This window comes from Sphingomonas sp. BLCC-B65, from assembly GCF_028550675.1.
Classification (GTDB): domain Bacteria; phylum Actinomycetota; class Actinomycetes; order Actinomycetales; family Microbacteriaceae; genus Microbacterium.
In genome coordinates this window covers 907,726-1,135,483 of sequence record NZ_JAQQGL010000001.1, presented here as the reverse complement: position 1 = coordinate 1,135,483, position 227,758 = coordinate 907,726, and the positions used below count along the sequence as shown (strand labels likewise).

Genomic DNA, 227,758 nt, shown 5'->3' with positions numbered 1-227,758 from the left:
GCACGACCTTGCGGTGGAAGGGCAGGACGGTGGGCATGCCTGCGACCTCGAACTCGTCGAGTGCGCGCCGCGAGCGCTCCAGGGCCTCGGCGCGATCACGTCCGGTGACGATGAGCTTGCCCAGCAGCGAGTCGAACGCGCCGGAGACGCTGTCGCCGGCGGTGACGCCGGAGTCCAGACGGATGCCGGGGCCGCCGAACGTCTTGAACTGGTGGATGCGCCCGGGCTGGGGGAGGAAGCCGCGACCCGGGTCTTCGCCGTTGATGCGGAACTCGATCGAGTGGCCGAGCGGCTCGGGGTCGTCGTAGTCGAGGGTGCCCCCCTCGGCCAGGCGGAACTGCTCGCGCACCAGGTCGATGCCCGTGACCTCCTCGGAGACGGGGTGCTCGACCTGCAGCCGCGTGTTCACCTCGAGGAAGGAGATGGTGCCGTCGGCGCCGATGAGGAACTCGCACGTGCCCGCCCCGACGTAGCCGACCTCGCGGAGGATCGCCTTCGACGACGCGTAGAGCGTCTCCTTCTGCGCCGCTGTCAGGAACGGCGCCGGCGCCTCTTCGACGAGCTTCTGGTGGCGTCGCTGCAGTGAGCAGTCGCGCGTCGAGACGACGACGACGTTGCCCTCGGCATCCGCGAGGCACTGCGTCTCGACGTGGCGCGGCTTGTCGAGGTACTTCTCCACGAAGCACTCGCCGCGGCCGAAGGCGGCCACCGCCTCGCGAGTGGCCGATTCGAACATCTCGGCGACCTCGCCGAGTTCGCGGGCCACCTTGAGACCGCGTCCGCCGCCGCCGTAGGCGGCCTTGATGGCGATCGGCAGACCGACCTGCTCGGCGAAGGCGACGACCTCATCGGCGCCCGCGACCGGCCCGGGCGTCCCGGGAGCGAGCGGAGCTCCCACCTTCTCGGCGACGTGGCGGGCCGTGACCTTGTCGCCGAGAGCTTCGATCGCCTCGGGCGAAGGGCCGATCCAGATCATGCCGGCGGCGGTGACGGCGCGGGCGAACTCCGCGTTCTCCGCGAGGAAGCCGTAGCCGGGGTGCACCGCATCGGCGCCGGAGCGCCGGGCGACCGAGAGGATCTTCTCGATCGACAGGTACGTGTCGGCGCTGGTGGCGCCCTCGAGCGCGTACGCCTCGTCGGCGAGCTTGGCGTGCATGGCGTCGCGGTCCTGGTCGGCGTAGACCGCGACCGACGCCTTCCCCGAGTCGCGAGCGGCGCGGATCACTCGGACCGCGATCTCTCCCCGGTTCGCGACGAGCACTTTTGTGATCTGCGGGCGCGGGGACGTCAGGTCCAGTGAGCGTGGCATGGATGCCAGCCTACCCACGCAAGAGCGTGCTCCTTTGGATCACCCGCACAAGATCGTCGGCGATTCGTGTGCGAGAGCCTACGAAGTCGCGTCCTCCTTCTGTGTGCCGTCGCGGTGGGAGGGGGACGACGTCCACAGATCGGTCCACACGACGCCGAGCGCCTTGCACAGTCGGCGCACCGTCGACAGGGACATGCCGACCACGGTCGACGGGTCGCCGTCGACGCGCTCGATGAACGGCCCGCCCAGGCTGTCGACCGTGAAGGCTCCGGCCACCTGCAACGGTTCGCCGGTTGCGACGTAGGCGGCGATCTCGGCATCCGAGACGTCGGAGACGAAGGTGACGGCGGCGGCGGCGACGGCGTGCTCCTCTCGCGGCGGCATCCCGGGCCGGACGCGGATGACGCTGTGGCCCGAGTGCAGCACACCCGTCCGGCCGCGCATCTGCTCCCACCGTGCCGTGGCGACCTCGGGCCGCAGCGGCTTGCCGAGCACGTCGCCATCGATCTCGAACATCGAGTCGCCGCCCACGACGACGCCGTCGAAGTCGGGGATGTCGTTCACGAGGGATGCCGCGACGTCGGCGGCCTTGCGTCGCGCGAGCAGCAGGACGTGCTCGTCGGGAGGCAGGATGCGCGCCTCGCATGCCTGGATCTCGTCGATGACCGCTTCCTCGTCGACGTCGGGCGCCCGCAGCAGCGGCTCGATGCCGGCCTGGCGCATGAGCATGAGTCGGGCGGGGGAGGTGGAGGCGAGGCACACGCGCATGCCGTCCAGCGTACGTTCCGTCGCGGACGAGGTCGGGGATCCGTGACAGCATCGAAGGATGCAACCCGGAGACCTCCTCGATCTCGACATCACCGACGTGGCCCACGGTGGCGTGTTCATCGCGCGGCACGAAGGGCGGGTCGTCTTCGTCTCCGACGCGATTCCGGGCGAGCGCGTCCGGGTGCGGTTGACCGAGACCGCGAAGTCCTCGTTCTGGCGCGGCGCCGTCGTCGAGGTGCTCGATGCCTCGCCGCATCGACGCCCGCACATCTGGGCGGCCGCCGACGTCCGCATCGACCCCGATCGGCGACCCGGCGGGGCCGACTTCGGCCATATCGAGCTGGGGCACCAGCGGGAGCTGAAACTCCAGGTGCTGCGCGCCGCCCTCGGACGCTTCGGCGGTCTCGAGCAGCCGTCGGCGACGATCAGCGGCGCGCGTGCTCTCCGGTCGGATCGAGGAGAGGTCATCGCCGAGGAGTCCGCTGACGCGACCGGGTGGCGCACCCGTGTCAGCCTCCACGTCGACGGCGACGGTCGGGTGGGCCCGTACGCGGCACGCAGCCACCGGGTGATCGAGGTGGACGAGCTCCCGCTCGCGACGGCCGAGATCCAGCGTGCGGCGCGCACGCTGTCGGCACCCCCGGGGCGGATCGATCTGGTGCAGCCCGCCGACGGGCGGGTGCGCATCGTGCCGCGCCCCGACGCCGCCGCCGGGCGGGCCGGATCGGGCCGTCGTGGCAGCGGCCCGCGGCGCGGCGCGCCGCAACGCGCGGGCGTGGATGCCGCGGCGCACGAGATCATCACCGAACAGGTCGACGGGCGCTCCTTCCAGCTGGATGCCGGGGGGTTCTGGCAGGTGCACCGCCTCGCCGCACATACCCTGACCGGCGCCGTCGTCGATGCGCTCACGGCCGCCGGCGGCGTCGATCCCGAGGCGCAGCACCTCGACCTCTACGGCGGGGTGGGGCTGTTCGCCGCGACGATCGGCACGCTCGGTGGCCCCGCCACGCGCGTCACCACGGTCGAGTCCGATCCGCGCGCGACCGAGCACGCCGGGGAGAATCTCGCCGCGTGGGTGGGAGCGCGCGCGGAGACCTCTCGCGCCGATCGTTTCCTCGCGCGCCTGCACGCTCAGGCGGGCGCCGTCGAGCGCGGGCGCCTCGGTCGCGGGGTCACTCTGCTCGATCCGCCGCGGGCGGGGGCAGGGCGTGAGGTCGTCGGCGCGGTTGCGGCGCTCGCCCCGGCATCCGTCGTCTATGTGGCGTGCGATCCGGTGGCCCTCGCTCGCGACATCGGCGCGTTCCGTGAGCGCGGCTATGGCGTTCGCCGCATCGAAGCGTTCGACCTCTTCCCGCACTCTCATCACGTGGAAGCCGTGGCGCTGCTGCAGCGCGAGCCGTGACGCGGCAAGCGCACGAACCTCACTCCTTCGTCGGATGTGGGCGTTCTCGCGTCGTCGTTAGGCTGACGTCATGACCCGCGTCGCCCTCATCGATGACCACGAGTCCGTGCGCCTCGGGCTCGAGGCGGCGTGCGCGCGAGCCGTGACCAAGGAGGTCGTCTTCTCGGGCAGCAGCGTGCGCGCCTACCTGGAGTGGCGTCAGCGGTCGGGGGCGGCGCCGGTCGACATCGTGGTGCTCGACCTCACGCTCGGCGACGGCACCACGGTCACCGAGAACGTCAGCAGCATCGTCGCCGACGGCTCGCCGGTGCTCATCCACAGTGTCGCCGATCGCCCCGCCGCCGTCCGCGAGGCTCTGGCGGCCGGAGCGGCCGGTGTGATCAGCAAGGCCTCGCGCATCGACGACGTCATCGCCGCCATCCGCACGGTGGCGCGCGGCGAAGCCCTGGACAACGTCGAATGGGCCAGTGCCGTCGACGGCGACCGCGCTTTCGCCGATGCACAGCTGTCCAACCGCGAGCGCGACGTGCTGCGACTGTATGCCGCCGGCCTGCCGTTGAAGGCGGTCGCCGACCGGCTCGGCATCGCCTATTCCACGGCGAAGGAGAACATCACGCGCGTGCGCACGAAGTACGTCGAGGTCGGTCGTCCCGCCCCCACGAAGGTCGATCTGCTCCGCCGTGCGATGGAGGACGGTCTCATGCCCGGCCACGCCGGAGCGACCCGCGGTGACGACTGAGCCCCTGCCGATCGCCGTCGACCCGGCGGTTCGCCGTCCCCTGGGCGACATCGCCGCGGGTGCGGAGCGGTTCACGCAGGCGCGGGTCGAGCGGATCATCCGCACGGTCGTCGCCCTGGGGTGCGCGGTGCTGGGCACGCAGGCCTTCCTCAACGCGCTGGGCTCGCGCCAGGAGGCGCCGCCGACGCATCTGCCGCTTCTGCTGGCCGTCTTCATCCCGCTCGCGATGATGGTCGCGGCATCCGTCGCCGGGGTCGGTGTTCGCACCGCGGCAGGAATCTTCGCCGTCGTCTTCCCGATCGTCCTGCTGTGCTGGCCGCTCGTCACCCACGCACGCGCGGATGCCGCGGACGGCGCGCCCTGGATCTGGTACCTGCTGAACGTGGGCACCTCTGCGGCCGTGCTGGCCTTCGGACTTCCCCTGCAGATCGCGTGGGCGGCGGTCATCCCGATCCTGTACGCGATCGCCCGGCTGACCCAACTCGGTGGCGCCCCCGCGGACGTCGTCGATGTCGTGCGCGATGCGGTGTTCGCCGCGATCCTCGCGGCGGTGGTGATCACCCTCGGGCGTCTGCTGCGGGGTGTGGCGGTCGGCATCGATCAGGCGCGCAGCGAGGCCGTCGCCTCCTACGCCGTCGCCGCCGCCCACAATGCCGCTGAGACCGAGCGGGTCGCCGTCGCCGCGCTCATGCACGACAGCGTGCTGGCGGCGCTGATCGCGGCCGAGCGGGCGCACACCCCGCGGGAGGAGGCGCTGGCGGCCGCGATGGCGAGAGAGGCCTTGACGCGGTTGGCCAACACCGACCAGGACGCGGGCGAGGGGCCTGACGAGCCGGTCGCCGTGGCGGCGATTGCGGCCGCCCTTCGCCGGGTGGTGGCCGATCTCGATGCGGACGTGCCCGTCGCCGCCGACATCGCCGCGGCCGCTCCGCTCGTTCCCGGGCGCGTCGCGCGCGCCGTCGTGCTGGCCGCCACGCAGGCCGTCTCCAACGCCATCGTCCATGCGCACGGAGAAGGCCTGCGCGTGGCTCTGCGAGCCGACGGGCAGCGCCTGCGCGTGCAGGTGGTCGATCGCGGTCCCGGCTTCGATCCGGCGAGCATCCCCGATGATCGCCTGGGAATTCGTGGGTCCATCGTGGCGCGCATGGCGGCCGTCGGCGGCCGCGCGCGCGTGCGCACGGCGGCGGACGGGACTCACGTCGTCCTGGACTGGGAGTTCTCGCGATGAACTTCCGTGTGCACGCCACCCTGTCGGCGTTGGCGATCGCCTTCACGACGTATCTCGCGATCGGCGGTCTCGTCTGGACGGTCGCGCCGCAGATGCCGCTCGTTCTGGTGTGCGCGGTGGCGCTGTATCTGGCGACGACGTGGATCTGCGTGTTCTGGAATTCGGGTGCTCTGCCCACGCGGCGCGATCCCATCACCGGCGACCTCGGGCGCAGCTCGATCCTGCCCGCCTGGGCTGCGGTGCTCGCGCTCGCCGCCGCGGTGCTGGTGCCCAACGCGACGTGGCTCGCCGTCCAGCCCGACGCGCGTGGCGCGGATGTCGGGACCTGGAGCCTGGGTGCGGTCGGTGCGCTCCTGACGATCGTGATGGTGCGCCGCCGCCCGTGGATCGCGTGGAGCGGGGTCGTCGTCCTCGCGGCCGAAGCGGCGTTCTGGATCGGTCCGGCCGCAGCCCTGGCGCTCGGCGTGGTCGGCGCGGTGCTGTGGGTGGGGGTCGCGCAGCTGCTGACGTGGCTCGTCGATCGCGCTGCCCGCGATACCGCGGAGCTCACCGCTCTGCAGCGGGCGGCCTCGGAATGGCTCGCGACTCAAGAGGGAATGCGGCGCGAACGTCGTACGCAGGTGCAGCGTGCCCTCGCGCTGGCCGGGCCGGTGCTCACGCGCACGATCGAGGCGGCGGGGCGTCTGAGCGAGGATGAACGTCGCGCGGCACGCATCGCCGAAGAAGCGTTGCGCGACGAGCTGCGCGGCTCTGCCCTGCTCGACGCGGAGGTGCGGGCGGCGCTCGCAGCGGCGCGGGAACGGGGGACGACGGTGTCCGTGCTCGACGAAGGAGGCCTCGACGGCCTGTCGCCGGCGGAGCGAGCGGCGGTGCGATCGCGTCTGGCGGCGGTGCTGGCCGAGGCCGACTCCGACCGTGTCTACGTGCGTGCCGCGACCCACGAGGACGTGGCCGTCACGGTCGTCGGCCGCTCGGCCGCGGATGACGGCGAAGACGAGGTCGACCTGTGGAGCGAGATTCCCCGGCGGCCCTGAGCCCTGACGCGGCCCTGAATGCACCCGGCCGGTGGTTCCGGCGACGCCGCGAGCCGCAGAACGCCACGAGGACGTGACGAAGAGAACGCGAGGAAGAGGAGGCGAGGGGCGGCGAAGCCGCCCGCCCCTCGCCATGCGAGTGGTTACCCGAAAACCGACTCGCGAAGGGTCGTTCCGCTCATGAAGCGGGCCGACCGAACGCAGAAGCGTTCCAGCGATATCGATTCTTCCCGGTGGAGAAAGCTGTGTCTGTAGGTATTTTGGGGGACAAGCGATCGGAGGCGGATTCAGCCCGCGAACCGTCCCCAGGCGACGTCGCGCCGCAGGGGCGCACGCAGGCCGCGCGCCGAGACCTCCCAGGCCGACCGCAACGGCGCATCCTCGACGACGGCGTCCGCAGCCTCGCGCTCGTAGGCCTCGGTCACCACGGCGATCACGGCGGCGAGCTCTTCCGCGGTGGGGTTTCCGCGACGGATGTCGATGTGCACGGCATCCGCACCGGCCATATCCGCGTCCGACGCGGGCATCGCGGGCGTGCTCATAGCGGGATGTTACCGTGCTTCTTCGGGGGCAGGCTGGCCCGCTTCCCGCGCAGCGACCGCAGCGCCTTCGCGACGGCCACGCGGGTCTGCGCGGGCTCGATGATTCCGTCCAGCTCGCCGCGCTCGGCTGCCAGGAAGGGCGACGCGACGTTGTAGGTGTACTCGTTCGCGAGGCGCTGACGAACGGCGGCCACGTCTTCGCCGGCTTCCTCCGCCTTGCGGATCTCGCCGCGGTAGAGGATGTTGACGGCACCCTGTCCGCCCATCACGGCGATCTCCGCCGTCGGCCAGGCGAGGTTGACGTCGGCGCCCAGCTGCTTGGAGCCCATGACGATGTAAGCGCCTCCGTACGCCTTGCGCAGGATCACGGTGACCAACGGCACGGTCGCCTCGGCGTAGGCGTACAGCAGCTTCGCACCGCGGCGGATCACGCCGGTCCACTCCTGGTCGGTGCCGGGAAGGTAGCCGGGCACGTCGACGAGGGTCAGGATCGGGATGGAGAACGCGTCGCAGAAGCGCACGAAGCGACTGGCCTTCTCGCCGGCTTCGATGTTGAGGGTGCCGGCCATCTGCGACGGCTGGTTCGCGATGATGCCGACCGTGCGGCCCTCGACGCGGCCGAGGCCGATGACGATGTTCGGCGCGAACAGCGGCTGCACCTCGAGGAAGTCGCCGCCGTCGACGATGTGCGAGATCACCTGGTGGATGTCGTACGGCTGGTTGGGGGAGTCGGGGACGACCGCGTTGAGGGTGCGGTCGGCGTCGGTGGTCTCCCACTCGAAGCCGTTCTCGTAGACCGGGATCTCCGCCATGTTGTTGTCGGGCAGGAAGCCCACCATCGAGCGGACGTAGTCGATCGCGTCGTCCTCGTCCTCGGCGAGGTAGTGCGCGACTCCGGAGCGCGTGTTGTGGGTGTACGCGCCGCCGAGCTCCTCCATGCCGACGTCCTCGCCGGTGACCGTCTTGATGACGTCGGGACCGGTGACGAACATCTGACTGGTCTTGTCGACCATGACCACGAAGTCGGTGAGGGCGGGGGAGTACACGGCGCCGCCGGCGGCGGGCCCCATGATGATCGAGATCTGCGGGATCACACCGGAGGCGGCGGTGTTGAGGCGGAAGATCTCGCCGTACTTGCCGAGAGCGACCACGCCCTCCTGGATGCGGGCGCCACCGGAGTCGAGGATGCCGATGATCGGCATGCCGCCGCGCAGGGCGTACTCCATGATCTTGATGATCTTGTCGCCCGCGACCTCGCCCAGCGATCCGCCGAAGGTGGTGAAGTCCTGCGCGTAGACGGCGATCGTGCGGCCGTGGATGGTCCCCACGCCCGTCACGACCGAGTCGCCGTACGGACGCGACCGGTCCATTCCGAAGGCGGTCGTGCGGTGACGCACGTATTCGTCGAACTCCACGAAGGTGCCGGGGTCCACGAGCAGCTCGATGCGCTCGCGGGCGGTCATCTTGCCCTTCGCGTGCTGCTTCTCCTGGGCGCGCACCTCCGCGTCGAGGACCGCCTCCTGATAGCGGGCACGCAGATCGGCGATCTTGCCGGCGGTGGTGGACAGGTCGGGCTGCGCGGACGTCACTGGCTGCACGGAAGGCTCTGACTGCTGAGGCACGCCTTCCACCCTAGCGACCGGGTCCACGACTCTGTTGGGGGACGCTCACAACGAGACGGGGATTCGGTTGTGGGATGCCGCGCCATCGCACACCGCCGCGGTGCGCTCGCCGCGCGTAGGGTGGCGCTATGTCGATTCCCACCGAGGGCTATCCCCTGACCGCCGCGGTCTCGCCGCGGGTGCACGTCATCGAGAGCGTCGACTCGACGAATGCGAAACTCCTCCGTGACGTCGAAGGCGCCCCCGACGCCCACCCGCATCTGTCCCTGCTCGTGACGCGTGATCAGCGCGCCGGACATGGACGTCTCGACCGCACGTGGCTCACACCTCCGGGCTCTGCGGTCGCGATCTCGGTGGTGCTGCGCGTCGGGGCGGTCGCCGTGCACGATCGGGGCTGGATTCCCCTCGTCGCCGGAGCGGCGATGGTCGACGCGGTCGCCGCACAGCTGCCCGGGCACGCCGTCGCGCTGAAGTGGCCGAACGACGTGCTCGTCGATGGCCGCAAGATCTGCGGCATCCTCGCCGAGGTCCTGCCCACCGATCCGCACACCGTCGTTCTCGGCGCCGGGGTGAACACGGCGATGACGGAGGCGGACCTGCCCGTGCCGACGGCGACCTCTTTCGCGGTCTCGGGCGTCGACGTCGACGAAGACCGTCTGCTCGCCGACTACGTCAGCGGCCTGCGGGACCTGATCGCGGAACTGGCGGTCGGCGGAGGCGACGCTGTCTCATCGACGGTCGCCGAGCGGTGTGCGACGATCGGGACTCAGGTGAGTGTGACCGTGCCGGAGGGAACGGCGCTCGTGGGACGCGCGCTCCGCCTCGATCCCGATGGCCGGCTGGTGGTCGCCACCGCCGACGGTGCCGAGCGCATCGTCGGCGCGGGTGACGTCGTACACGTACGCTGAGCGCCGGGCCCGGGTGCCGCCCAACGGCGTGATCGCGTGACGACGGCCCGGTCATGCGCGGTTTCGCCCGGCCACCGGGCACAATGTTCTCGTGACCTCGCCCACCGCCTACCCCGGGCGTCCCGCTGCGCCGGCGCCGGGTGCGCCGGCGCCGGAGCGCCGCGTCGCGCGCGTGCGGGCGCACGCGCGGGGTCTGTTCTGGTCGGCGCTGGTGCTGATCGCCGTGGCCGGGGCCACGGGCTACTTCACGGGAAATCTGCCGGAGCCACTGCAGGACTGGATGCTGTGGGCCGCCGCAGGCCTCGTCGTCGCGCTGCTGGTCGTGATTCCCTACGTCCGATGGTGGACGCACACCTACAACGTGACGACGCGCCGCGTCGTCGAGCAGTCGGGCGTCTTCGGTCGTCGACGCCGGGAAGTGCTGCACGCCCGCGGGTACACCATCGAGGAGCGTCGCGGTCCGCTGCAGCGGCTGTGGGGCGCCGGCACGCTCGTGCTGTCGAACGGTGTCGATGAGCCGCTGCGTATGGTCAACGTCCCCGCGGCGCGCCTGCTGCACGAGGCCCTGTCCGATCAGGTGGAAGTCAGCCAGATCCTCGCGCATCGCGACGGGCACTGGGACGGTGCCACCGCCCCGCTCATCGGCGATCCGCCGCCGCTGCCGCGCTGATCGCGATCCTGACGGCCGGGCGAGATCGACGCTGGGCGCACGCCGGGGTGCGCGTGCCCCGCGAACTGAGAAGATGGATGCGACGAAAAGGAGCACCATGGCACTCACCCTCGGCATCGTGGGCGGCGGGCAGCTCGCCCGGATGATGATCGCTCCGGCGGTGGAGCTCGGCGTCCGCGTGCGCGTGCTCGCCGAAGAAGAGGGGATGTCCGCCGCGCTCGCGGCGACCGCCGTCGGCGACTACCGCGACCTCGACACCGTCCGCGCATTCGCTCGCGACGTCGACGTCGTCACCTTCGACCACGAACACGTCCCGCAGGACGTGCTGCGGGCGCTGGTGGCCGACGGCATCCGCGTGCACCCCGGTCCCGACGCGCTCCAGTTCGCGCAGGACAAGCTCGCGATGCGAGCGCGCCTGGCCGAGCTCGGTATGCCGCAGCCGGAATGGGCGGCCGTCACCGACGCCGCCGAGCTGCAGAGCTTCCTCGACGCCAACGGCGGGCGCGTGGTCGTCAAGACGCCGCGAGGCGGTTACGACGGCAAGGGCGTGCGGGTCGTCAGCGATCCCGCCGAGGTCGCCGACTGGTTCGACGGCGGCGCGCTGCTGGCCGAAGAGCTCGTCGACTTCTCGCGCGAACTGGCGCAGCAGGTCGCGCGCCGTCCCTCCGGTGAGCTGCGCGCGTATCCCGTCGTCGAGACGGTGCAGCGCGGCGGCGTGTGCGCCGAGGTGGTCGCACCGGCGCCGCACGGCGGCGCCCGGCTCACGGAGGTCGCGGCCTCGATCGGCACGAGCATCGCGGAAGGGCTGGGTGTGACCGGGATGCTGGCCGTCGAGCTGTTCGAGACCACGGACGAGCGTCTGCTGGTCAACGAACTCGCCATGCGGCCGCACAACAGCGGCCACTGGAGTCAGGACGGTGCCGTCACCGGACAGTTCGAGCAGCACGTGCGCGCGGTGCTCGACCTGCCGCTGGGTGACCCGACGGCGCGCCAGCCCTGGGCGGTCATGGTGAACATCCTCGGCGGACCCGAGACCGATTCGCTGGAGAGCCGCTTTCCGGCCGTGCTCGCCGCGCACCCCGCGGTGAAGGTGCACACCTACGGCAAGGCGCCGCGGCCCGGGCGCAAGGTCGGCCACGTCAACGCCTTCGGCGACGAGGTGGACGCCGTCGTGTACGAGGCACGCGCCGCGGCCGCGTTCTTCGCCGACTGACCTCCTCGCCCGTCGCGGGCGTTCCGAACTGCACGGGGCGCCGGATGCCACGGGCCGGAGCGCTGTGCACGGCGGGCGGGATGCGTGGCGTTGCGGGGTTCTTCCAGCGTGCCGTCCTAGCCTGGTCGGGTGACTCGCGCTCTGCATTCCTCGGCATCCCCTCTCGTCGGCGTCGTGATGGGATCGGACTCCGACTGGCGCGTCATGAGCGATGCCTCTCAGGTGCTCAGCGAGTTCACGATCGAGCACGAAGTGGAAGTCGTCTCCGCTCATCGCACGCCCGACAAGCTGCTGCGATACGGGCGTGAGGCTCGGGAGCGTGGCCTGCGTGTGATCATCGCGGGTGCGGGTGGTGCGGCTCATCTGCCGGGCATGCTCGCGTCGGTCACCGCATTGCCGGTGATCGGTGTGCCGGTGCAGCTGGCGACGCTCGATGGGCTCGACTCGCTGCTCAGCATCGTGCAGATGCCGGCGGGGATTCCCGTGGCGACCGTGTCGATCAACGGCGCCAAGAACGCCGGTCTGCTGGCGGCGCGGATCCTCGGTGCGTCCGACGCCCGGATCGCCGACCGTGTCGAGCAGTACGCGCGCACCCTCGAGGCGCAGGTCGAGGAGAAGAATCTGCGTCTGAAGGAGTCACTGTGAGCACGGCCGCACCGCCGCGCTCGCCGCGGGCCGCCGCCGAGCCGGTGATCGTCGGCGAGCAGCCGATGCGTCGACCCGACACACGGTCGCCGCGTGTGATGACCCGCCGCGCCTGGTGGCTGCTGGCCCTGAACTTCCTGGTTCCCGGCTCGGCGCAGGTCCTGGCAGGAAGCCGGCGTCTCGGCCGTGTGGGGCTGACGGCGACGCTGATCATGTGGGTGGGCGTGGTCGTCGCGGCCGTAGCGGCTCTGGTGTGGCCGACGCTGCTGTTCACGCTCGGCACCAACGCGGCCGCACTGCTGGCCGTGCAGCTGGTGCTCCTGGCCTACGCCGTGCTGTGGGTCGTGCTGACGATCGACACCCTCCGTCTGATCCGCCTCGTGAATCTGCGAGCGGGAGCGAGGCCGCTGGTGGCGACGCTCGCCATCGTCGGGCTCCTCGTCGGCAGCGGCGGCGCCGTCTACGCCGCCCAGCAGCTGCTGGCGCCCGCGCGCGAGGCGATCGCGTCGATCTTCACGAACAACGCGCCGCCCGTTCCGCCGTCCAACGGCTACTACAACTTCCTCCTGCTCGGAGCCGACAGCGGACTGGGCCGGGACTCCATGCGGTTCGACAGCATCTCCGTGGTGTCGGTCAACGCCGAGACCGGCGCGGTGCACATCACCGGCATCCCGCGCGACCTCGCGTACGCGCCGTTCGCCGACGGACCCATGCACGATCGGTACCCCGACGGTTTCGAGGGGCATCCCTCGCCAACGTGCGGGTGGGGGCCGGGCATCAATCAGCTGATGAACGCGGTGGAGATCTGCCAGCCCGACGAGGGCAAGGACATCTACCCGGATGCCGCGGCGAACAGCTCCACGCCGGCCGTCGAGGCCACGAAGGATGCCGCGGAGGGCATTCTCGGCATCCAGATCCCGTATTACGTCTTCGTCGACATGAAGGGCTTCGCCGACATCGTCGACGCGCTCGGCGGCGTGGACATCACCGTGCAGGAGCGGCTGCCGAAGGGGGGCGGACCCACCTACGAGGGGGAGCCCGCCGAGGACTGGGCGATCGGGTGGATCGAGGCGGGGCCGCAGCACATGGACGGCGACACGGCGCAGTGGTACGCCCGATCGCGGTACACGACGAGCGACTGGGACCGGATGCGGCGGCAGCGTGAGTTGCAGCAGGCGATCCTCGCGCAGGCGAACCCGGCGAACGTGTTGAGCCGTTTCCAGGCGGTCGCCGCGGCGGGTTCGGACCTCGTCAAGACCGACATCCCGGACTCGATGCTCGGATTCCTCGTGCAGTTGGGCGTGAAGGCCAAGGAGCAGCCGGTGCAGACCCTCGAGCTCACCCCCGAGGGCGCCGGCATCGACACCGACAACCCGACCCCCGACCAGTACGCGCACGTGCGCGACCTCATCCAGCAGGCGCTCTATCCGCCGTCTCCGTCTCCGACGAGCGAAGGCTGAGGCATGGTCGCGACTCTGCGCGTGGTGCTCGACCAGCTCGTCGCGCCGACCGACCCCGACCTCGCTCTCGCATCGCGCGAGACGGGGCGTGCCCTCGTCGCGACCACGCCCGGTGGGTGCGAGGTGGCGGCGATCGTTCCCTCGGCGCCCGATGCCGCGGGCGATCTCGAGGGGGCGGTGCCCGGACTCGCCGACGTCACGCGCGCCTCGCTGGCAAGGCGTGAGCTCGCCGCCTCGTGGCAGCTCGGGCTGGCACCGGGGATCGGCGGGGGAATGATCCACTCGCCGACTGCGCTCGCGCCGCTGGTCAAGCACGATCGCGTCCACGACAACGACCAGACCGTCGTGACGATGTGGGATCTTTCGGCCTGGGAGCGGGCGGGAGAGATGCCGCGGACGGCCGTCACGTGGCACCGGGCGATGCTCAAGCGCGCCCTGAAGCACGCGGATGCCGTCGTGGTGCCGAGCCACGCGATGGCGCACCATCTCGCGGAGATCGCGCCCTTCGGCGACCGGATCCGCGTGATAGCGGGAGCCGCGCCGGCCGGCTTCGCCGTTCCCACCGACGAGGTCGGGCGGCGGCGGGCGCTCGATGTGCCCGATGGGTGTCTCGTCGTGCCGGGGTCGTCGGCGGCCTCCGCGGGGCTGTCCACCGCTTTCGCGGCCATCGCCGCGGCGGGAGCGGACCTGCCGGTCGTGGTGATCGGTGCGTCCGAGGGGGACGAGCCGGCCGTTGCTGAGCTGGCGGCGGCATCCGGACTTGCAGAAGGGCGTGTGCATGTGCGCGGCGCCCTGGAGGACGCGGATCGCGCGGCCGTTCTGGGCGGGGCGGTGGCGTTGCTGGCTCCGTCGACGCTGAGCGGTTTTCCGTGGCGGGTCGTGGAGGCGTTGGCCGTCGGTGTTCCCGTCATCGCCGCGGACTCCGAAACGCATCGCGAGGTCGTCTGGGACGGGGGAGTGCTGGCGCCGGCGTCGGAGGACGGTGCGTTCGCGGACGCGCTCGCCGGTCTGCTCGGCTCAGCCGCGGCGGTCGAGCGGCAGGCCGTGCTGGCCGCGGATCGCGGCCGGGCCTTCTCGTGGATGAGTGCCGCCGAGCGGATCTGGCAGCTGCACGCCGACCTGTGAGGACGCGTGATCGGGGCGTGTCTTCGGCGTGTCTGGCCTGCCCCGGTGGTATCAGCACGTCACATCAGTAACAATGGTCACGTGCGTACCCGAGTCCGGTCCCCCCGCCCTGATCGGCACTCACAGCGAGGGATGCTCGCCGGAGCCGTCGCTGCGACAGCGGCGCTGATCGGGTCGCTCGTGCTCGCGGCTCCCGCCGCCGCCGTGCCGACGGCCGCTCCCGCCGCGGTCGACACCGGTATCGTCCAGGCCGCCGCCGTAGCCGGATTCAATCCGGAGAACATCATCTCCGACGCGCTCTTCTACGACGGTAACGCCATGTCGTCGGCGGACATCCAGGCCTTCCTCGATGCGAAGATCGGCAGCTGCAGCAACGGCAAGTGCCTGAACGTCCTCAACGTCAGTATTTCCTCGAGGGACGCTTGGTATTCGGCGGTGACGGGCGATCTCGTCTGCTCCGCACTCCAGGGCGGCACCATGCGCACATCCGAACTGATCTACCGCGTTCAGGTCGCATGTGGGATCTCCGCGAAGGCGATTCTCGTCACGCTACAGAAGGAGCAGGGGCTGACAACGAGCAGCGCACCGTCCGACTGGAACCTGCAGGCGGCGATGGGCGCGTCGTGTCCCGATACGTCGCCGTGTGATCCCGCCTACTCCGGCGTGGGCCCTCAGATCGTACAGGGCGTGCGTCAACTCAAGATCTACAAGGCGGGACGCTTCGGCAAGCAACCGGGCGTCAACTTCATCGGGTACAGCCCGAACGCCGCATGTGGCGGGACGAACCTCAACATCCAGAACTACGCCACCGCGGCACTGTACAACTACACGCCTTACCAGCCCAACGCCGCCTCTCTTGCCGCCGGTTGGGGGCTCGGTGACGGCTGCTCGAGCTACGGAAACCGCAACTTTTTCAACTACTACACGAGTTGGTTCGGGTCTACGCAGTTCGCTGACGGCGGGTTGTACAACGTCGGAGCCGACATCTATCTGATGACCGCGGGCAAGCGCTACCACGTGACGGCAGCGGACTGGCCGGCCTACCAAGCGGCCTTCGGGAACCCCTCGCCGGTCTCCGCGTCGCTGCTCAACGGCGCGACCACGGATGCCGGCGACGCGACGCGGTACCTGCGCAACAACTCCACCCTGGTCGTCGCCTACCTCGACGGCGGGACGACGCATCGCTTCTCCAGCTGCACGCTGGTGTCGGCCTGGGGCGGCGCCTGCGGCTCCGGCCTGACCAACGTCGGCCCCGAGGTGTTCAGCAGGCTCGGCGCGGGAAGCGAGATGACGACGTTCGCTCGACTGACCGCGGGCGGACGCATCCACGCGATCTCGGGCACCTCCCTCGTGCCGTATTTCGACGCGCGCGCCCTGAAGGAGGGCGCCGGGGTCACCGATCCCTACGCCGCCGTCATGTCGGCCGCGACCGTGCGCACGTACAAGATCGACCGTCTGCGCTTCGCGACGGGGCAGCTCGTGCGCATGCGGGGCGACGAACGTGTCTGGGCCGTCGCGGACGGCGGGCGTCTGCTCTACGTGCCGTCCTTCGGCGTGACGTCGGACATCGGGTTGAACGGTGCCGTCGTCGAGGTCTCGTCCGACGACCTTGCCGGATTCACGCAGTCGGGGACGCTCTCGGCCGTCGTCGCCTGCGGAGGCAAGACCTACCTCGCCGCATCGGGGACGTTGTATCCGTTCTCCGACGCTTCCGGGTTCTCGGCTTCGGACCTCGGATCCGCCGTGTGCGGCACGCTGAAGCTGTCGACCGATGCGCCGCAGAAGATCTTCGCGCAGGCATCGGGAACCGCGGAGGTCTACGTTCTCGAAGGCGGCGTGCGCCGCCACGTCACCTCCCGCCAGAAGCTGTCCGAGTTGGCCGGCTCCGCGTCGCCCCGCGTCCTCACCGTCTCGTCGGCGTCCCTCACCCCGATCCCGATCGGGCCGGCGTACCTCTCGGTGGCGGCCGGGGTCCCGATCCAGGGCGTCGGCGAGGCCCCCGTGTGGCTTCCCATCGGCAGTGGCGGACTGCTGCACGTTCCCTCCTTCGGGGTCACCGAAGACCTCGGCATCCCGCGCTCGTCGGTGACGTCCGTACCGGCATCCGTGGTCGCCTCCCTGCCGAAGGCGGGCACGCTCTCGCCGATCGTCTCGTGCGGCGGGGCCGTGTACCTGGCCGCGTCCGGGACGCTGTACCGGTTCTCCAATGCCGCCGGCTTCACCGCATCCGATCTCGGTCCGGCGGTCTGCGGAGTGCTGACGCTCTCCCCGGATACGCCTCAGCGAATCTTCGCGCGCGTGTCGGGAACGGCGGAGGTCTACCTCCTGGAGAACGGCAGCCGCGCGCACGTCACCTCGATGGCCAAGCTCGTCGAGCTGGCGGGGACGTCGTCGCCGCGCGTGCTGAACGTGACAGCCGGCACCCTCGCGCAGTTCCCGCTGGGCGATCCGCAGGCGTCGGTGACGGCGGGGACCCCGATCCAGGCGACCGGTGAGGCGCCGGTGTGGCTGCCCATCGAGGGCGCTCGCATCCTCCACGTCCCGTCCTTCGGCGTGACCGAAGACCTGGGGATCGCCCGATCATCGGTGGTCAGCGTCCCGGCCGCGGTCGTGGCCTCCTTCACGCAGGCGGGCACCCTGTCTCCGATCGTCCGCTGCGGCGGCACCGTCTACGTGGCGGCGTCGGGCACGCTGTTCGCCTTCGCGGATGCGACCGGATTCACGCCGTCCGATCTCGGAGCGGAGGCCTGCGCGAAGCTGACCCTCTCGGCGGACGCGCCGCAGGCCGTGTTCGTTCGCGTGTCGGGCACCGCGGAGGTCTACGTCCTCCAGGGCGGCGAACGGCGTCACGTGACGTCGATGTCGGCGCTCGTGCGTCTGGCCGGCACGGCCTCGCCGCGTGTCCTCACGGTGACGTCCGGGAGCCTCGCGCAGTTGCCCCTCGGCGCGAACGTGACCTGACCCGTCAGGACCGCCCGCTCGCGTGCCCCAGGTACGCTCCCAGGCTGTCCTCGAACGCCGCGGGAGCCCATCCCGCCGCCGCGATCTTCGACAGATCCAGGACGCTGTTGCGCGGCCGAGGCGCGACGGGAGCCGTCGCGGCGGCGAAGTACTCGTCGGTGGTGACTCCCGTCACGCGTGCCGGATCGTGACCGGTGAGCTCGAAGACCCGCCGGGCGATGCCGGCCCAGGTGGTGGGTTCCCCGCCGCCGGTGAGGTTGTACGTGCCGTATTCCGCGCCGGTGGTGAGGAGGTGCTGGATGCCGGCGGCGATGTCCGCGGTGAACGTGAGACGGCCGGTCTGGTCGCTCACCACCTTCGGGTCGACGCCGCGCGCGGCGAGCGCGGCCATCGTGCGCACGAAGTTGTTGCCGTCGCCGATGACCCAGCTGGTGCGGACGATGTAGTGGCGCGGCACGCCGGACACGATCTGATCGCCCGCCGCCTTGGTCTGTCCGTACACGCCCAGGGGGCAGACGGCGTCGTCCTCGGTGTAGGGGCGATCGAGCGTGCCGTCGAAGACGTAGTCGCTGGAGACGTGGACGAGGGTGATGTCGTTCGCGGCCGCCACGCGGGCGAGGGCGGCGACGGCGGTCGCGTTGGCCGCCCATGCGTCGCGGCGTCCCTCGTCGGTTTCGGCGAGATCGACCTTGGTGTACGCGGCGGCGTTGATGATGACGCTGTAGTCCCGCCAGCGGCGTGCGCTCTCCAGGTCGGGGGCGGTGATGTCCAGGGAGCTCCGGTCGGTGTACTCCACGTGCGGTGCGTCGCCGTACTGGGCGCGGAGGGCTTTGCCGAGCTGCCCGTTGGACCCGATGATGAGGATCTTCTTCGGAGGGATCGGTGTCACCTGTGCGAGGCGGGGGTGGTTCTTGTCCTTCTCGCTGATCTCGACCTGGTCCAGGGGGATGGGCCAGTCGATTCCGGCGGTTTCGTCGGCGAGGTTGAGGAAGGAGTACTCCGCGGTCGGTGACCAGTGATCGTTCACGAGGTACGTGTACGCGGTGTCCGCTTCGAGGGTTTGGTAGGAGTTGCCGACGCCGCGGGGAACGAAGATCGCTTTCGACGGGTCCAGCTCGGTCGTGTACACCGCTCCGAACGTGGGGCCTTCGCGCAGGTCCACCCAGGCGCCGAAGATGCGTCCGGTCGCCACCGAGACCCACTTGTCCCACGGTTCGGCGTGGATGCCGCGGGTGGTGCCGACAGCATCGTTGAAGGAGATGTTGTTCTGCACGGGGCCGAAGTCGGGCAGACCGAGTGCGGTCATCTTCTCCCGCTGCCAGTTCTCCTTGAACCAGCCGCGCGCATCCCCATGCACCGGCAGATCGAACACCACCAGCCCCGGAATCGGGGTTTCGGTGACCGTCAGCTGCTTCCCGTACTCGGTCACCGCGTCACTGCCCCTTCGACGCGTAGAACGCTTCGACGCCGTCCTTCGCCGGCGCCCACCACGCCTCGTTCCGCTGGTACCAGTCGATCGTCGCGGCCAGTCCCGCCTCGAAGTCGCGGTACTGCGGCGTCCAGCCCAGCTCGGTGCGCAGCTTCGTGGAGTCGATCGCGTAGCGCAGGTCGTGGCCGGCACGGTCGGTCACGTGGTCGTAGGCGTCGGCGGGCTGACCCATGAGCTCGAGGATCAGCTCGACGACGGTCTTGTTGTCCTTCTCCCCGTCCGCGCCGATGAGGTACGTCTCGCCGATGACACCCTTGTCGAGGATCGTGAGCACGGCGGAGGAGTGGTCGTCGGCGTGGATCCAGTCGCGCACGTTCTCACCCTTGCCGTACAGCTTCGGACGGATCCCACGGATCACGTTCGTGATCTGGCGCGGGATGAACTTCTCGACGTGCTGGTACGGGCCGTAGTTGTTCGAGCAGTTGCTGATGGTCGCCTGCACGCCGAAGGAGCGCACCCACGCGCGCACGAGGAGGTCGGAACCCGCCTTCGTCGACGAGTACGGCGACGAGGGGTTGTAGGGGGTGTTCTCCGTGAACCGTTCCGGATCATCCAGCTCGAGGTCCCCGTACACCTCATCGGTCGAGATGTGATGCATACGCGTCCCGTGCTTACGCGCGGCCTCCAGCAGCGTGTACGTGCCGATGATGTTGGTGTCCAGGAACGGACGTGGATCGTTCAGGCTGTTGTCGTTGTGCGATTCCGCGGCGTAGTGCACCACCGCATCCGCCCCGGCGAACAGCTCGTCGACCAGCGCCGCATCGGCGATGTCGCCCTCGACGAACGCGAGCCGGTCCTCCGGGAGCCCGTCCAGCGAGGTCCGGTTTCCGGCGTACGTCAGCTTGTCGAGCACGGTGACGTGGTCGTCGGTGTGCGCGATGACGTGGTGGACGAAGTTGGAGCCGATGAAGCCGGCGCCGCCGGTGACGAGGAGCTTTCGCATCAGGTCAGAATACCGGGGCGAACCCGGGGGAACCGTGTACGTCGCACCCGCCGAGCGCACCGCGCGCCGTCTGCGGGGCTAGCGTGCGTGCAGGGCGCCGCTGAGTCGCAGAGCCCATCGGACCAGGCGGCTCCGATGCAGGGCCGTGATCTCGTCGCGTCGTTCCTGCTCGGCTCGGCGGCTCTCGTCCCGTTCCTCGCGCAACCTCGCGACGAGCTCGTCCAGCTCCGCGACGTGGGTGTTCTCGAAGGCGAGACGGTCCAGGGCCTCGCGCCGTTCCCGTTCGAGCCCCAGGACACGGCGATCAACCGGCACCATGCGCATAGCCACCTCTCGCTCGAGGTCGATCGTCTCGGGAGAGAAGAGTTCATCGGGCTCCGGGGAGGGCGTCGCGTCGGCGATCCGGCGGTCCTCGATGAACCACCCCTCCCGGATCCCCTCCGCGAGCGCGTCGGCGGAAGGGTGCCGAGCGATGTACGAGGCGAGCAGAAGCCCGTCCTGCAGACGGCGGTAGTCCCTCATGCCGTGGTGGTTGATGCTCGGGCGCAGGTGCGGAGACGCCTCGTAGGCGCGCCCGGCGTTGCTCACCTTGCGCTCGAACTGGGCCCACGAGCGCCAGGGGAAGTGATACACGCGCAGGCCGCGGCCGGGTTCCAGATCGCCCGCCGGCGGCACGTCGACGAAGTGATTGCCCTGCGCGACGGTGACGTCCTCGCGGGGGACGAAGGCCACGTCGGGTGTCGCGTGCGCGTGGATGCCGAGGGCCTGCATGACCTCGTCGGGGCGCTCATCGCGGTACAGCAGTCGCTGCAGGCCGCTGCCGGCGACCGCCGGCGCCCCCGTCATGTCGATGACGGGCACCTCGAAGGCGCCGATCGCCGGGTCGATCAGCGCGAGCTCCTCGGCGACGGTGCGCGATGCATCCTGCGCGCACACCCAGAACTCGTCGGCGTCCGCGTTGAGGACCCACTGTGCACCGCGGCGGGCCGCTTCGCGCGACATCGCGGTCACGACCTCGTGTTGCTGCTTGAGATGACGCGGGTCGTGCGCGAGCTCGATCCGACCGGCGCGAGCGAACTCCTCCAGGATCTCGGTCGTCCCGTCGACCGATCCGTTGTCGGTGACGAGGAAGAGATCGATTCCCTGCGCCAGGTGGTGCTCGATCATCGCACCGACGATGTCCGCTTCATCGCGGACCATCATTGTCATCGCAATCATTCTGGATCTCTCGGGATAGAGGGGGTCGCTGTCCTCCTACTCTATGGGCGCGCTCTGGATGGGCGCGCTCTGGATGGTCGCGCTCCCCGTGGGCGCGCTCCCGGGCTCCGGGCGCGGATGCCGCCGTCAACGGGCATCCAGTCTTCTCACGCGGACCGCCCGTACACTCGAAGCTGCTGTCTGTCCGGCAGTCTCGAACAGAAGCAGGTGACATGCTCAAGCGGATCACTCGGCGCGCCGTGCGCCTGGTCGCGGATACCCTCGAAACCGTCTCGTCGAAGGTCGGCGCCCTCGCCACCCTCGTCCGTCTGGGGCCCCGTGCCTTCGCCGCGCACCGCCGGAGCCTGCGCGCGTACGTCGCACCGCGCGGAGCGACCTACGCGAACGGAGTGACGACCTCGTTGACCCCCGCGCGGGCGGAGTATTGGCGTCGTTCGAGGTGGAAGCCGACGGTCATCGTCGTCCACGGCCCGGCGGGACCCGGACTGGCGAAGTGGCTCACGGACACGCATCGCGCGCTGCGTTCCCACTTCCTGCTGTCGCCGGAGACGGCCGCGGGGCTGACCGTCGTCCCGCCCGGCGTCGACGTCTCCGGGCGATCGGGGGCTCCGGAGATCGAGCTGGCGGCCATCCTCGACTGGATGCACCGCGAGCACCGGCGATGGGACCTCGTCCTCATCGACGCGCGCGAGGGGCTGCTCTCGGTGCCGACGATCTCGCAGCTCCAGCATGCGGCGCACGAGTACCACCGCGATGGGGAGGTGGGCTTCGTCACACCGGCGTTCTCGTCGCCGGCGGGGCTCGCCGCCGGCTACGAGGTCGACCGGCGCGAGGGTGACGTCCTCCCGCGCTGGACCGGCCCGGCCGACCAGGGAAGCGGTGCCATCCCGCGGTACGTGCTGACGGCCGCCGCGCACGGCTTCTACGCGACGTCGGCGGCCATCGACCGCGTCGACATCGCGGGGCGGCACTTGCGCGGACTCGACCTCGACGCACAGGTCGGCATCCTCGTGCGTCGAGGCTGGTCCGGCAACATCCGCACCCTCTGCCTGTCGTCCACGGCGGTCGAGGTGCGCACGGTGCCCGAACTCACGCTGGTGGGGGAGTCCCGCCGGTGGATCCTCCACCGGGAGGTCCGCGGCGAGGACGGACGCCTGCGCGTGATCTTCGTGCTCAACGCGACGAGCATCAGCGGCGGCATCCGCATCGTCTTCGAGCTGGCCAACGGACTGGCCGACCGCGGGTTCGACGTGGAGATCTGGTCCCTCCAGGAGCACCCGGAGTGGTTCGATCTGCGCGTGCGCGTCGCGACCTACCGCTCGTACGACGACCTCCTGCTGTCGCTGCGCAACGAGGATGCGATCAAGGTCGCGACCTGGTGGGAGACCGCGGACATCGTCTGGTTGGCGACGGCCAACCACGGCGTTCCGGTCTACCTGATCCAGGAGTTCGAGACCTGGTTCTACCCGGACGATCCGGTGGCACGGGCGGCGGTCGTCGCCTCCTACCGACGCGAGATGATCGCCGTCACCGAGGCGACCTATCAGCGTGGGGAGCTCGCCGAGGTCGGCGTCACCGCGACGCTCATCCGAAACGGCTACGACCCCTCGGTCTTCCGCGAACTGCCCGGGTGGCCCCGCGAGAGCGACACCGTGGTCGCGCTGGGACGCTCCTTCTTCCAGAAGAACTTCGCGATGACGGCGCGTGCCTGGCGCTCCCTCCCCGCCCCACGCCCGACCCTCCTCCTGTTCGGCACCGAGCCCGACGTGCTCGTCGACGAGGGTGTCGAGTACGTCGAGCGCCCCAGCGACGCCGAGGTCAACGAGCTCTACAACAGCGCGGCCGTCTTCGTGCAGACGTCGCGGCACGAGGGCTTCTGCCTGCCCATCCTGGAGGCCATGGCGGCCGGGACGCCCGTGGTGACCACGGACTCGCACGGCAACCGGGACTTCTGCATCGACGGGGTCAACTGCGTCATGGTGCCGCAGGACGACGATCGCGCCCTGGCGGAGGCGTTGCGCGCGCTGCTCGCGGACCCCGACGAGCGTGCGCGGCTGGCAAGCGCCGGGCTGGAGACCGCGCAGCGGTACCGGTGGCCGCTGGTGCTCGACGACGTCGCCGACTTCTACCAGCGGGTCGCCGAGGCGGCCTCAGCGGGAGAGCCGTTTGCGGAGTGACCGGTAGAGCGCGCCAAGCGGCGAGCGAGAGACCAGCTCCCGCAGGGCGCTGCGCGGCGCCGGTGCCGGTGGCGTGGCGGTGACCTCCGCGAGGGTCCGCTGCGGCAGCCGCGTCTGCCAGTGGGCCACGGCGTCGATCAGGTCGGAGGTCGTCGACTCCCAACGCCACGTCCCGCGGATGGGGGCGATGTTGGCGCGGATCTGCGCCCGTCGCTGCGGGTCGGCGAGCCGGAGGATCGCGGCTCGTGTCTGCTCGACGTCGCCGTAGCCCACGACCTCGCCCAGGTCGAGCTGATCGATGTAGTCGGCGAACCAGTCGCCTTCGGTGACCAGGCTGGGCAGCGACGCCCAGAAGTGGTCGAGGATGCGGGTGCGGAAGGCGTATCGCGTCTCGAAAGACTCCTTGTGCGCAGAGACCGCGACATCCGCATCGAGCAGGTACCCGGCGCGTTCCGCGGCCGGCACCCAGCCGTCGATGAAGTGCACGCCGTCGTCGAGCACGCCCAGCTCGGCGGCCAGGGTCATGGCCCGCTCGACGTTGCGGGGACGGCCGACGAGAGGGTTCGGATGGGTCGTGCCGTAGAAGACGAGTCGCACCTCGGCATGCTCCTCTCGGACCGCGGCGACGGCCCGGATCGGCGTCTCGGCGTCGAACCAGTCCCAGATGCCGCCGGCCCACAAGAGGATGAGGTCGTCCTCGGCGATCGCGCCCTGCCCGCGCAGCGGGTGCGTCGTCGCGGCGGGTTCGCCGCGCTCCATGCCGAACGGCACGAGGCCGACGATCTCGCCCACGTCGCGACCGTCGAGATTGCTGGGGAGCAGTCCGCCCGACGCCAGCATGTAGCCGATCCAGAAGTCGCGCTGACGCTCGTTCGAGGTGACGAAGTAGCTGCCGGCGGTCATGCAGAGGCGGAAGAAGGAGAGAACGTTGCGGAAGACGTCGTCCATCTGGGGCTGGGTGTCGAAGCCGCCGATGCGGTCGGATCCGATGGCCTCCGCCGGGAGCGCGTTGTAGAGGTCGAAGACGAATCGGCAGCCGGCGGCGACGCCGCGCCGCACGACGTTCTCGTCGGTGATCTGGCAGAAGGCGACGTCGCTGGCCTCCACGAGGGGGACGAGGGCATCGGGGTGGTCGTAGGAGACGATCGCGAACGGTTCGTCCGCGAGGGCGCTGAGCTCGCTCTCCGGCGTGCCGACGGCGAGGGTCACGTCGGCGACGCGCGCGAGCTCCCGCGCGATCGAGACGACGCGGATGCCGGGGCCCGCCATCTGCGTGCCGACGACGTCGGCCGCCACCACCACCATCCGTGGCCGTGCGGGCGTCTCGCGTGCGATGGGTACCATGGAAAACTCCGAAATCATCGAAAAAGAACGCGCCGCCTTATGCCTGACATCCTCAAGAGGATCGCACGTCGTGCCGTCGACGCTCTTCCCCGCAGCGCTCAGGAGCGTGTACGGGAGAAGTGGGCCCGGCGATCATATTCTCTCAACACGGCAGGCGCCGAGCCCAATCCCGGCATGCGGTCCTGGTTCGACGCGCACGGCCGGCCGGTCAGCATCGTCATCCCCAGCTACAACGACCTCCCGCTGCTGCGCGAGGCGCTGCGCAGCATCGAGGAGACCTGCGCGCACGTCGAGTACGAGGTCATCATCGTCGACGACTTCATCGATGCGGAGGTGTCGGCGCAGCTGATGACGCTGGAGAGCGACACGGTGCGCGTGGTGCTGAAGGACCGACGGCGAGGCTTCGCGGGCACGGTGAACGTCGGCATGGAGCTCGCCCGGCACGACATCGTCCTGCTCAACAGCGACATCGTGGCGCAGCCGGGATGGCTCGAGGCGCTGCAGTACAGCGCGTACGAGATCGATCCGCACATCGGGATGGTCAGCCCGAAGCTCGTCTACCCGACCGGTCGCATCCAGTACGCCGGCACCTACTACGCGAGGCTTCTCGCGCCCCAGTGGTTCGGGCACCTCCACGTCGGCGCACCGGCGATGAAGCCGACGGCGAACGTCCCGGGCTACAACCGGTCGATCTCGGGCGCCTGCGTCTACATCACGCGCGACGCGTACGAGCGGGTCGGGCTCCTGGACGACGAGTACTGGCTGGGGTTCGAGGACGTCGACCTGGGGTTGCGTGCGTGGGCGCGCGGGGTGCGGTGCTACTACCAGCCGGCGGCCATGCTCATCCACCACGAGTCGGCGTCGCGCGGGTACAGTCAGGGTCCGCGTGAGCTGGCGTCGATGCGCAGGTTCTGGCGCCGCTGGCAGGCGGACTTCCTGGCGCGGGAGATGTCCGACGAGGCTCCCGTCACGTTCTTGGTGGGCGACGCCACGGAACCCATGTGGCGACGGTATGTGGACGGCCTCGCCGAGCACATCCGAGCGGAAGGCCGGCAGTCGCAGGTGATCGACGTGTCGGAGGATCCCGACGAGGACCTCCTGCGCGACCTCGCGGCGACGCCCGGGGTCGTGGTGGTCTGCGACTGGCGTGCGGCGACCACGGGGTGGCTGGCGGGGACGGCGGGATCCCTGCCGATCTACCTGCTCCCCTCGATCGAGAGCATCGCCTACCCGCACGACCCGGCACGCCAGGCCTCGATCATCGCCGGATACCGGCCAGAGTTCGACTACGTCGCACCCAACCGCTGGACCGCGGCGCAGCTCCAGGCCGAGGCGGCCTGGGAGGTGCGCCGCCGCATCGCTCCCGCCGTCGCCCCCGCCGACCTGGCCGACGCGTCGGACGATCTCATCGTGACCCTCGGCGCCGACCCGGCGACGCGCGCCGCGGTGGATGCGATCGGCCGCGCGACCCATCTGCCGGCCGGGGCCCACATCGACGATGTCCGGGCATTGCGGCCCCGCGCCGTGGTCGATCTGCGGGCACACTCCTCGAGCCTCGAGCCGTTCGCCGGGATGTCGATCGGAGCGGCCTACCTCGCCCCTCAGGACGCGCGGCTCAGTCACGAGGTGCTCGACGGGTACAACGCCCTCACCCATCGTCCCGGCGACCTCGCCCAGCTCGCGTCGTCGCTGCGCGATGTCGTGGCGGACGACGACATCTGGCGCGAACTGCGCGCGAACGGGCACGATTCCGCGGCGCGAGCGGCGCGGGCTGCCCAGCACGGATTCGTCGAAGCGGTGCGATCGTATTCGACGAGCCCCGTCTGATCCACCACAATGGGGGACATGCGTGGCATCATTCTCGCCGGCGGCACGGGATCGCGGCTCCATCCGATCACTCTCGGCATCTCGAAGCAACTCGTGCCGGTCTATGACAAGCCGATGATCTACTACCCGCTCTCGACGCTGATCCTTGCGGGCATCCGCGACATCCTCATCATCACGACGCCGCAGGACGCCGGGCAGTTCCAGCGCCTTCTCGGCGACGGATCACGCTTCGGCGTCTCCATCACCTACACGGCCCAGCCGAGCCCCGACGGTCTGGCGCAGGCGTTCATCCTCGGAGAGGAGCACATCGGCTCCGAGTCGGTGGCTCTCGTGCTCGGCGACAACATCTTCTACGGCCCGGGCATGGGAACGCGACTGCGCCAGTACAGCGAGCTGACCGGCGGGGTCGTCTTCGGGTACTGGGTGGACGACCCGACCGCGTACGGGGTGGTCGAGTTCGACGCCGAAGGCAACGTGGTCTCTCTCGAGGAGAAGCCCGTCGCGCCGAAGAGCAACTATGCGGTGCCCGGACTGTACTTCTACGACAACGACGTGATCGAGATCGCGAAGGGCCTCGCTCCGTCGCCGCGCGGCGAGCTGGAGATCACCGACGTGAACAAGGCGTACCTCGAACGGGAGGCCCTGCGCGTCGAGCTGCTGCCGCGCGGCACCGCGTGGCTCGACACGGGCACCTTCGACTCCCTCAGCGAAGCCACCGATTTCATCCGCACCGTCGAGAAGCGTCAGGGGCTGTCCATCGGGTCGCCCGAAGAGGTCGCCTGGCGGATGGGGTTCCTCTCCGACGACGAGCTGCGCGAGCGGGCCGAGCCTCTCGTCAAGAGCGGCTACGGCGCCTATCTGCTGAAGGTGCTCGAGCAGGGAGCGCGCTGAGCCCCGGTGTCTGCCGACACGCGTGACCCCCTGACCGCGACACCGGCGCCGCGCCGCGCCGTCGTGTACGCGACGGCCTGCCGCAAGGGGCGCGTCCACGACTACGCGCTGTACGCGCTGGAACGGCTGAGACACGAGGCGGAGATCCTCGTGGTCGTGCTGGACGGGGCCTCCGACGACCTCTCGCGGGCACGGGTGGCCGCCGTCGCCGATGAGGTGGTGCTCTGCGACGACCCCACGGCGACCGCGTCCGCCTTCGCGGACGGGATCGCGCGCGTGGGGGATCGGCTGGACGACGTCGACGAGCTCGTGCTGACCGACGATTCGTGGTTCGGCCCGGTGACGCCCCTCGCGGACGTGTTCGCGCGGATGGCATCGCGCCCGGCCGACTACTGGACGATGACCGACGTGGATCGAGCCCCCCGCGACCTCGAGGGCGTCCGCCCGCCGGAATGGATCGTCCTGCGTCCGGCGGTGCTGTCCTCGCCGTTCTGGCGGCGGCGGGCGGGCGTGCCGGGCGTCGACGGGGTGTCGGCGACCGCGGCCTGGGCGGACGAGCTCCGTGCCGCCGGCTTCTCGGGCGATGTCGCCTTTCCGTCGGCCCGGCGCCGGGCCGACGGCGAGCAGGAGGGCGTCGTGTTCTCTCCCGCGGCTCGTCTCGCGGCGGGCTGTCCGCTCCTGGCGCGGTCGGTGTTCGGCGCGCCGCCGGAGGACCTGGCGCGCCACGGGGTGATCGGGCGTGAGCTGCTCGTCCAGGCGGCGCGTGCCGGTTACCCGGTCGATCTCGTGTGGCCCGCGCTGGTCACGAGCGTCGCCCCCCGGGTCCTGTCCACCAATGCGGCGCTGTTCGAGGTCCTCGGGCACGGCGGAGAGGGGTACGACGAGACGCGGCCGATGCGCATCCTGGTGGCCATGCACGTGTACTACCCCGACAGGGCCCCCGAGCTGATGGCGTACGCCCAGCGCCTGCCGGCCGGGTTCGACGTCATCGTGACGACACCCGACGAGGAGCGGGCGGGTCGCATCCGTCAGGTGCTGGGAGTCACCGAGGGCGCGGCGCAGGTCGAGGTGCGCGTCGTCGACTCCAACGACGGTCGTGACCAGAGCGCCTTCCTGATCGGATGCCGAGAGGAGCTCCGGGCAGACCGCTACGACCTGGTCGTCAAGCTGCACTCCAAGGCGTCGCCCCAGGACGATCCCGGCGTCGCGCGGCACTTCCGCGATCAGCTGCTCGAGAACCTCCTGCCGTCGCGCGGCTACGCCGCGGAGCTCGTCGCACTCTTCCAGCGCGAGAGGACGCTCGGCATCGTCCACCCCCCGATGGTCCACCTCGGCTACCCGACGATGGGTCATGCGTGGTGGGCGAACCGTGACGGCGCGGCGCGCCTCTGCGCCACGCTCGGCATCGACGTGCCCCTGGACGAGGGGTCCCCGATCGCCCCGTACGGGTCGATGTTCGTCGCACGCCCGGACGCACTGCGTCCGCTCGTGGACCATGCCTGGCACTACGCCGATTTCGGCGGGGCCGAGGCGTACGTCGACGGCGGGCTGGCGCACGTGCTGGAGCGGCTGCCCGTCCTGGCGGCCGCGGAGCGCGGCTACCATGCACGCGCCGTCGCGACGCCGGCATACACGGCGATCAGTCACACCGCGATCGAGTACCGCCTGGACGCGCTCTCGTCGTCGCTGCCGCCGGACGGCGGCGAGGCGATCGCCTACCTGCGGTCGGTCGGCCCCGTGGGCTCGGGACGCTGGCGCGACTTCGCCCGCATGTACCTCCGACGGCATCACCCGCGCGCGGCCGCGCGGCTGCGCCGCTGGGGGATGCCGGTCTGACGCCGTCGCCGTCGCGACCCCGGGCGATCGGTGTCCGGAGCGCGACGGCGGCTCGCGTAGAATCTCAAGGATGTCTCAGTCCTCGGATTCTGCGACCGCGCGATACGACCGCCTGGAGCGGACTCCGATGCGGACGATCGGCGCGGCCTCCGGTTTCGGCCTCCGGCGCACGTGGTCGTCGCTACGCGACCTGCTCGGGCACCGCGAGATGCTGGGCCTGCTGGTGCGCCGTGACCTGAAGTCGCGCTACAAGGACTCCACGCTCGGCTTCTTCTGGTCGCTGGCGCGCCCGCTGCTGCAGCTGGCGATCTACTTCATCGTGGTGGGCCAGTTCCTGCAGGCGGCGCGCGGGATCCCCGATTTCGCCGTGTACATCTTCGCCGGACTCACGGCGATCGGTCTGTTCACCGAGATCACGGTGGGCGCCACGGGCTCGATCCTGGGCAACTCGGGCCTCGTGAAGAAGGTCTACGTGCCGCGCGAGGTGTTCCCGCTCGCAAGCGTGGGATCGGCGCTGTTCAACTTCGGCATCCAGCTCGTGGTGCTGATCGTCGCGACCTTCGTCATCGGCAAGCCGCCGGTGCACCTCCAGCTGCTCTACTTCTTCCCCGCGCTGGCCTTGATCGTGGTGTTCGGCACCGCCCTCGGGCTGCTGTTCAGCGCCCTGAACGTGTACCTGCGAGACGTGCAGTACCTGGTCGAGCTGGGCACGATGCTGCTGTTCTGGGCGAGCCCGGTCGTCTACAGCTGGCAGATGGTGAGCTCGAGCATCCATTCGCCGCTCCTGCTGGATGTCTACACCAGCAACCCGCTGACTCTCGCGGTCATCGGCTTCCAGCACGCCTTTTGGGTCGCGGGGGACGGCGTCCCTCAGCCCGACGGGCTCCTGCTGCGCATGGCGGTCGCGCTGGTGGTCGGGCTGGCCCTGCTCTTCGTCAGCCACCGCGTGTTCCTGCGGTTGCAGGGCAACTTCGCCCAGGAGATGTGAACAAGATGTCGTCAGTCGTCGATACGCCCGTCGTGGTCCGGGTTGCCGGGGTGTCCAAACGCTTCACGGTCCGCAAGGACTCGTCGATCAAGGAGCGCATCGTCACGCTCGGTCGGGCGGGACGGCGTCACCGCGAGGACTTCTGGGCGCTGCGCGATGTCAGTCTCGACATCCACGCCGGGACGACGATCGGTCTCATCGGGCACAACGGTTCGGGCAAGAGCACGCTGCTCAAGGTCATCGGCGGGATTATCGACCCGACGGCGGGCGAGGTGAGCCAGCGGGGACGTCTGGCGGCGCTGCTCGAGCTCGGCGCCGGTTTCCACCCCGATCTGACCGGTAGGGAGAACGTCTACCTCAACGCGTCGGTGCTCGGCCTCAGCAGGGAGGAGACGGACGAGAAGTTCGACGACATCGTCCAGTTCTCCGGCATCGCCGACTTCATCGACACCCAGGTGAAGTTCTACTCGTCCGGCATGTACGTGCGGCTCGCGTTCGCGGTGGCGGTGCACACCGATCCCGACATCCTCCTCGTCGACGAGGTGCTCGCCGTCGGCGACGAGGCCTTCCAGCGCAAGTGCCTCGACAAGATCCGCAGCTTCCAGGAGCAGGGGCGGACCATCATCATCGTCAGCCATTCCCTCGGGCAGATCACGGAGCTGTGCGATCGAGCGGTGCTGCTGAACCGTGGCGAGATCGTCTACGACGGCGACCCGCCGGGTGCCGTGGCCGCGTTCCGCGACATCCTCGAGACCCGCCGCCTCGCGGAGCGCAGCGAGACGGAGGAGCCGGCGACGCCGGAGGGCGTCGTCGTCGGCACCCAGGCCGTCGTCGTGGGTGCGGCCCCCGGCAGCCCGCTGCGATTCGGCGGCGACCTGGAGATCACCGCACACGTGCGTTCGACCGATCGGCTCGAGGACTGGCTGTGCGCCATCCAGATCGACAACACCCTCGGTCAGAAGGTGATGGGCACCGACACGCGCCGGTTGGGCATGGAGCTGCCCCCGCTGCGGGGCGACGCCTCGGTGACCTTCGTCCTGAAGGGGACCACCTTCGGCGAGGGCAAGTACTTCGTCAACACGTCTTTCATGGACTCCGCCAGCCGGCACATCCACGATCTGCCCCAGGCGGCGAGTTTCGACGCGGAACCCTACGCGCGCACCACTGGTGTGCTCCGTGTCGACGACGCGGCCGTGCAGGTGCGATTCAACGCCGACGAGCAGTGATCGCGGCGGCGCGCGCCGCCGCGATCAGCGTGCGGGCGCGCGCATCGAAGGAGTGCCGTTCGCGGACCCGCCGGGTCAGGGCGAGCCGCTCCGACTCCGACGGCCAGCCTTCGCCGCGCAGCAGCGCCTCGAGCTCTTGCCTCGTCGTGTACGACTGAACCAGCCCTCCGAAGACCTCCTCGGCCCCGGGCACGCGGTCGGAGATGATCCGCGCGCCGACGAATGCGGCGTCGAACAGGCGGTTCGAGACGAACCCGTGGGCGCGCATGTCCTCCCAGTGATCGTTGAGCACGATGCCGGCGCTCCGATAGGCGGCCGGCACCCGGGCGAACTCGAGGTGGTCGGCGCGGATATAGAAGGAGTCGACGAACTCCTCCCAGTTGTGCCCGTAGATCGCGACCTTCGCTCCGGCCGCGATCGCATCCCGGATCACCGGCCTTTCCACTCCGCGGGTCGTGCCGACGAACACGACCTCTTCGCGCAGGTCGGGATCGGGCGGTCCGGGCTGGAACCGGCGCGGCGACGACGCCTGGAGGAGGGGCTCGGCCCCCCAGCTCGCGCTGCGCGCATAGGAGTCGCTGGCGACGAAGACGCGGTCCCAGGGGAGGGCGATCTCCTCGTCCGCGACGTCGTCCGGGTGGCTGATGACCCACAGCAGGTTGATCGACGCGGGCTCCGGGGCGATACGGTGGAGGCCGCGGAGCACGAGGGTGACGTCGGCGGGTGCCTGCGCGGGTGCGCCGAGGCGGTCGATGCGCACGTTCTGCCCCGCGGCGCTCAGCGCCTCGGCCAGATCGGCGGCGAACGCCATGTCGCCCCAGCGTGCGGCGCTTGCGTCGTCGGGAGCGCTGATCTTGATGGCCCAGGTCATGGTCCCCGCCTCGAAGCGCCGGAGGCGTGCCGTCCGGGCGCGCCACCGCCGCACCGTGCCGACCGGGTCGGTGACGAGGCGTCTCGCGCGACCGGCGAAGCTCGACGCGCGGGATCGGGCCGGGGGACCGTCCGTACTCATCCCCCGATGATAAGGCGGTCGCTCGCGGCATCCGCCCAGGGTGCGCGTTGATAATGTGGAGGTCTTGGGTCCGGCGGGTCGAGCCGATCGGCGGGGAGGGATCGGCGTGAGTGCACCGGAGTCACGCATCGACGCGGCGCGCCGCGCGGTGACGGATGTCCGCGAGAGGTGGAGCGCCTGGTGCGCGCCCACGCCCGTGGGCCTGCCCGCGACCCATCTCCTGATCGGCGGGCTGGCCATCCTGGCGGTGGTGTTCCTCGCCCTCGTCGCGACATCCATCAACGGGACGTCCTCCGGCGCATTCTTCCCGATGGTGTCCTCGGGCAGCGACCCCGCCCTGCTGTTCGGACACCCCAACACGATCCGCACCGACGAGTGGAACGTCCAGACGGTGTGGGCGATCGCCCAGGTCGAGCAGGGCCTGCCCGCGATCAACGGCACGTTCCCCGGCGGCATGGACACGAGCCTGCCGCAGGACCTGCCGCGGGTCGACTGGAGCGTCGTCTTCCGCCCGCACCTGTGGGGATTCCTCGTGTTCGACGTCGGGCACGCGCAGGCGTGGAAGTGGTGGCTGCCGGTCTTCGGTGTCGCTGCGGCCGCATATGCCTTCGTCCTGACGGTGCTCCCGCGGCGTCCCCTCACCGCGCTGAGCGTCGCGGTCGCCTTCGCGGCCAGCCCGTTCTTCGCCTGGTGGCTGCTGCAGACCACGCTGTGGCCCGTCGCGTGGGGGCTGCTGGTGCTCACCGCCGCCTTCTGGGTGACGAGATCGCGCACGCGGCGGAGCCTGTGGACCTTCGGGATCCTCATCGGGTACCTGACGGTGGTGGTCGCGATGGGGATCTACGTCCCCTTCATCATCCCCGTCGCGCTCGTCGTGGCGGCGGTGGTCGTCGGTGTCGCGATCGAGGCCGCGCCCCGGATCGGCTGGGCCTCCGTGCTGCGCCGCCTCGGGGTCGTCCTCGGTGCGGGCGTCGCCGCGGCGGGCGTGCTCGTCGTCTGGCTTCTCACGCGCTGGGGGACCGTCTCCGCCTTCCTCTCCACGGCCTACCCGGGCGAACGGCTCGAGCAGACCGGCCACGGCGCGAACCCGGAGGCGGTCGCCGCACTGTTCGGCTCCTCCTTCACCAATGCGCTGCGCCGGGCGGGGCGCTTCATCGACCCGAACGCGTCGGAGTCGGCGACCTTCTTCCTGCCCGGCCTTTTCCTGGGCGTGGTCGTGCTCTGGCTCGTCGTCCGCGAGCGACGGAAGGGTCGGTCCACGCCGTGGGCGCTCCTGCTCGGCTACGTCGCGTTGCTGGTGCTGCTCGCGTTCGCCTTCATCCCCGGCTGGGATGCCGTCGCCCACCTGCTCCTACTCGATCGCACCACGCTGGGGCGGATCAGGATCGGGCTGGGGTTCGGCTCGCTCGTCGTCCTCGTCCTGCTGATGGCGCGGGTGACGCCGGCCGCGCGCCCCGGCTGGGTCGTCTCGGCGATCGGCCCCGCCGTGTTCCTCCTGTCGCAGGTCGGGATCGCCGTCGCCGTGGGCCTGCGCGCCCCCGACCTCCTCGCCGCCGCGGGCGTGTGGTGGGCGTATGCCGCGGTCGGCGCGATCGTGATCCTGGCGGTGGCCCTGGGGTGGCGGACGATCGCCGCCGCGGGGATGCTCGTGCTCTCCGTCGTCGCGTCGTACAACATCAACCCCCTCTATCTGGGCGTGTTCGATCTGCGCACGACCGCGCCGGCGCAGGCCATCGAGGAGCTCGACGACGCACACGCCGGCACCTGGGTCGGCGTCGGGGGCAAGGTCGTGACGGCTCTTCTGCTGGAGAGCGGCGCCACCGCGTTCAACGGGTTCCAGGGCGCACCGGGGCGAGAGATGTGGGACGCCATCGATCCCTCGGGCAGCTACGAGTACCAGTGGAACCGCCTCGCCGGCGTGTCGTGGGTGCCGGGCGACGGGGAGCCCGTGGTGAGCAACCCCTACCCCGACCAGATCGAGGTCACCTTCGACGCCTGCTCCACCTTCGCGCAGGAGCACGTCACCTATGTCCTCTCGGATGCCGCGTCCGACGAGTCGAGCGCATGCCTCACGGCGGTGCGTTCCTTCGATCTTCCCGACGGTGCTCTGACCATCTCGAAGGTGGTGCCGCGGCCCTGACGGCGATCAGCGCCCGGCGGCGTACGCCAGGAGTCCGCGGGCACCGTGGAGGTCGCCGGCGCGCAGGGCGGGCAGGAGCTGCGTCGCTGCGTTGATGCGGCTGGACAGATGCCGACGCGCGGCCCGCGCCGCGCGGTGCCATCCCTCGTCGTCGAACGTCTCGGCCTCGCTGAGGAAGAACGCGCGCTCCTCCCGGAAGCGCGTTCCGTCGACGGCTTGCCACGAGGACACGCTGCCGCGGTGGCGGCGGTAGTGGAAGACGACATCGTCGTCGAGGACAAGAGTGCGCCCCACCCGGCAGACGTCGAGCGCCAGCGCGAGGTCCTGCACGATCTGGTAGCCGGGGCGGAACCCCATCCCGCGGACCGTCGGTCCGTGCCACGCCAGCGCAGGGAAGTTCATCCAGTTTCCGCGGGTGATGCTGACCGCCAGCTCTTCGCCGCCGAGCACCCGCGGGCGCGGGCCCCGCGGGCGGTAGAAGGCCTTCGCCGTGTCGACGATCGTGCGCGCCGGGGCGCCGTCGGCGTCGATGACGTCGGTTCCCGGGTGGATGATGCCGGCGTCGGGGAACTGTGCGGTGAGCTCGGCCACGCGGCGGACGTAGTTCGGCTGCATGAGGTCGTCGCAGCCGAACACGCTGACCCAGGTCGCCGTCGACAGATCGAGGCATTCCTGGAACGTGCGGTTGATGCCCTGGTTCACCTCGTGGCGCCGGTACTCCACGCGGGGATCCGAGATCTGGCGCGCCCAGGCCCCCGGAGCGGGGTCGGGATAGGCGTCATCGATGATCACGAGACGCCACTGATCGCTGTCCTGCTGAAGGACGCTCGTCACCGCGGCGCGGAAGTGATCCTCGCGACCGTAGAACGGCAACATGATGTCGAGCACGTGGTGTCCCTCATTCCCCGCGGCGGACGCGCGCGGTCGAACGATAGTATTCCCTCTCATGGGACGACGTGATTCGGCGCTCGTCGACTCGGTGATCTCGACGGTGGGCCTCCTGGCGCAGGGAGTGTCCCGATTCGCGTACACGGCCGTCGTCGGCAGGGTGCTGGGCGCCGACAGCCTGGCCGCCGTCAACGTGGGCTTCGCCGTGGCGATCCTCCTCTCGCTGCTGTGGCCGACGGCGGCGGGAAACGCCGCCGCCGCCTTCGGCCGTGCCGATCGCCCCGGGGTCCTGCGTGCGCTGCGGCGTTCCCTCGCGTTCTCGCTGATCCCGTTGGGGCTGGGGGCCGGGGTCGCGATGCTGCTGCTGGGCGGCGCCGCGGCCGCGGCCGTTCAGGCCGTCGGCCTGACGGCGGCGTGGTCGGCCTACATCTTCGCGCGGGGCATGCTGATCGGTGTCGGCAAGCTCCGATCGGCGGCCGTATGGGACGTCGTGTCCGGCATCGTCGCGCTGCTGGCGCTCGCCGTCTTCCTCTCCGTCGGCTGGCGGGAGTGGGCGCTCGTCCCGGCCGTCCTCGGCTACCTCGTCTTCGCGGTGGCCGCCGTCGTCGCGGTCCGCCCCGGCGAGGCCGCTTCGGGCAGCGACGATCGAACCGCCGTGCCGCTCGTGTCGTTCATCGCGTGGAGCTCTCTGGCGCTGTTGGCGACGAACGGGCTCATGCAGGTGTCGATGGTCGTGGCGACGGCGCTCGACACGCCCGGGGCGGCAGGCCAGTTCGCCGCGGCCCTCGCCCTCGCGACACCCGCGTCGATGGTCGCCCAGGCCGTGACGCAGGCCATGCTTCCGCGCTTCGGGCGGTGGTCCGCGCTCCCTGCCGCCGAGCGGCTGGGCGCGGTGCGTCGGGCCACGGTTGCGTTGTCTGCGGTGATGGCGGCCGGTTGCGCGATCGTCGCCGCGTTGCTGCCCGTGGTGCTGCCCCTCGTCTACGGCTCCGCCTTCGTCCCGGCGGTCCCCCTGGCACAAGGCCTGATGGTCGCGGTCTGGGGGTTCTCGGTGTCGGTCTTCCTCGCCGCCTTCCTCGCCACCGACGGCCGGGCCCGGACAGCGACGGTCTGCAGCGGCGTCGGGTCCGTCGTGGGGCTCCTCACGATGGTCGTCGTGGGAGCTGCCGCCGGCGGAAGCGTCGGGGCGGTCATCGGAACGGGCGGCGGGATGTCGCTGACCGTGCTGCTGCTCGCGATCGTCGCGCTGCGCCCCGCCGGGCACAGCAGATCCTCTGCGGCTTCCGGGTAGACTCCCGTGGTTGCCCCAAACCCGAGAGCGATGATGAACGCGACTGACGACGTCGAGCTGACGATCCTTATGCCCTGCCTCAACGAGGCCGAAACTCTCGCGACGTGCGTCGACAAGGCGAAGGGGTACCTGCAGACCTCCGGCGTCCACGGAGAGGTGCTCATCGCCGACAACGGCAGCACCGACGGATCGCAGCAGATCGCCGTCGATCACGGCGCCCGCGTCGTCGACATCCCGGTCAAGGGCTACGGGGCCGCGCTGATCGGCGGCATGGAGGCGGCCAACGGACGCTACGTCATCATGGGCGACGCGGATGACAGCTACGACTTCACGGCGCTCGACCCCTTCGTGGAGCGCCTGCGCGCCGGCGATGACCTCGTCATGGGAAACAGGTTCCTCGGCGGCATCGAGCCGGGCGCGATGCCCCCGCTGCACAAGTACCTCGGAAACCCGGTCCTGACGTGGATCGGTCGGATGCTGTTCCGTTCGCCGATCCGCGACTTCCACTGCGGTCTGCGCGGCTACAACCGACGCGCGATGCTCGGGCTCGAGCTCAAGACCACCGGCATGGAGTTCGCCAGCGAGATGGTGGTCAAGTCCACTCTGGCCGGACTCCAAGTGAGCGAGGTGCCGACGACGCTGAGCAAGGACGGCCGCAGCCGGCCGCCGCACCTGCGCAGCTGGCGCGACGGATGGCGCCACCTCCGGTTCCTGCTGATCTTCAGCCCCCGCTGGCTGTTCCTCGTGCCGGGGCTGATCGCGCTCGTGCTGGGCGCCGTCGGCTCCCTGCTCCTCCTCTTCGGCCCGACCCGCATCGGCGGTGTCGGGTTCGACGTGGCCAGCCAGGTCTACCTGTCCGCACTGGCCATCGTCGGCTATCAGGGCGTCCTCTTCGCGATCCTGACCAAGCTGTACGCGGAACGCGAAGGGTTCCGGCTTCCCCGCAGCCGCAGCTTCGCCTGGTTCGCTCAACGGGCATCCCTCGAGTCCTTCTCGCTCGTGGGATCGGCCGCGCTGCTCATCGGGATCGTGGTCCTCGTCATCCAGTTCGTCTCGTGGGGGCAGTCCGGTTTCGGCGCCCTCGACCCTCAGGCCACGCTGCGTGTCGCGGTGCCCGCCTCGATGCTGATGGTGCTCGGCGCCCAGACGATCATGACGGGGATGTTCATCGGCATCCTCACCATCCCCACCCGGTCGTGACACGGTGGCCGCGGCTCCCGTAGCACCCGGCGACTCTCGCTCCGTCGCGGGAGTGGTGCTGCTCTTTCTCCCCGACCCGGTGACCGAGGAGAACGTGAGGGCGCTGCGCGCGCAGACGGACCACGTCTACATCGTCGACAACTCACCCGACGACCCGTCGAGCGCCCGCGTGCGCGCGGCGCTCCACGAGGATCCGCGCGTGAGCTGGCTTCCACAGCACGCGAACCGTGGGGTCGCCGCCGGCTTCAACGCCGGCATGCGCGCGGCCATCGCCGCGGGGTACGACGAGGTCGTGGTCTTCGACCAGGACAGCACGATCACCCCGGGGTTCATCGAGACGCTGACGCGCGCGCGGTCGAGGGTGCCGGAGGCCGGAGTGATCGGTCCGTCGCTGCGCTCGGCGGCGACCGGGATCATCTATCGCCCCGAGCGCGGCGTCGGAGTCGAGGAGAAGGACGTCCTCATCAGCTCGGGCTCGTCGTTCAGCCGCGCGCTGCTGGAGCGCATCGGGCTTCACGACGAGCCGCTGTTCATCGACTACGTCGACCACGACATCTGCTTGCGTGCGCGACGAGCGGGCTATCGCAACCTGAAGGTCTACGACGCGGTCCTCGACCACCGGTTCGGCGACTCCGCGCCCACCACGCTGTTCGGTCGCCGCGTGTACCTGGCCAACTACTCGCTCACCCGGATCTTCCATGCGACCCGCAATCGTGTCATCGTCACACGCCGGTACGGGTTCGGGCGATGGTTCTGGGAAGACCTGTGGTTCACGACCAAAGCGTGGGTCAAGCTCCTCCTGCTCGAGGAGCACCGGATGGCCAAGATCCGCGAGGCCGGGCGCGGGGTGATCGCCGGTCTTCGCTACCCGGCGCGCGAGAGGAGATGGTGATGGACCTTCTTGTCGTCGGTTCGGGGTTCTTCGGTCTCACTGTCGCCGAACGCGCCGCGGCCGCGGGGCGGAAGGTGACCGTCATCGACCGCCGCCACCACATCGGCGGGAACGCGTACAGCGAGGACGAGGCGACCACCGGGATCGAGGTGCACCGCTACGGGGCGCATCTCTTCCACACGTCGAACGCGACCGTGTGGGAGTACGTCAACCGTTTCACGACGTTCACCGACTACGTCCACCGCGTGTACACGAACCACCGGGGCGTGGTGTACCCGCTTCCGATCAATCTGGGCACGATCAACCAGTTCTTCCAGGCGGCGTACACGCCCGATCAGGCGCGAGAGCTGGTGCACGAGCTCGCGGGCGAGTTCGATCCGAAGGCCGCGCAGAACCTGGAGGAGCGTGCGATCGGTCTCATCGGACGCCCGCTGTACGAGGCCTTCATCCGCGACTACACGGCCAAACAGTGGCAGACCGACCCGCACGAGCTGCCGGCCGAGATCATCAGTCGTCTGCCGGTCCGGTACACGTACGACAGCCGCTACTTCAACGACACCTGGGAGGGCCTTCCCACCGACGGGTACACGGCCTGGCTCGAGCGGATGGCCGATCACCCCAACATCGATGTGAAGCTGTCGACGGACTACTTCGATGACACGCAGCCGTGGAGCAAGAGGGCCACCGTGGGCCAGCTGCCGGTCGTGTACACGGGACCGGTCGACCGGTACTTCGACGATGCGGAGGGGGCGTTGGCGTGGCGGACGCTTGACTTCGAGGAAGAAGTGCTCGACATCGGCGACTTCCAGGGCACGAGCGTCATGAACTACGCGGATGCCGAGGTGCCCTACACCCGCATCCACGAGTTCAAGCACTTCCACCCGGAGCGCGCGGCCCGGTACCCGACGGACAAGACCGTGATCATGCGGGAGTTCTCGCGATTCGCGACACGTGACGACGAGCCGTACTACCCCGTCAACACGCCCGACGATCGCGCGAGGCTGCTCGCCTATCGCGACCTCGCCAAGGGGGAGAAGAACGTGCACTTCGGGGGCCGTCTCGGAACCTACCAGTACCTCGACATGCACATGGCCATCGGATCGGCCCTGTCTCTGTGGAACAACCATCTCGCGTAGCGGAGACCACGGAGCAGTCAGAGACACGCGGAGCAGAACGACAAGATGACGACGACGGTGGTCTTGGGGACCGTGAGATGGAGTGACCGTCCGTGGTGGCGGGCCGGTGCGGTCGGGGGAGCGGTGTGGCTGGCATCGCGCGTCTTCGTGACCTCGATCGCCATGATCGCGCTGTGGATCGAGACCGACTCCGCGTTCGGCGCCGCCTCGCCCGCGATGCTCCTGCACCGTTGGGACTCGGGATGGTTCCGCACGATCGCGGAGCGGGGCTACGCCGCGGACGGTGCGATCGAGTCCTACGCCTTCTTCCCGGGATATCCGCTCGCGGCCGGAGCCGTCGCCTGGGTGCTGGGACCCTTCTCGGCGAACCCGGTGCCGTGGGCGATGGCCCTCGTGGCTGCTGTGGGCGGCCTGATCGCCTGCATCCTGCTCTGGCGTCTCAGCAGCCGGCTGGGTGGGACCTCGCGCACCGCGACCGCCGCGGTCGTCCTGTTCGCCTTCGGACCCTACGCGCTCTTCCTGCACGCCTCCTACTCGGAGTCCCTGTTCCTGGCCGCCGCGCTCGCGGCCTGGTACGCCGGCAGCACCGAACGCTGGTGGTGGGCGGGCGCCTTCGCCGCGTGCGCCGGCTTCACGCGAGCCAACGGCCTCTTCCTCGTCGCCGCGCTCCTGGTGATGTTCGTCGTCCAGGCTCGCCGCACCGGGCGGAAGGTCCTTCGCCACGACCTCGGCGGCGTCGCGCTGGGCGCGGCGGGCGTCGCCGCCTACCTCGCGTGGCTGTGGCTGCAGACCGGGCACATCGACGCGTGGTGGCGCGCCCAGCGTGCCGGGTGGGATCGCGCCACGCTCTTCCCCTGGGATTCGCTGAGCGCGACAGTCCGTGCCATGCTGGCGCCGTCGGGCACCCAGGCGCAGCCGCAATTCCTGATGGATATCGTCTTCGGGGTTCTCATCCTCATCTTCGCGGCGTGGCTGGCCTGGCGTCGAGACTGGGCGCAGTTCGCTTTCGTCGGTTTCACCGCTGCCTCGCTCATGACGAGCAACTCGTGGCTGTCGCTGGCCCGCAACAGCACGACCCTCTTCCCGATCCCGCTAGTCGTCGGCCGCGGCGCCGATCGACGCGGATGGCGGTTCTGGGTCTTCATCGCGGTGCTTGGGGCTTCGACCGCCCTCCTGTGGTTCAACACGTTCCAGTTCGCCCTCGGGCGCTGGGCCGACTGACCTCGCGGCCCGCTGACCGAGCGTGACCGCTCGGTCAGCGCCGGGCTCGAAGCTAGAATCGTTCCATGCCCTCCGTGCCCGCTCGTGTGCTGGTCGTCGTGCCCGCATACAACGAAGAGGAGGCGGTGGGCGGTGTGATCGCGGAGATCACGGCGGCACTGCCGCAGGCGACGTGCCTCGTCGTCGACGACGGCTCGTCGGACGCGACGGCCGAGGTCGCCGCCGCCGCCGGAGCGTCGGTCGCCCGTCTTCCGTTCAACCTCGGGGTGGGCGGGGCGATGCGCCTCGGCTTCAAGTACGCGCAGGAGCGCGGCTACGCGGCCGTCGTCCAGATCGACGCCGACGGTCAGCACGACCCGCGCGCCGTGCCCGCGCTGCTGGAGCGCCTGGCGGATGCCGACGTCGTGATCGGTGCGCGCTTCGCCGGCGAGGGCGAGTACCAGGTGCACTGGTTGCGGCGGTGGGCGATGCGCTCCATCGCCGCCGTGCTGAGCAGATCGGCCGGCGCGCGCCTGACCGACGCCACCTCGGGATTCAAAGCGTGCGGGCCCCGCGCCATCGCCCTGTTCGCCGAGAACATGCCCGCGGAGTATCTCGGCGACACCGTCGAGGCCCTCGTCATCGCCGCGCGTGCCGGATGCCGCATCACGCAGGTTCCGGTGGTCATGCGCGCGCGCATGGGAGGCAAGCCGTCGCACAACCCGCTGCTCGCCGCGGTCTATCTGCTGCGGGCCTTCGTCGCCCTGGGCTTCGCCTACGTGCGCCCGGCGCCCCGGTTCACACAAGGAGCGGCATGAGCACCACCGCGTATATCCTCGGTGTCGTCGCCGCGGTGATCACCTTCGGCGTCGTCGTCGAGTTGCTCCGCCGACGCCGTCTGCGCGAGAGGCACGCCATCTGGTGGCTGCTCGCGGCCTCTCTGGCGCTCATCGCCGGCCTCTTCCCCGACATCCTCGTGTGGGCCACGTCGCTGGCCGGGGTCGTGCTGCCCACGAACCTCATCTTCTTCGTCAGCATCGCCGTGCTGTTCCTCGTCTGCATCCAGAACAGTGCGGAGCTCACCGGGCTGGAGTCCGAGACGCGCGCGCTCGCCGAACGCGCCGCGCTGCAGGAGCTGCGCATCGTCGAGCTCGAGAAGGCTCAGGCGCGGGGCACCACCGACGAGGCCTGAATCGCCTCTGCGTCCTCACGGGCGCTCCACGCGGCGCGGACGAGGATCCCCGCGAGCACGGCCGTCGCGACGGTACCCAGCGCCCACACGCCCAACGGCGTGATCGGTGCGTTCCACCACCACTCGACCGCGAGGTCGAGGTTGAATCCCGGCACATCCACGCCCGTGACGTAGCGCCGCAGGTTCACGTGCAGCGCCACGCTGTTGGCCACGGTGAGACCGGCCGCGACCACCAGCAGCTGCGTCCGGTTCAGCCCGAGGCCGGGGCGCTGGAAGCCGATGACCACCACGCCCGCGAACAGGATGATGAGGGGGTAGATGTACCGCGGCTGCACGTACTGGCCGACGATGACGCCGTCGTGGAGCAGGATGAACATCGGGACGACCACCAGGCTGGCGGCGACGCCGGTCGTGACGATCCACTTGCGGACGTCGCCTCGGCGCAGCGCCCAGAAGCACACCGCCGAGAACATCGCGATCGTTGTCACCCACACGCTGCCGGGCATCGTCGTGTCCAGCCAGCCGAGACCCCACGTCCCGAACACCCCCGCCCAGAGCTCCGGCAGCAGTTTCAGGTCCAGGAATGCGAGCTGGTGCAGTGCCAGGGGGGCGTCAGTGCTGGCCGTCGATGCCGAGACGATCGCCGACTGTCCGCTCGTGAAGAAGAACGCGACCGCGACCGCGGTGAGCGCCACCGGAAGAATGGCCGACAGCAGGAAGCGGCGGCTGCGCTCGAAGCCGAGCACGGTGCCGACGATCATCGCGAGCACGCCGTAGACGGCCGCATCGCTGCGCGCCCCCGCCCCCATCACCAGGAACGTCACCGCGAGCGCGCCGAGCAGTATCCGGCGCGTGAGCCGCCGTTCGACGAAGTAGCCCCAGGTCGCGACCCAGAGGCCCGTGGCCGACAGGATCGCCCACGTGCTCGGATTGATGCTCGGGATGAGGAACGCGCCGAGCGGGACGATGGTCAGCGCCGCCCCCCAGATCATCGGCGGCCTCAGGCGCCTCGGGAGGAGGAAGAACAGCGCGGTGAGGAGGCCGACGTAGAGGACCGCGTTGAGGCTGCGCAGGATGAGCACGGACAGCCCGACGTCATCGGGGACGATGAACATCCGCATGACGCTGTAGAACACCGGCGGGTAGGCCTCGCCGGCCCAGTTGGCCTGATCCGTCTCGACCATGCGCGCGTCGTCGACGACGCACGCGGCCGACTGGTCCGGATGCCGGCGGAAGCAGAGCGATGCCTCGGCGATGTCGGCGCGCACCGAGCGGTACTGAGGTGCGGAGCCCTGTTCGCACACCCCGGGGACGATGCCGTCCGCACACCAGATGCTCGCGAGATGGTAGTGCTCGTCCGGGCTCGAGCCCTGCGGCGAGGACACGCCCCAGGTCAGCAGTGAGACGAGCAGGGCCAGGGGGGCGACGATCAGTGCGATGGCGCGGCGGCGTTGCGACACGGCGGGTCTCCTCAGGTGTGGTGGCTCGCAGGGCGGAACGCGTTCAGACGGGCGCGGGTATCGTGGAGCCGTGATCCGCGCCGACGACCATGTTATCGCCACGCGATTCGACGAACCCTCCGGTGCGCGCTCCGCGCCCTCCCGAACGACGCCTTCGGCGATGACGGGGGGCACGGGTGAGTGACGCGGACCCGCAGATCAGCGTCGTGATCCCCGCCTATCAATCCGCGCCCTACCTCGCGGACACGCTGACGGCGCTCGGGGTCGCCGTGTCGCGTGCGGGGGTGCGCGCCGAGGTGATCGTGGTCGACGACGGATCGACGGACGACACGGCGGCCGTCGTCGCCGACGCGGCGGAGGGATTCCCCGGAGAGGTGCGTCTGCGAAGGCAGAGCAACCGCGGTCGTTTCCTGGCGCGGTGGCTGGGTCTGTCGACGGCGCGCGCACCTCTGGTGCTGCTTCTCGACTCGCGGGTCCTGATCGGGGCCGATGCGCTGTCCGCCGTCCTGGCGGCGCGTCGTGAGGCGCCGGCAGGCATCGCCTGGAACGCGCACGTGGTCACCGACCCGTCGGTGCCGTTGATCGGCCTGTTCTGGGAGGCTCCGACGTACGCGTTCTGGGGCCGGTATCTGCGGCGGCCACGGCAGTTCGACCTCACGCCCGAGAACTTCGACGCCGCCCCGAAGGGGACCACGATGTTCCTCGCGGAGATCGGCGCACTCCGGGAGGCGTTCGAGTACGCCTGGCCGGAGGCCGATGCGCGGCTGGTGTCGGACGACACCAAGGTGCTGCGCCACCTGGCGGGGACGGCGGGCATCCGCATCGACCCCGCGTTCCGGGCCTTGTACCGGCCGCGCACCACCGTTCGCCGCTTCGTCCGGCACACCTTCGACCGGGGGACCCTGTTCGTCGACAGCTACGCGGGCACGACGCCCGCGCGCAGCATCGTGCTGGTGGCCTTCGCGATCTCACCGGTGGTGGTCGGGGCCCTGCTCGTGCTCTTCGGCGCGGCCGGTGCGGCCGCGCTCGCGGGCATCGCCCTCCTCGGCGTCGGCGGTCTGCTGTCCGTCGCCGCCCGCAACGGCTGTCCGCCCCGTGGACTGCTGGCTTTCGTGTGCTGGCTGCCGGTGTTCGCGCCGACGTTCTGGGCCGGCGTCGTCCGCGGCGTGGTCCTGCATCGGCGGGCGTTCCGCCGGGCGCGCGGCGCGACCCCGGCCGCATCCGACCTCAGCGGGCGTCGAGGGTGATCCAGTCGGGGTCGAGCAGGTCGGCTTTCGCTGTTCCGCCCCGCGTCCACGGGCGCGGCGCGACGACCGGCGTGTCGGCGCCGAAGCGGCGACGCATGAGCTCCGCCCCCCACCAGCTGAAGCTCGAGTTGCTCATGATCATCGCGCGGCCGGCGGACATGGCGCGCAGGCTCGCCCACGTTCCGAGCAGGCCCTCCTCGACGAACTCGAAGTCGCCGGCCACGCCCCGAAGCTCGTCCTTGACGAGCGCGACCGAGTCGGAGAACACCCGCACCGGCAGGTCGACGCCCAGCGCGCGCAGCGTGCGGATGGCCCGGACCGCGTAGGCCACGGAGGCGATGAACTGACGGTCGGGAGACACCGCCAGATAGTCGCCGCGACGCAGGTGGAGGGAGATCGCCGGTTCCGCGAGGATCCGCGCGACCTCGGCCGACTCCCGAGGCTCCTCGTCGATGGCGAGGATGGCATCGCTCAGCTCGTCGCGGATCGAGGGGAAGTAGCGCGGCGACTGGAAGTAGCCGATCAGGGTGGTGCCGGGACGCACCTGCTCGATCGAGGGTGCGTAGGCGTCGCCGTCGCGCTCGAGGAAGACCCGTCCCCACGGCCGGCGGGGCAGGGGGAGCACGCGCTCCCGATTCACGCGGACGGACCGCCAGGGCGACTGCTCCGGCGCCAGCGAGATCGCGGGGTGGGTGAAGGCGTCGAGACCGTAGGCGAATGTGCCGCCGACGGCGTAGTGGGAGCGGTCCAGATAGACCGGCACGTCGAGCCGGCGCGCCTGCTCCCACGCCGCCGCCAGGATGAAGATCTGGTTTCCCAGTCCTCCCATCACGTAACCCGTGATCCCGTCACGACGCACGACCATGGCTGTTCCTTTCGTTGCGCTCGGCCCGCCGGGCCCCGGTGCTGTCGATCACGAGGAAGGCGACGAGGGCCGCGGCGCCGATGGCCCCGAGCCAGGTGAGCATGAGCGGGATGTCGGGTGCGACCACCATGAAGGCGATCGACTGCACGATGACGGCGGCGACGAGGGCGAGCGCGCCTCCCATCGACGCCGTGGACGTCATCTTGATCAGCATCCCCTGAGCAGCCATCCAGGGGAGGTAGGCCAGGCAGACGGGGACGAGGAGGTCTCCGGCGAGGGTGAACTCGGTTCCGTACAGCGTGTGGATGATCCACGGGCCGAGCAGCGCGAAGACGAGCGTCATCGCCAGACTCGTGCCGATCGACAGCGCCAGTGTGACCAGCACGCCGAGACGGGACAGGCGCCGGTCGTCCTGAACGCGGATGAAGCGGGGGAGCAGGTAGAGCGACAGGGTCGACGGGACCAGGAATCCCGCCTTCACGAGCACCGTCGCCGCGGCATACGATCCGGCGACCGCGGTGGCGTCCGCCGCCCGCAGGAAGAGGATGTCCGACGACGTGAGCCACGCGAACGCCACCGTCAGCACCACGATCGCCGCGCCGCTGCGGGAGAACACGCCGAGGGTCGGGCGGGCGATCCCGCGCGCCGACCAGGCGGCGCCGACCACGGAGATCGCCGTCGCGCAGACGACGGCTCCGACCGCACCGCCGAGTCCCCAGCCCAGCAGGACGCCGACGCCGAGGATGGCCAGGCGCAGCAGGAGTGAGGCGGTGGACCACCACACCGCCTGAGAGACCCGCCCCGCGCCTTGGAGCAGGCCGAGCGCGTCGGCGAAGAAGAAGCTCAGCGGGATGGACACGGCCGCGGCGAGGATCATCGCCGAAGAGCTCCCGAGGGATGCCGCCAGCGTCGGCGCCGCGGCCGCGACGGCTGCCCCTGCGGCGATTCCGAGGATGAGGGCGTCGCGGGGGATGCGCCGACGGCTCACGGGGTTCGGGGTCTCCCGCATCAGAGACGCCGTCTGGACGGCGGTGATGTTCTGCAGCGACGAGCTCCCGATCGCCGCCGTCCCGACCACGGCGAGGAACGCCGACAGCAGGCCGAAATCCGTCGGCGCCAGATAGCGGGCGCTCGCCACCTGGAAGACGAACGAGGCGATGACGCCGAAGACGCTGGCGAGAGCGACCTCGGAGAGCCCGCGAGCGTGTGCGCGCACGTGCCCTCGCGACGCCGCCTCGCGGGGGGAGACGCGATCGAGAGGATGCTCTGACATTCGGCGCGCCTCAATGCTCTGATGGTGGGTCTGATGCCTCGCGCGCTCCGGGGAACGTCGCCCTGCGGCGAGCACGTGCACGGCGGGTCAGTCTACCAACCGCGGGCTCGGACCCTCCGCATCCGCGGCCCCGCCGGGCTCTCCCCTAGGATCGATGGCGTGGCCCGTCGTCGCACGGCGCCACTCCTCGCCTACTCCGGAGTGCTCAGATGCGTGACAAGCTGCCCAGCGACGTCGCGCGCCCGAGGCCCCGTCTCAGAGCCGAGGTGTTCGATGAGTGTCGCCCTCCCGGCGGATCCCCGATGACAGTGGAGGCGGTCGCGTGATCATTTTCGTCTACGGCACGACGGCGGAAGCCATCAAGCTCGCTCCGGTCATGCGCCGGCTCCAGGAGCGCGGCGTGCCCTTCGAGCAATGGGTGACGCAGCAGCACACGGAGGCGTTGCGCACCGCGATCCCGCAGCTCGGACTGCCGACGCCCGATCGCGTGATCGCCGACGGCTGGCGTGGCCGGCCGCTGACCTCGCCTCTTCAGATGGTCGGGTGGATGGGGACGGTCGCCGCCTGGACGCTGCGCAATCTGAGGTCCGAACGGCGCCGGCACCGGCGCCACGGCGTGGTCGTCGTGCACGGCGACACGGTGACCACGGTCCTGGGCACCGTCATCGGTCGCCTCCTCGGCCTGCCGGTCGCCCATGTCGAGGCGGGTCTTCGTTCCGGAGACTGGCGGCACCCGTTCCCGGAGGAGCTTGATCGGCGCATCGTGGGGCGGCTCGCGTCGGTCCACTACGCGCCCAGCGACCAGGCGGTCGCGAATCTGCGCGGCCGGAGGAACGTCGTGGCGACGCACGGCAACACGGTTCGCGATGCGGTGCGCGATGCGGCGAGCTCCGCTCCCGCGCCGGAGCTCCGCGACCGAGGACTGGTCCTGCTGCACCGCTACGAGTTCATCTCTCAGCCGACGTTGGTGCTCGACACCCTGCGGCTCCTCGACGCGCACTCGCCCGTGCCCCTCGACATCATCGTCGACTCCTACTCGCGCGAGACGGTGGCGTCGACGATCGCCGACGCCGGGCTTTCGCGCCTGACGGTCGCGCCGAAGCTCGAGCACAGCGCGTTCGTCGCGCTCCTGCAGTCCGCGCGGTTCATCGTCACCGACTCCGGCGGCATCCAGGAGGAGGCGGCCGTGCACGGCGTGCCGACGCTGATCCACCGCAGGGCGACCGAGCGTTCGGACGGCCTCGGTTCCAGCGCCGTGCTGTCGGGCTGGAATCCGGACGTCGTGCGCGCCTTCCTGGGCGATCCCGACAGGTTCCGGGTCGTCGACCCGCCATTCGGGGCGTCGCCGTCGGACATCGTCGTCGCCGACCTCATCGAACGCGGGTTCGGATCGTCGCCGAAGGCGGAGAGCTAGTTCGAGGGTCTCCCCGCGCCGACCAGCGGCGGCATGGGCTTCCACGCGGCATCCCGCGAGATCTTGCGTCCGTCGCGCAGGCCTCGGAACAGGTTCGAGGTACCCCGGACGGTGCGCTCGACCAAGACGAGCCGGATGAGTTCCTTGCCGAACGTCAGGGCCGTGCCGAGGCCGAACAGCACAGGGTTGTAGACCCCGAGGCTGCGGTAATAGCGCTTGATGATCGCCCGATTGCGCATGATGTAGTAGCGGTACGCGTTGCTCGACGCGTTCATGTGCCGGATGCCCATGTCCCACTGCTTGATCTCGCGCGTGCGACGCAGCACGAACTCGTTGACGATGACCGAGCGTGTGATGCGCGATGCGAGCCAGCCGTAGGTCTGGTCGTCCCAGTAGATGAAGAAGCGGGGATCGGGCAGGCCGATCTGCCCGACGATGTCGCGGTGGATGAACATGCCCTCGAAGCAGCCCGAGTTCATCTCCTTGTAGCCCGACTCGTCGAACCCGCTCGGTGCATACGGGATCGGGATCGCGAGGGGCTCCGCGACGCGGTACTGCCAGTAGAACTCGCTGCCGTCGAAGTCGTAGCGTCGCCCCTGAATCGACTTGAACCGCGGCGCCCAGGCGCCCATCTTCGCGAGTCCGTCGGGCAGTACCTCGACGTCGTCGTCCATGAGCCAGATCCACGTCGAGCCGAGCTCATACGCCACCCGCATGCCCTCGCTGAAACCGCCGGAGCCCCCAGTGTTCTCGTCGAGTCGGCGGTAGACCAGCTCGGCGCCCAGCCGCTCGCGGAACGACTCGACGACGGCGGTGGTGTCATCGGTCGACGCGTTGTCGACGATCACCACGTGGCCCGGCTTCGGGTCCATCGCGGTGATGCTCTCGAGCAGCTTCGTCAGAAGGCCGGACCGGTTGTAGGTGACGATCGCGATCGTCGCGCTGGCGGGCGAGAACGTCTCGTTCGAGGCCGCGTCGGGGCGCGCAGAAATAGAGGGCATAGCGCGAGAAGTCTAACCCGGCCCCCTGCGCATCACCCGTGCCCTTCACCCGCGGGTCAGCGCGGCACGCGCTCCGTCTCGCCCTGCTCGCCGACCAGCCGTTCTTCCGAGGCTCCGCGTCCCAGCAGGGGTGCCTGCTTGATCTTGAACGCGAGCATGACGATCAGCAACCACCCGCCGCCGACGATCGGACCGGAGTCAGCCACGCCCTGCACGAGCAGGATCGCTCCGGTCAGCGTCGGCACGAGCGTCACGGGGGAGTAGGGCCGGTCGGCGACGAGGTCCCAGCGGGGGCGGTCGACGGCGAAGAACCAGGAGCGCCACACGTACGCGAAGAAGGTCAGGGCGAGCAGCGCCATCCCGACGATCCCGAGCTGGAGGAGGACGTCGAGCCACACGCTGTGGGCCTGCGTGAGGGCAGAGTCGATGCCGGGGCCCCAGGGCGCGGATGCCGCGTCCTGCGGCGGCCACGGCGTTGCGAAACCCCACCCTTGCACCGGACGCTCGAGCGCCTTCGCCGCGATCAGGGCCCACGTCCCTTCGCGCCCGTCGAGGTCGGTGCTGCGCCCGAGGAGCGAGAAGATCTGACCGCGCCCGAGCCAGACGGCCAGAATGCCGGCCGCGGCGATCACGGCGTAGACGACGTAATACCGGGTGCGCTCGCCGGCACGCTTCGTGGTGCGCATCACCAGCACCGTCGCGAGCACGAGGAGGACCGCCGCCGCTCCGAGCCAGCCGAGGGCGGACCCCGCACGGAAGAAGAGGAAGGCCGACAGCGCGAACCACCCGACCAGCAGCGTGCGCCGTGGCGCACGCGAAGCGAAGCGGACGGCGAAGACGACCATGCCCAGCAGCGCAAGAAAGGCCAGCGCCGTGGCATCCCCGACGATGCCCTCGATGCGCCCACCGCTCATTAGCTGATCGTGTGACCAGACGACGGCCCCGTCGGCGACCACACCGTCGGGCCGTGCGAAGCCCGGAAGCAGTACGCCGTGCCAGACGAGCGACACCCAGAGCTCGAACAGCAGCGACAACCCGAGCACCCACTTGAGCGCCGAGGCCATCGCGCGCACCAGCTCACGCCACGTCAGCACCGCTCCGACGAAGAGGGCCTGCATCGTCGTCACCAGCAGGAGGACGAGCGTCGCGGCCGTCGCCGCGAGATGCGTCGTCCACAGCAGCGAGCACACCGCCCACAGGACATAGGCGAGAGCGAACCACGGCAGTCGACGCCACTGCACCGGGGGACGCGAGAGCGCCCACACCGACGCCGAGACGACCCCGGCGACGACGACCGCGACGGCGGTGGCGGGGATGCCGAGCGCCAGCGGCCACGCGGACCCGGCGAGGGCCGCGGCGAGGACGAAGATGCACCACCCCCGCAGCAGCAGGTGGCCCGACGTCGCGCGGATCGGCGCGGTCGGCGGCGCCGCGACCGGATGCTTCGTGTGGACGGCCATGGTGAGATCAGAGTAGCGCGACGGCGGTCCTAGGCTGGGGGCATGCTGACGCCGATCTCCAACGATCCTCGCGACTACTCCTGGGGTTCCCCGACCCTCATTCCCGCCCTCGAAGGACGCCAGCCGACGGGGGCTCCCGAGGCCGAGATCTGGTACGGCGACCACCCGGGCTGCCCCTCCCGGACGCCCGATGGACGCACGCTCGACGTGGCCCTCGCCGATGCCGGACGTCCGGCTCTGCCGTTCCTGCTCAAGCTTCTCGCCGCGGCATCCTCGCTCTCCATCCAGGCCCACCCGACGCGCGCCCAGGCACAGGAGGGGTTCGCGCGGGAGGAGCGCGCCGGTATCCCGCGCGACGCCGCCGACCGTCTCTATCGCGACGACAACCACAAGCCGGAGATCATCGTCGCCCTCAGCGACCGCTTCCGTGCGCTCGTCGGACTCCGCCCGCTCGCCGAGACCCGTCGCTTCCTGTCCGTGCTCGCCGCCACCGGCGACGACGTCCCCGCCGGTGTGGCCCAGCTGCAGAGCCGCCTCGACGTCGACGACGACGGGCCCGCAGCCGAGCGTGCTCTGCGTGACGTGCTCGCCTGGGCGCTCGACGAGGCGGATGCCGCGACGGTGGCATCCGTGGCCGCGGCTCTCGACGCCGCGGCGGACACCGGCGAGACCGAGTTCGCCGACGAGATCGCGGTGCTGCGCGCCGCGGCATCCGACTTCCCGGGCGACGGCGGACTGATCGTGGCCCTCCTGATGAACCTCGTGACGCTCCATCGCGGTGAGGGGCTGTTCGCTCCGGCCGGGGTGCTCCACGCGTACCAGTCAGGGCTGGGCGTCGAGCTGATGGCCGCGAGCGACAACGTCATGCGCGGAGGCCTCACCCCCAAGCACGTGGACGTGCCGGAGCTGCTGCACGTGCTGGACGCGACACCCTCCCCGGCTCCTGTCATCCGTCCGCGCCCCCTCGCGAGCGGGGTCGACGTCTACGACACCCCGGTGGACGATTTCGCCCTCGAGCGCGTCGCGGTCGCCGGCGAGGCGGTCCGTGTCGCGGTGCACGGACCGGCGATCGCACTCTGCACCGTCGGGGAGGTCGTCGTCGCCGGCGACTCCGACTCTGACTCCGCGACCCTCCGTCCGGGCACGGCCGTGTACATCGCCGACGAGGAGGCCATCGAGGTGTCCGGTGTCGGCGAGCTCTTCGTGGCCCAGCCGGGCTCCTGACCCGCCGGCCCTGACCGACCGGCCCCGACCGCGCGGTCTCGGCCGCGACACGCCGACGGGCGTGCGTGAAGGTTCAATCCCGTGTTGAGGGTTTACGATCTGCGACTTGACCGCGGCGAATGACAAGGGTGTAATTATTCCAACACGCGCATCGGCGCATCGGGAAAACGTGGGGAGAACGATATGACGGGTTACCGCTCCGGCGTCCCCGACAACTGGTTCGTCGACCCGGTCAATCTGGGCGTGCCGGGAGTGCGTCGTCCGTCCGTCGCCGACGAGGACACTGCGCTCGCCTGGCAGGCGGACGCCCTCTGTGCGCAGACCGACCCCGAGGCCTTCTTCCCGGAGAAGGGCGGCTCGACACGCGACGCGAAGCGCATCTGCACCTCGTGCGACGTGCGCGGCGAGTGCCTCGAGTACGCCCTGCAGAACGACGAGCGCTTCGGCATCTGGGGCGGACTCAGCGAGCGCGAGCGCCGCAAGCTCAAGCGTCGCGCCTGATCTCGACGATCGCTGCCGCGGCGGCGTGACCGATCACGAGACTCGCGGGCGACGTCCGCGTTCTGCGCCGGCTCCCGCCTAGGCTGACGACGTCATGCCCGCCCGAGTTCACGCACTGCTGGTCGTGCGCCCTGATGCGCGCGTGGCCACCGACATCCGTCTCGACCGCGTCCTTTCCGCGCTCGCGGCTCAGGCGCGCCCGGTCGAGACGCTCACCATCGTGCTGTGCGGCCCGCACGCGACCGATCGCGAGCTTCAGCGGATCGCGGGGGAATCCGCCGCCGAGGCGGTCATCACCGCCGATCGAGGAACCTCCTTCGCTGAAGCTCTCGCGCTGGCGAGTCGACGGCTCGGCGGGGATGCCGTCTGGGTGCTCGACCAGGACACCACGCCCGCGCCCGACGCCCTCGTCCGTCTCATGGGCGCCCTCGAGACCGCTCCCTCGGTCGCGATCGCTGCACCGAAACTCGTCCGCGCCGACGACAACGACCGCATCGTGTCGCTCGGTGTGTCGATGACGCGAGGCGGCCGCGCCGTCGGCCTCGCCGACGGCGAGCACGATCAAGGCCAGCACGACGCCAGTGAGGACGTGCTCGGTTCGGATGTGCGCGGCATCCTGGTGCGCACCGACGCGTGGCGCGCGCTCGGCGGTCTCGACACGGCGCTCGCCGGCGCCGACGAAGGACTCGACCTCGGTGTGCGCGCGCGTCTGCGAGGGGGGCGCGTCGTCCTCGCCCCCCAGGCTTTCGTCGCCCTCGCCGACCCCGATCGCACAGACCCTCCTGTTCTCGGCGACCGCTTCGAGCCGGTCGGGGTGCGTCGGGCCTACGGCCGCCGCACGGCGCAGCTGCACCGCCGACTCGTGTATGCGCCGCCCGTCGCCGTCCCCCTGCATTGGCTCTCTCTGCTGCCGCTGGCGATCGTCCGCTCCGTGGTGCTGCTGCTCGGCAAGCGTCCCTCGATGATCGGTCCGGAATGGGGCGCCACGCTCACGGTGCTGCTGCGACCGGCTGCCGTCGCTCATGCGCGTCGCGGCATCCGCGCGGGTCGTTCCGTGTCGTGGGCGCAGCTGGCACCGTTGCGGGTCAGCCGGGTCGAGTTGCGCCAGCGCCTCGACGACGACGTGATCATCGACGGCACCGCTCGCGGTGAGCTGCACTTCTTCTCCGGTGGGGGTGCCTGGATCGTTCTCGGAGCTCTGCTCGTGTCGGTCCTCGCCTTCCTGTCGCTGCTCGCGTGGCCGGTGCTCGGCGGCGGCGGGCTCGCGCCGCTGCGCGCAACCGTGGGCCAGCTCTGGGCGGACGCGGCCTCCGGTGCCCGACCTCTCGGCTGGGACACGCAGGGGCCGGCCGATCCGTTCAGCGCGGTCGTCGCCGTGCTCGGCTCGCTCTGGCCCGCGGCGCCCTCGCGCGTCCTCGTCGTGCTGTGGGTTCTCGCGATTCCCCTGTCCGCACTCGGCGGCTGGTTCGCCGCGACGCGCCTGACCGACAACGCCCTCGCCCGCGCCGTCGTCGCGGTGGGCTACGCCCTGGCGCCGAGCCTGCTGGACGCGCTGGCATCGGGACGACCGACGGTCGTCATCGCACATCTGCTGCTTCCCTGGTTGCTGTGGACCGCCGTCGCCGCGCACCGATCGTGGACCGCGGCGGGCATGGGATCGGTGATCGCCGTCGCGGTGCTCGCCAGCGCCCCGTCGCTGGCTCCGGCCCTCGTCGTGTTGTGGCTGGTCGCGATCGTCCTCACGGCAGCGCTCGGCCGCGGTCGAGGACTCGCGCGGGTCGTCTGGCTGCTCGTTCCATCGGTGATCGTCTGGGCGCCGATGATCTGGCGCCGTCTCGGCTCTGGCGAGCCATGGGCCCTGATCGCCGACCCGGGGGTGCCGCTGCCGTCGGGGGAGTCGACCGATCTCGCCCGCCGCGTCGCCCTCGCGCTCGGGTTTCCCACCGCCGGCGGTTCGGAATGGGGTCAGCTCGTCGACGGCGCGGGGCCGTGGCCGTTCCTTCTCGTCGTGCCCCTGATCGTGCTCGCGGCGGCCGCTCCCATTGTCTCGCGCACAGCGTCGTCCGCCGTGGTCCTCCTCATCGCGCTCAGCGGCCTGGCGACGGCGGTCGCGGTCATCGGCATCGTCGTCACGTCGGATGCCGGGACCGGCATCGCGGTCTGGCCGGGCGCCGCCCTGAGCCTGTACTGGCTCGCCCTGCTGGCATCGGCAGCGCTGACGATCGACGCGCTCCCGGCACGGGCCCGGCTTCGCGCACCGCTGGCCGCCCTGGTGATGACCGCTCTCGCGGTCAGTGCGGCCCCCGTGATCACCGCGCTGCCTCGGGGGACCTCGGCCGTCACGAACGGTCCGAGCAGTACCCTGCCGGCCTATGTCGAGGCGGAGGGCAGATCGGGGCTGGACAACGCCACCTTCGTGCTCACCGCCGCGGCTGACGGATCGGTCGTCACGGACGTCGTCTGGGGCGAGACGTCGGCCCTGGGCGGACAGAGCACCCTGCGCTCGGCGCGCTCGTCCACCGACGCCGGTGACGCCGAGGCCGCGGAGCTGACCGCCGAACTGATCTCCGTGCCCTCGGGTGACGCGGTCGCGCGTCTGGGCGCGCACGGGGTCGCATTCGTCCTGCTCGGCGGCACCGCCGACGGCGAGAGCGACGCGGCGCGCGCCGTGCGCATCGCCGCCGAGACCGCGCTCGATCAGCGCCAGGACCTCGAGATCGTCGGCGACACGACAAAGGGCAAGCTGTGGCGGGTCACCGCTGCGGTCACGGATCGCGTTGCCGCATCGGCGGTCGACAATGCTCGCACCGCCGCCGTGCAGATCGGGGTCGTGCTGATCGCATTGCTGCTCGCTCTGCCCACCCGACGCTCGCTGCGGCTGAACCGTCGTCGCCCGCGCATCATCGGCGCGCGACGCGTACCCGGAGGAGGACTCCGATGAGCAACCGCCTGCCCGGCGTTCGTCGCCTCACGACCGTGCGGTTCGCCGTCGGCGGCGTCATCACGGCGGCTGCGGTAGCAGCGGGCGTGGCCCTGGTCGCGTTGCCGCTTCCTTCGCACACCGCCGACTCCACGCTCGCCATCGCTGCGCATCCGCCCGCGACGGCATCGGTAGCGACGTGCGTCGGACCCGTGCTGGCTGCGGGGCGCGACGCGACCCGCGCCGCCCAGCTCACCGACGCCGCTCCGGCGGCACTCACCTCTGCCGCGGTGTCGAAGGCGGCCTCGACGGATGCCGCGACCTCCACGTTGGCTGCCCCCGACGTCACCGGCGGAACGGGGCCGACCACCTTGCGCGCCGCTCCCGTGGACGGGGAGCCCGCCGACATCGCCGCAGCGACCTCGGCGCAGGTGAGCGCGGACGACCTCGCCGGGTTCGCTGCGTCATCCTGCGCGCGGCCCGAAATGGAATCGTGGCTCGTCGGCGGCTCCGGGGCGACCGGCGCCTCGGATCTGGTCGTTCTCGAGAATCCGGGTGTGGTCGCGGCGCGCGTGACGATCACCGTGTACGGCGCCGGCGGCGGCGCCGTCCCCGTCGCGGGCAACGCGATCGTCGTCGCCGCCGGCACTCAGCGGATCATCCCGCTCGCCTCCCTCGCGCTGCGCGAGGACAACCCGGTGCTGCGCGTGACATCGGCGCAGGCCCCGATCCGTGCCGCGCTGCAGACCAGCCTCACGCGCGTGCTCGTGGCTGGAGGTGTCGATCAGGTCGGCGCCACCGCCGTTCCGGACACCGATCTCGTGATCCCGGGTGTCCCGGTCGTGACGACGCAGGGCGGAGCCGGCGAGAGCAACGTCCCGACGTCCCTGCGGCTGCTCTCGCCGGGCGCCGACGCCCAGGCGACCGTCACCGTCGTGCGCGACGGTGCGGCCGTGGGTGCTCCGCAGACGGTACCCCTGCAGGCGGGGGTGCCTCTCAAGCTCGACCTGGGCGCACTCGCCACCGGCACCTACGCGGTGCGGGTGAGCGCGACGGCCCCGGTGACGGGCGCCGTCTGGGCCACCTCCGGGTTCGCGGCCGGCAGCGATTTCGGCTGGTTCGTCGCCGCCGATGCGATCACCGCGCCCGCACTCGTCGCCGTCGCCGCCGGAGCGGCCCCGACCATCACCATCGTGTCGTCGACGGGTGAGCCGCAGACGGTCGTTCTGACGGCGTCATCCGGCGCCGGCGCGAAGACCGACGTCGCGGTGCCGGGGGGCGGTGCGGTCACGATCCCGGTGCGCCCCGGTGAGGTCTACCGTATCGATCCGGGTACGGGCAGCGTCCGGGCCGGCGTGACGTATGCTGCCGCCGGCGCTATCGCGGGCTACCCCGTCGCGCCGAGCGCATCGGCGGCGTCGGCCGTCACCGTCTACCCTCGCTGAGTCCTCGCGGGCCACTCACGCCCACGCGGAACGGTCAGAGGAAGCGGAACCGCTCCGGTCCGAGATCCCAGGGGTCGCGATCGAGGTATTGCGCCGCCGCGCGGAAGACGCAGCCCTCGATGGCCATGCGCCGATGCAGCTCGTCCTCGCGATGCAGGCTGCCCAATCGTTCGATGGGCAGACGGTACAGCACGATGCGCCGCTCCTCGGTCGAGACCGTCCACCGCGGGATGCCGTCCTCGTCGGACGCCGGCGGCATGGCCGCCACCTCGAAGCGCACGTCTCGCAGTTCCGGCCAGGCGCTGCGCAGGAACTCCGCCGCCGTGCCGACGACGAAGTCGAAGCGTTCTTCGCGCGTCTCCTGCGCCGGAAGCGGCGGCCGCACGACGGGACTGCGGTCCTCGCGACCATGCCGTCCATGGCGGGACGGTCGCACCCGCGGGGGAGTGCTCGCGCGCCGCCTCATCATGTTCCGAGTCTAGTCAGCGGTCGTCGTCGCGGTCGGCGATGCGTGCGGCGGCGGCGCGGCATCCCCCGCCCCGGGCTGCGCCGCCGGTAGCGTGAGGGCGATGCGTACCCGACTGTGCTCGAAGGTGGGCTGTGCCCGCGAGGCCGTGACGACCCTGACCTACGACTACGGAGATCAGATGGCCGCCCTCGGCCCGCTCGGCGCGGCGACCGACCCGCACGCGCACGACCTCTGCGCCATCCACACCGACCGCCTCTCGGTGCCCAAGGGCTGGGTCGTCGTCCGGCACGAGACGCTGCGCGTCTGAGTCCCGGCCGGCATCCGGATGAGGATGCGAGAATGGGCGGATGCCGACCACCGCCGCCCCTACCCGCATCCATGACTTCGTCGTCGCCGACCTGAGCCTCGCCGAGGCAGGCCGTCATCAGCTGCGCCTCGCCGAGAACGAGATGCCCGGATTGATGGCGCTGCGCGAGGAGTTCGGTCCGCTCCAGCCGCTCGCCGGAGCCCGCATCGCCGGGTCGCTGCACATGACCGTGCAGACCGCCGTGCTCATCGAGACGCTCGTGGCCCTCGGTGCACAGGTGCGCTGGGCCAGCTGCAACATCTTCTCCACCCAGGACGAGGCCGCCGCCGCGGTCGCGGTGGGTCCGCACGGCACCGTGGACCAGCCGGCCGGCGTTCCGGTCTTCGCCTTCAAGGGCGAGACGCTCGAGGAGTACTGGCAGTTGGCCGATCGCATCTTCGACTGGTCGGCCGAGGGCTTCGACGGGCCCAACCTCATCCTGGACGACGGCGGCGACGCGACGCTCCTCGTGCATAAGGGTGTTGAGTTCGAGGCGGCCGGTGCGGTGCCTGCGGCATCCGAGAACGACTCCCTCGAGTACCGCATCGTGCTCGACACGCTGCGCGCGAGCCTCGCCCGCGACCCGCAGCGCTTCACCCGCATGGCCGCGCAGATCGTCGGCGTCACCGAGGAGACCACGACCGGCGTTCATCGACTGTACGAGCTCGCGGCAGCCGGAAAGCTGCTGTTCCCGGGCATCAACGTCAACGACTCGGTCACCAAGAGCAAGTTCGACAACAAGTACGGCATCCGCCACTCGCTTCCGGACGGTCTCAACCGTGCGACCGACGTGCTCATCGGTGGCAAGGTCGCCTACGTGGTCGGCTACGGCGACGTCGGCAAGGGGGCGGCGGAGGCGCTCCGTGGCCAGGGAGCGCGCGTGATCATCGGCGAGGTCGACCCCATCTGCGCGCTGCAGGCGGCGATGGACGGCTTCCAGGTCGCACGTCTGGAGTCGGTCATCGGCGACGTCGACATCCTCATCACCGGCACGGGGAACACGCGCGTGGTGACGGTCGAGCACCTTCAGAACCTCAAGCACCTCGCCATCGTGGGCAACGTCGGCCACTTCGACGACGAGATCGACATGGCCGGGCTCGAGGCCATCGCGGGTGTCGAGAAGATCGAGATCAAGCCGCAGGTGCACGAGTACCGTCTGCCTGCCGGTGCCGGTCGTGCGCCGCGCAGCATCCTGGTCATGAGCGAGGGGCGGCTCATGAACCTCGGCAACGCGACCGGGCACCCCTCCTTCGTGATGAGCGCGTCCTTCACCAACCAGGTGCTGGCGCAGATCGAGCTGTACACCAAGCGGGAGCAGTATCCCGTGGGCGTCTACGTGCTGCCGAAGATCCTGGATGAGAAGGTGGCGCGACTGCATCTGGCGGCGCTCGGTGTGCAGCTCACCGAGCTCACCCCGGAACAGGCCGCGTACATCGGCGTTCCGGTCGAGGGGCCGTACAAGCTGGACCACTACCGCTACTGACGGACCATTCGCGCGCCCTGCGCGGATCCATAGACCCGTCACAGCGAGTGTTCACCCCGCCTTTGTTTTGAATTCTTCAAAACTGAGTAAGGTGGAGGCATGCCCTCGATCGCGACCCCCGCGCACGGTGCCGACGCCGCCGATGCGGCGACCGCGCTGCGGGCGGCGGGGCTGAAGGTCACCGATTCGCGCACGGCGGTCTACGACACGCTGCGGACGCATCCGCACGCCAGTGCCGAAGACGTCTTCCTCGCGATCGTCGAGCGGATGCCGCGGGCGAGCCGTCAGTCGGTGTACAACGCTCTCGGCGACTTCGCCGACGCGGGGCTCGTGCGCCGCATCGAACCGGCGGGTCGGCCGATGCTCTTCGAGCTGCGCGTCAGCGACAACCACCACCACCTCGTGTGCACGTCGTGCGGCGCGGTCGTCGACGTGGACTGCGCGATCGGCGCGGCGCCCTGTCTCGAACCCTCCGACAGCCACGGCTTCATCCTCACCACGGCGGAAGTGACGTACTGGGGCCTGTGTCCCGCATGCGCGCACGCCGCCACCCCACCCCTCACGGAAGGAACACCATGACAGACCAGGACCCGACCAGCGCCGGCATCGGCGCTGACGCGACCGACATCGACCAGTCCGTCACCGTCACCGACACCGACGAGGCGTATGCCGAGGAAGCCGCGACCTGCCCGGTCATCCATGCACAGCCGCATCCGACGAGTGGATCGGCCAACCGGGTGTGGTGGCCCAACCAGCTCAACCTCAAGATCCTCGCCAAGAACCCCCAGGTGCGTAACCCGCTGGATGCGGACTTCGACTACGCCGCCGCCTTCGAGTCGCTCGACCTGGCGGCCGTCAAGAAGGACATCGAGGAAGTGCTCACCACCAGTCAGGACTGGTGGCCCGCCGACTTCGGCCATTACGGGCCGCTGATGATCCGCATGGCGTGGCACTCGGCCGGCACCTATCGGGTGACCGACGGTCGCGGTGGCGGCGGCGCCGGTCAGCAGCGATTCGCCCCGCTGAACAGCTGGCCCGACAACGTCAACCTCGACAAGGCGCGGCGACTGCTCTGGCCCGTGAAGAAGAAGTACGGCCAGTCGATCTCCTGGGCTGACCTCATGATCCTCGCGGGCAACGTCGCGCTGGAGTCGATGGGCTTCCGCACGTTCGGCTTCGCCGGCGGCCGCGCCGACGTCTGGGAGCCGGACGACGACGTGTACTGGGGTCCCGAGACCACGTGGCTGGGCGACGAGCGCTACTCCGGCGACCGCGAACTCGAAAAGCCCCTCGCGGCCGTGCAGATGGGTCTCATCTACGTCAACCCGGAAGGACCGAACGGCAACCCCGACCCGCTGGCCTCTGCCCGCGACATCCGTGAGACCTTCGCGCGGATGGCGATGAACGACGAGGAGACCGTCGCGTTGATCGCGGGCGGCCACACATTCGGGAAGACGCACGGCGCGGCATCCGACGACAACCTCGAAGACAACCCGGAGGCGGCGGGCCTGGAGGCTCAGGGCCTCGGCTGGAAGAACAACCACGGCACGGGGCGCGGTGACGACACGATCACGTCCGGCCTCGAGGTCACGTGGACCTATCACCCCACGCGCTGGGACAACGAGTTCTTCCACATCCTCTACGCGTACGAGTGGGAGCTCATGAAGAGCCCCGCCGGCGCGCACCAGTGGCGGCCGAAGGGCGGCCAGGGCGCCGACATGGTTCCGCTCGCCCACAGCGACGGCAAGCGTGAGCCGCGCATGCTCACGAGCGACCTCGCCCTGCGTATGGACCCGGAGTACGACAAGATCTCGCGGAAGTTCAAGGACGACCCCGACGCCTTCGCCGACGCGTTCGCGCGTGCATGGTTCAAGCTCACGCACCGCGACATGGGACCCGTCACCCGCTACCTCGGACCGGAGGTGCCGGCGGAGGAGCTGCTCTGGCAGGACCCCGTTCCGGCGCCGAGCGGCGCTCCGCTGGACGCTGCGCAGGTCGCTGACATGAAGGCGCGCGTGCTCGACTCGGGTCTGACGGTCTCCGAACTCGTCGCGACGACGTGGGCGGCGGCATCGTCGTTCCGCGGCAGCGACAAGCGCGGCGGCGTCAACGGCGCCCGCATCCGCCTCGCGCCGCAGAAGGACTGGGAAGTGAACAACCCCGCCCAGTTGCATCGGGTGCTCGGAGTGCTCGGCGGTATCAAGACGGATGCCGCGCAGGCGGGTGTCGACGTGTCGCTCGCCGACCTGATCGTGATCGCGGGAAACGCCGCCGTCGAGAAGGCGGCCGCGGATGCGGGCGTCGAGGTGGAGGTGCCGTTCCACGCCGGACGCACCGACGCTTCCGAGCAGCAGACCGACGCCGAGTCGTTCGCCTACCTGGAGCCCGCGGCCGATGGCTTCCGTAACTACCAGGGTCCGCTGGCACCGATGCCCGCCGAGTACCACCTCATCGACAAGGCGAACCTCCTCACGCTCACGGCGCCGGAGATGACCGTCCTGATCGGAGGCCTGCGGGTGCTGGGCGCGAACTGGGACGGCTCGCCCTACGGTGTGTTCACGGACCGGGTCGGCGTCCTCTCGAACGACTTCTTCGTGAATCTGCTCGACCTCGGCACCACGTGGACGCCGCTGGACCCCGGCTCCCACGCCTTCGCCGGCGTGAAGGACGGTTCGGGAGAGAAGGTCGGCGTAGGCACGCGCGTCGATCTGCTCTTCAGCTCGAACTCCGAGCTGCGCGCGCTCGCCGAGGTGTACGCCTCGGACGACGCTACCGAGAAGTTCGTCCGTGACTTCGTCGCGGCGTGGACCAAGGTGACCGAGCTCGACCGCTTCGATCTTCACCGCTGAGCACGCGTCAGAACGACGCCGGGGCCCCTTCCGAGCGGAAGGGGCCCCGGCGTCGTTCTGCGCGGCACTCGGTCTCAACCCAGACACGTCGGATACTGTGTTCTTGCGCCCTGCCGCCGTCGCGGCATCCGGCCCACCCGAAGGACGAATCAGGCCAAATGACTTCCCGCATCCTCGTTGTCGATGACGACATCGCGCTCGCCGAGATGATCGGCATCGTGCTGCGCACCGAGGGCTTCGAACCGCTGTTCTGCGCCGACGGCACCGCCGCCGTCGAGATGTGGCGCGATGAGCGGCCCGACCTCGTGCTCCTGGATCTCATGCTGCCGGGGATGGACGGCATCGAGATCTGCACGCGCATCCGTTCCGAATCGGGCGTTCCGATCATCATGCTCACCGCACGCACCGATACCGCCGACGTCGTTCGCGGGCTCGAGTCCGGCGCGGACGACTACATCGTCAAGCCCTTCAACCCGAAGGAGCTCGTCGCGCGGATCCGCACGCGGCTGCGACCCGCCGCTGAGGCGACGGGCGGTGATCTTCGCATCGGCGACGTCGTCGTCGATGTCGCCGCCCACGAAGTGCGCCGGGGGAGCGAGGTCATCGCGCTCACCCCGCTGGAGTTCGAGCTGCTGGTGGCCCTCGCCTCGAAGCCGCAGCAGGTGTTCTCGCGCGAAATGCTGCTCGAGCAGGTCTGGGGCTATCACTACAAGGCCGATACCCGTCTCGTGAACGTGCACGTGCAGCGGCTGCGCGCGAAGGTCGAGATCGATCCGGACAACCCGCGGATCGTCATGACGGTGCGCGGCGTCGGCTATCGCGCCGGCGCGGTGGTGTGATCGGCCGCTCATGACGCCGCAGACGGCGACCGTGCCGACGCTGACCGGCTGGCGCGACTGGCGCAGCTGGCCGCGCCGTGTGGCATATGCGTGGGCCCGGTCGCTGAGGTTTCGCACGCTCGTCATCACGATCGGTGCGACGGCTCTGGCCATCCTCATCGCGTTCGTCGCGATGGCGCTCGCGATCCAGAACGACCTCTTCGAGTCCCGTGTCCAGCAGGTGCAGGAGGCCGTGCAGCGCGCTACGCAGTCCACCCAGCAGACGCTCAACGCCGCGCAGATCGACGGCGACGGTGCCGCATTGCAGTCGCTGTGGAACAACGCGACCGATTCGATCGCGCGGCAGGCCGGGACCGACATGATCGCCGCGTTCCGCATCTCGGATGAGCCGTCGACGATCGCGCCGCAGGACTTCCAGCGCGGAGGGTTGACCGCGGGGTTGATCACGCCCGGGCTGCGCGGCGCCGTTCAGGGCGACAGCCAGAAGCGCTGGTGGCAGTCCGTCGGCCTGCCGGCCGCCGACGGCGGCACGGTGCCCGGGATCGTCGTCGGGCAGCAGCTCGAGTTTCCCGAGGTCGGCGCCTACGAGTTCTACTTCGCCTACGACCTCGCCCCGGAGCAGCAGACCCTGCAGTTCGTCCAGATCACCCTGTGGCTCGTGGGCGCCGGGCTCGTGCTGCTGATCGCGGCGATCTCCTCCTTCGTGCTGCGCTCGGTGACCGTTCCGATCGCCGAGGCCGCCGAAACCAGCGCGACCCTCGCCGCCGGCGATCTCGCTGTGCGGCTGCCGGTGCGAGGGGAGGACGAGTTCGCGATCCTCGGCCGCTCGTTCAACGCGATGGCCGACAGCATCGAAGCCCAGATCAAGGAGCTCGCCGAGCTCTCGCTCGTGCAGCAGCGCTTCGTCTCCGACGTCTCCCACGAGCTGCGCACACCACTGACGACCATCCGCCTGGCCAGCGACATGCTCAACGACCAGCGCGACTCCTTCGATCCGACGACCGCCCGCGCCGCGGAGCTGCTGCATGCACAGGTGCAGCGCTTCGAGACGCTCCTGACCGATCTGCTGGAGATCAGCCGCTACGACGCGGGCTCGGTGCAACTGGAGTACGAGCCGACCAGCCTCGCGCATCTCGCCGAGGACGTCATCGCCTCGATGCAACAGCTGGCCGATCAACATGGGACGGACGTGCGCCTGGTCGCCCCCGGAGGCTACTCTCCGGTCGACATGGATCCCCGCCGCGTCCGCAGAATCGTGCGCAACCTGCTCGGCAACGCCATCGAGCACGGCGAGGGTCGCCCCATCGTCGTCACCGTGGACAGCAACCAGCGTGCGGTCGCGATCGGCGTCCGCGACTACGGACTCGGGATGAGCGCCGCCGACGCCGAGCGTGTGTTCGACCGCTTCTGGCGCGCCGACCCGTCGCGCAAGCGCACGATCGGCGGCACGGGACTGGGGCTGTCGATCGCGCTCGGTGACGCGAAGCTGCACGGCGGCACCCTGGCCGTCTGGTCGGATCTCGGACGCGGGACGAACTTCGTGCTGACGCTGCCGCGGCAGGGCCAGCCCATCGACGGCTCTTCGCCGGTTCCGGTCGACCCGGGCGAGGACGGCGTTTCGCTCGACGATCTCGGGCTCACGCAGCCGATCACCGTGTTCGACAAGGGGGGACGCTCATGACTGTTCGGCGTCTGCGCCGGGCGGGCATCACCGTGCTCGCGGGAGCGGTCATGGTGGTGCTCGCCGCTTGCGCGGGTCTGCCGACCTCGGGGCCGGTCAACCCGGGCGTGCGGATCGTGGACGACGGCACCTCCGGCGACATCGCGTTCATCCCGAAGGGCCCGGTCAAGGACGCCACCCCCCAGCAGATCGTCGAGGGGTTCATCGCGGCCGGCACCGGCCCCACGAACAACTGGGAGACCGCCCAGCAGTTCCTCGCCCCCAGCTACAAGGGCACCTGGAAGCCGCAGGCCGGCGTCACGATCTACGCGTCCGGGCAGCGCACCCTTCAGCAGAGCGCATCCGGCGATATCGTGCTGACGGTCTCGCCGGTGGCGACGGTGGATGCCACGGGTGAAATGAGCCCGGCATCCGACAACGGCCCCATCCCGCTGACCTTCAAGCTCGCTCAGCAAGACGATGGGCAGTGGCGGATCACGCAAGCACCCGATGGGATCGTGCTGGACAAGGCGCAGTTCCAGGCGGTGTTCGGCGACTACGCGTTGATGTACTTCGACCCGACGTGGACCTATCTGGTGCCCGACGTGCGGTGGTTCCCGCGTTATTACGCCGCCACCAACATCGCGCAGGGACTGGTCGACGGGGCCCCCGCGCCCTGGCTGCGCGGGGCGGTGGTGAGCGCGTTCACGGATGGTGCACGGCTCGAGTTGACATCCGTTCCGCGTCAGTCCAACGTCGCGCAGGTGACGCTCCAGGACGGTGCGCGCTCGCTCGACCAGATCGCGCTGAACCGCATGCAGACCCAGCTGGAGGCGAGTCTCGACGTCCCCGGGATCACGAGCGTGGACATGCTGCTTCCGGGGGGTCAGCAGCTGACGGCCCAGCGCGTGGACGTCCGCTCCACGGCGGTGGCGGCCAACCCCCTGGTCCGCACCGACGACGCCTTCGGGTTCGTGTCGGGGACGACCATCTCGCCGATCCCCGGACTCTCCGACGCGCTCATGCAGATCTCGGCGACCGACATCGAAGTCAACGCCGATCGCACCGTCGCCGCCGTCCGCGACGCGTCGGGCGCGGTTCTCGAGGTCCCCGCTGACGGCCCCGTCCGCCGCCTCGACCCGCGTCCGGATCTCGTCGCCGCCTCCATCGATCCCGCGGGCTACATCTGGTCGGTGCCGTCGAACGCACCCGGATCGGTGATCCCATATGCACCGGGTGGCACCTCCGTCCCGATGTCCGGAGGATGGTCGGGTGCCTCCGCGGTCATCGCGCAGCGGGTGTCGCGCGACGGGACGAGGCTCGTCGCCGTGGTGCGCGACGGTGATCGCTATGCCATCTGGGGAGCGGGGATCCAGCGGGATCGCAACGGCGCGCCCACCTCGCTCTCCTCGCCGGTGAAGAAGCTCGCGACGCTGTCGGATGCCGCAACGGATCTCACGTGGCTCGATGCGAGCACCCTCGGCGTGCTCGCGGGCGCCGGGCAGGACCAGTACGTCGAGGCGGTGCACGTCGGCGGCTTCTCGGACGCGCCGATCCGTACCCCCGGTGACACCTCGACGCTCTCGGGGCAGACGTCGAACGCGAGCGTGCGTGACACCGACGGCGAGCTCTATGCGCAGCGGGGTGCCAACTGGCAGCAGCTGATCGGGGGCGTCCGGGTACTGGCGGTGCAGCAGGGGATGCCGCGCTGAGGCGGATCCTCCTCCCCGCGTCGCGCTGCGCAGACATCGGTCCACAGGTCCGCGTTCGCGTCCGCGTGCAGGACATGCGTTCGGCAGGCTGGCATCATGCTCGAACCGATGCCACTGCGCGCGTCCGCGTGGCGCCGCGTGGGCGAGGCCGCGGCAGCGGCGCTGTCGCTCGTGCTGCCCGTGTGGTGCGCGGGCTGCGACGAGCCGGACGTCGCCCTGTGTGCGAACTGCCGTGAACTCCTTCGACCGTCCGTGCGCTTCGGTTCACTCCGTCCGGGCCTGCCCGTGTGCTCCGCACTGGATTTCTCGGGCGTGCCGGCACGTGTTCTGCGCGCGTTCAAGGAGGACGGGCGCACAGGACTGGCCCGGCCCCTCGGCGCCGCCCTGGCCGCGGCCGTGGCGCGGCTGGACGGTGACGGCATCGATGTGGCGGTCGTGCCCGTGCCGTCCTCACGCCGCGCGTTCCGCCGGCGCGGATACGACACCGGAACCCTGCTGGCGGGGCGCGGCGGACTGAAGCCGCTCCGGGCGCTGAGCTCACGCGGCGCGGTCGCCGACCAGCGAGGGCTCGGTCGCGAGGCCCGCGCGCGCAACGTCGCGGGAACCCTCCGTGCCCGTGACGTCGCCGGTCTGTCGGTCATCGTCGTCGACGATGTGCTCACCACAGGGGCGACGCTGCGAGAGGCCGTGCGGGCGCTGACGGCGGGCGGTGCGCACGTGATCGGGGCCGCGACCGTCGCTGCCACCGCCCGACACGCCCCGTGAGCGCAGATCCATTGCCGATGCTCAGAGAATCGGTCCGTTACTCCCGGGATTCTCGCGTGACAGCGCCGCCTCGCCCCGATAGCGTGGGAGAGACCAAGGCGAACTCAGGGTCCGCCCTTGACCGGCTGGACCCGGAACAAGGAGGTCAGGATGGAAACCAGCATCGTCGGCGTGGGTGTGAGCATCTCGGATCGTTTTCGCACCGTCACCGAAGAGAAGTCCGTCCGCATCGGAACGTTGTCCCCCCGAGCGCAGCGTCTCGACGTCAAGGTCACCCATCGCGCGTATCACAACGGAAGCCGCGAAGAGGAGACCGTCGAGCTGACCGTCACCGGCAAGGGTCCGCTCGTGCGTGCGGAGGCCACCGACAACGACAAGTTCACGGCACTCGACATGGCTGTGGACAAGCTCGCCGAGCAGCTGCGTCGTGCCAAGGACAAGCGCGTGGACGCCCGAAACCACCCGCGCGGAGCCAAGCTCGACAAGGGCAGCGGGGCGCTGTCCGGCATCGACGTGCAGCCGGCATCGGTGGAGACGCTGCGTGCGGTCGCGACCGGCGAGATCCCGATCGCCGTCGGCGACGAGGGCGAGGACGACTACACGCCGGTCGTGATCCGCACCAAGAACTTCGACGCCGAGTGGATGACGGTCGAAGAGGCCGTCGACCGCATGGAGCTGGTCGGACACGACTTCTTCCTCTTCATCGACGCGCGCACCGACCACCCGAGCGTCGTCTATCGCCGCAAGGGCTGGGACTACGGCGTGATCTCGCTCACCGCCAGTGCTCCGCCCGCCGCGGAGCTCGCGTCCTGAGCCACCCGGCCGAGCCCCGAAACCGGGGCGAGTGAACAGAATCGGATGCCGCGACGCGCGGCATCCGATTCTGTTTCTCCGATCCGATTCCGCTTCTTCGGCGCGGGTCGGCGCATCCGCCCGATCGGGCGGACTCAGTCGAAGATGCCGTCCAGGATGCTGCCGATGACCAGCCCGCCGAGGATGCCGCCGACCATGTCGCCGCCTCCACCGCGGCGACCGCCTCCCCAGCCGCCACCATTTCCCCAACCGCCGTCATTCGGGCGGGAGGAGTCGATGTCGCGCTGGGCCAGCTGCAGAGCCTCCGCCGCCAGCTGCCCGCACCGACGGGCGTCGGCGAGGGCCTGCTCGCGATCGTCCTCGCCGATGGGCTGTGCGCTCAGCGCCGCCAGGTCTAGGCGGATCCGTTCCGCTTCGGCCAGACGGGTGCGCGCATCGGCGCCGATCCATCCCCGGTGGCCGGAGATGACGCTGCGCGCGACGCCGAGCTGGCGGTCCGCGTCGTCGATCGCATGGCGGACGTGGCCCTCCGGCGGTGCGGGGTGGGCCAGACGTGCACGGGCCTTGGCGACCGCGGCATCCAGTGCGGCGTTGGCCTCACGCAGTCGGGTGAGCTCACCGAACGGGTCGGGAAGCTCGCCCGCCGGGGTGAGTGCGGAAAGCTCGTTCTCGAGCGCAGCCATGGCAGCGCTCACGGTGGGGATGCTCTGCAGCTCACGAGCGGCCACGAGGTCGCCGCGCGAATCCTCCACGATGGCGTCGAGCGTGGATTCGGCACGCAACGCCTCCACTTCGAAGGCGTCCACGGCATCCAGCAGGGTGGTCGCGCGGCGCACCGCCTCCATCGCCGTCTCCAGCGCGAGGTTCGCCTGCTCCCGCTGACCACTCTCGCGTCGTGCCGTGGAGACATCGGCGCCGTGCGTGGCGAAGGCGAAGAGCTGGGCAGCTTCGGTGGCGTTCTTCTCGATGCGTCGCACGGCGGCAGGCGCGTACCGGGCGTGCACGCGCGCGAGAGTCGCCTCGGCGCGTTCGAGTCGCTGTGTGCCCCGCTCGACGTCGGCGCGGATGCCGGCGATGATCTCCGGAGCGCGGCGGGCGCGCTCGACGGGCTCGGCGAGAGCTTGGAGGCGATCGTCGAGGAGCTCCTGTGCCCAGTCGCACAGCTGGATGATGCGCGCGTTGCGCGTGCGCAGCTCGTCGGGGGTGTCCGGCATGTGGTCATGATTGAGCTGATTCAGCTGGAACGCCTCGCCCATGTGGCTGCGCACCGCGTTCAGCGCCTCGCGGAGGCTCTGGGTGGGGTCGGTGCCCAGTTCGATCTCGGCGAAGACGAGTTCGTCCTCCGTCGTGCGCAGGCGCTCGTCGATCTCGACGAGCGCCGCGTCCGCCCGGCGGCCGAGCTCGGCGTCCTCGGCCGCCCGCTGCTCGCGTTCCTGCTTGCGTGCGCCCCAAAATCCGGCCATGTCACGATCCTATGCGCGTGTTTTCGAGGTCTCGCGCAGGTAAGCAAAGTCACAGCCAGGTAACATGGCCCCGTATGCCGTGCCCTCGTGCGCGGTCGAGGCGACGTCGCACGTCGCCCGCACCCGATAGATGGAGATGCTCCGTGGCCAACCCTCTCGAGAAACTGCTCCGCGCCGGCGAAGGACGCATCCTGCGGCGGCTTCAGCAGGTCGTGAAGGCGGTCGGCGCCCTGGAAGAGGACTATGCGCAGCTGACCGACGAGGAGCTGCGCGGCGAGACCGCCGAGTTGCGCGCCCGCCACGAGGCGGGGGAGAGCCTCGACAAGCTGATGCCGGAGGCCTTCGCAGCCGTGCGCGAAGCCGCCAAGCGCACCCTCGGCCAGCGTCCCTACGACGTCCAGATCATGGGTGGTGCGGCGCTGCATCTCGGCAACATCGCGGAGATGAAGACCGGTGAGGGAAAGACGCTCACCGCGACCTTCGCCGTCTACCTCAACGCGATCGCCGGCCAGGGCGTGCACGTCATCACCGTGAACGACTTCCTCGCGTCGTATCAGGCCGAGCTCATGGGTCGCGTCTACCGTGCCCTCGGCATGACCACCGGCACCATCGTCGCCGGACAGACCCCCGAGGTGCGCCGCGAGCAGTACAACGCCGACATCACCTACGGCACGAACAACGAGTTCGGCTTCGACTACCTGCGCGACAACATGGCCTGGCAGAAGCAGGATCTGGTTCAGCGCGGTCACTTCTTCGCGATCGTCGACGAGGTCGACTCGATCCTCATCGACGAGGCGCGCACCCCGCTCATCATCTCGGGCCCATCCTCGGGCGAGGCCAACCGCTGGTTCGTCGAGTTCGCGAAGATCGCGAAGACGCTCGAGGCCGGGGTGGACTACGAGGTCGATGAGAAGAAGCGCACCATCGGTGTGCTCGAGCCCGGCATCGAGAAGGTCGAGGACTACCTCGGCATCGACAATCTGTACGAGTCGGCGAACACCCCGCTGATCTCCTTCCTGAACAACTCGATCAAGGCCCTGGCGCTGTTCAAGCGCGACACCGACTACGTGGTGATGAACGACGAAGTCATGATCGTCGACGAGCACACCGGCCGCATCCTGGTCGGGCGTCGCTACAACGAGGGCATCCACCAGGCCATCGAGGCCAAGGAGGGCGTGCCGGTCAAGGCGGAGAACCAGACACTCGCCACGGTCACGCTGCAGAACTACTTCCGCCTCTACGACAAGCTCGCCGGCATGACCGGTACCGCTGAGACCGAAGCGGCCGAGTTCATGTCCACCTACAAGCTCGGCGTCGTTCCGATCCCGACGAACAAGCCGATGATCCGCAAGGACCAGCCCGACCTCGTCTACAAGAACGAGCAGGCGAAGTTCGCGCAGGTGGTCGAGGACATCGCACGCCGTCATGAGACCGGACAGCCGGTCCTCGTCGGCACCGTCAGCGTCGAGAAGAGCGAGTACCTCTCGCGACTGCTCGCCAAGAAGGGCATCAAGCACGAGGTGCTCAACGCCAAGAACCACGCGCGTGAGGCTGAGATCGTCGCTCGTGCCGGCCGGCTCGGCGCCGTCACCGTGGCCACCAACATGGCCGGTCGTGGCACCGACATCATGCTCGGCGGAAACGCCGAGTTCCTGGCCGTGCAGGAGCTCAAGGCGAAGGGGCTCGACCCGGTCGAGACGCCCGATGAGTACGATGCCGCCTGGACCGAGACCTACGCCGCGATGCGCGACACGGTGGCCGAGGAGGCGACCAAGGTCGTCGAGGCCGGCGGACTGTACGTCCTCGGAACCGAACGCCACGAGTCCCGTCGCATCGACAATCAGCTGCGCGGCCGCTCGGGCCGTCAGGGCGACCCGGGCGAGAGCCGCTTCTATCTGTCGCTGACCGACGACCTCATGCGACTGTTCCAGTCCGGCGCCGCCGAGGCGATTCTCGCCCGCACGAACTTCCCGGACGACGTCGCGATCGAATCGACCATGGTCTCGCGCGCGATCAAGAGCGCGCAGTCGCAGGTCGAGGCCCGCAACGCGGAGATCCGCAAGAACGTGCTCAAGTACGACGACGTCCTCAACCGCCAGCGCGAGGCGATCTACGCCGATCGCCGCCAGATGCTCGAGGGTGACGACCTGTCCGACCGCGTGCAGCACTTCATCGAGGACGCCATCGGCGCGATCATCGATGACCACACCGGTACCGGCCACAACGAGAGCTGGGACTTCGACGCGCTGTGGACCGAGCTGAAGACGCTGTACCCGGTGTCGGTGACGATCGACGAGGTCGTCGCCGAAAGCGGCAACAAGGGGCGCGTCACGCCGGAGGTGCTCAAGCGCGAGATCCTCTCGGACGCGAAGATCGCGTACGCGGCGCGTGAGGAGAAGCTCGGCGGGCCCGCCATGCGCGAGCTCGAGCGTCGCGTCGTGCTCCAGGTGCTCGATCGGCGCTGGCGTGATCACCTCTACGAGATGGACTACCTCAAGGACGGCATCGGCCTGCGTGCCATGGCGCAGCGCGACCCGCTGATCGAGTATCAGCGCGAGGGCTACGAGATGTTCCAGACCATGATGGGCCAGATCAAGGAGGAGTCGGTCGGCTTCCTCTACAACCTCGAAGTCGAGGTGCGCCAGAGCGGCGAGGAGGTCGAGGCCAAGGGCCTGCAGGTCGCGCCCTCGGTCGAGAACCAGAAGCTCCAGTACACGGCTGCCAACGACGCCGGCGAGGTCGAGGTCCGCAACGATCGCGGGCAGGTCCAGCAGGCGGCGACGAGCAAGCTCCGCCAGCAGAGCGCGCCCGCCGCGCCGGCCGCACCCGCCGCCGAGGCTCCGCGCGGGGCATTCGGGCAGCGCACGGATGCCGCGGCATCCGCGCCTGCGGCGAACAACCGCGCCGAGCGTCGGGCCGCCGGCAAGAAGAAGTAGTCGCCGGTCGGCGCTGTCCGGGCCACCGGTCGGCGATTGGCCTCGTCGGGGCGGCGATATCCTGATCCGATGAGTCCCCGCATCCTCGACCAGTCATCCAAGCTCAAGGACGTTCTCTACGAGATCCGTGGAGCCGCCCTTGTCGAAGCTGACCGGCTCGAGGCCGACGGCCACCGCATCCTCAAGCTCAACACGGGCAACCCCGCCGTCTTCGGTTTCGAGGCTCCGTACCAGATCGTCCGCGACATGATCGAAGCGGTGCCGCACGCCCACGGCTACAGCGACAGCCGCGGCATCATGTCGGCCCGCCGCGCCGTCGTGTCGCGGTACGAGCAGGTGCCCGGGTTCCCGGCGTTCGATCCGGACGACGTGTACCTCGGCAACGGAGTGTCCGAGCTCATCACCATGACCATGCAGGCGCTGCTGGACAGCGGTGACGAAGTGCTGATCCCCGCGCCGGACTATCCCCTGTGGACGGCCATGACGAGCCTCGCCGGCGGGACGCCGGTGCACTACCGCTGCGACAACGAGAACGGATGGCAGCCCGACCTCGAAGACATCCGGTCGAAGGTGACGCCGGCCACGAAGGCCATCGTCGTCATCAACCCGAACAACCCGACCGGCGCGGTGTACTCGCGCGAGGTGTTGGAGGGGATCGTCGAGATCGCTCGAGAGCACTCGCTGCTGCTGCTCAGCGACGAGATCTACGACCGCATCCTGTTCGACGACGCTGTGCACATCCCGCTGGCCACGCTCGCGCCGGACCTGCTCTGCCTGACGTTCAACGGCCTGTCGAAGACCTATCGCGTGGCGGGGTACCGGTCGGGTTGGATGGTCATCACCGGCCCGAAGAAGCACGCCGCCGGGTTCCTCGAAGGCATCCAACTGCTGGCCTCGACCCGGCTGTGCCCCAACGTTCCCGCCCAGCACGCAGTGCAGGCCGCGCTGTCGGGTGTGCAGTCGATCGACGCCCTGATCGCCCCCACCGGGCGGCTCCACGAGCAGCGGGATGCCGCGTTCGACGCTCTCACCGCGATTCCGGGGGTGCAGTGCCACAAGCCGCGCGGCGCTCTCTACGCGTTCCCGCGACTGGATCCCGAGATCTACGAGATCCACGACGATGCCAAGTTCGTCTACGACTTCCTCGTCGCGGAGCATGTGCTGCTCGTGCAGGGCACGGGATTCAACTGGCCGACGCCGGATCACTTCCGGATCGTGACGTTGCCGGAGGCGCGCGTGCTCACCGAGGCGATCGAACGGCTCGGCAACTTCCTCTCGTCGTACCGGCAGTGAGGCGGGTCGGTCACGCCGGCCGCGTCCCCGGAAGGCTCAGAGAAGTGCGAGGGACGTGGCGCGCCAGCGACCGTCCCAGCCCTCCAGACGGAGGGCGACGGCGCGCGTGCGCGCGGGTCCTGCCACGATGACGACTCCTTCGATGACGCCGTCGGCGGGCGAGGAGTGGCGTGTCGAAAGGATATGGTGCACGGGGCGGGCCGGCGCGACACCGCGCGCACTCCGCGCACGAGCCGACAGATTGGCCCGTGTGATCAGCGCGCGGAACGCGTCCTCGCCGAACCAGCGTGCGAGCTGATCGACTTCGCGCACCCCGGCGAGGGCCTCGAGGACGCCGATGGTCAGGTTCTTCAGCAGCGGCTCGGGAGCGGGCAGCGCATCCGTGCCGGTGCGCTGGGGTGCGAAGTACTCCGCGACCTCCAATGCAGATCCGCGGCGTGGTGTCGACACGCTCCGCGGCGCGGTCGCGCTGCGCGGTGGAGTACCGGCAGCGTCGGGGGATGCGGTGGCCATGCTCCGTCCTCCTCTGTCGTCGTCCGCCCGGTCGGGCGTCTGACGAGTACAACACAGCCCACGCACAGGAAGGATGAGAATCCTCCAACGTGTGGAGAGGCCGCTGTGGACAGAGTCGGCGGGCCGCGGCATCCGTGCTCTAGGGTCGCCGCGTGCGCTGGGACCGCTTCTTCGAGGATCTGGAAGACCAACTCGACTCCGAATGGGAGGCTGAGCGCGCCGCTCTCGATACCGAGGCGGAGCGCCTGCGCCTGGCGCGCATCCCCGTCCGAGATCGGCTCGTGGTGCTCACGGAGGCCGGCGACGTCTCCCTCGGCATCGAGCTCACGGACGGCACGACGCTGTCGGGAGTCGTCACGCGCGTCGGATCCGACTGGCTCGCCGTGTCCGTCGAGGACGGATCGTCGGGGATGGTCTGGATCGTGCCGTTCACCGCCGTGGCGACCATGGTCCTTGGCACGAAAGATCTTCTCGACAGCGTGCGCAGCGCCCACCCCGGCGGCGCACTCGCGCAGCGTATGTCTCTGGGCTTCGTCGTTCGCGATCTCGTCCGTCGGCGCATCCCGGTGACGGTGCGTCTCGTGACGGGACGTGTCCTGTCCGGCACGATCGATCGCGCCGGGGCAGACCATCTCGATCTCGCGCTGCACGAGGTCGGCGCGGTGCGCCGAGCCGATCAGCTGCGCGGCTTCCGGATCGTGCCGTTCCCGGCGGTGGCCGCGATGCGGATGGATGCGGTCGCCGACCTCGTCTGAGGGATGCCGGTGGTGCGACGATCAGTCCGGGTTGCGCACCGCGCCTCGACCCCACAGCTCGGGAAAGCTCGCCGCATTCGACTCGCGCCACAGCGCCATCCGTCGCGCGTCTTCCACTTGGTCGTCGAGATAGGCCGCGACGCTGCCGGCATCGATGCGCCAGCGCGCCGGCGAGCCCGCCTTCATTCCTCGAAGACGGCCATCGATCACGAGAGCGACCACCTCGTCCACGGCGATCTGCAGCATCTCCGCCACCTGGGCGGGTGTCAGCAGGCGTGCGCCGGCTTCGGGTGATTCGGGCATGAGGCCATTATGCGGTCCCGTGGGCTCGCCCTCGCGGGTCCACGCCGCGCTGTGGATAACCAGCCCGGGTCGGCGCGATCCTGAGCCACGATACCGACATGAGCGACTCCGTCACGACCCGACCCCGCCCTCGCGCGTTCTGGGCAGACCTGCGATTCCTGCTCGGAATCGCGCTGATCGTCGTCTCGGTGGGCGGCGTCTGGTTCGTGGTCGCCGCGGCACGTCAGACCGCGCCCGTGTTCGCCGCCGCCACGACGCTGCTCCCGGGTGAGACCGTCGAATCCGCCGACCTGCGCGTGGTCGATGTCGCGCTCGGGCCGATGCACGATTCGTACGCGTCGCCGACGACGCTGCGGCCGGGGGCCGTCGCGACCCGCGTCGTGCGGGCCGGCGAGCTCGTGCCGAACGATGCGCTCGGTGAGGCGGCCGGCGTGCGCAGCACCACGGTCGTCATCACGAGCGCGAGTGATGTGCCCTCCACCGTCGAGACGGGATCATCCGTCGACGTCTGGGCTGCGGCCCCGCGGGAGCGGGGCGCGTACGACACGCCCCGCATCCTCGTCGGCTCCGCGACGGTCGCATCGGTCGATCGTGACCGGTCGATGATGGGCGCCGCCGCCGTCTCGGTCGAGATCGTGATCGACCGCGCCGACGTCGCCGCGACCCTCGCGGCGATCGCCGACGGGTCCAGCCTGTCGATCGTCCCGAGCGGGGGAGCGGGCTCATGAGCCTGCGTGTGGTGCTGGCGTCCGACCGCCTGGGAGCCTCCGTCGTCGACGCTCTCGACGACCACGGCGCCGAGGTGAGTCTCGTCGTGACGGCTGATGCTCCGGCGGACGCCGCCGCCGATGCCGTCACGGGACGGGCTGCGGCCGAGATGCTCGGCGCGCTCGCCGCCGCCGACGTGTTGGCCGTCGATGCCGGCCGAGCCGCACTGACTCCTCAACTCGTGGCCGTGTGCGACCGCTTCGGTGTACGTATCGTCGCGATCTGCGACGGTGCAGCCGACCGTCGACTCGCCGAGATGTTCGGCGTCGCCACGTGCGCGCCGGACGACGTGTGCGCGGCGGTGGTGCACGCGGTGGCCCCTGCGCCGACGGGGCCCGCGCGTGGTCGCATCATCGCTGTCTGGGGACCCGCGGGCGCCCCCGGACGCACCACTCTGGCGATCGAGATCGCGGCGGAGCTCGCGCGGGACGGGCGCCGGGTCGCACTCGCCGACGCGGACACGCATGCTCCGTCGATCGCCATGCTGACCGGACTCGCCGACGAGGGGCCGGGCTTCGCTGCCGCGTGCCGAGCGGCCGAGCGCGGGACCTTGAGCGCCGCCGAGCTCGAACGGATCGCTCTGCCTCTCGGTGATGTCGCCGTCCTGGCGGGAATCAACCGGCCGGGGCGCTGGCCAGAGCTCTCCTCGGCACGCGTCGGCGGTGCTCTCGAGCAGTGTCGCACGTGGGTCGAGGACCTGATCGTCGATGTCGCGGCGCCGCTGGAGCGCGACGAGGAGATCGTCAGCGACATCGAAGGCCCGCGCCGCAACGCGGCCACGCTCGCCGTCCTGGCCGCGGCGGATGTCGTCGTCGCCGTCGTGTCCGCAGACCCTGTCGGCGTGGCACGTTTCGTCCGCGCGTACCCCGATCTGCGCGCGGCGGCCGGAGCCGCCCCCATCCGCGTCCTGGTCAACAAGACACGGTCATCGACGCTCGGGATCGATGCGCGGTCGCAGGTGCGTCGCACGCTCGAGCGCTACGTCGGCGTCGCGGCGTGCTGGTTCGTGCCATGGGATCCGAAGGCTGCCGATGCCGCGGTCCTGCAGGCACAGCCGGTGGGCCGGGTCGCACCTCGATCCGCGCTGTCGGGCGCCGTTCGTCGTTTCGTCGGCGAGGCGATCGAACCGCCTCCGGCGCGCGCCGCGGGAACGCGACCGTCACGCGCGTCCGGCGCCGATGCTCCGAGCCCGGGAAGCGGCGCGCGCGCCCGGACGCGCCGCGCGCTTCGCGGCGCGGCGTGACGGGCGTGACCGCGTCACCGTCGAACGATCTCGCCTAGGCTGGGTGCGTGTCGACGCTCAGCGATCTCGTGTATGCCCAGGGCCGGTCCACGGGGGCGGACATCGAGTGGCTGCACCGCCTCGCCGGCGACGGTCAGCTCCTCGCCGACCTCGCGTTCGCCGACATCGTGATCTGGGTACCGACGGTCGACGATTCGTTCATCGCCGTCGCGCACACCCGGCCGAGCGGTGCGGCGACGCTGTTCTACCGGGACATCGTCGGCGACATGGTGCGCCCGCAATGGCGGACCCAGGTGCGGGACGCGTTCACGCGGGTCGAGATCGTCGATTCGGCATCCCCGGACTGGTTCGAAGAGACCCCCACGCGCGTGCGCGCGGTGCCGATCGTGCGCGCGGCCGGCGCCGGTGAGCAGTCGCCCGTGGTGGTGGGCGTGCTCACGCGGCACACCAACCTCGGCGAGGCGCGCACCCCGTCACGCCAGCAGATCACTTTCAACGACTGCGCCGACGACCTCTTCGGCATGATCTCCAGCGCCGACTTCCCCGACCTCGCCGCACCGACTTCTCCACGACGGGGTGCCCCGCGCGCCTCCGACGGTCTGATCCGCATCGATGTCGACGGCACGACCACGTTTGCCAGCCCCAACGCCCTCTCCGCGTTCAACCGCCTCGGCTTCGACGACGAGCTCGAAGGGGAATCGCTGCTCGAAGTGGCCACCGGCATTCTGCCGAAAGGACGCGATTTCGATGAGTCGCTGCCGATCGTCATGGCCGGTCGGGCGCCCTGGCGCGCCGACCTGGAGGCGCGCGGCGTCACGGTGTCACTTCGGACGATCCCCCTGAAGGACCACGGCACCCGGATCGGCGCCATCGTGCTGTGCCGGGACGTCACGGAGATCCGACATCAGGAGCAGGAGCTGATCACCAAGGATGCGACGATCCGGGAGATCCATCATCGCGTCAAGAACAACCTCCAGACGGTCGCGTCGTTGCTGCGCATTCAGTCGCGGCGCACACACTCGGATGAGGCTCGCGACGCGCTGACGCACGCGATGCGCCGGGTCGCGGCGATCGCAGTGGTCCACGACACGCTGTCGGAGGGCCTCGCCCAGAACGTCGACTTCGACGACGTCTTCGACCGGGTGCTCAAGCTCGTCGCGGAGGTCGCTGCGTCGCCCAACACCCGCGCGCGGACGCGGAAGACCGGCACGTTCGGCACACTGCCCAGCGAGTACGCCACACCTCTCGCTCTGGCTCTCACCGAGCTCGTCACCAACGCCGTCGAACACGGTCTGGTCGATCAGGAGGGCGAGGTCGAGATCATCGCGGAACGCACCGAGGACCGACTCGGCGTGAAGGTGCGCGACACCGGCGTCGGCCTGCCGGAAGGTCAGGTCGGTCGCGGGCTCGGCACACAGATCGTCCGCACCCTCATTCAGGGTGAACTCAGTGGAACGATCGACTGGCACACGCTCGTCGGCTCGGGCACCGAGGTGACGATCGAGATCCCGATGCGCTACCTCGGACGCACGCAGAACTGAGGGAGAACGACCTCGGCGAGCTCGTTCTTCGCGGGGTGGGCGGCCGCGGGTGGCCGCCGTCTCAGCTGGCGCGGCGGGCGCGGGCCGCGCGGCGCTTCAGAGCGCGACGCTCGTCCTCGGACAATCCGCCCCACACGCCCGAGTCCTGACCGGTCTCGAGGGCGTACTGCAGGCAGACTTCCGTGACGGTGCAGCGCGCGCACACGGATTTGGCTTTCTCGATCTGATCGACAGCGGGCCCGGTGTTTCCGACGGGGAAGAACAGCTCGGGGTCGACGGTCAGGCAGGCGGCTTTGTCGCGCCAATCCATAGGGGGTGCTCCTTGATGCGGGATGAGAAGTCGGGTGGGTTGTGACGTCGGGCGTCGATTACCCTGATGGTGTGCGAGCAGACGCTCGCCCCACGCCACTGTGGGAGCACACGGATAGTTCAATGCTCCCATGGTCATTCAGATGAATCAAGGGTGAACTCGGCATTTCCCCCGGCGTGTGCTGTGCACCGGCTGTATCGGAGGGCCCACTCGCATGATGATGACGACGACGACGGCGGAACGGATCGGTTCGGCCATCTTGGCGCTGGAAGCGCTCGCCGTTCTCGTCGTGACGGGCTGGGAGATCGTCGCCCTGATCACCGGTGACACCGACGACCCGGTCAGCTCGGTCGCTCTCATCGTCCTCACGGCGATCGGGGCGGTGGCGCTCGTCGCCTTCGCGGTGGCCGTCTGGCGTGGCCATTCCTGGGGGCGATCCGGGGGAATCGTCAGTCAGCTCCTGATCCTCGCCGTGGCGCTCGGCGCCATCACCGGCCCGAACCCGTCCGTCTCGACGGCCCTGGCGACGGCGATTCCCGCCGCCATCGGAATGGTCGCCCTGTTTTTCGCGGCGCGCACCGCGGCCCGGCGCGGTGACGACCGCCGCTGAGCGGCTCCGAGGGCCGCTCAGCGGATGGTCAGCCGACGCCGAGCAGGGAACGCACGCGGGCGACGTGCCCGGTGGCCTTCACGTTGTACAGGGCGTGCGCGACGCGACCCTCGGCATCCACGACGATGGTCGAGCGGATGACGCCCTCCACGGTCTTTCCGTAGTTCATCTTCTCGCCCCACGCGCCGTAGGCGTCGTGCACGGCGTGATCGGGGTCGCTGAGCAGCGGGTAGGTGAGACCGTCGCGCTCGCGGAAGCGGCGCAGGGTCGCGGTGTCGTCGCGCGAGACGCCCATCACCGCGTAGCCCGCCGCCTGCAGCGGTGCCAAGCTGTCGCGGAAGTCGCAGGCTTCCGTCGTGCACCCGGGCGTCATGGCGGCGGGGTAGAAGAACAGGATGATCGGGGTGCCGCGCAGATCGTGAAGGCTGACCGGTGCGTCGTCCTGATCGACGAGCGTGAAATCGGGGGCGGGGGTACCGGGTTCGAGGCGTGCCATAGCCCCAGCCTACGATCAGGCGAACGTGGAGAGCAGACGTTGCAGCGAATCCAGTCGTGCCGCTCCGCGCTCGCCCAGCCGTCCCTCGGCCACCGCCTCGATCAGTGCGCAATCGGGTGCGTCGGGAAGATGTGTGCAGCCGCGAGGACACTCCTCGGCGATGACCGCCAGATCCGTGAAGGCGCGGAGGATGTTCGCCGGGTCGACGTGTCCGAGCCCGAACGATCGCACGCCAGGGGTGTCGATCACCCAGCCGCGCCCCTCCGCCGTGACGTAGCGCAGCGACACCGTCGAACTCGACGTGTGACGGCCGCGGCCGGTCACCTCGTTGACGTGGCCCGTTGCGCGATCGGCCGTGGGGACGAGGGCGTTGACCAGCGTCGACTTGCCGACACCGGAGTGGCCGACGAAGACGGTCGAGTGGCCGATCAGGCGTCGCCCGATCTCCTCGACCGGCATCTGGCCGCGGCCGCTCGTGAAGATCTCCAGATCGTCCACGCCCTCGAAGTGCGCAAGGAAGGGGGCGGGATCGGCCAGGTCGGTCTTGGTCACGACCAGGAGCGGATGGATGCCGGCGTCCAGAGCCGCGATGAGATAGCGATCGACCAGCCGAGGCCGCGGCTCGGGGTCGGCGGCGGCGACGACGACGAGCATCTGGTCGGCGTTGGCGACCACGACCCTCTCCACCTGGTCGGTGTCGTCGGCGCTGCGCCGCAGGAGCGATGTGCGCTCCTCGAGCCCGACGATGCGCGTCAGAGTGCCCTCATCGCCGCTGGTGTCGCCCACGACGCGCGCACGGTCGCCGGTGACGATCGGCTGCTTGCGCAGTTCGCGCGCGCGGGCGGCGAGCGCGGTGTGCTCGTCGGGACCGTCTTCGTCGATCAACACGGTGTAGCGGCCCCGGTCGACGCCGAGCACCCGACCGATCACCGCATCGGCGTGGGCGGGGCGCCGTTTCGTGCGCGGGCGATTCGCCTTCGGATTGGGGCGTACCCGGATGTCGGCCTCGTCGAACTCGAGCTCGTCGTCATCGTCGCCGAGATCGAGCCAGCTCATCGCACGCCTCGCACCGGCCGGCTCAGTCGTTCGCAGACCCGGACAGCATCCCGCTCCACAGGGCGGGAAACTCCGGCATGGTCTTCGCCGTGGTCTCGATGTGGTCGACCTCGACGCCGGGCACGCGCAAGCCGATGAGGGCGCCGGCGGTCGCGATGCGGTGGTCGTGGTGCGCGCGCCAGAGGCCGCCGTGGAGGTCAGCGGGCACGATGCGGATGCCGTCGGGCAGCTCCTCGGCGTGTCCGCCGAGTGCCTCCAGATTGGCGATGAGGGCCTCGATGCGGTTCGTCTCGTGGCCGCGGATGTGTCCGATGCCGTGGAGGGTCGTCGGGGCGTCGGCGAAGGCGGCCAGCGCGAACAGGGTTGGCGTCAGCTCGCTCGCCGCGCTCAGGTCGAGGTCGACGCCGGCGATGCGGGGACCGCCGGTCACGGTGAGAGCGCCGCCGCGGCGGGTTGCCCGCCCGCCCAGGAGAGTGAGGATCTCGGGCAGGAGCGCGCCGGGCTGTGTCGAACTCGCGGGCCACCCGGGGATCGTCACCGAGCCCTCCGTCAGCATCGCCGCGGCGAGGAACGGCGCCGCGTTCGACAGATCCGGCTCGATCGCGGCGTCGCGTCCGCGCAGGGTGCCAGCGGGAACGACCCACTCGTTGGGCGTGGGGTGTTCGACCTGGATGCCGCGACGCGCAAGCGTCTCGATGGTCATATCGATGTGGGGGACCGACGGAAGGCGCTCGCCGGAGTGGATGAGGTGAAGGCCCACGTCGAAGCGGGGCGCGGCCAGGAGCAGTCCGGAGACGAACTGGCTCGAGCCGCTCGCGTCGATCGTGACCTCGCCGCCACGGATGTGGCCGCGCCCGCGGACCGTGAAGGGCAACGACCAGGTGCCGCCGTCGTCGATGTCGGCACCGATCTCGCGCAGCGCCTTGATCATCTCGCCCATCGGGCGGTGCAAGGCGCTCGGGTGCGCTGTCAAGGTGACGTCACCGTGGGCCAGTCCGGCGAGGGGGGCGATGAAGCGCATGACGGTGCCGGCCTGACCGCAATCGATCTCGACGTCACCGCGGAAGGACGCGGGCGGGGTCACCAGCAGGTCGGGTCCGAACCGACCGGAGCCGGGGACCTCGGAGACCTCCACGCCCAGTGCACGCAGCGCCGCGATCATGCGTTCCGAGTCCTCGGAGTGCAGGGGTGAGGTGAGCGTGCTGGGGCCGTCGGCCAGTGCGGCGAGGACGAGCTTGCGGTTGGTGAGCGACTTCGAGCCGGGCACCGAGACCGTCGCATGCACGGCCTCGTCCGCACGCGGCGCCGGCCAGGGAGAACCTGCCGGCGGAAGAGGGGAATACCCGGTGACTGTCATCGGGTTCTACCCTAACGAACCCGTCCGACAGTGCCGCGTTCGGCGCGACGGGTGCAGCCTGCCGAACGGTGGACGCCGACGAAGAGAGGAGCCCCGTGACCGCGACACTCGCACCCCTGGTGCCGGACATCGCCGACGTAGACTGGGCCCTGATGGAAGAGCACGCGGCCCTCGAGTCGCCCACCCCCGAAACCCCGGCCACAGACCTCGTCCCGGCGGACGAGCTCGACAGCGCCGCGGACGCCCGTACGCAGTTCGAGCAGCAGGCGCTGCCGTTCATGGATCAGCTGTACGCCGCGGGCATGCGGATGACGCGCAACCCGGCGGATGCGGCCGATCTGGTGCAGGAGACGTTCGTCAAGGCCTTCGCATCCTGGTCCTCTTTCACGCAGGGCACGAACCTCAAGGCGTGGCTGTACCGCATCCTGACGAACACGTACATCAACACGTACCGCAAGAAGCAGCGCGAGCCCTATCAGGGCACGATCGACGATCTCGAGGACTGGCAGCTCGGCGGCGCGGAGTCCACGACCGCCACCAGGAGCCGCTCGGCGGAGGCGGAGGCGATCGACCACATGCCGGCATCCGCGGTCAAGGACGCGCTCCAGTCGATTCCGGAGGATTTCCGTCTCGCGGTGTACCTCGCCGACGTCGAGGGCTTCGCATATCAGGAGATCGCGGACATCATGAAGACCCCCATCGGCACGGTCATGAGCCGCCTGCATCGCGGCAGGCGCATGCTGCGTGACCTCCTCGCCGACTACGCGCGCGAGCGCGGCATGGACGTGCCGGTGCCCGCGACTTCATCAGGGAGCAAGAAATGAGTGACTGCGGCTGCGACAAAGCACGCAAGGACCTGGAAGAGTACCTCCGCAACGAGGTCTGCAAGACAGAGCACGCCGACATCCGCGCGCACCTGGAGAACTGCCCGTCCTGCCGCGACGAGGCGCTGGTGGCCACGACGCTGACCGCCGTCGTCGCACGGGCCTGCAAGGAAACGGCTCCCGAGGAGCTGCGCGACCAGGTCTTGGCCCGTTTGCGCGCGGAGCAGGCGAGCCACCACTGACCGCAACCGTCGGATCGGTCCGTGACTCGGCCCGGAAACGGGATCAGCGCGCCGCCGGCGCGAAGACGCGGAGCGCACCGGGAACGACGTCGATCTCCAGTGGCAGCATCCCCACCGCATCGCCGTCGGCGTAGGCGGTGGTCGCGGGGGCGGACAGTCGCACCCGCCGCACGCGTGCGGTGACGACCTCGTCGAGGCCGGTATGCGCGCCGCGGTAGACGCGGGGCAGCAGCCGGAGCAGCCGCGTCCGGCCGAGCGGGCGCACGAGCGTGACGTCGAGCAGGCCGTCGGCGAGGTCGGCATCCGGACAGATGGGGATGCCGCCGCCATAGGTCGGGCCGTTGCCCACCGTCGCCATGAGCAGTTCCTCGCCGCGGCGTTCGATCGTGCCGTCGGCGTGCTCGAGCTCCACCTCGAAGTCGACGCAGCGCAGTCGCAGGAACTCGATGAGGATCGCGAGGTCGTAGCGGACGTGGCCGCGGGGCCAGCGCATGCGGTTGGCGCGGTCGTTCACCCGCGAGTCGAATCCGCTCGCCAGCACGGTCGCGTACAACGACGTCGAGCCGTCCTCGCGACGCACGCGCGCGAGATCGATCGTGCGTGTGGACCCCGCCGCGACGGCTTCGGCGGCTCCGCGCGCATCGCGCTCGCGCAGCCCGAGGGCGGTGGCCACGTCGTTGCCGGTGCCCGTCGGCACGATGCCGAGGGGGATGCCGGTTCCCGCGAGCTCCTGCGCGGCGAGGTTGACCGTGCCGTCCCCGCCCGCGACGAGCACGGCATCGGCGCCCGCCTGGAGGGCGAGGCGCAGCAGGTCGCTGGACTCGACGGCGCTGCCGCCCGCGATCAACGTCGTGCGGATGCCGTGGGCGCGCAGGAGCGCGGCGACGTCCTCCGCGGCGTGGGTGCGCGCGGAGGCGCGGGCCGTCGGATTGACGAGGAGTGCGACGTCCATGTCGTCCTGTCGGAAGGTCGGCCGGTGCGAGCTCGGCGGCGTGCGGGTGTTCGCCTCATCATGCCCTGTCGCAAGATCGCGACACGGTCGCGACGCGGCTGCGACATCCGTTTCGTAACGTTGTCTGCATGAACACGGTACGCCGCCCTCTCGCTCTGTCCTTCGCGCTCCTGATCGCGGGCTGCGCACTCGCCGGCTGCAGCGTCCGGGTGTCGGACGCCGGCGCCGCGACCTCGACGGCCGCAGATACGGCCGCATCCACGTCTCCGACGGCAGCGGCGCCCTCGCCGTCGCCGAGCGACAGCGCGAACGTGCGCGGTGTCGTCGATGACGAGCGCATGGCGAAGCTGCAGCGCAGTCGCTGGAGCGACAAGGTCACGCAGCACGTGGCGTGCGTGGACGGCGCGTACACGGTCGACCGCAACGCCGACGCACTGGTCGTGGAGGTGACAGGCGACTGCCGGGAGGTCACGATCCTGGCCTCGGCGGCCACCGTCCTGCTGCCCGCTGTCGACGAGCTCAGCGTTCAGGGCGACGGGAACATCGTCATCGTCGCCGCGGCCCGCGAGATCGTGCTGGACGCGGGCGCGGACGCGAACCTCGTCGGCTGGGAGAGCGGCACGGCTGTCGTCAAGGATGCCGGCACCCTCAACGGCACGACGCCGATCTCCTGATCGGTACGATCCGTTCATGACCTCCGCGCCGCCGCGTCTGCTCCTCGTCGACGATGAGAGCTCGATCACCGACGGCCTCGCCCCGTTCCTGACGCGCAGCGGGTTCGAGGTGCGCGTTGCGGCTGACGGTCAGCAGGCGTGGGACGTCGTCACGCAGTGGGTACCCGACATCATCGTCAGCGATGTCATGATGCCGGTGCTGGACGGTCGGGAGTTCGTCCGCCGGCTGCGCGCGGCCGGAGACAGCACGCCGGCGATCCTGCTCACGCGAGTCGGAGAGTCGGGCGAGCGTTCGGCTGCGCTCGAAGAAGGCGCCGACGACTACCTCAACAAGCCGTTCGACCCGCAGGAGCTCGTCGCCCGCGCACGCGCGGTGCTGCGCCGCGTCGCCGCGGGAGCCGCCCCGTTGGTGACGTCGCAGACGCTCGTCGCCGACGGCCTGAGACTGGACCGCCCCGGTCGTCGCGTCTGGCGGGGGGATGCCGAGGTGCCGTTGACCCCGAAGGCGTTCCAATTGCTGGAGTACCTCATGGCGCGCCCCGGCGAGGTGCATACCCGCGAGCGACTGCTGTCGGCGCTGTGGGGCTTCGACTTCGCCTCGCACACTCGAGCGGTCGACCACCGTGTCGCGGAGCTGCGGTCTGCTCTCGGCGACGACGCGACGGACCCGCGCTACGTCGAGACCGTTGCGGGTGTCGGCTACCGGTTCCGCGCCGAGGTGCGCCGCGCATGAACACTCGCGTCGGGGTGCTGGTTCTCGCCGCTGCCGCTGTCGTCTCAGCCGGTGTCGCCGTCGCCGGCGTCATCGCAGGAGACCGGCGATCGATCGTGGTCGAGGCCGGCGTTCCGGCCGTAGGCGTGGGCGTCGCGGTCCTGTTCGCCGCGGCGGCCGCGGCTCTCGCTCTCGCGGCTCACCGCCGGAGTCGTCTCCTCGAGACGACACGGCGCACCACGCGCGACACGGCGGCCTCGGAGCACCGACGCTTTCTCGCTCGACTCGACCACGAGTTGAAGAATCCCGTGACGGCGATCCGCGTCGCCGTCGCCGCGAGCGAGGCCGATACGCCCCAGCTCGCGACCATCGATGCCCAGACGGCCCGGCTCTCGCGGCTGGTCGCCGACCTTCGCAAACTCTCCGAACTGCAGACGTCCGAGGTCGAGCGCTCGCGCGTGTCGGTCGCCGCGCTGGTGACGGACGTCGTCGACGCGGTCCGGGACGCTCACGGGCGCGAGGTGGCGGTGACCCTGCCGGCGGCGCCCTGGCCGCTGCCGGACGTGGTGGGCGATCCCGACCTGTTGTTCGTGGCTCTGTTCAACGTGGTGGCGAACGCGGCCAAGTACTCCGAGCCGAGCGATGTGATCGAGATCCGCGGCGACGAGAAGCACGGTGCCGTCGTCCTCGACGTCGCCGACACCGGCCGCGGCATCCCCGCCGACGAGATCGATGCGGTCTTCGACGAGTTGGCTCGGGGCCGCAACGCGCGTGATCGCGGGGGCAGCGGTTTGGGCCTGGCACTGGTGCGCACCATCGTCGACAGACACGGCGGCGAGGTCACGATCGCCTCCCGCGAGGGCGACGGCACGCGTGTGCGCCTGGCGCTGCCCGCCGCCGGATGAGCGGCAGTCAGGTCAGACGGTGAGAGCCTTCTCGAGGATCGCGGCCTGCTCGCGCGCGTGCACCTTCGGTGAGCCGGTCGCGGTGGAGGCGGCGGCGGCGCGGGACACGCGGCGGATCGTGCGTCCGTGCAGGTGCTTGACGACCTCGAGCGCGATGAACGGCCAGGCGCCCTGGTTCTCGGGCTCGTCCTGCACCCAGACCAGCTGGGCGTTCGGGTAGCGGTCGATCACGGCGTTCAGCTGATCGATCGGAGCCGGGTACAGCTGCTCGAGACGGACGAGAGCGACCTGCGGGTTCGGCTTCTTGTCGAGCTCGGCCTTGAGATCCCAGTGGATCTTGCCCGAGTGCAGCAGCACCTTGGTGACCGCCGACGGGTCGAGGTTGCGATCGTCGTCGAGCACGGGCTCGAACCGTCCGGTGGTGAAGGCCTCGACGGGACTCGTCGCTCCGCGAAGGCGCAGCATCGCCTTGGGGGTGAACACGATCAGGGGACGACGGGGACGGGCGTACGCCTGGCGCCGCAGCAGGTGGAAGTACGACGCCGGGGTCGAGGGTCGCGCAACGGTCATGTTCTCCTGCGCGCACATCTGCAGGTAGCGCTCGATGCGGGCGGAGGAGTGGTCGGGACCCTGACCCTCGTAGCCGTGCGGGAGCAGCAGCACGACACTCGACTGCTGGCCCCACTTCTGGTCCGCGGCGGAGATGTACTCGTCGATCACCGACTGGGCACCGTTCGCGAAGTCGCCGAACTGCGCCTCCCACAGGGTGAGCGTGTCGGGCCGCTCGACGGAATACCCGTACTCGAACGCCATCGCCGCATACTCGCTGAGCAGGGAGTCGTAGACGTAGAACCGGCCCTGGCTCTCCGACAGGTTCGCCAGCGGAAGCCACTCCTGTCCGTTCGCCCGGTCGTGGAGCACGGCGTGGCGCTGGACGAACGTTCCACGGCGGGCGTCCTGGCCGGCCAGGCGCACGTTCGTGCCTTCCATCAAGACCGACCCGAAGGCCAGCAGTTCGCCGAAGCCCCAGTCGATCTGGCCGTTGCGGCTCATATCGAGGCGCTTCTCCAGCAGCTGCTGCAGCTTGTTGTGCACCGTGAAGCCATCGGGCTTGTTCACGAAGGCGTCGCCGATCTGGTGCACGACCTCGGTCGCGACGCCGGTGGTCTCCGGCTCGCCGACCGCCTGCTCCACGCCGCCCGTGACGGCGGGGGAGACGATGCCGGTGGCACCGGTCTCGGCGGCGTGGGTCTCGGCGAAGGCGATCTCGAGACGGTTCTGGAAGTCCTGCTTGGCCTTCTCGTACTCTTCCTCGGTGATGTCGCCGCGACCGACGAGCGACTCGGTGTAGAGCCGGCGCACGGATCGCTTCGCTTCGATGAGGTTGGTCATCAGCGGCTGCGTCATCGACGGGTCGTCGCCCTCGTTGTGTCCACGGCGGCGGTAGCAGACGAGGTCGATGACGACATCGCGGTTGAACTCCTGGCGGTACGCGACGGCGAGCTCGGCGACGCGGACCACGGCTTCGGGGTCGTCGCCGTTCACGTGGAAGATCGGCGCCTGGATGGTCTTGGCGACATCGGTCGCATAGACCGAGGTGCGGCCGTCCTGGGGCAGCGTCGTGAAGCCGACCTGATTGTTGACAACCACGTGCACGGTGCCGCCCGTGCGATATCCGCGCAGCTGCGACATCTGCAGCGTCTCGACGACGACGCCCTGCCCGGCGAAGGCCGCGTCTCCGTGGACGAGGATCGGCAGCCAGGAGAACGAGCCGATCGGCATGCGGTCCTGCTTGGCGCGGACGATGCCCTCCAGCACGCCGTCGACCGTCTCGAGGTGCGACGGGTTGGCCGCCAGGTACACCGGCAGCTCCTCACCGGCATCCGACACGAACGTACCCTGCGTACCGAGGTGGTACTTGACGTCACCCGAGCCGCTCTTCGAGCCGATCGCGACGGAGCCCTCGAACTCGCGGAAGATCTGGCTGTAGGTCTTTCCGGCGATGTTGGTCAGGACGTTCAGGCGCCCGCGGTGCGCCATGCCGATGGCGGCGCCGTCGAGACCCGCGCCCGCTGCCCCCTGCAGGATCTGATCCAGCAGCGGGATGAGCGATTCGCCGCCCTCGAGGCTGAAGCGCTTCTGGCCGACGTACTTCGTCTGCAGGAACGTCTCGAAGGCCTCGGCCTGGTTGAGCTTGTCGAGGATGCGCAGCTGCTCGTCATGGCTCGGCTTCTGGTACTTGACCTCGACGTTGTCCTGGAACCACTTGCGCTGGGCCGGGTCCTGGATGTGCATGTACTCGACGCCGATCGTGCGGCAGTAGGAGTCGCGGAGCACGCCGAGGATGTCGCGGAGCTTCATGAGCCTTCTGCCGCCGAAGCCTCCCGTGACGAACTCGCGGTCGAGGTCCCAGAAGGTGAGGCCGTGGTTCTCGATCTCGAGGTCGGGGTGCGTGCGCTGCACGTACTCGAGGGGATCCGTGTCGGCCATGAGGTGGCCGCGGACGCGGTAGGAGTTGATGAGCTCCTGAACGCGGGCGGTCTTGTCGACGCGCTCGGCGATGTCGACGTTGATGTCGCCGGCCCAGTGGATCGGGGCGTACGGAATGCGCAGGGCCGCGAAGATGCCCTCGTAGAAGCCGCGCTGACCGGTGAGCAGCTCGTGCACGATCTTCAGGAACTCGCCCGAGCCCGCGCCTTGGATGACGCGGTGGTCGTACGTGCTGGTCAGCGTGATCGTCTTGCCGATGCCGAGCTCGACGAGGGTCTTCTCGCTCGAGCCCTGGAACTCGGCCGGGTACTCGAGGGCGCCCGCGCCGACGATGCAGCCCTGTCCCTTCATGAGACGCGGCACGGAGTGGACCGTCCCGATGCCGCCGGGATTGGTCAGCGAGATCGTGGTGCCCTGGAAGTCGGCCGCCGTCAACTTGTTGCCGCGGGCGCGCTTGACGAGGTCCTCGTAGGCAGAGAGGTACTCGCCGAAGGTGAGCGATTCGGCCTGCTTGATCGAGGGGACCATCAGCGCGCGCGAGCCGTCGGGCTTGGGCAGATCGATCGCGATGCCGAGGTTGATGTGCGCCGGCGCGACGACGGAGGGCTTGCCGTCGATCTCGGCGTAGGACACGTTCTGGCTGGGGAAGGCCTTGAGGGCTTGGATCAGGGCCCAGCCGATGAGGTGCGTGAAGCTCACCTTGCCGCCGCGGGTGCGCGACATGTGGTTGTTGATCACGATGCGGTTGTCGATCATGAGCTTCGCCGGCACGGTGCGCACGCTCGTCGCGGTGGGCACGGTCAGCGACTCGTCCATGTTCGCGGCAAGAGTCTTCGGCATGCCGCGCAGCGGTGTGACGACGTCCTCGCGGGCGGCGGGAGTCGGCGTCGGTTCGGTGCTCGGCGCCTGCGCCGGCACAGGCTGGGGGGAGGCGGGGCGGGCCGTCGTGCGGGCGACCGGCTGGGCGCCGACGACGGGGATCGGTGCCGTCATCGGCCGAGGCTCGGCGGCCGCCGCCGGCGACGCGGCGGGAGCGGGCGCGGCGGGAGCGGGCGCGGCGGCCGGAGCGGTGGGAGCGGGCGCAGCATCCTTCTGAGTCTTCTCGTACGCCTCAAGCACAGGCCACCACGCCCGGTCGACCGAGTCGCGATCCTTCGCGAACTGGTCGTACATCTCGGCGACGAGCCATTCGTTGGCCCCGAATTCGCCGTCGCTCGAAGTTCCCACGCCGGTCACCTGACTGGACACGGTTGCGCCTGCTTTCATCGATGAACTTCAGATCGTGCGAGGCCCGCTGCCGTGTATGGCGCGGCCCACACGCACACGTTCATCAAGGGTATCCCAGGTTTTCTGTCGGTACCGTGGGAGTCATGCAGTTCTCCGGCGCACAGCCCACCGTCGACCTCACGTACTCGGACGTCTTCCTCGTGCCGCGACGATCCGGTGTGACGAGCCGCCTGGACGTCGATCTGTCGCCCCGCGACGGGACCTCGGCGACGATCCCGCTCGTCGCCTCCAACATGAACTCCGTCACCGGACCGCGTCTGGCCGCCGCCCTCGCCCGACGCGGCGGGCTCGGCGTGCTGCCGCAGGACATGCCGCTGCAGGAGATCGACGCGGCGATCCGCTGGGTCAAGGACCAGCCCGTACGGTGGGACACCCCGCTCGTGCTCGGCGCCGATGCCACCGTCTCCCAGGCGGCGGCGCTGCTTCCCGCGACGGAGGGCCACGGCATCGTCGTGGTCTCCGGCGACACCGCCCGCGTCCACGTGGACGACATCCTCGGGGTCGTGCCGGCCACGCGCCTCGGCACGGCCCTTCCCGACGCGCGCCTGGGCGATCTCACCCGCGGTCGCGGCGTCTCGATCGACGCCGACGACGTCGCCGATGCCCGGCACGCTTTCGACCTGCTCGTCGCCGCGGATGCCGAGACCGTGTGCGTCCTGCACCACGGATACTTCGTGGGCACCCTGTCGCAGCGCACCGCGTTGCGCTCGACGCTGTACCGGCCCGCGGTCGACGCGCACGGTCGGCTGATCGTCGCGGCTGCGGTCGGCATCAACGGCGACGTCGCCGCGAAGGCGAAGGCCCTCGCCGCCGCCGGTGTGGACGTGCTCGTCGTCGACACCGCGCACGGCCACCAGGAGGGCATGCTGCGCGCCCTGCAGACCGTGTCGGGGCTCGGCCTCGGCATCCCCGTCGCGGCCGGGAACATCGTGACGGCGGAAGGCGTGCACGATCTCGTCGGAGCCGGCGCGTCGATCCTGAAGGTCGGGGTGGGGCCTGGCGCGATGTGCACCACCCGCATGATGACGGCCGTCGGCCGCCCCCAGTTCTCCGCGGTGCTGGAGACCGCGCAGGCCGCCGCCGAGCTCGGGGCCCACGTCTGGGCCGACGGCGGCGTCCGCTATCCGCGCGATGTCGCGCTCGCCCTGGCGGCGGGGGCGGCATCTGTCATGATCGGCTCGTGGTTCGCCGGCACCATCGAAGCGCCCGGGCAGCTGCAGGTCGATGAGGGGGGCCGCGTCTACAAGGAGTCGTGGGGCATGGCGTCCACGAAGGCGGTCCAGGGGCGGTTCGGTCGGCTGGACGCCTACGAGCGTGCGCGCAAGGAGCTGTTCGCCGAGGGGATCTCGTCGTCGAAGATCTACCTCGATCCGCTGCGGCCGTCGGTCGAGGACCTCGTCGACATGATCACCTCGGGCGTGCGCTCGTCGTTCACCTACGCGGGGGCGTCGACCGTCCCCGAATTCCACGAGCGTGCCACGGTGGGACTGCAATCCGCAGCCGGCTACGAAGAGGGAAAGGCCCTGCCTGTCAGCTGGTGACAGCCCCCGGCATCCACTCTCGCTCGCGCGGCCGAAATCGGCTCGCGCTGCGTTGATTTGAGGAGCCGATGCCGATAGCGGCAGCGCGAGCGCGGTCAGCGCAACACCGGATCGCGGAAATGGGGCCGCGGCTTGGTGCTGCGCGGGCCGTCGGCGGTGAGGATGTCGTAGACGCGTTGCGGGCGGTCGGCGTCGGTGGCTTCGAGGCGCGAGAACCCGCGCACCTCGCGGCGGATCTCGTTCTCACGGTTCTTCTCGTCGATGACGATGGCCGCAGGCGTCCGCCCCGCCGTGTATTCGGGACTGAGATACTTCCCACGCCCGTCGATCTCGAGCCAGTGATCGGCATCCGGGAAGTACAGATCGCCGTACACCAGCCGACCGCTGCGCAGCACGCGCCGCTCCTGCAACCGCGTCGGCGGAAACCCGAGCGCCGCCACCAGCAGCCGCACGTGGGTCTCGCGGACGTTTGCCGACAGCGGTGCCGACGATGCGAGCGCACGGCGCGCACGAGCATCGCCCCGCACGGGCCTCTTGTCGTCGAGGAGCGCTTCGATCTCGGCCGCTGTCGTGAGCGCTCCTCCGGCGCGTCCGGTCCACAACGCCTGATCGATCGCCGTCACTGCGCGCAGGAACGGCAGCAGACGGGCGATATCCAGCGCGGTCTGGGCGGGAGTGGTGATCCGGTGGCGCCCGAACGGCACCGACATCCGTCCATCGCGCCCGAGCGCTCGCCGAGTGATCGCTCCTCCAGAGCGACCGCCTGTGGCGCGGTCCACCGTCACCTCGACCCGCGTCGGCCAGGCGCCGAGCACATCGATGCCCCACACGGCCGCCGCCGCGAAATGTGAGACGAGCGCGGGAGCGCGTACCCGCGCCATCACCTCCTGGACCCGAAGGCAGTGCTGCGCCACGGGGGACAGCTGCCGCCAGTCGGCGCCCATGACGAATGCTCCCGGCGCGACGCGCACCCAGGTGCCGTCCGCCAGCATCCGCCGTGCGCGCCGATCGTCCAGCGGTTCGCGCAGTTCACGTCGGCGCAGAACCGCGATGCCCACTGAAGCCGCCATGTGTCGACCCTCGCAGGCGCCGACGCCCCGGCATCCACGCCGACCGGACCGCGTGGACACCCGCGCCCGCAGCCCTGCCGGGGGAGGAGGCTGTGTGCTCCCTGTCGCGCGGTCGAAATCGGCTCGCGTGGCGTCGATTTCGGGCGCCGATGCCGATTTCGGCAGCGGCTGCCCGGTGGATGCCGAGTGGCGGCATCCACCCCCGACACGGGCCGGGTGCCGTAAACTTCTTCGCACCATGGACGACCCTCCCAGTTGCAGACGATCGCCCCACCGACCCTCCCCGAGCATGATCGGGGGTGACGTGTGATGGAACTCGTCATGCTGGGCGTGGGGCTCCTGCTCACCATCGGAACCGGCCTTTTCGTCGCGAGCGAGTTCGCGCTCGTCAACCTCGACCGCGCCGACCTCGAGGCCCGCCAGGCGGCCGGGGAATCGCGGTTGTCGCTGACCATCAGCGCGTTGCGGATCACCTCGACGCACCTGTCCAGCGCGCAGCTCGGCATCACGCTGACCACGCTGCTCACCGGCTACACGATGGAACCGGCCCTCACCACCCTGCTCAGCCCCGTGCTGACCGCGTGGGGCGTTCCCGACGCGGTGGTTCGCGTCGTCGCCACGACCGTCGCCATCGCCGTCGCTACGACGTTCTCCATGATCCTGGGTGAGCTCGTGCCGAAGAACTTCGCGCTGGCCATCCCGCGTCAGACCGCGAAACTCGTCATGCCGTTCCAGGTCGCGTTCACCACGGTGTTCCGTCCTGCGATCACCGTCCTGAACGGCTCGGCCAACGGCATCCTGCGGGGGATGGGGATCGAACCCAAGGAGGAGCTTTCCGGAGCACGCACGGCAGAAGAGCTCTCCAGCCTGGTGCGACGCTCGGCCAGTGCCGGTGTGCTGGAGGAGGACACCGCCTCGCTGCTGGATCGCACGCTCACCTTCGCGCGACTGACGACCGCGGATGTCATGACACCGCGTCCCAGCATCCATGCGGTCGCCGCCGGCGACAGTGTCGAGGACGTCATCCAGCTGGCCCGCCGCACGGGCCACAGTCGCTTCCCGGTGTTCGACGAGTCGATGGACGACATCACCGGGATCGTCCACCTCAAACAGGCCGTCAGCGTGCCGCGCGAGCGTCGTGGCGACGTTCCCGCGGCCGCCATCGCGGAAGAGCCGCTGCGCGTGCCCGAAGCCGTCCACCTGGATGCCGTCATGTCTGAGCTGCGCTCGCGCGGCTACCAGATGGCCATCGTCGTCGACGAGTACGGGGGCACCGCGGGTGTCGTCACCCTGGAGGATCTGGTCGAGGAGATCGTCGGCGAGGTGCTCGACGAGCACGACCGCTCGCGCGCGGGCGTCGTGCGGGTCGCCGGCGCCGTGACGTTCCCGGCGGAGCTGCGTCCCGACGAGGTGCTCGATCGCACCGGCATCCGAGTGCCCGAGGGCGACGTGTACGACACCGTCGGCGGCTTCTTCATGTCGATGCTGGAGCGCATTCCCGTCGTCGGCGACCGCATCGATCTGGAGGACGGCACGCTGGAGGTGCAGCGCATGGACGGCCGGCGCGTCGACCGCGTCAAGTTCACGCCGCACCCGCTGCCCCACGCGGCGCTCGACGGTGCCGATGCGTCCGACGCGGCGAACGAGGCAGGTGAGGGTCGATGAGCGACTGGGCCGGAATCGCGTGGCTGGTGGTGCTGCTCGCGTTCAACGCGTTCTTCGTCGGTGCCGAGTTCGCCGTCATCTCCGCGCGCCGATCGCAGATCGAGCCGCTCGCCGAGAAGGGCTCCAAGACCGCGGTGACCGCGCTGTACGCGATGGAGCACGCCACGCTCATGCTCGCCACGAGCCAGCTCGGCATCACGATCTGCTCGCTGCTGATCCTGAACGTGTCGGAGCCGGCGATCCATCACCTGCTCGAAGTGCCCCTGGGACTGACGGGCTGGAACGAGGCGGTCATCGGCGGCGTCGCGTTCGCGATCGCCTTGATCCTGGTGTCGTACCTGCACGTGGTGTTCGGGGAGATGGTGCCGAAGAACCTCGCGTTCTCGCTCCCGGACCGGGCCGTGCTTCTGCTGGCGACACCGCTGGTGTGGACCTCGAAGCTCTTCTACCCGATCATCGTCGCGCTCAACTGGCTGGCCAACCACATCGTGCGCCTGTTCCGCGTCGAACCGAAGAACGAGGCGGCGTCGACGTTCACCCTCGACGAGGTGGCCACGATCGTGAACCAGTCGCGGATCGAGGGTGTGCTCGATGACGCCTCCGGCGCCGTGACGGCCGCGCTGGAGTTCACCGACAAGAAGGCGGGCGACGTCGCCGTGCCCTTGTCGGAGCTCGTGACGCTTCCCGAGTCGACGACGCCCGAAGAGATCGAGCGCGCGGTCGCCAAGCACGGATTCTCGCGCTACGTGATCGTGGATGCCGAGGGCATCCCGCTCGGCTACGTCCACCTCAAGGACGTGCTGCGGGCTGCCGAGGGCGCCGGCGCCGAGGAGAAGGTCGCCGCGCCGATCAAACCGAAGCGCATCCACCACATGGTGCCGGTCGCCGAAACGACCGACCTCGAGGATGCATTGGCCCTGATGCGCCGCAGCAGCCGGCACCTCGCTCAGGTGCGCAACGCCCGGGGCGAGACGACGGCGGTGCTCTTCCTGGAGGACATCATCGAAGAGCTCGTCGGCGAGGTACACGACGCGACGCGCCGGGGCTACTGAGCCCGTTGCCGCCGCAGGGCCGGGTGTGTGGGCCGGGCCCTGCGGCGCTCGCTCACCGAACGGGAGCGATACGGGGGCGTCCGCGCTCGTACTGCGGGGGCCACAGCGCGGCGTCCGCGCCGCCGAGCTCGACCTCGGCGCGTAGCGCGAAGTGCGGGTCACGCAGCCATTCACGACCGGCCAGGATCACGTCGGCGGCTCCGGACGCCAGGATCTCCTCCGCCTGCACACCCGAGGTGATCTCGCCCACGGCACCGACCGCGACGTCGGCGACGCGGCGCACCTCGGCGGCGAGCGGGACCTGATAGCCGGGGCCGGTGGTGATGCGCTGGTGGGCGACGAGTCCGCCGCTGGAGATGTCGAAGACGTCGGCACCGCGCGCGGCAGCCCATCCGGCGACGGTCGCCGTCTGCCCGACGTCCCACCCGCCGTCGGCCCAGTCGGATGCCGAGAAGCGCACGAGAAGCGCGGCGTCCGGCGCCGCACCGCGCACCGCGTCGACGACCTCGAGCAGCAGCCGGGCACGGTTTTCCAGGGTGCCGCCGTACTCGTCGCCTCGCTCGTTGGACAGCGGCGACAGGAACTGGTGCAGCAGATAGCCGTGGGCGGCATGGATCTCGAGCACCTCGAATCCGGCCGCGACCGCCCGCACCGCGGCAGCGGCGAAGGCATCGACGATACGGCGGATGCCCGCGGCATCCAGCGCCTCCGGCGCCTCGAAACCGTCGTAGGCGATGGCCGAAGGGGCGAACGTGGTCCATCCACCGTCGGCGATGGGGACGGAGCCGCGGCGTCCGGAGAACGGCGACCACGTCGACGCCTTGCGTCCGGCGTGGGCCAGCTGCACACCGGCGCGCGCCCCACGGGCTCGGATCGCGGCGACGATGGGCGCCCAGGCGTCGCGCTGCTCGTCGTTCCAGAGGCCGACGTCCTCGGGAGAGATGCGTCCCTCCGGAGTCACCGCGGTCGCCTCCGCGATGACGACGCCGGCGCCGCCGGCCGCGAACTGGGCGAGATGTACGTGGTGCCAGTCGTTCGGCACGCCGTCGGTCGCCGAGTACTGACACATCGGCGCGACCCACAGACGGTTGCGGACCGTGCGTCCGGCCAGTTCGTAGGGGGTGAACAGCAGGCTCATCGCGACTCTCCGTAGGGGTGAGGACGTTCCGACGCGCGCCGGCGGCGCGCGCCCGACGACCGGGGGACGGGGACGGGTAGGGTGGCGCGCATGAGCACACCCTCGCCGTGGACGGCACCCGAGACGGCCACCTTCCTCAGGGTGCCAACGGCGAGCGACGACAAGTATTCCCGAGGCGTCGTGGGCATGCGCACCGGATCGGAGGAGTTTCCCGGCGCGGCTGTTCTGGGCGTCGAGGCCGCGTGGCGGACGGGGACGGGAATGGTGCGCTACCTCGGTCCGCGTCGGGCCGCCGACCTCGTGCTCCAGCGTCGCCCGGAGACGGTGACGGCCGACGGGCGGGTGCAGGCGTGGGTGGTCGGTTCGGGGACGTCCCCCACCGCTCGCACCCCTGCCGAGACCGCGGCGGTCCGGACGATCCTCTCCGGAGACGTGCCGGTCGTCGTCGATGCCGGCGCGCTCGATCTCGTCGTCGCGGCATCCGCCGTCACGGGCGATCCCGCGCCGCTGGTGCTGACGCCCCACGATCGCGAGCACGCCGCGTTGCGCGATCGGCTGGGGCTGGCCTCGGCGATCGGTCGGGAACAGGCCGCCCTCGAGACGGCCGCTGTCACCGGCGCCGTCCTGCTGCTGAAGGGTTCGACGACGCTGATCGCGACGCCCGAGGGCACGGTGCGCTCGGTGACATCGGGCGTCGCATGGCTGGCGACGGCCGGCACCGGCGACGTGCTCGCCGGCATTCTGGGAGCGCTCGTGGCAGGGGCTCCGGATCGTGTCGCGGATGCCGCCGCGTGCGCGGCCTGGCTGCACGGCAGCGCCGGAGCTGCCGCCTCCGCCCGACACGGCGGAGGGCCGCTGGTCGCTCTCGACGTCGCCCGTGCGGTGTCGAGCATCGTGGGCGAGCTCGTCTCGGAACGCTGAGGTCGCCTCCCTAGGATGGGGGGATGATGAGGCGGAGCGTGCTGTGGGCCGCCTTCGCGATCGTTCACGTCGGTGTCGCCTGGCTCGGCTTCGTCCTGCCCAACGAGCCCATGGGAGACGTCTACCGCGTCTACGAGCCGTGGTCGACGAGCGCGCTGCAGGGGCACGGCATCGTCGGCATCGACCAGTCGTGGGTGTATCCGCAGCTCGCGCTGTTGCCCATGCTGCTGGCGCACGCGTTCGCGTGGATCGCCGGGTACACCGTCGGCTGGGCGATCGTCGTCATCGCCGCGGATGCCGTCGCATTCGCCGTCCTCATCGGGCGCGCCCGCTCGGTGGGACGCGTGACGGCGGGATGGTTCTGGCTCGCCTACGTGGCGCTTCTCGGTCCGGTCGGGTTGTACCGGCTCGACGGGTTCACCGTGGCGCTGGCCGTGCTCGGCTGCCTGTGGCTCGTCGGACGTCCGTGGGCGGCGTCGGTGCTGCTGTCGGTCGCGACATGGATGAAGGTGTGGCCGGCCGCGGTGCTGGCCGCTGCGGTCGTCACGCTGCGTCGCCGCGGCGCGCTCGTGGGAGGTGCGGTGCTGGTGAGCGCGGCGACGCTGCTCGTGATCGCCGCTCTCGGGGGTGGGGCGCACGCTTTCGGCTTCATCGGCGACCAGACGGAGCGGGGACTCCAGGTGGAGGCGCCGGTCAGCATGCCCTACCTCTGGGGTGGTCTGCTCGGCATCCCGGGGTTCTGGGTGTACTACGACCAGCATCTGCTGACGTTCCAGGTCACCGGCACTCAGATCGATCCCGTGATCGCCGCGATGACTCCCGCGCTCGTCGTGGCGATGCTCGTGGTCGCGGGGCTCGGGGTGTGGGCCGTGACGCGCGGCGTGCGGTACGCGACGCTGTTCCCGACGCTCTCGCTCGCCTTCGTTCTCGGGTTCATCGTCTTCAACAAGGTGGGCTCGCCGCAGTACCTCTGCTGGCTGGTGCCGTCGGTGGTGCTCGGGCTCGTCATCGATCGCCGCCGCTGGATGGCCCCGGCGTCGACGGCGCTGTTCGCCGCGCTGCTCACGCAGCTCGTCTACCCCCTGACCTACAACGGCGTCCTCTACCCGCAGCTCGTGCCCGTGAGCCTTCTGACCCTTCGTAACCTCGTTCTCTGCGCGATGTTCGTGTGGATGATCGTGCGCCTCGTCTCCGTTGCCCGCCATGCCCCCGCCTCGACGCTTTCGACGCGGGCGCTCCCCGAGAACGCCGCGACGGGGCTCGTTCCCTGATCCCGTTCCCGCCGACCCGAACCCGCCGACCCGAAGGAGCCCCATGCTCGTCGCCTTCTCCGTCGCTCCGAGCGGCACCGCCACTCCCGCCGGGGCCGCCGTCGACGGCTCTGTGCACGACGCGGTCGCCGCGGCCGTGAAGGTCGTCCGTGACTCGGGACTACCGCACCGCACGACCTCGATGTTCACCGAGATCGAGGGGGAGTGGGACGAGGTCTTCGCGGTCGTGAAGGCCGCGACCGATGCCGTCATGCCCTTCGGCTCACGCGTCTCGCTGGTGCTCAAGGCCGACATCCGCCCCGGCCGCGTCGGAGAGCTCGACGGCAAGATCGAGCGGTTGGAAACCGCGATCGCCGCCCTGGAAGCCGACAGCGATGGCGGCCCGGAGGCTGCCGGCGACCGGTAGCATGAGCCGGTGATCTCCTCGACCCCGTCGAGGGGTGCGGCGATGTGGGCGCTCCTCTCCCTCGCCATCGGCTCGTTCGGCATCGGCATGACCGAGTTCGTCGTCATGGGCCTGCTCCCGAACATCTCCGCCGACCTGCTGCCGGCGACGTGGGCCTCCTCTCCCGAGGATGCCGTCGCGCAGGCGGGGTGGCTCATCACGCTGTACGCGCTCGGCGTCGTCATCGGCGCGCCGACGATCGCGGGTGTCGTCGCGAAGTATCCACGCCACCGTGTGATGCTGGCGCTGGCGGCGGCCCTGACGCTCGGCAACACGCTGACGCTGCTGGCTCCGACCTTCGAGCTGGTCGCGGCATCCCGCGTGCTGGCCGGGCTGCCGCACGGCGCATACTTCGGTATCGGCGCCCTTGTCGCCGCCGACGTCATGGGGCCGGGAAACCGCGCCAAGGGCGTCGCCTTCGTGCTCACGGGCCTCACGGTCGCCAACGTCGTCGGTGTGCCGTTCGGCACCTTCCTCGGCCAGCGCTTCGGGTGGCGCATCGCATTCCTCGTCGTCGCCCTCATCTTCGCCCTCGCCGCAGTGATGATCGCGCTGACCGTGCCGGCCCATGCGGGCGATCCCGGACGGACGCTCCGCGCGGAGCTGCGCGCGCTGCGGATCGGCCAGGTATGGCTGACCCTGGGGGTCGGTGCGATCGGGTTCGGCGGGTTCTTCGCGGCCTACAGCTACGTCGCGTCGATCGTCACCGATGTCGCGGGAGCTCCCGCCGCGGTGGTGCCGGTGATCCTCATCGTCATGGGCATCGGCATGACGATCGGAAATCTCGTCGGCGGCCACCTTGCCGATCGCGACCTGAAACGCACGATGCTGGCGGGCCTCGGCGCTCTCATCGTGGTGCAGGTGCTCCTCGCCCTCACTGCGGGCGCGCTGATCGCGCTCGGGCTGTTCATCTTCTTGGTCGGCTTCGTGTCGTCGGTGTTGAGCCCGTCGATTCAGACACGGCTGATGGACGTCGCGGGCGACAACCAGTCCATCGCCGCGGCGCTGAACCACTCCGCGCTGAACATCGGCAACGCCACCGGCGCGTTCCTCGGTGGCGTGGTGATCGCGGCCGGCTTCGGCTTCGTCGCACCGGTCTGGGTGGGAGCCCTGCTCGCGGCATCGGGTCTCGTGCTCGCCCTCGTGAGCTTCGGGATCGAGTCGCGCTCCGCGCGAGCCACCGCCGCGGCAGCGTGACGCCGGATCAGCTCTGCAGCAGGCGGCGCAGGTGCGCTCCGACGGCGGCCGTCTCGATGAGGAAGCCGTCGTGGCCGAAGTCGCTGGAGAGCACGACCGCGCCGTCGTCGATCGTCGAGCGGATGCCGCGCGCGATGCGGTGCTGTCCATCGATCGGGAACAGGCGGTCGCTATCGGTGCCGAGCACGAGCGTCGTCGCGGTGACACGCGCGAGGGCATCCTCGACCCCGCCACGGTCGCGTCCCACGTCGTGGGAGTTCATGGCCTCGACCAGCGTGATGTAGGTGTTCGCGTCGAAGCGGCGCGTGAACTTGTTGCCGTGGAAGTCGAGATAGCTCTCCACGGCGAAGCGGCCCCCGTGACCGAGCGGGCTCTTTCCCGACTGCCACGAGCGCTGGAAGCGTTGGTTGAGTTCGGTGGGGCTCCGGTAGTTCAGCAGGGCCATGCGGCGGGCGAGCGCGAGGCCGCGGTGCGGTCCCTCGCCGTCGGGAGCGTCGTAGTACTCACCGTCGGCGAAGCGCGGATCGATCTGGATGGCTTCCAGCTGCACGCCGTTGAGCGCGATCTGGTCGGCCGTCGTCGTCGGCGGAGAGGAGAGTACGGCGAGCCGCGCGACGCGCTCGGGCTGGCCCACACCCCACTCGAGCGCGTGCATGCCGCCCATCGAGCCGCCGACGACCGCGGCCCACACGTCGATGCCGAGCGCATCCGCAAGGCGCACCTGGGCGGCGACCTGGTCGCGGATGGTCAGGTACGGAAAGCGTCCCGCCCATTCGTACCCGTCGGGGGCGATCGACGACGGCCCCGTCGAGCCCTGGCATCCGCCGAGCATGTTCGGGGCGACGACGAACCAGCGGTCGGTGTCGATGGGGGCGCCCGGGCCCACGATGTCGTCCCACCAGCCCGCGGTGGGATGACCGGGTCCCGCGGCGCCGCGCACGTGACTGTCGCCGGTGAGGGCATGAAGCACGAGCACCGCGTTGTCACGGGCGGGCGACAGCTCGCCCCAGGTCTCGTAGGCCAGGCGGATGCCGGGAAGCTCCCGACCGCCCTCGGTCGTGAAGGCGCCGAACGCGGCGAAGCGGCGATCGCCGGCGGGATCGCCGTCGCGCCAGGCGCCCGTCGCCGGGGGGCGGCCGCGCAGCAGGCGCGCGTCGGCCTCCGTGATCGGTGCGCTCGGCACCGTGTCTTCGGAGGTCTGCCAGTCCATGCTCTCCCGCTACCTTTCGCCAGCTTCCAGGCTAGGTGGTCGTGTGCCCTCGGAGAGGACTGTTACGACTCGTCGGCGGCATGAGGCTCTTGCCGGCACGGATGAGCAAGCCGACTCAGAGCCCACGCGGACTGCGGGCCCGGCACCGCCCACAGCAGCCGCGCAGACGGCGTGGCGACGGAGTAGATCTGCGAGTCGGTGTGAACCTGGAGCCACTCGCCGACCGCGGGGCTTCTCGCGGCGTCGGACACGCTGATGACACGGATCTCATGGCCGCGAAACTCAAGAAAGCCGGGACGGATACGGACGTTGCCGCGTCGCCAGGCTGTCGTCAGACCGTCGTGCGATCCCCACTCCACACGCAAGGCTGCGCGCATCTTGCCACGGCTCTGCTTGGCGCGAATGAAGGGTGCCTTGATGACGTGACCGATGACATCGCCGATGGCTCCTCCGAGGAGGGTGCCGAGCACGTCGTCAAGCAATCTGTCACTCCGCGTCCATGAACGATCGATCGATCCTACGGCCGGGTGGCGCACGCGCTCGTCGTGCGCTCACGACTATCACCTCCGCAGAAACGCACGAACTCCGCAGCGGGAAGCGCTTCCGGCTGCGGAGTTCGCGGCATGCTGCGGAGTTCGTGCACCCGTCGGGGACGGGTGTGCTGCTCCGCGGCGGGGCAGGGCTCAGGCGCGGGCGGCCTCGGAGACCTTGCGCGCGGCGGCGAGGGCCTGCTCGAGGTCGGCCTTGAGATCCTCGACGTTCTCCAGACCCACCGACAGGCGGACCAGGCCCGGGGTCACACCGGTCGTGAGCTGCTGCTCCGGCGTCAGCTGCGAGTGCGTCGTGGATGCCGGGTGGATGACGAGCGAGCGGACATCGCCGATGTTGGCGAGGTGGCTGAAGAGCTCGAGCGCGTTCACGAACTCGCGACCGGCCTGGACGCCGCCCTTGAGCTCGAACGACAGCACCGCGCCCACGCCCTTCGGGGCGTAGCGGTTCGCGGCCGCGTACCAGGGCGAGGTCGGCAGGCCGGAGTAGTTGACCGAGGCGATGTCGTCGTGGTTCTCCAGCCACTCGGCGATCTCCTGCGCGTTCTGCACGTGGCGCTCGATGCGCAGCGACAGGGTCTCGATGCCCTGGATGAGCAGCCAGGCGCTCTGCGGCGAGATGGCGGCGCCGAGGTCGCGCAGCAGCTGCACGCGTGCCTTGATGACGTACGCCAGGCCGTCGCCGACAGCCTGCGTGTAGACCGCGCCGTGGTAAGAGGGGTCGGGGGTGGTCAGGCCCGGGAAGCGGTCGGCGTGCTCGGACCACGGGAACGTGCCGCCGTCGACGATGGCGCCGCCGATGACGGTGCCGTGGCCGCCGAGGAACTTGGTGGCCGAGTGCACGACGATGTCGGCGCCGTGCTCGAACGGGCGGATGAGGTAGGGCGTTGCGATCGTGTTGTCGACGATGAGCGGCACACCGGCCTCGTGGGCGACGTCGGCGACGGTGCGGATGTCGAGCACGTTGATCTGCGGGTTGCCGATCGTCTCGGCGAAGAACAGCTTCGTGTTGGGGCGGACCGCGCGGCGCCACTCCTCCGGGTCGTCCTGGTTCTCGACGAACGTGACCTCGATGCCGAGCTTGCCGAGCGTGTACTTGAAGAGGTTGTAGGTGCCGCCGTAGATCGAGCTCGACGACACGAAGTGGTCGCCGGCCTCCGCGATGTTGAGGATCGCGAATGTCTCCGCCGCCTGGCCCGACGCGACGAGGAGGGCGCCGGTGCCCCCCTCGAGGGCCGCGATGCGCTGTTCGACGACGTCCTGCGTGGGGTTCTGGATGCGGGTGTAGATGTTGCCGAACTCCGCCAGCGCGAACAGGTTCGCGGCGTGGTCGGCGTTGTCGAACACGTAGGAGGTGGTCTGGTAGATCGGCGTGGCTCGCGCCTTGGTCACGGGGTCGGGCTGCGCGCCCGCGTGGATCTGCGTGGTCTCGAAGCGCCAGTTCTCGGATGCGGACATGTCGGGCTCCATCGGGTGAATCGGAAGTGGTGGGGAGCCGGGGTCGGATGCCGCGGCCACCAACGACAGTAGAGTTCGCGCCCGTTGTCAACAACGGTCGGGAAATGTGACGTAATGAACGCACTCGCCTCGGCATCCGATTGCCGTGACGTAGCGTGGGGGGCATGACTTCGCCGCAGGAGAGTTCTCAGGACCATCGTCGTCGCGCCGTGGTGACGGGAGCGAGCTCCGGCATCGGCGCGGCGACCGTCCGTGCCCTGCGGGCGTCGGGCTGGGACGTGGTGGGCGTGGCTCGCCGCGCGGAGCGGCTGGTCGCGCTGGATCGCGAAACCGGGTCGGCATCGTTCGCCGCCGACCTGTCGAACGAGGCCGACGTGGCGGCGCTGGCCGAGCACCTGGCGCGCACCGGGGCGGTGCACGCCCTCGTGCACGTCGCCGGCGGCGCGCGGGGCACCGACCGGGTCGAAGACGGCGACCCGGCGGACTGGCGCTGGATGTTCGAGGCGAACGTGCTGTCGGCGCAGCTGGTCACGGCGGCCCTGCTGCCGTTGCTGCGGGCAGGGATCGACGACGGCGGTCACGCCGACACGCTGTATGTCACCTCGACCGCGGCGCAGACGGCGTATCCCGGAGGAGCCGGCTACAACGCGGCGAAGGCGGGCGAGGCGATGCTCGTGCACGCCCTGCGTCTGGAGCTGAACGGCGAGCCGATCCGCGTGACCGAGGTCGCGCCGGGCATGGTCTACACCGAGGAGTTCACCCTCAACCGACTGGGCGGCGACCGCGCCACGGCCGAGAAGGTCTACGAGGGCGTCGAGCACCCGCTCACCGCGGACGATGTCGCGGATGTCATCGCGTACGCCCTTCAAGCTCCCGGCCACGTCAACCTCGACCTGGTGACGATGCGCCCGGTCGCCCAGTCCGCGCAGCACCTGCTCGCGCGCGGTCGCCTCCGCCCGCGCGCCTGACCCCGCGGAAGAGGCCGGCGGCGTCAGGACGCGGGGGCGTCGGCGAACGCGACCTTCGGAACGAACACGAGCAGCAGGGCGGCGAGGAATCCGCCGCCGGCGCAGATCGCCCACACCGTCAGGTAGCCACCGAGGGAAGCCGCGGTCTGGCTGGCCACGGCGCCGGCGCCGGCCGCGAGCACCACGCCGAACACGGCTGAGGAGAACGACCCGCCGATCGTCTTGGTCGTGTTGGTCAGTGCCGTCGCGATGCCGGTCTGCCCGCGCGGGGCGGCGGCGGCCGCGGCGGCGGGAAGCGCACCGACCAGCGCGCCGCAGCCGAGCCCGGCGATCGAGAGGTTGAGCAGCACCTGCCACAGCTCCACGTGGAACGGCAGGAAGAGCAGATAGCCGATACCCACGAGCAGGGATGCCGCGATCAGTACGACCCGTGGGCTCGCCCGCCGCGAGGTCACGGCGAACAGCACGGCGCCCACGATGAGTGAGACGAGGTAGACCCCGATGATGTTCGAGCGCTCCGTGGCATCCAACCCGAGCCCGTAGCCGAGCGAGGGATCGGTGCCGGCGTACGTCGACAACGGTCCCTGCGCGCCGAGCAGGCTGATCCCGATGAGGAAGGCCGTCGCCTGCACCGGCCACATCTCGGGTCGGCGCAGCACCCGGATGTCCACCGCCGGGTCGTCCTGGCGCAGTTCGAAGCGCACGAACCACACGAACACCGCGACCCCGGCCAGCAGCAGGGCAACGACCCAGATCCAGGCGGCGGCGCCGAGCGCCAGCTCACCGATCATCCGCATCCAGGCCAGACCGCCCGTCACGAGCAGCAGTGCCCACGCGAGGAGCACGAAGCCCCTCGTGTCGAGGCGTCGTCCACCCTCCGGGGCGGATTCGGGAACACCGATCCAGATGACGAGTGCGACGAGCGTCACGGCGATCGCCGGCACGATGAGCGTCGCGGTGAGGTTCTGGCCGCTTGCGGCGAAGATCCGTCCGGCGGCGAGAGCGCCGACGATCGCGCCGACCTCCAGCCCGACGACCAGCAGACCCGCCGCGCGGCGGGTCGTCGACACTCCGCGCTGCTGCACCCGGCCGCGCTCGAAGATGAGGGCGATCTCCAACGGCAGCCAGACGACGTAGAAGCCCTGCAACGCCCAGGCGATCAGAAAGCTCCAGAACGAGGTCGCGAACGCCAGCCACCACGTCGCCCCGGCCGTGAGGACCGCGGCGATGAGCAGGATGCGCTTGTGGCCGTACATGTCGCCGAGTTTCGCGAGCACCGGGACGACGAGCGCCGACAGTAGCAGCTGCGCCGCCTCGAACCAGTTGACGTCCGAGTCGTGGATGCCGAGGGAGACGACGATGTCGCTGAACAGCGGCACGTAGTACCCCTGCAGGATGCCGCTGACGATCTCGACCAGGATGAACCATCCGATGAGGCCGGCGGTGATGCCGAGGCCCCGGGGAAGGCGGGCCGAGCGGGTGCGGGGGCTCTTCGCCGTCGAGGAGCCTGCGGAGGAGGAGGTCACGGCGTTCACTCTAGCCACGCGTGTGTGTCGCGCACCGCAGCGGCGCCTAGGCTGAATGCCGTGACGAGCGAGCGCGAAGTACTGACATGGGACGGTTTCGGCGAGGCGACCCGGGCGCTGTCCCGATCGATCGTGGCGGACGGGTTCGTTCCCGACGTCGTGGTGGCGATCGCCCGCGGGGGTCTGCTGCCCGCCGGCGCGATCGCCTACGGCCTGGGCGTCAAGAGCTGCGGTGCCCTGAACGTGGAGTTCTACACCGGCATCGGCACCGTGCTGGAGGCTCCGGCACTCCTTCCCCCCGACCTCGACCTCGGCTACCTTCCCGGCAAGCGGGTCCTGCTCGTCGACGACGTCGCCGACAGCGGTCGCACACTCGCCCTCGCGGTGAAGATGCTGCGCGACGCCGATGCCGACGTGCGATCGGTGTGCATCTACACGAAGCCCGGCAGTGTCGCCCAGCCCGACTTCTCCTGGCGCGAGACGGACCGCTGGATCGATTTCCCCTGGTCGGCCGCCGGTTCTGTGATCGAGGAGGATGCGGGCGCGGAGGCGAGCGCCTGATGGCGATGGCCCTCGACGAGCTGGCCGATGCCGGACTCATCGACGCGGATTGGGCGCGCGCGCTCGCTCCGGTGGCGCCCGACATCGCGGCGCTCGGCGAACGACTGCGCGCCGAGACCGCGGCAGGGCGGCCGTATCTCCCCGCGGGCGACAAGGTGCTCCGCGCTTTCTCGAGACCGCTCGCAGACGTCAAGGTCCTCATCGTCGGGCAGGACCCCTACCCGACCCCGGGCCACCCGATCGGGCTCTCGTTCGCCGTGGACGCGCACGTGAGGCCCCTGCCGCGAAGCCTCGCCAACATCTACCAGGAGCTGGAAACCGACCTCGGCATCGCACGGGCACCGCACGGCGACCTCTCCGCATGGAGCGACCAGGGCGTCATGCTGCTCAACCGCGTGCTGACGGTGGCCCCCGGCGCCCCCGCATCGCACCGCGGGTGGGGATGGGAGAAGGTCACCGAACACGCCATCCGCACCCTCGTCGCCCGCGACCGACCGCTCGTCGCGGTGCTCTGGGGGCGGGATGCCGCGAACCTGCGGCCCCTTCTCGCGGGGACCCCGACCGTGGAGTCCGCCCACCCTTCGCCGCTGTCGGCCAGTCGGGGCTTCTTCGGCTCGCGTCCCTTCTCGCGTGTCAATGAGCTGCTCGTCCAGCAGGGTGCGACGCCGGTCAACTGGCGTTTAGGCTGAGCCACATGCTGGAGGAGGAGTACGACAAGAGTCGGCGGCGGCTGCCCGTGCACCTGCGCCGCAGCGAGCAGGAGCGCCCCTTCTCCTACGAGATCCGGCCCGTGCGGGACGGCGATATTCCGGACATCCGCGAGATCTACAACTACTACGTCACCAACTCGGTGGTGACCTTCGACGAGAAGAAGTGGTCGCTCGCCCAGTGGCGCGAGAAGCTCGAGCATCTCTCCAAGCTCGGCATGCCGTTCCTCGTGGCGCAGTCGCCCAGCGGGCAGATCCTCGGCTATGCACTCGTGCAGCCGATGTCGGCCAAGTCGGCGTACCGCTACAGCGTGGAGAACTCGATCTACCTCGGCCAGGCGGCGACGGGAAAGGGCCTCGGCCGTGCGCTCCTGGAGGCGCTGATCGCAGCCAGTGAGGCGGCCGGCATCCACCAGATGGTCGCGGTGATCAGCGACAAGGGGGCCGAGTCCTCCATCGCCCTGCACGAGAAGCTCGGCTTCGTCGAGGTCGGACGCATGGGACGCGTCGGCTTCAAGTTCGGCCGCTGGCTCGGCACGATCTACCTGCAGAAGCAGCTGTCGCCGGTGAAGAAGAAGCGTTCGCTGTTCTCGCGCTCGGAGCGCTCAGAGGGGTGAGGGCGCGGCGTCGCGGACCGCGTCGATCAAGGTGCGCCAGGCGCCCTCGGCGTCCGCCTCGCTGACGATCGCACGGTGGGAACGACCGTCGACGTGAGCTTCGATGGTCCAGGTGAATCGGTCGGCGCCCTGCGCGGTCGGGGCAGCGGCCGAGCTCGGGAGATGCTCGGCGCTGTCCTCGGCATCCCAGGGGCAACGTTCCACGAGCTGCTTCCAGCGCGCACTCTCGTGGGGAGGTGCCGAGAGGTGCCAGCGGTGCGTGAATCCCGCGACGCCGCCGGAGCGGACCATGCTCACGGTCAGGGCGTGCGCATCGGCGTCATTCGCGGTCTCCGGCAGATCGCGCGGATCGGGATGGTTCGTCACGGGCGGTCACACCGACGGCGTTCCACGCGGTGCGGACGGCGTCGGCTTCCTCCGATCTCTCACCGTACTCCCGCTGCGCGACCGCCGTGGTCGCCGCCGCGAACGCCGAGAAATCCGCCGTCGGCGGCACGGCGCCCTGCGTCACCGTGAGGTACCAGATGCGGCCCGCTCGTTCCCACGCGTGACCGCCGAGCGCGGTGGCGACGAGGTGGAAGGCCTTGTTCGGGATGCCGGAGTTGATGTGCACGCCGCCGTTGTCCTCGCTCGTGCGGACGTAGTCGCGCATGTGGGCGGGCTGAGGGTCTTTGCCGAGAACATCGTCGTCGTAGGCCGTGCCGGGTGCCTTCATCGAGCGCAGCGCCACGCCCTGAACGGCGTCGGTGAAGATGCCGGCCCCGATCAGCCACGACGCATCCGCGGCGCTCTCACCGGCGCGATGCTGCTCTGTCAGCGCGCCGAAGACGTCGGCGACGGATTCGTTGAGCGCTCCCGACTGTCCCTGGTACTCGAGACCGCCGCCGTGCTCGATCACGCCGTGGCCGAGCTCGTGCCCGATGACGCTGATCGAAGAGGTGAAGCCCCGGAACACCTCGCCGTCGCCGTCGCCGAAGACCATCCGCTCGCCGTTCCAGAACGCGTTGTCATAGCGGTCGCCGTAGTGCACGCTCGCCGCGAGGGTTCCGCCGGCGCCGTCGATCGAGCGGCGTGCGAACGCGTCCCAGAACAGCTCGAAGCTCGCGCCCAGCCCCTCGAAGGCCTCGTTCACGGCGACGTCGGCGACGGCCGGGTCGTCTTCGCCGCGCACGCGCACGCCGGGAAGCGTTTCGCGGTGCTGCGCGTCGGAGATGACGCGGTCGGGCGTCGGCTCTCCCTGCAGGATGAGGGCGTCGCCGTCGACCGACAGATCGAGCCGTGCCCGACCGCGCGCGGGCGCTGGGTGGGAAGGCCGTGCGATCGCCAGGGTCGCGCGGGCGGCCTCTGCGGCGTTCGCGAGGTGCGGCGCGTCGGTGGCGGCCAGGCGAGACAGCAGGTACGGCGGAACGATGGCGAACATGGCGTCACCCTACGCCCGGCATCCGACGTGCGCGCCTGTCCGATGCCTCGCCCACGCAACGATCAGTCCCGCGGTGGGTCGATCACCGGGATGGAGGCGAGCAGCCGACGCGTGTAGGCGACCTGCGGCGCGAGCAGGACCTTCTCCGTCGGGCCCTCCTCGACGATGCGGCCGTCCTTCATGACGATCACCTCGTCGCAGAGGTTCTGCACCACGCCGATGTCGTGCGACACCATCACGAGGGTGAGCTGTTCGCGCTGGCGCAGCTCGCGCAGCAGCTCGAGGATCTGCGCGCGTACGGTGACATCGAGCGCCGAGAGCGGCTCGTCGCCGACGAGGATGCGCGGCCGGTGCACGATCGCGCGCGCCAGGGCGATGCGCTGGCGCTGCCCGCCCGAGAACTCGTGCGGGTAGCGGTCGGCCATCGCCGCCTCGAGGCCGACCGCCTCGAGCACCTCGCGCACGCGCGCACGACGATCGCCCGGGATCTCCAGCGCCCAGAGCGGCTCGCCGATGATCCTTCCGACGCTCATCCGGGGATCGAGCGAGGCATAGGGGTCCTGGAACACGACGCCGGTCTCGCGTCGCAGCCAGTGCAGCGAGCGCGCAGAGGCCCTCGCATCCACCGTGCGTCCGGCCACCGTCACCGTGCCGGTCGTGGGCGTGTCCAGCCCCAGCAGCACACGCACGAGCGTGGACTTGCCCGAGCCCGACTCGCCGATGATGCCGACGGCGGAGCCCTCGAAGACGTCGATGTCGGCGTCCTCGAGCGCCGTGGTCCATCGTGCCCGCTCGAACAGTCCGGTTCCGCGTTGGCGGAAGCGACGGCTGACGGCCCGCGCGCTCAGCAGGGCGTCCGCACTCATGCCGCACCCCCCGGTCGCCACAGTGTCGCGGTGGCATCGCGCAGCAACCCCTGGGTCACCGGTGATGCCGGCGCGGTCAGCAGACGTGAGAGCGGACCGTGCTCGACCACGCGCCCGTGTTCGAGTACGACGGCGTGCGTGGCGATCTGGGAGAGCACCGCCAGGTCGTGCGTGATGAACACCAGCGACATGCCGTCCCTCGCGACGAGGCCGGCGAGCAGCTCGAGCACCTCGGCCTGGATCGTGACGTCGAGCGCCGTCGTCGGCTCGTCCGCGATCAGCAGGCGAGGACGGCAGGCGAGGGCCATGGCGATGGCCACCCTCTGGCGCTGACCGCCGGAGAGCTGGTGCGGGTAGCGGCGGACGATCTGGGCGGGTTCGGGAAGCCGAACCCGCTCGGCCTCTGCGATGGCGCGGGCCGCGGCATCCCTGCGCCCGAGGCCCTCGTGGATGCGCACGGACTCGGCGATCTGGCGGCCGACGGTGCGGATCGGATTTAGGGCGGTGCGCGGCTCCTGGAAGACGATGCCGATCTCATCGCCGCGCAGTCGGGCGAGCTCGCGGTCCGGCAGACCGATCAGCTCGCGCTCGTTCCATCGGATGCTGCCCGTGGCCGTGGCGGCGTCCGGCAGCAGGCCGAGGATCGCGAGGGCGGTGAGGGACTTGCCCGACCCCGACTCTCCGATCAGGCCCACGCGCGCGCCGTCGGGGACGTCGAAGGAGATGTCGTCCACGACGCGGCGACCGTCGATCTCGATCGACAGATTGCGCACCACCAGGCTCACGAGATCACCGCCGTCGTGTGGGTCTGCGCCGCCGTGCGCCGACGCGTGAGGGTGGGGTCGGTCGCCTCGCGCAGTGCGTCCCCGAGGAGGTTGAGCCCCAGCACCGTGATCGTGATCGCCAGTCCCGGCCAGACGACGCTCAACGGGTGCACCGAGATGTACTGCTGCAGGTCTTTCAGCAGCAGCCCCCAGCTGGGTTCGGTGAGGGGTGCGCCGAACCCGAGGTAGCTGAGCCCGGCTTCGGCGAGGACGGCGACGGCCATGCCCCACGACAGCTGCACGATGAAGACCGGCGCGACGTTCGGCAGCAGGTGCCGGTACAGGTTCTGGAAGGGAGTGAGACCGGCGGCTCGACCGGCGAGGACGAAGTCGCTGTGCAGCACGCGGCGGAGTTCCGGGCGCGTGACGCGCGCGATGTTGACGCCGAAGCCGATGCCGACCGAGACGATCACCACCCACAGCGAGCCACCCCACACCGACGAGATCATCATGGCGATCAGAAGAACGGGGAACGCGATGAGGATGTCGACGAGCACGGCGACGCTCTCGCGCAGCCACCTCGCGGTGAGTGCGCCGAGGGCCGCGAGGACGACACCGATCACCGTCGCCACGAGACCGGCGCCGAGCGCCACCCAGACCGTCGTGCGAGCTCCGGCCATCAGCAGACTCAGGATGTCGCGGCCCGCGCCATCCGTGCCGAGCAGATGCGGCCACCCCGGCAGAGCCCACCGGCCGTCGACGTCGACCGCCTGCGGATCGAACGGCAACCAGAACCGTGCGACGAGTGCGACGACGCCGATCGTCAGCACGACGAGGAGACCGAAGCGTCCCGTCGACAGCGCCCACAGCCGACGCAGCCAGGCGAACCTGCTCATTCCGCCTCCCGCTGCCGAGGGTCGATCAGCCGGTGGACGAGGTCGACGGCGAAGCCGACGACGAGTACGAACCCGGTGAGCGCGAGCAGTTCGCCCTGAACCTTGAGCAGGTCACGCTTGCCGACGTCCTCCACGAGCATGCGTCCGATGCCGGGCAGGCTGAACAGCTGCTCGATGACGACGGCGCCGACGATGATGCCGGCCACCTGCAGCCCCAGAACCGTGATGATCGACAGACCCACCGTGGGAAGTCCGTGCCGGATAAGGGCCTGCGTGCGGGTGAGCCCTTTCGCCGCCGCGGTGCGGACGAAGTCCTCTCCCGTCGCCTGGAGGGTCGCCGAACGGACGAACCGCATGAGCATCGCACCCTCGACGACGCCGATCGTGATCGCCGGCAGCAGCAGCGCCCGCACGGCGGATGCCGGGTCGCTCCACCCCGCGCGGGGAAAGCCCTGGGCGGGCAGCCACCCGAGCCAGACGGCGAACACCAGCACCAGCATCATGCCGGCCCACACCACGGGGACCGCGGCGACGGCCTGGGCGCCGACGGAGAGGGCGGTGCCGTCGGGACGGCCGCGGCGAACGGCGGAGAGCACTCCGAACGGCAGTGCGATCAGCAGCGCAACGGTCATCGCCATGAGCCCGAGTGGAATCGTCACCTGCGCCTTCTCGGCGAGCTGCCCCGCCACGGGGGCGCCCGTCAGCAGCGACTGGCCGAGATCTCCGCGAACCACGCCGGCGATCCAGCTCAGGTACTGCACCGCGATGGGCTCGCCAAGGCCCAGGCGCTCACGGATCGCGTCGACCTGCGCGGGGCTCGCGTCGATCCCGGCGATGAGCTGAGCGACGTCGCCGGGAAGGACCCGGAGCGTCAGGAAGATCAGCGCACTGGCGACGAACAGGCCGAGCAGCAGCAGGGCCAGTCGCGTCAGCGCGTAACGGATCACCCCTTGCTCTTGGCCAGCTCGGCGAGGTTGATGCGCTCGTTGACGTTGACCGACGGGAAGCCGCTCACGTTCGTGCCCACCGCGACGATGGACGCACCGTTGTACAGCCAGTCGGCGGCCTGATCGTCCGCGACGATCTTCGCGGCCTGCTTCAGCAGGTCGGCGGAGGTCTGCTCGTCGGTCGCGCTGAGCGACTGCTGGTAGAGCTTCTGCACCTCGGGGTTGTTGTAGGTGAAGTAGTAGTTGGGGTTCGCCCAGTTCTCGAAGTCACGGGCCTCGGTGTGCAGCACGAAACTGAGGTCGTAGTTCTTGTTGATGTAGACGTCGTTGAGCCACGTCGGGAATTCGACGGCCTTCACCTTCAGGGTGATGCCCACGTCGTTGAGGTTCGACACGAGGATCTGAGACACGGTCGTGCCGTAGAACGACGGGATCGTGAGCGTCAGCGTGAGGTCCGTCACCCCGGCGTCGGCCAGGAGCTTCTTCGCGGCCGCCGGGTCGAACGGGGCGGTGGACGACAGGTCCTCATAACCGGGGTCGAGCTCGGGAATCGGACCGTACAGCGTCTGGCCGGCCCCGAGAGCCTTGACGATCGCGTTGTGGTCGATGGCCTGACGGATCGCCTGGCGCACCCGCTTGTCGGACAGGGGCGCCTTCGTCGAGTTCATCGCGAGCGTGCCCTTGTCGGTGGACTTGCCGAGCACGAGTGTGAAGTCACCGTTCGCCTCGATCTGATCCTTGAGGTTGGCGTCGAACCCCGTGACGACGTCGAGCTCGTGAGCGAGGGCGCCGTTGAGTGCCGCCTGGTTGTCGGGGATGTAGCTGAACACCACCTCTTTGACCTTGGCCTTGTCGCCCCAGTACGCGTCGTTGCGGTCGAAGGTGATCGAGTCGCCCTGCTTCCAGCTGGTCAGCTTGTAGGGCCCGGTGCCGTTCGCCTTCGTCTTGCGATCGGTGGTGTCGTCCTTCTTGAGGACGAGACCTGCACGGCCGGTGAGGTTCCACAGCAGGCTGGAGTCGGGCTGGCTCAGCGTGAGCACGACGTCCTTGCCGTTCGCGGCGATGCTCTGCACGCGGGTGAGGCGGTCGGAGTCGCTGTACGACGCATTGGACTTGACCTGTTCCAGCGACCAGACGACGTCATCGACGGTGAGCGGGGAGCCATCGTGGAAGGTGACGCCGTCGCGGAGCGTGAACGTGTAGGTGAGGCCGTCGGACGAGATCTTGTAGTCGCTGGCCAGCTCCGGCTCGATCTTCTGATCGGGCGTGCGCGAGACGAGGCCCTGGTAGACGTTGTCGATCAGGATCTGGTCCAGCGCGGCGCCGGCTGTCTCACGGATGTCGAGGTTGCTCGGCTCGGAGACGAGGCGCACGGTGACGACGGCGTCGGGGTCGGGCGTGACCGCTGTGGGGGAGGCGTCGGGTGCGGATCCGCCGGAGCAGGCGCTCAGCAGCAGGGCCCCGGCGGCGAGAAGCGCGGCGGCGGCGACGGTGGTGCGGCGAAGCATGTGAGAGGTGTCCTTTCGGCAGCGCGGGCGTGCGCGTGTGCTGTGCGCAGCGGCCCGCGGACTCGGGTGCGCGTTACAGCCTAGGCTTTGCGGCGGTCGGTGCGGTCATCGGTCTTCGCTGGGGTGACACCGAGCGTCATGCGACCGGTCGACTCAGCCGCGCGCGACCTGTGCGATGAGGCGGGCCAGTTCCACCGGCTGCTCCTCCTGCACGTTGTGGCCCGAGTCGACCTCGACGACGGATGCCGTCGGGAGGCGGTGCTGGAAGTCGTCGGCATCCGTCGGCGTCAGGAACCCGCGACGTCCGCGCACGAGCGTGATCGGAGCGGTGGTGGCGGCGAGATGGTCCCATCCCTCGGTGGTGAGGGCACCGCGGATCGCGTGTCGTTGTGCCTGCGCGCTCGCCGCGGCATCCGCGTCGCCGGCCATCGCGTTGGCGAGGTGCGCGAAGTGGTGCTTCCACTCGACGCGGCCGTCCGCGCGCACGCGCGAGTTGAGGGTGACGCCGCGCGTCGCAGCCCCACGGGATCCGCCGAGGCCGAACGAGAGCGCCCGTTCGACGAGCTCGTCGCGGCTGGCCCAGTCGGTGGGGCCGGCGAAGAAAGCGGCGATCTGTGCGGCATCGCCGTCCGGGTCGATGCCGGGGGTGATGTCGACGACGATCAGCTCGCGCACCAGCTCCGGGTGCGCAGCGGCAAGCGCGGCTGCTGTCAGGCCCCCGAGCGATTGGCCGACGAGCACCTGCGGCGTGTCCCGCGTCCACGCGGCGACAGCGGGCGCGATGTCGGCCGCGAGGACGCCTCCGGTGTACGCGGCATCCGCCCGCCATGACGAGTCGCCGTGACCTGGGAGGTCGACGGCGAGGGCGGGGACGCCGAGGGCGAGCACCGTCGTATCCCAGGTGTGGGCATTGAGGCCCGCGCCGTGCAGCAGCGTCACCTGCGGGGCCGTGAAGGCGGCGGTGACCGGGTCCCCGTACTGCAGAGCGCTGACGGCACGGCCGTCGTCGAGGAGGTGCGTGAGACGGCGCACAGGGGGGACGGCGTCGATGCCGAGCTCGGCCGCTTGGTCGGCGAGGAAGGAGAACTCATCCATCCGGCCATTGTGCCTCGATCCGCGCTCGCAGCGGTCGTCGCTCACCCGTCCTAGGCTGATCGCATGAGCACCGAGCGTCGCGTCCACCTGTCCCGGTCGGCCCGTCCCGCGTATGACGCCCTCGAGGCGTTCTCCCAGACGGTCGGCACGATCGCCGCCGAGGCGGGCATCGATGCGCGGTTGCGTGAGCTGGTGCTCATCCACGCCTCGCAGCTCAACGGCTGCGCCTACTGCGTGCGCGTGCACGTCGACCGTGCCGCTGCCGCGGGGCTCGGGGTCGACGAGATCGCTCAGCTGGCCACCTGGCGGGAGTCGGGGGTCTTCTCGGCCCGCGAGCGCGCGGCGCTCGAGCTGGCCGAGTGCTACGTGTTCATCCACGAGGGCGGCGTACCCGACGAGGTCTACGATCGCGTCGGCGGCATCCTCTCCGAGCAGGAGTACGTCGCGATCAGCTGGCTGCTGGTGTCGATCAACGCCTTCAACCGCATCACGATAGCCGGCAAGTACCCCGTCCCCCCGCGCGCGGTCCAGAGCGGCGTGGGAGACGATCCGGCGTGAGCATCGTCTCCGGCGCCCTGAACTTCCGCGACGTCGGCGGCCTCCCGGCGAGCGGCAGCGTGACGCGAGCCGGAGTGCTGTTCCGTTCCGGCAATCTCGCCGGGCTGGACGATGCCGGACGCGACGCGCTCGTCGCTCTCGGCATCCGTCGCGTGGTCGACCTCCGCGCCGACGATGAGGTCGCCGTCGAACCCAGCCGCGTCCGCGGTCTGGACCTCGAGACGATCCGGATCCCCCTCTTCCTCGGCTCCGTCGCTTCCTTCTTCGTCGAGGATCGCTCACTCGCCGACGTCTACCGCGGCCTCGTCGACGAGTCGGCCGATCGCATGGTCGCCGTCGCCCGCGCCGTGATCGCGGGTGCACCGGCGCTTGTGCACTGCACCGTCGGAAAGGACCGTACGGGCGTCGCCGTTGCGCTGCTGCTGGACGCCGTCGGCGTCGAGCATGACGCGATCGTGGCCGATTACGCGCGCACCGAAGCCATGCTTCCTGCCCGGCGCAACGCTCGCGTGCTGGCCTATCTGCGCAGCGTGCACCCGGACGCCCGCCATCTCGAAGACCTCGCCACGCGCTCGCCGGCACCGGTGATGCACGAGCTGCTCGAGGACGTACGCGAGCGCTTCGGGTCGGGCGCCGGCTATCTCGTCGCGCACGGTCTGCGCGTCGACGAGGTGGACGCGCTCGCGGAGATCCTCATCGAACGCTGAGGTAAGGCTCGCCTTAATGAGCGTATGATGGGGCATCATGACCTCATCCGCCCCGCACGCCGTGCACGACGAGTCCGCGTGCAAGGCCTCTCGTCACGCGCGGGTGCAGCAGCTCATCACGGCGGACGAGCATGCCCTCGTCGAACTCGAGGCGCTCCTCGCGACGCTGCCGATCTGTTCGACGGGCCGCGTCTTCATCGAGGTTCCCGACGCCTCGTGGATCACTTCGATCGCGGTCCCGGCGCGGATGGTCGTCACCTGGCTCGATCGCTCGCACCGCAGCGGAGAGCCCGGAACCGGTCGTCCCTGTGCTCCCGGCCAGGCCGTGAGTCGAGCGGTGACCGCGTGGGCGGACGAGATGCTCTGCGCCGACGGCGACGAGTCGGCATGTCAGGACGGCACGCGCATCCACCTTCTCGGCGGCTTCCTCGGCACGGCCGACATCTTCGACCACCTCACCGAGCGCCTCGGCATCTCGCCGGCGGCAGTGCATACACCGGCGCGCTTCGGGCTGCTCAGCTCTCGCTGACCGCGCCCGCCGACGCTCCGTGGGGCACGTAGTTGCCCTCTTCGAGCCCGGCGAGGATCTCGAACCTGTTCGTCAGCGGGTTGCGCCCCGCCAGGGCGTACAGCATCGGCATCAGAAAGCCGTAACGGCGCCACTGGCGGGCGTGCACCGCTTCATGCCGCAGCACGGCCTCGCTGATGCGGGGTGAGTCGGTCAGGAAGCAGCCGCCGACGCAGACACCTCCGCGGCCGAACGTCCACGACGGCATCCCCGTGAACACCCAGAGGCCCCCGCGACGCTCGATGCGACCCGTCGACCACAGCGACCCCCAGATCCAGCCGACGGCCGTTCCCCACCAGAAACCCACGAGGCTGACGGGGGAGTCGAGCAGGATGCCGGGGATCAGTGCGTCCAGACGGCGTCCGCGCTCCACCGCGCGGGCCGCACGCTGCTGCCAGCCGGGCGGCGGCGACGCGATCACGCGAGAGCTCCGACGACTCGCAGGATGGTCCCCAGATCGTCGACGGCGGCGGCGGGCGAAGCCGGCGCGAAGCCGGCGATGGACGCTCCCACCAGCGGAGCCGTGCGTCGCACGGCGGCGATGGCTGCGGTCAGCTCCCCGAGCGTCGCACCGAACGGCGTCGGCTGGGTCACGCCGGTGAGCTCGGCGGGATCGAGCACGTCGAGGTCGACGTGGATGTAGACGGCGTCGGCGCCCGTCGCCGCCACGGCGGCGGCGACCGCGGCGCCGTCGCCGATCGCGTCGGCCGGGATCCCGCGGATGTCGCTGCCGGCGAGGTACGCAGCCTCAGCGGGGTCGAGGTCACGGGCGCCGACCAGTACCACGCGATCGGCCGTCACGGCACCGCTTCCCTGCACCGGTCCGCTTTCGCACGCCGCCCGCAGCGCCATGCCGCCGAACGCGCCCGACGGTGACGTCGCGGGCGTGTGGAGGTCGCCGTGCGCGTCGAACCACACCACCGCGAGGTTCCGGTGTCGGGCGGCGGCATGGGCGATCGCGGGGACGGCGATGCCGCAGTCTCCGCCCACGACCAGCGCCGGCTCACCTCCGGTCGCGAGTTCCGCGGTGAGAGCGTCGGCGACCCGGCTCATCGCGCTGAAGCGGCGCACGCCGGTCCCCAGCGCCTCGCCGGCCTCGGCGGGCACCTCGACACGGGCAGTCGCCGCGCGGGGCAGATCGCCGGCGATCGCCTCGGCGCCGTCCACGAGCAGCATCGCACGCGCGGCGGGGGAGCCCTGCCATTGCGGAACCACCACGAAGCGGGTCATCTTCCCGATCCTCCCTGCGCGTTCGCGCGGCGCGAGGCCGGCGTCCCGGCGCCCACGTGCGGGCGGACGCCGGAACGCCGACCGTCCTGTCTACTGCTCGAGCGCTGCCGTGCCGGTGCCGCCGCTCTTCAGGGCGGCCAGGCGCGCCTCGACCTCGGTGAGCTCGCCGACATCCTCGAGCTCGTTGAACTGGGCGTCCAGACTGGATGCCGCGAGCTCCGCCTTGCCGGCGGCGAGAGCCTCCTGGCGGCGCACCTTGTCTTCGAAGCGACCGAGCTCGCTCGTGGGATCGAGCACGTCGATCGACTTGACCGCGTCGTGCACCTTGTTCTGCGCCTCGGCCGTCTTCGCCCGCGCCAGCAGCTCGCTGCGCTTGGCCTTCAGCTGCTCGAGCTTCTGCTTCATGCCGTTGAGGCCGTCCTTGAGCTTGTCGACGACCTCTGTCTGAGACGCGATCGTGGGAGCCACGGCCTTGGCCTCGTTCTCCTCGCTGATCTGGCGCTGCAGGGCGATCTTGGCGAGGTTGTCAAACTTGTCGGCATCCGCCGTGTTGCCGCTCGCGCGCAGCTCATCGGCCTTGCGGCTGGCGGCGAGGGCCTTGTTGCCCCATTCGGCCGCGGCGCGCACGTCTTCCTCGTGGTCGCGCTCGAGCAGACGGAGGTTGCCGATGGTCTCGGCGATCGCCGACTCGGCGTCGGCGATGGAGTTGGTGTAGTCGCGCACCAACTGGTCGAGCATCTTCTGCGGGTCTTCGGCGGCGTCGAGCATCGCGTTGACGTTCGCCTTCACGAGCGTCGAGATGCGACCGAAGATGGACTGCTTTGCCATCGTTTTTCCTTTCCTAACGGGAGAATTCCCAGCGTGCGAGGGGATCGTGCGGTCGGAGGGGGCGAGCGGATGCCGAGCTCAGAAGCGACCTCCGCCGCGTCGCGAGCGGCTGCCGGCGCCGCCGAAACCACCGGGGGAGATGCTGCCGCCCCCGCCGAGGCCGCCGAAACCTCCACCGGAGCGCGAGCGGCCGCCCCCGCCGCCGTTCAGCAGCGAGTTGATGACGATGCCGCCCAGGATCGCTCCCATCATGTCGCCGCCCGTGCCCGTACGCGGCGATCCGCCGGATCCTCCGAACATGCCGCCCTGGAAGACGCCGACGTCGCTCTGCGCCGCCTGCAGGGACTGCGTCGCCAGCTCGTGCGCGCGCTGCGCGGCGGCCAGCGCCTGCGCGGGATCGTTCTGTTGCAGCTGGCGGGCCTGCACGAGTGATGCGCCGGCTTCGGCGAGGCGGGTACGGGCCTCAGCGCCGACCGCACCTCGGCGCGAGGAGATGAAGTCCTCCGCCGCGGAGATCTCGCCCTGCGCCTGTGCGATGAGTCCGCCGAGCTGCGCCGACGCGCGCGCGGCACGCTCCTGCTCGTCGCGGATGCCGGCGAGGACCTCGTCGATCTGTGCGTTGGCGCGGTCCAGGCCCTCGCGGGCGAAGAGCGGGCGCTTCGCGGGGCCGGAGACCAGCGGCCGTGCCGCCTCCACCTGGGCGCGCGTGGCCGCGATCACGGGAGCCAGGCGGCCGTCCCGATCCGGCAGGGCCGTCGCCGCGGCGATGTCGGTCTCGAGGTCGGCGATGAGGGCCGCTGCATCCGTCTCCGCCTGTGCGAGGTCGGCGCGCGTGCGGGCGATGGCGTTCTGCAGCACCTCGGCCTGTGTCACGGCATCCTCCGCGGCGCGGATGCTGACCGCCGCGGCTGCAGCATTGCCGGCGGCGATCTGGGCGGCGGCGGTGCCGAGCAGAGTCTCAGCGAACGCGAGGCGCTGCGATGCCTGCTCGGGGTTGTCGGCGATCGCGGCGAGGGCGAGCGGGTCGTACGCGCCCGTCAAGTCGGTGAGTGTCGCGGCGGCCGCGTCGTGCGCGCCCGCGACGCTCGCCTTCTTCTCGCGGAGGCGCGCAAGCGCGTCGGGCGCGTTCTGCTCGAGCTTGCGCAGTTCGTCGAACGCCGCCGCCTTCTCGTCGAGCTGCGCGTTGGCGGCTTCGCACAGTTCGATGATGCGCGTATTCCAGGCGCGCGCGTCGTCGTCGCTGTCGGGAGTCTCATCGTCGAGCTTCTGCTTGAGGGAGAAGGCCTCGTCGAGCTGAGCCTTCGCACTGGCCAGCGCCGTTTCGAACTCGCGGGAGGCCTCGTCGCCGAACTGCGCCCGGGCGAACCCGAGCTCCTGCTCGCTCGTCTTGACGGCGTCGTCTGTCTGGACGAGGGCCGAGGACGCGCGGCGCGCGAGATCTTCGAGGCTCACCGGCGGGGGCGAGGGTGATCCCGGGAACGAGCTCGCGGGCGATCGACGCCTGCGCGAGCGGATCACGATCCAGATGACCAGCCCGGCCAGGGCGACGACGACGATGACGAGCAGGATCGGCGTGATGATGCCGACGGGGTCGACCGCTGCGCCACCGGTGCCGCCGGCGATGGCGTCGGCCAGTCCGTCTGCGGCGGCGGTCGCGGCGCCGACCCAGTTACCCGCTGACAGTGCCGGCTGCACCCGTTCGCGTTCGATCGTGGTGAGCTCATCACCGGTCACGGGGCCAGCGGAGGAGCCCGACAGGTAGTACTGACGGCCGTCGGTCGAAATCGCCAGGAGGTACTGGTGCGGTCCCAGACCGTTGTTCTGCGCCGTCTCGTTCGCCCAGTCCTCGGGCGCCGACGGATCGGTGAACTGGGGGACGTACGCGACCCAGAGATCGACGCCCGACTTCGCGGTGAGGGCGCGCAAGCGCGTATCGACCTCGGAGATCTGCGCACCGGTCAGCACGCCGGACTGATCCACGACGCGCGACGAGCTGAGAGCCACGGGGCCCGTGGCGATCGCCGCGGTCGCGGCGCCCAGGACGATCGACGTGGCGCCCAGGACGATCGCCGCTGCCGCCGTCAGCGCCAACCACAAACGCGCACGCATGCGTGTTCCTCCCCTGCGCGAGGTGCGGGAACCTCGCTCCTCACGCCGATCCTATGTCGCGAACGGCATGACCCGATAGGCGAGCTGCGGGCATGCCGTGGGTCTTGCCCTCCCCGGCCTGTCCCCGCGCCCGCGGCGGCGGGGGCGGGTATGGTGTCGCGTTCGGAGGAACCATGAACAACGACGGATTCGGCCCCGATCGCTATGGCGCAGACGTTCTGGCCGCGGGATGGCGCGACGCGGGGCGCCGCGCGGTGCCCCGCGTGGCGGCCGCGCCGGACCTCGTCGTGGAGATCGCCGGCGACGGCTTCTGCGGCGCTGTCACCGGCATCCAGTCGGGTCATGTCGAGCTGGAGGACCGCCGCGGTCGCCGTCGACTGTTCCCCCTCGGCGGCGGCTTCCTGATCGATGGACAGGCGGTCGTCCTGGAGGCGCCGAAGGCCGCGGCATCCGGACCCCGCCGCACCGCTTCCGGCTCGTTCGCCGCCGACACGACTCGCGCCCGCGTGGCCCGCGCCTCGCGGATCCTCGTCGAAGGCCGCCACGACGCCGAGCTCGTCGAGAAGGTGTGGGGCGACGATCTTCGGGTCGAGGGCGTCGTCGTCGAGTACCTGCAGGGCGTCGACCTGCTCGAAGAGGTGCTGCGCGAGGAGCCGCCCGGACCGGGACGACGCTACGGAGTGCTCGTCGATCACCTCGTGCCCGGGTCGAAGGAGTCGCGCATCGCCGACGCCGTCGCCCGGGGGCCGCACGGCCCTCACGTGCGGATCGTCGGCCACCCCCACATCGATGTGTGGCAGTGCGTGACCCCGCGTGCGCTCGGCATCGCGGCGTGGCCGGACGTGCCCCGCGGCATCGAGTGGAAGGTGGGCGTGAGCCGGGCTCTCGGGTGGCCCGCCCGCGACCAGGCCGACATCGCCCGCACGTGGCAGCGCATCCTCGCAGCCGTGCACAGCTACCGCGACCTCGACCCGGCGCTGCTGGGACGTGTCGAAGAGCTCATCGACTTCGTCACCGCGTGAACCCGTCGTCACCTCTGTAACCGGAGTGCTCGCCGGTACCCTGGTCGGATGCCGCACGAGACAGATGCTCCCCGTTTCCGCGACAAGCCCGTCTCATTCGTGCGCCGCAGCGGCCGGATGAGCGACGCGCAGGAGCGCGCCTGGGCGGAGCTGGCCTCGCGGTACGTCATCGACGTGCAGCGCGATGCCGCGGCGACCAGCGTGCTTCCGGGGACCTCGGTCGTGCCCGCCGAGGTGTTCGGCCGCGCTGCGCCCCTGACCGTGGAGATCGGATCGGGCCAGGGTCATGCGATCGTCAGCGCTGCGGCCGCCGCGCCTGACCGCGACTTTCTTGCGGTGGAGGTGTTCCGTGCGGGGCTGGCCCGTACGATGCTCGACGCCGACCGCGACGGCATCCGCAACCTCCGCCTCGTCGAGGCGAACGCGCCCGAGGTCCTCGAGCACCTGCTGCCGGAGGCCAGCGTGGACGAGTTGTGGATCTTCTTCCCCGACCCGTGGCACAAGGCCAAGCACAACAAGCGTCGACTGATCGCGCCGCCGTTTCCGCCGCTGGCGGCACGGGCGCTGCGCGACGGCGGACGCCTGCGGCTCGCGACCGACTGGGAGGACTACGCGCGGCAGATGCGTGAGGTCCTGGCCGATGCCGAGGAGTTCGTCCCGGCGTTCGACGGTGAATGGGCCGAGCGGTTCGACGGGCGCGTGATGACGGCGTTCGAGCGCAAGGGCATCGCGAAGGGTCGCGAGATCCGCGACCTGGATTATCGCCGTCTGCCGCGCACGGCGTCGGGCGCGTGAGCGCGCCGCCGCGCGCCCGCGATCGCTGGCGGGCCATGCGGCCTCTGGCCCACCGTGACTTCCGCATCCTCTTCGGCGCGGTCGTGCTGTCGATCTCCGCGGCCGGGATGTGGGCGGTCGTCATGGTCTATGCGGTCATCCGCATCGACGAGGACCCCGTCCAGCTGTCCGTCGTCGCCGCCGCGAACGCGATCGGCCTTCTCGCCTGCGCGATCCCCGGCGGGATCGCCGCCGACCGGCTGCCGCGGCGCCTGATCCTGCGTGCCGTCGAGACGGCGAACGTCTTGGCCGTCGGCTCCGTCGTCGTGGTGGGCCAGTTCGGCACCCTCACGATCGCGCACCTCACGATCGTCTCGCTCGTGCTCGGCGCCGGGGCGGGCTTCTTCTTTCCCTCCTACAGCGCGATCCTTCCGCGCATCCTTCCGGCCGAGCACCTGCTGCCGGCGAACGGGCTCGAAGGCGCGGTACGTCCCGCCCTGCAGCAGGCCGCCGGCCCCGCGATGGCGGGACTTCTCCTCGCCGCGCTGATCCCGAGCCAGGCCGCCGTCGCCGTGCTCCTCGCCCACGCGGCGGCACTCGTGCTGCTGCTGTTCCTCCGCCCCGAACCGGCTCCCGACCCCGCCGAGGCGTCCGACGGCGCCGTGTCGGGCCGGAGCATCCGCCACGACCTCGTCGAAGCCGTGCTCTTCACGATCCGCACCCCGTGGCTGCTGTGGACGCTGCTGTTCGCGACGATCTGGGTGCTCGTGACGATGGGCCCGGAGGAGGTCCTGCTGCCGTTCGTCACCCGCGAGCGCTTCGGCCCCGATCCGCGTCTGTTCGGGTTTCTGCTGGCGTGCTTCGGCGCCGGCGGAGTGGTGGGATCGGTCGTGGTCTCGTCGCTGCGGATGCCGCGACGCTACCTGAGCGCGATGACTCTCGTGTGGGGTCTCAGCACCCTGCCGTTCGTGGTCATCGGCCTCACGCACGAATACTGGCTCATGGCGGTGAGCGGTTTCGCGTGCGGCTTCGGCTTCAGCTACGGCAACGTCATCTGGGGCACGCTCCTGCAGCGACGTGTCCCGCGCCACATGCTCGGGCGCATCTCGAGCCTGGACTTCTTCGTCTCCCTCGCGCTCATGCCCATCTCCATGGCGCTCGCCGGCCCCCTGTCGACCGTCGTGGAGATCCCCGTGATCTTCGTGGTCGCCGGCCTCGTGCCCTTCGTGCTGTCGCTGCTGGTGCTGTGGATCGCGCGGATGCCGCGGGACGAGATCGCCCACCCCCTCGAGGACGACGGGGAGAACTCACCGTGACCGAGCGCGTCGATGCCGGGCGGCTCGGGGTCGGCGTCCTGCCGGCGGTGGCGGTGTGCCTCGCCGCGCCCGCTTTCTTCGTCCTGCGCCAGCCGCTGCTCGGCATCGCCCTTCTGGTCGTCGGGGTCGCGGGCGCGATCGCCCTCGAGCGGGGCCGGGTCGCGGCATCCACGCCGTCGCTCGCGCGGGATCTGTCGCTCATCGCGATGGGGATGCTGGTGGTGAGCTCGATCTCGCTGGAGGCCCAGCTCGACACTGTGTCGATGCTGCGGTTCACTCTGGCGCTGGGCGGCGCGGTCGCGCTGCCGTATGCCGTGTCGCGATGGGTCTACCGCGATCGCGCGATCCGCTTCCCCTGGCGCGGCGGGGCACGATGGCGCGGCTGGCAGTGGGGGTGGCTCGGGGCCGTGCTGGCGCTCGGCTGGCTGATCCTGCCGTTCTACTTCATCACGTCGGGCGTGTACCGCAACTGGCCGGTGGTGGACACTCCCGACCTCATCGCCCGGCTCTTCGTCGGCGTCGGCGCCGTGGGCATCTGGGACGAGCTGTTCTTCATCTGCACGGTGTTCGCACTGCTGCGCCGTCATCTCCCGGATGCCGCGGCCAATCTGCTGCAGGCGGTCGTGTTCGTCTCCTTCCTGTGGGAGCTCGGCTACCGCGCCTGGGGGCCGGTGCTCACCATCCCGTTCGCTCTCCTGCAAGCCGTCATCTTCCTCAAGACCCGTTCGCTGGGCTACGTCGTCACGGTGCATCTGCTCTTCGACGCCGTCGTCTTCGCGGTCCTCGTGCACGCACACAATCCGGGGCTGTGGGACGCGGTCTTCCTCGTCGCGCCCGGCTCGTGATCAGGGAGAGCCGTTAGTCTGCACGAAGACCCCGACAGGGTCTCCGGACGAGGGATCCCAGTACCCGGTGAGCGACAAGACTGGCCGGAAGGTCACGTCATGTCCTGGGTCATCCTCATCGTCTCCGGCGTTCTCGAAGCGGTCTGGGCGACCGCGCTCGGCAAGTCCGAAGGTTTCAGCCGACTTGTTCCGACGATCGTGTTCGCCGTCTCGCTGACCGCCAGCATGGGCGGTCTGGCGTGGGCCATGCGCGACATCTCCACCGGCACCGCGTACGCCGTGTGGGTCGGGATCGGGGCCTCGCTCACCGTCGCCTACGCCATGATCACCGGCGACGAGCAGTTCTCGCTCGTGCGGCTGCTGCTCATCCTCGGCCTCGTCGGGTGCGTCGTCGGACTCAAGCTCGTCGGTCACGACTGAGCGTGCCGCGGCATCCGTCGACGCTCAGCGCTCACCGCGCAGCAACTCCAGCCCCGCGCTCGCGAACTGCCGCGTCGTCGCGGAGGGTAGGAACGCACGCGTGAGGCCCGCGCCGATCCGCGGCAGGTCGGCCTCGTCGCGGAACAGCAGCGACATGGTCTCGTAGCGCGGGTGGAACTTCTGCTTGAAGCGGTGCAGCGACTGGAACCCGTACACCGGCTCGAGCGCATCGGACAGGCGCGTGCTCAGCGCCGCGAGCCCCTGGGCCTCGGGCGGGTACTCGTGGGTGAGCGGCGCGCCGGACAGCGACATGAACTCGGCACCCTCGTCGCGGAAGGCGACGGCCGAGCTGCCGATGAGGTACTCCATCACCGGCCCGAACCCGTGCTCGCGGCGACGCATCAGGTCGAGGGTCCATCCGCGCACGACGCCCTCGCCGTACACCGGCATCCACGACAAGAAGCCGTGCACGTCGCCCCGTGCGTCGAGGGCGAGCGCGATGCGCACCTCGGGGTCGTCTGCTTCGGCGAGCGTTCCGAGCGTGAAGCGCATCTCAGGCAGTTGCTTCTCGCCGACCCACTGGTTCGAGATCGCCTGCAGCTGTGTACGCACACCCCACGACTCGTCGCGCAGGTGCGTCAAGCGGAAGGTCATCTCCTCGCGTCCGGCGCGGTTGAGGGTCGTGCGCACCGAGTTCCACCGCTTGCCGGTGTACGCGAGCCCGGGCAGATCGACGATGGTGTCGTCGGCGACGACGAGTGCGCGCCACCCGCCCGGCACGGCCGCCTGCGTGGCCGCCCCGGCGCTAAAGAAGCAGGGGATGAGCGCCGCCTCCTCGGCTGCCGCGATGAACTCGGCCACCGACGCCGCCCGACCCTCCTCGGGACCCAGGGGATCGGCCAGAGCGATCGCCGCCCCCGCACGGATCTGGTAGGCGACGATGCCGGTGCTCGTACGCAGGTAGCTGTTGCCGTCCCACGTCGTCATCCACGACAGCGTGCCACCGCCGTGGGCGCGGATGAGGTCGGCCACCTCCCGGGAGTCCGGTTGAGCGTCGGGCGTCCCGAGCCCGCTGCGCCGCGCACCGGAAAAGGCGCCGCGCACCACGATCAGATAGACGAGCAGCACGAGCGCGATCAGGCCGCTGCCGATCTCGATCGCGGTCTCGCCGTCGACGGGGACACCGAGGTCGAGACGCACGTCCAGCGTGACGATGACCGCGAGCAGCGCCGCGGCCAGGATGTTCAACGCCAGCAGCACGAGAGCGCAGATCCACGCCCAACGCCGCGCGCGCCGCAGTCCCTGGGCGATCACGAGCACCACGACGACGTCGATGGCCGTCGTCGTCCAGTCGCTGGAGAGCGGGTCGGTCGTCCCGAACGGGCCGTAGGTCGGGATCAGCGTCAGGATCACTTCGATGCCGACGAAGGCGAGCATGCCGAGGAAGGCGATCAGTCGCTGCTCGCGGATGGTGGCGCGACGCGGTCGCAGGGTGCGGTCGAACACGAGCACGACGAGCACGGCGATGAGGTGGGAGAGGTCGGCCACGGTCCCCAGGACCAGGACCCCGACGATGACAACCGCGATGAGAACGAGCCACGCCCGCAGACGCCACGGCGAGGCCAGCAGGCCGATCACGGCGGCGATACAGGCGAAGGTACCGCCGCTGGCGCCCACGTCGAGGGTGGTCGCGGTGTCCTGCACCCATTCCCAGCCGGAGAAGACGCTCAGCACGGCCAGGAGCAGTGAGGTCGCCAGGACCGCCACGACCTGCCCGATCCAGAAGTACGCGAGTGCCACGCGGGTGCCGCGGGCGTATTCGAGCAGGCCCATCCCGACGAAGCCGAGCAGGGTCGGCACGAACAGCCACGGCTCGGCGACGAAGAAGGTTCCGGTGAGGGGAGTCCACCATCGACCGGCCTCCAGCGCGGGCAGGCCGTACGCCCACGTGTCCATGCCTGCGCTCTCGTCGAAGGGCAACCACAGGCCCTGCGAGAGGATGCCGACGACGAGGATCGCCCCGACGGTGAACAGTGTCGCCGGGAGGTGGCGCACGATGCGGATGAGAGCGTGTGTACGGGCCGCGGAGTCGGCGGGCGCGGGGGAGGCGGCGGGGACGGTCTCCGTCATCCCTTCACCGTAGCGGCCCGCAGGCGTCGCATCGAGGACGCGACGCCTGCGGGAAGGCTCACAGCCGCTCCAGCAGGGCGGGGCCGAACACGAGCGCCGCGGCGAGAGGGACGACGAGCAGACCGATCGCGATGACGGCGATGGCGAGCATGCTGCCCAGCACCGAGAGGACCGCGGCGCCGGCGGTGGAGGAGGGACGAGCGAAGAGCGAGCTGGCCATGCTTCGACGCTACGAACCGCGGGGTGGGCTCCACATCGTGCCGCGGATGCATCGGCATCCCTCGGGAGGATGATCCTCCCAGGCCTCTCACACCGGGGCGATAGGTTGCCTCTGACACGATCTGTCGGTGTCTCGAACGTCTCGTCCCGTCTCACGCCGCGTGCAGATCCGGCGCCGCCGTCTCACGGTCGGAATACTCGCCGTCCTGGTCGCCGCGATCATCGCGGTGGTGGCCGTCGTGGCCTCCGACCTCAACGGCATCCACCGCTCCGACATCGCGATGCCGTCGGCCAGCCCCGGCGTCGCGCAGAACACGGGAGAGGTCAACATCCTGGTGATGGGACTGGACAGTCGCGTCGATCAGGACGGCAAGCCCTTCCCGCAGGAGATCTACGACGCGATCCACGCGGAGGATGAGAGCGTCGGCGGCTACAACACGAACGTGCTGATGTTCATCCACATCCCCGCCAACGGCGGCAAGGCGGTCGGCATCTCGATCCCGAGGGACGACTACGTCGAGTACGCGAACGCGCCCGACGGAGTCACGAAGGGCAAGATCAAGGAGGACTACGGCCGCACGTTCCAGGCCACGTACGACGAGCTGACCGGCAACGGCACCGACGATGCGACGGCGTATCAGCGAGCCCGCGACGCCGCGCGGCAGGCGCAGATCCAGACCGTCTCGTCGTTTCTCGGCGGCGTGCGCATCGACCACTTCGTCGAAGTGACGATGGCCGCGTTCTATCGCGTCGCACAGGCGGTGCAGCCGATCACGGTGTGCCTGAACCAGGCGACGGCCGACACGTTCTCGGGCGCGAACTTCGCCGCGGGGATGCAACAGATCGATGCCGCGCAGGCGATGGCGTTCGTGCGGCAGCGTCGCGACACGCAGTACGAGAACGTCGATCTCACCGACCTCGACCGCACGCGCCGGCAGCAGGCGTTCATGATCTCCCTCGCCGTCAAGCTGAAGAGCGCCCAGACCTTCACCGACTTCGGGGCGATGCGCTCGCTCATCGACACGGCGAAGCAGTACGTCGCGATCGATCAAGGGTTCGATCTGCTGAGCCTCGCGAGCACCGCGCAGCGTCTGGCGGGCGGGGACATCACTTTCCAGACGCTTCCAGTGGAGCGGTTCGGCACGATCGACGGCGAGAGCGTCAACATCGTCGATCAGGACAAGATCGCCGGCATGGTCAGCGACCTGCTCAACCCGCCGTCGCCGACGTCCGCGCCCACCGATGGCGCCACGGATGCCGCGACCGACGCGCCGAGCTCTCCCTCCGACGGGGGAGACGGGTCCTCACCGTCGCCGTCGGTGTCGCCGACCCCGCAGAGCTACACCAACTCGCAGCAGCCGATGGTCTCGGGTGCGGTGCCCTGCGTGAACTGACGAGGGGCAGATCCATAGCCGCACGCCCTCCCGGTGCCGTCCTGATCGGCGTACCGTCGAGATGACAGCGACGATCCGGCCGCTGCCGTTGCATGCGAAGGAGCAGCCATGGAACAGGCGTCGGGATTCACGGGGCAGACGATCATCGTGACGGGGGCGGGATCGGGCATCGGTCGGGCGACCGCGTTGCGCTTGCATCGTGAGGGCGCTCGCGTGATCGGCGCCGACGTCTCCGCCGAACGGCTCGACGCACTGCGTGCCGAGGCGTCGGACGAGCGAATGGTGACGGTGGCCGGCGACATCGCCGAGGCGGCGACGATCCAGCGGATCATGGATGCCGCGGGCTCGACCGTGGACGGGCTGGCGAATGTCGCCGGCATCATGGACGCGTTCCTTCCGCCGGCCGAGGTCGACGACGAGACGTGGGATCGGGTGTTCCGCGTGAACCTCACGGCGCCGATGCGGCTGACCCGTGCCGTGCTCCCCGGGATGATCGCCCGTGGCGGAGGCGCGATCGTCAACGTCGCGTCGGAGGCGTCACTGCGCGCATCGGCGTCGGGCGTCGCGTACACGTCGTCGAAGCATGCGCTGGCCGGGTTCACGAAGAGCGTGGCTTTCTTCTACGGACCGCAGGGCATCCGCGCCAACGCCGTGGCCCCGGGCGCCGTCGCGACCAACATCGAAGCGCCGATGAGGAGCGCGTACGCGGCCGGTCGGATCGGACCGATCATGCAGGCGCTGATGACCCCCGTCGCGACCGCCGAGCAGCTCGCCTCGGCGATCGTGTGGCTGCTGAGTGATCAGTCCGCCAACATCAACGGCGTGATCCTGCCGAGCGACGGCGGCTGGTCGACGATCTGACGGTTCAAGACGATGCGCGCGGTCGCAGGGCGAGGGCCGTCGACCAGACGATTCCCGCAATCGCGCACGCGAGCGAAGCAAGCCACCACGTGAGGGCGAGCTGCAGCGTCCACGACCCGTAGCGGTGGGGCTCTTCTGCGCCCAGCTCGGAGAGGGGCAGATCCCAGGCGACCAGAACGATGAACCACGACGTCGCGATCGCCGCCCAGATCCACACCGACCCACGCAGCAGCGTCATGCGGATCCACGGCTTCGTGCGGATGATGACTCGCGCCCGCACGAGCGCGGCGGCAAGCACACCCATCGCAAAGATGACCCACACCACCGTCGCCGCCACCGTTCTTCCCGTCACAAGCGTGAGCGCGTGGGCCGGGGTGTAGCCGTAGCTTTCGGGAACGCCGACTGTCGCCGCCACCACACCGATAACGATGCTGGCGGTCGCGACCACCGTGAAGACGACGATGATGCGCGTGCGCGCGGTCACCATGGGCGAGATCGTACGCCAGGTGACCTCGGATATGTGGAGTGCCCCCGACAGGAATCGAACCTGCGACCTTTGGTACCGGAAACCAACGCTCTATCCCCTGAGCTACGGAGGCGTACCGATCGAGGGTATCACCGACGGGGCGTCCGCTACGCCGCCGGTCGGCCTGGATCGGGGGTGATCGACGGCCGGCGCCGGCGTGCCTCGGCATCCCTCTGGAGGGTGTCGACACCGGTGTACGCGGACGCCGTCGCGGCGTGCGAGGATACTCCGGTGCAACGCCTCGTGACCGCCGAACTGGACCTCGATCTCGGGGCTTCCGTCGACCTCATCTTCCAGATCGCCGCGGCCCAGCCGGCGCCCGTTCTGCGGGAGGAACTGACGTTCACGCAGGGTGATCGCGTGTACACGCCCACGGAGATCATCGACCAGTCCGGCAGCCGGCTGCACCGTCTGCTCGGCGAGGCCGGACGCCTCGACGTGCGCTACGAAGCGCTGATCGACGGACAGGTCGCTCAGCGCGCCACGAGTGACCTCGAAGCCATCACCTACCTGCGTCCCAGTCGCTATTGCCAGTCGGACGAGGTGTTCTCGCAGGCGCGCCGCCAGTTCCGCGGCCTGCAGGGGCTCGAGCTGATCACCGCGGTCAGCGAGTTCGTCGCCTCCAGCACGACCTACACGCCGGGTCTGAGCCAGGGCACCGACTCCGCCGTCACCACACTCATGACCGGTCAAGGCGTCTGCCGCGACTACGCGCATGTCGTGATCGCGCTGCTGCGGGCCATGGACATGCCCGCCCGCTACGCCGCGTGCTTCGCTCCCGGCCTTCGCCCCATGGACTTCCACGCCGTCGCCGAGGCCTACCTCGACGGCAGCTGGTACGTCATCGACGCGACCCGCCTCGCCAACCGTCGCTCGCTCGTGCGCATCGCCACCGGTCGCGACGCCGCCGACTGCGCATTCCTCAGCTACCACGGCGGCTACGTGGGCCTGCAGCGCATGCGCGTCGACGCGTGCGTCCTGCCCGACGACGCGGCCGACGCCGAGGCGCAGGATGCCGCCGCCGCGGCATCCGATCCCGCCCTCGACGACTTCGCCGAGCTCGTCCAGCTCGTCTGATCCGCACCGGGTGCCGCCGGGCCGGCGTGCGCAACTCCGCCTGAATCGGCCCCGGCCGCACGGTTGGGCGCCTCGCGCCCTTCTCAGATGGAGTTGTGCACGCGCCCCGGTCCGCGGGCGTGCGGGGGCGGAGCGGGCGGTCGTGCCGTGGCCGCACCGGCTGCCGCCGGGCCGGCGTGCACAACTCCGCCTGAATCCGTGCGGACCGCGGGGTTGGGCTCCCTGCGCCGGTCTGAGATGGAGTTGTGCACGCCATCGGGGATCCCACAGGCCCGCGCGCCGGCGCGGATGCCGAGGGACGCGCGCAGGCTGCGGACAGCGGGCGCCCGTAGACTTGACGGGCTATGAATCCCGATGCCCTCGCCGCCGCCCTCCTCGCCGCCATCGCCCCGCTCGCCGAGGCGCGACGACCCGGCGCGAGCGCCGGGCTGACCGCGGCCGACTTCCCGCTGGAGCGTCCGCGCAACCGTGATCACGGCGACTGGGCGTCCAACGCCGCTTTGAAGCTCGGAAAGGCCGTCGGTGCCAACCCGCGCGAGTTCGCGCAGGAGATCGCCGACGCGCTCGCCGCGACCGACGGCGTAGCCAGTGTCGAGGTCGCCGGGCCGGGGTTCATCAACATCCGCCTCGAGGCGGGAGCAGCCGGCGCCCTGGCGAAGACCATCGTCGACGCCGGCGCGGCCTACGGCACCAACGACAGCCAGCGCGGACAGAGCATCAACCTCGAGTTCGTCAGCGCCAACCCCACCGGGCCCATGCACATCGGGCACACCCGGTGGGCAGCCCTCGGCGACGCGATCGCCCGCGTGCTGCTGGCCAGCGGTGCGACGCTCGTCCGCGAGTTCTACATCAACGACGCGGGAGCGCAGATGGACCGCTTCGGGCGGTCTGTGCTCGCCGCGATCAAGGGTGAACCGACACCCGAGGACGGCTATCCGGGCTCTTACATCGGCGATCTCGCCAGCCGCGTGCGCGCCGAGCTGCCCGGAATTCTCGATCTGTCCGACGACGAGCAGCTGGTGCAGGCGCGTGACCGTGCCTACGCCCTGCAGCTCGCAGATCTGCAGGCGTCGCTCGAGAAGTTCAACGTGCACTTCGACGTCTTCTTCAGCGAGCGCGCGCTGCACGCCCACGGCCCGAACGGCGAGCCCAGCCTCGTCGACGAGGCCGTCGACCGCCTCCGCGCGCAGGGTCACGTGTTCGAGCAGGACGACGCCATCTGGGTGCGCACGACCGACTTCGGCGACGACAAGGACCGCGTCATCCGTCGTTCCAACGGCGAGTACACGTACTTCGCCTCCGACGCCGCGTACTACCTCAACAAGAGCGACCGCGGCTTTGCGCACAAGATCTACCTGCTCGGCGCCGACCACCACGGCTATGTCCACCGGCTCAAGGCGCTCGCCGGTGCCGCCGGCGACGACCCCGACAAGGACATCGAGGTGCTCATCGGCCAGCTCGTGTCGGTCAACGGTGCCCGCCTGTCCAAGCGCGCCGGCAACATCATCGAGCTGGACGACCTCCGCGACTGGCTCGGCACCGACGCGCTGCGGTACTCGCTGGCGCGCTATCCCGCCGATTCGCCACTGACACTCGACCCCGAGATCCTCACGAAGCGCACGAACGACAACCCGGTCTTCTACGTGCAGTACGCACACGCCCGGACGCACAACGTCGCCCGCAACGCCGCCGACTCCGGCGTCGATCGCAGTGTCTTCGCGCCCGAGCTGCTCGACCACGAGAGCGAGTCGGCGCTGCTCGGAGCACTGCAGGAGTTCCCGCGCATCGTGGCCTATGCCGCCGAGGTCCGCGAGCCGCACCGCGTCGCCCGCTATCTCGAAGAGCTCGCGAGCCTCTACCACCGCTGGTACGACAACTGCCGCGTCACGCCGCTGGGCGACGAGCCGGTCACCGACCTGCACCGCACCCGCCTGTGGCTCAACGACGCCACCGGCCAGGTGCTGCGCAACGGCTTGGACATGCTCGGAGTGAGCGCGCCGGAACGGATGTGACGTGAGCGACCAGCACCCCACGCAGCCGCTTCCGGACCCGTCGGCGCGGTGGGTGCTGTCGACGGATGCCGCGGCATCCGCCCCTCCGCGGCGTCGCGGCCGCCGCTGGCCCTGGCTGATCGCCGTGATCGCCGTCGCGGTGCTCGCGGCGGGCGCGTGGTTCGCGGGGGAGTACATCGCCCGCGGCATCGTCGAGCGGACGATCCGCGATCAGATCGTCTCGCGCCTGGACATCCCCGCCGACCAGCACGTCGACGTGGATGTGCGCGGCGCGGTGATCCCGCAGCTGATCGGCGGTCGTCTCGACGACGTCACGGTCTCGGCCGCCGATGTGAGCCTCGGAGCGCTGACCGGCGACGTCGAGGTCCACGCGGCCGGGGTGCCGATCCACGGCGACGCCGCGCTGCAGAGTGCGAACGCGACGGTGCGCCTCGATCAGGATCAGGTTCGTGCCCTGCTGGGCACCGTCGACGGGTTTCCCGCGGATGCCGTGACGGTGGAGGCGCCCGACATCGTGATGTCGACGGAGCTGAAGGCGTTCTCCCTCTCGGTGCCCGTCGGCGTGAGCCTCACACCGTCGGCATCCGGCGGCGATCTCGTTCTCACCCCTCGCACCCTCCGTGTCTCGGGAGCCGAAGTGTCCGCCGATGTGCTGATCGACCAGTTCGGAGCGCTGGCGCGCACCGTGGTGCGCGACTGGAACGTGTGCGTGAGGCAGTACCTGCCGGCCGGGCTCACGCTCACCGCCGTGCGCGTGGACGGCGCGCAGGTGGTCGCCGACATCGCCGTGGACCCGCGGATCACCGTCGATGCCGCCCTGCAGCAGAAGGGCACGTGTAGCTGAGCGAGCGGTGACGGCGGCGCGGGGCGTCTCGACGCGCTGCGCTCGCTCACCGACCGGGGCGCGCTGGCACCGACGGGAGGGCGTCACATACGCGGGCCGGTATGCGGCGGTGCCCTAGACTTCTAGGACTGCCGGGCGTGACGTCACCGACGGCAGCCCGACCCCACACGATTGGTTCCGCACGTGTCCGCCGCCTCCGACCGCCCGCTCGTGCCCGCGTGGCTCGCCGAACCGGCCGACGCCAACGCGCTCGCCCCGCTGGTGTGGCCGTCCTCGGCCGCGCGTGACGACGACGGCCAGCTCGAGATCGCCGGCGTCGGCGTTCGGGACCTGCGCGCGCGGTTCGGCACTCCTGTGTACGTCCTCGACGAGGACGGTGTCCGCTCACGCGCGCGCGAGGTGCGTGACGCCTTCACCGCGGCCGCGGCCCGTCGCGGCGTGCAGGCACGCGTCTACTATGCCGGCAAGGCGTTCCTGTCGACCGAGGTCGTGCGCTGGGTGACCGAAGAGGGCCTCGCGGTCGATGTGGCCACCGGAGGAGAGCTCGCTGTCGCGCTCGCCGCGGGTGCCGATCCGTCCCGCCTGGGTCTGCACGGCAACAACAAGTCGGTCGCCGAACTCGAACGCGCCGTGGAGATCGGCATCGGCTCGATCGTGATCGACTCGCGGATCGAGCTCGAACGACTTGCCGCCATCGTCGAGCGGCGTCTCGCGGACGATGCCTCTCCCCAGGCGGTGCTCGTCCGCGTGAACAGCGGCGTGCACGCGGAGACCCACGATTTCCTGGCGACCGCGCATGAAGACCAGAAGTTCGGCTTCGCTCTGTCCGACGCGCCCGCTGTCGTCGCCCGCATCCGCGAACTGCCGGGCCTGCGCTTCGTCGGCTTGCACTGCCACATCGGCTCCCAGATCTTCGGCACCCGCGGATTCGAGGAGTCCGCTGCGCGTGTGGTCGACCTCCACGCGCAGCTTCTCGCCGGCGGTGAGATCCCGCTGCTCAACCTGGGCGGCGGTTTCGGCATCGCGTACACCTCCGTCGACCAACCCACGCCCATCGCCGACCTCGCCGACGGCATCGTCGAGGCCGTCGCGCGCGAGTGCGAGGTGCGCGGCATCGCGCTGCCGAACCTCGCGTTCGAGCCGGGCCGCACCATCGTCGGACGCGCCGGTGTCACGCTCTACGAAGTCGGCACGGTCAAGCCCGTCCGCGCCAGCGACGAGGTGACCCGTCTCTACGTGAGCGTCGACGGGGGCATGAGCGACAACGCCCGACCGGCGCTGTACGGCGCGCAGTACTCGGCGCGCCTCGCCTCGCGCACGTCGGATGCCGCGCCCGCCCTGTCGCGCGTCGTGGGCCGTCACTGCGAGTCCGGCGACATCGTCGTCGACGCGGAGTACCTGCCCGGCGACATCACACCCGGCGATCTCCTCGCCGTGCCCGCGACCGGCGCATACTGCTTCTCGCTGTCGAGCAACTACAACTACGTGCCCCGTCCGCCGGTCGTCGCCGTGCGGGGCGGCACCGCCCGCGTGATCGTCCGCGGCGAGAGCATCGATGACCTGCTGGCGCGCGATCTGGGGGTCGCGACCCCCGCATCCGCTGAGACGTCCCCGGCCGAGGAGAAGGAATGACCGACTACCGTCGACTGCGCGTGGCCCTGCTCGGAGCCGGAGCCGTCGGATCCCAGGTGGCCGACCTCCTGCGCAAGCACGCCGACGAGCTCTCCGACCGTGCCGGGGCGGCTCTCGAGCTCGTGGGGATCGCCGTACGCAACCCCGACGCTCCGCGCGACGCCGATCTGCCGCGCGAGCTGTTCACCACCGATTCGGAACAGCTGATCGTCGGCGCCGACATCGTCATCGAGCTGATGGGCGGCATCGAGCCCGCGCGCACCGACATTCTGCTCGCGCTGTCGTCGGGCGCCGATGTCGTCACCGCGAACAAGGCGCTGCTGGCCACACACGGCCCCGAGATCTTCGACGCTGCCGACCAGGTGGGCGCCTCCGTCTACTACGAGGCCGCCGCCGCCGGCGCCATCCCGATCATCCGCCCGCTGCGCGATTCGCTGGCCGGCGACCGCGTGCAGCGCATCATGGGCATCGTCAACGGCACGACGAACTACATCCTCGACCGCATGGACACCGAGGGCAGCGAGTTCGCAGACGTCCTCGCCGACGCGCAGCGGCTGGGCTACGCCGAAGCCGATCCCACGGCCGATGTCGAAGGCTTCGACGCGGCTCAGAAGGCCGCCATCCTCGCGTCGCTCGCGTTCCACACGGCCGTGCCCTTGGAAGCGGTGCACCGCGAGGGCATCACCGCCATCGACCGTCAGACGATGGAAGCGGCCCGCCACGCCGGGTACGTCATCAAGCTGCTCGCGGTGTGCGAGCGGATCACGGATGCCGAGGCGAACTCGCCCACCGGCGAAGCCATCTCGGTGCGGGTGTACCCCGCGCTGATTCCGCGCGAGCATCCGCTGGCGAGCGTCCGCGGCGCCAACAATGCGGTGTTCGTGCAGGCCGAGGCCGCGGGAAACCTCATGTTCTACGGTGCGGGCGCCGGTGGCGTCCAGACCGCTTCCGCTGTTCTTGGCGACGTCGTCTCGGCCGCCCGACGCCACATCGCCGGCGGTGTGGGCGTCGGTGAGTCCACGCGCGCGAACCTTCCGGTCGTGCCGATCGGCCGCGTGACGACGCGCTACCAGATCACCCTCGAGGTGTCCGACGAGCCTGGCGTCCTCGCCACCGTCGCCGGCATCCTCAGCGAGGGGCGGGTCTCGATCGCGACGATCGAGCAGACCATCGAACCGACCGACCCGCAGCACAACCTCGTTCCGGTCGAACAGGACGTCGCGGGCATCGCGCGTCTGGTCATCGGCACCCATACGGCACGCGAGCAGGACCTCAGCGACACCGTCGACCGTCTCGCCGCCAGCGGCGTGGTCGACCGGGTCGTGTCGGTTCTGCGCGTCGAAGGCAACTGAACTCGCGGTCGCGGCACCGCAAGAAGGAGACATGGAGATGGCACACGTCTGGCAGGGAGTCCTGCGTGAGTACGCCGATCGACTCGGAGTCGCCGAGACCTCGACGGTCGTGACGCTCGGCGAGGGCGGTACACCGCTCATTCCGGCGGCGGCGCTGTCGCAGCAGACCGGCGCGAACGTCTTCATCAAGTTCGAGGGCATGAATCCGACGGGCTCCTTCAAAGACCGCGGCATGACGGTGGCCCTCTCTCGCGCCGTCGAGCACGGCGCGAAGGCCGTCATCTGCGCGTCGACCGGCAACACCTCGGCATCCGCTGCCGCCTACGCGGCGCACGCGGGCATCACGGCAGCGGTGCTCGTGCCGGAGGGCAAGATCGCGATGGGCAAGCTCAGCCAGGCGGTCGTCCACGGCGGCCGGCTGATCCAGGTGCGCGGCAACTTCGACGACTGTCTGGAGATCGCGCGAGAGCTGGCGGACAACTACCCCGTCCACCTCGTCAACTCGGTCAACCCCGACCGCATCGAGGGGCAGAAGACGGCCGCCTACGAGGTCGTCTCTCAGCTCGGCGACGCGCCCGACTTCCACCTCATCCCGGTGGGCAACGCCGGCAACTACACGGCGTACTCGCGCGGTTACCGCGAAGAGGCCGCACGCGGCGTCGCGACCAAGGTGCCGCGGATGTTCGGCTTCCAGGCAGACGGTTCGGCGCCGCTCGTGCGCGGCGAGGTCGTCCGTAACCCCGAGACGATCGCCTCGGCCATCCGTATCGGCAACCCGGCGTCGTGGGAGCTCGCCCTCGAAGCGCGCGACGCGACGCAGGGCTGGTTCGGCGCGATCGACGACGCGCGCATCCTCGCGGCCCAGAAGCTGCTCGCCAGCACGGCCGGCGTCTTCGTGGAGCCGGCGTCGGCCATCGGCGTTGCGGGCCTGCTCGACCGTGCCGCCGCGGGCGTCATCCCCGCGGGCGCCACGGTCGTCATCACGGTCACCGGACACGGTCTGAAGGACCCCCAGTGGGCCCTGCGCAACGCCGATGGCACCGAGGTCGAGCCCACGGTGGTCGATGCGACCACCAGTGAGGTCGCGTCCGTCCTCGACCTGGCATGACCACCCTCGCTTCCGTGGAACGCTCCGTCGCGGTCCGTGTACCCGCCACGAGTGCCAACCTCGGTCCCGGGTTCGACACTCTGGGCCTCGCTCTGAGCTCGTATGACGAACTCACCGTCACCGCTCTGCCGGAGCGTGGACTGGAGATTCTCGTGTCGGGCGAGGGGGCGGCCGATGTCCCGACCGATGCTTCGCACCTGGTCGTGCGCTCGATGGCCTACGCCTTCGAGGCCGTCGGGCGCGAGATGCCCGGCATCCGTCTGGAGGCGCACAACACGATTCCGCACGGGCGGGGCATGGGATCGTCGGGTGCCGCCGTCGTCGCGGGTCTGCTCGCGGCGAAGGGCCTGCTCGCCGGCGAGGTCGAGATCGGCCCCGATGCGCTGCTGCGCCTCGCGACCGAGCTCGAAGGACATCCCGACAACGTCGCTCCCGCGCTGTTCGGCGGACTGACGATCGCGTGGATGGACGAGAACGGTCCGCAACACAAGAAGCTCCTCGTGCACCGCGGCGTCTCGCCGCTCGTGTTCGTTCCCGATTTCACGATGTCGACCGCCGTCGCCCGAGGTCTCGCACCCCTTCAGGTGCCTCGTGAGGATGCCGTGTTCAACGTCTCTCGCTCTGCGCTGCTGATCGCAGCCCTCACGCAGAGCCCGGAGCTGCTGATGGCCGCCACCGAGGACAAACTGCACCAGTCGTACCGCGCGCAGGCGATGCCGGCGACCGATCAGCTCGTCCGCGCGCTGCGGGCACGCGGCTTCGCCGCCGTCGTCTCCGGCGCAGGGCCCAGCGTGCTCGTGCTCGCGGACGGCCCGGGTCAGCGTCTGGAGGCGGCGGAGGTCGCGGCATCCGTGACGGACACCCCGTGGGAGCCGCGTATGCTCGCCGTCGACGTCAAGGGTGGTACAGTGAGGAACCATACGGAGGGTGCCACGGCGTGACCGTGAATCTGGCCTCCGTCGCAATTCTGCGAACCACCGCATAACCCTCACGTTGCACCATCGCGCGTCTGAGCTAAGACGTGCATGCGCGCACGAGAGCGGTAGCGCCTGTCGTGGACGGCGCGATGCGGACGGTATCCGTCCACATGCCTACGAAGGAGAACTCGTGGAGTCCCTCTCCGAGATCCAGACCGAGAACACCGAGAACGTCGAGGGCGCGCAGTCCGCCGGCGCCGAGGAGACCACCGCCGACGAGACCACCGCTGCCGCAGAGGAGTCGGCTGCCGAGGCCGTCCAGACCGAGGCGCCCGACGTGGAGGTGCCTTCGGATGCCGAAGCACCCGCCGCGGCGGAGCCCGAGGCCGCCGCGGAGCCCGAGGCCGCGGCGGAGCCTGCGGCGGCCGAGCCGGCTGCCGCGGAGGTCGAGCCCACGGCCGAGCCCACCGCCCCTGAGGCCGAGCCCGTCGCTGCGGAGGCACCGGCTGTCGCCGAGGAGAAGCCCGCGAAGGCTCCCCGCAAGCGTGCGCCGCGCCGCGCGAAGAGCACCGATGTCCCGCCGGCCGAGCCGGCCGCGGACGAGGCTGCTGCCGACGTGACCGAGGGCTCGACCGCAGAACCCGTCGCCGCGACGCCGACGACCGCCGACGAGGCTCCCGCCGCCGAGACCGCGCCCGAGAGCGCCGAGAGCGACACGAGCGCCGCCGTGGCGGAGACCGCAGACACCGCCGAGACGGCCGAGACCGAGGGCGCCGCCGCCGACGCGTCGGCCACCGCGGAGGGCGCGTCGGAGACCGAAACCCCCAGCCGCAGCCGCTCGCGCAGCCGCAGCCGCAGCCGCAACCGCGGGCAGCGCGGTGAGAACGGCCAGGGCGCGCAGAACGCTCAGGGCAATGCGTCGCCCGCCGCCGCCTCCGACGAGAGCGCCGACAGCGACGACGAGCAGTCCCAGGGCCGCGGCCGCCAGCGCAACAAGCGTCGGGGCCCGGCGCAGAACGGCGACGAGTTCGAGACCGAGATCGGCGAGGACGACGTCCTCATCCCGATCGCCGGCATCCTCGACGTCCTCGACAACTACGCCTTCGTGCGCACGACCGGCTACCTGCCGGGTGCGAGCGACGTCTACGTCTCGCTCGGCCAGGTCAAGAAGTACAACCTGCGCAAGGGCGACGCCGTCGTCGGCGCCATCAAGCAGCCGCGCGAGGGCGAGCAGTCCAGCCGCCAGAAGTACAACGCGCTCGTGAAGGTCGACGCCATCAACGGGCTGTCGGTCGACGACGCCGCCGAGCGTGTCGAGTTCGGCAAGCTCACGCCGTTGTACCCGCAGGAGCGCCTGCGCCTGGAGACGGCGCCCGAGAAGCTCACGCAGCGCATCATCGACCTGGTCGCCCCCATCGGCAAGGGCCAGCGCGGCCTGATCGTCGCGCCCCCCAAAGCCGGCAAGACGATCGTGCTGCAGCAGATCGCGAACGCGATCGCGACGAACAACCCCGAGGTCCACCTCATGGTCGTGCTCGTGGACGAGCGTCCCGAAGAGGTCACCGACATGCAGCGGACGGTCAAGGGCGAAGTCATCGCCTCGACCTTCGACCGTCCCGCCGAAGATCACACCACGGTCGCTGAGCTGGCCATCGAGCGCGCGAAGCGACTCGTCGAGCTCGGCCGCGACGTCGTCGTGCTGCTCGACTCGATCACGCGACTGGGGCGCGCGTACAACATCTCCGCGCCCACCAGCGGTCGCGTGCTCAGCGGCGGCGTGGACGCGTCGGCGCTCTACCCGCCCAAGCGGTTCTTCGGCGCGGCCCGCAACATCGAGAACGGCGGGTCGCTGACCATTCTCGCCACCGCGCTCGTGGAGACCGGCTCCAAGATGGACGAGGTCATCTTCGAGGAGTTCAAGGGCACCGGCAACAGCGAGCTGCGCCTGTCGCGCCAGCTGGCCGACAAGCGGATCTTCCCGGCCGTCGACGTCAACGCGTCCTCGACCCGCCGCGAAGAGATGCTGCTGAACCCGGACGAGGTCAAGATCACCTGGAAGCTGCGTCGCGCCCTCGCCGGCCTCGACCCGCAGCAGGCCCTCGAGGTGGTGCTCGGCAAGCTCAAGGAGACGAGCTCCAACGTCGAGTTCCTCTACCAGATGCAGAACGTGCAGATGAAGTCGGTGTCCACGGCCGGCGGCGGCCACAGCCACGGGCACGAGAACAGCATCCGCTGAGCGGGCTCGCTGTGTTCGAGTCCGTCCAGGCGCTGATCGACGAGCACCGCGCGGTTCAGGAGGAGCTCTCCGACCCCGCGGTGCACGCCGATGCTGCGCGCGCCAAGCGCGTCAATCGTCGCTACGCCGAGCTGTCCCGGATCGTCGCTGCCCACGATGCGTGGCGAGCGGCGGACGACGACCTCGCGGCGGCGCGTGAGCTCGCCCGTGAGGACGACGCCTTCGCCGAGGAGATTCCGGCGCTCGAAGATCGGGTCGCTGCAGCGCAGGAGAAACTGCGGCGCCTGCTCATCCCGCGCGATCCGGACGATGCGCGCGATGTCATCCTCGAGGTCAAGGCGGGGGAGGGCGGAGCCGAGTCGGCGCTGTTCGCGGCCGATCTGCTGCGGATGTATCTGCAGTACGCGGCATCCATGGGCTGGAAGACCGAGCTGCTGGAGCGCAACGAGTCCGACCTCGGGGGCTACAAAGACGTCCAGGTCGCGATCAAGGGTTCCTCCAGCGACCCGGCGCAGGGTGTCTGGGCGCACTTGAAGTACGAGGGAGGGGTGCACCGCGTGCAGCGTGTGCCCGCCACCGAGTCGCAGGGCCGGATCCACACCTCGACGACGGGCGTGCTCGTCTTTCCCGAGGTCGATGAGCCCGAAGAGGTGCAGATCGATCCCAACGACCTGAAGATCGACGTGTTCCGCTCCTCCGGTCCCGGCGGCCAGTCGGTCAATACGACCGACTCCGCGGTGCGCATCACCCACCTGCCCACCGGCATCGTCGTGTCGATGCAGAACGAGAAGAGCCAGCTGCAGAACCGCGAGGCCGGCATGCGCGTGCTCCGCGCCCGCCTGCTCGCCAAGCAGCAGGAGGAGCGGGATGCCGCGGCATCCGATGCCCGTCGTTCGCAGATCCGGGGGATGGACCGTTCGGAGCGCATCCGCACGTACAACTTCCCCGAGAACCGCATCGCGGACCACCGCACGGGCTACAAGGCCTACAACCTCGATCAGGTGATGGACGGGGCGCTCGGCCCGCTCATCGAGTCGGCGATCGCCGCCGACGAAGAGGCGCGACTCGCGGCGCTGGGCGCCGACTGACCCCCGCGGACGGATCGAGGCTCCGAGGGGCGCTACGCTCGCGTCATGATCACGTTCCTGCTGCGAGCCGTCGTCTTTCTCGCCTCCGCTGCGGTCGGCCTCATCGTCGCCGACATCGTGCTGCCGGGCTTCAGCATCGATTGGCGCAGCCCGGTGGGGTTCATTCTCGCGATCGTCATCTTCGCCGTGCTGCAGAGCGTCCTCGCGCCGTGGTTGGCCCGGGTGGCGCAGCGAAACGCTCCCGCCTTCCTGGGAGGCATCGGGATCGTCTCGACCTTCGTCGCGCTGGTGATCACAGCGCTCATCCCCGGCGCCGGACTCACCATCGGCCTCCCGTGGTGGACCTGGATCGTCGCGCCGATGATCGTCTGGGTCGTCACCGCGATCGCGGCGTTCCTGCTGCCGGCTGTGCTGCTGAAGAAGAAGGTCCAGGACCGACGCGAGAGCTGAGGCGCCGGGTCCGGCGGTGGTGGCGGCGCGGTGGTCCTCGTCCCACTTTCGGTGACCGTTGTCCCCTTTGCTGCGGCGAGTGTCCCGGAAGGTGCTGTTGTGGCGGCGTGTCGCCAGCGTTTTGTGGGACATGGACGGCGGGCCGGCGTCCGCCACCACCGGCATCCGCACCGTCACCGTTACTCGGCACCCCACGCCGCCACCCGTAGCAGCGGCCATCACCCGCATCGCCACCCGGCGCGCGTCTCAGATGAAGTACTCGGGCGTCGTCAGCAGCGCGCGCGTCTCTTCCCCCGCGCGGCGGGAGCGAGCCGTGGCGGGGACGCCGACCAGCACGGAATCCGCGGGAGCATCGCGAGTGACCACGGCATTGGCGCCGACGACCGAGCCGGCGCCGATCGTGATCGGGCCGAGGATCTTCGCTCCCGCGCCGACCGCGACGCCGTCACCGAGGGTGGGGTGCCGCTTACCGGCGTCGCGTGTACGTCCGCCCAGCGTCACGCCGTGGTAGAGCATCACGTCGTCGCCGATCTCGGCGGTCTCACCGATCACCACGCCCATGCCGTGATCGATGAAGAAGCGGCGGCCGATCGTCGCGCCGGGGTGGATCTCCACTCCCGTCACCCACCGCGCCGTCTGGGAGAGAGCCCGCGCGGCGAAGCGCCACCCGCGACGCCACAGCGCGTGCGCGACGCGGTAGATCCAGATGGCGTGCAGACCGGAGTACAGAACCGCGATCTCCGCTGCGCCGCGGGCTGCGGGGTCTCTCAGCTTCGCGGCCGCGATGTCTTCACGGACGCGTGCGAAGGCCCCGAGCCGCGGCGCAGCGGTATCGGTAGAGGTGCCACTCACGCGGGGGATCAGTCCTCGCGCAGGTGCTCGTAGAGCGCGGTGGAGAGGTAGCGCTCGCCGAAGGAGGGGATGATCACGACGATGTTCTTGCCCTCGGCCTCCGGACGCGCGGCGATCTGCAGGGCTGCCCAGATGGCGGCGCCCGACGAGATGCCGACCAGGATCCCCTCGGTGGTCGCCACCTCTCGTGCCACGCGGATGGCGTCGTCGAACTCGACATCCACGACCTCGTCGATCACGCCCTGGTCGAGGATCTCCGGAATGAAGTTGGGACCGATGCCCTGGATCTTGTGGGGTCCGGGGGTTCCCTTGGTCAACAGCGGGGAGTCGGCGGGCTCGACGGCGATGACCTTCGCCTCGGGCACGCGCTCCTTGAGGACCTGGCCGACACCCGTGATGGTTCCGCCGGTGCCGATGCCGGCGACGAAGTAGCCGATCTCCCCGTCGGTGTCGCGGAGGATCTCCTCCGCCGTCGTCTTGCGGTGGATGGCGGGGTTCGCCTCGTTCGCGAACTGCTTGGCCAGGACCGCGCCCGGCGTGGCGGCGGCGATCTCCTCGGCCTTCGCGACCGCGCCCTTCATCCCGAGTGCGGGCTCGGTGAGCACGAGCTCCGCTCCGTATGCCTTCAGGAGCATGCGGCGCTCGACCGACATCGATGCCGGCATCGTGAGGATGACCTTGTAGCCGCGTGCGGCGCCGACCATCGCCAGTGCGATGCCGGTGTTGCCGCTCGTGCCCTCGACGATCGTGCCGCCGGGCTGCAGTGCACCGGAGGCTTCGGCCGCATCGACGATGGCGATGCCCAGACGGTCCTTCACGGAGGACGCGGGGTTGTAGAACTCGAGCTTGGCGAGCACCGTGCCGGGCAGGCCCTCGCTGATGCGGTTCAGGCGCACCAGTGGGGTGTTGCCGAATGCGCTCGTGATGTCGGAGTGGATGCCGGACATGGCTTGCCTTTCGTGCGGGGCGGGTGTCGCCGGGTCGCGCGTTCGTGCGCGCCCTCGTCAGCGTGTCGAACCAGCCTAAGCGTCGCCTGTATTCCCGAGTCGAATGTGACGAATCTTCACGGTGGGTGCGGGGCTCCCGCGGCGGGGCCGAGCGCTCGCGGCTAGGGTGGAGAAGCTGATGACCTCTCCGCCTGTCTCCGGCCCGCCTGCCGACCTGTCCGCGCTGCTGCGCGCCGCGTCGGCGACCCTCGCCGCCGCGGGCGTCCCCACGCCCGACGTCGATGCCGAGTTGCTCGCCGCCCATGTGCTCTCCCTTACGCGGGGTGAACTGCTCGCCGCTGCTCTGCGCGGCGACCGGGCTCCGGACGATACCGCGGCGTTCGACGAGCTCATCCGCCGCCGTGCGACGAGGGAGCCTCTCCAGCACCTCATCGGCGTCGCTCCGTTCCGCCATCTGGAACTGCGCGTCGGGCCCGGGGTGTTCGTCCCGCGTCCCGAGACGGAGATGGTCGCCCAACTCGCGATCGACGCGTTGCGTGCCGTGCCGGATGCCGCGCCCATCGCCGTCGACCTCGGGACGGGATCCGGGGCGATCGCCCTGGCAATGGCGACCGAGGTTCCGCACGCGCGCGTGCACGCCGCCGAGAACGCCGTCGACGCGTATGTCTGGGCGAAGGAGAACTTCGCGGCCCACGCCCCCCAGGCGCGACTCGCGTTCATCGACCTCGCCGATGCCTTCCGCGAACTCGACGGCACGGTCGCGGTGCTGGTGTCCAATCCGCCCTACGTTCCCGATGCCGCCATCCCGCGTGACCCGGAGGTACGACACTGGGACCCTCCGAGCGCCCTCTACGGCGGAGCGGACGGCCTGGACGTCGTCCGAGTGCTCTCCGAGGTCGGTCTGCGCCTGCTGCGTTCCGGCGGAACGCTCGTGATCGAGCATGGCGAGTGGCAAGGAGCGCCCATCCGTGCTCTCCTGGATGCGGCCGGGTGGCGGGCCTGCGCCACACATCCCGACCTCACCCTCCGCGACCGTGCGACGACGGCCATCCGTCCCTGACCGCTCCCGTCGCTGAGCGCGTCGAGCCGCTCGAAACGTAGACTGGTGGGGATATGTCTGAGTTCTTCGACGCACGCGACGCCGAGCAGCTGCTTCCCGGGCTGCGCAAGGCGCGCCAGGCCATCGGTCGCGGCGAGCTCATCGTGATGCCGACCGACACGGTCTACGGCATCGCCGCAGACGCCTTCAGTGCGAGCGCGGTCGCCGCGCTCCTGGCCGCGAAGGGCCGCGGGAGGCAGTCGCCACCGCCGGTGCTCGTCGCCGGTCTGTCGACCATGCGCGCGCTCGTCGCAGAGGTCCCGGCCCCGGTCGAACGCCTCGTCGAGGAATTCTGGCCCGGCGGACTGACGATCGTGCTGCCGTCGCAGCCCTCGCTGTCGTGGGATCTGGGAGACACGCACGGCACCGTCGCGGTGCGCATGCCCGCCGATCGCATCGCGCTCGAGCTGTTGGAGGACTGCGGGCCGCTCGCGGTCTCCAGCGCCAACCTCACGGGCAAGGCCGCGGCCGTCGACGCGCACAACGCCTACAACATGCTGCGTGACAGTGTCGCGGTGTATCTGGACGGCGGCCCCTCCGCGCACGGCGTCGCTTCGACGATCGTGGACGCGACCGGACTGGTCGGCGCCGGCGATCGTCCCGTCCGGGTCCTGCGTGAGGGCGCCGTGTCGCGCGCGCGCCTGCGCGAGGTGCTCGGTGACCTGCTCGAACCCGATCCCGAACCGCTCGACGACGCCTCCGCGTCATGAGGTTCTACCTGCTCACCGTCCTGCTGACGGGCGCGGCGACGCTCGCCTTCACGTGGGCGGTGTGGCGGATCGGCATGCGCTTCAAGCTCTATCCCGAGATCCGCGAGCGCGACGTGCACACCACACCCAAGCCGCGCGTCGGCGGCGTCGCGATGTTCCTCGGCGTGCTCGTCGCCTTCGCGCTGTCGTCGCAGATCCCGTACTTCTCCATCTTCTGGGCCGATCCCGCCGTGATCTGGTCGCTGCTGGGCGCCTCCGCACTGATCGTCGTCGTGGGCGTCGCCGATGACCTCTTCGACCTGGACTGGATGATCAAGCTCGGGGCGCAGTTCCTGGCCGCCGGCATCGTCGTCGGCTTCGGCGGCATCCAGATCTTCTTCATCCCGTTCGGCCAGCAGTTCGTCGTGTCGAGCTTCGCCAGCTTCGCGATGTCGGTCGTGGCGATCGTCATCGTGATGAACGCGGTCAACTTCATCGACGGCCTCGACGGTCTCGTCGCCGGCGTCGCGCTCATCTCCAACGCCGTCTTCTTCGTCTACTCGTATCTCGTCGCCCGCGATACCGGCGCGTCGAGTTACTCGAGCCTGGCATCGTTCATCGCCGTCGCGCTGATCGGCGTGTGCATCGGGTTCCTTCCCCTCAACTGGAATCCGTCGAAGCTGTTCATGGGCGACTCCGGAGCGCTGCTGCTCGGCCTTCTCATGGCGTCGTCGGCGATCGTGTTCACGGGCAACCTGCCGCCGGCGCTGCTGGGCGACAACGACGTGTTCGGGCGTTCGCAGCTGCTCGGCGCGTTCATCCCGATCCTGCTGCCGGTCGTGGTGGTCCTCCTGCCGCTGCTCGACTTCGGGATGGCGATCGTGCGTCGCATGGCTCGCGGCAAGTCGCCGTTCTCGCCCGACCGCAAGCACCTGCACCACCGCATGCTCGACATGGGACACAGCGATCGTGATGCGGTGCTCATCTTCTACGCGTGGACCGCGGTCGTCTCGGTGGGCGTGCTGCTCATGTACATCGGCACGACCCAGGGGTGGCCGGGCGATTACACGGTCGGCGTGGTCTTCGTCCTCATCGGCGTCGCGGCCTGCCTCGTCGTCACCCTGCAGCCGTCCGTGCGTCCGCCCGCGTCACCGACCGGTGCCGCCACGTTGTCCGATCCGACACCGAGGAATCCATGACCTCCCTCTCCAGCACCCCCGTCCTGCGCACCACACTGCTGTGGTCGGCCGCGGCCACGGCCGCGCTCGCGGTGGCCGGCGCGATCATCGGATTCGCCGTCGCCGGCGCCTCCGGGCTGTGGAGTGCGATCATCGCCATCGTCCTCGCCGCCGTGTTCCTCGGCTTCACCGCGGGGACCATACTGATCGCGAACCGGTGGTACGGCGACGCGCTCTACGTGCCGATCTTCTTCGGCGCCGTCATGGGCGGCTGGCTCCTGAAGTTCGTCGTCTTCCTGGTCGTGCTGTTCCTGCTGAGGGGACAGCCGTGGCTCAACCCCGGAGTCTTCTTCGTGGCGCTGGTGGTCAGTGTGGTCGCTTCCCTCGTCATCGACGCGGTCGTCATGACCCGGATGCGCATCCCTGCCGTCAGCGACGTGACGCTGCCCACCCTTGCGGATATCGCCGACGAGGCGCGTCAGCCGGCACCGCCGGAGGAGGGGGATGCCGCGAGCGGTCCGTCGCACGCGGACGATAATGCCCCGCGGGGCTGATAGGCTGTCTCTGCGCCCGTTCGCGCTCCGCGAAACGCGTGCGCAGTGACGCTCACACCGACCATCGTCGCACCGGATCACTCCGGTGCCCCGAAGCTGGAGCCAGCGCTGTTTACCCAAGCTGCGACACTGATCGCCAAGACCGCCGAAGACGGCGGCTTCCACGGCCCGTCCATCGATGAGTTCTTCCCGGACGTCCTTTTCAGCGTCCTGGGTGTCCCGGTCACGCGGATCCACCTCATCCAGTTCATCGCGACGATCGGTCTCGTGCTCTTCCTGTGGCTCGGCACTCGCCGCATGCGCGTGGTTCCGGGCCGGTTCCAGAGCATCGCGGAGATGGGCCTCGACTTCGTGCGGGTCAACATCGCCGAAGACCTGCTGGGCAAGAAGGACGGCCAGCGATTCCTGCCGATCCTGACGACCATGTTCTTCATGATCCTGTTCTTCAACATCACAGGAATCATCCCGTTCATGAACCTGGCGGGTACGAGCATCATCGCCGTCCCGCTCATGCTGGCGGTCATCAGCTACGTCACGTTCATCTACGCCGGGATCAAGAAGAGCCCGAAGAACTTCTTCAAGAACGCACTGTTCCCCTCGGGCGTGCCCCCGTTCCTGTACATCATCGTCACGCCGCTCGAGTTCCTCTCGACGTTCATCATCCGACCCGTCACCCTGACGCTGCGACTGCTGATGAACATGATCGTCGGACACCTGATGCTCGTCCTGTTCTTCTCAGCGACGCAGTTCTTCCTCATCACCCTCGGTGGCTGGTGGTCGGCTCTGGCGGCGGGTTCGCTCGCCTTCGGTCTCGCCTTCACGCTGTTCGAGATCCTGGTGGCCTTCCTCCAGGCGTACGTCTTCACCATCCTCACCGCGGTCTACATCCAGCTCGCGGTCGCAGAAGAGCACTGAGCGGGAGCGGCTTCCGCCTCTCCCACCCAACCCCGAAAGGAAACACCCCGTGGACGCAATTACGGTTCTCGCCGAGCTCAAGGGCAACGTCGCGACGATGGGCTACGGCCTCGCCGCCATCGGCCCCGCCATCGGCGTGGGCATCGTCGTCGGCAAGACGATCGAGGGCGTCGCCCGTCAGCCCGAGCTGGCCGGTCGCCTGCAGGTCCTGATGTGGATCGGTATCGCCTTCACCGAGGCGCTCGCCTTCATCGGCATCGCCGCCGGCTTCATCTTCGTCTGATCACCCGCACCAGTTCTTAAGGAGACAGGATGCGCAATCTTGTCGCGTACGCCGCGGAAGAGTCGGGTCACAACCCGCTCATCCCCGCCTGGTACGACATCATCTGGTCGGGTGTCTGCTTCATCGTCATCCTCATCGTTGTGTGGAAGGTCGCCCTCCCCAAGATGAAGGTGCTGCTGGATCAGCGCGCCGCCGCCATCGAAGGCAACATCGCGAAGGCCGACGAGGCCCAGCGAAAGGCCGAAGCCGCTCTTGAGGAGTACACGGCACAGCTCGCCGAGGCTCGCAAGGAGGCCGGCGAGATCCGTGACGCCGCTCGCGAGGACGGCAAGAAGATCGTCGCCGAGGCCAGAGAGACGGCATCCGCCGAGGCCGCGCGCCTCACCGCCACCGCGCACACGCAGATCGAGGCGGAGCGTCAGTCGGCGCTCGTGTCGCTGCGCAGCGAGGTCGGCACCCTGGCGCTCGACCTGGCCGGCGGTGTCATCGGCGAGTCGCTGACCGACGACGCCAAGGCGAAGGGCGTCGTGGACCGCTTCCTCGCAGACCTCGAGAAGGCGAAGTAATGGGCAGCGCGACCACTCAGGCACTGGCGACGACCACGGCGGAGCTGACGACGGCGAACGTGGGGGACCTCGCGGTCGCTCGCGAGCTGTTCTCGGCCGCGCGCGAGATCGCCGACTCGGCGCAGCTGAGCGGCGCGCTCTCCTCGTGGGGTGCGCCCGCAGAGGCGCGCGCACAGGTCGCCAAGGTCGTCTTCGCCGGGTACAGCCCCGTCGCGGTCCAGCTGCTGACCTCGGCCGTCTCGCAGCGCTGGTCGTCCACGACGGATCTGATCTCCGGCATCGAGGAACTCGCGATCCGCGCCGCTGCGATCGGCTCACCCGCGACCGACGTCGAGGGCGAGCTGTTCCAGATCGCCCGCCTGGTTGCGGCGAACCCGGAGCTCGAGCTCGCGCTCGGCAGCCGCCTGGGCGATGCCGCTGCGAAGGGCGAGCTCATCGAGAAGCTCCTCGGCGGACGCGCGGGTGAGGCGACGGTGCTCATCGCGTCCCAGCTCGTGCAGCAGCCCCGGGAGCGCCGCGTGCGCTTCCTTCTGAACCGCGCGCTGCAGCTGGTCGCCGACCAGCGTGGCAAGAAGGTCGCGACCGTGCGGGTGGCGGGCCCGCTGGATGCCGCGCAGCAGGAGCGCCTCGCGGGCGCGCTCAGCACCCGATACGGCGCCGACGTCACGGTCAACGTGGTCGTCGATCCCGAGGTGCTCGGCGGTATGCGCGTGGAGATCGGCGACGACGTCATCGACGGCACCGTCTCCTCTCGAATCAACGACTTGCGCCAGCGCCTCGCTGGCTAGAACAGAAGGAACACCATGGCAGATCTGACCATCAGCCCCGACGTCATCCGTGACGCGCTGAAAGACTTCGTCGCCGCTTACGAGCCCACCGGCGCCGCCGCCACCGAGGTCGGCACGGTCGTCGACGCCGCCGACGGCATCGCCCACGTCGAGGGTCTTCCCGGCGTCATGGCCAATGAGCTCGTGCGGTTCGAGAACGGCGTCGAGGGTCTGGCGCTGAACCTGGACGAGAACGAGATCGGTGTCGTCGTGCTCGGCGAGTTCTCCGGCATCGAGGCAGGCCAGAAGGTCACCCGCTCCGGCGAGGTTCTCTCCGTCGCCGTCGGCGATGGCTACCTCGGGCGCGTCGTCGACCCGCTGGGCAACCCCATCGACGGCCTCGGCGAGATCGCGACCGAGGGCCGCCGCGCCCTCGAGCTGCAGGCCCCCGGCGTCATGCAGCGTAAGAGCGTGCACGAGCCCATGCAGACCGGCATCAAGGCCATCGATGCGATGATCCCCATCGGACGTGGCCAGCGTCAGCTGATCATCGGCGACCGCCAGACCGGCAAGACCGCGATCGCGATCGACACGATCATCAACCAGAAGGCCAACTGGGAGTCGGGCGACGTCAACAAGCAGGTGCGCTGCATCTACGTCGCGATCGGTCAGAAGGGCTCGACGATCGCCTCCGTCAAGGGTGCGCTCGAGGATGCCGGTGCGATGGAGTACACGACGATCGTCGCGGCCCCGGCATCCGACCCGGCCGGCTTCAAGTACCTCGCCCCGTACACCGGCTCGGCCATCGGTCAGCACTGGATGTACGGCGGCAAGCACGTCCTGATCATCTTCGACGACCTGTCGAAGCAGGCCGAGGCCTACCGTGCCGTGTCGCTGCTGCTGCGCCGCCCGCCGGGCCGCGAGGCGTACCCCGGTGACGTCTTCTACCTCCACTCGCGTCTGCTGGAGCGTTGCGCCAAGCTGAGCGACGAGCTGGGCGCGGGATCGATGACGGGTCTGCCCATCATCGAGACCAAGGCCAACGACGTCTCGGCGTACATCCCGACCAACGTGATCTCCATCACGGACGGCCAGATCTTCCTGCAGTCCGACCTGTTCAACGCCAACCAGCGCCCCGCGGTCGACGTGGGTATCTCGGTCTCTCGCGTCGGCGGTGACGCCCAGGTGAAGTCGATCAAGAAGGTCTCCGGAACGCTCAAGCTCGAGCTGGCCCAGTACCGCTCGCTCGAGGCGTTCGCGATGTTCGCCTCCGACCTGGACGCGGCCTCGCGCCGCCAGCTTGAGCGTGGTGCCCGTCTGACCGAGCTGCTCAAGCAGCCCCAGTACGACCCGTACCCCGTCGAGGAGCAGGTCGTGTCGATCTGGGCCGGCACCAACGGCAAGCTCGACACGATCGCGGTCGAGGATGTGCTCCGTTTCGAGCGCGACCTTCTCGACTACCTCAAGCGCAACACGACCATCCTGGACACGCTGCGTGACACCAACGTGCTCGACGACGCCACCGTCGCAGAGCTCACCAAGGTCACCGACGAGTTCATCCTGGAGTTCCAGGGCGGCAAGGGCCAGGCGATCAACAAGCCGGGTCACGAAGAGGTCGCCGCCGCGCACGAGGAGGACGTGAACCAGGAGCAGATCGTCAAGGGTCGTCGCGGCTGAGGCCGGACGCAATCTGAGACCGAGAACTCATGGGAGCACAACTCAGGGTCTACAAGCAGAAGATCGCTTCTGCTCAGACGACCAAGAAGATCACGAAGGCGATGGAACTCATCGCGGCTTCGCGCATCCAGAAGGCGATGGCGCGCGTGCGCGCATCCTCGCCCTTCGCGCGGGCCGTGACGCGAGCCGTCTCCGCCGTGGCGACGCATTCGAACGTGCAGCACCCGCTGACGACCGAGCGCGAGACGATCCGCCGGTCGGCGGTCGTCATCTTCGCCTCGGACCGGGGCCTGGCGGGCGCGTTCAACTCGCAGATCCTGCGCGAGGGGCTGCAGCTCGGCGAGCTGCTGCGTTCGCAGGGCAAGGAGGTCGAGTACTTCCTCGTCGGGCGCAAGGCAGTGGGCTACTTCCAGTTCCGTCGGATGGCATCGGCAGGGGAGTGGGTGGGTGACACCGACACGCCGCACTTCAACACGGCGGAGCAGATCGCCGGCGCCCTTCTGGACGCCTACGACCGCGGCGGCCGGGAGCAGGGCGGCGTCGACGAGATCCACCTCGTGTTCAACCGCTTCGTCAGCATGATGACGCAGGAGCCGCAGACCGTGCGTCTGCTGCCCCTGGAAGTCGTCGAGGCCGACGAGGTCGTCGAGTCCGCCGGAGCGAGCAGTCAGGTCTATCCGCTGTACGAGTTCGAGCCCAGCCCCGAGGTCGTGCTCGATGCGCTGCTGCCGGTGTACGTGCAGAGCCGCGTGTTCAACGCGCTTCTGCAGTCGTCGGCCGCCAAGCACGCTGCGACCCAGAAGGCGATGAAGAGCGCCAGCGACAACGCCGACAAGCTCATCACCGACTACACCCGCCTGCGCAACAACGCGCGTCAGGCCGAGATCACTCAGCAGATCGCCGAGATCGTCGGCGGCGCCGACGCGCTGGCGTCCGGCAAGTAACGACCACACCGAAAGAGACAGACAATGACTGCCACCGCCACCGCCGATAAGGCCGAGACGACGGTCGTCGGGCGCGTTGCACGCGTCACCGGCCCGGTCGTCGACATCGAGTTCCCGCACGATGCGATCCCCGACATCTACAACGCGCTGAAGACGACCATCACGATCGGCGACGAGTCGACCGAGATCACGCTCGAGGTCGCACAGCACCTCGGCGACGACCTGGTGCGCGCCATCTCGCTCAAGCCCACCGACGGCATGGTCCGCGGTCAGGAAGTGCGCGACACCGGCGGCCCCATCACGGTTCCCGTCGGCGACGTCACCAAGGGCAAGGTCTTCAACGTCACCGGTGACGTGCTGAACGCCGCCCCCGGTGAGACCATCGAGGTCACCGAGCGCTGGGGCATCCACCGCCAGGCGCCGAACTTCGACCAGCTCGAGTCGAAGACCGAGATGTTCGAGACCGGCATCAAGTCCATCGACCTGCTCACCCCTTACGTCCAGGGTGGAAAGATCGGCCTGTTCGGCGGCGCCGGCGTCGGCAAGACCGTCCTGATCCAGGAGATGATCCAGCGCGTCGCTCAGGACCACGGCGGCGTGTCGGTGTTCGCCGGTGTCGGTGAGCGCACCCGTGAGGGCAACGACCTGATCGGCGAGATGGAGGAGGCGGGAGTCTTCGACAAGACGGCCCTCGTCTTCGGCCAGATGGACGAGCCGCCGGGGACGCGTCTGCGTGTCGCTCTGTCGGCCCTCACGATGGCGGAGTACTTCCGCGACGTGCAGAAGCAGGACGTGCTGCTGTTCATCGACAACATCTTCCGCTTCACCCAGGCCGGCTCGGAGGTCTCGACGCTGCTCGGCCGTATGCCGTCCGCCGTGGGCTACCAGCCCAACCTGGCCGATGAGATGGGTGTGCTCCAGGAGCGCATCACCTCGACCCGCGGTCACTCGATCACCTCGCTGCAGGCGATCTACGTCCCGGCCGACGACTACACCGACCCGGCCCCGGCGACGACGTTCGCCCACCTCGACGCGACGACCGAGCTTTCGCGCGAGATCGCGTCGAAGGGTCTGTACCCCGCCATCGACCCGCTGACGTCGACTAGCCGGATCCTCGACCCCCGTTACATCGGTGAGGACCACTACCGCGTGGCCACTGCGGTCAAGCAGATCCTCCAGAAGAACAAGGAACTGCAGGAGATCATCGCCATCCTGGGTGTCGACGAGCTCTCCGAAGAGGACAAGATCGTCGTGTCGCGCGCACGCCGCATTCAGCAGTTCCTCTCGCAGAACACCTACATGGCGAAGAAGTTCACCGGTGTGGAAGGCTCCACGGTTCCGATCAAGGAGACCATCGAGTCCTTCGACGCGATCGTGAAGGGTGACTTCGACCACGTCGCCGAGCAGGCGTTCTTCAACGTCGGCGGCATCTCCGACGTCGAGGAGAAGTGGGCGAAGATCCAGAAGGAGAACAGCTGACATGGCGCTGACCGTCACCCTCGTCTCCGCGGAGGAGGAGGTCTGGCACGGCGAGGCGAACCTCGTCGTGGCGAAGACCGTCGAGGGCGAGATCGGCTTCATGACCGGTCACGAGCCCGTCCTCGCGATCCTTGCCGAAGGCCAGGTGCGTATCACGCAGTCCGACGGTACAAAGGTCGTTGCCAGTGCGCAGGACGGCTTCCTTTCGATGGAAGGCAATGAGCTGACCATCGTGGCCGGACACGCCGCGCTCGAGTCCTGATCGCCCACGGAGAACTGTCCGTCACCACTCCCCGCTCGAGAGGCATCGCTCTCGAGCGGGGAGTGGTTTCTCGTTGTGCGCGAGGAGAGCACCCATGTTGATCCTGTTGCCGCCGTCGGAGACCAAGCGCCCGGGCGGTCGCCCGCGCGCTGTCGACATCGCCGGGTTTGCGCTTCCCGAGCTCCGCGCCGCACGCGAGTCAGCCGTGGACGCCCTTGTGGCATTGAGCGCCGACGAGGAGCGCGCTGCGCACGTGCTCAAGCTGTCGCGGCGCCAGCGCGAGGACATCGCCCACAATGCGACGCTGCGCAGCGCACCGACGTTGCCGGCGGTCGACCGCTACACGGGGGTGCTCTTCGATGCGCTGGATGCTGCCACCCTGACCGCGGCGTCGCGGCGCTGGCTGGGCGCTCACGTGCTCATCCACTCCGCGCCGTTCGGACCGGTCGCCGCGCTCGATGCGATCCCGACCTACCGGCTCGCCGCCGGAACGGCGCTTCCCGGCATCCCGCCCCTGAGGCGTCACTGGGCGGGTGAAGTCACCGAGGCTCTGCGCACGGCCGCGCCGTCGTTCGTCCTGGATCTGCGCTCCGAGGCGTACGTCGCCCTTGGCCCCGTTCCGTCGGACGTGGCGTCCGCCTACGTGCGCGTGGTGACGATCGGCGAGGACGGCGCGACACGTGCACTCAACCACTTCAACAAGCACGGCAAGGGGGCTTTGGTCAGAAGGCTCGCGGAAACCCGCCCGCGCATCGCGACGCGCGAGGCGCTCCTGGCGTGGGCCGAGACGGCGGGCGTGACGCTGCAGGACGGTGCGCCGGGGGAGATCGATCTCGTCGTGTGATCAGTCGCGCGCGGTGTGGGCGGCGGTTCGTTCTGTGTTCTCGGCAATGGCCACGAGGGCGACCCCGGACTCGATGATGAAGCGCAGCACGACGACGGCGAGGAACGCGACGACGGGAACGACGATCAACGTCGACAGGATGAGCGCGATGCCACCGCCCAGGTTCCACCACAGCGAACCGATGCCGGAGATGAGACCCCACAGGAACGTCGCGATGAAGGCGATGCCGATCGCGACGAGGCCCACGAGATAGAAGACGCTTGCCAATCTGCGAGTGATGAACCGCGTGAACGACAAGTCGAACAGGGCGGAGAGGAAGCCGCGACCGATGTCGTCGAGGTCGCCGACCAGCCGTGGAACCCCCGTGTCGTCGACACCGGCGATGCCCGCCCCGGATGCCGTGTCGCGCGCCACCTCTTCCGCGGGACGCGGCGGCAGCGGCGGGAGAGAGGACTCGGTCATCGGCGTTCCTTCCGGCGCGGACGGCAGTGCGCCCAGGCTATCGGCTGCGTCGCGGACGGGTGGGGACACGCGCGCGAAAGAGACGTCGCGCCGGTGTGCTCGCTACCAATACGATGTGAGCCGGAGCCGGCCAGGGTGGTCGCGCTCGACGGCGAGAATCGCCGGGGGAGGTACTCATGGATGATTACTCGGGCGGGAGCGCTGCCGCCGCTGCAGCTGCCCTGATCGTGTTTGCGTTCTTCGTCTTCATCTTCGCGGTGATCGGCTATGTGATCAGTGCGTTCTTCCTGATGAAGATCTTCGACAAGGCGGGAGTCCAGGGCAAGTGGCGCGCCTGGGTGCCGATCTACAACTTCATGGTGTTCGCAAAGCTCGGCGATGTCAGCCCATGGGTCATGCTGGGCGCCGTTGTGGCGTCGGGCCTGCTGAGCCAGGTCCCCGTTCTCGGTTGGATCATCGCGCTGCTCCCGATCGTCGTGGGCGCCCTGGCCGCGTGGCGCGTGGGGCAGAAGCTTCAGAAGGAGACGCCCTGGGTCATCCTCTACGTCCTGCTCGGACTCGTGTGGCTCGGCATCCTCGCCTTCGACAAGTCGCGCTGGAACCCGAACGTGCCGCCCGCGCCGTGGGCGGCGAACGGCTTCCTCGCCGACCGCACCGTCTGGCAGGGCGTTCCCGTCCAGACGTCGGCGGCGCCCGCGGGCTACACCCCTCCTGCGGGTTACCAGCCGCCGGCGGGTTACCAGCCGCCGGCGCCTCCGGCCGGATATCAGCCGCCCGCGCCGCCGGCAGCCACCGCACCGCCTGCTGCTCCCGAGCCGCCGACCACGGAACCGCCGACCGCGGAGCCGCCGACCGCTCCGGAGCCGCCGCGCTCCTGATCGTCCTCACCGCTCAACCGCCCGGGTTCGCTGACAGCGCACCCGGGCGGTTGAGCATGGCAGCCCGGCGGGCGTAGCGTCGATTCGCGCTTGTTGTGGCGGGCGCGGAAAGGCGGCGCCGTGCTCGGCAGGATCCTCGTGCGCTATCTCGCGCCCACGTGGCCGTTGCTCCTCCTGGTGGTGATCTTCCAGCTCGGCCAATCGGTCGCGTCGCTGCTGTTGCCCACGCTCAATGCCGACATCATCGACAACGGCGTGATCACGGGCGACATCGGCTACATCTGGCGGACCGGCGGCGTGATGCTCGGGATCAGCGTCGTCCAGATCGTCTGTTCGCTGGTCGCGGTGTACTTCGGTTCGCGGCTGGCGATGGGCCTCGGTCGTGCGGTGCGCGCCGATCTCTTCCACCGCGTCGTCGCCTTCTCGCAGCGCGAGGTCGGGCAGTTCGGGGCGCCGTCGCTGATCACCCGCAACACGAACGACGTCCAGCAGGTGCAGATGCTCGTTCAGATGTCGGCGACCGTGATGGTCTCCGCGCCGATGCTCGCGATCGGAGGCATCGTGATGGCGGTGCGCCAGGACGCGGGATTGTCGTGGCTGGTGGCGGTGTCGGTGCCCGTGCTGCTGGTGATCGTGTCGCTGGTGGTCGTGCGGATGGTCCCCGCCTTCACCACCATGCAGGCGCGCATCGACCGGCTCAACCAGATCATGCGCGAGCAGCTCACCGGCATCCGCGTCGTCCGCGCCTTCGTCCGAGAGAACGAGGAACGGCACCGCTTCACGCGCGCCAGCGAGGACGTGATGGAAACCGCCCTTCGCGCCGGAAACCTCATGGCCGTGATGTTCCCGGCGGTCATGCTCGTCATGAACCTGTCCTCGGTGGCGATCATCTGGTTCGGGGCCGCCGAGGTGCAGAACAACGGCGTGCAGATCGGCACGCTGTTCGCGTTCCTGAGCTACATGATGCAGATCCTCATGGGTGTCATGATGGCGACGTTCATGTTCGTGATGATCCCGCGCGCGGCGGTGTGCGCCGATCGCATCGGAGCCGTGCTGGAGACGGAGCCGTCCGTGCACGCCCCCGAGGCGCCCGTGCGAGCCGCCGGGGCCGGGGGACGCGTCGTCTTCGACGACGTCGAGTTCACCTACCCCGGTGCCGAGTCGCCAGTGCTCCAGGGCATCGCCTTCGCCGCCGAACCCGGAACCACGACGGCGATCATCGGTTCGACCGGCGCAGGAAAGTCGACGCTCGTCGGCCTCATCGCTCGGCTCTTCGACGTCACGGGGGGAGCGGTCACCGTCGACGGTGTCGACGTCCGCGAGCTCGATCCCGACGACCTCTGGGCCCGCGTCGGTCTCGTCCCCCAGCGCGCATTCCTGTTCGCCGGCACCGTCGCGTCCAACCTCCGCTACGGCGACGCCGCCGCCAGCGACGCGCAGCTCTGGGCGGCGCTGGATCTTGCGCAGGCGAAGGACTTCGTCGCGGCCCTGCCGGGCGGACTGGACGCCCCGATAGCGCAGGGCGGCACCAACGTCTCGGGTGGCCAGCGCCAGCGCCTCGCGATCGCTCGGGCATTGGCGCGGCAGCCCGAGATCTACATCTTCGACGACTCGTTCTCCGCGCTCGACCTGCGGACCGACGCCGCCCTTCGTCGCGCGCTCGATGCGCATCTTCCCGAGGCGACGCGGATCGTCGTCGCGCAGCGGGTATCGACCATCCGCCACGCGGACCAGATCGTCGTGCTCGATCACGGCCGGATGGTCGGACGCGGCACGCACGACGAGCTGGTGGAGACCAACGAGACGTACCGCGAGATCGTCGAGTCGCAGCTCGCGGCGCAGGAGGCATGATGAGCGGTCCGGGACCTCGAGGACCGCGCGGCGGTCCGATGGCGGGCGGTGCGCCCGTCCAGAAGGCGCAGAACTTCGGTCCGAGTGCGCGGCGGCTGCTGGGCACGTTGCGTGTTGATCGTGCCAGCCTGGCACTGGTGTTCCTGCTCGGTGTGCTGTCAGTGGGTCTGTCGGTGCTCGGTCCGAAAATCCTCGGCGACGGCACCAACGTCGTGTTCGCGGGCTTCATCTCGATGCAGGTGCCGGCCGGGGCCACGAAACAGCAGGTCATCGATCAGCTGATCGCCAGCGGCAACCAGCAGCAGGCCGACATGCTCTCGGCGATGGACTTCACGCCCGGAGCGGGCATCGACATGTCGCGACTGGGGGCGATCCTCATCGCGGTGCTGGCGATCTACATCTTCGCCGCGCTGTTCAACTGGCTGCAGGCGCGCCTGCTCAACGGCATCGTGCAGCGCGCGATGCACCGGCTCCGTGTGCGCGTCGAAGAGAAGGTCCATCGTCTGCCACTCGCGTACTTCGATGGCGTGCAGCGCGGGGAGCTGCTCAGTCGCGTCACCAATGACGTCGACAACATCGGCCAGTCGATGCAACAGACGCTGTCGCAGGTGATCATGTCGCTGCTGACGGTGATCGGCGTGCTCGCGATGATGTTCATCATCTCCCCGCTTCTGGCGGTCATCGCGCTCGTGACCATTCCGTTGACGGTGATCGTGACGATGCTCGTCGCGCGCCGCTCGCAGAAGCTCTTCGTCGCCCAGTGGAAGGCGACCGGCATCCTGAACGCGCGTGTGGAAGAGACCTTCTCCGGCCATGCGATCGTGAAGGTGTTCGGCCACCAGCGGGCCGTCGAGCAGGACTTCGCCGCGGAGAACGACGAGGTCTATCGCGCGAGCTTCGGCGCGCAGTTCCTCTCCGGCGTGATCATGCCGGCCATGATGTTCATCGGCAACCTGGTCTACGTCGCCATCGCGGTGGCGGGCGGCCTGCAGGTCGCCGCCGGGGTGCTGTCGATCGGCGACGTGCAGGCCTTCATCCAGTACTCGCGACAGTTCACCCAGCCGCTCAGCCAACTGGGCTCGATGGCCAACCTGCTGCAGTCCGGCGTTGCCAGCGCCGAGCGCGTCTTCGAGCTTCTCGATGAACCCGAGCAGACGCCCGATCCCACCCCGGCGGACAGCGTTCCCGCCGACACCGCAGACCTGGCCTTCGAGGACGTCTCGTTCCGCTATGCATCTGACAAGCCCCTGATCGACGGGCTGTCGATGCACGCCCGCCCGGGCAGCACCGTCGCCATCGTCGGTCCGACGGGCGCCGGCAAGACGACGCTGGTGAACCTGATCATGCGCTTCTACGACGTGGATGCCGGTGTCATCGCCCTGGGCGGGCTGGACACTCGGCGGATGACCCGGGACGACCTGCGCGCACGCACGGGCATGGTGCTGCAAGACACCTGGCTGTTCTCCGGAACCATTCGCGAGAACATCGCCTACGGCAGACCCGACGCCTCCGAGGAGGACATCGTCGAGGCAGCGACGGCCGCGTACGTCGATCGTTTCGTGCACGCCCTGCCCGACGGCTACGACACCGTGCTCGACGACGAAGCGACGAATCTGTCGGTGGGGGAGCGGCAGCTGATCACGATCGCCCGCGCGTTCCTGGCGGATCCGAGGATCCTGATCCTCGATGAGGCGACGAGTTCGGTCGACACACGCACCGAGTTGCTCATCCAGCGCGCCATGTCGCGGCTGCGGGCCGACCGCACCGCGTTCGTCATCGCGCATCGCCTGTCGACGATTCGCGACGCCGACCTCATCCTCGTCATGGAGAACGGCACGATCGTCGAACAGGGCACCCACGAGCAGCTGCTCGCCGCCCACGGCGCGTACCGCCGCCTCTACGATGCCCAGTTCGAGGCTCCGGTCGACGACGAGGCCGACGCCGCCGCTTCGCAGCCTGTCGGCGGGGTGCAGCCCCGACCCGTCCACTAGAGTGGGACCGTGCCCGAAGCCGCGACTCACTCGCGCACCATCCCGCTCGCGGACGGTGCCGTCGACCTGCAGTGGGCGGAGCTGACCCATACGGGCCGTCGGCGAGAGATCAATCAGGATGCCGTCCTCGCTCGCTATCCGCTGTTCGTGGTCGCCGACGGGATGGGTGGCCACATCGGCGGTGAGATCGCCAGCAGCAGCACGATCGCACGCCTCGAATCGATGGTCGGCAAAGGCGAGGTCAGCCCGAAGAACATCGAGAAGGCGCTTTCCAAGGCCGTCGGCGACATCGCCTCGCACCCCGAAGCCACCGATGACGGCACGGGGACGACGGTGACCGGGGTCTACCTCGACACCTCCACCCCCGAGCCCACGTGGGTGACCCTCAACATCGGCGACTCGCGGGTCTATCTCTTCCGCGACGGCGGCCTCGCCCAGGTCACGACCGATCATTCCGTCGTCCAAGAGCTCATCGCCGCGGGGCGGCTCAGCCCTGAAGAGGCCGAGAACCACCCCTACGGAAACGTGATCACACGCGCCGTCGGTCCCTCCGACGGCGTCGCGCCCGACTACGTGCGACTCGAGGTCATCGACGGCGACCGCTTCGTGATCTGCAGCGACGGCCTCACCAAGGAGCTGACGGACTACGGCATCCTGCACTTCCTCCTGCAGCACGACGATCCGGCCGCCGCAGCGGCTGACATGCTCGACGCTGCGCTGGAGAACGGCGGTCGCGACAACATCACGATCATCGTCCTGAACGTGCACCGCACCGGTTCCTCCCCAGCGACGGACTGACGTCCTTCGCGCACCGGTCGCTCCGGTGCGCGTCGCCTCGTGGCGCCGGCGCGCTTGACTGCCGACATGACCGATGTCGACGATCTCGACGACGAGCCGCTGCGCCTTCCGCCCGCCCCGACACCGCCGGCGCGGGCACCGCTGCCGGTCGTGACCGCCATTGTTCCCGTCGTCGGTGCGCTCGTGCTGTGGCGCGTCACGGGGTCGGCCCACGCCCTCTGGTTCGCAGCTCTCGGGCCGCTCGTCGCGGTGGCGTCCTTCGTCGACGGGCTGCGGACGACCAGGCGTGTTCGGCGGCGTGCGCGCCGCGAACACCTCCGTCTGCTGGCGCACCTGGACGAAGCGGTCGATCGGCGCCACGACGCGGAGCGGCGTGGAGCGTGGCGGCGCACGCCCGACGTGGCGACGCTGTGCGCCGATGAGGCGGAGGTATGGCGTTCGGTGCCCGGCCGCGAGGAGGTGCTGGTGGTCGGGCGTGGAGAGGGGCCGAGCAGCCTGCGGATCGAGGGTGAGCCCGCCGACGATGCCGCGCGTGAGGTGCGACGGCGAGCTCGGCGCCTCGATGATGCGCCCGTGACCGTGCCCCTGCGGGCGGGGCTGGCCGTACGCGGTCCTCTCACACAGACAACGGCGGTGGTCCGAGGGCTCGTGATGCAGATCTGCCTCGTCCATGCTCCCGGCCGCGTCCGGATCGTCGACCTCGACGCCGTGGAGGCGATCGTGGGTCACGTGCCGCTCCCGCACGCGTTCGCGAGCGCCGGCGATGCTCTCGTGGTCGCGGAGGGCGCGGCCCGCCTCCCTTCGGATGCGCAGATCCCGATCGTCGTCGTGGCGGGCGACGCGCCGCCGCCGCCGCGCTGTCGCGCCGTTCTGACCCTCGTGGGCGGCGACGAAGCCGTCCTGGACCATGAGGGCTCGACGCGGACGGTGCGGATCGAAGCGTTGTCAGCGGTGCAGGCAGCCGAGGTCGCGGCGATGCTGTCGGAACGCGCGCGTGAGCTGGGCCACCGCGGCGACGCTCCCGTGGGGTTCGAGGAGCTCGTCGGCGGTCGCGCCGGCCCGGGACTGAGCGCCGCCATCGGTGTGAGCGCAGGGGAGATCGTCACCGTCGACCTCGTGGCCGACGGACCCCACGCCGTCGTGGTGGGCATGACCGGCTCCGGCAAGAGCGAGCTGCTCGTCACGTGGGCGGCCGGCCTGTGTCGCGGTCGAGATGTCGGGGAGGTCTGCCTTCTTCTCATCGACTTCAAGGGCGGCCGCACCTTCGACGCCCTCACCGTTCTTCCGCACGTCACCGGCGTCGTCACCGATCTCGATGACCGTGCGGCCGTGCGGGCGGTCGAGAGCCTGCGAGCCGAGATCCGGCGCCGAGAACGCGTCCTCGCCGCTCACGATGCCCGAGATGTGGACGAGGCCCCGGGGGCGCTGCCGCGACTCGTCGTGATCGTGGACGAGTTCGCCGCGCTGGTCGGCGCTCACCCCGAGATGCACGAGCTGTTCTCGGATGTCGCGGCGCGTGGGCGCGCACTCGGCATCCATACGATCCTGGCGTCCCAGCGCGCGGCCGGAGCCTTCCGTGACGGGCTGCTCGCCAATGCACCGCTGCGGATCGCACTGCGTACCCTCGATGCCGCAGACTCGCGCGCCGTGATCGGCCTCGACGACGCGGCGCGATTGTCCGGCCGCGCCGATGCCCGAGGGACGGCGCTCGTGCGTCGCGCGGCCGACGTCGATCCACAGCGCGTGCGGATGGCGCGATGCTCCCCGGTGGCGCTCGCGGCGATCAGAGACGCGGCGGGAGACGAACGCGCGACGGCGCCGTGGCTGCCTCCGCTCCCGCTCGCGGTGGAGCTGGATCGGGTAGCGGTGACCGGTCGTATCGCGCTGGGACTCTCGGACGAGCCGCAGCGGCAGCGCCAAGCGCCCGTGCTGCTGCCGCGGGCGGCGACGGCGCTGGCGGTGATCGGAGCACCGGGAAGCGGCCGCTCGTCCTTGCTGCGCGCCGTCGCCCGCCAGCTGCCGCACGCGCCGACGTGGGTCCCCGGCGACCCCGAGGCTGCGTGGGACGCTGTCGCCGCCGCCGTGGACCGGCGCGCGGGGACGGGCGTGGTCGTCGACGACCTCGACGCGCTCCTGGCGCGCTATCCCACCGACTATGCGGCGGAGATGATGTCGCGCATCGAGCGGCTCGTGCGTGACGCGGGGCAGACCGGAGGCCTCGTGGTCTTCTCGGCGGCGCGATGCGCAGGGCCGCTCGCCCGCCTGCTGGATCTGGTTCCGCACCGCGCCATCCTGTCGTTGGCGACGCGCGCCGACCACGTGGCGGCTGGGGGTGAGGGGGCCGACCACGACCGCGATCAGCCGCCCGGGCGGGGGCGATGGGGTCGCCTCCTGGTGCAGTTCCTCCACGACGGCGCCCGCGCGACCGCGCCAGGGCACGCCTCCCCGCCGCCGACCTGGAATCCCGGCGAAGCCGGCCCGGCCGGTCTGGTGGTCGCGCCCGGGTTCGCCCGTGACGCGCTGAATCGCGCGAGCGTGGAACGCGATGTTCCGATCGTCGGCGTCGCCGACGCCGCGACGTGCAGCGCGACCGGGGGACGGGCACTCGTCGTCGGCACGCCCGAGGAGTGGCTCGCCCACTGGAAGCTCCTGGGCGAACTGCGCACGCGTCATGAGCTGGTCGTCGCCGCAGAGTGCATCGCGGACTATCGTGCCCTCACGGGCCGACGGGACCTGCCCGTCTACGCCGCTGCGGGTGCCGGCCGCGCCTGGCGACTCGCGCTGGACGGCGTCGCTCAGCGCGTCCTGCTGCCCCGGCCGTGAGCGGCCGTGGACCGGAACGCGAGGGATCAGACGGTGGGACGGATGCGCCCCACCTCGCGCCCTCCACCGGTGATCTCCAGCGGCAGCTGGTCGAGCGTCGCGGCGACGTCCGCCGACGACAGGGCGCCGACGCGCTCCAGCAGACGGATCGCGACGGCCGTCGCGACGCGGCCACTGCCGTCCAGCGTCTTCAGGGCCACCGTCGCGCCGTTGGGGGCCGTCATGATCATGATCCCCTCGGCGCCCCCCTTGGCGAAGACGCCGAGCCGCTCGATCGCGATGGTGTCCGGGCGGCCCGGCCCGTCGATCGCCCACGGGTTCTCGCGGACCGCGCGCACGAGCGCTCCGGCCAGACGGTGCAGGGCGAAGGGGGAGCGCTCCGAGGCGGTGCCGATCCGATGCGCGGCGCGGGCGAGGGCGGTCAGGCTCATGGCGTACACCGGTGCTCCGCAGCCGTCGATCGCGGTCGTGGAGATCTTCGTCCCCGTGAGCCGTTCGATGACCTCACGGATATGCACCTGCAGCGGATGCTGCGGGTCGAGGTAGCTCTCGATGTCCCACCCGTTCGCGGTGCAGGCCAGCAGCATCGTCGCATGCTTTCCGGAACAGTTCATGCGAATTCGCCCCGGCTGTCCGAGTTCGCGCACGAGCTCATCGCGCGTCGCCGTGTCGCCGGGCCACGCGGGCGGGCACTGAAGGTGGTCCTCGCCGAGACCGGCGGTCGCGAGGATCTCCCGGACGACGGCGGCGTGGCGGTCGGTTCCGCTGTGGCTGGCGGTGGACAGCGCGAGCTGCTCGCCTTCCAGGGAGACACCCGCGGTCAGGCAGCCGAGTGCCTGCAACGGCTTCATGCTCGAGCGGGGCAGGATCGGTGTGTCGACGTCGCCGAGGCTCAGTTGGACGACGCCCTCGGGGTCCAGCACGATCGCCGCTCCGGCGTGCCGCGACTCGATGAAGCCGCTGCGCTCGACGACGGCGAGTTCCACCGCATCGGTGACGGCGATGGTGCCGGAGGGTGCGGAGGGACGGGACACGGTGAGAGGATCTGACACGCACAAGAGCCTACTTTCTTCGCGTGCCGCGGAAAGGGTCGGCTGGGACCACCGAGGAGACGGGGATGCGCCAGCTGGACGAGGTCGCCGATGGGATCTGGGTCGCGACGAGCCGGCGCATGGCCACCACGAGCACCGTCATCGTGGGTGGAGCCGAGGCTCTGCTCGTCGATCCCGCGTGGGACCCGGACGAGCTCGACGCGCTGGCAGCCACGCTGAACGCCCGCGGGCTGCACGTTCGCGCGGGCTTTGCGACCCACGCCCATCACGACCATCTGCTGTGGCACCCGGCGTTCGGGGACGTCTCGCGCTGGGCCTCCGACACCACTGCCGCGCTCACCGTCTCGCAGCGCGCTGAACTCGTCGCTGCGTTGGACGACGAGGCGCCGCCGTGGTTCGCCGAGCTCATGGGCCGTGTCAACGGCATCGGAGACCGCTTCCCCGCCGACGGTCTGCCGAAGGGGGTGCACATCGTGCCGGTCGTCCACGACGGTCACGCGCCGGGACACACGGCGCTGTGGCTGCCGGAGCGGCGTGTGCTGATCGCCGGCGACATGCTCAGCGACGTCGAACTGCCGCTGCCGTTCTCTCCCGACGACCTGCCGGCCTACCTCGACGTTCTCGACCGGCTCGCGCCGTTCGCGGCGCGCGCCGCGGTGGTCGTTCCCGGTCACGGAAACGTGGGCGCGGACGCGCGTGCTCGCCTCGACGCGGACCGACGCTACCTCGATGACATGATCCGCCGAGGACGCTCCGACGATCCACGTATCGCCAACCCCGGCATGGCCGAGGAGCACGCGCATCTGGCGGAACTGGCGGCCGCGTACCGCGCTGCGGGTGGCAGACTGGCGAGATGATCGGTGAACACCGTTACGCACTGCAGGCGCGGTGGACAGGAAATCGCGGTACCGGAACGAGCGGGTACCGCGACTACGACCGCTCGGTGACGCTGTCGATCGACGGCAAGCCGGCTCTGGAGGCTTCGAGCGATCGTCCCTTCCGCGGCGATCCTTCGAAGTGGAACCCCGAGGACATGCTGCTGGCCGCGCTGTCGGAGTGTCATCTGCTGTCCTACCTCCACGCCTGCGTGCAGGCCGGTGTCGTCGTCGTGTCCTACACCGACGACGCGACGGGGCGGATGACCGAGGACGGTCGAGGCGGCGGCGCCTTCACCGAGGTCGTGCTGCGACCGCGGGTCGAGGTCGCCGCAGCGTCCATGGTCGCCGCGGCTGAGGCCGCACACGCGCAGGCGCACGAGTGGTGCTTCATCGCGAACTCGGTCAACTTCCCGGTTCGTCACGACGCCGTCGTCACGGTGGCCCCGGATGCCGCGGTCAGCGGCGTTCGTGCGGAAGGACCTGCTTGAGGCGTTCGACGGGATTGGACGCCGGAGCCTCGTTGTAGGCGTTTGCCAGCTCCTGACCGGAGAGCGCGTGGATCGCGGCCATGATCTCATCGGTCGCCTGACGGCGGGCGCGCCCGGAGTCGGCGGAGCCGTGATGAGAGAGGTCGAGGGGTTCGCCGAAGCGCACCGTCACCCGCGGGCGCAGGCGGGGAAACTTCGCTCCGACGGGCATGATCTCGTTGGTTCCGACCAACCCCACGGGAATCACGGGTGCGCCGGTCTGCAGCGCGAGGAACGCGACACCGGTGCGGCCTTTGTACAGACGCCCGTCGAGGGAGCGCGTCCCCTCCGGATAGAGCGCGGTCGACCACCCCGCGTCGAGCATCCGTCGCTGCTGCTCGAGAGCATCCAGCGCCGCCTGGCCCGCTCCGCGGTGAACGGGGAACGCGCCGACGGCGTAGAAGAACTGTCGGGAGAACCACCCCTTCAACCCGGGGCCGTCGAAGTAGCTCGACTTGGCGAGGAAGCGCACCGGCCGCGGAGCGGCCATGGGGATGACGAAGGAGTCGATGAACGACAGGTGGTTGCTGGCGAGGATCACCGCGCCCTTGCGGGGGAAGTTCTTGCGTCCCTCGATGCGCGGACGGTACAGCAGCCGCGCGAGCGGGGCCACGACCCACCTGCCGATGACGTAGGTGGGGCCGATGCCGGTGACGTCATGGGCGTCGGCCGAGGCCTGCAGCTCGCCGGCGGCGTCGGGGGCGGGCTCTGCGGATGTCACCAGACGAGGGTACTCCCGATCGCATGCCGCCATGAGCATGGCGAGAGCGTGGCGCTCCCAGCGCACGCAGAACAAAGTAGGGGAGGATGGGTGTGAATCCGTCTTCCATCTGTGAGGTCCTATCGTGCGCCTGCGCCCGCTCGTCGCTGTTTCCGTCGCCGCTGTGTCCGTCATCCTGCTTGCGGGCTGTTCCGGCTCCAACGGCGCCACCGCGTCCGGGAGCCCGACCGCCGCGCCGGCGGCGGATCTCTGCGACGCGCAGGTCTCGTCCGGCGCCGCGGCCGACGCGGTCACGGTCAGCGGAGACGCGGGAGCAGCTCCCACCCTCTCGTTCACGGCGCCGATCCAGATCGACAAGCTGCAGGCGAAGACCATCGACAAGGGGTCGGGTACCCCGGTGACGGCGGGGCAGTTCATCTCCTACGCCATGACGGCCTACGACGCCGAGACGGGCCAGAAGCTCGGCGATATCGGCTACAAGCCCGGTCAGCTCCTGCCCGCGCAGATCTCGGCATCCAGCCCCCTCGGCCAGGTCCTCGGTTGTGGCGCGCCCGGCGAGCGCGTCGTCGCGACCTTCCCGGCGAGCGAGCAGGGTGCGGCCCAGGTGTACGTGGTCGACCTGCTCGGAATCGTCCCGAGCGCCGCCTGGGGCGCCGAGCAGGCTCCGGTGGCGGGGATGCCGACGGTGTCGCTGGCCGACAACGGTGCGCCGACGATCACGCTTCCCGGCGGCAACCCGCCCACCGAGACGCAGATCGCCACCCTGAAGAAGGGCGACGGCGCCACTGTCCAGAGCGGCGACCAGGTGCTGGTGCAGTACACCGGCGTGCGCTGGTCGGATGGCAAGACCTTCGACTCGACGTGGGACAAGGGCGGCGTGCCGACGAGCTTCACCACCACCGGTGTCGTCCCCGGCTTCCGCAAGGCTCTGGAAGGCCAGACCGTCGGCTCGCAGGTGCTCGTGACGATGCCCCCGGCGGACGGCTACGGCGAGGGCGAGATCAACACGAACGACCTCAAGGGCGAGACCCTGGTGTTCGTCGTCGACATCCTGGGCGCCCAGACCTCCGCGGCCCAGTAACCGGCCCGCCGGTAGGCTGGCCGCATGCGGCGCATCCTGATCCTCGGTTCGACCGGTTCCATCGGCACCCAGGCTCTGGATGTGATCCGCACCCGCCGTGATCAGTTCGAGGTGGTGGGACTCGCCGCCGGACGCGACGCGGCGGGCGTCGCCGCGCAGGCGATCGAATTCGGGGTCGAGCACACCGCGCTGGGCGCGGTCGAAGCCGAGCAGCTCGTGCGGGATGTGGAGGCCGATGTCGTGCTCAACGGCATCAACGGATCGGTCGGCCTCGGCCCGACGCTCGCCGCGCTCGAGACGGGGCGTACCCTTGCGCTGGCCAACAAAGAGTCGCTCATCGTCGGTGGTGATCTGGTCACCGCCCTCGCTGCGCCGGGTCAGATCGTCCCGGTCGACTCCGAGCACTCTGCGATCGCGCAGGCCCTGCGCGCCGGGACGAGCGACGAGGTGCGTCGGCTCGTGCTGACCGCCTCGGGAGGGCCGTTTCGCGGTCGCACCCGCGCCGAGCTCGAACGGGTGACGCCAGCCCAGGCGCTGGCTCATCCGACCTGGGACATGGGACGTGTGGTCACCACGAACTCGGCGACGCTGGTCAACAAAGGGCTCGAGGTGATCGAGGCCCATCTGCTGTTCGACGTCGACTACGACCGCATCGACGTCGTCGTGCACCCTCAGTCGATCGTCCACTCGATGGTCGAGTTCATCGACGGGTCGACGATTGCACAGGCGTCTCCGCCGGATATGCGGCTGCCGATCTCGTTGGGCCTCGACTGGCCACACCGCATCGGCGGCGTCGGTGCGCCCCTGGACTGGACTCGGGCGAGCTCGTGGGGCTTCGAGCCCCTCGACGAGGAGGCCTTCCCGGCGGTCATGCTCGCCAAGCAGGTGGGGCGCGCCGGCGCGACCTACCCCGCCGTGTTCAACGCGGCCAACGAGCAGGCTGTCGATGCGTTCCACGAGGGACGCCTGAGCTTTCCCGGCATCCTGGACACCGTCCAGCGGATCGTCGATATGCACGAGGCGCCGTCCACGCTTTCGCGCGAGACCCTCGCCGCCGCGGAGGCCTGGGCACGTGCTGCCGCCGATGAGGCGATCGCCGCCGCCTGACATCGATGCGCCCCGCGCCGGCAGAGGGGACCGGACCGCCCGCAGAGGATGGGGAGGGCGGTCCGGTCAGCGCCCGATTCGGGGGACGATCGGGGCGCGAGGCCGCGGGGGAAGCGGCGGCCGGGACGAGGGAGAGCAGGGAAGGTCAGTACGTAAGCAGGCCGTGTGCGCGGAACTGATCGCGGACGCGGTCGACGAGTTCCACCGAGGGCGGTTCGGTCTCGGCCAGACGGTAGTCGCGTCCGAGGGCGTCCCACTTGTCGCGACCCATCTGGTGGAACGGCAGCACCTCGACGCGGGTGACCGTCCCGGAGCGGATCTCGTTGAGTGACGCGGCATACGCGGCGACGGCCTCGACGTTGTCCACGTCGTCGGTCAGACCGGGGACGAGGACGAACCGGATCCACACCTCGGGACCGTCGGGTCGTGTCGCCAGACGGCGGCCGAAGGTGAGCGTGGGCTCGAGTTCCCGTCCCGTCACCTCGCGGTACGTTTCGGGGTCGCCGCTCTTGACGTCCAGAAGGACGAGGTCGACGTCGTCGAGCATGGCGTCGGAGGCCGCGGCGCCGAGGTAGCCGGACGTGTCGATGGCGGTGTGGATGCCGAGCTCCTTCGCGCCGCGCAGGATCCGCGCCGCGAAGGCGGGTTGCATGAGCACCTCTCCGCCGGAGAGGGTGATGCCGCCGCCGGTCGCCCGGAACACCGCGGTGTAACGCTCGATCCGTGAGAGCAGCTCGTCGCTCGTGACGGGCTGTCCATCCTTCATCGCGAGGGTGTCGGGGTTGTGGCAATAGAGGCACTGCAGCGGGCACCCGCTGAGGAACGTGGTCAGCCGCGTTCCCGGCCCGTCGACGGCGGTGACGAGCTCCCAGGAGTGCACGGAGCCGAGTCGGCCCTCGCGCATCGCGGTGAGGCGCTCGTGACGGTCGACGTCCGAGACGGCGAGACCGTCGAGGCCGGCGCCGGTGCGCCGATGGGCGGGCGCCTGGAGGGGGACCTCCAGGCGCACCGCGTCATCGGGCAGGGCGGGGAGGGCGGACGGCACCGCGTTGCACGGGTGGCGGCGGAGCATCGCCCTGGCCATTGTCCTCAGCTTCTCTCTGCGTGTCGGTTCGTGTGCCGGGGATGCGGATCACATGGAGCCGTGGAACGTACGCGACAGGACGTCGAGCTGCTGCTCGCGTGTGAGGCGGACGAAGTTCACGGCGTAGCCGGAGACCCGGATGGTCAGCTGCGGGTAGTTCTCCGGGTGCTCCATGGCATCCTCAAGCGTCTCGCGGTTCAGCACGTTGACGTTCATGTGATAGCCGTGCGAGCCCACGTAGGCGTCGAGCAGACCGGCGAGGTTGCGCACCTGCTCCTCGGCGGTGCGCCCGAGGCCGCTCGGGACGACGGTGTTGGTCAGCGAGATGCCGTCCTGCGATTGGGCGTAGGGGATCTTGGCGACCGACAGCGCCGAGGCGAGCATGCCGTGCGTGTCACGACCGTTCATGGGGTTGGCGCCCGGGGCGAACGGCTCGCCGGCGCGGCGACCGTCGGGCGTGTTGCCCGTCGCCTTGCCGTAGACGACGTTCGAGGTGATCGTGAGCACCGACTGCGTGGGCAGGGCGCCCCGGTACATCGGGTGACGGCGGATCTTCGACATGAAGCTCTCCACCAGGCCCACGGCGATCTGGTCGGCGCGGTCGTCGTCGTTGCCGTAGCTCGGGAACTCGCCCTCGGTGACGTAATCGACCACGATGCCGCGTTCGTCGCGCACCGGGGTCACGGTGGCGTACTTGATGGCCGACAGCGAATCCGCCGCCACCGAGAGCCCCGCGATACCGCAGGCCATCGTGCGCAGCACGTCCTTGTCGTGCAGAGCCATCTCGATGCGCTCGTACGCGTACTTGTCGTGCGACCAGTGGATGCAGTTGAGGGCCTCGACATAGGTCTCGGCCAGCCAGTCCATCGTCTTGTCGAAGCGTTCCATGACGTCGTCGAAGTCCAGCGGTCCGTCGCCGACGGGCGCGGTGGCGGGCGAGACCTGCTTGCCGGTGACCTCGTCACGTCCGCCGTTGATGGCGTACAGCAGAGTCTTGGCGAGGTTGACGCGAGCACCGAAGAACTGCATCTGCTTGCCGACACGCATCGGGCTCACGCAGCACGCGATCGCGGCGTCATCGCCCCAGGCGGGGCGGATGATCTCGTCCGACTCGTACTGCACGGCCGACGTGTCGATGGACACCTGTGCGCAGTAGTCCTTGAAGCCCTGCGGCAGCTCGGGGCTCCAGAACACGGTCATGTTCGGCTCGGGCGCCGGACCCAGGTTGTACAGGGTCTGCAGGAACCGGAAGGAGTTCTTCGTCACGAGGGGACGACCGTCTTCACCCATGCCGCCGATCGTCTCGGTGACCCAGGTCGGGTCGCCGGAGAACAGGCTGTCGTACTCGGGGGTGCGCAGGAAGCGGACGATGCGCAGCTTGATGACGAAGTCGTCGATGATCTCCTGCGCCTCGGTCTCGGTGATCAGGCCCGCCTGCAGGTCGCGCTCGATGAAGACGTCGAGGAACGTCGAGGTGCGTCCGAGCGACATCGCGGCGCCGTTCTGCTCCTTCACGGCGGCGAGGTAGCCGAAGTACAGCCACTGCACGGCTTCACGCGCGGTGGTCGCCGGCCCGGAGATGTCGAAGCCGTACGCCGCTGCCATCTGCTTCAGTTCGCCGAGCGCGCGGATCTGTTCCGCGTGCTCCTCGCGCATGCGGACGACCTCTTCCGAGAACGGCGTGGTGTCCAGACCGAGCTTGTCGACCTTCTTGGCGGCGATCAGCTGGTCGATGCCGTACAGCGCGACGCGGCGGTAGTCGCCGATGATGCGGCCGCGGCCGTAGGCGTCCGGGAGTCCGGTGATGACGTGCGAGCTGCGCGCGGCGCGGACGTTCGGCGAGTACACGTCGAAGACGGCCTCGTTGTGCGTCTTGCGGTAGCTCGTGAAGATCTCCTTGAGGGTCTGGTCGACCTCGTAGCCGTAGGTCTCGAGCGCGCCCTCGACCATGCGCCAGCCGCCGTTGGGCATGATCGCGCGCTTCAGCGGCGCGTCGGTCTGCAGGCCGACGATGAGCTCGTCGTCCTTCGCGATGTACCCGGGGCCGTGGGCGGTGATGCCGGCGGGCGTGTGCGCGTCGACGTCGTAGATGCCCTTCTCGCGCTCGACCGGGAACATCGCCGACAGGGTGTTCCAGATGCGCGTGGTGCGTGCCGTGGCGCCCGTCAGGAACGACGCATCGCCGAGGTAAGGGGTGTAGTTGCGCTGGATGAAGTCGCGCACGTCGACCGCATCCTGCCAGGGGCCGGCGGTGAAACCGTTCCATGCGGCGGGCTGGGTGTCCTGTGCGGAGGGGGTGACGGTAGTCATGATTCGCTTCCTCAAATCCTCGTGGGAGCGGCCCGTCCACCCATCCGTGGGCGAGTCGTTGAGGTCAGCCTAGCACTTGTGGTCAGACCACAAAGAGAGCATGGATGCCGCCGACAATCGACTCTCCGGAAAGACGGACGCCCCTTGTGGTCAGTCCACAAGGGGCGTCGCGGGGTCGCGGGTGTCGCTGGTCTCAGGCGGGGCGCGTCGGATCGGAGTCCGGCGTGGAATCCCGCGGGTAGGGCACCACCCACGACGGTGCCGGCGGGGCCCATCCGGCCGCGGCGAGGGCTCGGCGTGCGAGCTCTCGCGCCGAGTACGGCACACGAGCGCCCCGGATGTCGCGATAGTCCTGGTGGCCGGGGCCCGCCCAGAGAATCGCGTCGCCGTCGCCGACGCGCGAGATCGCCTCGACGATCGCCCGTTCCGGCGGCGAGATCTCGAGGATCTCGGTGGCTGACACGGCGGCGCGAGCGCCGGTGAGCAGTTCGGCGCGGATGTCGTCGGGGTTCTCGTGTCGCGGATGGTGATCGGTGATGATGAGGATGTCGCTGCCGAGCGCGGCTGTGCGTCCCATATCGAATCTCTTGGTCGTGTCTCGGTCGCCGTCGGCGCCGAACAGCATCAGAACGCGTCCCGGGGTGATGCGCCGCACGGCGGCGAGTGTCTTCTCGAACGCGTCGGGGGAGTGGCCGAAGTCGACGTAGACCGCCGGGCCGCTCTCTCCGGACACGCGCTGTGTCCGCCCCGGGACAGCCGCCTCGATCCGGCGGCCGTCGAGGGCCGCGGCCAGCCGCTCCCACGCGTAGCCCGCCTCTCGGAGCATCACGATGGCGAGCGCCGCGTTGGAGGCCATGTGCGGGCCGATCACCGGAACAGTGGTCGTCAGCGACTGCCCATCGGGGCCGTGAAGAGCGAAGGTGGTGCCGTGTTGTCGCTCGGCGACGATGTCCACGGTCCAATCCGCCGCGACCGGCTCCACGGCCAGGGCCGGGGTGATGATCGTCGTGGTGGGAACCCTCGCCGCCGCGACGACCTCGGCGCCGTATTCGGAGTCGAGGCTCACTACCGCCCGACGACTGCGTTCGGGGGTGAACAGCGGCAGCTTCGCGCGGAGGTAGGTGCCCATGTCGCCGAAGTCGTCGAGATGGTCGTGCGTGAGGTTGGTGAAGCCCGCGACATCGAAGACGATCCCGTCGACCCGGTGACGTGCCAGCGCCTGCGCGCTCACTTCGTCGGCCACCGCCTCCACCCCGCGCTCGCGCATGTGCGCGAGCAGAGCGTGGAACTCGGGCGCCTCCGGCGTCGTGAGCCGTGAGGTGATCACCTCGGAGCCGATGTGGCGCTCCGCCGTCGACGACAGACCCGCGACGACGCCCAGTTGCTCCAGAATCGCCTTGAGGAGATGCGCGACGCTCGTCTTGCCGTTCGTTCCCGTGACGCCGAGCATGATCGGCACGTTCTGGTCCGTGCCGTAGATCCAGGCCGAGATCTCACCGAGGATGCCGCGCGGGTCGTCCACCACGGCGATCGGCACGCCCGCGCCGGCTGACAGCTCCGCGCCCGCACGGTCGGTGATCACGGCTGCCGCCCCCGCCGCGACGGCAGCCCCCACGAACTGCGCGCCGTGATGGTTGCGGCCGGGGAGCGCGACGAACAGATCGCCGGGACGCACGTCGTCCGTTGCCAGCGTCACTCCGGAGACGATGACATCGCCGTCTCCCTCGCCCTGTTCGCCCCCGAAACGGCGCACCAGATCTCCGAGTCGGACGTGGGGCGCACGCAAAGGACGGACGGTAGGCGGGAGATTACTGTCAGCGTCGGAAGTCATAGTTCTCTCATGCTTTCGCATATATCTATGCGAGAGCTATGACCAGGCTACCTCGTTCATTTTGGCACGCGGCCCGGTCGCCGCATGAGCGGCGGCCGGGCCGCGTGCCAGGACGAGCCGGGTATCCGTCAGGCGCGGCGTCGACGCACCAGCGCGACGACGAGCGCTGCGATCGCGGCGGCGAGGGCGCCACCGCTCAACCAGCGTGCGACCGGGTCGGCATCCGACGCGGCCGCGGCGGTCGTGGCGGCGTGTGCATCTGCATCGCCGTCGGTCGTCGACGCGTGCTCGTGGTCGCCGGAAGCGGTCGACACCGCGCCCACCGCGACGACGGGGGCGGGCGACGTCAGGTCGTCTTCCGTCTGCCCCTCTGCAGCGACCTCAGACCAGTCGGTCGACCCCGTCTCGCACGTCTGGAGCACGGGGAAAGCGACCGAGGTGTTCGCGGCGCTCGACGAGAAGATCACGTCGAGCGCGACCGAGGCCGCCACACCGGAGTCGACGGGCGTGACCGCCGTGAAGGTGACGGACGACGGGATGCCGTCGGTGTTGAGCTCACGGGAGATCTTCCAGGCGCCGTCGAGCACCGGCTTCACGCCGTCGATGCCTTGGGGGATGGTGATCTTCACTGCGGTGGTCGGCGAGTCCTCGCAGCCGTGGCTGAACGAGAACGCGAGCCGTGTGGTCGATCCGGCATCCGACGCGTCCGGCGTGACGTGCACGTGGGCCGACGCGGCGAGCGGCGCCGCGAGCACGAGCGCCGTGCCGGCGAGAACGCCGGCGATCGTGCGAGCGCGGCGGCGGGAGGGGGAGGTGACAGTCATCAGGGTGCTCTTTCTGTTCGTTCGGTGCGCGGCGGATGCCGCGATGACGGGTGCGGCGACGCCGCGGAGTGCCGCGGAATGCGGCGGTGCTCAGCGTGCGAACGCCGGCGGACCCCGTCGAGTGAGAACGGACAGGTGGGCCTCGTCACGCGCGACGCGTGGTGCGAAGGACGGAAGGACGACCCACGGGAAGGCGGGCGGCGCCACCGCGCTCGGGCGGCTCAGGACGCGCCGGATACCGCGACCCAGCACCGCCAGAAGCTGCTCGCCGTAGGAGACGAGTGCGACGGTGATGACCGCGGCCAGGACGTGGGCGATCAGCATGCCGAGGGTGAAGTGCGCGGCATGGCGCCCTGCGTCGGCAGCGGTCGGCCCGACCGTGAGCGCGCCGTGCACGTGCCCGGTGCCGGCCGCGGGCAGCGACGCGGGGCCAACCTCGGCGAACACCGTGTGCAGCGCGATCTGAGCCGCCGCGATGGCCGCGGCCGTCCTCGGCAGACTGCGTCGCCGGCCGACCAGCGCGACGGCCACCGGCGACGCGAGGATCGTGACAGCGACGATCAGCCACAGCGGGGGCGCGTCCGCGCCGCCGAAGGTGTGCCCGGTCGAAGCGATCGTGGTGGCGATCGCGGCGGCGCTCGTGCCGCGCAGAGCACGCACGCGGCGGCTCATCGATCGCTGGGGCACCTGACGAGCCTATCGGGGCCGGGTACGTGTGCGCCGCGGGGACGGAGCGCACTCGAGCGCTGAGCGAACTCAAAGCGGCGACCGGTACCCTCTTGGCTCGTGACCCTCATCGCCTTCATCGTCGGCGTCGTGCTGCTGGTCGTGGGGCTCGCGGCATCCATCGCTCTCCACGAGGTCGGGCATCTCGTGCCCGCCAAGCTCTTCGGCGTGCGAGTCGGTCGCTACATGGTGGGTCTCGGGCCCACGCTGTGGTCACGTCGGATCGGCGAGACCGAGTACGGCGTGAAGGCGCTGCCGCTCGGTGGCTACATCTCCATGGCGGGTATGTATCCGCCGGTCCCGCAGATGGTCGCGGCCGCGGCATCGTCGCAGCGGCGCGCCGGCTTCTTCGCGTCGATGGTGCAGGACGCGCGGGCCGCCAACGAGGAGACCCTCGACGGTGAGGACCGCGCCGGCACCTTCTACGGACTCCCGGTGTGGCGGCGGATCGTCATCATGCTCGGCGGGCCCGTGATGAACCTTCTGCTGGCGATGCTCCTCTTCGCGATCGTCTTCAGTGGCATCGGTGTGCAGACCGCGACGACCACCATCGCGGCTGTCAACCAGTGCGTGCTGCCCGCAGGATCGACCCAGACCGCGTGCGCGGCGGACGATCCCGTCTCACCCGCGGCGGCCGCCGGCATCCAGCCCGGTGACGTGATCGTCTCCGTGGACGGCACATCGGTGTCGACGTTCGAGGAGGCGTCGGCGATCATCCAGGCCTCGCCCAACCGTGCCATCGCTGTCGTCGTTCGCCGCGACGGTGTCGAACAGACCCTCCAGGTCACCCCGATGCTCGCCCAGCGTCAGATCGCGGGGCCTGACGGCACCACCGTCACCGCCGACGTCGGCTTCGTCGGAATGACGGCGACGACGGACTACGTGCACCAGCCGCTGTGGGCAGGTCCCGCCGCCGCGGTGCAACAGGCCGGTCAGGTCGTCGGGATCATGTGGCAACTGCCGGCGCGGGTCTACCAGACGGCGTCCGACATGATCACCGGGGTTCCGCGCGATCCGAACGGGCCGCTGTCGGTGGTCGGCGTCGGCCGGCTCGCCGGCGAGGCCGCGGCCACCGATGCGCCGGTGCTCAACCGCGTCGCCACCATCCTCGGGCTGTTGGGCTCGCTCAACCTGGCACTGTTCGTCTTCAACCTCATCCCGCTGCTGCCGCTGGACGGTGGCCACGTGGTGATCGCCCTCTGGGAGGGCGTGAAGCGCGCCTGGGCCCGGCTGTGGCGCCGCCCGCCGCCGCGCCCCGTCGATGCGACCACGCTCGTCCCGGTGACGTTCGTCGTGGTCGTCGCGATCGTCGTGATGGGCGGCATCCTGATCCTGGCGGACATCGTGAATCCGCTCAAGATCTTCGGCTGAGTCAGTCGAGAGCCCAGGACACCAGTCGTTCGAGCGTGGCGAGGCCGTCGCGCGAGAGGATCGACTCCAGGTGCCCCTGCACCGAGGCGTAGCCCGGTCCGCGCAGGGCGTAGACGTCACCGGAGGCCCCATCCGCCGAGATCTCCGTGCGCCCGAGGCGGGCCGTTCCCGGGTTCACGCGGGCCGTGAACGTGTTGTAGAACCCGATCGACGATGGTTCTCCGAAGACGTCCACGGTCTTCTGCAGGCCCTGATGGGGCGTCACCAGGGGAGCGAGGTCCAGGCCGAGCCGGTCGGCGAGGATCTGGTGGCTCAGACAGACCGCCAGGAGGGGCCGACCGCCGTTGAGGCGGGCGGCGACGACGTCGCGCATGGCGCGGATGCGTGCGCTGCCGTCGTCCCGCGGATCGCCCGGGCCGGGTCCGGCGACGACGATGTCGGCCGCCGCGAGAGCGTCGGCTTCCGCCGCGGCGCGGCTCCAGGGCACGATCGAGGTGGCGAAGCCGAGGTGACGCAGCTGGTGGGCGAGCATCGTGGTGAAACGGTCCTCGGCATCCACCACCACCGCCGTGCGGCCGCCGTAGGGACCCGCGGCAGCGGTCTGCTGCGGGTTCAGCCAGAAGGGGGCGAGCCGCTCGTTGCGCGCCGCGAGCAGCGCGGCGATCGACGGGTCGTCGGCCAGGCGGGGCGCCGTCGATGCCGGGGCGTCCTCGTCGAGGAGCGTGTCGGGGGCCGCATCGCGTGCCACGGCGCCGATGGCCCCGAGCACGCCGGCCGCTTTGCCGTGGGTCTCTCCGACTTCGCCCTCGGGGTCGGAGTGGCGCACGAGCGTGGCGCCCACGGGAACGCGCAGGGTGCCGTCGACCAGGTAGGCGGTGCGAATGAGGATGGGCGCATCCAGGTCGTGGCGACCGTCGGCGGTGGGGGTGAACAGTGCCGCGACGCCGGAGTAGTAGCCGCGGGGCTCGCGTTCGTGCCGCTGGATGACCGTGCACGCGTTCTGCATGGGCGATCCGGTGACCGTCGGTGCGAACATCGTCTCGCGCAGGATGTCCCGCGGGTCCATCGTGCTCGTGCCACGCAGCATGTACTCGGTGTGCGTCAACCGCGACATCTCTTTGAGATGCGGGCCGGTGATGCGGCCCCCGTCGCTGCAGACGGCGCTCATCATCTTGAGTTCCTCGTCGACGACCATGAAGAGCTCTTCGGTCTCCTTCGTCGACGACAGGAACGCGGTGAGCGTCTCGGCCGTGGCTCCTCCGACGGGGTGGCGGAAGGTGCCCGAGATCGGGTTCATCGTGACGACGCTGGTGCCCGCGATCGTCGCGCCGGCGCGCCGCGCGCTGACGTGGGCCTCCGGGCTCGCGCCGACCGCGAGATGACCGGGCGTGGACACGAGGAAGGTCCAGTAGGCGCCGCGTTCGTGCTCCAGCAGGGCGCGGAACCAGGTGAGTCCCGCGGTGACCGCGTCGGTGTCGACGGATGCCGTGAAGTCACGGCGGATGACGAAGTTCGCGCCTTCGCCGCGGCCGATCTCGTCGGCGATGACGCGGCGGACGATCGTCGCATACTCGTCATCGCTGACGTCGAATCCGGCGTCGGCCAGCGGAACGGTCTCGGACGGCAGGGTCGACAGCAGCGCGGCGCGCTCGAGTGTCACGTGCTCGTCGACCACGAGACAGCGCAGCGGCGCGCCGTCGTCGTGGCACGCGAAGCCCCGCTCGACGATCTGCCGATAGGGCACGAGCGCCAGCACCTCTCGCGGGGTGCCCGTCGCATCCGTCAGCGGGATGTCGGACAGCAGGGGGACGTCGACCACCTCGCCGACGAGGAGCTCGACGGTGCCGGCATCGCGGGCGATCAGGGCGAACGGACGTTCCGCGCGCAGCACGGACTCCAGCGGGGAGGGGCTCGGGGTCATCGCCGGGCCTTTCTTCAGGTCGGGCGGGCTGCATTCGTCCGGGAACGAAAAGACCGCCTCGAGGGCGGTCTGTGTCGTGGGTCGCGAGCACACCGCCTCAGCGGGTGGGCCACCAGGAGGTGTTCGCGAACATGCGGTCACGATATCAGAACGACACGTGCGCGTCGGCGCGGCGGGCGTCGGCCGCCGGTGCGCGATCACGATCTCGAAACGAACGGCCGCTGCCCCATGCGCCTCTGCAGCGCCGTGCGTCAGGGTGGAGGGATGAGCGTCTCCGCCCCCCGATCGGTCCCCGTCGTCATAGCCGCAGCGGCATGTCTCCTGGTGCTGGCGGGCTGTGCACGGGGCGCTGCGGCACCCGTCGAGTCCGCGTCGCCCGTCGCCTCGGCGACGTCCACGCCGACAGCGACGCCGCCCGAGGAGCACACGATCGCCTTCGGGGGCGACTGCGACGCCGTCCTGAGTGAGGATCAGCGCGCGTCGCTCTTCGCCGTGGAGTCCACGCGTGTCGACGCCGACCCGGGGCAAGATGTCGGCATCGGAACGCTGGGCGGTGTCGAATGCACGTGGCGCGGAGTCGACTGGCAGCCGTTGGGCGCCGACACAGCGGCCGTGTCCGTGCTCGCGTTCCCGACCTCGGTGATACCTCAGGATCTGCGGGCCGAGGCGGAGGCGGGGACGTGCATTCAGATCTATGACGCGATGTCATGCACGCTGGGCGCTGACGTGGGCGGCGTCTGGCTCGTTGTTCAGGCCGTCCAGGCGGCGGAAGAGGGCGTCGATACTCCCGCCGCGCTGCTGCGGTCCGTGCTCGACGCGGTCACGGCGAATACGGCGGGCGCAATTCGACCCGTTCCACTGGCCCGCACGGTCGGATGGTGGAGCACGGACATCTCCTGTGAGGATCTGGGCCAGCGTCTCGGACTCGCCGATTACCTCGGGTCGACCTATGTCACCGGCTGGTGGGAGGGCGACCCCAGTCAGGAGTGGACGTGGCGTCTGCTCGAGAGTGCCGGAGTCTCACTCACGTGCATGTGGTTCCCCGATTTCAGTGATCCCTCCGCCGATCCGACCTACGGGCTGACGAGCCTTCAGCTCTCGCCCGGCGGGGCTTGGGCGGTGGACGCCGCGTTGGCCACCGGGGAGCGCACGAGCCTCGCGGGCGGGCTGTCCGCGGCGGTGGACGGGAAGACCGCGCTCGCCGCCGACGGCGTCAACCTCGCCCGGGTCAGCATCGGCGACAGCGGCACCGGAGATCCGACGACGCTCCTTCTCCGCGTGTTCGACAAGTTCGCGACATCCCCCTGACGTCAGCCGCGCCGCCCTCGCGCAGCGTGTGCGGCGTAGTCTGGTGCAGTGCCAGCAGTGAACATCGGGATGCCGCGTGTGCCGGACGTCCTCGCCCCCCGCCGCAAGAGCCGTCAGATCAAGGTCGGGAAGGTGCTCGTCGGTGGCGACGCCCCTGTGAGCGTGCAGTCGATGACCACGACGCCGACGACGAACATCAACGCGACCCTTCAGCAGATCGCCGAGTTGACGGCATCCGGCTGTGAGATCGTGCGTGTGGCCGTCCCCAGCCAGGATGACGCCGACGTGCTGCACATCATCGCCAAGAAGAGCCAGATCCCCGTGATCGCGGACATCCACTTCCAGCCCAAGTACGTCTTCCAGGCCATCGACGCCGGGTGCGGCGCGGTGCGCGTGAACCCGGGCAACATCCGCAAGTTCGACGACCAGGTCGGCGCGATCGCCAAGGCGGCGAAGGATGCCGGGGTCTCGCTGCGCATCGGCGTGAACGCGGGTTCGCTCGACAAGCGTCTGCTCGAGAAGTACGGCAAGGCGACCCCGGAGGCACTGGTGGAGAGCGCCGTCTGGGAGGCGTCGCTGTTCGAGGAGCACGACTTCCACGACTTCAAGATCTCCGTCAAGCACAACGACCCGGTCGTGATGGTGAAGGCGTACCGCATGCTCGCCGAGCGGGGCGACTGGCCCCTGCACCTCGGTGTGACTGAGGCAGGTCCCGCGTTCCAGGGCACGATCAAGAGCGCCACCGCCTTCGGCATCCTCCTCGGTGAGGGCATCGGCGACACGATCCGCGTCTCCCTGTCGGCGCCGCCGGCGGAAGAGGTCAAGGTCGGCCACCAGATCCTGCAGTCGCTGAACCTCCGCGAGCGCAAGCTCGAGATCGTGTCGTGCCCGTCGTGCGGCCGTGCGCAGGTGGACGTGTACACGCTCGCCAACGACGTCACCGAGGGTCTCAAGGACATGACGGTGCCCCTGCGCGTCGCTGTGATGGGATGCGTCGTCAACGGACCGGGTGAGGCGCGGGAAGCCGATCTGGGCGTCGCCTCGGGCAACGGCAAGGGCCAGATCTTCGTCAAGGGCGAGGTGATCAAGACCGTTCCCGAGGCCGAGATCGTCGCCACTCTGATCGAAGAAGCCAACCGCATCGCCGACGAGATGGGCCCCGACGCCCCGCTCGGCACGGCGCAGGTCGTCACCGCCTGAGCCGCGTTCTTCGTGGACGGCCTCGTATGCCGTCGGCGGCATGGGCGTGATCAGATCGTTGCCCCGGGCGAGAGTGCTCAGGGGCTGGGGGCTGACACGATGGTGGGATGTCGCCTCGACTTCGATTCGGCCTGATCGCCGCCGCCATATCCTTCGTCGCGGTGGTCTCGGGATGCGCTGCGACGGCGGTCTCCGTCGAACCCGACGTATCGACGACGCCGACGGTGACACCGACGGCCAGCCCGACGCTCGAGCCGCCGTCGCGGGTTGTCGCTTTCGGCGGCGAATGCGACACCATGCTTTCCCCGTCCCAGCGGTCGGCCATCCTCGGCGCGGACACGATCGATGCCGATGTCCAGCGCGCCGAGTATCGGAAGCAGTTCGACACCGTCGCCTTCCCGGACAAGACGCCGGGCCCGGAGGGCACCGCCGGAGGTCTGTCCTGCGGCTGGACCGTGGAAGGAGGCAACGGCCGGTGGTGGAGCGTTCTTGCGCTTCCCGTCGCGCTGGCCGCCCCGCAGACAGTGGCGGCGCTCGCGGAGCCGGCCTGCGCCTGGAGCTATGACACGCGCGTGTGCCGCGTCGGTGTCGTTGTCGGCGGCCTCTGGTTCCTCGCCTCGGCATCCCCGATGGGAGAGTCCGAAGCGGCACCCGTCGACACGATGAACGCGTTGATCGCGGCTGCCGCGGATAATGCCGCCGCCGCGCCGAAGGCGGTGCCGGCCCCGGCCACCGCCCAACGCTGGCCGGTCGTCGCCTGCACCGAGCTCGGCGAGCGGATGAAGCTGGCGGACGTGCTCGGCGATGGCTACTGGTCCGGCTACTGGGAGGGCTCACGGCAAGCCGAGGACGACCTGTTCGAGTTTGCCGGAGTCCAGCAGTTCTGCCAGTACGGCACCCGCGATGTGTCGAAGGACGGCACCTATTACATCGTCTCCGTCACTTCCCAGCCGGGCGGGGCGTGGATGTGGGGCACGGACGACGATGCCGTCGGCGAGAGCGTGACCGTGACCGGGGCTCAGAAGGCACTGCGCATCCTGAAGGTCGACCCGGAGCGTGGAGACGACGTCCTCGCCAGCGACGGGACGAACCTGATCCGCGTGCATGTCAACGCGGGTCAGATCGCACCGGACGTCGCAGAGCGAGCGATCGCTGCTCTCGCCCAGGAATGAGTATCGCGGGTCGATACCCGCGAATCAGTGCGCCGCGTTTGCCTTCGGCGCGCCCTCGCGCGTGAGTGCCAGCGCCTGCGTCACATCGGCGATGAGGTCGTCGACGTGCTCGAGTCCGATCGACAGGCGGAGGATGTCGGCGTCCGGGCGGGCGTCGGGCGCAACGGGGCGGTGAGTGAGGGCTGCGGGATGCTGGATGAGCGAGTCGACGCCGCCCAGAGAGACCGCGTGGGTGAACAGGCGAGTGGATGCCGCGGCCTGCGCGGCGGCGTCATAGCCGCCGCGCAGGCGGAGTGACACCATCGCGCCGGTCCCGTGCTGCTGGCGGGCGAGCAGCCCCGTCGGGTCGCCGTGCAGTCCCGGGTAGAACACCTCCGCGATCGCATCGTGCTCGAGCAGGCGCCGGGCGATCTTCGCGGCCGTCTCCTGCTGCGCACGCATCCGCAGGGGCAGGGTCGGGAGGCCACGATGCAGCAGATACGCGCCGAGAGGGTGAAGGATGCCGCCGGTGATCGCCCGGACGCGGCGAAGAGCAGCGGCGGATTCCGCGCCACAGGCGATGACGCCGCCGACGACGTCGCCGTGGCCACCGAGGTACTTCGTCGCGCTGTGCAGCGACATCGTCGCCCCGTGGGCGAGTGGCTGCTGGAGCACGGGCGTGGCGAACGTGTTGTCGACGAGAACCGGAACGCCGTCGGCCTCGGCGACCACGGCGGCGATGTCGACGAGCTCGAGCGTGGGGTTCGCGGGCGTCTCCACGACGATCAGTCCGCTGTCCGGCCGCAGCGAGGCGGCGACCTCGTCCGGACCGCAGAAGGTCACCTCCGTGCCCAGCAGTCCGGTCGCGAGCAGGTGATCGCTGCCGCCGTAGAGCGGGCGCACCGCCACGACGTGGGGGCGACCGATCGAGACCGTGTGGGAGAGGATCGCTGCCGTCAACGCCGCCATTCCGGACGCGAAGGCGACGGCGGCCTCGGCTGCCTCGAGCGTGGCCAGGGCCTCCTCGAACCGAGCCACGGTCGGATTCCACAGGCGTGCATACACGTGGCTGCCGCCCGGAATCGGCGTGCCACCGGTCGCGAGCGCCTCGTAGGAGTCGCCGCCGCGCTCCACATCCGGCAGCGGAGAGGTGGATGACAGGTCGAGAGGCGGGGTGTGCACCCCGAGTGAGGCGAAGTCGGCACGTCCGGCGTGCACGGCGAGCGTGTCGAGATGTTCCATGCCGCGAGTATGGAGGAAGGCGCAGCGAAAGTCGTGAACGGTTGGGCATACCGCAATCAACTGGCGAGACAGCTGTAGGACGAGCAGAATGACATCGACGTCAGGAGGCGCACTTGTCTGAATCGCAAGCCACGGCATCCGCCCTCGATGAGCTCGACCTGCGGATTCTCGCGGCCGTGGTCCGCGCGCCCGGCCGGTCCAACAAAGCGCTCGCCGAAGAACTCGGCGTGGCTGAGTCGACCTGCGCGTACCGCATTCGCTCCCTCCGCGTTCGCGGGGTGCTGGCCGGCGTCCGCGTCCTCGTCGACCCGGCATCCCTCGGTCTTCCGCTGCAAGCTGTCATCCGCGTGCGTCTCGGTCGACACACTCGCGAGGGGGTCGGGCAGCTGTTCGACGCGATCGTGGCGACGCCCGGCGTGATCGAGGCCTTTCACGTGGCAGGCGAGGACGACTTCCTCGTGCATGTGGCCGTGGAGGATGCCGCGGCGCTGCGCGACATCGTCCTCCAGCACATCACGGTGCACGAGGCCGTACTCACCACCGAAACCCACCTCGTCTTCGAGCGGCGCGAGGGAGTGGGGCCGCTCGCCCGCGTCACCGGGAGGCGCTCGGGTCCCAGAGCGAGTGATACGCGTTGATCGCCGGCTGCCCACCGAGGTGCGCGTACAACACGGTGGACGATGCCGGTATGTCGCGGGAGCCGACGAGGTCGATCAGCCCGGCCAGGGACTTCCCCTCGTAGACGGGGTCCGTGATCATCGCTTCCAGCCGTGCGCCGAGTTCGATGGCCTCCATCGTGGAGTCGACGGGGATGCCGTACAGCTCACCCGCCCACCCCTCCAGAACCTGGATCTCGTCATCGCGCAGATCGCGGCCGAGCTCGATGAGCTGCGCCGTGTGCCGAGCGATGCGCGCGACCTGATCGCGAGTCTTCTGGAGGGTCGCGGAAGCGTCGATTCCCAGCACGCGACGTCGGACGCCGGTCGCCTCTTCGAGCGCGGCGAATCCCGCGATCATTCCGGCATGGGTCGATCCGGTGACGGTGCAGACGATGATCGTGTCGAAGAAGACGCCGAGCTGCTTCTCCTGCTCGGCGACTTCGAACGCCCAGTTGGCGAAGCCCAGACCTCCGAGCGGGTGCTCGCTCGCTCCGGCGGGGATGGGGTAGGGCGTACCGCCGCCGGCTTCGACCTCGGCCAGCGCCTGCTTCCACGAGTCGCGGATGCCGATGTCGAAGCCGGCATCGTCGAGGCGCGAATCCGCGCCCATCATGCGCGAGAGCAGGATGTTGCCGACCTTGTCGTTGGTGGGGTCCTCCCACGGAACCCACTTCTCCTGGACGAGTCGCGCTTTCAGCCCGAGGTGCGCCGCGACGGCCGCGACCTGGCGCGTGTGGTTGGACTGGTAGCCGCCGATCGACACGATCGTGTCGGCGCCGGAGGCGAGGATGTCGGGGACGATGTACTCGAGCTTGCGCACCTTGTTGCCACCGAACGCGAGGCCGCTGTTCACATCCTCGCGTTTCGCCCAGATCTGCGCGCCCCCGAGGTGGTCGCTGAGTCGCGCCAGGTGCTGCAACGGGCTGGGGCCGAAGGTGAGCGGGTGGCGCGGGAACTCGTGGAGCTTCATGCGGGGTCCTGTTCGGTCGGAGCGGGCGAGATGATGAGGGATTGCCACGTGCTTTCGGCGAGGCGGGCGGCGCCGTCGGCGTCGCCCGCCTCGCACAGCGCCACCAGGCGGTCATGCCGCTCAGCGGAGGCGGCCGCTTCGTCGGAGGCGAACCTCAGCCGCTCCACGCGGCGCAGGACCGGCTCATAGCGGGCGATGACGGCCGCGGCTGCCGCATTCGCGCACACGTCGAGGGCGACGCGGTGAAAGCGCGCATCCGCCTCGAGGGCGCCGTCGAGGTCGCCGGCGCTCAGCGCGGCACGAAACGCCGCGTTCGCCGCGCGCATCGCATCGAGGTCGCGGGCCGTCATGCGCGGTGTCGCCGTGCGGACGGCAAGGGCATGCAGGGCGCCAACGACGGCCTGCGCGTCGCGGAGGGCGCCGGGGTCGATCGGGGCGACGACGGTGGAGCGCCCGGGTGTCGCCTGCACGAGCCCGGCCTGAGCGAGTTCGAGCAGCGCCTCTCGCACGGGCGTGCGACTGACGCCGAGTCGCTCGGCCAGTTCTGCGTCGCGCAGTTGCTCACCGGGGGCGAGGCTGCCGTCGACGATCGCCTCCTGCAGGCGCGCGTGCACGTCGTCGCGAAGAAGGGCGCGGGGCACGGGGACGGCAGCGAGCGGCACGATATGCAATATATCGCAGGTTGGACGCGACGCCCGTCGCGCATCCGTCTCGGGCGGAGGCCGTCAGACGACGCTGAACCGGACGGTTCCCTCATCAACGGACGCCGCATCCAGCCGCAGACGTACGAGGGTGCCGGGCGCAGCCGCCACGCGCGCCACGCGCGCCTCGACGGCTGGTTGCATGAGCTGGATGCGTGCCCCGTCCCCGCGTCTGCTGAGCACGAGTGCGTCGAACTCGTCCCCGACGTGTCCGGCCAGCAGCGCCGCCTCGACGCGATCGATCGCCCCGGAGCTGAGCTGGGCGGCGACCGACGAACTGCGCGCCATGATCGCGGGGAGGACGGGAAGTGATGCGCGCGCCCACCCGGGAACCTCTTCACCGTTCACGAGAGCATGGCAGATCACCAGCGACCATCTGTCGACCACGCGTCGCAGGGGAGCGGTCGTGTGGGCGTACGGGGCGCCGATCGCAGCCTGCGTTCGCTGTTCAGGCAGCTCGCCGTCGAAGGTCGCGTAGCCCGCTCCGCGGAACAGGCCCGCCGCGTATTCGCGAACAGCGAGAGCGGCGGGCGAACGGTCGAGGCTGCGCAGATAGTCGCCGTAGGCGACGTCGGTGGTCCACGGCAGTCCCAACGCCACCGTCTGCGACCGGAACTCTTCGACGTCGGTCGACGCGGCCGGAGGCATGGTCCGCAGGATGCCGACGCGACCGTCGATCATGATCTGCGCCGCCGCCATGCCGGTGAGCAACGAGACATCGGCGTTCCAATCCTCCAACGCCACCCCGTCGGTGCGCTCGAGACCGTAGGCGTCGCCCTCCGTCGCCGTGACGATACGCGTCTCCGGCAAGTTCAGGCTCGCGCCCCCGCGCTCGCGCTCCCGTTCGGCCCGGGCGGCGCCGAACCATGACAGCGCGGCGAGGGTGTCGGGGGCAGTGCCGGCGTCGATCGCCGCCTGCGCCTCGGAGTAGGACCATTGGCGCCGCGACCGCACGATCGCGCGGGTGATGGTCGTCTCCGTCGGGCGGGCGCCCTCGTCCAGCACGAACCGCCACACGTACGCGCGTCGGTCCACGCCCGGCAGCAGGGACGCGTGGTCCTCGCTGATCACCGCCGGGTGCAGGGGGATCCGTCCGTCCGGCGCGTACAGCGTCTGCCCGCGACGGCGGGTCTCGGCATCCAGCGCGCCGTCGGGTGCCACGAATGCAGGAACGTCCGCGATCGCGTAGTGCAGGACGGCGCCCGTCGAGGTGCGCTCCAGGTGCAGCGCCTGGTCGAGGTCGGTCGATCCGGCCGGGTCGACCGTGAGGAAGGCGATATCGCGGAGATCGGCGAGGCCGGTCGCGGTCGGATTCGTCGAGACGCGTGCCGCGGCGGCCATCGCCTCGGCAAGTGCGTCACGGGGGTATCCGTCCGGCAGAGCGAGCTGATGTCGCAGCGCAGACAGCGACGCGGCCAGTTCACCGCGCAGAGATCGAGCGACGAAGCGGGAGCGGCGGTGCGGCACCCGGCCAGTGTAGGGCGGTCGGGTGAGGTGGCTGCGGACTAGGCTTGACGCTCGTGGTCACCCGTCTGTCGAACTTCTTCCTCCGCACGCTTCGCGAAGACCCTTCGGATGCCGAGGTCACGAGCCATCGCCTGCTCGTGCGCGCCGGCTACATCCGCCGCCAGGCACCGGGAATCTTCGCGTGGCTGCCGCTGGGGCTGCGGGTCAAGTCGCGGATCGAGAACATCATCCGCGAGGAGATGGCGGCCGCCGGCGCACAGGAAGTGCACTTCCCGGCACTGATGCCGCGCGACCCCTATGAGGCGACCGGGCGCTGGGAGGAGTACGGCGACGGCATCTTCCGCCTGAAGGACCGCAAGGGCGCCGACTACCTGCTCGCCCCGACGCACGAAGAGGCGTTCACGCTGCTGGTCAAGGACCTGTACGGCTCGTACAAGGATCTGCCCCTGACGATCTACCAGATCCAGGACAAGTACCGCGACGAGGCACGCCCACGCGCGGGACTCCTGCGCGGCCGCGAGTTCACGATGAAGGACGCGTACTCCTTCGACTACACCGACGCCGGGCTCGACACCAGCTACATGGCTCAGCGCGACGCCTACGAGCGCATCTTCCAGCGGCTGGGCCTGGAGTACGTCATCGTCCAGGCGGATGCCGGGGCGATGGGCGGCTCGCGCAGCGAGGAGTTCCTGCACCCGACGGCGATCGGCGAGGACACGTTCGTGCGCTCGGCCGGCGGCTACGCGGCCAACGTGGAGGCGTTCGAGACCCTGGCTCCCGAGCCCATCGCGTTCGACGGGTTCGGCGAGCCGGTGATCTTCGACTCCCCGAACACGCCCACGATCGAGACGCTCGTGGCGCACACCAACGCCGTGCTCGACGGCGAGTACACCGCCGCCGACACCCTCAAGAACGTCGTCCTCGCGCTCACACACCTCGACGGCAGCCGCGAGCTCGTCGTCGTCGGTCTCCCCGGCGATCGCGACGTCGACGAGAAGCGCGTCGAGGTGGCGTTCGCGCCCGCCGAGGTCGAGCCCGCCACGCCCGAGGACTTCGAGAAGCACCCGCTGCTGGTCAAGGGGTACATCGGGCCGTGGTCTCCCCAGGGCGCGATCCTAGGCGAGGAGTCGGCCACCGGCATCCGCTACGTCCTCGACCCCCGCGTCGTGGACGGCACGCGCTGGATCACCGGTGCGAACATCGATCAGAAGCACGTGCACTCGCTCGTCGCCGGACGCGACTTCGCCGCCGACGGCTACGTCGAGGTCGCAACGGTGCGGCCGGGCGATCCGGCGCCCGATGGTTCGGGACCTGTCGAGCTTGCGCGCGGCATGGAGATCGGTCACGTCTTCCAGCTGGGGCGCAAGTACGCCGAGGCGCTGGGGCTGAAGGTGCTCGACGAGAACGGCAAGCTCGTCACCGTCACGATGGGCTCCTACGGCATCGGCGTCACGCGGATCCTCGCGATCATCGCCGAGCTCAACAACGACGACAAGGGTCTCATCTGGCCCGCGTCGGTCGCGCCGTTCGACGTTCAGGTCGTCGCCACGGGGCGCGATGCCGCGGCCTTCGAGCTCGCGGAGAAGCTGTCGGCGGATCTGGACGGGGCCGGGCTGGACGTGCTCTACGACGACCGCCCCAAGGTCTCCCCGGGTGTGAAGTTCGGCGATGCCGAGCTCGTGGGAGTGCCGCAGATCGTGATCGTCGGGCGGGGTGCCGCCGACGGCGAGGTGGAGCTCTGGGACCGCCGTTCCGGCGAACGCACGCTCGTCTCGGCCGCCGAGGCCGTCGCCCGCCTCGCCGCGCGCTGAGCGCGGGCGCGTCGGCCCGGCCGTCGTTCTCCGCACGGTACTGCTCGAACGGGAGTGGCGGAACCAGGACGAGACGACCGGCGACGCGACGGCAGCCGTATCGCTACTCTGGTGGCGGCGAGATCGTTGACGATGCCACCTGTCGCGAGACGCCGAGCGTCCCCGCAGCCGGCATCGAAAGGAATGCGCATGAACGATCGTCGTCGTCTCGGCATCCGGCGCCTCGTGAGCATGGCGGCGCTCGCCGTCAGCGCTTTGCTGGCCGTCAGCACGGTCGCCCCGCTGTCGGCGCAGGCGGCGGCGGACGGCTGGTGGCACACCTCGGGCTCGCGCATCGTCGCCGCGGACGGAAGCACCGTCACCATCAAGGCGGCGAACTGGTTCGGGCTGGAGACTCCCAACTGCGCGCCGCACGGACTGTGGTCGATCACTCTCGACGAGGGCCTCGCGCAGATTGCGGCGATGGGCTTCAACACGGTGCGACTGCCGTACTCGAATCAGTGCCTCGCGGCATCCACGACATCGTCGATCGACGCCTCGCGCAATCCCGATCTGGTCTCGCTGACGCCGTTGCAGCTGATGGACGCGGTCATCGCCAAAGCGCGCGCGCACGGGCTCCGCGTCATCCTCGATCGTCACCGCATCGAGTCGTCCGGCCAGTCCGAGCTCTGGTACACCTCCACGTACAGCGAGAAGCGCTGGATCGACGACTGGGTCATGCTCGCGAACCGCTATCGCGATGACCCGACGGTGGTCGGCGCCGACCTCCACAACGAGCCGCACGGCCCCGCGTGCTGGGGCTGCGGCGACGCCTCCCGCGATTGGCAGGCGGCGGCGACGCGCGCCGGCAACGCCCTGCTCGCCGCCAACCCGCGACTGCTGATCATCGTCGAAGGCGTGGAACGCCAGAACGATGCCAGCACGACCTGGTGGGGAGGCGGGCTGAAGGATGCCGGCGCCAAGCCCGTGGTCCTCGCGACCCCGAACCGGGTCGTGTACTCGCCGCATGATTATCCCGCGTCGGTGTACGGGCAGCCCTGGTTCTCGGCGTCGAACTATCCCACCAACCTGCCGTCGGTCTGGGACGCGAACTGGGGGTACCTGGCTCGCACTGGGGTCGCGCCGGTCTTCGTCGGGGAGTTCGGCACGAAGCTCGAGACGACGAGCGACGCGCAGTGGCTGAAGACGCTGGTCTCCTACCTCGGAGCGAACGGTCTGAGCTTCGGATACTGGTCGTTCAACCCGAACAGCGGCGACACGGGCGGGCTCGTGGCGGACGACTGGAAGACGCCGCAGACGGCCAAGCTCAGCGCGCTCGCCCCGCTGCTGGGAACGCAGCCGGCTGCTTCCCCAACGCCAACGCCGACGCCGACACCGAAGCCGACGACCAGCCCCACGTCGACGCCGAAGCCGACAGCGACGCCCACGCCGAAGCCGACGTCCTCGCCGACTCCGACCGTCACCCCGACTCCGACGCCGAAGCCGACCGCGACTCCGACACCGACCCCGGCCCCGGGCCTCGCCCCGGTCTCCGCCACCTGGATGCTGCAGAGCGCCTGGCAGGACGGCTACGTGGCCGAGTTCACCGTCACCGCTTCCCGCGCGGTGGGCGGCTGGACGATCTCCTGGTCGAGCCCGGGGGCGACGCAGGTCGTCAACGCCTGGGGCATGACGTGCGCGGTCGCCTCGGGAACGATCACCTGCACCGGAAAGGACTGGGCCGGTCCGCTGGCGGCAGGTCAATCCGTGAGAGTCGGCCTGCAGGTCGCCGCCACCGCGGCGCCGTCGAGTCCGCGCTTGACGGTGTCGACGAACTAACGACCCGCGTTCGGCGATCGTTCACCCGATGCTGCTCGAGGATGCGAGGGTGGGGACATGGTAGAAAGCTCCACTCTTCCCCCCGCCGTGACCGACGGCATCCGACACCTCCTGGATGAGGCCGGCGTCGTCGCCGATGCCGACCTCATCGCACGCATCCTGGCGACCGGGGTCGGCATGGGCCTCGACCACAGCGATCGCCTCGACCTCAAGATCACCTCGGCCGCTCTCACCGAGATGCGCGCCGCGTTCCGCCTGTTCGCTCCGTTTCGGGGCGTGCCCAAGGTCACCGTGTTCGGATCGGCCCGCACCGCCCCCGACTCCGAGCTGTATCGGCTGACGGTGCAGCTGACCGCGGCGCTCGCCGCCCGCGGCTGGATGACGGTCACCGGAGCGGGACCGGGAATCATGCAAGCCGCCGCCGAGGGCGCCGGAGCCACGCACTCCCTCGGCGTCTCGATCCGCCTGCCGTTCGAGGAGAAGCCGAACGCGATCATCGCCGCGCACGAGCGCAACGTCGCGATGAAGTACTTCTTCACCCGCAAGCTCATGCTCGTGAAGGAATCCAGTGGCTTCGTCTGCTTGCCGGGAGGCTTCGGCACGCTCGACGAGATGTTCGAGCTGCTGACGCTGCAGCAGACGGGAAAAGCCGTTCCCACGCCGATCGTGCTGCTCGATCGCCCGGGAGGCGCCTTCTGGGCGGGGCTCCGCCGCTTCGCCGATGAACAGCTCATTCCCGACGGCGTGATCTCCGCCGACGATCTCGATCGCGTCGTGATGACGGACTCGGTCGATGCCGCCGTCGAGGAGATCACGGGGTTCTATCGCAACTACGTCTCGCTGCGCTGGGTCGGACGGCGCCTCGTGCTGCGGCTGCGCGCCGAGCCGACGGATGCCGAGGTCGCTGCGCTCACCGACAGATTCGCGGATCTGCTCACAGACGGGGTGATCGAGCGCCGCGGCCCGCTGAAGGCGGAGCGCGAGGACACCGACGACCTCGCGGCGCCGCGCCTCGTCATGACGTTCGCACAGCGCCGCGTCGGTGATCTGCATCACCTGATCCGCGCCGTCAACGCCCTGCCGAGCGCGCCTAGCGAAGCGCGTCCCGCCTGATCAGGTCGACGGGAGCTGGCCCGATGCGGGCCTCAGCACATCAGCTTGCCGTGGTTCATCGTGTCGTCGGGGGCGTCGCGAGTGACCAGAGCCTTGAGCATGCCGGCCGCCATGACGAGCCTGCCGTGGGCGGGCTCCCAGAACTCCGTCTCGACCGGTGTGACCTTCAGCAGTGCGATGTCGGGCGTGTCGAGTCCATCCTCGAACCAGATGTCCAGTGACGGCGACCACAACTGCTCCATGCGTGCGCGGTCGTGCACGAGGGCGGCTCGGCCGGCCACCGACACGTAGCGCATGCCCTTCGCGTCGCAGTACGCCAGGTTGACGTCGCGGTCGGCCTCGACCTCCTCCGCCTTCTTCGTCTCGTCGGACGTGAAGAACCAGATGTCGCCGGTCTCGTCCATCTCGCGCGTGCTCATCGGCCGGCTGACGAGCCGTCCCGCGGCATCCACGGTCGTGAGCATGGTGATGTCGATGTCCTCGACGAGAGCTTTCACACGATCGCGGGCTTCGGTTCCAGTGATTTCGGTCATGCTCCGAGCCTGCCGCTCGGCCGGCAGCTGCCCCAGGGCCTTGACAGCGCACGCCCCCAAGGGTTCAGAGCCGCGCGTAGCGCGCGCGGAACCCGCAGAAGACGCCGTAGGCCATCAACCCGACCCCGAGGGCTGTGGCGATCGCCCTCCCGGCTGGCAGCGTGAGCAGTCCGTCGACGGCGCTGTCGAGCCCGCCCGCGCGGGCGGCATCCGCGTGCACGGCGGCCACGATGAGCAGAACCCCCAGGGTTCCCAGCGCCGTTCCCTTGGCGATGAAGCCCGCGATGCCCAGTGCACGCGCCACCGCGCCGGCGGCGGATCGCGGGATGGACATGCGCTTTTCGAACGAGCGACGCACGCCCATCACGACGAAGACCACACCGGCCACCGCGATGCCCACTCCGACGGCGGCCAGGACGATCGGCCCACCCGTCATCGCGAGGATGCCGCGACTGGCCACCCGCGCGCTCCCATCGGCATCGGGCGCCGCACCGAGGGCGATCGACGCGGCGAGGGTGCCGACGGCGGCGAAGACGACGCCCTGGCTCCACTCCGAGGCCCGCCGCCCCCAGCGCCCGTCGCCCCGAGACGTGGCGCCCGCGGCCAGATGCCAGAGTGCGAGGCCCCAGAGTCCGACCGCGATCGCCCACACCAGAACGGCGCCCCAGGGCACCGCGGCCACGGCCCGCAGCGCGCCGACCTGGTCGGCCTCGCCGCGACCGCCGGCCGAGATGGCGACGACCAGCACCCCGATCAAGGCGTGCACGACGCCGTTGGCGGCGAAGCCGGCTCGCGCGAGAGCCTGCACCAGCGGATGACGCCGCGTCGCGGCAGCCGCGCGGCGGGCGCCGTTCACGGGTGTTCGGCGGGCACGTCGCCCCGGCGGATCCACGGCGGCCCGAGGGGGACGATGTGGCGACCCATCGTGCGCCAGGCGAACTTGTCCACGAGCATGTAGAACGCCAGCGCCGACGCGCCGATCAGCAGCCATGCTCCGACGGTGCCCGCCGTCGCCGCGCCGGCGACGGCGGCGACCGCTTCCAGTGCCAGGCCTCCCGCCACGAGCAGCAGTGTCAGGGGCAGTGCCGAATTGTGAGTGGCGCCGGCGAAGGTGAACCCGAGCGCCAGCACCGCGAACATCATCGAGAACAGGGGGCGCGCCGGGCCCGACACCTCGAAGAAACCGAGCTCCCCGCCGAGGAGGAATCCGGGCATGCAGATCCAGTACCACCCGAAGGCGTTGTAGACGATGAAATGGAAGTCGTCGCCGACGAAGTAGGAGAGCATTCCCGCGATCACCTGGACGACACCCCCGAACACTGCGCCCACCCAGAACACCGCGCTCTCGTTCTGCACACCCAGATGCGCCAGCTGAGCGGTGAGGGTCGCGATCACGAACCCCAGCAGGCCGATCAGACCGGGGTCGGCGCGCCGCGGCTCCGGGACCACGTCTGCGCGGGCGGGTAGTGCGGCATCCATTCCGCCAGTATGCACGCCGGCGCCGCCGAGCAGCGGAGGCCATCGGGTAAAATCGGGCAGGTGACCGAGGGTGACCTCGCGTCGAGAGCTGAATAGGGAGGCACCTGTGGACATCGATCTGGGACTGCTGCGGACGGTCGAGCGTGAGAAGGAGATCCCGTTCGACGAACTGGTCGGGATCATCGAGCAGGCGATTCTCACCGCCTACGCCAAGCACACCTCTCCCGACGGGGAGCTTCCCGAGGGTGCACGGGCGCTGCTCGACCGCAAGACCGGCCACGTCGCCGTCTACGTTCCGCTGCGTGACGAGGACGGCGCGATCATCGGCGAGGAGGAGTCGACTCCCGAGGACTTCGGCCGCATCGCGGCCTACGCCGCCAAGCAGGTCATCGGCCAGCGTCTGCGCGACATCGCCGATGACGCCATCCTCGGTGAGTTCCGCGGCAAGGAGGGCGACATCGTCGCCGGTGTCATCCAGCAGGGACCGAACCCGCGCATGGTCCACGTCGACCTCGGCACCGTCGAGGCCATCCTCCCGCCCGAGGAGCAGGTGGCCGGCGAGCAGTACGCTCACGGCTCCCGTCTGCGCGTCTACGTCACCTCGGTGTCGAAGGGCACGAAGGGGCCGCAGATCACCGTTTCGCGTACCCACCCCGGCCTCGTCCGCAAGCTCTTCGCCCTCGAGGTGCCGGAGATCGCGTCGGGACTCGTGGAGATCACCTCCCTGGCACGCGAGGCCGGTCACCGCACCAAGATCGCGGTCACGGCCAAGGACCCGGCGATCAACGCCAAGGGGGCCTGCATCGGCGAACTCGGACGACGCGTGCGCGCCGTGACGGAAGAACTGGGCGGAGAGAAGATCGACATCGTCGACTACGACCCGGAGCTCGCGAAGTTCGTCGCCAACGCCCTGTCGCCCGCCAAAGTGACATCCAGTTTCGTGCTCGACGCGGGGACGAAAGCGGTGCGCGCGCTCGTTCCGGATTATCAGCTGTCGCTCGCCATCGGCAAGGAGGGGCAGAACGCCCGCCTGGCCGCGAAGCTCACCGGTGCCAAGATCGACATTCAGCCCGACTCGATCCTCGAGTCGTGACGGAGCGATCCGGCCCGGCTGGTCGCGTTCGTCCCGCGACGCCATCTCCGTGCGGCGAGTGGGGGTAAGATGGATCCCGTTCGAACGTGCGTGGGATGCCGCGCGCGCGTCTCCCGGTCCTCCCTCCTGCGAGTGGTGGAGCGAGACGGCGTCCTCGTCGCCGACGAGAAGGCCGTCCTTCCCGGGCGGGGTGCGTGGGTGCATGACACGGATGCGTGTGTGGATGCCGCGATCCGGCGCCGCGCCTTCGGACGAGCACTGCGTGTGTCGGGACCACTCGACACGCAGACCTTTCAGAACACCCACCAGCGAAACGGCTGAACGGCTATGGACACAAAGTGAACGGCTCGAAATGAGACCCGTCCGCAAGTAACGGTCTGCCCTGTCCGGGGGAGACCTCAGACAGGAGAATTGTGGCAAACCCACGCGTGCACGAGATCGCTTCGGAGATCGGCGTCGACAGTAAAGTCGCCCTCGCGAAGCTGAAGGAACTCGGCGAATACGTCAAGAGCCCCTCATCGACCATTGCGCCCCCCGTGGCGCGCAAGCTGCGAGCGGCCCTCGAGGCCGACGGTGCGGCCAAGAAGCCGGCCGACTCCGCCGCCACCCCCGCGGCGAATGCCGCTCCCAAGGCCCCGACTCCGGGCGCACGCCCGGCAGCGCGTCCCGGGCCGGCGAAGCCCGCGGCCCCAGCCGCGCCCGCACCGGCCGCGCCGGCCGCGGCCGCGACGCCGTCCGCACCTGCGGCATCGGCCGCTCCGGCGGCGCCGGCGGCTCCGGCGACCCCCGGTGCTGCGACCCCGCAGGCTCCGCGCCCCGGTGGTGCCCCGCGTCCGGGCAACAACCCCTTCTCGTCGGCGCAGGGCATGGGCCAGCGCCCCGCTGGCCCGCGTCCGGGCAACAACCCGTTCGCGTCGGCGCAGGGCATGGGCCAGCGCCCGACCCCGGGCAACATTCCGCGTCCGCAGGCCCCGCGCCCCGGCGCCCCGCGTCCCGGCGCGCCGCGTCCCGGTGGCGCCGGCCGTCCCGGCGGCGGAGGCCGCCCCGGCGCGCCGTTCCAGCAGCGTCCGGGCGGTCCGGGTCGTCCCGGCGGCGCCGGAGGCTTCCAGCGCCCCGGCGGTACGGGCGGACCCGGAGCTCCGGGTGGGTTCGCGGGTCGTCCCGCGGGTGGCGGCGGCCGTGGTCGCGGCCCCGGCGGCGGCACTGCAGGTGCCTTCGGCAAGGGCGGCGGCAAGAGCAAGCAGCGCAAGTCGCGTCGGGCGAAGCGGCAGGAGTTCGAGATGCGGTCGGCGCCGGTCGTCGGCGGCGTCAACGTCCAGAAGGGCAACGGCGAGATCATTCGCCTCCGCCGCGGCGCATCCATCGCCGACTTCGCCGACAAGCTCGAAGCCCTGCGCGGCTACACCGTGCAGCCCGGCACGCTCGTGACGATCCTCTTCAATCTGGGCGAGATGGCCACGGCGACCGAGTCGCTCGATGAGGCCACCTTCGAGGTCCTGGGCGCTGAGCTCGGCTACAAGATCCAGATGGTCTCGCCCGAGGACGAGGACAAGGAGCTCCTCGAGGGCTTCGGTCTCGACCTGGAGGCCGAACTGGAGGCGGAGAGCGAGGACGACCTCGAGATCCGTCCTCCGGTGGTGACCGTCATGGGCCACGTCGACCACGGTAAGACGCGACTGCTCGACGCGATCCGTCAGACCAACGTCGTGGCGGGCGAAGCCGGTGGCATCACCCAGCACATCGGTGCCTACCAGGTGTGGACCGAGCACGAAGGCATCGAGCGCGCGATCACCTTCATCGACACCCCGGGACACGAGGCGTTCACCGCCATGCGTGCCCGTGGTGCGCAGGTCACCGACATCGCGATCCTCGTGGTCGCCGCCGACGACGGCATCATGCCGCAGACGGTGGAGGCCCTCAACCACGCTCAGGCGGCGAACGTGCCGATCGTGGTCGCGGTCAACAAGGTCGACAAGCCCGACGCGAACCCCGCCAAGGTGCGCCAGCAGCTCACCGAGTACGGTCTGGTCGCAGAGGAGTACGGCGGCGACGTCATGTTCGTCGACGTGTCTGCGCGCCAGGGCACGAACATCCAGGAGCTCCTGGATGCCGTTCTGCTGACGGCCGACGCGGGACTCGATCTCACGGCGAACCCGAACAAGGCGGCTCGCGGTGTCGCGATCGAAGCGAAGCTCGACAAGGGCCGCGGCTCGGTGGCGACCGTGCTCATCCAGTCCGGAACGCTCCGCGTGGGCGATGCGATCGTCGCCGGCACGGCCTATGGCCGCGTCCGCGCCATGATCGACGAGAACGGCGATGCGGTCGAAGAGGCCTACCCCTCACGGCCCGTCCAGGTTCAGGGCCTCAACTCGGTTCCGCGCGCCGGCGACGTCTTCATCGTCACCGAGGAAGACCGCACCGCGCGTCAGATCGCCGAGAAGCGCGAGGCCGCCGAGCGCAACGCCCAGCTCGCCAAGGCGCGCAAGCGCATCTCGCTCGAGGACTTCACCCGTGCTCTCGAAGAGGGCAAGGTCGAGTCGCTCAACCTCATCATCAAGGGTGACGTGTCCGGTGCCGTCGAGGCGCTGGAGGAGTCGCTGCTGAAGATCGAGGTCGACGACAGCGTCCAGCTGCGCATCATCCACCGCGGCGTCGGTGCGATCACGGAATCGGACATCAACCTCGCCACGATCGACAACGCGATCGTGATCGGCTTCAACGTCCGTCCCGACACGAAGGCGCGCGAGCGCGCCGCCCGCGAGGGTGTGGACGTCCGGTTCTACTCGGTCATCTACAACGCGATCGACGACGTCGAGCAGTCGCTCAAGGGCCTGCTCAAGCCGGAGTTCGAAGAGGTGCAGTCGGGTGTCGCCGAGATCCGCGAGGTGTTCCGCTCCTCGAAGTTCGGCAACATCGCCGGTGTCATCGTGCGGTCGGGAACGATCACGCGCAACGCCAAGGCGCGCGTCATCCGCGATGGTGTCGTGCTCGCCGACGGCCTTCAGATCGAGTCGCTGCGTCGTTTCAAGGACGACGTCACCGAGGTTCGTACCGACTTCGAGGCCGGTATCGGCCTGGGTAAGTACAACGACATCCAGGTGGGCGACGAGATCGAGACGACCGAGATGGTGGAGAAGCCGCGCGGCTGATCCTCCCGTCGGTTCCGGATACGGCTACGGCTCCGGAGGTCGTGCCGCGGAGGCAAGAGTGGGGCCCCTACCCCAATTGCCACCGCGTCACGACCTCCTCCGCCTCCGCCATATCCTGACCTCGATGCAGTCATCCACTGGGGCCTTGAGAGGGAAGAGAAGATGTCGAACGAACGGCAGGCGAGACTCGCCGACCGCATCCGCGTGCTCATCGCCGAGCGCCTCGAGAAGGGGCTGCGGGACCCGCGCCTCGGCTTCGTGACGATCACCGACGTGCGCGTCACGGGTGACCTGCAGCACGCGTCGGTGTTCTACACGGTGTACGGCGATGATCAGGCGCGCGAGGACTCCGCTGCGGCCCTGAAGGCCGCGACCGGAATGCTGCGCAGCGAGGTGGGCAAGCGCCTCGGCATCCGTCTCACGCCGTCGCTGGAGTTCATCCCCGACGCGCTTCCCGAGAACGCAGGGCACATCGCCGAGCTGCTGCGCGAAGCGCAGGAGCGCGATGCGGCCGTGGCCGGTCTTGCGGCCGGAGCCGCATATGCGGGCGACGCCGACCCGTACGTCAAGCCGCGCGAGGACGACGACGAGGACTGAGCGCGGTCGCTTTCGCGTCACCGCGGCAGGCGCAGGAAGCCGTCGACGGCTTCGACGAGTCCGTCGACGATGAGCGAGTCGATCGCGCGATCGCGCTGCGCCGCGACCGGCCAGTCGGCGGCGACGTCGTCGGCGGGGAGAGCATGTGCGGGTGCGGCGCGCAGCGCGTGCAGCACCGCTCCGCGCGCCTGACGATCGCTGCCCTCGTATGCAGCCTGCTTGCGGCGCAGGTCACCGGTGTCGGGGTAGCCGGCCGCACGCCAGGCGCACAGCGAGGAGATCGGGCACACGTCGCATCGCGCGGAACGGGCAGTGCACACGATGGCGCCGAGCTCCATCATGGCGGCATTCACGACCGCGGCATCCTGATCGCCGCGCGGAAGCAGCCCCGCCATCGCCGCCAGATCACCGCGAGCCGGCGGCCCGGGCTGAGAACGTCCGTCGACGGCACGCGCGATGACGCGGCGAGTATTCGTATCGACGACCGGGTGACGGTCGCCATAGGCGAACACGGCGACCGCCCGCGCTGTGTAGTCTCCGATACCCGTCAGCGCGAGGAGCGCCTCGACGTCGCGCGGCACGACGCCGTCGTGTCGGTCGCGGATCTCCACCGCGGCGCGGTGCAGCCACAGGGCGCGCCGCGGGTAGCCGAGGTTCGCCCACTGCGCGACCGCCGACGCCGGGGCATCGTCAGCCAGGGCGGTCGGTGTCGGCCACCGCGCCAGCCAGGCGTCCAGCAAGGGGATCACGCGCGTCACGGGCGTCTGCTGCAGCATGAACTCGCTGACGAGCACGCCCCAGGCGCCGAACCCCTCCGCGCGCCACGGCAGATCGCGCGCGTTGTCGCGGTACCAGGCGATGAGCGGCGTCGCGAGGTCGGGCATCGCACCAGCCTACGTCGGCACGCCGCGTTCGCCTGCGGCCCCGATCGCCTGCGGCCCCGAGCGGGTGCGGCCGGAGGTGGCACCGCGCCTAGGCTGGAGCAATGCCCGCCTCTCCGCTCGTCCCCAACGGCGTCCTCCTCGTGGACAAGCCGCAGGGGATCACCAGTCACGATGTGGTCGCACGGGCTCGCCGCGCCCTGGGCACCCGCAAGATCGGACACGCCGGCACGCTCGACCCGATGGCCACCGGGCTGCTCATCCTCGGAGTCGGACCGGCCACCCGGCTGCTCACCTTCATCGTCGGGCTCGGCAAGACCTACGAGGCCACGGTGGTGCTCGGCGTGGCGACCGACTCCGACGACGCGGACGGCGTGGAGACGCGTCGGGCGGATGCCGAGACTCTCGCCTCCGTGACCGACGAGCGCATCGCCATGGCAGTCGCGGCTCTCACGGGTGAGATCGATCAGATTCCGAGCACCGTGTCGGCGATCAAGGTCGCCGGCAGACGCGCCTACGACCTCGCCCGGGCGGGGGAGAGCGTCGAGCTGGCAGCCCGCCGGGTGACGATCGATCGGTTCGATGTCGTCCGCCGCCGCGACACCGCCGAGGGCCTCATCGAACTGGATGTCGTCGTGGACTGCTCCAGTGGCACGTACATCCGTGCCCTGGCCCGTGATCTCGGCGCCGCACTCGGGGTGGGTGGCCACCTCACGGCGCTGCGGCGGACGCGCATCGGCGCGTTCGACGTGGGCGACGCCGTCTCCGAAATCGCGGCGGACGCGCCGCTGCTGCCGCCCGCGCAGGTCGCGGCATCCGTGCTCGGCGCCCTGCCCGTCACCGCGGCCGAGGCGCGTGACCTCCGTCACGGCAAGCGTCTCGTCGGCGCCGCACCGCGCCTGGAGGGGGCGATGACGCCGACGCCGGCGGCGATCGACCCCGATGGTCGGCTCGTCGGCATCGTTGAGCGCCGCGGCGCCGACATCAAGAGCGCGATGAACATGGCGGAGGACGCATGATCGAGTGGTTCGCCATCGCCCAGGTGGCCGTCGCGGTCGTGGCGGGGCTGCTCGCGATCATCCTCGGACTCGCGGGGCGTCGGCCGAGCGATCTCACCGTCGGCGCGATGGCCCTGATCCTGCTGCTCCTGCTCGCTCAGGTGGTCGTCGCGATCGTCGCGCCGCTGGTCGGCAACCCGCCGGCCGGCAGCGCACTCGAGTTCTGGGTCTACCTCGTCTCCGCGGTGATCATTCCGCCGGCGTCCGTCGTCTGGGCGCTCCTCGAGCGCAGCCGCTGGAGCACGGTGATCATGGGCATCGCCGCACTGTCGGTCGCCGTCATGGTGTGGCGCATGCAGGTCATCTGGACGACCGCTGGTATGTGAGGCCGCGGCCCCGGCGAGGGCGGGCGCCTATCATTGACAGGCCATGACTGCGCCACACGCCGACGCCGCCGCCCCGACCCGGATGACCGGAATCGGGCGCGTGCTCGTCGTCGTCTACGCCGTCATGGCGCTGGCGGCGACCGGACGCTCGTTCGTTCAGATCGTGCAGGACTTCGCGGCCGCGCCGCTCGCGTACACGCTCTCTGCGCTCGCGGCGGTCGTCTACGTGCTCGCGACGGTGGCTCTCGTGAAGTCGGACGGCCGGCGGTGGTACGTCGTGGCGTGGGTGGCGATCTGCTTCGAACTGGCGGGCGTGCTCATCGTCGGAACACTCAGCCTCACACATCCCGAGCTCTTCCTGCACGACGCGACCGTGTGGTCGGGCTATGGCTTCGGCTACTTCTGGGTACCTCTCGTGCTGCCGTTCGTCGGCCTGTGGTGGCTGCGCAGCGGCGGCCGCGAGCGCCCGGACCTGGATGGTGCCGCGGCGCCGGACGACGCGAAGGCGGGCATCGTGCGCGCAGACGGGAGGTCCAGCTGGTGATCGTCTTCCACGACCCCGCGGAGGTGCCGGCCGGGTTCGGCCCCAGTGTCGTCGCGATCGGCAAGTTCGACGGGGTGCATTCCGGCCACCGAGCGGTGATCGACCGTGCCCGTGTGGCCGCGGAGGATGCCGGGGCACGGGTGGTCGCCGTCACGTTCGACCGCAACCCCTTGAGCCTGCTGCGGCCCGAGCTGTGCCCGCAGCCCGTGTGCAGTCTGCCGCAGAAGCTCGATCTGCTCGCCGCCGCGGGGGTCGATGCGACCCTGGTGCTCCGATTCGACCAGGAGCTGGCCTCTCTGGAACCTCGCGCCTTCGTCGAACATGTGCTGGTCGGCCTGGGCGTCGTGATCGTGATGGTCGGCGACGATTTCCGCTTCGGCAACGGGGGAGCGGGCGATCCCGACACCCTGGTTCGTCTCGGCGCGGAGTACGGCTTCCAGGTCGACGTGGTCGGGGACGTTCAAGGCGGAGGCCGCCGCGTGTCGTCGACCTGGGTACGGGACCTGCTCGCGTCGGGCGACGTCGAAGGCGCCGCGCGTCTGCTGGGACGCCCGCATGCGGTGCAGGGCGAGGTCGTCCACGGCCTCAAACGCGGTCGCGAGCTCGGCTACCCGACGGCGAATCTGTCAGCCGATGCGGAGGGCTTCATTCCGGCAGACGGGGTCTACGCCGGGTGGCTCGTCGACCTCGGCACCGATGGTGCGACGGTGACGACTCGCTACCCGGCGGCCATCTCGGTGGGGACCAATCCGACGTTCGATGATGTTCCGATGCGACAGGTCGAGGCGTATGTCCTGGATGAGACGGGGCTCGACCTCTACGGGCATCGCGTGCAGATCCGCTTCACGAACCGCATCCGCGGCATGGTCGCCTTCGAGGGGATCGAGGCGCTCATCGCCCAGATGGACGACGACATCACGCGGGTGCGCGCCGCCCTCGGCTGAGCCGCGCGCACCCGGGCGGGGTCAGTACGACGAGGTGTCGACGGCGCCCGACGCCTGCTCGCCGGCATCCACACGGCGCGCCTCGCCGAGGATGACAGCGCTGCCGCTCGTTCCGAGCCGTGTCGCCCCGGCGGCGAGCATCGCGAGCGCGTCGGCGTAGCTGCGCACCCCACCCGATGCCTTCACCTGCACGTCCGGGCCGACACTGGCGCGCATGAGCTCGACGTGGGGGACCGTCGCCCCACCGCCGGCGAAGCCCGTGGACGTCTTGACGAAGTCCGCGCCACCGGCCTCGGTCAGGCGGCTGCCGCGGGCGATCTGCTCGTCGTCCAGCAGCGAGGTCTCGAGGATCACCTTCGTCACCTTGCCGGCCGCGGCCGCGACCACCGCCTGGATGTCGGCGACAACGGCGTCGTCGAAGCCCGAACGCAGAGCACCGATGTTGATCACCATGTCGAACTCGACGGCGCCGTCGGCGAGGGCCTGGCGAACCTCAGCCACTTTCGCGGCAGTGGAGGTCGTGCCGTGCGGGAAGCCGATGACGGTGCCGACGTTGACGCCGGTGCCCGTCAGCCGCTGCACGGCGTGCGCGATGTCGCTCGGGCGCACGCACACGCTGAACACGCGCCATTCGGCGGCGATGTCGAGTTCCGCGTCGACGTCGGCGCGGGTCAGTTCAGGCTTCAGGATGGCGTGATCGATCGTCGCGGCGAGGTCGCGCTCGGTGATGGTGGACATGGCTCCAGCCTACGCCAGCGCGGGTCGGGAATACCCCAGGGGGGTATCATCGTTGGTATCGACAGCAGAGGCGGATCGGGACCGCCCGCGGAAGGAGCTCCACATGTCCACACACACGTACGCCGTCGAGGGAATGACCTGCGCCCACTGTGCCGGTGCCGTCACTCGTGAAGTCCGCAAGGTCGTGGGCGTGACGGACGTCGCCGTCGACGTGACCGAGGGCACGTTGACGGTGACCGTCGACGGTGGGGCGCCGGATGACGAGATCGCCGCGGCCGTCGACGAGGCCGGTTACGCCGTCGTCGCTCGCTGAGAGGAGCACAGCGTCCATGGGTGCGACCACGTCTGACGCCGAGCCGCGGGCAGAGGCGGTGCTGGAGATCGAGGGTATGACGTGCGCGAGTTGCGTCGCGCGGGTCGAGAAGCGACTGCAGCGGCTCGACGGCGTGTCGGCATCCGTGAACCTCGCGACCGAATCCGCACGGGTGGATTACCCGAGCGGCCTCGATGCCGCGGCTCTCATCGCCGCGGTGCGCGAAGCGGGGTACGACGCGCGCGTGCGAGAGCGCACCGCCCACCCGCATGCCGGCCCCCACGACGGCCATGCGTCGTCGTCGCACGGCGGCCACGTCCACGACGTCGAAGACCGCCCGGGTGCCACACGGCTGACCACTCGTCTGCTCATCAGCGCTGTGCTGGCCGTGCCGGTGGTACTTCTCGGGATGATTCCGCCGTGGCAGTTCCCGGGGTGGCAGTGGGTGTCGTTCGTACTGGCGGTGCCCGTCGTGCTCTGGGGAGGCTGGCCCTTCCACCGCGCCACCTTCGCCAACGCCCGCCATGGCGCGATGACGATGGACACCCTCATCACGCTCGGAACAGGTGCGGCGACGCTGTGGAGCGTCTGGGCGTTGTTCTTCGGCTCGGCGGGACGTGTCGGCATGCGCCACGACGGGGGACTGTTCGCCCCCGTCCATGACCCCTCCTCGCTCGTCTACTTCGAAGTGGCGGCGGCGGTCACGGTGTTCCTGCTGCTCGGCCGCGTCATCGAGCAGCGCTCCAAGCGCGCCGCGGGGGCGGCCGTGCGCGCGCTGATGGATCTGTCGGCGCGTGATGTGGAGCTCGAAGACGGCCGTCGCGTGCCGATCGAGGCGCTCGGTGTGGGAGACCTGTTCGTCGTGCGTCCGGGAGAGAAGGTCGCCACCGACGGTGTCGTTCGCAGTGGTCGTGCCTCGGTCGACGAGAGCATGATCACGGGCGAGTCGATCCCCGTCGACGTCGACGCCGGCTCGTCCGTGACCGGCGGCACGATCGCCACCGATGGCCGTCTCGTCGTGGAGGCCACCTCCGTCGGCGAGGACACGCGCCTTGCCCGGCTGGCCCGCCTGGTCGAGGACGCGCAGGCGGGCAAGAGCCGCGTGCAGCGCCTCGCCGATCGCATCTCGGGGATCTTCGTCCCGATCGTCATCCTCCTGTCGGCTCTCACGCTGTTGGCGTGGCTCGTGGTGGGAGGCTTCAGCGGCGAGGCCCTCGCGTCGGGGTTCACCGCGGCGGTGGCCGTGCTGATCATCGCCTGCCCCTGTGCGCTCGGGCTGGCGACGCCGATCGCGATCCTGGTGGGGACCGGTCGCGGTGCACAGCTCGGTGTCCTCATCACCGGACCGGAAGCGCTCGAGGCGGCGGACCGCATCGACACCGTCGTGCTCGACAAGACCGGCACGGTCACCGAGGGCGCGATGACGGTCGACACCGTCACGCCCATCGGCGGAGCGGATGCCGACGAGGTGCGACGACTCGTCGGATCGCTGGAGGAGGCCTCGGAGCATCCGATCGCGCGTGCGGTCGCGGCACTCGCGACCGCGCCGCAGGAGGTCGGCGAGTTCACCGGTCACGCCGGTCTCGGCGTGACCGGGATCGTCGACGGCCACCGCGTGTTCGCTGGTCGACCGGCCTTCGCCCGTGCTCAGGCGCCGGGCTCGGGCGCGGACGTCATCGGCGCGGTCGACGCCGCCGTCGACGCCGCCCAGCGGCGCGGCGCGACCGCGATCGTCGCAGGCTGGGACGACCGCATTCGCGGCGTCGTGGTCGTCGCCGACAGCATTCGCAGCGACAGCGCGCACACCGTCGCGGCGCTGGAGTCTCTGGGCCTGAACCTCGTGCTGTTGACCGGCGACAACGCGGGCGCCGCGCGCGCGGTCGCCGACGCCGTCGGCATCCGCGAGGTCGTCTCGGGCGTTCTCCCGGAAGGCAAGGTCGCCGAGATCGAGCGGTTGCGCGCCGGCGGACACCGGGTCGCCATGGTCGGTGACGGTGTGAACGACGCCGCCGCGCTGGCCACCGCCGACCTCGGCATCGCCATGGGATCCGGCACGGATGCGGCGATGCATGCGAGTGACATCGCCGTCACCGGCAGCGGCTTGTCGCCGGTGCTCACCGCGATCGGCCTCAGCAGACGCACGATGCGCATCATCCGCGGCAACCTGTTCTGGGCCTTCGCCTACAACGTCGCCGCGCTGCCGCTGGCGGCGTTCGGCGTGCTCAACCCGATGATCGCCGGCGCGGCCATGGCCTTCTCGAGCGTCTTCGTCGTGCTCAACAGCCTGCGGCTGCGCCGCTGACCCGGCCGCCGCTCGCGGCGGTGGGGGAGGGCGCGCTAGACTGACGACGAGGTCCGCCCCGTTCGTCGCCGCAGCTCGCAGAAGCGAGTACCCGCAGCCGGAGGATCCGCACCTCGCCCCACCCCGCGGCGACCGCTGCGGAACGACTGACCGGTCATCCGACCGGACCTCCGCCGGTTTTCCGGCGCTTCACGCTCAGGAGGAGCATGCCGACCACGGCATCCACTGCCACCGCGTCCCGCCGACGCGGCTCGTCCCATCGCGGGTCATCCGCCCGTCGCGACGACGACGCCCCGCTGATCCCGATCCTCGCCCGCAAAGTGCGCGAGGTCGAGGCGAAAGCCCAGAAGGGCAAGCTGGGCCCGACCAACCGCGTCAAGTTCCAGGTCATCGCCTTCCTCGTTCGCGAGGAGCGCGCGCGTGTGAAGGCCGACGAGGCCGTCCCCACAGCGGCGCGGGCCGAGCTGCTCAAGCGCCTCGACGGCGTCGCGACCATCCTCGCCAAGACCGCCGCGCGCGACACCTCGCTCATCCAGCTGCTCGAGGTCGATCAGGCCACCTCTCCGGTCGCCAAGCGCATGCGTCGCGACTGGCTGCTCGAATCGGGCGCGGAGCTGCCCGATGACGAGCTGATCATCACCGATACGGCGCCCGCCCCCCAGAGCTGGGGACAGACCCCGGTGGTTCCGGCCGCGCTGGCCGAGCGCCAGGTCGTGCCGCCGCAGATCGAGGCGCGCCGCGAGGCGAATCCCTTCCTGGCGCCCGACGTCGCGCTGCGCGCACCGGCATCCACGGCTCGCCGCCGGCTGGACGGCTGGGAGTTGATGGGACCGCTGTACAAGGCGTTCGAGACGGGGGCCGGCGGCGCCACCGCCTCCATGGAGCTTCCGTCCGTCCCCGAGTTCGATCGGATCTCTCCCAAGGGGCTCGAGATCATGCCGCACCAGTCCCGCTTCCTGGAGGCGGTGCGAGCCGGTCACCGGTCGTTCCTTCTGGCCGACGAACCAGGCCTCGGCAAGACCGCCCAGTCCGTTCTCGCCGCCTCCGTCGCCGATGCGTATCCGCTGCTGGCGGTCGTGCCCAATGTCGTCAAGATGAACTGGGCGCGCGAGGTCGAGCGGTGGACGCCGCAGCGACGTGCGACCGTCATCCACGGCGACGGCGACACCGTCGACGCGTTCGCCGACGTCTTCATCGTCAATTACGAGGTGCTCGATCGGCACCTGTCCTGGCTCGGCTCGCTCGGCCTGAAGGGCATGGTCGTCGACGAGGCCCACTTCATCAAGAACCTCAGCTCGCAGCGTTCCCAGAACGTGCTCGCCCTGGGCGGGCGCATCCGCGAGCAGGTGCGCAACCCGCTGATGCTCGCCCTCACGGGAACGCCGCTGATCAACGACGTCGAGGACTTCGACGCGATCTGGCGCTTCCTCGGCTGGACCAACGGCGAGAAGCCGGGCCCCGAGCTCATGGAGAAGCTCGACGCGACCGGATTCACACCGGCGGACAAGGCTTTCTACCCCGAGGCGCGCGACGCCGTGATCTCGATGGGCATCGTCCGTCGCAAGAAGAAGAACGTCGCAGCCGACCTTCCCGACAAGTTGGTCGCCGACCTGCCGGTGGAGCTCGACGACGAGTTCGGGCGTTCCATCCGCGAAGCCGAGCGTGAGCTCGGGTCGCGCCTGGCGGCCAAGTACCGCCGCATCATCGAGGCGCGCGGCGACAAGGTGCTCATCGGCGAGGTCGACGAGGACATCGTCCGCCTCGTCGCGCACGGCGAGCTCGAAGAGGCGAAGGCGTCGGCCGCCGGCGCGGACAACGTCTTCACGATGGTCCGCAAGATCGGTCAGGCCAAGGCGCACCTCGCCGCCGACTACGCGGTGCAGCTGCAGCGCTCGGTCGGCAAGGTGGTGTTCTTCGCGAAGCACATCGACGTGATGGATGCCGCAGAGGCGCACTTCGCGGCATCCGGCCTGCGGACGATCTCGATCCGCGGTGATCAGACGACGACCGCCCGCCAGCAGGCCATCGACGCCTTCAACACCGACCCCGGTGTGGCGATCGCCGTCTGTTCGCTGACGGCGGCCGGCGTCGGACTGAACATGCAGGCGGCATCCAACGTCGTTCTCGCCGAGCTCTCGTGGACCGCCGCCGAGCAGACCCAGGCGATCGATCGGGTGCACCGCATCGGTCAGGACGAGCCCGTCACGGCATGGCGGATCATCGCCGCGCACACGATCGACACGAAGATCGCGGAGTTGATCGACTCGAAGCAGGGGCTCGCCCAGCGCGCCCTGGACGGCGCCCAGCTCGACCCCACCTCGAGCGATTCCGTGCAGCTGTCGGCGCTCATGCACCTGCTGCGCCAGGCGCTCGGCGCCGCCTGAGGCGGGCCGGGATTATCGACGGCGGATGCGGTGGCATCCGCCGTCGATACGGCGATAGTGTCAAAGAGGCAGCGTCGCCGAATCACATCCCGAATCACCAAAGGATCTCCACATGAAGATCGGTATCCTCACCAGCGGCGGAGACTGCCCCGGACTGAACGCGGTCATCCGCGGTGTGGTCCTCAAGGGCACCACGAACTACAACATCGAGTTCGTCGGCATCCGTGACGGCTGGCGTGGCGTCGTCGACGGCGACTTCTTCCCGCTCACCCGGCACGAGGTCAAGGGCCTCTCGAAGGTCGGGGGCACCATCCTCGGCACGAGCCGGACCAACCCCTACGAGGGTCCACGCGGCGGCGCGGAGAACATCGCGAAGACGCTCTACGGCCACCACATCGACGGGATCATCGCCATCGGTGGCGAGGGCACGCTCGCCGCGGCCAACCGGCTGTGGAACGACGGCATCAATGTCATGGGCGTGCCCAAGACGATCGACAACGACCTCCGCGCCACCGACTACTCGTTCGGCTTCGACACCGCCGTCAACATCGCCACCGACGCCATGGATCGCCTCCGCACCACCGGAGACTCGCACCAGCGCTGCATGGTCGCCGAGGTCATGGGCCGGCACGTGGGGTGGATCGCCCTGCACTCCGGCATCGCGGCCGGTGCGCACGTGATCTGCATCCCCGAGGTGCCCATGTCGATCACCGAAATCGCCGCGCAGGTGCAGAAGGCGCATGACCGCGGTCGCGCGCCGCTCGTCGTCGTCTCGGAGGGCTTCACGCTCACGGGCATGGACGAAGCCTTCAGCGACAAGGGGCTCGACGCCTTCAACCGCCCTCGCCTGGGCGGCATCAGCGAGGTCCTGGCGCCCGAGATCGAGCGTCTGACCGGCATCGAGACACGTGCGACCGTGCTCGGTCACATCCAGCGCGGCGGCTCGCCCTCCGGTTTCGACCGGGTGCTCGCGACGCGCCTGGGTCTGCACGCCGCAGACTCCGTCTACGAGCAGGCCTGGGGCCAGATGGTCTCGCTGAAGGGCACCGACATCGTGCGGGTGCCGTTTGCGGAGGCTCTCGGTGAGCTGAACACGGTGCCGATCTACCGCTACGAAGAGGCCGCCGCGCTCTTCGGCTGAGCCCGCCACCGGGACACCGAAGATTCCGTGTCCCACTTTTCGCTGGCGTTGTCCCACTTCCGCCGTGCCGTGTCCCACTTTCTGCTGTGCAGGAGGCCACCGGACAGCAGGAAGTGGGGCACGCCCTGCGAGGGTCACTCTCACTGACCACGCCCTATGCAGGTTCCTCCCCGGTCGGCGTCGGGCTCTGAGGTTTCCACCGTTCGGTGCTCAGCCACCAGAGCATCGCTGCGCACGGGTGACGCTTGCGCGATGACGACCTCGAGCGACCTGCCGCTGAGTCTGCCGGACGCGTTCACCGTCGCGCAGGCGCGAGATGCGGGCGTGAGCCCCGGGCGGCTGCGGGGACGCGATCTGTCGCGTCCCTTCCACGGCGTCCGCGCGCGAGTGGAGCCCACTCCTGGCTCGCTTGAGGCATCGTGTCGGGCGCTGCTGCCGAGGCTGCGCAACGGGCAGTTCTTCAGCCACGAGACCGCCCTGTATCTTCTCGGAGTGCCTCAGCCGGAGTGGCCGTATGAGCCGACCATCCACGTGTCCACCCACCGTCCTGCGCGCGAACCCCGTACTCACGCCGTGGTGGGTCATCGGCTGCAGCTGCGAACGCCGGCCCACACGACGGTGGGCGGGATGCCGGTCGAGCACCCGGCGCGTGCCTGGCGTCAAACGGGCACGCTCTGGCGGCTCGATGACCTCGTTGCTGCGGCAGATCACCTGATCTCAGGCCGGAGCCCGCTGACGGATGCGGCCGAGCTTCGGGGTGAGATCGAGGTGATGGGCGACGTGCGCGGCGGAATTCTCCGCAGGGCGCTGGCGCTCGCTCGCGGTGGCGTGCGCTCTCCTCGCGAAACGTGCTTGCGGCTGCTGCTGAGTCGCGCGGGCCTGCCGGAGGCCGAGGTGGCCTGGAACCTGTTCGACGATCGGGGGACGTTCGTCGCGGAGCTCGATCTGGCCTTTCCCCGCTATCGCCTCGCGGTCGAGTACGACGGGCGCGTCCACGCTGACGATGCGCGTCAGTTCGCGCGCGACGCCGACCGGTGGGCGGCCATTCGCGGCCTGGGGTGGCAGCACGAGCGGGTGCTGGCTCATCACCTCGTCGGCGATGGCCGGCTCGCGGTCGCGATGGTAAGAGAGGCCCTGCAGCGTGCGGGGTGGACGCCCGGGCGCTGACGCCGGGGCACAGAGGCGCGGCGCCGAGGCACAGAGGCGCGGCGCCGGAACTGTGTGTCCCACTTCCTGCTGCCTGGGAGCGCTGTCAAGCACAGATAGTGGGACATGCCTCGGCATATGTGGGACATGCCTCGGCGTGCGGGGAGGGGGGGAGGTGCGGGAGGGGGGAATCAGTCCTCGGCGAGGCCCAGCACGTCGAGCAGCCAGGCGAGCTCGAAAGCGCGCTGCTGCCAGGAGTTGTAGCGCCCGGAGACACCGCCGTGGCCCGCGACCATCTCGCACTTGAGCAGTGCGTCAGCACCGACCTCGCGCAATCGCGCCACCCACTTGGCGGGTTCCACGTAGTAGACGCGGGTGTCGTTGAGCGAGGTGGTCGCGAGGATCCGCGGATACGTCACTCCCTCGCGCACGTTCTCGTACGGCGTGTACGACTTCATGTACGCGTAGACCTCCGCGTCGTGCAGCGGATCGCCCCACTCGTCCCACTCGATCACCGTCAGCGGGAGCGAAGGATCGAGGATGGTCGTCAGGGCGTCGACGAAGGGAACGTCGGCGAGGATGCCGGCGAACAGCTCGGGGGCGAGGTTCGCGACCGCGCCCATCAGCAGGCCGCCCGCAGAACCGCCCTCGGCGACGAGGCGGTCGGGTGCGGTGACGCCCGTGTCGATCAGATGACGCGCGACCGCGACGAAGTCGGTGAAGGTGTTGCGCTTGTGCTGCAACTTGCCGTCCTCGTACCACTGGCGTCCGAGTTCGCCGCCGCCGCGAACGTGCGCGACGGCGAAGACGACGCCGCGATCGAGCATCGACAGACGCGCCACCGAGAAACCGGGTTCGATGGAGTGCTCGTAGGACCCGTACCCGTAGAGGTGCAGCGGACGCGGCGCGTTCCCCGGCTCGCTGAACGACCGCTTCCACACGATCGAGACGGGCACGTGGGTGCCGTCGGATGCCGTGACCCACTCGCGCCGCTGCCCGTAGGCCGACGGATCGTATCCACCCAGCACGGGCTGGCGCTTGCGCAGGTGCAACTCACGCGCCGCCACGTCGTAGTCGTAGACGGTCCCGGGGGTGAGGAACGAGCCGTAACCGAGCCGCACCACGGGCGGGGCCCATTCGGGATTGCCGCCGGCTCCGGCGGTGTAGAGCTCCTCCTCGAAGGCGAGCTCGTCGATGCTGCCGGTGGCGTAGTCCAGGATCCCCATTCGCGACAGCCCGTCGCGTCGGTACGACACGACCCCCCAGTCGCGGAAGGCGGATATATCCAGCACGCGCCGCCCGGGAGTGTGGGCCAGCACGACGTCGCGTTGGCCCTGTGGATCGGATGCCGCGACGCGCACCAGTTCGAAATCGAGCGCGCCGTCGTTGTGCACGATGTAGAGCACGTCCTCGCCGCCCACGACGGCATGGGTGGCCGAGTACTCGACGCCTTCTCGACGCGGCCAGATGGATCGCGGCTCGGAACGCAGATCGGTCGCGTCGACGAGGTACTCCTCGGTCGTGATGGAGGAGCCCACCTCGATGACCAGGTACTTCTCGCTGCGCGTGAAGCCCGTACCCACCCAGTAGCGCTCGTCCGGCTCGTGGAACAGGCGCGCGTCGGCTGCGGCATCGGTGCCGACCTCGTGCAGCCAGACGGTGTCGGGTCGCCACGCGTCGTCGACCGTCGTGTAGACGATGTACCGGCCGTCGGGGGAGAACGACGCTCCCGCCGAGGTGTTCTCGATGACGTCGGGCAGGTCCTTCCCGCTGACGAGGTCCCGTACACGCAGCGTGTAGCGCTCGTCGCCCTCCACATCGACACCGAAGAGCAGTCGAGAACCGTCGGTCGAGACGTCGAAGCTGCCCAGGGAGAAGAACTCGTGACCGTCGGCCTCGACGTTGCCGTCGAGCAGGACGATCTCGCCGGGGACGTCGACGCCCGGCGTCAGGACAGGCGGCGTCCAGTCGTCGGGGCCGGCCAGAGGCGCGCGGCATTGGATGCCGTACTGCTTGCCCTCGACGGTGCGCCCGTAGTACCACCATGCGCCCTGACGCGTCGGAACGGACAGGTCGGTCTCGAGGGTGCGAGCCTTGATCTCGTCGAAGATGCGCTGGCGCAGCCCCGCGAGGTGGGCCGTGCGCTGCTCGGTGAAGGCGTTCTCGGCTTCGAGGTGCGCGATGACCTCGGCATCCTCCTTCTCCCGCAGCCACTCGTAGTCGTCTCGCACCTCGTCGCCGTGATGACGGCGAAGCGTTGGACGGGCGGCGGCGACGGGGGCGGACAGCGGCGTGGAGGACGTCTCTCGGGTCACCGCTCCACGCTAATCCACGCCCGGCGTGTCGGGGCGGGATCGCCGTTCTGCGAGGGGCCTTGAATGTGGGAGTATTTCTGTGGTCCGGTTGCCGGAGAATGAAACCACGGTGAACTCTTCGTTCGCATCGCCGATTCCGTCGGCTCCCTTCCTGTGAATCCCGACGAAAGCGAACTGTGGAAACCGCTGCCCTCATCGTCGTGCTGGTGATCGTGCTGGCGCTGTTCTTCGACTTCACGAACGGCTTTCACGACACCGCAAACGCGATGGCCACCCCAATCGCGACCGGGGCGCTCAAGCCCAAAGTCGCCGTTCTGCTCGCCGCGAGTCTCAACCTCGTCGGCGCCTTCCTGTCCACCGAGGTGTCGAAGACGATCTCGCACGGGATCATCCGCGAGGACCAGATCGAGCCGCTCGCGTTCTTGCCGATCATCTTCGCCGGCCTGATCGGTGCGATCACCTGGAACATGCTGACCTGGCTGCTGGGTCTGCCCTCCAGCTCCTCGCACGCCCTGTTCGGCGGGTTGATCGGGGCGACGCTCGTCGGCGCGAGCGCGGCGGCCATCGATTTCGGCATGGTGCTGAGCAAGGTCGTTCTGCCGGCATTGATCGCCCCGTTCACGGCCGGTGTCATCGCCTTCCTGGCGACGCGGCTCGCCTACGCGATGACGCGTCGCTACGACAACAAGCCCGACGGTCGCGACGGGTTCCGCTGGGGCCAGATCTTCACCTCCTCCCTCGTCGCCCTCGCCCACGGCACGAACGATGCGCAGAAGACGATGGGAGTCATCACCCTCGCGCTGATCATGGCGGGCTGGCAGAGCGGTGCCCATGCCGACCCGCAGCTGTGGGTGATCCTGGCCTGTGCGTTCACGATCGCGCTCGGCACCTACATGGGCGGCTGGCGCATCATCCGTACGCTCGGCAAGGGGCTCACCGACGTGAAGCCCGCACAGGGCTTCTCCGCCGAGACGTCCACGGCGGCGACCATCCTCGCCTCCAGCGCGCTCGGCTTCGCACTGTCGACCACGCAGGTCGCCTCGGGTTCGGTGATCGGCTCCGGACTCGGTCGGCGTGGCTCGAAGGTGCGCTGGCGTACCGTCGGGCGCATCGCCGTGGGGTGGGTGCTGACGCTGCCCGCCTCGGCCGCCGTCGGCGCCTTCGCGGCTCTGCTGGTCGTCTGGTTCGGAAGTGCCGGCATCGTCGTCGACGCGGTGCTCGCCGTCGCGATCATCGTGGGTCTGTTCCTGCGCTCGCGCCGCAATCACGTCGACTCGTCCAACGCGATGAGCGAGGTCGCCGATTCGGGTCTCGCCGTCAAGGTCAAGCGCAACCCGCCGCCCACGCGTCGCCAGCGCGCCATCCTGCGCGCGGAGCGCGCGCAGGAGAAGGCGGAGCGCGCCAAGGAGCGAGCGAAGAACACGGCGCCCCGCGGAAAGAAGCCCTCGGCCACGAAGCCCTCGGCCACGAAGCCTTCGGCCACAAAGCCTTCCGCCGAGAAGTCCGGTGCTGAGAAGACGGGGGAGCGCTGATGGGTATCAGCATCGACTGGTTGGCCTTCGTCCAGGTCTTCGCCGCCGCCTTGATCGGTGCGCTGCTCGTCGTCGGCTTCTATGCGGGCGGTCTTCGGCTGCTGGTACGTGGCGGACGGGCGCCCATCGTCGCTCCTGCGGAGTTCACCGACGCGATCACCGTGATCAGCGAGAAGGAGGCGCGTCGTGCGGCCAAAGCCGCCGCGAAGGCGGCGAAGAAGAGCCCTCTGACCGACGGGCAGAAGCGTCTGGCGCTGATCGGTGCCTACCTGTCGTTCGCACTGTGCGGCGTCGCGGTTCTCGCTGGGCTCGCCCTGATCGTCCTGCACTGATCCACCGGCATCGCGATCGCGGGCGCCTCACGCCCGGAACTGCGGGAGGGTCCGCGCCGCGTCGTCGGCGGCGCCTAGGCTGAGCTCATGGCCCCCGACTCGTTCTCGTTCGGCATCCATCCACCCGCCCAGCGCGTGATCGTCCATCTCAGCGATACGCATCTGCTCGCCGGGAACCGGCCCCTCGGTGGCCGATACGACACCGCCGCCAACCTCATCGCGACATTGGCGGCAGTCGAGCGCACCGGCGTCACGGCCGACGCCATCGTGTTCACGGGCGACCTGACCGATCTGGGTGAGCCGGACGCCTACGCCGCCCTGCGCGCCGAGGTCGAGCCCGTCGCTGCGCGGCTGGGCGCGCCCATCGTGTGGGTCGCGGGCAATCACGACGAGCGCCCCGCGTTGCGTGCGGGACTTCTCGACGAGGCGCCGAGTCTCGAACCCGTCACCGGTGTGTGGGACCTCGGCGGACTGCGCCTGATCGCTCTCGATTCCTCCGTGCCGGGGTGGCATCACGGCGACCTGGATGCCGCACAGCTCGACTGGCTCCGCGGCATCCTCGCCGAACCGGCGCCGCTGGGCACCGTGCTGGCTCTGCATCATCCGCCGCTGCCGAGTCACATCCCTTTCTTCGACATCCTCGAACTCCGTCATCAGAGCGAGTTCGCGGCGGCGCTCGCCGGCAGCGACGTCCGCGCCATCCTCGCCGGACACCTCCACTACGCCACGGCGGGCACCTTCGCCGGCATCCCGGTCAGCGTCGCATCGGCGACCTGTTACACGATGAACCTCCAGCGTCCGCCGCAGGAGGTCAACGGCATGGACGGCGGACAGTCCTTCCATCTCGTGCACGTCTACGACGACACCATCACGCACAGCGTCGTCCCGGTCGGTGAGGCCGAGACGGCCGAGGTCTTCAGCGAGGAATGGACACGGGCGATGGCCGCACTCGACCCGGAGGAGCGGCTCGAGGCCTTCTCCCGAAAGCGCTGAGATGGCGAGGTGTCCCGGGCGCGGCAGATGCGCTCATGCGGCTTGACTTCGAGTGCACTCGAAGTTCTACCGTGGGGACATGACCCTGCTCCCCGTCCCCGCGCGCGAGGGCGTCTCGATCGCCGAGGCCGCCGCCGCCACCGACGTCTCGACGCACACCCTGCGCTACTACGAGCGCGAGGGGCTCATGCTGACGCCGATCGACCGCGCCTCCTCCTCGCACCGTCGCTACTCGGATGCCGACATCTCCTGGGTGCGCTTCCTGACGCGGCTGCGCCTCACGGGCATGCCGATCGCCGGCATCCGCGCGTACACCGAACTCGTGCGCAGCGGCGAGTCGACCATCGCCCAACGGCGGGAGCTGCTGGTCGCGCATCGTGAACGCGTGCGCGCACAGCTCGACGAGATCACCGCGAGCCTGCGAGCCATCGACCACAAGATCGACATCTATGACAAGGAGATCGCACACTCATGAAGACCACCACTCTGGGAAGCGCCACCCCCATCGAGGTCAGCCGCCTCGGTCTCGGCCTGATGGGAATCAGCGCCTTCTACACCGGCGCCGGACAGGACGATGCGGATGGTGCACGCACCATCCTCGGGGCCCTGGATCGCGGCGTCACCTTCCTCGACACGGCGGAGATGTACGGTCCGTACACGAATGAGGAACTGCTGGGCACGACGCTCGCCGACGCCGGACGCCGCGACGAGGTCGTCATCGCCACGAAGTTCGGCACGGTTCGCCACACCGCGGGCGGTGAGCGCGGATTGGACGGAACTGCGGCCAACGTGCGCCTGGCCGTCGAGGGGTCGCTGCAGCGTCTGCGCACCGACCGCATCGACATCTACTATCAGCACCGGATGGATCCGTCGACCCCCATCGAAGAGACCGTCGGCGCGCTTACCGAACTGATCGCCGAGGGCAAGATCCGCGGCTACGGACTGTCGGAGGCGTCGGTCGCGACGATCCGTCGTGCGCACGCGGTTCATCCCGTCACCGCGGTGCAGACGGAGTACTCGCTCTGGACCCGTGACCCCGAGGCGGAGCTGCTTCCGACGCTGTCCGAGCTGGGCATCGGGTTCGTGCCGTACTCGCCGCTGGGCCGCGGATTCCTCACGGGCACCATCCGCTCGCTGGACGTGCTCGACGACGACGACTTCCGCAAGAGCAACCCGCGCTTCGCCGACGGCGCGCTGCAGGCGAACCTCGCGATCGTCGACGCCGTCGAGAAGGTCGCCGCGGATGCCGGCGCCACCCCCGCTCAGGTGGCGCTGGCGTGGCTGCTGGCCCAGGGGGAGCACATCGCGCCGATCCCCGGCACGCGAAAGCTCACCCGCGTCGAGGAGAACATCGCAGCGGTCGACCTGGTGCTGACGCAGGACCAGCTGGCCGCGCTGGCCGCCGTCGGCTCTCCGGTCGGCGACCGCTACGCCGACATGTCGACCGTCAACCGCTGACCGTCGGGGTGCCCTTCGTCGCGGCCTCGGCCTCGGCGGAGGGCACCCGTCTGTGCGGTGTACGCCGTGTACACCGGATGCGCGTCGTCGTCGCGGGTAGGCTCGACCGCGACCACCCGAGGCGACGACCCAAAAGGACTGCACTCATGGCACCTGCCGCAACGACGCGCACCGAGACCGACTCCCTGGGATCGATGGAGATCCCCGCCGATGCCTACTGGGGCATCCACACCGCACGGGCGCTCGAGAACTTCCCGATCTCCATGCGCCCGATCTCCGTGTACAAGGACCTCGTGACCGCGCTCGCGATGGTCAAACAGGCTTCCGCCCGCGCGAACCTCGAGATCGGAGTGCTCGACGCCGAACGCGCCGATCTGATCGACCGCGCCGCCCAGCGGGTGATCGACGGAGAGTTCCACGACCAGTTCGTCGTCGGCGTGGTGCAGGGCGGTGCCGGCACCTCGACCAACATGAACGCGAACGAGGTCATCACCAACATCGCCCTCGAACTCGCCGGCCGTCCGAAGGGCGACTACGCCTATCTCTCGCCGATCGATCACACCAACCGCTCGCAGTCGACCAATGACGTCTACCCGACCGCGGTGAAGGTGGGGCTCAGTCTCGATCTGAAGACCCTCCTGGAGGAGCTGGACCTCCTGCGCCAATCGTTCCTCGCGAAGGCGGTCGAGTTCCACGACATCCTCAAGATCGGTCGCACCCAGCTGCAGGATGCCGTGCCCATGACCCTGGGCCAGGAGTTCCACGGGTTCGCGACGACCCTCGGCTACGACCACCAACGCCTGACCGAGAACGCGTACCTGCTGTTCGAGATCAACATGGGCGCCACGGCGATCGGCACCGGCATCACGACCCACCCCGGTTATGCGCCCGCCGTCCTACGCCACCTGCGGGAGATCACGGGCCTCGACCTGGCGACCGCCGACGATCTGGTCGAAGCCACGAGCGACACGGGGTCGTTCATGTCGTTCTCCTCGACCCTCAAGCGCAACGCGATCAAGCTCTCGAAGATCGCGAACGACCTGCGCCTGCTCTCCAGCGGTCCGCAAGCGGGCCTGGGGGAGATCAACCTGCCCGCGCGTCAGGCCGGATCGAGCATCATGCCCGGCAAGGTGAACCCGGTGATCCCCGAGGTCGTCAACCAGGTGGCGTTCTCCGTTGCCGGCGCCGACCTCACCGTCACGATGGCCGTCGAGGGCGGGCAGCTGCAGCTGAACGCGTTCGAGCCGATCATCGCCCACTCGATCTTCCAATCGATCACCTGGATGCGCCGCGCCATGCGCACCTTCCGGATCAACTGCGTCGACGGCATCACCGCGAACCGTGAGCGTCTGGGGGCGATGGTGGGCTCATCTGTCGGAGTGGTCACCGCGCTCACGCCGTTCATCGGCTACGCCGCCTCGGCAGCGCTCGCCAAGACCGCGCTGCTGACCCATCGCAACGTCGGCGACCTCGTTGTCGAGGCGGGGCTCATGACCCGCGACGAGGTCGACAAGCAGCTCTCTCCGGCGCGGCTGTCGGGCCTGGAGGCGATCACGCAGGCCATTCCCGTCGTACAGCCCGCCGAGAACCTCGTCGAGAGCTGACGAACCCTTTGCGCGAGACGCACGCGGGCCGATAGCGTCACTGTCAGCAACGCGCCGCACCGGCCGACCGAGGAGAGACGCATGACCGACCCCACTCAGCCCCCCGTGAATCCGCAGACGCCGCCGGCGGCACCGCCGGTCGCACCGCCGGCGTATCAGCAGGCCGGTTACCCGTCCGCTCCCGCCTACAACGGCGGCCCGGCGGCCTCCGGCTCCGTTCCCGGGCGCACGCTCGGCATCGTCGCCCTCGTTCTGGCCATCGTGCCGGTGGGGCTGCAGCTGATCGGTCTCATCCTCGGCATCGTCGCCCTGGTGCAGTCCAAGAAGGCGGGCGCGAAGAACGGCATGGCGGTCGCCGCCATCATCGTCAGCTCGGTGCTGATCGTCCTCGGCATCATCGTCGGCATCATCATCGCCGTCGCGCTTGCCAACACGGCTGGTGACCTGATCCAGTTCTGCGCGAACAACCCGAGCGGCATCTACGAGCTCAACGGCAAGACCATCACCTGCAACGGCGGCTGAGCCGCCTGCAGACGACGCCCCGGCGTCCGCGCGTGCGGATCGCCGGGGCGTCGTGCGTGTCAGTCCAGAATGCGGCAGTGAGTGGTGAGCTCGCCGATGCCGTCGATTCCCACTGTCACGATCGAGCGATCGCGCAGGAAGATCTGCGGATCGCGAGAATACCCCGCCCCTCCCGGGCTGCCGGTCGAGATCAGGGTGCCGGGCAGCAGCGTCGCCGACTGCGACAGATGCGCGATCAGCGTTGCCACCGAGCGGATCATCTGTCCCGTCGAGGCGTCCTGCACGGTCTGACCGTCGACGACCGCCCAGATGTGCAGGTTCTGCGGATCGGCGATCTCGTCGGCGGTGACGACGAAGGGGCCGTTCGGGGTGAAGCCGTCGAACGACTTGCAGCGTGACCACTGCGCTTCCGAGAACTGGATGTCGCGCGCGGTGATGTCATTGACCACCGTGTACCCCCAGACATGGGCCAGCGCGTCCTCCGCGGCGACGTCCTTGGCGGGCGTACCGATCACGACCCCGAGTTCCGATTCGTAGTCGACCGACTCGCTGAGCGATCGCGGCCACGAGGTCGTGGCGTCGTGTCCGGACAGCGAGTTCGGCCAGAGCACGAACACCGTCGGAGCGGTGTCGGCCTTGAGGCCGAGCTCGCTGGAGTGTGCCGCGTAGTTCAAACCGACGGCCAGGACGATGGGCGGCGCGTCGACCGCGGGGCCGAATGTCAGGCCGTCCAGAGGGATGCCGTCGACATCGCGGGCAGCCTCGCGCACGCGAGCGAGGAGCTCGTCGCCCCCCTCGATGAGGGCCTGCAGCGTGCGCGGAGCCGCGTCGAACAGGTCTGCCACGGGGGCGATCCGTCCGGGTGCGACCACGACGACCAGCTGCGGATCGTCCGTTTCGGGCAGGAGGACGTGGGCGAAACGCATCCCTCCAGGGTAGTGCGGGGCGATGAACTCCGCAGGTTTTGGTGATTTCGGTCACCGCGCATCTGCCGTACAGATTCTGCCCACACACAGACTCAGCGCCCGGTGCCGCGGCGATGCCTGCGTGTCTCCCGGGCGCTGAGTTGGCCTGCATTCATTGTGTTCCGAGCTCTCGGAGGGTGTCAAGAGGGTGCCCGGCCCATCCGCGCATGCTTGGATGGAGGTATGACCGAAGAGCGCACCAAGCCCGAGTTCGACGCCCCCGTGGGACCTGCTCCCGCCGACCTCGTCATCCGCGACATCATCGTGGGTGACGGCGACGAGGCGAAGCCCGGCGACAACGTCACCGTGCACTACGCCGGCGTCGAGTACGAGTCCGGTGAGGAGTTCGACTCCTCGTGGGGCCGCGGCGAGTCGATCCAGTTCCCGCTGCGCGGACTGATCCAGGGATGGCAGGACGGCATTCCCGGAATGAAGGTGGGCGGACGTCGCGAGCTGATCATTCCGCCCCACCTGGCCTACGGCCCCGCCGGTGGTCACTTCCTCGGTGGCAAGACGCTGATCTTCATCATCGATCTGCTCAAGGTCGGCTGATCGGACGCTTTCGTGAGGAGGGGGTGGATGCCGCGGCATCCACCCCCTCCTCGTCTCTCCCGGATTGTTCCTCGAGAGTTTTTCCATGTGTGGGAATACATACGGATTCCGCGTGTTGACTAGCCGCAGACCGTTTCCCCGACGAAGGATGGCAGACATGACCGACACCACCACCGTTCCCGAGATCCCTGGCTACAAGGCCGGCACCTGGGTGCTCGACCCCGCGCACAGCGAGGTCACCTTCAGCCTCCGCCACATGATGATCTCGAAGGTGCGCGGCGTCTTCGGTCTCAAGAGCGCCACCATCGAGGCTCCGGAGAACCCGCTCGAGGCGAAGGTCAGCGCGACCGTCGACGTCGCCTCCATCAACACGAACGACGAGAACCGCGACAACCACCTGCGCAGCGCCGACTTCTTCGATGTGGCGCAGTTCCCGACGATCGAGTTCGTCTCCACCGGTGTCCGTTACCAGGACGGCGACTTCCTCGTCGACGGCGACCTCACGATCCACGGTGTCACCAAGCCGGTGACCTTCGAGCTCGAGTTCGGCGGCTTCGGCACCGACCCCTATGGGAACTACAAGGCCGGTGCCACTGCGACGGGCGTCATCAACCGCGAGGACTTCGGTCTGACGTGGAACGCGGCCCTCGAGACCGGCGGCGTGCTCGTCGGCAAGGACGTCACGATCACGCTCGACCTGCAGGGTTCGCTCCAGGCCTGAGTCCCTCCGTCCGACGGCGGTCGTTCCCGTTCCCGGGGAACGGCCGCCGTTGCGGCATTCGGAGTCGGTTCTGCGCGAGGAGGATGCCGAGGAAGACGATCCCGGCGCCGACCGGCTCGTGCCAGCCGATGCGTTCACCGAGGACGAGAAAGCCCAGCGCCACGCCCACGACCGGCGTGATGTACGTCACGGTCGACGCGGCCGTGGGCCCCCAGGCCCGCAGCGTGTTCTGGTTCCAGATGTAGGCCACGCCCGTGCCGAGGCAGCCCAGCAGCACCATGCTCACCACGATCCACGGGTCCAGCCGTACGGGCGTGAGGGCCACTGCCGGCGCCACGATCGTCATGATCACCGCGGCGATCCCGATGTTCACGAAAGAGAAGGCGAGAGGGCTCATGCCCGAGTTCGCGAGGAAGCGGCGCATGTACGCGAGGCTGAAGCCGTAGCACGCGGTCGCGCCGAGAAGGGCGAGCTGAGCGAGCAGGCTCTGCGTGAGGTCGAGGCCGGTCCACGGTGCGATGATCACCACCACCCCGCCGATGCCGACGGCGATGCCCGCGATCTGCACCGGCTTCAGGCGCTCCACGCGGAACACGAGCGCCGCCATGATCGCGGTCATGATCGGCGTCGTCGCGTTGTAGATGCTTCCCAAACCCGACGACACGTGCTGCTCGGCCCACGAGAACAGCAGGAACGGCACGACGCAGAAGCTCACCGCGAGCACCGTCATGTGGCCCCACACTCGGGCGTCCTCGCGGCCCAGGCCGGGCAGTCGGTCGCGACGGACGAGGACGAAGACGCCGAGCGTGGCCGCGCCCAGCACGAGACGCCCCCACGCGACCTGCGCGGGAGAGATGCCGCCGAGGGCGACCTTCATGAACAGGAAGCTCGATCCCCAGATGATCCCCATGAGGACGAACTGGACGGCGATCGCCGCCGAGGAGGGCCCCGGGCGAACCGGGGTGGGAGCGGGCGAGCGGGTCACGCGCCGACTCTAGCGGCGGCCGCGGACGCGGTCGGCGCCCGCGGTACGCCACGTCCGAAACCCGCCGAAGCCTGGCAGGAATCGGTCGCGGCATCGAGCGTCAGGGATCGAGTGTCAGGGAACGGGGTTCTCGGCGTCGTAGCTGCGGAACCCCGGGTACAGACGCGCGAGGGTCGCGACGATCGCGATGATCAGGATGCCGCCCACCAGCGGCGGGAACCACAGCGTGGTGATCGTGGCGAGCGTGCCGGCGTAGAGCGCCCCGATGCGCGGGCCGCCGGCCACGACGACGATGAAGATTCCCTGCAGCCGTCCCCGCACGACATCCGGCACCGCAGCCTGCAGCATGGTGGAGCGGTAGATCGCGCTCACGTTGTCGGCGGCGCCGCCGACGGCCAGCGCCACGCAGGCGGCGACGATCATCGCGATGTTCGCGTGGTCGGCATCGACTCCATCCGGGGCGCCGACGCCGACCGCGGCGAGCACCAACGCGAGAGCGAAGGCGCCGATGGCCGCGCCGTACACCTCGACCGCGCGCGCGATGCCTCGTCCATGCCAGCGATATCCGCCGACGCGCCCGGAGAACAGGCTCGAGAGGAAGGCGCCGGCCGCGATCGCGGCGGTGAGGATGCCGGCCGTGACCGGCCCGCCCCCGAGCAGCACCATCCCGAGTGCCGGGAACAGTGCGAGCGGCTGCCCGAAGGTCATCGCGACGATGTCCATCACGAACTGCAGGCGGATGTTCGGCGCACGTTTCAGGAACGCGATCCCGTCCTTGAGCGACTCCAGCCCCGGGCGCACCGTCTCGCCCTCGGGGCGCATGGCGGGCAACGTCCAGAGCCCGAGGAACAGGCTGAGCATGAGGATGACGTCGATCGAGTAGGTCCAGGCGTATCCGGTGGTCGCCACCAGGATCCCCGCCAGTGCGGGACCGGCCATGACCATGATGCCCACCGTAACGCCCTGCAAGGCCGCCGCGGAGGGCAGCAGCTCGCGGGGGAGAAGGCGTGGGATGATCGCGGAGCGACTCGCCATCACGATGGAGTTGGCGGCCGCGTTGACGACGCTGAGGACGTAGAGCGACCAGACGGCCTCCTGCTGCGTCCAGGCCAGGACGGCCAACAGCAGCGTGGAGGCGAAGGTGACGGTCGCGGCCGTCAGAGCCACGGTGCGCCGGTCGAAGGCGTCGGCGAGCATGCCGCCGTAGATGCCCGCGAGCACCATCGGCACTAAACCCGCCACGGCGATCATCGAGACGGCGAACGTCGACGATGTCAGTGCGTACATGTGCAGCATGACGGCCATGATCGTGAGCTGGCCGCCGAGCCCCGACAGCGTCGAGCCGATCCACAGTCGCGCGAACGCAGGGCTGTGCCGGAACGGCGTCAGATCGATCAGGTGGCTGCCGCTCATGCGTCCACCTCGACGCGCTTGTGACGCGAGGCGTGTCCGCGGAGGATCGTGACGTCGCGCGGCGCCACGCCGAAGTGATCGGCGAGTACGCGCGTCACCGCGTCGTTGGCTGCGCCGTCGACGGCGCGCTCGCGCACGAAGACCGTGAGGCCCTGGGCATCCTGCTCGACGAGGGGGCCCTTGCGGCTGCCGGGTTTGACGTGGACGGAGAACTGCACGCCTCGAGCCTAAGAGGATTCGCCCGGGCCGCGGCGCCGAGTTTCCGGGACGGGCTCGGCGCTGGTAGACTCCTGAGGTTGCCGTTCGATCGGCCGCGGATAAAGAGAGCCCACGCATCAGGCGTCGGGCGCCGCGCAACGAAGAGGAAGGGGATCACCTATGGCACTGGAAGCAGACGTCA

The 227,758-nt window shown here is 69.9% G+C and carries 206 protein-coding genes, 1 tRNA gene, 1 pseudogene and 1 riboswitch (2 of these 209 running past the window's edge); of the genes and pseudogenes, 136 read left to right on the top strand and 72 right to left on the bottom strand.

The genetic code is table 11. The annotated features are described in order from the left end of the window. Window positions 1-1,309: the 5' portion of an acetyl/propionyl/methylcrotonyl-CoA carboxylase subunit alpha gene (locus PP359_RS05515; RefSeq protein WP_052241192.1), read on the bottom strand. 488 nt of this gene lie to the left of the window's left edge; 1,309 of the gene's 1,797 nt are visible here — the first part of the coding sequence; its start codon is at window positions 1,307-1,309; the stop codon falls past the left edge of the window. A gap of 78 nt (window positions 1,310-1,387) precedes the next feature. Beyond that, a complete protein-coding gene (locus PP359_RS05510; RefSeq protein WP_499250063.1) occupies window positions 1,388-2,077 on the bottom strand; it encodes a Maf family protein in 690 nt (229 codons plus the stop codon). 58 nt (window positions 2,078-2,135) lie between these two features. On the opposite strand from PP359_RS05510, the gene PP359_RS05505 reads away from it, so the two are divergent. From PP359_RS05505 to PP359_RS05490, 4 genes are all read left to right on the top strand, one after another. Beyond that, window positions 2,136-3,479, top strand: coding sequence for a class I SAM-dependent RNA methyltransferase (locus PP359_RS05505; protein ID WP_499250062.1), 1,344 nt, complete (start codon window positions 2,136-2,138; stop codon window positions 3,477-3,479). A 70-nt stretch (window positions 3,480-3,549) separates the two neighbouring features. Then, entirely contained in the window at window positions 3,550-4,218 is a 669-nt protein-coding gene (locus PP359_RS05500) for a response regulator transcription factor (protein WP_036318352.1), read from the top strand. Next, a complete protein-coding gene (locus tag PP359_RS05495; RefSeq protein ID WP_135948447.1) occupies window positions 4,208-5,446 on the top strand; it encodes a sensor histidine kinase in 1,239 nt (412 codons plus the stop codon). Before PP359_RS05500 ends, PP359_RS05495 begins: the two co-directional genes overlap by 11 nt. Then, window positions 5,443-6,480, top strand: a complete 1,038-nt coding sequence (locus PP359_RS05490) for a hypothetical protein (RefSeq protein WP_294982009.1) — start codon at window positions 5,443-5,445, stop codon at window positions 6,478-6,480. The genes PP359_RS05495 and PP359_RS05490 overlap by 4 nt, the downstream gene beginning before the upstream one ends. Before the next feature lie 287 nt (window positions 6,481-6,767). Here PP359_RS05490 and PP359_RS05485 read toward each other — a convergent pair whose 3' ends face one another. Together PP359_RS05485 and PP359_RS05480 are read right to left on the bottom strand one after the other, a co-directional pair. After that, window positions 6,768-7,022 (bottom strand): acyl-CoA carboxylase subunit epsilon, encoded by a 255-nt coding sequence (locus PP359_RS05485; protein ID WP_499250061.1) that lies wholly within the window; start codon window positions 7,020-7,022, stop codon window positions 6,768-6,770. After that, the gene (locus tag PP359_RS05480; protein WP_499250813.1) at window positions 7,019-8,590 is read right to left on the bottom strand and encodes an acyl-CoA carboxylase subunit beta; all 1,572 of its coding nucleotides are present in this window, start codon (window positions 8,588-8,590) and stop codon (window positions 7,019-7,021) included. The genes PP359_RS05485 and PP359_RS05480 overlap by 4 nt, the downstream gene beginning before the upstream one ends. A gap of 182 nt (window positions 8,591-8,772) precedes the next feature. Here PP359_RS05480 and PP359_RS05475 point away from each other — a divergent pair, with 182 nt between their 5' ends. The 7 genes from PP359_RS05475 to PP359_RS05445 all read left to right on the top strand — a co-directional run bounded on the left by PP359_RS05475 (window position 8,773) and on the right by PP359_RS05445 (window position 17,626). Continuing rightward, window positions 8,773-9,552, top strand: a complete 780-nt coding sequence (locus tag PP359_RS05475; RefSeq protein ID WP_499250060.1) for a biotin--[acetyl-CoA-carboxylase] ligase — start codon at window positions 8,773-8,775, stop codon at window positions 9,550-9,552. A gap of 91 nt (window positions 9,553-9,643) precedes the next feature. After that, window positions 9,644-10,222 (top strand): PH domain-containing protein, encoded by a 579-nt coding sequence (locus PP359_RS05470; RefSeq protein ID WP_499250059.1) that lies wholly within the window; start codon window positions 9,644-9,646, stop codon window positions 10,220-10,222. 73 nt (window positions 10,223-10,295) lie between these two features. Next, the gene (locus PP359_RS05465; RefSeq protein ID WP_294982005.1) at window positions 10,296-11,435 is read left to right on the top strand and encodes a 5-(carboxyamino)imidazole ribonucleotide synthase; all 1,140 of its coding nucleotides are present in this window, start codon (window positions 10,296-10,298) and stop codon (window positions 11,433-11,435) included. A gap of 177 nt (window positions 11,436-11,612) precedes the next feature. Further along, window positions 11,613-12,080: a 5-(carboxyamino)imidazole ribonucleotide mutase gene (gene purE / locus PP359_RS05460; RefSeq protein WP_005048199.1), complete on the top strand. Its 468-nt coding sequence runs from the start codon at window positions 11,613-11,615 to the stop codon at window positions 12,078-12,080. Then, the gene (locus PP359_RS05455) at window positions 12,077-13,540 is read left to right on the top strand and encodes an LCP family protein (RefSeq protein WP_112932584.1); all 1,464 of its coding nucleotides are present in this window, start codon (window positions 12,077-12,079) and stop codon (window positions 13,538-13,540) included. The genes purE and PP359_RS05455 overlap by 4 nt, the downstream gene beginning before the upstream one ends. Before the next feature lie 3 nt (window positions 13,541-13,543). Then, window positions 13,544-14,665 carry a glycosyltransferase gene (locus PP359_RS05450; RefSeq protein WP_499250058.1) on the top strand — a complete coding sequence of 374 codons (1,122 nt, stop codon included), beginning with the start codon at window positions 13,544-13,546 and terminating at the stop codon, window positions 14,663-14,665. A gap of 132 nt (window positions 14,666-14,797) precedes the next feature. Continuing rightward, window positions 14,798-17,626, top strand: coding sequence for a hypothetical protein (locus PP359_RS05445; protein ID WP_499250057.1), 2,829 nt, complete (start codon window positions 14,798-14,800; stop codon window positions 17,624-17,626). A gap of 4 nt (window positions 17,627-17,630) precedes the next feature. Here PP359_RS05445 and PP359_RS05440 read toward each other — a convergent pair whose 3' ends face one another. The 3 genes from PP359_RS05440 to PP359_RS05430 all read right to left on the bottom strand — a co-directional run bounded on the left by PP359_RS05440 (window position 17,631) and on the right by PP359_RS05430 (window position 21,267). Then, window positions 17,631-19,055, bottom strand: a complete 1,425-nt coding sequence (locus tag PP359_RS05440; RefSeq protein ID WP_499250056.1) for a sugar nucleotide-binding protein — start codon at window positions 19,053-19,055, stop codon at window positions 17,631-17,633. Between the two features lie 4 nt (window positions 19,056-19,059). Beyond that, complete coding sequence (gene rfbB, locus PP359_RS05435) at window positions 19,060-20,058, bottom strand: dTDP-glucose 4,6-dehydratase (protein WP_499250055.1); 999 nt, start codon at window positions 20,056-20,058, stop codon at window positions 19,060-19,062. A 78-nt stretch (window positions 20,059-20,136) separates the two neighbouring features. Next, window positions 20,137-21,267: a glycosyltransferase family 2 protein gene (locus PP359_RS05430; RefSeq protein ID WP_112932589.1), complete on the bottom strand. Its 1,131-nt coding sequence runs from the start codon at window positions 21,265-21,267 to the stop codon at window positions 20,137-20,139. Between the two features lie 221 nt (window positions 21,268-21,488). Here PP359_RS05430 and PP359_RS05425 point away from each other — a divergent pair, with 221 nt between their 5' ends. Next, window positions 21,489-23,453 carry a glycosyltransferase family 4 protein gene (locus tag PP359_RS05425; RefSeq protein ID WP_499250054.1) on the top strand — a complete coding sequence of 655 codons (1,965 nt, stop codon included), beginning with the start codon at window positions 21,489-21,491 and terminating at the stop codon, window positions 23,451-23,453. Here PP359_RS05425 and PP359_RS05420 read toward each other — a convergent pair. After that, entirely contained in the window at window positions 23,427-24,797 is a 1,371-nt protein-coding gene (locus tag PP359_RS05420; protein ID WP_499250053.1) for a glycosyltransferase family protein, read from the bottom strand. The genes PP359_RS05425 and PP359_RS05420 overlap by 27 nt on opposite strands. 174 nt (window positions 24,798-24,971) lie before the next feature. Between PP359_RS05420 and PP359_RS05415 the strand changes: the two genes are divergently transcribed. From PP359_RS05415 to PP359_RS05395, 5 genes are all read left to right on the top strand, one after another. Further along, entirely contained in the window at window positions 24,972-26,624 is a 1,653-nt protein-coding gene (locus PP359_RS05415; RefSeq protein WP_499250052.1) for a glycosyltransferase family 2 protein, read from the top strand. Window positions 26,625-26,642: 18 nt separating this feature from the next. Further along, window positions 26,643-27,515, top strand: coding sequence for a glucose-1-phosphate thymidylyltransferase RfbA (rfbA, locus tag PP359_RS05410; RefSeq protein WP_112932593.1), 873 nt, complete (start codon window positions 26,643-26,645; stop codon window positions 27,513-27,515). Window positions 27,516-27,521: 6 nt separating this feature from the next. Beyond that, window positions 27,522-29,351 carry a rhamnan synthesis F family protein gene (locus PP359_RS05405; protein WP_499250051.1) on the top strand — a complete coding sequence of 610 codons (1,830 nt, stop codon included), beginning with the start codon at window positions 27,522-27,524 and terminating at the stop codon, window positions 29,349-29,351. A gap of 70 nt (window positions 29,352-29,421) precedes the next feature. Continuing rightward, on the top strand, window positions 29,422-30,339 hold the full coding sequence (locus tag PP359_RS05400; protein ID WP_499250050.1) for an ABC transporter permease: 918 nt from the start codon (window positions 29,422-29,424) through the stop codon (window positions 30,337-30,339). 5 nt (window positions 30,340-30,344) lie between these two features. Beyond that, on the top strand, window positions 30,345-31,565 hold the full coding sequence (locus tag PP359_RS05395; protein ID WP_499250049.1) for an ABC transporter ATP-binding protein: 1,221 nt from the start codon (window positions 30,345-30,347) through the stop codon (window positions 31,563-31,565). Here PP359_RS05395 and PP359_RS05390 read toward each other — a convergent pair. Next, window positions 31,546-32,577, bottom strand: coding sequence for a glycosyltransferase family protein (locus tag PP359_RS05390; protein ID WP_499250048.1), 1,032 nt, complete (start codon window positions 32,575-32,577; stop codon window positions 31,546-31,548). The genes PP359_RS05395 and PP359_RS05390 overlap by 20 nt on opposite strands. 106 nt (window positions 32,578-32,683) lie before the next feature. Here PP359_RS05390 and PP359_RS05385 point away from each other — a divergent pair, with 106 nt between their 5' ends. Continuing rightward, entirely contained in the window at window positions 32,684-34,717 is a 2,034-nt protein-coding gene (locus PP359_RS05385) for a DUF7657 domain-containing protein (RefSeq protein WP_499250047.1), read from the top strand. Between the two features lie 6 nt (window positions 34,718-34,723). On the opposite strand, the gene PP359_RS05380 is transcribed toward PP359_RS05385, so the two are convergent. Then, entirely contained in the window at window positions 34,724-35,605 is an 882-nt protein-coding gene (locus PP359_RS05380) for a glycosyltransferase family 2 protein (RefSeq protein ID WP_239498538.1), read from the bottom strand. 58 nt (window positions 35,606-35,663) lie between these two features. Here PP359_RS05380 and PP359_RS05375 point away from each other — a divergent pair, with 58 nt between their 5' ends. The 7 genes from PP359_RS05375 to PP359_RS05345 all read left to right on the top strand — a co-directional run bounded on the left by PP359_RS05375 (window position 35,664) and on the right by PP359_RS05345 (window position 42,516). Continuing rightward, window positions 35,664-36,896, top strand: coding sequence for a lipopolysaccharide biosynthesis protein (locus PP359_RS05375; protein WP_499250046.1), 1,233 nt, complete (start codon window positions 35,664-35,666; stop codon window positions 36,894-36,896). 30 nt (window positions 36,897-36,926) lie between these two features. Further along, window positions 36,927-38,096, top strand: coding sequence for a glycosyltransferase family 2 protein (locus PP359_RS05370; protein ID WP_112932599.1), 1,170 nt, complete (start codon window positions 36,927-36,929; stop codon window positions 38,094-38,096). Between the two features lie 55 nt (window positions 38,097-38,151). After that, window positions 38,152-38,988 (top strand): glycosyltransferase, encoded by an 837-nt coding sequence (locus PP359_RS05365; RefSeq protein ID WP_499250045.1) that lies wholly within the window; start codon window positions 38,152-38,154, stop codon window positions 38,986-38,988. Further along, window positions 38,988-40,124, top strand: a complete 1,137-nt coding sequence (glf, locus tag PP359_RS05360; protein WP_112932601.1) for a UDP-galactopyranose mutase — start codon at window positions 38,988-38,990, stop codon at window positions 40,122-40,124. The genes PP359_RS05365 and glf overlap by 1 nt, the downstream gene beginning before the upstream one ends. Before the next feature lie 72 nt (window positions 40,125-40,196). After that, window positions 40,197-41,345, top strand: coding sequence for a mannosyltransferase family protein (locus PP359_RS05355; protein ID WP_499250044.1), 1,149 nt, complete (start codon window positions 40,197-40,199; stop codon window positions 41,343-41,345). A gap of 65 nt (window positions 41,346-41,410) precedes the next feature. Further along, entirely contained in the window at window positions 41,411-42,142 is a 732-nt protein-coding gene (locus PP359_RS05350) for a glycosyltransferase family 2 protein (protein WP_112932603.1), read from the top strand. Continuing rightward, on the top strand, window positions 42,139-42,516 hold the full coding sequence (locus tag PP359_RS05345; protein ID WP_112932604.1) for a DUF2304 domain-containing protein: 378 nt from the start codon (window positions 42,139-42,141) through the stop codon (window positions 42,514-42,516). Before PP359_RS05350 ends, PP359_RS05345 begins: the two co-directional genes overlap by 4 nt. Here PP359_RS05345 and PP359_RS05340 read toward each other — a convergent pair. Beyond that, the gene (locus PP359_RS05340; RefSeq protein WP_162722459.1) at window positions 42,486-43,976 is read right to left on the bottom strand and encodes a DUF2142 domain-containing protein; all 1,491 of its coding nucleotides are present in this window, start codon (window positions 43,974-43,976) and stop codon (window positions 42,486-42,488) included. The two genes, PP359_RS05345 and PP359_RS05340, sit on opposite strands and share 31 nt — an antisense overlap. A 176-nt stretch (window positions 43,977-44,152) precedes the next feature. Here PP359_RS05340 and PP359_RS05335 point away from each other — a divergent pair, with 176 nt between their 5' ends. Further along, window positions 44,153-45,223 (top strand): glycosyltransferase family 2 protein, encoded by a 1,071-nt coding sequence (locus PP359_RS05335; protein ID WP_112932606.1) that lies wholly within the window; start codon window positions 44,153-44,155, stop codon window positions 45,221-45,223. Here PP359_RS05335 and PP359_RS05330 read toward each other — a convergent pair. After that, entirely contained in the window at window positions 45,204-46,088 is an 885-nt protein-coding gene (locus tag PP359_RS05330) for an alpha-1,2-fucosyltransferase (RefSeq protein ID WP_112932607.1), read from the bottom strand. The two genes, PP359_RS05335 and PP359_RS05330, sit on opposite strands and share 20 nt — an antisense overlap. Next, entirely contained in the window at window positions 46,072-47,361 is a 1,290-nt protein-coding gene (locus PP359_RS05325; protein ID WP_499250043.1) for a lipopolysaccharide biosynthesis protein, read from the bottom strand. The genes PP359_RS05330 and PP359_RS05325 overlap by 17 nt, the downstream gene beginning before the upstream one ends. A gap of 322 nt (window positions 47,362-47,683) precedes the next feature. On the opposite strand from PP359_RS05325, the gene PP359_RS05320 reads away from it, so the two are divergent. Next, on the top strand, window positions 47,684-48,775 hold the full coding sequence (locus tag PP359_RS05320; RefSeq protein WP_112932609.1) for a UDP-N-acetylglucosamine 2-epimerase: 1,092 nt from the start codon (window positions 47,684-47,686) through the stop codon (window positions 48,773-48,775). On the opposite strand, the gene PP359_RS05315 is transcribed toward PP359_RS05320, so the two are convergent. Continuing rightward, entirely contained in the window at window positions 48,772-49,776 is a 1,005-nt protein-coding gene (locus PP359_RS05315; RefSeq protein WP_499250042.1) for a glycosyltransferase family 2 protein, read from the bottom strand. The two genes, PP359_RS05320 and PP359_RS05315, sit on opposite strands and share 4 nt — an antisense overlap. Window positions 49,777-49,832: 56 nt before the next feature. Further along, on the bottom strand, window positions 49,833-51,236 hold the full coding sequence (locus tag PP359_RS05310; RefSeq protein WP_499250041.1) for an O-antigen ligase family protein: 1,404 nt from the start codon (window positions 51,234-51,236) through the stop codon (window positions 49,833-49,835). A 42-nt stretch (window positions 51,237-51,278) separates the two neighbouring features. Between PP359_RS05310 and manA the strand changes: the two genes are divergently transcribed. From manA to PP359_RS05290, 4 genes are all read left to right on the top strand, one after another. Next, window positions 51,279-52,460, top strand: a complete 1,182-nt coding sequence (gene manA, locus PP359_RS05305; RefSeq protein WP_499250040.1) for a mannose-6-phosphate isomerase, class I — start codon at window positions 51,279-51,281, stop codon at window positions 52,458-52,460. Window positions 52,461-52,643: 183 nt separating this feature from the next. Further along, window positions 52,644-52,961 (top strand): WhiB family transcriptional regulator, encoded by a 318-nt coding sequence (locus PP359_RS05300; RefSeq protein WP_005048276.1) that lies wholly within the window; start codon window positions 52,644-52,646, stop codon window positions 52,959-52,961. 94 nt (window positions 52,962-53,055) lie between these two features. Next, window positions 53,056-55,902, top strand: a complete 2,847-nt coding sequence (locus PP359_RS05295) for a glycosyltransferase (protein WP_499250039.1) — start codon at window positions 53,056-53,058, stop codon at window positions 55,900-55,902. Continuing rightward, complete coding sequence (locus PP359_RS05290; RefSeq protein ID WP_499250038.1) at window positions 55,899-57,326, top strand: DUF5719 family protein; 1,428 nt, start codon at window positions 55,899-55,901, stop codon at window positions 57,324-57,326. Before PP359_RS05295 ends, PP359_RS05290 begins: the two co-directional genes overlap by 4 nt. A 34-nt stretch (window positions 57,327-57,360) precedes the next feature. On the opposite strand, the gene PP359_RS05285 is transcribed toward PP359_RS05290, so the two are convergent. Beyond that, a complete protein-coding gene (locus PP359_RS05285) occupies window positions 57,361-57,795 on the bottom strand; it encodes a metallopeptidase family protein (RefSeq protein ID WP_039412603.1) in 435 nt (144 codons plus the stop codon). Window positions 57,796-57,895: 100 nt separating this feature from the next. On the opposite strand from PP359_RS05285, the gene PP359_RS05280 reads away from it, so the two are divergent. The 9 genes from PP359_RS05280 to hpf all read left to right on the top strand — a co-directional run bounded on the left by PP359_RS05280 (window position 57,896) and on the right by hpf (window position 68,262). Continuing rightward, window positions 57,896-58,102 carry a DUF3499 family protein gene (locus PP359_RS05280; protein ID WP_005048283.1) on the top strand — a complete coding sequence of 69 codons (207 nt, stop codon included), beginning with the start codon at window positions 57,896-57,898 and terminating at the stop codon, window positions 58,100-58,102. A 40-nt stretch (window positions 58,103-58,142) separates the two neighbouring features. Beyond that, a complete protein-coding gene (gene ahcY / locus PP359_RS05275) occupies window positions 58,143-59,624 on the top strand; it encodes an adenosylhomocysteinase (RefSeq protein WP_499250037.1) in 1,482 nt (493 codons plus the stop codon). 99 nt (window positions 59,625-59,723) lie between these two features. After that, on the top strand, window positions 59,724-60,203 hold the full coding sequence (locus PP359_RS05270) for a Fur family transcriptional regulator (RefSeq protein ID WP_112932616.1): 480 nt from the start codon (window positions 59,724-59,726) through the stop codon (window positions 60,201-60,203). Then, on the top strand, window positions 60,200-62,473 hold the full coding sequence (gene katG / locus PP359_RS05265) for a catalase/peroxidase HPI (RefSeq protein ID WP_499250036.1): 2,274 nt from the start codon (window positions 60,200-60,202) through the stop codon (window positions 62,471-62,473). The genes PP359_RS05270 and katG overlap by 4 nt, the downstream gene beginning before the upstream one ends. A gap of 158 nt (window positions 62,474-62,631) precedes the next feature. Continuing rightward, entirely contained in the window at window positions 62,632-63,312 is a 681-nt protein-coding gene (gene mtrA, locus PP359_RS05260; protein ID WP_036321663.1) for an MtrAB system response regulator MtrA, read from the top strand. 10 nt (window positions 63,313-63,322) lie between these two features. After that, on the top strand, window positions 63,323-64,993 hold the full coding sequence (gene mtrB, locus PP359_RS05255; protein ID WP_036321661.1) for an MtrAB system histidine kinase MtrB: 1,671 nt from the start codon (window positions 63,323-63,325) through the stop codon (window positions 64,991-64,993). After that, window positions 64,990-66,684, top strand: coding sequence for an LpqB family beta-propeller domain-containing protein (locus PP359_RS05250; RefSeq protein ID WP_499250035.1), 1,695 nt, complete (start codon window positions 64,990-64,992; stop codon window positions 66,682-66,684). The genes mtrB and PP359_RS05250 overlap by 4 nt, the downstream gene beginning before the upstream one ends. Window positions 66,685-66,780: 96 nt before the next feature. Next, a complete protein-coding gene (locus PP359_RS05245; RefSeq protein WP_499250034.1) occupies window positions 66,781-67,449 on the top strand; it encodes a ComF family protein in 669 nt (222 codons plus the stop codon). A gap of 150 nt (window positions 67,450-67,599) precedes the next feature. Continuing rightward, entirely contained in the window at window positions 67,600-68,262 is a 663-nt protein-coding gene (gene hpf / locus PP359_RS05240) for a ribosome hibernation-promoting factor, HPF/YfiA family (RefSeq protein WP_039414325.1), read from the top strand. A 134-nt stretch (window positions 68,263-68,396) separates the two neighbouring features. Here the strand turns inward: hpf and PP359_RS05235 are convergent, their stop codons facing one another. After that, the gene (locus tag PP359_RS05235) at window positions 68,397-69,725 is read right to left on the bottom strand and encodes a hypothetical protein (protein ID WP_499250033.1); all 1,329 of its coding nucleotides are present in this window, start codon (window positions 69,723-69,725) and stop codon (window positions 68,397-68,399) included. An 11-nt stretch (window positions 69,726-69,736) separates the two neighbouring features. Between PP359_RS05235 and secA the strand changes: the two genes are divergently transcribed. Both secA and PP359_RS05225 read left to right on the top strand, forming a co-directional pair. After that, a complete protein-coding gene (gene secA / locus PP359_RS05230; protein ID WP_499250032.1) occupies window positions 69,737-72,661 on the top strand; it encodes a preprotein translocase subunit SecA in 2,925 nt (974 codons plus the stop codon). Window positions 72,662-72,730: 69 nt separating this feature from the next. Further along, on the top strand, window positions 72,731-73,954 hold the full coding sequence (locus PP359_RS05225; protein WP_039414335.1) for a pyridoxal phosphate-dependent aminotransferase: 1,224 nt from the start codon (window positions 72,731-72,733) through the stop codon (window positions 73,952-73,954). 36 nt (window positions 73,955-73,990) lie between these two features. Here the strand turns inward: PP359_RS05225 and PP359_RS05220 are convergent, their stop codons facing one another. Continuing rightward, window positions 73,991-74,467: an Rv3235 family protein gene (locus PP359_RS05220; RefSeq protein ID WP_187289968.1), complete on the bottom strand. Its 477-nt coding sequence runs from the start codon at window positions 74,465-74,467 to the stop codon at window positions 73,991-73,993. Window positions 74,468-74,619: 152 nt separating this feature from the next. Between PP359_RS05220 and PP359_RS05215 the strand changes: the two genes are divergently transcribed. Then, window positions 74,620-75,222, top strand: a complete 603-nt coding sequence (locus tag PP359_RS05215; protein ID WP_295818683.1) for a hypothetical protein — start codon at window positions 74,620-74,622, stop codon at window positions 75,220-75,222. A gap of 21 nt (window positions 75,223-75,243) precedes the next feature. Here PP359_RS05215 and PP359_RS05210 read toward each other — a convergent pair whose 3' ends face one another. Further along, window positions 75,244-75,525 (bottom strand): helix-turn-helix domain-containing protein, encoded by a 282-nt coding sequence (locus tag PP359_RS05210; RefSeq protein WP_039414340.1) that lies wholly within the window; start codon window positions 75,523-75,525, stop codon window positions 75,244-75,246. A gap of 98 nt (window positions 75,526-75,623) precedes the next feature. Between PP359_RS05210 and PP359_RS05205 the strand changes: the two genes are divergently transcribed. Genes PP359_RS05205 through PP359_RS05195 form a run of 3 tightly spaced genes read left to right on the top strand, consistent with a single transcriptional unit; the run spans window position 75,624 to window position 79,077 of the window. Continuing rightward, window positions 75,624-76,253, top strand: a complete 630-nt coding sequence (locus tag PP359_RS05205) for a hypothetical protein (protein WP_112932622.1) — start codon at window positions 75,624-75,626, stop codon at window positions 76,251-76,253. After that, on the top strand, window positions 76,250-77,536 hold the full coding sequence (locus PP359_RS05200; protein ID WP_295818680.1) for a CpaE/TadZ family protein: 1,287 nt from the start codon (window positions 76,250-76,252) through the stop codon (window positions 77,534-77,536). The genes PP359_RS05205 and PP359_RS05200 overlap by 4 nt, the downstream gene beginning before the upstream one ends. Window positions 77,537-77,583: 47 nt before the next feature. Continuing rightward, on the top strand, window positions 77,584-79,077 hold the full coding sequence (locus PP359_RS05195) for a sensor histidine kinase (RefSeq protein WP_036317362.1): 1,494 nt from the start codon (window positions 77,584-77,586) through the stop codon (window positions 79,075-79,077). A 61-nt stretch (window positions 79,078-79,138) separates the two neighbouring features. Here the strand turns inward: PP359_RS05195 and PP359_RS05190 are convergent, their stop codons facing one another. Then, on the bottom strand, window positions 79,139-79,387 hold the full coding sequence (locus PP359_RS05190; protein WP_005048317.1) for a WhiB family transcriptional regulator: 249 nt from the start codon (window positions 79,385-79,387) through the stop codon (window positions 79,139-79,141). Window positions 79,388-79,601: 214 nt separating this feature from the next. Between PP359_RS05190 and PP359_RS05185 the strand changes: the two genes are divergently transcribed. Next, a complete protein-coding gene (locus PP359_RS05185; protein WP_499250031.1) occupies window positions 79,602-79,997 on the top strand; it encodes a hypothetical protein in 396 nt (131 codons plus the stop codon). 28 nt (window positions 79,998-80,025) lie between these two features. Here PP359_RS05185 and bcp read toward each other — a convergent pair whose 3' ends face one another. From bcp to aroA, 3 genes are read right to left on the bottom strand one after another with little or no spacing between them, the layout of a single operon-like run. Beyond that, window positions 80,026-80,493 (bottom strand): thioredoxin-dependent thiol peroxidase, encoded by a 468-nt coding sequence (gene bcp, locus PP359_RS05180; protein ID WP_039414354.1) that lies wholly within the window; start codon window positions 80,491-80,493, stop codon window positions 80,026-80,028. Window positions 80,494-80,508: 15 nt separating this feature from the next. Beyond that, entirely contained in the window at window positions 80,509-81,549 is a 1,041-nt protein-coding gene (rsgA, locus tag PP359_RS05175) for a ribosome small subunit-dependent GTPase A (RefSeq protein WP_039414355.1), read from the bottom strand. Between the two features lie 22 nt (window positions 81,550-81,571). Then, window positions 81,572-82,906, bottom strand: a complete 1,335-nt coding sequence (gene aroA / locus PP359_RS05170) for a 3-phosphoshikimate 1-carboxyvinyltransferase (protein ID WP_499250030.1) — start codon at window positions 82,904-82,906, stop codon at window positions 81,572-81,574. A gap of 95 nt (window positions 82,907-83,001) precedes the next feature. Between aroA and PP359_RS05165 the strand changes: the two genes are divergently transcribed. Next, on the top strand, window positions 83,002-83,730 hold the full coding sequence (locus PP359_RS05165; protein WP_499250029.1) for a sigma-70 family RNA polymerase sigma factor: 729 nt from the start codon (window positions 83,002-83,004) through the stop codon (window positions 83,728-83,730). Continuing rightward, window positions 83,727-83,972, top strand: coding sequence for a zf-HC2 domain-containing protein (locus tag PP359_RS05160; protein ID WP_036317410.1), 246 nt, complete (start codon window positions 83,727-83,729; stop codon window positions 83,970-83,972). The genes PP359_RS05165 and PP359_RS05160 overlap by 4 nt, the downstream gene beginning before the upstream one ends. Before the next feature lie 43 nt (window positions 83,973-84,015). Here PP359_RS05160 and PP359_RS05155 read toward each other — a convergent pair whose 3' ends face one another. Further along, the gene (locus tag PP359_RS05155) at window positions 84,016-84,924 is read right to left on the bottom strand and encodes a diacylglycerol kinase (RefSeq protein WP_112932629.1); all 909 of its coding nucleotides are present in this window, start codon (window positions 84,922-84,924) and stop codon (window positions 84,016-84,018) included. 128 nt (window positions 84,925-85,052) lie between these two features. Here PP359_RS05155 and PP359_RS05150 point away from each other — a divergent pair, with 128 nt between their 5' ends. From PP359_RS05150 to PP359_RS05140, 3 genes are read left to right on the top strand one after another with little or no spacing between them, the layout of a single operon-like run. Continuing rightward, window positions 85,053-85,598, top strand: coding sequence for a DUF3060 domain-containing protein (locus PP359_RS05150; protein ID WP_204946723.1), 546 nt, complete (start codon window positions 85,053-85,055; stop codon window positions 85,596-85,598). Window positions 85,599-85,614: 16 nt separating this feature from the next. Then, entirely contained in the window at window positions 85,615-86,331 is a 717-nt protein-coding gene (locus PP359_RS05145; protein WP_294944392.1) for a response regulator transcription factor, read from the top strand. Further along, complete coding sequence (locus PP359_RS05140; protein ID WP_499250028.1) at window positions 86,328-87,215, top strand: sensor histidine kinase; 888 nt, start codon at window positions 86,328-86,330, stop codon at window positions 87,213-87,215. Before PP359_RS05145 ends, PP359_RS05140 begins: the two co-directional genes overlap by 4 nt. 12 nt (window positions 87,216-87,227) lie before the next feature. Here PP359_RS05140 and PP359_RS05135 read toward each other — a convergent pair whose 3' ends face one another. After that, on the bottom strand, window positions 87,228-90,932 hold the full coding sequence (locus PP359_RS05135) for a multifunctional oxoglutarate decarboxylase/oxoglutarate dehydrogenase thiamine pyrophosphate-binding subunit/dihydrolipoyllysine-residue succinyltransferase subunit (RefSeq protein ID WP_499250027.1): 3,705 nt from the start codon (window positions 90,930-90,932) through the stop codon (window positions 87,228-87,230). 143 nt (window positions 90,933-91,075) lie between these two features. On the opposite strand from PP359_RS05135, the gene guaB1 reads away from it, so the two are divergent. Further along, on the top strand, window positions 91,076-92,533 hold the full coding sequence (gene guaB1 / locus PP359_RS05130) for a GMP reductase (protein WP_499250026.1): 1,458 nt from the start codon (window positions 91,076-91,078) through the stop codon (window positions 92,531-92,533). Between the two features lie 95 nt (window positions 92,534-92,628). Here the strand turns inward: guaB1 and PP359_RS05125 are convergent, their stop codons facing one another. Further along, complete coding sequence (locus tag PP359_RS05125) at window positions 92,629-93,603, bottom strand: hypothetical protein (RefSeq protein WP_499250025.1); 975 nt, start codon at window positions 93,601-93,603, stop codon at window positions 92,629-92,631. Between the two features lie 309 nt (window positions 93,604-93,912). Between PP359_RS05125 and PP359_RS05120 the strand changes: the two genes are divergently transcribed. After that, entirely contained in the window at window positions 93,913-95,268 is a 1,356-nt protein-coding gene (locus tag PP359_RS05120; RefSeq protein WP_112932635.1) for a hemolysin family protein, read from the top strand. Beyond that, on the top strand, window positions 95,265-96,320 hold the full coding sequence (locus PP359_RS05115; RefSeq protein WP_036319769.1) for a hemolysin family protein: 1,056 nt from the start codon (window positions 95,265-95,267) through the stop codon (window positions 96,318-96,320). Before PP359_RS05120 ends, PP359_RS05115 begins: the two co-directional genes overlap by 4 nt. Window positions 96,321-96,372: 52 nt before the next feature. On the opposite strand, the gene PP359_RS05110 is transcribed toward PP359_RS05115, so the two are convergent. Further along, entirely contained in the window at window positions 96,373-97,458 is a 1,086-nt protein-coding gene (locus PP359_RS05110; protein ID WP_499250024.1) for an NADH:flavin oxidoreductase/NADH oxidase, read from the bottom strand. A 90-nt stretch (window positions 97,459-97,548) separates the two neighbouring features. Here PP359_RS05110 and PP359_RS05105 point away from each other — a divergent pair, with 90 nt between their 5' ends. Genes PP359_RS05105 through PP359_RS05090 form a run of 4 tightly spaced genes read left to right on the top strand, consistent with a single transcriptional unit; the run spans window position 97,549 to window position 101,292 of the window. Further along, on the top strand, window positions 97,549-98,379 hold the full coding sequence (locus PP359_RS05105; protein ID WP_294944403.1) for an ADP-dependent NAD(P)H-hydrate dehydratase: 831 nt from the start codon (window positions 97,549-97,551) through the stop codon (window positions 98,377-98,379). A 23-nt stretch (window positions 98,380-98,402) separates the two neighbouring features. Further along, window positions 98,403-99,650, top strand: a complete 1,248-nt coding sequence (locus PP359_RS05100; RefSeq protein WP_499250023.1) for a glycosyltransferase 87 family protein — start codon at window positions 98,403-98,405, stop codon at window positions 99,648-99,650. A gap of 43 nt (window positions 99,651-99,693) precedes the next feature. Next, window positions 99,694-100,056, top strand: coding sequence for a thiamine-binding protein (locus PP359_RS05095; protein ID WP_499250022.1), 363 nt, complete (start codon window positions 99,694-99,696; stop codon window positions 100,054-100,056). 9 nt (window positions 100,057-100,065) lie between these two features. After that, window positions 100,066-101,292, top strand: coding sequence for an MFS transporter (locus tag PP359_RS05090; protein WP_294978579.1), 1,227 nt, complete (start codon window positions 100,066-100,068; stop codon window positions 101,290-101,292). A 7-nt stretch (window positions 101,293-101,299) separates the two neighbouring features. Here PP359_RS05090 and metX read toward each other — a convergent pair whose 3' ends face one another. From metX to PP359_RS05075, 3 genes are all read right to left on the bottom strand, one after another. Next, window positions 101,300-102,502: a homoserine O-acetyltransferase MetX gene (gene metX, locus PP359_RS05085; protein WP_378794501.1), complete on the bottom strand. Its 1,203-nt coding sequence runs from the start codon at window positions 102,500-102,502 to the stop codon at window positions 101,300-101,302. 62 nt (window positions 102,503-102,564) lie between these two features. Continuing rightward, entirely contained in the window at window positions 102,565-102,972 is a 408-nt protein-coding gene (locus PP359_RS05080) for a hypothetical protein (protein WP_499250021.1), read from the bottom strand. Window positions 102,973-103,185: 213 nt separating this feature from the next. Further along, window positions 103,186-104,508 carry a bifunctional o-acetylhomoserine/o-acetylserine sulfhydrylase gene (locus PP359_RS05075; RefSeq protein WP_294944415.1) on the bottom strand — a complete coding sequence of 441 codons (1,323 nt, stop codon included), beginning with the start codon at window positions 104,506-104,508 and terminating at the stop codon, window positions 103,186-103,188. 164 nt (window positions 104,509-104,672) lie between these two features. On the opposite strand from PP359_RS05075, the gene PP359_RS05070 reads away from it, so the two are divergent. After that, window positions 104,673-105,476: an SDR family oxidoreductase gene (locus PP359_RS05070; RefSeq protein ID WP_112932641.1), complete on the top strand. Its 804-nt coding sequence runs from the start codon at window positions 104,673-104,675 to the stop codon at window positions 105,474-105,476. A 23-nt stretch (window positions 105,477-105,499) separates the two neighbouring features. Here PP359_RS05070 and PP359_RS05065 read toward each other — a convergent pair whose 3' ends face one another. Further along, entirely contained in the window at window positions 105,500-107,002 is a 1,503-nt protein-coding gene (locus tag PP359_RS05065) for an MFS transporter (protein WP_294978587.1), read from the bottom strand. 60 nt (window positions 107,003-107,062) lie between these two features. On the opposite strand from PP359_RS05065, the gene PP359_RS05060 reads away from it, so the two are divergent. The 3 genes from PP359_RS05060 to PP359_RS05050 are packed head-to-tail and all read left to right on the top strand — an operon-like array spanning window position 107,063 to window position 108,887. Beyond that, complete coding sequence (locus PP359_RS05060; RefSeq protein ID WP_016463342.1) at window positions 107,063-107,563, top strand: phosphoribosyltransferase; 501 nt, start codon at window positions 107,063-107,065, stop codon at window positions 107,561-107,563. Beyond that, the gene (locus PP359_RS05055) at window positions 107,563-108,252 is read left to right on the top strand and encodes a uracil-DNA glycosylase (protein WP_499250020.1); all 690 of its coding nucleotides are present in this window, start codon (window positions 107,563-107,565) and stop codon (window positions 108,250-108,252) included. The genes PP359_RS05060 and PP359_RS05055 overlap by 1 nt, the downstream gene beginning before the upstream one ends. A 5-nt stretch (window positions 108,253-108,257) precedes the next feature. Beyond that, window positions 108,258-108,887, top strand: coding sequence for a GNAT family N-acetyltransferase (locus PP359_RS05050; RefSeq protein ID WP_036320838.1), 630 nt, complete (start codon window positions 108,258-108,260; stop codon window positions 108,885-108,887). Here the strand turns inward: PP359_RS05050 and PP359_RS05045 are convergent. The 8 genes from PP359_RS05045 to PP359_RS05010 all read right to left on the bottom strand — a co-directional run bounded on the left by PP359_RS05045 (window position 108,876) and on the right by PP359_RS05010 (window position 116,383). After that, a complete protein-coding gene (locus PP359_RS05045) occupies window positions 108,876-109,178 on the bottom strand; it encodes a protealysin inhibitor emfourin (RefSeq protein WP_499250812.1) in 303 nt (100 codons plus the stop codon). The two genes, PP359_RS05050 and PP359_RS05045, sit on opposite strands and share 12 nt — an antisense overlap. 28 nt (window positions 109,179-109,206) lie before the next feature. Then, window positions 109,207-110,307: a M4 family metallopeptidase gene (locus PP359_RS05040; RefSeq protein ID WP_499250019.1), complete on the bottom strand. Its 1,101-nt coding sequence runs from the start codon at window positions 110,305-110,307 to the stop codon at window positions 109,207-109,209. A gap of 62 nt (window positions 110,308-110,369) precedes the next feature. After that, a complete protein-coding gene (locus PP359_RS05035) occupies window positions 110,370-111,173 on the bottom strand; it encodes an ABC transporter ATP-binding protein (protein ID WP_294978600.1) in 804 nt (267 codons plus the stop codon). After that, window positions 111,170-111,958: an ATP-binding cassette domain-containing protein gene (locus PP359_RS05030; RefSeq protein WP_112932646.1), complete on the bottom strand. Its 789-nt coding sequence runs from the start codon at window positions 111,956-111,958 to the stop codon at window positions 111,170-111,172. Before PP359_RS05030 ends, PP359_RS05035 begins: the two co-directional genes overlap by 4 nt. Further along, window positions 111,955-112,833, bottom strand: a complete 879-nt coding sequence (locus tag PP359_RS05025) for an ABC transporter permease (RefSeq protein WP_112932647.1) — start codon at window positions 112,831-112,833, stop codon at window positions 111,955-111,957. Before PP359_RS05025 ends, PP359_RS05030 begins: the two co-directional genes overlap by 4 nt. After that, complete coding sequence (locus PP359_RS05020) at window positions 112,830-113,780, bottom strand: ABC transporter permease (RefSeq protein ID WP_036320857.1); 951 nt, start codon at window positions 113,778-113,780, stop codon at window positions 112,830-112,832. Before PP359_RS05020 ends, PP359_RS05025 begins: the two co-directional genes overlap by 4 nt. Beyond that, complete coding sequence (locus tag PP359_RS05015; protein ID WP_295818639.1) at window positions 113,777-115,288, bottom strand: ABC transporter substrate-binding protein; 1,512 nt, start codon at window positions 115,286-115,288, stop codon at window positions 113,777-113,779. The genes PP359_RS05020 and PP359_RS05015 overlap by 4 nt, the downstream gene beginning before the upstream one ends. Before the next feature lie 153 nt (window positions 115,289-115,441). Then, window positions 115,442-116,383: an alpha/beta fold hydrolase gene (locus tag PP359_RS05010; RefSeq protein WP_499250018.1), complete on the bottom strand. Its 942-nt coding sequence runs from the start codon at window positions 116,381-116,383 to the stop codon at window positions 115,442-115,444. Window positions 116,384-116,446: 63 nt separating this feature from the next. Here PP359_RS05010 and PP359_RS05005 point away from each other — a divergent pair, with 63 nt between their 5' ends. From PP359_RS05005 to PP359_RS04995, 3 genes are read left to right on the top strand one after another with little or no spacing between them, the layout of a single operon-like run. Continuing rightward, window positions 116,447-116,941: a carboxymuconolactone decarboxylase family protein gene (locus PP359_RS05005; RefSeq protein WP_378794518.1), complete on the top strand. Its 495-nt coding sequence runs from the start codon at window positions 116,447-116,449 to the stop codon at window positions 116,939-116,941. Continuing rightward, window positions 116,938-117,648, top strand: a complete 711-nt coding sequence (locus PP359_RS05000) for a tyrosine-protein phosphatase (RefSeq protein WP_135948406.1) — start codon at window positions 116,938-116,940, stop codon at window positions 117,646-117,648. Before PP359_RS05005 ends, PP359_RS05000 begins: the two co-directional genes overlap by 4 nt. 37 nt (window positions 117,649-117,685) lie before the next feature. Beyond that, on the top strand, window positions 117,686-118,177 hold the full coding sequence (locus tag PP359_RS04995; RefSeq protein ID WP_499250017.1) for an SIP domain-containing protein: 492 nt from the start codon (window positions 117,686-117,688) through the stop codon (window positions 118,175-118,177). On the opposite strand, the gene PP359_RS04990 is transcribed toward PP359_RS04995, so the two are convergent. The 4 genes from PP359_RS04990 to PP359_RS04975 all read right to left on the bottom strand — a co-directional run bounded on the left by PP359_RS04990 (window position 118,164) and on the right by PP359_RS04975 (window position 122,383). Then, the gene (locus PP359_RS04990) at window positions 118,164-118,637 is read right to left on the bottom strand and encodes a Fe-S oxidoreductase (protein WP_112932652.1); all 474 of its coding nucleotides are present in this window, start codon (window positions 118,635-118,637) and stop codon (window positions 118,164-118,166) included. The two genes, PP359_RS04995 and PP359_RS04990, sit on opposite strands and share 14 nt — an antisense overlap. Next, window positions 118,634-119,446, bottom strand: a complete 813-nt coding sequence (locus tag PP359_RS04985) for an arginase family protein (protein ID WP_112932653.1) — start codon at window positions 119,444-119,446, stop codon at window positions 118,634-118,636. The genes PP359_RS04990 and PP359_RS04985 overlap by 4 nt, the downstream gene beginning before the upstream one ends. A 90-nt stretch (window positions 119,447-119,536) precedes the next feature. Next, window positions 119,537-120,274, bottom strand: coding sequence for a PspA/IM30 family protein (locus PP359_RS04980; protein WP_112932654.1), 738 nt, complete (start codon window positions 120,272-120,274; stop codon window positions 119,537-119,539). Window positions 120,275-120,352: 78 nt separating this feature from the next. Further along, complete coding sequence (locus tag PP359_RS04975; protein ID WP_135948404.1) at window positions 120,353-122,383, bottom strand: TPM domain-containing protein; 2,031 nt, start codon at window positions 122,381-122,383, stop codon at window positions 120,353-120,355. A gap of 173 nt (window positions 122,384-122,556) precedes the next feature. Here PP359_RS04975 and PP359_RS04970 point away from each other — a divergent pair, with 173 nt between their 5' ends. From PP359_RS04970 to PP359_RS04950, 5 genes are all read left to right on the top strand, one after another. Beyond that, window positions 122,557-123,405, top strand: coding sequence for a DUF3097 domain-containing protein (locus PP359_RS04970; protein WP_039414454.1), 849 nt, complete (start codon window positions 122,557-122,559; stop codon window positions 123,403-123,405). Between the two features lie 48 nt (window positions 123,406-123,453). Continuing rightward, entirely contained in the window at window positions 123,454-124,200 is a 747-nt protein-coding gene (gene trmB / locus PP359_RS04965) for a tRNA (guanosine(46)-N7)-methyltransferase TrmB (protein WP_499250016.1), read from the top strand. Window positions 124,201-124,235: 35 nt separating this feature from the next. After that, the gene (locus tag PP359_RS04960; RefSeq protein ID WP_499250811.1) at window positions 124,236-125,495 is read left to right on the top strand and encodes an MFS transporter; all 1,260 of its coding nucleotides are present in this window, start codon (window positions 124,236-124,238) and stop codon (window positions 125,493-125,495) included. Then, complete coding sequence (locus PP359_RS04955; RefSeq protein WP_499250015.1) at window positions 125,492-126,340, top strand: CPBP family intramembrane glutamic endopeptidase; 849 nt, start codon at window positions 125,492-125,494, stop codon at window positions 126,338-126,340. Before PP359_RS04960 ends, PP359_RS04955 begins: the two co-directional genes overlap by 4 nt. 22 nt (window positions 126,341-126,362) lie before the next feature. Then, a riboswitch (guanidine-III (ykkC-III) riboswitch) is annotated at window positions 126,363-126,429 on the top strand. 10 nt (window positions 126,430-126,439) lie between these two features. Continuing rightward, complete coding sequence (locus tag PP359_RS04950; protein WP_036318175.1) at window positions 126,440-126,760, top strand: DMT family transporter; 321 nt, start codon at window positions 126,440-126,442, stop codon at window positions 126,758-126,760. 24 nt (window positions 126,761-126,784) lie between these two features. Here PP359_RS04950 and PP359_RS04945 read toward each other — a convergent pair whose 3' ends face one another. Together PP359_RS04945 and PP359_RS04940 are read right to left on the bottom strand one after the other, a co-directional pair. Beyond that, window positions 126,785-128,890, bottom strand: a complete 2,106-nt coding sequence (locus PP359_RS04945; protein ID WP_499250014.1) for a bifunctional lysylphosphatidylglycerol flippase/synthetase MprF — start codon at window positions 128,888-128,890, stop codon at window positions 126,785-126,787. A 58-nt stretch (window positions 128,891-128,948) separates the two neighbouring features. Then, window positions 128,949-129,110 carry a hypothetical protein gene (locus PP359_RS04940; protein WP_167487053.1) on the bottom strand — a complete coding sequence of 54 codons (162 nt, stop codon included), beginning with the start codon at window positions 129,108-129,110 and terminating at the stop codon, window positions 128,949-128,951. A 127-nt stretch (window positions 129,111-129,237) separates the two neighbouring features. On the opposite strand from PP359_RS04940, the gene PP359_RS04935 reads away from it, so the two are divergent. After that, on the top strand, window positions 129,238-130,503 hold the full coding sequence (locus tag PP359_RS04935) for an LCP family protein (protein WP_499250013.1): 1,266 nt from the start codon (window positions 129,238-129,240) through the stop codon (window positions 130,501-130,503). A gap of 108 nt (window positions 130,504-130,611) precedes the next feature. Continuing rightward, entirely contained in the window at window positions 130,612-131,364 is a 753-nt protein-coding gene (locus PP359_RS04930) for an SDR family NAD(P)-dependent oxidoreductase (protein WP_499250012.1), read from the top strand. A 4-nt stretch (window positions 131,365-131,368) separates the two neighbouring features. Here PP359_RS04930 and PP359_RS04925 read toward each other — a convergent pair whose 3' ends face one another. Both PP359_RS04925 and PP359_RS04920 read right to left on the bottom strand, forming a co-directional pair. Beyond that, a complete protein-coding gene (locus tag PP359_RS04925) occupies window positions 131,369-131,851 on the bottom strand; it encodes a hypothetical protein (RefSeq protein ID WP_295775004.1) in 483 nt (160 codons plus the stop codon). 39 nt (window positions 131,852-131,890) lie between these two features. After that, a tRNA-Arg gene (locus PP359_RS04920) sits at window positions 131,891-131,963 on the bottom strand. 158 nt (window positions 131,964-132,121) lie between these two features. Here PP359_RS04920 and PP359_RS04915 point away from each other — a divergent pair. The 10 genes from PP359_RS04915 (at window position 132,122) to PP359_RS04870 (ending at window position 144,606) form a co-directional block, all read left to right on the top strand. Beyond that, window positions 132,122-132,967 carry a transglutaminase-like domain-containing protein gene (locus PP359_RS04915; protein WP_039414698.1) on the top strand — a complete coding sequence of 282 codons (846 nt, stop codon included), beginning with the start codon at window positions 132,122-132,124 and terminating at the stop codon, window positions 132,965-132,967. A gap of 344 nt (window positions 132,968-133,311) precedes the next feature. Further along, window positions 133,312-134,979, top strand: a complete 1,668-nt coding sequence (locus PP359_RS04910) for an arginine--tRNA ligase (protein WP_036319900.1) — start codon at window positions 133,312-133,314, stop codon at window positions 134,977-134,979. Between the two features lies 1 nt (window position 134,980). Further along, window positions 134,981-135,823 carry an LmeA family phospholipid-binding protein gene (locus PP359_RS04905; protein WP_499250011.1) on the top strand — a complete coding sequence of 281 codons (843 nt, stop codon included), beginning with the start codon at window positions 134,981-134,983 and terminating at the stop codon, window positions 135,821-135,823. A 183-nt stretch (window positions 135,824-136,006) separates the two neighbouring features. Further along, a complete protein-coding gene (gene lysA / locus PP359_RS04900) occupies window positions 136,007-137,455 on the top strand; it encodes a diaminopimelate decarboxylase (protein ID WP_499250010.1) in 1,449 nt (482 codons plus the stop codon). Then, window positions 137,452-138,807, top strand: coding sequence for a homoserine dehydrogenase (locus PP359_RS04895; protein WP_499250009.1), 1,356 nt, complete (start codon window positions 137,452-137,454; stop codon window positions 138,805-138,807). The genes lysA and PP359_RS04895 overlap by 4 nt, the downstream gene beginning before the upstream one ends. Window positions 138,808-138,838: 31 nt before the next feature. After that, on the top strand, window positions 138,839-139,915 hold the full coding sequence (gene thrC, locus PP359_RS04890; RefSeq protein ID WP_499250008.1) for a threonine synthase: 1,077 nt from the start codon (window positions 138,839-138,841) through the stop codon (window positions 139,913-139,915). A 14-nt stretch (window positions 139,916-139,929) separates the two neighbouring features. After that, window positions 139,930-140,856: a homoserine kinase gene (gene thrB, locus PP359_RS04885; protein ID WP_499250007.1), complete on the top strand. Its 927-nt coding sequence runs from the start codon at window positions 139,930-139,932 to the stop codon at window positions 140,854-140,856. Between the two features lie 166 nt (window positions 140,857-141,022). Then, window positions 141,023-143,068 (top strand): transcription termination factor Rho, encoded by a 2,046-nt coding sequence (gene rho / locus PP359_RS04880; RefSeq protein ID WP_499250006.1) that lies wholly within the window; start codon window positions 141,023-141,025, stop codon window positions 143,066-143,068. Between the two features lie 11 nt (window positions 143,069-143,079). Beyond that, window positions 143,080-144,156, top strand: coding sequence for a peptide chain release factor 1 (gene prfA / locus PP359_RS04875; RefSeq protein WP_499250005.1), 1,077 nt, complete (start codon window positions 143,080-143,082; stop codon window positions 144,154-144,156). 45 nt (window positions 144,157-144,201) lie between these two features. Then, entirely contained in the window at window positions 144,202-144,606 is a 405-nt protein-coding gene (locus PP359_RS04870) for a hypothetical protein (RefSeq protein ID WP_499250004.1), read from the top strand. Between the two features lie 246 nt (window positions 144,607-144,852). Here the strand turns inward: PP359_RS04870 and epsC are convergent, their stop codons facing one another. Both epsC and cysK read right to left on the bottom strand, forming a co-directional pair. Next, complete coding sequence (gene epsC / locus PP359_RS04865) at window positions 144,853-145,458, bottom strand: serine O-acetyltransferase EpsC (RefSeq protein ID WP_499250003.1); 606 nt, start codon at window positions 145,456-145,458, stop codon at window positions 144,853-144,855. Window positions 145,459-145,466: 8 nt separating this feature from the next. Then, a complete protein-coding gene (cysK, locus tag PP359_RS04860; RefSeq protein WP_036317977.1) occupies window positions 145,467-146,405 on the bottom strand; it encodes a cysteine synthase A in 939 nt (312 codons plus the stop codon). 178 nt (window positions 146,406-146,583) lie between these two features. Between cysK and prmC the strand changes: the two genes are divergently transcribed. The 13 genes and pseudogenes from prmC to yaaA all read left to right on the top strand — a co-directional run bounded on the left by prmC (window position 146,584) and on the right by yaaA (window position 157,662). Beyond that, complete coding sequence (gene prmC / locus PP359_RS04855; RefSeq protein WP_112932663.1) at window positions 146,584-147,465, top strand: peptide chain release factor N(5)-glutamine methyltransferase; 882 nt, start codon at window positions 146,584-146,586, stop codon at window positions 147,463-147,465. Window positions 147,466-147,518: 53 nt separating this feature from the next. Next, a complete protein-coding gene (locus tag PP359_RS04850) occupies window positions 147,519-148,214 on the top strand; it encodes an L-threonylcarbamoyladenylate synthase (RefSeq protein WP_499250002.1) in 696 nt (231 codons plus the stop codon). After that, window positions 148,211-149,392 (top strand): MraY family glycosyltransferase, encoded by a 1,182-nt coding sequence (locus PP359_RS04845; RefSeq protein ID WP_112932665.1) that lies wholly within the window; start codon window positions 148,211-148,213, stop codon window positions 149,390-149,392. Before PP359_RS04850 ends, PP359_RS04845 begins: the two co-directional genes overlap by 4 nt. Continuing rightward, a complete protein-coding gene (locus PP359_RS04840) occupies window positions 149,389-149,925 on the top strand; it encodes a Cg1360 family ATP-synthase-associated protein (protein ID WP_294980470.1) in 537 nt (178 codons plus the stop codon). The genes PP359_RS04845 and PP359_RS04840 overlap by 4 nt, the downstream gene beginning before the upstream one ends. 45 nt (window positions 149,926-149,970) lie before the next feature. After that, window positions 149,971-150,840: a F0F1 ATP synthase subunit A gene (atpB, locus tag PP359_RS04835; protein ID WP_112932667.1), complete on the top strand. Its 870-nt coding sequence runs from the start codon at window positions 149,971-149,973 to the stop codon at window positions 150,838-150,840. 49 nt (window positions 150,841-150,889) lie between these two features. Continuing rightward, a complete protein-coding gene (atpE, locus tag PP359_RS04830) occupies window positions 150,890-151,123 on the top strand; it encodes an ATP synthase F0 subunit C (RefSeq protein WP_005048632.1) in 234 nt (77 codons plus the stop codon). 29 nt (window positions 151,124-151,152) lie between these two features. Then, window positions 151,153-151,689, top strand: a complete 537-nt coding sequence (locus PP359_RS04825) for a F0F1 ATP synthase subunit B (protein ID WP_294980474.1) — start codon at window positions 151,153-151,155, stop codon at window positions 151,687-151,689. After that, complete coding sequence (locus PP359_RS04820) at window positions 151,689-152,477, top strand: F0F1 ATP synthase subunit delta (protein WP_036317401.1); 789 nt, start codon at window positions 151,689-151,691, stop codon at window positions 152,475-152,477. Before PP359_RS04825 ends, PP359_RS04820 begins: the two co-directional genes overlap by 1 nt. 15 nt (window positions 152,478-152,492) lie before the next feature. After that, window positions 152,493-154,025: pseudogene (gene atpA, locus PP359_RS04815) on the top strand (F0F1 ATP synthase subunit alpha); the annotation flags it as partial. Between the two features lie 137 nt (window positions 154,026-154,162). Then, entirely contained in the window at window positions 154,163-155,077 is a 915-nt protein-coding gene (locus PP359_RS04810) for a F0F1 ATP synthase subunit gamma (RefSeq protein WP_499250001.1), read from the top strand. A gap of 24 nt (window positions 155,078-155,101) precedes the next feature. After that, window positions 155,102-156,556, top strand: coding sequence for a F0F1 ATP synthase subunit beta (gene atpD, locus PP359_RS04805; protein WP_294946553.1), 1,455 nt, complete (start codon window positions 155,102-155,104; stop codon window positions 156,554-156,556). A gap of 1 nt (window position 156,557) precedes the next feature. Then, window positions 156,558-156,818 carry a F0F1 ATP synthase subunit epsilon gene (locus PP359_RS04800; RefSeq protein ID WP_039414524.1) on the top strand — a complete coding sequence of 87 codons (261 nt, stop codon included), beginning with the start codon at window positions 156,558-156,560 and terminating at the stop codon, window positions 156,816-156,818. A gap of 94 nt (window positions 156,819-156,912) precedes the next feature. Continuing rightward, window positions 156,913-157,662 (top strand): peroxide stress protein YaaA, encoded by a 750-nt coding sequence (gene yaaA / locus PP359_RS04795; RefSeq protein ID WP_294946558.1) that lies wholly within the window; start codon window positions 156,913-156,915, stop codon window positions 157,660-157,662. On the opposite strand, the gene PP359_RS04790 is transcribed toward yaaA, so the two are convergent. Beyond that, window positions 157,663-158,124, bottom strand: a complete 462-nt coding sequence (locus tag PP359_RS04790; RefSeq protein WP_036316030.1) for a DUF4282 domain-containing protein — start codon at window positions 158,122-158,124, stop codon at window positions 157,663-157,665. Between the two features lie 176 nt (window positions 158,125-158,300). On the opposite strand from PP359_RS04790, the gene PP359_RS04785 reads away from it, so the two are divergent. The 5 genes from PP359_RS04785 (at window position 158,301) to PP359_RS04765 (ending at window position 166,465) form a co-directional block, all read left to right on the top strand. Continuing rightward, window positions 158,301-159,002 carry a DUF5684 domain-containing protein gene (locus PP359_RS04785; RefSeq protein WP_036316033.1) on the top strand — a complete coding sequence of 234 codons (702 nt, stop codon included), beginning with the start codon at window positions 158,301-158,303 and terminating at the stop codon, window positions 159,000-159,002. A 120-nt stretch (window positions 159,003-159,122) separates the two neighbouring features. Next, window positions 159,123-160,853 carry an ABC transporter ATP-binding protein gene (locus PP359_RS04780; protein WP_036316035.1) on the top strand — a complete coding sequence of 577 codons (1,731 nt, stop codon included), beginning with the start codon at window positions 159,123-159,125 and terminating at the stop codon, window positions 160,851-160,853. Continuing rightward, window positions 160,853-162,844 carry an ABC transporter ATP-binding protein gene (locus tag PP359_RS04775; protein WP_275427294.1) on the top strand — a complete coding sequence of 664 codons (1,992 nt, stop codon included), beginning with the start codon at window positions 160,853-160,855 and terminating at the stop codon, window positions 162,842-162,844. Before PP359_RS04780 ends, PP359_RS04775 begins: the two co-directional genes overlap by 1 nt. A gap of 9 nt (window positions 162,845-162,853) precedes the next feature. After that, a complete protein-coding gene (locus tag PP359_RS04770) occupies window positions 162,854-163,642 on the top strand; it encodes a PP2C family protein-serine/threonine phosphatase (protein WP_039414538.1) in 789 nt (262 codons plus the stop codon). A gap of 66 nt (window positions 163,643-163,708) precedes the next feature. Then, complete coding sequence (locus tag PP359_RS04765; protein ID WP_499250000.1) at window positions 163,709-166,465, top strand: FtsK/SpoIIIE domain-containing protein; 2,757 nt, start codon at window positions 163,709-163,711, stop codon at window positions 166,463-166,465. Window positions 166,466-166,491: 26 nt separating this feature from the next. On the opposite strand, the gene PP359_RS04760 is transcribed toward PP359_RS04765, so the two are convergent. Further along, window positions 166,492-167,517 (bottom strand): asparaginase, encoded by a 1,026-nt coding sequence (locus PP359_RS04760; RefSeq protein WP_112932673.1) that lies wholly within the window; start codon window positions 167,515-167,517, stop codon window positions 166,492-166,494. Between the two features lie 65 nt (window positions 167,518-167,582). Here PP359_RS04760 and PP359_RS04755 point away from each other — a divergent pair, with 65 nt between their 5' ends. After that, window positions 167,583-168,374: an MBL fold metallo-hydrolase gene (locus PP359_RS04755; RefSeq protein WP_499249999.1), complete on the top strand. Its 792-nt coding sequence runs from the start codon at window positions 167,583-167,585 to the stop codon at window positions 168,372-168,374. Continuing rightward, entirely contained in the window at window positions 168,371-168,883 is a 513-nt protein-coding gene (locus tag PP359_RS04750) for an OsmC family protein (protein WP_112932675.1), read from the top strand. The genes PP359_RS04755 and PP359_RS04750 overlap by 4 nt, the downstream gene beginning before the upstream one ends. Here PP359_RS04750 and PP359_RS04745 read toward each other — a convergent pair. Further along, window positions 168,852-169,643 carry a lysophospholipid acyltransferase family protein gene (locus PP359_RS04745; protein ID WP_499249998.1) on the bottom strand — a complete coding sequence of 264 codons (792 nt, stop codon included), beginning with the start codon at window positions 169,641-169,643 and terminating at the stop codon, window positions 168,852-168,854. The genes PP359_RS04750 and PP359_RS04745 overlap by 32 nt on opposite strands. A gap of 124 nt (window positions 169,644-169,767) precedes the next feature. On the opposite strand from PP359_RS04745, the gene PP359_RS04740 reads away from it, so the two are divergent. Together PP359_RS04740 and dxr are read left to right on the top strand one after the other, a co-directional pair. After that, complete coding sequence (locus PP359_RS04740) at window positions 169,768-170,724, top strand: FKBP-type peptidyl-prolyl cis-trans isomerase (protein ID WP_039414551.1); 957 nt, start codon at window positions 169,768-169,770, stop codon at window positions 170,722-170,724. A 24-nt stretch (window positions 170,725-170,748) separates the two neighbouring features. Next, the gene (dxr, locus tag PP359_RS04735; RefSeq protein ID WP_499249997.1) at window positions 170,749-171,831 is read left to right on the top strand and encodes a 1-deoxy-D-xylulose-5-phosphate reductoisomerase; all 1,083 of its coding nucleotides are present in this window, start codon (window positions 170,749-170,751) and stop codon (window positions 171,829-171,831) included. Window positions 171,832-171,976: 145 nt separating this feature from the next. Here the strand turns inward: dxr and pflA are convergent, their stop codons facing one another. From pflA to PP359_RS04710, 5 genes are all read right to left on the bottom strand, one after another. Beyond that, complete coding sequence (pflA, locus tag PP359_RS04730) at window positions 171,977-172,915, bottom strand: pyruvate formate-lyase-activating protein (RefSeq protein WP_135948391.1); 939 nt, start codon at window positions 172,913-172,915, stop codon at window positions 171,977-171,979. 48 nt (window positions 172,916-172,963) lie between these two features. Further along, window positions 172,964-175,225, bottom strand: a complete 2,262-nt coding sequence (gene pflB, locus PP359_RS04725; RefSeq protein ID WP_112932678.1) for a formate C-acetyltransferase — start codon at window positions 175,223-175,225, stop codon at window positions 172,964-172,966. A 193-nt stretch (window positions 175,226-175,418) separates the two neighbouring features. After that, complete coding sequence (locus tag PP359_RS04720; RefSeq protein WP_499249996.1) at window positions 175,419-177,011, bottom strand: Mur ligase family protein; 1,593 nt, start codon at window positions 177,009-177,011, stop codon at window positions 175,419-175,421. A 173-nt stretch (window positions 177,012-177,184) separates the two neighbouring features. Further along, the gene (locus PP359_RS04715) at window positions 177,185-177,880 is read right to left on the bottom strand and encodes a DUF1775 domain-containing protein (protein ID WP_499249995.1); all 696 of its coding nucleotides are present in this window, start codon (window positions 177,878-177,880) and stop codon (window positions 177,185-177,187) included. Between the two features lie 90 nt (window positions 177,881-177,970). Beyond that, on the bottom strand, window positions 177,971-178,567 hold the full coding sequence (locus PP359_RS04710; RefSeq protein ID WP_499249994.1) for a hypothetical protein: 597 nt from the start codon (window positions 178,565-178,567) through the stop codon (window positions 177,971-177,973). A 99-nt stretch (window positions 178,568-178,666) separates the two neighbouring features. Between PP359_RS04710 and PP359_RS04705 the strand changes: the two genes are divergently transcribed. Beyond that, complete coding sequence (locus PP359_RS04705) at window positions 178,667-179,977, top strand: M50 family metallopeptidase (protein WP_499249993.1); 1,311 nt, start codon at window positions 178,667-178,669, stop codon at window positions 179,975-179,977. 1 nt (window position 179,978) lies between these two features. Here the strand turns inward: PP359_RS04705 and PP359_RS04700 are convergent, their stop codons facing one another. Further along, window positions 179,979-181,898 (bottom strand): anthranilate synthase family protein, encoded by a 1,920-nt coding sequence (locus tag PP359_RS04700; RefSeq protein WP_499249992.1) that lies wholly within the window; start codon window positions 181,896-181,898, stop codon window positions 179,979-179,981. Window positions 181,899-182,162: 264 nt separating this feature from the next. Here PP359_RS04700 and PP359_RS04695 point away from each other — a divergent pair, with 264 nt between their 5' ends. The 3 genes from PP359_RS04695 to PP359_RS04685 all read left to right on the top strand — a co-directional run bounded on the left by PP359_RS04695 (window position 182,163) and on the right by PP359_RS04685 (window position 185,578). Continuing rightward, window positions 182,163-183,206: a hypothetical protein gene (locus tag PP359_RS04695; protein ID WP_112932683.1), complete on the top strand. Its 1,044-nt coding sequence runs from the start codon at window positions 182,163-182,165 to the stop codon at window positions 183,204-183,206. A gap of 48 nt (window positions 183,207-183,254) precedes the next feature. After that, window positions 183,255-184,406 carry a flavodoxin-dependent (E)-4-hydroxy-3-methylbut-2-enyl-diphosphate synthase gene (gene ispG / locus PP359_RS04690; protein WP_499249991.1) on the top strand — a complete coding sequence of 384 codons (1,152 nt, stop codon included), beginning with the start codon at window positions 183,255-183,257 and terminating at the stop codon, window positions 184,404-184,406. Between the two features lie 107 nt (window positions 184,407-184,513). Then, on the top strand, window positions 184,514-185,578 hold the full coding sequence (locus PP359_RS04685) for a hypothetical protein (RefSeq protein ID WP_499249990.1): 1,065 nt from the start codon (window positions 184,514-184,516) through the stop codon (window positions 185,576-185,578). Between the two features lie 24 nt (window positions 185,579-185,602). Here the strand turns inward: PP359_RS04685 and PP359_RS04680 are convergent, their stop codons facing one another. After that, window positions 185,603-186,799, bottom strand: coding sequence for a trans-sulfuration enzyme family protein (locus PP359_RS04680; protein ID WP_499249989.1), 1,197 nt, complete (start codon window positions 186,797-186,799; stop codon window positions 185,603-185,605). A 113-nt stretch (window positions 186,800-186,912) separates the two neighbouring features. Between PP359_RS04680 and PP359_RS04675 the strand changes: the two genes are divergently transcribed. Continuing rightward, complete coding sequence (locus PP359_RS04675; RefSeq protein WP_295775073.1) at window positions 186,913-187,437, top strand: Lrp/AsnC family transcriptional regulator; 525 nt, start codon at window positions 186,913-186,915, stop codon at window positions 187,435-187,437. Here PP359_RS04675 and PP359_RS04670 read toward each other — a convergent pair. From PP359_RS04670 to PP359_RS04660, 3 genes are all read right to left on the bottom strand, one after another. After that, the gene (locus PP359_RS04670) at window positions 187,394-188,428 is read right to left on the bottom strand and encodes a 1-aminocyclopropane-1-carboxylate deaminase (protein WP_135948383.1); all 1,035 of its coding nucleotides are present in this window, start codon (window positions 188,426-188,428) and stop codon (window positions 187,394-187,396) included. The two genes, PP359_RS04675 and PP359_RS04670, sit on opposite strands and share 44 nt — an antisense overlap. Continuing rightward, entirely contained in the window at window positions 188,425-189,090 is a 666-nt protein-coding gene (locus PP359_RS04665; RefSeq protein ID WP_476150932.1) for a GntR family transcriptional regulator, read from the bottom strand. The genes PP359_RS04670 and PP359_RS04665 overlap by 4 nt, the downstream gene beginning before the upstream one ends. A gap of 63 nt (window positions 189,091-189,153) precedes the next feature. Further along, window positions 189,154-190,596 (bottom strand): RNB domain-containing ribonuclease, encoded by a 1,443-nt coding sequence (locus PP359_RS04660; RefSeq protein ID WP_295775080.1) that lies wholly within the window; start codon window positions 190,594-190,596, stop codon window positions 189,154-189,156. 53 nt (window positions 190,597-190,649) lie between these two features. Between PP359_RS04660 and PP359_RS04655 the strand changes: the two genes are divergently transcribed. The 3 genes from PP359_RS04655 (at window position 190,650) to PP359_RS04645 (ending at window position 195,338) form a co-directional block, all read left to right on the top strand. After that, window positions 190,650-192,407: a proline--tRNA ligase gene (locus PP359_RS04655; protein ID WP_499249988.1), complete on the top strand. Its 1,758-nt coding sequence runs from the start codon at window positions 190,650-190,652 to the stop codon at window positions 192,405-192,407. A gap of 189 nt (window positions 192,408-192,596) precedes the next feature. After that, window positions 192,597-194,225, top strand: a complete 1,629-nt coding sequence (locus tag PP359_RS04650; RefSeq protein ID WP_499249987.1) for a cellulase family glycosylhydrolase — start codon at window positions 192,597-192,599, stop codon at window positions 194,223-194,225. Window positions 194,226-194,282: 57 nt separating this feature from the next. Further along, complete coding sequence (locus PP359_RS04645; protein WP_499249986.1) at window positions 194,283-195,338, top strand: LOG family protein; 1,056 nt, start codon at window positions 194,283-194,285, stop codon at window positions 195,336-195,338. Between the two features lie 32 nt (window positions 195,339-195,370). On the opposite strand, the gene PP359_RS04640 is transcribed toward PP359_RS04645, so the two are convergent. The 3 genes from PP359_RS04640 to PP359_RS04630 form a co-directional block, all read right to left on the bottom strand. Further along, window positions 195,371-195,871 (bottom strand): pyridoxamine 5'-phosphate oxidase family protein, encoded by a 501-nt coding sequence (locus tag PP359_RS04640; protein ID WP_499249985.1) that lies wholly within the window; start codon window positions 195,869-195,871, stop codon window positions 195,371-195,373. Window positions 195,872-195,935: 64 nt separating this feature from the next. Continuing rightward, window positions 195,936-196,727: a DUF1206 domain-containing protein gene (locus PP359_RS04635; RefSeq protein ID WP_294946632.1), complete on the bottom strand. Its 792-nt coding sequence runs from the start codon at window positions 196,725-196,727 to the stop codon at window positions 195,936-195,938. Continuing rightward, window positions 196,724-197,350: a GPR1/FUN34/YaaH family transporter gene (locus PP359_RS04630; RefSeq protein ID WP_499249984.1), complete on the bottom strand. Its 627-nt coding sequence runs from the start codon at window positions 197,348-197,350 to the stop codon at window positions 196,724-196,726. The genes PP359_RS04635 and PP359_RS04630 overlap by 4 nt, the downstream gene beginning before the upstream one ends. Before the next feature lie 106 nt (window positions 197,351-197,456). On the opposite strand from PP359_RS04630, the gene nusA reads away from it, so the two are divergent. The 4 genes from nusA (at window position 197,457) to rbfA (ending at window position 202,189) form a co-directional block, all read left to right on the top strand. Then, on the top strand, window positions 197,457-198,443 hold the full coding sequence (gene nusA / locus PP359_RS04625) for a transcription termination factor NusA (RefSeq protein WP_036315010.1): 987 nt from the start codon (window positions 197,457-197,459) through the stop codon (window positions 198,441-198,443). 69 nt (window positions 198,444-198,512) lie between these two features. Then, on the top strand, window positions 198,513-198,764 hold the full coding sequence (locus PP359_RS04620; RefSeq protein ID WP_039414609.1) for a YlxR family protein: 252 nt from the start codon (window positions 198,513-198,515) through the stop codon (window positions 198,762-198,764). Window positions 198,765-198,856: 92 nt separating this feature from the next. Continuing rightward, window positions 198,857-201,592 (top strand): translation initiation factor IF-2, encoded by a 2,736-nt coding sequence (gene infB, locus PP359_RS04615; protein ID WP_499249983.1) that lies wholly within the window; start codon window positions 198,857-198,859, stop codon window positions 201,590-201,592. Window positions 201,593-201,754: 162 nt separating this feature from the next. Next, window positions 201,755-202,189, top strand: coding sequence for a 30S ribosome-binding factor RbfA (gene rbfA, locus PP359_RS04610; protein ID WP_039414614.1), 435 nt, complete (start codon window positions 201,755-201,757; stop codon window positions 202,187-202,189). Between the two features lie 17 nt (window positions 202,190-202,206). Here the strand turns inward: rbfA and PP359_RS04605 are convergent, their stop codons facing one another. Next, window positions 202,207-203,073 carry an HhH-GPD family protein gene (locus PP359_RS04605; protein WP_036319794.1) on the bottom strand — a complete coding sequence of 289 codons (867 nt, stop codon included), beginning with the start codon at window positions 203,071-203,073 and terminating at the stop codon, window positions 202,207-202,209. 101 nt (window positions 203,074-203,174) lie between these two features. Between PP359_RS04605 and truB the strand changes: the two genes are divergently transcribed. From truB to PP359_RS04585, 4 genes are read left to right on the top strand one after another with little or no spacing between them, the layout of a single operon-like run. After that, entirely contained in the window at window positions 203,175-204,089 is a 915-nt protein-coding gene (gene truB, locus PP359_RS04600) for a tRNA pseudouridine(55) synthase TruB (RefSeq protein WP_294946653.1), read from the top strand. Next, window positions 204,086-204,454, top strand: coding sequence for a hypothetical protein (locus tag PP359_RS04595; RefSeq protein ID WP_294946656.1), 369 nt, complete (start codon window positions 204,086-204,088; stop codon window positions 204,452-204,454). The genes truB and PP359_RS04595 overlap by 4 nt, the downstream gene beginning before the upstream one ends. A 43-nt stretch (window positions 204,455-204,497) precedes the next feature. Continuing rightward, on the top strand, window positions 204,498-204,998 hold the full coding sequence (locus PP359_RS04590; RefSeq protein ID WP_499249982.1) for a hypothetical protein: 501 nt from the start codon (window positions 204,498-204,500) through the stop codon (window positions 204,996-204,998). After that, entirely contained in the window at window positions 204,995-205,942 is a 948-nt protein-coding gene (locus tag PP359_RS04585) for a bifunctional riboflavin kinase/FAD synthetase (RefSeq protein WP_499249981.1), read from the top strand. The genes PP359_RS04590 and PP359_RS04585 overlap by 4 nt, the downstream gene beginning before the upstream one ends. A gap of 21 nt (window positions 205,943-205,963) precedes the next feature. On the opposite strand, the gene deoC is transcribed toward PP359_RS04585, so the two are convergent. Beyond that, window positions 205,964-206,680, bottom strand: coding sequence for a deoxyribose-phosphate aldolase (gene deoC / locus PP359_RS04580; protein WP_039414625.1), 717 nt, complete (start codon window positions 206,678-206,680; stop codon window positions 205,964-205,966). A 103-nt stretch (window positions 206,681-206,783) separates the two neighbouring features. Between deoC and PP359_RS04575 the strand changes: the two genes are divergently transcribed. From PP359_RS04575 to PP359_RS04555, 5 genes are all read left to right on the top strand, one after another. Next, entirely contained in the window at window positions 206,784-206,993 is a 210-nt protein-coding gene (locus PP359_RS04575; RefSeq protein ID WP_295775111.1) for a heavy-metal-associated domain-containing protein, read from the top strand. A 16-nt stretch (window positions 206,994-207,009) separates the two neighbouring features. Further along, a complete protein-coding gene (locus tag PP359_RS04570) occupies window positions 207,010-209,295 on the top strand; it encodes a heavy metal translocating P-type ATPase (RefSeq protein ID WP_499249980.1) in 2,286 nt (761 codons plus the stop codon). A 206-nt stretch (window positions 209,296-209,501) separates the two neighbouring features. Then, window positions 209,502-211,679 carry a DEAD/DEAH box helicase gene (locus PP359_RS04565; protein WP_499249979.1) on the top strand — a complete coding sequence of 726 codons (2,178 nt, stop codon included), beginning with the start codon at window positions 209,502-209,504 and terminating at the stop codon, window positions 211,677-211,679. A gap of 112 nt (window positions 211,680-211,791) precedes the next feature. After that, window positions 211,792-212,820: a 6-phosphofructokinase gene (locus PP359_RS04560; protein ID WP_005048745.1), complete on the top strand. Its 1,029-nt coding sequence runs from the start codon at window positions 211,792-211,794 to the stop codon at window positions 212,818-212,820. Window positions 212,821-213,072: 252 nt separating this feature from the next. Then, window positions 213,073-213,987 carry a putative endonuclease domain-containing protein gene (locus PP359_RS04555; RefSeq protein WP_499249978.1) on the top strand — a complete coding sequence of 305 codons (915 nt, stop codon included), beginning with the start codon at window positions 213,073-213,075 and terminating at the stop codon, window positions 213,985-213,987. Window positions 213,988-214,157: 170 nt separating this feature from the next. Here PP359_RS04555 and PP359_RS04550 read toward each other — a convergent pair whose 3' ends face one another. Beyond that, the gene (locus tag PP359_RS04550; protein ID WP_499249977.1) at window positions 214,158-216,281 is read right to left on the bottom strand and encodes a S9 family peptidase; all 2,124 of its coding nucleotides are present in this window, start codon (window positions 216,279-216,281) and stop codon (window positions 214,158-214,160) included. Window positions 216,282-216,457: 176 nt separating this feature from the next. Here PP359_RS04550 and PP359_RS04545 point away from each other — a divergent pair, with 176 nt between their 5' ends. The 7 genes from PP359_RS04545 to PP359_RS04515 all read left to right on the top strand — a co-directional run bounded on the left by PP359_RS04545 (window position 216,458) and on the right by PP359_RS04515 (window position 222,722). Continuing rightward, window positions 216,458-217,813: an inorganic phosphate transporter gene (locus PP359_RS04545; RefSeq protein WP_347418512.1), complete on the top strand. Its 1,356-nt coding sequence runs from the start codon at window positions 216,458-216,460 to the stop codon at window positions 217,811-217,813. After that, entirely contained in the window at window positions 217,813-218,145 is a 333-nt protein-coding gene (locus tag PP359_RS04540; protein WP_036289744.1) for a hypothetical protein, read from the top strand. Before PP359_RS04545 ends, PP359_RS04540 begins: the two co-directional genes overlap by 1 nt. A gap of 87 nt (window positions 218,146-218,232) precedes the next feature. Continuing rightward, window positions 218,233-219,138 carry a phosphodiesterase gene (locus PP359_RS04535; RefSeq protein WP_036315605.1) on the top strand — a complete coding sequence of 302 codons (906 nt, stop codon included), beginning with the start codon at window positions 218,233-218,235 and terminating at the stop codon, window positions 219,136-219,138. A gap of 79 nt (window positions 219,139-219,217) precedes the next feature. Beyond that, entirely contained in the window at window positions 219,218-219,613 is a 396-nt protein-coding gene (locus PP359_RS04530; RefSeq protein ID WP_039414645.1) for a MerR family transcriptional regulator, read from the top strand. Next, window positions 219,610-220,596 (top strand): aldo/keto reductase, encoded by a 987-nt coding sequence (locus PP359_RS04525; protein WP_294946686.1) that lies wholly within the window; start codon window positions 219,610-219,612, stop codon window positions 220,594-220,596. Before PP359_RS04530 ends, PP359_RS04525 begins: the two co-directional genes overlap by 4 nt. A gap of 146 nt (window positions 220,597-220,742) precedes the next feature. After that, the gene (locus tag PP359_RS04520) at window positions 220,743-222,200 is read left to right on the top strand and encodes an aspartate ammonia-lyase (RefSeq protein WP_036315616.1); all 1,458 of its coding nucleotides are present in this window, start codon (window positions 220,743-220,745) and stop codon (window positions 222,198-222,200) included. Between the two features lie 81 nt (window positions 222,201-222,281). After that, on the top strand, window positions 222,282-222,722 hold the full coding sequence (locus tag PP359_RS04515; RefSeq protein ID WP_036315618.1) for a DUF4190 domain-containing protein: 441 nt from the start codon (window positions 222,282-222,284) through the stop codon (window positions 222,720-222,722). 59 nt (window positions 222,723-222,781) lie between these two features. Here PP359_RS04515 and PP359_RS04510 read toward each other — a convergent pair whose 3' ends face one another. Further along, window positions 222,782-223,648 (bottom strand): fumarylacetoacetate hydrolase family protein, encoded by an 867-nt coding sequence (locus PP359_RS04510; protein WP_036315621.1) that lies wholly within the window; start codon window positions 223,646-223,648, stop codon window positions 222,782-222,784. A 222-nt stretch (window positions 223,649-223,870) separates the two neighbouring features. Between PP359_RS04510 and PP359_RS04505 the strand changes: the two genes are divergently transcribed. Next, a complete protein-coding gene (locus PP359_RS04505; protein ID WP_036287661.1) occupies window positions 223,871-224,239 on the top strand; it encodes an FKBP-type peptidyl-prolyl cis-trans isomerase in 369 nt (122 codons plus the stop codon). 157 nt (window positions 224,240-224,396) lie between these two features. After that, the gene (locus PP359_RS04500) at window positions 224,397-224,960 is read left to right on the top strand and encodes a YceI family protein (RefSeq protein ID WP_135948360.1); all 564 of its coding nucleotides are present in this window, start codon (window positions 224,397-224,399) and stop codon (window positions 224,958-224,960) included. On the opposite strand, the gene PP359_RS04495 is transcribed toward PP359_RS04500, so the two are convergent. From PP359_RS04495 to PP359_RS04485, 3 genes are all read right to left on the bottom strand, one after another. Then, window positions 224,926-225,945, bottom strand: a complete 1,020-nt coding sequence (locus PP359_RS04495; RefSeq protein WP_499249976.1) for a DMT family transporter — start codon at window positions 225,943-225,945, stop codon at window positions 224,926-224,928. The two genes, PP359_RS04500 and PP359_RS04495, sit on opposite strands and share 35 nt — an antisense overlap. Window positions 225,946-226,059: 114 nt before the next feature. Then, entirely contained in the window at window positions 226,060-227,358 is a 1,299-nt protein-coding gene (locus tag PP359_RS04490) for an MFS transporter (RefSeq protein WP_112932712.1), read from the bottom strand. After that, window positions 227,355-227,576 carry a DUF167 domain-containing protein gene (locus tag PP359_RS04485; RefSeq protein WP_499249975.1) on the bottom strand — a complete coding sequence of 74 codons (222 nt, stop codon included), beginning with the start codon at window positions 227,574-227,576 and terminating at the stop codon, window positions 227,355-227,357. The genes PP359_RS04490 and PP359_RS04485 overlap by 4 nt, the downstream gene beginning before the upstream one ends. Window positions 227,577-227,736: 160 nt before the next feature. Here PP359_RS04485 and rpsO point away from each other — a divergent pair, with 160 nt between their 5' ends. Beyond that, window positions 227,737-227,758: the start of a 30S ribosomal protein S15 gene (gene rpsO / locus PP359_RS04480; protein WP_005048780.1), read on the top strand. Its footprint extends 248 nt past the window's final position; the window shows 22 of its 270 coding nt (coding positions 1-22); its start codon is at window positions 227,737-227,739; the stop codon falls past the right edge of the window.

Bases quoted from the DNA above. Each gene is read 5' to 3' on its own strand.
- PP359_RS05510 (WP_499250063.1), bottom strand. From the start codon at position 2,077: ATGCGCGTGTGCCTCGCCTCCACCTCCCCCGCCCGACTCATGCTCATG.
- PP359_RS05505 (WP_499250062.1), top strand. From the start codon at position 2,136: ATGCAACCCGGAGACCTCCTCGATCTCGACATCACCGACGTGGCCCAC.
- PP359_RS05500 (WP_036318352.1), top strand. From the start codon at position 3,550: ATGACCCGCGTCGCCCTCATCGATGACCACGAGTCCGTGCGCCTCGGG.
- PP359_RS05490 (WP_294982009.1), top strand. From the start codon at position 5,443: ATGAACTTCCGTGTGCACGCCACCCTGTCGGCGTTGGCGATCGCCTTC.
- PP359_RS05485 (WP_499250061.1), bottom strand. From the start codon at position 7,022: ATGAGCACGCCCGCGATGCCCGCGTCGGACGCGGATATGGCCGGTGCG.
- PP359_RS05475 (WP_499250060.1), top strand. From the start codon at position 8,773: ATGTCGATTCCCACCGAGGGCTATCCCCTGACCGCCGCGGTCTCGCCG.
- PP359_RS05465 (WP_294982005.1), top strand. From the start codon at position 10,296: ATGGATGCGACGAAAAGGAGCACCATGGCACTCACCCTCGGCATCGTG.
- purE (WP_005048199.1), top strand. From the start codon at position 11,613: ATGGGATCGGACTCCGACTGGCGCGTCATGAGCGATGCCTCTCAGGTG.
- PP359_RS05450 (WP_499250058.1), top strand. From the start codon at position 13,544: ATGGTCGCGACTCTGCGCGTGGTGCTCGACCAGCTCGTCGCGCCGACC.
- PP359_RS05445 (WP_499250057.1), top strand. From the start codon at position 14,798: ATGCTCGCCGGAGCCGTCGCTGCGACAGCGGCGCTGATCGGGTCGCTC.
- rfbB (WP_499250055.1), bottom strand. From the start codon at position 20,058: ATGCGAAAGCTCCTCGTCACCGGCGGCGCCGGCTTCATCGGCTCCAAC.
- PP359_RS05430 (WP_112932589.1), bottom strand. From the start codon at position 21,267: ATGACAATGATGGTCCGCGATGAAGCGGACATCGTCGGTGCGATGATC.
- PP359_RS05425 (WP_499250054.1), top strand. From the start codon at position 21,489: ATGCTCAAGCGGATCACTCGGCGCGCCGTGCGCCTGGTCGCGGATACC.
- PP359_RS05420 (WP_499250053.1), bottom strand. From the start codon at position 24,797: ATGGTACCCATCGCACGCGAGACGCCCGCACGGCCACGGATGGTGGTG.
- PP359_RS05415 (WP_499250052.1), top strand. From the start codon at position 24,972: ATGCGGTCCTGGTTCGACGCGCACGGCCGGCCGGTCAGCATCGTCATC.
- rfbA (WP_112932593.1), top strand. From the start codon at position 26,643: ATGCGTGGCATCATTCTCGCCGGCGGCACGGGATCGCGGCTCCATCCG.
- PP359_RS05400 (WP_499250050.1), top strand. From the start codon at position 29,422: ATGTCTCAGTCCTCGGATTCTGCGACCGCGCGATACGACCGCCTGGAG.
- PP359_RS05395 (WP_499250049.1), top strand. From the start codon at position 30,345: ATGTCGTCAGTCGTCGATACGCCCGTCGTGGTCCGGGTTGCCGGGGTG.
- PP359_RS05390 (WP_499250048.1), bottom strand. From the start codon at position 32,577: ATGAGTACGGACGGTCCCCCGGCCCGATCCCGCGCGTCGAGCTTCGCC.
- PP359_RS05375 (WP_499250046.1), top strand. From the start codon at position 35,664: ATGGGACGACGTGATTCGGCGCTCGTCGACTCGGTGATCTCGACGGTG.
- PP359_RS05370 (WP_112932599.1), top strand. From the start codon at position 36,927: ATGATGAACGCGACTGACGACGTCGAGCTGACGATCCTTATGCCCTGC.
- glf (WP_112932601.1), top strand. From the start codon at position 38,988: ATGGACCTTCTTGTCGTCGGTTCGGGGTTCTTCGGTCTCACTGTCGCC.
- PP359_RS05350 (WP_112932603.1), top strand. From the start codon at position 41,411: ATGCCCTCCGTGCCCGCTCGTGTGCTGGTCGTCGTGCCCGCATACAAC.
- PP359_RS05345 (WP_112932604.1), top strand. From the start codon at position 42,139: ATGAGCACCACCGCGTATATCCTCGGTGTCGTCGCCGCGGTGATCACC.
- PP359_RS05330 (WP_112932607.1), bottom strand. From the start codon at position 46,088: ATGGTCGTGCGTCGTGACGGGATCACGGGTTACGTGATGGGAGGACTG.
- PP359_RS05325 (WP_499250043.1), bottom strand. From the start codon at position 47,361: ATGTCAGAGCATCCTCTCGATCGCGTCTCCCCCCGCGAGGCGGCGTCG.
- PP359_RS05315 (WP_499250042.1), bottom strand. From the start codon at position 49,776: ATGCCCTCTATTTCTGCGCGCCCCGACGCGGCCTCGAACGAGACGTTC.
- PP359_RS05310 (WP_499250041.1), bottom strand. From the start codon at position 51,236: ATGGCCGTCCACACGAAGCATCCGGTCGCGGCGCCGCCGACCGCGCCG.
- manA (WP_499250040.1), top strand. From the start codon at position 51,279: ATGCTGACGCCGATCTCCAACGATCCTCGCGACTACTCCTGGGGTTCC.
- PP359_RS05300 (WP_005048276.1), top strand. From the start codon at position 52,644: ATGACGGGTTACCGCTCCGGCGTCCCCGACAACTGGTTCGTCGACCCG.
- PP359_RS05295 (WP_499250039.1), top strand. From the start codon at position 53,056: ATGCCCGCCCGAGTTCACGCACTGCTGGTCGTGCGCCCTGATGCGCGC.
- PP359_RS05290 (WP_499250038.1), top strand. From the start codon at position 55,899: ATGAGCAACCGCCTGCCCGGCGTTCGTCGCCTCACGACCGTGCGGTTC.
- PP359_RS05285 (WP_039412603.1), bottom strand. From the start codon at position 57,795: ATGATGAGGCGGCGCGCGAGCACTCCCCCGCGGGTGCGACCGTCCCGC.
- PP359_RS05280 (WP_005048283.1), top strand. From the start codon at position 57,896: ATGCGTACCCGACTGTGCTCGAAGGTGGGCTGTGCCCGCGAGGCCGTG.
- ahcY (WP_499250037.1), top strand. From the start codon at position 58,143: ATGCCGACCACCGCCGCCCCTACCCGCATCCATGACTTCGTCGTCGCC.
- PP359_RS05270 (WP_112932616.1), top strand. From the start codon at position 59,724: ATGCCCTCGATCGCGACCCCCGCGCACGGTGCCGACGCCGCCGATGCG.
- katG (WP_499250036.1), top strand. From the start codon at position 60,200: ATGACAGACCAGGACCCGACCAGCGCCGGCATCGGCGCTGACGCGACC.
- mtrA (WP_036321663.1), top strand. From the start codon at position 62,632: ATGACTTCCCGCATCCTCGTTGTCGATGACGACATCGCGCTCGCCGAG.
- mtrB (WP_036321661.1), top strand. From the start codon at position 63,323: ATGACGCCGCAGACGGCGACCGTGCCGACGCTGACCGGCTGGCGCGAC.
- PP359_RS05250 (WP_499250035.1), top strand. From the start codon at position 64,990: ATGACTGTTCGGCGTCTGCGCCGGGCGGGCATCACCGTGCTCGCGGGA.
- PP359_RS05245 (WP_499250034.1), top strand. From the start codon at position 66,781: ATGCTCGAACCGATGCCACTGCGCGCGTCCGCGTGGCGCCGCGTGGGC.
- hpf (WP_039414325.1), top strand. From the start codon at position 67,600: ATGGAAACCAGCATCGTCGGCGTGGGTGTGAGCATCTCGGATCGTTTT.
- PP359_RS05235 (WP_499250033.1), bottom strand. From the start codon at position 69,725: ATGGCCGGATTTTGGGGCGCACGCAAGCAGGAACGCGAGCAGCGGGCG.
- secA (WP_499250032.1), top strand. From the start codon at position 69,737: ATGCGCGTGTTTTCGAGGTCTCGCGCAGGTAAGCAAAGTCACAGCCAG.
- PP359_RS05225 (WP_039414335.1), top strand. From the start codon at position 72,731: ATGAGTCCCCGCATCCTCGACCAGTCATCCAAGCTCAAGGACGTTCTC.
- PP359_RS05220 (WP_187289968.1), bottom strand. From the start codon at position 74,467: ATGGCCACCGCATCCCCCGACGCTGCCGGTACTCCACCGCGCAGCGCG.
- PP359_RS05210 (WP_039414340.1), bottom strand. From the start codon at position 75,525: ATGCCCGAATCACCCGAAGCCGGCGCACGCCTGCTGACACCCGCCCAG.
- PP359_RS05205 (WP_112932622.1), top strand. From the start codon at position 75,624: ATGAGCGACTCCGTCACGACCCGACCCCGCCCTCGCGCGTTCTGGGCA.
- PP359_RS05200 (WP_295818680.1), top strand. From the start codon at position 76,250: ATGAGCCTGCGTGTGGTGCTGGCGTCCGACCGCCTGGGAGCCTCCGTC.
- PP359_RS05190 (WP_005048317.1), bottom strand. From the start codon at position 79,387: ATGGATTGGCGCGACAAAGCCGCCTGCCTGACCGTCGACCCCGAGCTG.
- PP359_RS05185 (WP_499250031.1), top strand. From the start codon at position 79,602: ATGATGATGACGACGACGACGGCGGAACGGATCGGTTCGGCCATCTTG.
- bcp (WP_039414354.1), bottom strand. From the start codon at position 80,493: ATGGCACGCCTCGAACCCGGTACCCCCGCCCCCGATTTCACGCTCGTC.
- rsgA (WP_039414355.1), bottom strand. From the start codon at position 81,549: ATGAGCTGGCTCGATCTCGGCGACGATGACGACGAGCTCGAGTTCGAC.
- aroA (WP_499250030.1), bottom strand. From the start codon at position 82,906: ATGACAGTCACCGGGTATTCCCCTCTTCCGCCGGCAGGTTCTCCCTGG.
- PP359_RS05160 (WP_036317410.1), top strand. From the start codon at position 83,727: ATGAGTGACTGCGGCTGCGACAAAGCACGCAAGGACCTGGAAGAGTAC.
- PP359_RS05155 (WP_112932629.1), bottom strand. From the start codon at position 84,924: ATGGACGTCGCACTCCTCGTCAATCCGACGGCCCGCGCCTCCGCGCGC.
- PP359_RS05150 (WP_204946723.1), top strand. From the start codon at position 85,053: ATGAACACGGTACGCCGCCCTCTCGCTCTGTCCTTCGCGCTCCTGATC.
- PP359_RS05145 (WP_294944392.1), top strand. From the start codon at position 85,615: ATGACCTCCGCGCCGCCGCGTCTGCTCCTCGTCGACGATGAGAGCTCG.
- PP359_RS05140 (WP_499250028.1), top strand. From the start codon at position 86,328: ATGAACACTCGCGTCGGGGTGCTGGTTCTCGCCGCTGCCGCTGTCGTC.
- guaB1 (WP_499250026.1), top strand. From the start codon at position 91,076: ATGCAGTTCTCCGGCGCACAGCCCACCGTCGACCTCACGTACTCGGAC.
- PP359_RS05125 (WP_499250025.1), bottom strand. From the start codon at position 93,603: ATGGCGGCTTCAGTGGGCATCGCGGTTCTGCGCCGACGTGAACTGCGC.
- PP359_RS05120 (WP_112932635.1), top strand. From the start codon at position 93,913: ATGGAACTCGTCATGCTGGGCGTGGGGCTCCTGCTCACCATCGGAACC.
- PP359_RS05115 (WP_036319769.1), top strand. From the start codon at position 95,265: ATGAGCGACTGGGCCGGAATCGCGTGGCTGGTGGTGCTGCTCGCGTTC.
- PP359_RS05110 (WP_499250024.1), bottom strand. From the start codon at position 97,458: ATGAGCCTGCTGTTCACCCCCTACGAACTGGCCGGACGCACGGTCCGC.
- PP359_RS05105 (WP_294944403.1), top strand. From the start codon at position 97,549: ATGAGCACACCCTCGCCGTGGACGGCACCCGAGACGGCCACCTTCCTC.
- PP359_RS05100 (WP_499250023.1), top strand. From the start codon at position 98,403: ATGATGAGGCGGAGCGTGCTGTGGGCCGCCTTCGCGATCGTTCACGTC.
- PP359_RS05095 (WP_499250022.1), top strand. From the start codon at position 99,694: ATGCTCGTCGCCTTCTCCGTCGCTCCGAGCGGCACCGCCACTCCCGCC.
- metX (WP_378794501.1), bottom strand. From the start codon at position 102,502: ATGGACTGGCAGACCTCCGAAGACACGGTGCCGAGCGCACCGATCACG.
- PP359_RS05075 (WP_294944415.1), bottom strand. From the start codon at position 104,508: ATGTCCGCATCCGAGAACTGGCGCTTCGAGACCACGCAGATCCACGCG.
- PP359_RS05070 (WP_112932641.1), top strand. From the start codon at position 104,673: ATGACTTCGCCGCAGGAGAGTTCTCAGGACCATCGTCGTCGCGCCGTG.
- PP359_RS05055 (WP_499250020.1), top strand. From the start codon at position 107,563: ATGGCGATGGCCCTCGACGAGCTGGCCGATGCCGGACTCATCGACGCG.
- PP359_RS05050 (WP_036320838.1), top strand. From the start codon at position 108,258: ATGCTGGAGGAGGAGTACGACAAGAGTCGGCGGCGGCTGCCCGTGCAC.
- PP359_RS05045 (WP_499250812.1), bottom strand. From the start codon at position 109,178: ATGGTCCGCTCCGGCGGCGTCGCGGGATTCACGCACCGCTGGCACCTC.
- PP359_RS05040 (WP_499250019.1), bottom strand. From the start codon at position 110,307: ATGTTCGCCATCGTTCCGCCGTACCTGCTGTCTCGCCTGGCCGCCACC.
- PP359_RS05035 (WP_294978600.1), bottom strand. From the start codon at position 111,173: ATGAGTGCGGACGCCCTGCTGAGCGCGCGGGCCGTCAGCCGTCGCTTC.
- PP359_RS05025 (WP_112932647.1), bottom strand. From the start codon at position 112,833: ATGAGCAGGTTCGCCTGGCTGCGTCGGCTGTGGGCGCTGTCGACGGGA.
- PP359_RS05015 (WP_295818639.1), bottom strand. From the start codon at position 115,288: ATGCTTCGCCGCACCACCGTCGCCGCCGCCGCGCTTCTCGCCGCCGGG.
- PP359_RS05010 (WP_499250018.1), bottom strand. From the start codon at position 116,383: ATGGATGAGTTCTCCTTCCTCGCCGACCAAGCGGCCGAGCTCGGCATC.
- PP359_RS05005 (WP_378794518.1), top strand. From the start codon at position 116,447: ATGAGCACCGAGCGTCGCGTCCACCTGTCCCGGTCGGCCCGTCCCGCG.
- PP359_RS04995 (WP_499250017.1), top strand. From the start codon at position 117,686: ATGACCTCATCCGCCCCGCACGCCGTGCACGACGAGTCCGCGTGCAAG.
- PP359_RS04985 (WP_112932653.1), bottom strand. From the start codon at position 119,446: ATGACCCGCTTCGTGGTGGTTCCGCAATGGCAGGGCTCCCCCGCCGCG.
- PP359_RS04980 (WP_112932654.1), bottom strand. From the start codon at position 120,274: ATGGCAAAGCAGTCCATCTTCGGTCGCATCTCGACGCTCGTGAAGGCG.
- PP359_RS04975 (WP_135948404.1), bottom strand. From the start codon at position 122,383: ATGCGTGCGCGTTTGTGGTTGGCGCTGACGGCGGCAGCGGCGATCGTC.
- PP359_RS04970 (WP_039414454.1), top strand. From the start codon at position 122,557: ATGAACAACGACGGATTCGGCCCCGATCGCTATGGCGCAGACGTTCTG.
- trmB (WP_499250016.1), top strand. From the start codon at position 123,454: ATGCCGCACGAGACAGATGCTCCCCGTTTCCGCGACAAGCCCGTCTCA.
- PP359_RS04960 (WP_499250811.1), top strand. From the start codon at position 124,236: ATGCGGCCTCTGGCCCACCGTGACTTCCGCATCCTCTTCGGCGCGGTC.
- PP359_RS04950 (WP_036318175.1), top strand. From the start codon at position 126,440: ATGTCCTGGGTCATCCTCATCGTCTCCGGCGTTCTCGAAGCGGTCTGG.
- PP359_RS04945 (WP_499250014.1), bottom strand. From the start codon at position 128,890: ATGACGGAGACCGTCCCCGCCGCCTCCCCCGCGCCCGCCGACTCCGCG.
- PP359_RS04940 (WP_167487053.1), bottom strand. From the start codon at position 129,110: ATGGCCAGCTCGCTCTTCGCTCGTCCCTCCTCCACCGCCGGCGCCGCG.
- PP359_RS04930 (WP_499250012.1), top strand. From the start codon at position 130,612: ATGGAACAGGCGTCGGGATTCACGGGGCAGACGATCATCGTGACGGGG.
- PP359_RS04925 (WP_295775004.1), bottom strand. From the start codon at position 131,851: ATGGTGACCGCGCGCACGCGCATCATCGTCGTCTTCACGGTGGTCGCG.
- PP359_RS04910 (WP_036319900.1), top strand. From the start codon at position 133,312: ATGAATCCCGATGCCCTCGCCGCCGCCCTCCTCGCCGCCATCGCCCCG.
- PP359_RS04895 (WP_499250009.1), top strand. From the start codon at position 137,452: ATGACCGACTACCGTCGACTGCGCGTGGCCCTGCTCGGAGCCGGAGCC.
- thrC (WP_499250008.1), top strand. From the start codon at position 138,839: ATGGAGATGGCACACGTCTGGCAGGGAGTCCTGCGTGAGTACGCCGAT.
- PP359_RS04870 (WP_499250004.1), top strand. From the start codon at position 144,202: ATGATCACGTTCCTGCTGCGAGCCGTCGTCTTTCTCGCCTCCGCTGCG.
- cysK (WP_036317977.1), bottom strand. From the start codon at position 146,405: ATGTCCGGCATCCACTCCGACATCACGAGCGCATTCGGCAACACCCCA.
- prmC (WP_112932663.1), top strand. From the start codon at position 146,584: ATGACCTCTCCGCCTGTCTCCGGCCCGCCTGCCGACCTGTCCGCGCTG.
- PP359_RS04850 (WP_499250002.1), top strand. From the start codon at position 147,519: ATGTCTGAGTTCTTCGACGCACGCGACGCCGAGCAGCTGCTTCCCGGG.
- PP359_RS04845 (WP_112932665.1), top strand. From the start codon at position 148,211: ATGAGGTTCTACCTGCTCACCGTCCTGCTGACGGGCGCGGCGACGCTC.
- PP359_RS04840 (WP_294980470.1), top strand. From the start codon at position 149,389: ATGACCTCCCTCTCCAGCACCCCCGTCCTGCGCACCACACTGCTGTGG.
- PP359_RS04825 (WP_294980474.1), top strand. From the start codon at position 151,153: ATGCGCAATCTTGTCGCGTACGCCGCGGAAGAGTCGGGTCACAACCCG.
- PP359_RS04820 (WP_036317401.1), top strand. From the start codon at position 151,689: ATGGGCAGCGCGACCACTCAGGCACTGGCGACGACCACGGCGGAGCTG.
- PP359_RS04810 (WP_499250001.1), top strand. From the start codon at position 154,163: ATGGGAGCACAACTCAGGGTCTACAAGCAGAAGATCGCTTCTGCTCAG.
- atpD (WP_294946553.1), top strand. From the start codon at position 155,102: ATGACTGCCACCGCCACCGCCGATAAGGCCGAGACGACGGTCGTCGGG.
- PP359_RS04800 (WP_039414524.1), top strand. From the start codon at position 156,558: ATGGCGCTGACCGTCACCCTCGTCTCCGCGGAGGAGGAGGTCTGGCAC.
- yaaA (WP_294946558.1), top strand. From the start codon at position 156,913: ATGTTGATCCTGTTGCCGCCGTCGGAGACCAAGCGCCCGGGCGGTCGC.
- PP359_RS04790 (WP_036316030.1), bottom strand. From the start codon at position 158,124: ATGACCGAGTCCTCTCTCCCGCCGCTGCCGCCGCGTCCCGCGGAAGAG.
- PP359_RS04785 (WP_036316033.1), top strand. From the start codon at position 158,301: ATGGATGATTACTCGGGCGGGAGCGCTGCCGCCGCTGCAGCTGCCCTG.
- PP359_RS04775 (WP_275427294.1), top strand. From the start codon at position 160,853: ATGAGCGGTCCGGGACCTCGAGGACCGCGCGGCGGTCCGATGGCGGGC.
- PP359_RS04765 (WP_499250000.1), top strand. From the start codon at position 163,709: ATGACCGATGTCGACGATCTCGACGACGAGCCGCTGCGCCTTCCGCCC.
- PP359_RS04755 (WP_499249999.1), top strand. From the start codon at position 167,583: ATGCGCCAGCTGGACGAGGTCGCCGATGGGATCTGGGTCGCGACGAGC.
- PP359_RS04750 (WP_112932675.1), top strand. From the start codon at position 168,371: ATGATCGGTGAACACCGTTACGCACTGCAGGCGCGGTGGACAGGAAAT.
- dxr (WP_499249997.1), top strand. From the start codon at position 170,749: ATGCGGCGCATCCTGATCCTCGGTTCGACCGGTTCCATCGGCACCCAG.
- pflA (WP_135948391.1), bottom strand. From the start codon at position 172,915: ATGGCCAGGGCGATGCTCCGCCGCCACCCGTGCAACGCGGTGCCGTCC.
- pflB (WP_112932678.1), bottom strand. From the start codon at position 175,225: ATGACTACCGTCACCCCCTCCGCACAGGACACCCAGCCCGCCGCATGG.
- PP359_RS04715 (WP_499249995.1), bottom strand. From the start codon at position 177,880: ATGACTGTCACCTCCCCCTCCCGCCGCCGCGCTCGCACGATCGCCGGC.
- PP359_RS04700 (WP_499249992.1), bottom strand. From the start codon at position 181,898: ATGACCCCGAGCCCCTCCCCGCTGGAGTCCGTGCTGCGCGCGGAACGT.
- PP359_RS04695 (WP_112932683.1), top strand. From the start codon at position 182,163: ATGAGCGTCTCCGCCCCCCGATCGGTCCCCGTCGTCATAGCCGCAGCG.
- PP359_RS04685 (WP_499249990.1), top strand. From the start codon at position 184,514: ATGTCGCCTCGACTTCGATTCGGCCTGATCGCCGCCGCCATATCCTTC.
- PP359_RS04680 (WP_499249989.1), bottom strand. From the start codon at position 186,799: ATGGAACATCTCGACACGCTCGCCGTGCACGCCGGACGTGCCGACTTC.
- PP359_RS04670 (WP_135948383.1), bottom strand. From the start codon at position 188,428: ATGAAGCTCCACGAGTTCCCGCGCCACCCGCTCACCTTCGGCCCCAGC.
- PP359_RS04650 (WP_499249987.1), top strand. From the start codon at position 192,597: ATGAACGATCGTCGTCGTCTCGGCATCCGGCGCCTCGTGAGCATGGCG.
- PP359_RS04645 (WP_499249986.1), top strand. From the start codon at position 194,283: ATGGTAGAAAGCTCCACTCTTCCCCCCGCCGTGACCGACGGCATCCGA.
- PP359_RS04640 (WP_499249985.1), bottom strand. From the start codon at position 195,871: ATGACCGAAATCACTGGAACCGAAGCCCGCGATCGTGTGAAAGCTCTC.
- PP359_RS04630 (WP_499249984.1), bottom strand. From the start codon at position 197,350: ATGGATGCCGCACTACCCGCCCGCGCAGACGTGGTCCCGGAGCCGCGG.
- PP359_RS04620 (WP_039414609.1), top strand. From the start codon at position 198,513: ATGGATCCCGTTCGAACGTGCGTGGGATGCCGCGCGCGCGTCTCCCGG.
- rbfA (WP_039414614.1), top strand. From the start codon at position 201,755: ATGTCGAACGAACGGCAGGCGAGACTCGCCGACCGCATCCGCGTGCTC.
- PP359_RS04605 (WP_036319794.1), bottom strand. From the start codon at position 203,073: ATGCCCGACCTCGCGACGCCGCTCATCGCCTGGTACCGCGACAACGCG.
- truB (WP_294946653.1), top strand. From the start codon at position 203,175: ATGCCCGCCTCTCCGCTCGTCCCCAACGGCGTCCTCCTCGTGGACAAG.
- PP359_RS04595 (WP_294946656.1), top strand. From the start codon at position 204,086: ATGATCGAGTGGTTCGCCATCGCCCAGGTGGCCGTCGCGGTCGTGGCG.
- PP359_RS04590 (WP_499249982.1), top strand. From the start codon at position 204,498: ATGACTGCGCCACACGCCGACGCCGCCGCCCCGACCCGGATGACCGGA.
- deoC (WP_039414625.1), bottom strand. From the start codon at position 206,680: ATGTCCACCATCACCGAGCGCGACCTCGCCGCGACGATCGATCACGCC.
- PP359_RS04575 (WP_295775111.1), top strand. From the start codon at position 206,784: ATGTCCACACACACGTACGCCGTCGAGGGAATGACCTGCGCCCACTGT.
- PP359_RS04570 (WP_499249980.1), top strand. From the start codon at position 207,010: ATGGGTGCGACCACGTCTGACGCCGAGCCGCGGGCAGAGGCGGTGCTG.
- PP359_RS04565 (WP_499249979.1), top strand. From the start codon at position 209,502: ATGCCGACCACGGCATCCACTGCCACCGCGTCCCGCCGACGCGGCTCG.
- PP359_RS04560 (WP_005048745.1), top strand. From the start codon at position 211,792: ATGAAGATCGGTATCCTCACCAGCGGCGGAGACTGCCCCGGACTGAAC.
- PP359_RS04555 (WP_499249978.1), top strand. From the start codon at position 213,073: ATGACGACCTCGAGCGACCTGCCGCTGAGTCTGCCGGACGCGTTCACC.
- PP359_RS04540 (WP_036289744.1), top strand. From the start codon at position 217,813: ATGGGTATCAGCATCGACTGGTTGGCCTTCGTCCAGGTCTTCGCCGCC.
- PP359_RS04535 (WP_036315605.1), top strand. From the start codon at position 218,233: ATGGCCCCCGACTCGTTCTCGTTCGGCATCCATCCACCCGCCCAGCGC.
- PP359_RS04530 (WP_039414645.1), top strand. From the start codon at position 219,218: ATGACCCTGCTCCCCGTCCCCGCGCGCGAGGGCGTCTCGATCGCCGAG.
- PP359_RS04525 (WP_294946686.1), top strand. From the start codon at position 219,610: ATGAAGACCACCACTCTGGGAAGCGCCACCCCCATCGAGGTCAGCCGC.
- PP359_RS04520 (WP_036315616.1), top strand. From the start codon at position 220,743: ATGGCACCTGCCGCAACGACGCGCACCGAGACCGACTCCCTGGGATCG.
- PP359_RS04515 (WP_036315618.1), top strand. From the start codon at position 222,282: ATGACCGACCCCACTCAGCCCCCCGTGAATCCGCAGACGCCGCCGGCG.
- PP359_RS04510 (WP_036315621.1), bottom strand. From the start codon at position 223,648: ATGCGTTTCGCCCACGTCCTCCTGCCCGAAACGGACGATCCGCAGCTG.
- PP359_RS04505 (WP_036287661.1), top strand. From the start codon at position 223,871: ATGACCGAAGAGCGCACCAAGCCCGAGTTCGACGCCCCCGTGGGACCT.
- PP359_RS04500 (WP_135948360.1), top strand. From the start codon at position 224,397: ATGACCGACACCACCACCGTTCCCGAGATCCCTGGCTACAAGGCCGGC.
- PP359_RS04490 (WP_112932712.1), bottom strand. From the start codon at position 227,358: ATGAGCGGCAGCCACCTGATCGATCTGACGCCGTTCCGGCACAGCCCT.